The organism is Chryseobacterium sp. CP-77, assembly GCF_036362765.1.
Classification (GTDB): Bacteria; Bacteroidota; Bacteroidia; order Flavobacteriales; family Weeksellaceae; genus Chryseobacterium; species Chryseobacterium cupriresistens.
The window spans coordinates 4,152,672-4,383,357 of record NZ_CP143637.1; the positions used below are offsets into that span (position 1 = coordinate 4,152,672).

Below are 230,686 nucleotides of genomic sequence, written 5' to 3' on the forward strand. Positions count from 1 at the left end.
ATGGAGGATTTCGAAGAGAAGGGAGGAGCTTATATCTGGGAAGATCATTTTTATCCCGAGATTTTAGATCCTGTTACGAAACAGCCGGTTCCTTTTGGAGAAGAAGGGGTTTTAGTGATTACTACTTTAACAAAAAAAGCAATGCCGCTTTTACGTTATTGGACGAATGACATTACAAGCCTTTACTACGATGAAAACGCCAAAAGAACCATGGTGAAGATGAAACCGATTGTAGGCAGAGCAGATGATATGCTCATCGTAAGAGGGGTAAACGTATACCCAAGCCAGATTGAAGATGCTTTTTCTTATGTGAAAGGAGTGGTTCCCAATTACTATTTAACACCTGTAGAAAAAGAGCACATGTGTATTGCTTTGGATATTGATGTTGAAATAGATGATGAATTGGTAAAGTCTCAGAAAATGGAAGCCAATACCGATGATTATTTTAATTTTGTCGGAAACTTTGGGAAAAACATTGAAAACGAAATAAAAAAGAGGGTGGGAATCACAACAAAAGTGAAAGTTCATGCTCAGGACAGCCTGCCGAAGTGCGAAGGCGGAAAAATTAACAGGATTCTGAAGAAATAAAACTCCAGGAGAGCCGGTAAAGAATCCTGTAAATATTGACTCAACATTATGAAAAATAAAATTATAGAAATTTTACAGTATACTTTAAAGAAAGGTACAGGAGAAGAATTTCACCAGATTATGAAGGAAATCAGCGTCCCTTTGCACATTCATAATGGAATTGATGTAGTTTCTTATGGAAACTCTCTTCATGATTCAGACTGTTATTATTTGATTCGCTCTTTTGATGATGAGGAATCAATGGCGACTGCTTTAGAGAAGTTCTATTCCGGTAGTGATTGGAAAAACGGTCCGAGGGAAGATATTATCGGCAGAATTGAGGAGAGTATGAAATCGGTATTGGCAGTCTCACAGGGGGAAATAGCGAAATTAGGAAAAGGAATCTAAAAGTAGATATATTGGCTGTTTCAATGAAATAGCTCAATTTGAAAAAAGAATACTAAAAAATAATGAATTCATTTTATAAACTTAAAACAGTTAAAGTTCAGAAAGATACTTCCGAAGCAGTGAATGTGGCGGTAGAAATCCCTGAGGAACTGAAAGACAAGTTCAGGTTTAAACAGGGACAGTATCTGAATTTCCGAATGATGATCAACGGAAATGAAGAAAGACGTTCTTACTCTATTTGTAATGCTCCAAGTGAAAAAGGCAATACGCTGGAAGTATTGGTGAAATTGTTGGAGGGTGGAAAGGTATCTGGCTATTTCAATGAGCATCTTCATATGGATGAGGTTTTGGAAGTAATGCCTCCTATGGGTGGTTTTAATACCTCTTACCATCCAAGCAATGTAAAAACTTACGTTGGTTTGGCTGCAGGTAGCGGAATTACACCTGTATTATCCAATATTAAAGAAAGTCTTTATCAGGAACCTAACAGTAATGCTTATCTGTTCTACAGTAACAGAAGCATGAATCATGTTTTAAGAAAAGCAGAGATCGATAAACTGGTTGAACACTTCAATGGCAGGCTTAAAGTGGTTTATTTAGTAAGCCGTGAGAAACATGAAGATCCGGTTTTTGAAGGAAGGATTTCATCAGAAAAATTAGAACAGCTGTTTGAAAGATATACAGATATTGATGTAAAAGAAGCTACTTACTTTATTTGTGGTCCGTCAGAAATGATCAAAGGGATTGCAGATTATCTGAAAAAAGATAAAAAAGTACCTGCTATTCAGGTATTATTTGAATATTTCACTGCTCCGGATGAAGAAAATACGGAGGAAATGAGTGATGAATTCAAGGCGATTGCCAATATTGAAAGTATGGTAACGGTCATCATTGATGATGATGAATATTCGTTCCATCTTAATTCTAAAAAAGAGAGTATCTTAGATAAAGCATTGAAAGACAATCTTCCTGTACCTTTTGCATGTAAAGGAGGTGTTTGTTGTACGTGTAAAGCACAGGTTTTGGAAGGAGAAGTTTTCATGGAGAAAAACTATGCGCTTACCGAAGAAGAAGTAGCCAGAGGCTATGTTCTTACCTGCCAATGTCACCCTACAACCAATGTGGTGATGCTTAATTATGATGTTTAAAAATTAATGTAACAATATAACAATTTACCAATATAACAATCATTGGTACATTGCTATACTAATACATTGTTAAATTGAAAAAATTATGGACTTAGAAAAATTTGTTCAATACGTTCACGAAGAAAATAAAGTAGAACCAAAAGATGTAATGCCTGATGATTACAGGAAATTATTGGTTCGTCAGATTTCACAGCACGCCCATTCCGAAATTGTAGGAATGCTGCCGGAAGCTAACTGGATTTCCAGAGCACCTTCATTGAGAAGAAAAATGGCGCTTTTAGCGAAAGTTCAGGATGAGGCTGGTCACGGCCTGTATCTTTATTCTGCTACTGAAACGTTAGGAGACGGAAGCATCAGAGCAGACAGAGATGCTACTTATGATGATATGCTGGAAGGAAAAGCAAAATATTCAAGTATTTTCAACTATCCTACCCTAAGTTGGGCAGATATCGGTGCCATCGGTTGGTTAGTAGATGGTGCGGCTATTATGAACCAGGTAATGCTGATGGGGAATTCTTACGGTCCTTATTCAAGAGCGATGGTGAAAATCTGTAAGGAAGAATCTTTCCACCAAAGACAAGGATATGAAATTCTTATGGCATTGTGCCGTGGAACAAAACAACAGAAAGAAATGGCTCAGGCTTCGTTAAACCGTTTCTGGTGGCCGGCTCTGATGATGTTCGGACCTAATGATGACAGTTCACCCAACTCTAAAATCTCTATGAACTACAGAGTAAAAAGAGAAAGTAACGACAGTCTTCGTCAGAGATTTATCGATGTTACCGTTTCTCAGGCTGAGTTCCTTGGATTAACTATTCCGGATAAAGATCTGAAATGGAACGAGGAAAGACAGCATTATGATTTCGGAGAACTTCCCTGGGATGAATTCATGGAAATCTTAAAAGGAAACGGACCTTGCAACAAAAAGCGTATCGAGACAAAAAGAAAAGCGCAAAGAGAGAATGCTTGGGTAAAAGAAGCAGCGGCGGCTTTTGCGGAGAAACAACAAAAAGAAGTAATATAATAATGTAACAATATACCAATGTAGAAATGTAACAATCATTGTCATGCTGAGCTTGTCGAAGCATTTCATTGTTAAACTGGTACATTGATACATTGTTAAATTAATTTGACTATGGCAAATTTAGATATGTGGGAAGTGTTTATTCAGACTAAACCGGGATTATCTCACAAACACGTTGGAATTGTACAGGCACCAACAGCAGAAATGGCTTTGCAGAACGCAAGAGACGTTTATACAAGAAGAAAAGAAGGAACTTCAGTTTGGGTTGTTCCAAGTAAATATATTGTGACTTCAGAAGGAGTGGATAAAGAAGCTTTCTTTGATCCGGCTGATGATAAACTATACCGTCATCCAACTTTCTACGAGATTCCTAACGACGTAAAAAATATGTAATAAGACTTTTGAGATAATAGACAGATAGATAAAAGACCTTAAGGTTTACTTGTCTATTTTCTATCCATCTATCATCTATCTGTCTTCAAATTGATAAAACAATGAACCCATTATATAATTATTTATTAAAACTAGCAGACGACAGTTTCATTATGGGACAGCGTTTGTCTGCGTGGTGCGGTGAAGGTCCTTACCTGGAGGAAGATATTGCATTGACGAATATTGCGTTGGATGAACTGGGACAAGCGAATAACTTTTACGTTTACGCTTCGAGAGTAATTGATAACGGTAAAAGTGAAGATGATATCGCATTTTTAAGATATGAGCATGAATATGTGAATGCCCATTGGGTAGAACTTCCCAACGAAGATTATGCGCAGACTATTCTTAAAGTATATGTATTGTCCGTATATCAGAAACTGATGTATGAGGCTTTATCAAATTCTGCTAACGAAGAACTGGCTGCCATTGCTCAAAAATCATTGAAAGAAGTAAGATATCACTATACTCATGCTGCATCATGGATGAAAATCTTTGCTCAGGGAACAGAAGAAAGTAAGTCCCGTCTGGTAAAAGCTATAGAAAATATCTGGAAATATACGAAAGGTCTTTTTGCTAAAACAGAAGGTGAAGATGATCTTGTTGCCTTGAATATTGCTCCCAATTCAGATGCGCTTTATAAAGAATTTCTTGCGATTACCCAGAAAGATTTTACAGATTTTGGTTTAGAATATCCGGGAAATCCTTTCATGCAGCCAAAATCAAGAACAGGATACCATACAGAGTATTTCGGATATATCCTTTGTGAGCTTCAGTATATGCAGAGAGCATATCCGGGGTGTACATGGTAAGAAGTCATGAAGAAATTGCTTCTGGGAATATTGGCTTTTTTTCTTGCGGTCTATATGATATTATGTATTGGTCTTTATTTCTATCAGGAGAAAATTATTTTTTATCCGGAAAAACTACCGGAAAATTACAAATTTAAATTTGATAATGATTTTGAAGAAGTAACGATCAGAACAAAAGATAATAAGAATTTAAATGCTGTATTATTTAAAGCACAAAACCCAAAAGGAGTCATCTTTTATCTTCATGGAAACGGAGGGTCAATAAAAGGCTGGGGAGAAGTAGCTCCATTATATCGAAGTATGAACTATGATACGTTTATACTTGATTACAGAGGATACGGAAAAAGTGAAGATAAAATTAACAGTAAAGACCAGCTTTTTTCGGATGTTGAGAATGCTTACAAAGAGCTTTTAAAACGATATCCTGAAAATAGAATTATTATTTTGGGATATTCTGTAGGAACAGGCTTAGCGGCAAAATTAGCTTCAGAGCATCATGCAAAACTGCTTATTTTACAGGCACCTTATTACAGTATAGAAGATGAAATGAGCCAGAAATTTTCATTTCTTCCGAGATTTTTACTGAAATATAATTTTGAGACCAGCAAATATTTAAAAGCCGTTGCATTGCCAGTAGTTATTTTTCATGGTAATAAAGATGAGGTTATTAACTATAAAGCATCTTTAAAACTTAAAAATAATTTTAAAAAAGGAGATAGCCTGATTATTTTAAAAGATCAATATCACAACGGCATAACAGATAATTTAGATTATCAGAAAGCAATGAAAATAATCCTTGATTCTGATGAAAAATAAAATATGAATCAGCTTTTAGATTTATTAAAAACCATTCCTGATCCGGAAATTCCAGTCATTGATATTGTGGAATTAGGAATTGTAAGAGATGCACAGATTACGGGTAAAAATACCTGTGAAGTGACCATTACGCCAACTTATTCTGCTTGTCCTGCCATGTTTACCATTGAGGAGGATATTATCAAAATGATGAAAGAAAACGGATGGGATGCAAAAGTAGTCACCAAAATGTTTCCGATCTGGACAACAGACTGGCTAACGGATGAAGCGAGAGAAAAACTCCGTGCTTACGGAATTACACCTCCTGAAAAAGGAGCAGACGAACACCACATCGGCAAACCGAAAAAATGTCCGCGCTGTGGTTCTGTGCATACCAAGCAGATCAGCAGATTCGGGTCAACTTTGTGTAAGGCCTCTTATCAATGCTTAGACTGTCTGGAGCCATTTGATTATTTTAAATGTCATTGATGAATAATCAACCCATACACAACAAATTTTACGGCTATGCAAAGCATAACGAAGGAATTGTTAGAATGTTAAATTATTAGACCGTTACATTGATTTATATTGTTAAATTAGTGCGTTGTTAAATAATAAATTAATAAAAACTATGTATACACAACTTGATATTGAAACGCATTTTGACGGGAAGCTTAAAATCGCATATCTTAATCAACCGGACACGATGAACGCCCTTACAAAACCGGCGTTATCTGATCTTAGAGACTTTGTAAAAGAATGCAGTGAAGATGAAACCGTAAGATGTGTCGCTATTTCCGGAAGGGGAAGAGCATTCTGCTCAGGTCAGAATCTGGACGAAGCTTTTGTAGTAGGCAAAGAACACCATGATCATGATATCATCAGAAAAATTGTGGTAGACTATTACAATCCATTAGTAATGGAAGTTACCCGTTGCAAAAAACCGGTTATTGCTTTGGTAAACGGTCCTGCAGTAGGAGCTGGAGCAATGCTGGCTTTAATCTCTGACTTCGTTTTAGCGAACGAGAAAGCATATTTTGCTCAGGCATTTTCAAATATCGGTTTGATTCCGGATACCGGAGGAACGTACTTCTTACCGAAACTTCTAGGTAGACAATTGGCTAATTATTTAGCATTTACAGGTAAAAAATTATCTGCCGAAGAATCTAAATCTTATGGTCTGGTAGCAGAAGTTTTCAGTGAAGAAGAATTTGTTCCGAAATCTATGGAAATTCTTGAAAGAATGGCAAACATGCCGACAGCAGCCATCAAGCTTACGAAAAAAGCATTTGCTAATTCTTATAACAACACATTGAAAGAACAGCTTGAGCTGGAAGGTGATCTTCAGCAGGAAGCTGCAGAAACAGAAGACTTCATCGAAGGTATAAACGCCTTCTTACAGAAAAGAAAACCTAATTATAAAGGAAAATAAGAACTAATATAACAATGTACCAATGTAGCAGTTTATCAATGAGATGCTTCGACAAGCTCAGCATGACAATGATTGTTACATTGTTACATTGATACACTGTTACATTATGAAATATGTAGGAATTATCGGTGCCGGAACAATGGGAATCGGCATTGCACAAGTAGCCGCCACGAACGGATGTAAAGTATGGGTTTACGATGCCAACGCAAAACAAGTAGAAACGGCAACGGTAGGTCTGGAAAAAACACTCACCAAATTGGTGGATAAACAAAAAATTTCGGCAGAGAAAATGACTGAAATTTTAGCTAATATTTCCATTGCTACAGAATTGAAAGATTTCAAAGATTGTGAGCTCATTATTGAAGCCATTATCGAAAACAAGGAAATCAAAACCAAAGTGTTTACAGAACTTGAAAACTATGTTTCTGAAAGCTGTATTCTCAGTTCCAATACCTCATCTATTTCTATCACCTCTCTGGGGGCAGAACTTAAGAAGCCGGAGCGTTTCATCGGAATTCACTTTTTCAATCCGGCTCCATTGATGCCTTTAGTGGAAGTTATTCCATCCTTATTAACAGAAAAAACATTAGCAGAAAAAATCTACAACCTCATGAAAGAATGGGGGAAGACTCCTGTTATTGCTAAAGATATTCCCGGGTTTATCGTCAACAGAATTGCCAGACCTTACTATGGGGAAGCCCTTAGGATTGTTGAAGAAAATATCGCTACACCGGAACAGGTGGATGAAGCCATGAAAACGTTGGGGAATTTCAAAATGGGACCTTTCGAACTGATGGATCTTATCGGAGTTGATGTGAATTTTGCAGTAACAACTACTGTGTACAAAGATTATTTCTACGATCCGAAATACAAACCGTCTTTATTACAGCAAAGAATGTCTGAAGCCAAACTTCACGGCAGAAAAACAGGAAAAGGTTTCTACGATTACAGTGAAGGAGCAGAAAAACCTGTTGCTCAGAAAGACGATGCTTTATACCAGCAGATCTTTTTAAGAATCATTTCAATGCTGATCAATGAAGCTGTTGAAGCCAAAAGGTTAGGAGTTGCCAATGACGAAGATATCGAGCTGGCAATGCAAAAAGGCGTCAACTATCCGAAAGGATTATTAAGCTGGGGTAAAGAGATTGGATATACAAAGATCTCCGAAACCCTACAAAACCTTTACGAAGAATATCAGGAAGAAAGATATAGGCAAAGTCCTTTGTTGAAGAAAATGTAATATGAAATATTTTCCTGAAAGATATGATGAAATAAAATCTTTAAACTCTGTTGAAAAGATTTTATCAAATATAAATAGCAATAGTGAGAAAAGTTATTCCCTAACAATGAACCGCACTAGAAAATTTTTAAGAGGATATACGGAGAAAAATTTTTTTAAAGTAATAAGTGCCGAGGTACCATTGGGAGCTTTGTGTGTTTTTGAAGGTCAATTGTTTCAAAAGGAACATGAGACAATAATAAAGTTGAATTCAAAATTTCATAAAACTTTTAGAATAATGTTATTTGTTTGGGGTATTCTTCCAGTTTTTGCGATAATTGTTAATTGCTTTCAAACTGGAGTAATTGCATTAGCATTATTATTACCACTTGCTATGTTTTATACAATAATCTATTTCGTAATTAAATTTTATTTCAAAAGATCTTATGAAAATGGAATTAAAGATTTGAATAGGATTATTAATGAATAAATTAACTTATAATGAATATAGATGAATTCAGGGCAGAGCTGGAAACCAGGCTTCTAATTGAGAAACAGTATTTAACTCAGGAAGCATCCTCTGTTGACGAGCAGGAAAGACTTGAGTTACTGGGAAAGTTTAATGAAAAATATAAAGAGCTGATCAAAAGATTAGCCAACGAAAATGGAATTGATTTAAACGCATCCTATCCCTCTGAAAATTCATCAGATTCAGAAAATCTTTCATACGGGCAGATCATTCTGGGTAAAACAATGAACGTTTATGACAGATTATCAGATGAGCTGTATGAAGAAATAACAAACATATAATTAATAGAAATGAATCCAAGACAAGTAGCAGATTATATGTTCAATCAGGATTATTTTTCCCAGTGGATGAATATCAAGATGATTGAAGTAAAAGAAAATTACTGTTTAATTGAAATGCCAATCAAGAAGGACATGCTGAACGGACTGAAAACAGTTCATGGGGGAGTTACCTTTGCTTTTGCAGACTCTGCGCTGGCATTTTCTTCCAACAATACCGGAGATGCTGCCGTAGCATTGAACTGTATCATCAATTTTACCAAAGCCGGAAAAGAAGGTGATGTTTTCAGAGCAGAAAGTATCTTGGTAAATGATACGAGAAAAACAGCTGTTTATGACATTCAGATTACCAATCAAAACAAAGAACTGATTGCAAAATTTGTAGGAACAGTTTACAAAATAGGGAAAAAAGTAACAGAATTATAATAAGCAGTAAGCTTGGAGCAATAGGTAGTAAGCTTTTTTGAAGCTGACAGAGCCTACTGCATATAGCTTAAAGCCTAAAGCAAATAAAAATGAACAACGTATACATCATAGACTATGTCAGAACTCCCATCTCAAAACTACAGGGAGGATTATCAGAAGTAAGAGCCGATGACCTGGCTGCTATTGTGATTAAAGAAGTAGTAGCAAGAAACCCTGAAGTTCCTGTTGAGGAAATTGAGGATGTTATTTTCGGATGCGCTAATCAGGCGGGTGAGGATAATAGAAATGTTGCCAGAATGGGACTTTTACTGGCTGGCCTTCCTTATAAAATAGGTGGAGAAACTGTCAACAGACTATGTGCCTCAGGAATGTCTGCGGTAGCCAATGCATTCCGTTCTATTGCTGCAGGAGAAGGAGAAATCTATATTGCAGGAGGAGTAGAGCATATGACGCGTTCTCCTTATGTGATGTCAAAGCCAAGCGCCGCTTTTGGGAGGGATAGTCAGATGTTTGATACTACTTTCGGTTGGCGTTTCATCAATCCTAAAATGAAAGAAATGTACGGGGTTGACGGAATGGGGGAAACAGCTGAAAACTTAGCGGATATCCACAAGATCAACAGAGAAGATCAGGATAAATTTGCCCTTTGGTCTCAGCAGAAAGCAACTAAAGCTCAGGAAAGCGGAAGATTGGCAGAAGAAATTGTAAAAGTTGAAATTCCTCAGAGAAAAGGTGATCCAGTCGTTTTTGAAAAAGATGAATTTATTAAACCAACTTCATCGATGGAAGGATTGGCCAAACTTCGTCCCGCTTTCAGAAAAGAAGGAACGGTAACTGCCGGAAACGCCTCAGGAATGAATGACGGAGCCGCTGCTTTGATTTTAGCAAGTGAAGATGCGGTGAAAAAATATGGTTTAAAACCAAAGGCAAAAATTTTAGGATCTTCCGTAGCAGGTGTTGAACCAAGAATTATGGGAATCGGACCTGTAGAAGCTACCCAAAAGTTATTGAAAAGATTAAACCTTTCCCTGGAAGATATGGATATCATCGAATTAAACGAAGCATTTGCAGCACAGGCATTGGCTGTAACCCGAAGCTTAGGTTTAAAAGATGATGACGAAAGAATAAATCCTAACGGAGGTGCTATTGCCATCGGCCACCCACTTGGAGTTTCCGGGGCCAGAATCGTAGGTTCTGCAGCAATGGAACTTCAGAAGCAGGATAAAAAGTATGCATTGTGTACCCTTTGTATCGGTGTCGGACAAGGATATGCAATGGTCATTGAAAAAGTATAGCTTTTTAAATAATGTAACAATATAACAGTTATCAATGGTAACAATATTGAATCTATTGCTAGACTGTTATATTGCTAAATTGGTATATTAAATTAAAATTCTATGAACATCTACTCATACCACGGGATTCGTCCCATTATAAAACCTTCTGCTTACATTCATCCGCAGGCTGTCATTATCGGGAATGTAGAAATAGGTGAGGAAGTATATATTGGTCCTAATGCTGTCATTCGCGGTGACTGGGGGAAAATTATCATTAAAGACGGAGCCAATGTACAGGAAAACTGTACCCTTCATGTTTTCCCGAATATAGAAACGATCCTGGAAGAATCAGCACATATTGGACATGGCGCAATTATTCACTCAGGACATATCGGAAAAAACTGTCTGATTGGAATGAATTCCGTTGTAATGGACAAAGCTTATATTGGTGATGAAAGTATTGTAGGAGCATTGGCTTTTGTACCGGCTAATTTCAGATGTGAACCAAGAAAACTGGTGGTAGGAAGTCCTGCAAAAATTATCCGTGATGTTTCTGATGAAATGATTCACTGGAAAACAGAAGGAACAAAATTATATCAGGAGCTGGCAAGAGAAGGAAAAGAAGCTATTCTTCCTTGTGAGCCTTTTACAGAATATGTTCAGCAGATCCCAACCAAAGTTGTGGATTACAGTATCTGGGATGATATAAAATAAGTATAAATTATCTTGAATAATGGCTAATAATTAAACCCAACGGGTTTTAAAAACCCGTTGGGTTTAAAAATTTTAATACCAGATTTAAAAAGAATGATTAATACAGAAAATTTTGAATTTGAAGGCACCTATCACATTTTCTCTCATGTAAATGGGACTGAAGTTATTTTTCGTGAACCCTCAAATTATCAATTTTTTCTGGAAAAGATAGAAAAATATATTCTTCAGGTCGCTGATATTTATGCTTACTGTCTGTTACCTAATCATTTTCATTTGTTGTTAAGATTTAAGAATTTTGATGATGTGAATAGTGAAAATGAACATCAGTTTTTAATGAAGCATTTTGGTAATTTATTGAATGCTTATGCTAAAGCTTACAACAAAAAATATAATAGAAAAGGTGCTCTTTTTCTGAATGTGGTAAAACGAAAGAAAATATCTGATGAGAAATATTTATTGAAGGTTCTCCATTATATCCATAATAATCCGGTTAATCACGGATTTGTAAATAAAATTGATCAATGGAAGCATTCTTCGTATAATTCATATTTGAATCCTGAAAAAGAAAGTAAGTTGAATAGAAAGGAGATCATGCAGTATTTTGATTCGGTAGAAGTTTTTAGAGATTATCATAAGTCGACTATTGAATATAATTTTTTAAATTTTGAATAATTGCTAATAATCAAACCTAACGGGTTTCTAAAACCCGTTAGGTTTAACAAAAATAAATATGATTAAAAAAATTGCGTTTGCATGCAGCATAATGTTTGCGGTGGGGTGTACGTTATCAGCACAGACTGTTGCTACAAAACCGCTTACAATAGGAGAAGTAAGGACCATTAAGTCTAAAACCTTAAATGAAGACAGAACGCTGAATATTTATCTTCCACAGGGATATGATAAAACAAAATCATACCCGGTGATCTATTTATTGGATGGAAGTATGAACGAAGATTTTATTCACGTTACAGGACTAGTACAATTCTTTAATCAGATGTATTCCATGCCGGAAACCATTGTGGTGGGAGTTGCTAATGTAGACCGAAAAAGAGATTTTACCTTTCATACGGATTTAAAAGACTTACAGAAAGACTATCCTACAACAGGACATTCTGATAAGTTTATTGCATTCGTTGAAAAAGAATTAAAACCTTACGTGGAAAGCCAGTTCAAAACTACAGATAAATACCTTTTCGGTCAGTCTTTGGGAGGACTTTTGGCAACAGAAATCCTTTTAAAAAAGCCGGAAATGTTCAATAACTATTTTATCATCAGCCCAAGTTTGTGGTGGGATGAGGAAAGTCTTTTAAAACAGGCTCCACAACTGCTTTCAAAATCTGCGGATACTAAAAAATTCGTTTATGTTTCTGTAGGGAAAGGTGAACATCCGGTGATGGTAAAAGACGCAGAAGCTTTCTATGATGTTTTGAAAAAAGCAGGAAAGAAAAACTGGACATTGGAATATAAAATGATGGAAACAGACAATCACGCAACCATTCTTCACAGAAGTTTATATGAAGGATTGGTGAAAATGTTTCCCTATCAGGAACCGAAATAAAAATAAATGTAACAATATACCACTGTAAAAATGTAACAATAAATCCACAGCAAACAATTATTGGTAAACTGTTACACTTCTACATTTATAAATTAAATATTTTATGGAAAAGTTAAAAAACTATATCTACGGACAATGGGTAGAAGGTACCGGAAACGGAATTCCTTTGTACAATGCCGTTACAGGAGAACAGGTAGCTGTTTCCGATACAGAAGGGCTTAATTTTGAACAGGCTCTTGACTACGGAAGAACCGTAGGATATAAAAACCTTTCTTCAATGACTTTCTACGACCGTGGAGAAATGTTGAAAAAAGTAGCACTTTACTTACTGGAAAGAAAGAAAAAATACTACGATTTATCATACAAAACAGGAGCTACCCACGTAGATTCCTGGGTAGATATTGAAGGAGGTTTCGGAACTTTCTTTACTTATTCCGGATTGGCAAAAAGAATGCTACCTAATACTTCATTTTGGGTAGATGGTGACACTCAGAAGATTTCTGCTAACGGAACTTTCTTAGGAACGCATATCTTAACACCAAGTGAAGGTGTTTCTGTACAGATAAATGCTTATAACTTTCCGGTGTGGGGTATGTTGGAAAAATTATCCACTTCCTTGCTGGCAGGTGTCCCTTCTATTGTAAAACCATCTTCTTTCGGATCTTACCTTACCAATGCAGTGTTCCAGGATATGATTGAAAGTGGAGTCTTGCCTGAAGGAGCTGTTCAGTTAGTATGTGGAGAGCCGGGAAATATTTTAGACTATGTTCAGGACGGAGATTCTGTATTGTTTACAGGTTCAGCAACTACAGGAAGAAAATTAAAATCACTTCCTTCTATCGCGGGAAATGCCGTTCGTTTCAACATGGAAGCAGATTCCCTGAACTGTTCAATTCTTGGATTGGAAGCAAAACCGGGAACACCTGAATTCGATCTGTTTATCAAAGAAGTTCGTAACGAAATGACGACAAAAGCAGGACAGAAATGTACTGCAATCAGAAGAATCATCGTTCCTGAGCATTTAATCGGTGATGTTCAGAATGCTTTGTCTAAAGCTTTGGATCAGACAAAAATCGGAAACCCATTAAGCAGAGAAACCAAAATGGGATCTTTGGTGGGAAGGCAGCAGTATGAAGAAGTTTTAAGAAAAGTAAATCTATTAAAATCAGAAACAGAACTTGTCTATGACGGAAAACACGAGCTGGTAGATGCCAATTATGAAAATGGGGCATTTATGAGTCCGAAACTATTCCTGAACGACAAACCTTTTGAAAAAAATATCTCTCACGATGTAGAAGCTTTCGGACCGGTATCTACATTAATGCCGTATAAAGATGCTGAAGAAGCTGCTGCATTGGCCAAAAGAGGAAAAGGAAGTCTGGTAGGATCTATCGTTTCTCATGACGAAAACTTTATCGCCGAAACTTCGTGGAAAATGGCCTCTCAGCACGGAAGAATCTTTGTATTGAACAGAGATAACGCCAAAGAAAGCACAGGTCATGGTTCTCCACTTCCGACACTGATGCACGGAGGTCCTGGTAGAGCGGGAGGAGGTGAAGAAATGGGCGGATTAAGTGGTCTTCATTTCTTCTTACAGAAAACAGCTATTCAGGGATCACCAGATGTTCTGAAAGCAATCACTAAGATTTATCAGCAGGGAGCAGAGAAAAAATTCTCAGACAAACATCCTTTCCAGAAATATTTTGAGGAAGTGGAAGTAGGAGACTCTTTGGAAACAGCAGGAAGAACTGTTACTGATGCCGATATCGTTAATTTCTCCAATGTTTCATGGGACCATTTCTATGCCCATACAGATGCAACAAGTTTAACAGGCACTATTTTCGATAAGACGGTTGCTCACGGATATTTTATCCTTTCAGCAGCAGCGGGATTATTCGTTTCAGGTAAAAAAGGGCCTGTTATTGCCAATTACGGATTAGAAGAATGTAGTTTCTTCAAGCCTGTATATGCCGGAGATACGATCACTGTTTATCTGACAGCAAAAGAGAAAATCAACAGAGGAGTAAAAGGAAGAAATATTCCTTCAGGTGTTGTAAAATGGCTGGTTGAAGTAGTGAACCAAAGAGATGAGGTGGTTTGCGTGGCAACAATTCTGACATTGGTAGCAAAACAATCTCCTTTCATCGATCTGAATGTAAAAAATATTCAGAAAATATTGAATGGATTAACGGAAAGTACTCCTGCGCTTTGGGGAAAAATGTCTCCGCAGCAGATGATTGAGCATTTAGAGCAAGCGGTATTGGTGAGTTTTGGAGAGCCGGAAGCTGAAAAATGTTTCACTCCTGAAGAAAATCTTGAAAAATGGCAGGATTCTCTTTACAATCACAGAGCAATGCCAAAAGAATTTACAGCTCCATTCCTTCCTCAGGATGGCTCACTTCCGGAACCCAAACATAAAAATCTGGAAGCCGCAAAACTGTCATTCATGGATAACCTGAAGAAATTTGTGATCTACTACAAGGAAAACCCGCAGGCAGAGCACATGAATTATGTTTTCGGAAAACTGAATAAAGAAATGTGGGAACTGATGCACAAAAAGCATTTTACCCACCACTTCCAGCAGTTTGGATTGATTTAATTCAGGAAAATATAAATTTGAAATCCCTTTCAGTAATTGAAAGGGATTTTTTAATGGACAATTACCCTTGTCAAAGTTTTAAACCTTGACAAGGATGTTGGTTGGCTGTAATGTATTTTATTTCAGTTAGTTATTTTGTTTTTGTTTGAGAAATTACTAACTTTAATAGGCGAAATCCGAAAAGCATACAGAGTAGGAGAGAACATCAAAACAAATCACTATGAAAAACTTAAAAAAACTTTCAAGACATGAGTTGAGATCTCTTAAAGGTTCCGGGCCAAACTGGTCTTGTGTCCTTAATCCTTGTCCTCCCGGAAGCTGTTGTCTTCCTGGAAGATGGCCTGATATTGCAAGAGCATGTTATATATGTGCTGATTCTTAGATTTTTTTAACTTAAAATAATACACAAAGCTGCTACTCCTCGTGAATTGGCAGCTTTTTTATATTTTTTTCTTAAGCTTAAAATATCCGTACATTAAAATGGGTAACGCGAATATCTGAAACAAAAAAACAAGCAGTGAGGGAATTCCTTCCAGATGATTTGCATTAACTTTTATAAGGAGCTGTTTGCCAAGCGGTCCGTTCGAGAATATCAGAATATTAAACAAATTCCAACCCAGATGAAGACCTATAGGAAGGTACAAAGATTTTGTCTTAGCAAAGGACACTGCGAGCATCCACCCAAAAATAGAGGTCATTACAAAAATAATTACCATTTGAAAAGGATTTCCGAATGCACTATAAGAAAACCAGTGGTAAACTCCGAAGCAGGCAGCAGATAAAATGCAGGCTTTTGTTGTTCCCCATTTTTCAATAGCAAGATATAGCAAAGCCCCTCTGAAAAGTAATTCTTCAAACAATACAGACTTCAGAACCCACCATATACCCATCAATAAAGCGGATAATGTAAGTTGCTTATTCAGAATCCAGCCATTATTGATGAATGCAGTTGTCATGATGTGATAAAGGCTGCAAATGGCAGCGGCCAAAAGAAGACCAATGCTCCAATGAACCAGCCTTGTTGGTGTAGGCTTAAATCCTAAAACAGAAAGATCCTTTTTTGCTATAAAATTAAGGAGAAGCCATGAAATGATAAGCTCAATGATAATTCCGATCATAGGTTAAAAGTTTTTGTTGGGTGAAACTGCTATTTCATTGAAAACGAATTTAATAAAAAAAATAATATGAATTAAAACTTAGGAAAGGGATCATGAAATATGATAATTCAGTTTCTTTTTGATCGATAATTTATTTAAGTGAATGATTAAGTTTTAACATATTCTTAGTTTCAGCTTCTTCTTTCTCTTGTAAAAAAGTACTAATTTTAAAATTCAATCATAAAATAGAGAGCAATGAACGAAAGCTGGATGCAAAAATGGGAAGAAGTAAAAAATATTCTGGTTTGTCCTACAGATCTGGAAACATATTTTATTTCTGATGAAATGATGGGGCTGGAAATGGAGACCATGAAAATTGGAAATGTTTCTCTTCCTTCCGGAAAAGTGGTGGTAAGAGATCCGCTGGTGTCTCTGAATGCCAATCAATCGCCTTATTTTATTCAGGCTCCGAAGGGAAATTTTCCTGTAACTATTGCCGTAGTGAAATCTGAAGACTGGGGTAATAGATATGCTGTAGTAAAAGTTGAATTTACCAAAGAAAAGCCTGTTGTTTATAGAGAGGCCTTAGTTGGAATTGAAGAGTTAGAGGGAGTGACTGCAGACGATTTTTTTGGTTTCGGGGTTGATGCAGGTTTGGGTTGTATTACAGATAAAGAGGTGCTTCCTTTTGTAGACCAATTTGTAGATAAAATAGATGTCAACAATGTTTATGATGATTATTTCGCTGAGCTTTTTTCACAAAGCTATAAAGATTATCCCAACAATCAGAGAAAAGCAGGAGACTGGATCAACTGGACGGTTCCAGGTACCGACTATCAGATTCCGATGTTTGCAAGTGGTTTTGGCGATGGTACTTATCCCGTGTACTTTGCTTATGATACTAATGAGGAAGTTTGTGGTTTATACATTCAATTTATTGATATTGAATTGGCTTTAAGTGAAGAAGATGAAGATGAGGATATTGATGATGATGAGCCTGAAAATTTTATTTTTTCTAAAAACTAAATATGAATACAACTTTTGCAGACCATGTTATTACGTTCAATGAAAACCTGAACTATACAGGGTATCTACCTGAAGGTTTTGATGTTCTGAATCCGTATCTGGAAAATCCTGAAACATTGATGGTAATGCAGAAGTTTTATCATAAATATTATAATGATTCATCTCGGAGAAAATTTATCATTGGAATTAATCCAAGCCGTCATGGAGCTGGAGTAACAGGAGTCCCGTTTACCGATACCAAAAGATTGGAAAGTGTCTGCGGAATCAAAATGGGATCTGCCCATACTCATGAAGTTTCTTCTGTATTTATGTATGACATGATTGATGACTATGGCGGAGCTGATCTTTTCTATAAAGATATTTATATCAATTCTCCATTTCCGCTGGCTATTGTAAGAAAAACAAAAAACGGCTGGCTCAATGCCAACTATTATGATGATAAAGAACTCTTCAATTCAGTCAAAGATTTTATGATCGAATCTTTGAAGAAGCATATCAGCCTTAATCTGGATACCTCAGAAGTTTTTGTTCTGGGTAAAAAGAATGCCGAATTCATTTCAAAATTAAACAAAGAAACCCAACTCTTTGAGACGATGACCGTTCTGGAGCATCCAAGATATATCCAGCAGTATAAATCAAAAGAAAAACAGCTTTATATAGACAAATATATTTTAGCTCTGAAAAAATGACAAAATCCCTTTGTTAAAAGGGATTTGTCATTCATGAATTAGAATCTTTGTGGGATATGGAACTTATAAGATTTCCTGATATTAGTTTTTAATAACTTTGGTAGATTCTGTTGCTGTTTTAATAATATAAACCCCTTTTGGAAGCTCTGAAATATTAACCTCATTATTTCCTTTTTGAGTTTGAATAGTTTTCAGCAATTTACCATCCAGGTTGTAGATTTTAGCTTCACTTGCTTTTTCTGTTGTAATAGAAAGAGGTCCGTTGGTTGGATTAGGATAAACAGTCAGGTCCTTTTTGGTGCTTTTAGCTTCCGAAGTCCCCAGTACCAGATTGCTGTCTTTTACCCAGGTAAAAGCATCGAAGCCTACATATCGGAAGGCTCCGTTTGCTGTGATTTGTAACTCGTCAATCACAATATTTGAGTAATTCTGACCATTTAAGTTGGTAAGATCAATCAAAGTATATCCATTCGTGCTGCCTAAGCTTGTTGCAAATCCGGTTGTTTTTGTTTGGATAAATTTTGTTACGCCACTTAGTTTTCCGGTTACAGTTAGTGTTCCTGCAACATTAAGATCCAGGTTCAATGCAGAAAGATACATCCAGAATCTGTTTACTTTAAACAAATTGGAAGTGGTTTTTATACTGAATGATGGCGGAGATTGAGTATTGTTAGAATTATCAATGTATCTGTTATCATTAGCTGTTCCACTCCAGCCGGTTCCCGGGAAATTCCCCTGAATATCAAAAACACTTACATGTGAAATGATATTAAAGATGACTCCATTATCGGTGAAGCTGGTACTTCCGTGCGATTCCGTTTCAAATTGTTCTGTACTGGTCTGCCCGAATGAAAAAACTGAAATGAGCAGACTACAGATTGCTAAAAAAGTAGTGCTTTTCATGATGTTTGGTTTTAAATGTTAGGTTATGGTGTGGATATTAATCCCTTGGCGGATAAATACCTTCAACACAAATGATATAATTTAAGCCTAGGTAAGGAGGCATATTATTCAACGGTAAGCCTTGCCCTGTATAAGAAATACTTAACGGATTAATAGTTGTATCAGGGTTGGCATCATTCACGAAACTCGGTACTGCATTGAAATCTCTTCCCACTTGCGTTCCTGAAATGGCAATTGTTGAGGTAGCTGTAGGAGTAGATGAATTGGCATTTTTATTCGCTACTTTAAGCTGGAATCCGGCCCCTATGCTTGGGAGATTCGATGATAAAAGAGTATTTTGTGTTGTACCGGATACGATTCCCAAAGGGTAACTTTCGCCGGAGTTTACATTCCCTGCTCCCAAAGCCATACGTCCTTTTAAGTTAGGCAGGGCAAAAGTAGTGATGCCGTCTCCACCGTAAGTTGTTCCTAAAATAGAAAATAAAGCAGAATTTCTTGAGATGCTTATTAAACTTCCATCACAAAACATCCAGCCTCTAGGTGCGAAATTTCCTGCAAATAATTTTACGATTCCAATGTACTCGTCCATGATAATATGTTTTTAGTTTTTAGATTTCTTACTCTTTTTACAGGCTTTTCAGATTCCGCCTTTTGGTTATTATTTCTTAGTTCAAAGGAACAATTAATAAAAGGCAGGTACTAGAGTAGAAAATACCAAATTAAAAACTCCGTATTTCTACGTAATAATGTCTTGAATTTTGCGGATTCGGAAAAGAAAATTTATCCTTTAAGTTTCTCTGAACGAGCTGTATTTCGTATTTTTGTAAGAATCCAATAAAAATAAAAATGAGCGAATTTGTAGCATCAGAAATTAAAAATAATATTGCCGAAATCAGTTTCGGAACACCTAAAAGTAATTCTCTTCCAGGAGCAATTTTGGAAAAACTGGCAGAAACTATCCTTGAAGAGGGGGCAAAAGAAGAAGTGAAAGCTATTTTAGTGAAAAGTGCAGGTGAGAAGGCTTTCTGTGCAGGAGCAAGCTTTGACGAGCTCTTAGCCATTGAGGAACTTGAAGCTTCAACACAATTTTTCGGAGGTTTTGCCAAAGTTTTAAATGCAATGAGAAACTGTGGGAAAATTGTTGTGGTAAGAGTACAGGGAAAAACTACCGGCGGAGGAGTAGGAATTGCCTGCGGGGCAGATTATTGTTTTGCTACTAAAGACTCGGCTCTGGCACTTACAGAAATCAATCTTGGAATCGGACCTTTTGTAATCGGCCCTTATGTTGAAAGAAAAATAGGTAAGTCACAATTCTCCGCAATGGCCATTGATGCAGATTTCAGATCTGCTGAATGGGCTGAGCAACATAATATTTACCATTCTGTTTCAGATACTATTGAAGAAATGGATGAAAAGCTGGAAAAATTTTTACAGACTTTAGCATCCAGAAGCAGTGATGCATTGGCATTAATTAAAAAAGTTTCATGGGAAGGAACAGATCATTTCAATGAATTGATGCCGGCAAGAATTCACATGAGCGCCAGTCTTATTCTTGAAGATTCTGCAAAGAAAAATATTGAGTCTATTAAAGAAAGGTTAAGAGTGAAGTAATTTTTTAATTGTTTTAAAAAAAAGTATTTTATCTAAATATGATCCGGGAAACATTGTTTTTACGGATTTTTTGTGTTCTATCTTAATCTTAGATTCTAATGTTTTTAATAGAAATCTAGCATTTTTCTTTGTGTTTTTTATATTATTCATATATTATTTTATCTAATTGTTTTTCTGTGCTAATAAAATGATAATTTTAGTATAATATTTTTATTGTTTTAACTAATTTTAAATAACTGTTTAATATTTTTAAAACTAAATTAACTCAATTTTAACTTATATTTTTAATTAATATTGATTAATTGATTAAAAGTATAAGTCATTTGTGGTTAATTTATTTAAATATCTTTTTTGTTGCCTTTTTATTAATTTTTGTTACATATATTTGCATTCATACTGTTAAAATATGTTAAATATGAAAATTAAGTTAATATTGAGTGCTGCTGTGCTGTTCTTCGTAGGAGGCCACATGGTAGAAGCCCAAAAGGCTAAGCGTGACACCATACCTCAGGATACTAAGATTGATGAAATTGTGGTGGTTGCCTATGGAAGCCAGAAAAGAGAAACAATGGTTGGCTCCAATACAGAAGTTAAAGCAAAACAATTTGCAGACCGTCCGATAACAAGTATCGGGCAGGCGCTGGACGGTGCCAGTGCCGGTGTTAAGGTAAGTACGGGTACAGGGCAGCCGGGAAGCTCGCCAAGTATTCAGATCCGTGGAATAGGTTCTTACGGAATTACAACAAATCCTTTATACGTAGTAGACGGGACTATATATACCGGTTCTCTTGCTGCTATCAATCCCAATGATATTGCATCTTACAATATTCTGAAAGATGCTGCTTCTACTTCTTTGTATGGTTCCGCAGCTGCTAATGGTGTTGTTTTGATTACCACAAAGTCAGGAAGAAAAGGAAAAGATGCATTCAACTTTAGTATGAGTACCGGAGCGGTAGGAAGATCAATCCCGGAATATGACAGAGTGAACGTTCATCAGTATTATCCTCTCATCTGGGAGTCAATAAGAAATGGTAGAATGACCTCAATACCCGGTACAACTTTAGCTGATGCCAATGCTTATGCTACAGCACAGTTGATTTCCGGAGTTTTAAAAACCAATGTTTTTAATGTTCCCGATAATCAGTTAGTTGTCAATGGTATTTTGAATCCAGATGCTAAACTTAAATATACAGATTTAGACTGGCAGAAACCTTTGATGAATACAGGTTTCAGACAGAATTATGAATTGAATTACAGTGGTGGAAGTAATACTACGACATATTTTTCTTCAGTAGGATATACCAATGAAACAGGATATCTTATCAAGTCAGATTTTGAAAGATTTACAGCAAGATTAAAAGTAGATTCTCAAGTAAAAAGCTGGTTAAAACTAGGAACAAGCATCAGTGGGGTATCTTCCAACGGAAACAATTCTGTTGAAGGTGTGGATAATAATTCTGCTTATATCAACCCATACAGATGGACAAGAACGATGGGGCCAATCTACAGCCCTTATGCTCATGATCCAAATACATTTGCTACACTGTATGATGCTGCAGGGAATATTGTGTATGATGCCGGAAGTGCCAGAGGTGCTGATGCAGCGGCGGGAAGAAATGTAATTCAGGAAACGCTTTTGAATAAAGATCTATCTAAAAACTACTATATTATTTCCAGAGCATATGCTGAGATCAAAGTAGATCCATATCTTACTTTGTCTACCAACGCAGGGTATGATATCAGAAATAACAGAAGAAGTACCTATGGAAATAAGATTATTGGTGATGCGGCTCCCGGAGGTTCAGCAGAAAAATTTAGTTTTACCGAACAAACCTTTACCTGGAATCAGCTCCTGAATTATAAAAGAAAATTTGGAGACCATAATTTTGAATTTCTTTTAGGGCATGAAAACTACAAATTCATGTATGAATACCTTTATGGATATAAAAAAGGTCAGATCGTAGATGATAATGACGAACTGGTTAACTTTGTTACTCCATCAACGCTTACCTCACGTACAGACAATTACAGAAAGGAAGGGGTCTTTTCTAGATTGAATTATGATTATAAATCAAAATATTTACTTTCAGGATCTATCCGCTGGGATGGTTCGTCCAGATTCGCCAAAGATGTAAGGTGGGATTCATTCTGGTCTCTTGGTGCAGGATGGAGACTGAAAGGAGAAGAGTTCTTAAGTAATTCTAATCTTATCAGTGAATTGAAATTAAGAGGATCATATGGTGAAGTAGGAAATGATAGAACAGATAGTTATTATATGTATAAAAGTACTTATACTTTAGGGTACAATAATGCTCAGGAACCTGGGATTTTATTCGGTTTTTTAGCAGATCCATCAATTACCTGGGAGACTAACAAACAAACCGATGTCGGGATTGATTTCGGATTCTTAAACAACAGAATTACAGGGTCGGTAGAATATTATAACAGAGTAACTGAAGATCTGATCTTCCCTGTCCCTCTTCCTGTTTCTGCAGGTGTTCCTGATAATACGATTAGCCGAAATGTTGGGACAATGTACAACCGTGGATTTGAATTCACTGTTAATGCTGATATTATTAAAAACCAAAATTTTACGTGGAATATTAATGCGAATGCATCAACACTAAAAAACCAGATTACAGAACTTTCCAATGGAATAACGGAAATTATTAACGGAACTAAAAAGATTTCTGTAGGACATTCAGTGTACGATTATTGGCTAAGACAGTGGTATGGTGTGGATCCTGCAGATGGTTCTCCTTTATTCCTTGTTGCTGACGCGTATGTAAATACAACAGCTGCTGATATAAGAACAGTGAATGGCCAAAAAGTCACCACTAATTTCAATAAAGCAAAATATGACTATTCTGGCACAGCGATTCCTGACTTGTTCGGAAGTTTTGGAACTACAATTACCTATAAACAATGGTCATTATCTGCAATGTTTACCTATCAGTTAGGTGGAAAAACGTACGATTCCAACTATGCTGCTTTGATGTCTAGTTACTCACAGGGAGGAGCTTTAAGTACCGATATTCTGGATAGATGGACAACTCCGGGACAAATCACAGATATTCCTGCATTGAACTCTTCAACGTATACGAGTTCGAATGCTGGTTCATCAAGATGGTTGATAAGTTCAGATTTTCTTACATTCAGACAAGCTACTTTAAGTTATAGCTTTACTCCTGAAACTTTATCTCAGCTTGGGGTTTCAGGATTAAGAATCCTTATTTCCGGCGAAAACTTATGGAGTAAAACGGCAAGAAAAGGATTAGAACCTGCTCAGGCTTTTAATGGAACAACCACCAATAGATATACTCCGGCGAGAGTAGTGACTATTGGATTTAATGTATCTTTTTAAAAAATTTAATAATGAAAAATATCGTAAAACAATATATAAAATGGGCTGTGGTGCTTTCAGTCCTTACGGGAATGGCTTCATGTCAGAGTGATTATCTTGAGACAGATCCTACCACTGCAGCTTCAGAAGAAGCGGCTTATTCAAGTGCAGCCAATCTTATGGCTATTGTAAATGGTATGCATAGAGATATGTACTACAGACAAAGTGATCAAGGGCAGAATGGCCAGGGCGGAATCATGATTATAATGGATGCTTTAGCAGATGACCTTGTTTTTCCATCTACAGGAAATGGCTGGTATGTCTCAGCTGTAAGATGGCAGGATCAGGTAAATGATAATGCTTCCAATGATCTTTATCCTTACCAGTTTTATTATGCATTGATCAGAAACGCAAATATGGTTATTGCTAATGGTCCTTCAGTTCCTGCACCTACTGCAGCTGATGCATCTACCATTAAAACAGCCATTGGTGAAGCATATGCATTCAGAGCGTTCTGTTATTATATGCTGGTTCAGATTTATGGAAAAAGATATGTTCCGGGTACGAACAATACTCAGCTTGGCGTTCCTATCAGATTGGTAGCTAGTGAAGTGCCTCTGGCAAGAAATACGGTAGAAGAAGTATATACTCAGATCAATAAAGACCTTGACGAGGCTGCAGTCAGACTTGGAAGTACAAGAGCTACGAAATCTCATTTTAACGATAAAGTGATTTTGGGACTCAGAGCGAGAATAGCATTAACGCAAGGGAATTATGCTGTGGCTATAACTGCGGCTCAATCCGCTCGTACAGGATTTCCATTGATGGATAATGCGACTTACACTGCAGGCTTTAATAATTTGGCAGGCAATGGTGAATGGATGTGGGGAGCTACAATCATAGCAGATCAGGGGGATACGTTTTCAAACTTTGGAGCGTATATGTCAAGAAACTTTAATTCTACGAATATTCGTCAGGCTCCAAAAGCGATTAACAGTAAATTATTCCTTTCATTCCCATCTACAGATGTAAGAACTAAGAATTTTGATCCAACAGGAGCGCATACAGCTCTGGCTTTACCTTCAACATATTCTAAATTCCCTTATACAGGTCAGAAATTCCTTGCAGCAAGTCAGGCAGACAGTAGAGTAGATGTTCCTTATATGCGGTCTGCAGAAATGTACCTTATTGAAGCAGAAGCTTTGGCTAGATCTGGAAACGAAGCTGGTTCTAAAGCTGTTTTTGATGTATTTGCAAAAAACAGAAATCCTTCTTATAGTGGTGCTACAACAACAGGAGCAGCTTATATCACTGAAATTCTTAACAGCAGAAGGCTTGAATTTTGGGGTGAAGGTTTCAGATTCTTGGATCTGAAAAGATTAAACCAAGGTTTAGATAGAACAGGAGCTAATCATTCTTCTGTAGTGACCAATAATTTAATGACAGTAGCTAATACAGACTTACGTTGGGAATTCCTGATACCAAGAGCTGAGATCAATGCTAATCCATTAATTGTTCAGAATCCATTATAACACGTACAAATTTTAATATATTATGGAGAACCTGGCTTTGGCTGGGTTCTCTTTTTTTTATTTCTACGTGTTGGCAAAAACGATGAGGTGTCCAGAAAAAATATTTCCAGAATTTTAAATAAAAACTTGGAAGATTGAAAATAAATTATAACTTTGTAATTCAAAGTTCTTTTTATGGATTCAAAAAACTATCACGAAGACTTATCGCATATCCGTTCTATGATGGAGCGGTCCTCCAGATTTATTTCGCTAAGTGGTTTATCCGGAGTTGTTGCGGGCTTAACGGCTATTATCGGTGCTGTATATGTGTACTGCGTTTTTCAGAGGGAAGGAATCAGTTATTTTGATGGAGACAGAAACATTCTTGGGCCTGCCATGGTGAAAGAACTTGTGATGATTGGGATTGCAATTTTGGTTGTAGCTGTCCTTAGTGGTTATATTTTTACCGCCCATAAAAGCAAAAAGAAAGGTTTGAAGATCTGGGATGCCACAACAAAGCGACTTTTGGTTACTTTTGCAGTGCCTTTGGCAGCGGGAGGAATCTTTTGTCTCGCGCTTCTTTATCATCATCTTTTTGTTTTCATTGCTCCGGCAACGCTTATTTTTTATGGATTGGCTCTGGTAGCCGCAGAACGATATACATTAACGGATGTAAAGTATTTAGGATATCTTGAGATTATTTTAGGACTTGTTTCTTTGTTCTTTTTAGGATGGGGATTGCTGTTTTGGGCCATTGGTTTCGGTGTTCTGCATATTGTGTATGGATTGATCATGCATAAGAAGTATAAATAATGGGAATTGGTTTTGTCATATTAATACACCTTTTTGCTATCTCAGTTTTCGGTTTTATCTGTGCTTTTGTAGGTTGTTTATTTACTTATTTTATAAGCGGAAAAGAAAGAAGAAGGAATAAAATGATATTAGCATTTATAGGACCTTTTGTGGCATTTTATACATTCTATATTGTAGGAATTATCAGCTTATCCATTGTGTCAGAAAATAAGAAAGTGGATGTTGGAATAGGTGATGCCTGGTATGTTCCTTTGAAAAATGCTCATCAGCTGTTATTTATTGATTTGCCTGAACAAGCGAGCATTAATACCGAAAATGGGCTGACATTGGTTTCACAAGTGGCCAAAATGGAAGAATTGGGTAATCAGGTTTTTGGAAAAACATTTGACAATCAGTATTTTGTCATTGATTTACAAACAAATGAAGTAAAAACTTTTCAAACAGAGAAAGAATTGAGTGTCTTACATGTAAATAAAAAACTCAATCTGGTAGACGCAACTGAGTTTTATTCAGAAAAGAAAAATGCTATTATGGGCTATTGGCCTTTGTTGATAATGTTGTTATCTCTTATTATCAGTATTGGAGCGGTGTACATATGGAAGTTAATATTAATTTTTTAATTGTAAAGTTGCTTCAGGCTGTATTAATAGAGAAGTAAAGAAAATGAAAGATAGTCAGATTTTGGCTATTTCAGAATAAATAAGATAAAGTAAAATGATCAAAATAAATCAGCTCAATAAAGAATTCGAAAGCCGTGTAAGACTGGGGATAATGTCCGTTCTTATGGTTAACGACTGGGTTGATTTTTCTGAAATGAAAAGCCTGCTCGAAATTACAGACGGAAATCTTGCCAGCCATAGCAATGCGCTGGAAAAAGCAGGCTATATCGAAGTAAAGAAGGAATTTGTTGGGAAGAAACCTAAAACGTCTTATCGTGTTACACAGTGCGGAAGGCAGGCGTTTAATGAGCATTTAGATGCACTTGAAAAATTATTGGGACGATAGTCCTATATTTTTTTGAAAATTAACTTTGAATTACAAAGTACTTTACAAAATTAAATTAAATAAAATGATGACACAAAAACAAAAAACAGTCGCAATTTATGCCCTTCCATTGGTTGTACTCAGTATTCCATTGGTTGGAAATCTAGTGTCTAAAGAAGTAAACTGGTCAGGATCCGATTTTATGATTGCAGGAGCTTTGCTTTTTACAGTCGCTTTTCTCATCAATCTGGTTAGAAATAAAATCAAAAAGCAAAGCCAGAGACTTCTCATCTGCATTTTCATTTTACTGGCTCTAGCACTGCTCTGGACGGAATTGGCAGTAGGCGTTTTCGGAAGTCCTTTTGCTGGAAGCTGATCAACCTTTTTTATTTATTAAACCTTGAAATAATGAAAGATCAAAAAATTATATACTTCGGAAGATTCATATTCGGATTATTCTTTTTAGCCGGAAATACCTGTCTTTTCGGGTACATTCTAACAAAAGAATATTGGTTTGCAGACTCAGGATTTCTACTGATTACCTATGGAACTGTATTCAATATTATTGTCCTATCAATTTTGTTGATATATGCTGCTGCAGACCGGTCTGCAAGTAAAGCCTGTTTACAGTCGGCGGGGTTAATTCTGATCAATATACCCATAGCTATACTTTATACCATAATAGGATGCAATCTTGTTATTTTTAATTAATTCACTATGAAAAAAATACGTGTTCAGTTTCTGCTTTTTGTGTACGATAAAACTCAAAAGCTATACAGAAAATATTTCAAAAAGAAAAAAAGGCAGTGGCAGTTCAATGAAAAACAACTGTTGGAATTTCGGGAAGATTCTTTAGGCCGAAAACTGGGAGAATTTTATAGAAAACACGGTTTTTCGATGATCCCTAAAATGGAAAATCATGATGTTCACCACCTGATTACAGGTTGTGGAACCAACTTTGAAGATGAAATTGCCATGCAGTATCTGCTCCTTGGTAACGGTAAACTCAATGCACATCTACTGGCTGCAATCGTATTAGGAACAATTATCCTGCCGGAGTATGTAAAAATTTATATCAAAGCGTATAAAAAGGGACAAAATATGAGAACCTTTCATCACTGGGATTTTGAAGAATTGCTATGGCAGAATTATGAACATTTGAAAGATTTTATTCAACAGAAAGAAACGGTAGTTCTTCACTAAAAACTAAAGATGATGGGAAAAATAAAATTCAGTCCGTTGGGAAAAAAAACATTTTTAATCTCCTTTTTGCTGGGTACCTCTTTGCTGCTTTTATTTTGGATTACAAAAGCTGAATTTCTCGTGATACTCGGATTTTACTATGTGGTGATTGCGGCTGTAGTGAATCTGTTAATCACTTTATATGAGTTGATGGAATACCTGAGTGATGTTTCCGAAAAGAAATGGAAATTCTGTTCTTCTATTGCTGCTTAATATTCCTATTACTTTTCTCTATCTCACTCTATTCTTAATTTTTGATAATCTCAATACCTGGCCACATTAAATCTTTCAATTCTTTAAATTTTCAATCTTTAAATCATTAACCTCATGAAAACACATCATTATATATTTCTTACAGCCCTTCTCTTTGTCATCGTCTTTTATGATCAGGATGTTGGGCTGAATCTTGGAATTCTTGGAATTGTCTATGCCGTATTAACACTTTTTAAAACACCGGAAAAGAATAAAACAAGAACATTGCATGCACTTTTTGGAACAAGTATCCTGTCCAGTATTGCATTTGCCTGGTTCGGAGATTTTCCATCCTTTATTGCGGTGGTAAGCTCACTGCTTTTGCTGGGATATAAATCGAAGAACAAGAGGTTGAAGATTCTCTTTTTAATTCCGGTTTTTATCGTAAACTGCTGTACTTCATTCTGCCGTTTTTTCAGCTTTGATGAATGGCTGCCTAAGAAGAATATTCCAGGATTATGGCAAAATACATTGGCTTTCTTTTTGATTCCACTAGTGCTGGTTTCCGTTTTCTTTGGAATTTACTCTGCAGGAAGTGATCATTTTGCTGCTCTTTTTACAGATTATGAGCTGGATCTTAATATCTGGCAGGTATTCTGTCTCTCGGTTTTAGGGGTTTTTATCGCTTTTAATTACTGGAACTATGCGGTGGAAAAGCTCATCTACAAAAACAATCATGTCCTGGATAATGAGTTTGGTAAAGATTCCAGAATTCCCAAGGCTACTTATTCTTTTCTTGATCTTGATGCAGAGAGAATAAGCGGAATCATTTCTTTTGCCTTGCTAAATGTTTTACTGGTATTCTTTATTATTACCTATAATTATGAACAGTTTTATGAAGCTGTAAAAACACCTGTTCAGCTTTCAGAAGAAACCCATGAGAGAGTAAACGCCGTTATTATGTCTATTGTCATGGCAATTCTTGTGATTATGTTTTATTTTAAATCAGGATTTAATTTTGATCCAAAAGCAGGTTCACTGAAACTATTAGCCAAAATATGGATTTTCCTTAATGCTGTTCTTGTTATTTCCGCAGCCCTTAAAAACTATGAGTATATTGTTTATTATGCATTTACTTATAAAAGACTAGGTGTATTTGCTTTCCTGCTTTTATCACTGATCGGTCTTGTTCTGACTTATATTAAAATTCAAAAGCAGAAAAGAAATATTTTCCTTGTTAACACTATGATCTGGTATTTTTATGGAACTGTCCTTGTGTGCAGTTACTTCAACTGGGGTGGTTTTATTACTTCCCAGAACATGAAACGAAAGGATTTTGCGGTCAACTATCATGTAACTTCCATCAATTTCAGTGAAAAAGCACTTTTGAAATATGCGGATGAAAAAAATGATCAGAAACTTAAAAAGACCGTACAGGATAAGGTGAAAAACGAAACTTCTAAAACTTTCCTTTCAAAGATTTTGTATTATCAGACCCTAAAATAAAAGGTATGAAAAATTTTTTTGAATCCTCAAGACTTACAATTACTGTATTGTTGATACTAATGACTCTGTTCTGTTTCAGTCTTTCTGCTTTCAGATACTATATCAGTGATACAAAAGTGTTTTTGTTTCTCAACTGGAACCTCTTTTTGGCGTGGATTCCATTATTATTAAGTTCTCTTGTTCTTGCTTTTAATATCAGAAGTAAAATCTCGCTGGTCTTTATTATTATAATCTGGATTTTGTTCTTTCCCAATTCTCCCTACATTCTGACAGATCTTTTTCATCTCAGAGCAAGAAATTCAATTCCGATCTGGTATGATCTCATTGTGATTCTTTCTTATGCATGGACCGGACTGATCTGCGGATTTATTAGCCTTAATGATATTGAAAAACGACTTTCTGATTACGGGAAAAAAAATAGTATCAATGGAATTATTGTATTTTTTCTTTTCATGAGCAGCTTTGGAGTTTATCTTGGCCGTTTTCTGAGATGGAACAGCTGGGATGTACTTCATGATCCTTTCGGCCTGTTCTCTGATATTGTAGTGAGATTTATTTATCCGATGGAATATACCAAAACATGGGGTGTTACTCTTTTGATGGGAATTATGCTCAACTTGATGTACTTTACATTTAAATGGTCGGGCATCAGTGAAGAAAAAGAATTGCAGCTGGGAAGCAAATCATTAACCGGATTGGAACAGTTTTAGCATTTAAATGAGCTCAGCATAATAATGTTGATCCATTCTTAAAATAAATATTATGAAAAAAAGCTTATTGTTAATTCCTTTGATTATTGTTGCCTGTAAAAAAGAACCTGCTGTGACAAACGTTCCGGAGAAAGATTCTGCAGTGGTAACAGAAATGTCGGATTCTGTGGTAAAAACAGATTCTGCAGCATTAAGAAAGAAAGACTCCATTATTAACAATGCTCCGGCCACTAAGGAAGTTCTGCGAAAAGGGGTAATGAGAAATGAAAAAGACGGACAGATCATAAGAACGGCGGACGCTAATCAGCTACCTTTTACCATTGGAGAAGAATTTACAAAAGATGATCAGGATTTTATTTTAAAACTGACCCACTACGACCGCCCGACCATCAAAGCAAAAATTTCTACCAAAGAAAAGGACTTCAATATCCGGTTCAATCAGATCAGACTTCCAAACGGAAATTATGACGGGCCTTTCGGAAGAGAAATCACCTATGATACTCCCGGAAAAGGTGAAGTATGGCTGATTATCGGGAAAAGTAACATGGCTTCCGGAAATACAAAAGGAAGTTTTACGGTAGCGGTGGAATAAAATTCAATCAATTTGGTACAATTTCTGCAAACTAACCTTTAAGTTTAAAATTTAAAAATTATGAAAAATATAGTTCTAACAGCAATGGCCGCTTCAGCTGTACTCGTAAGTTGCGGAACCGTACAGTCGCTGGTTCAGAATACATTTCCATACACAACGAATGTTTTGGTGTCTACGGGAGTTCCTGCAGATAAAGAAGTTTCTTCCACTGCAACAGCTACCAATGTACAGACCTGGTTCGGAGGAAATAACAATGCAAAGATTAAAGACGTAAGAATTTCTGATGCGAAAATCTCTGTAGCTTCTCCTTCAGGAGGAAATCTGAGTGCTTTCAAAACTGTGAAAATATACGTTTCATCCAACGGAACAGGAGAAAGACTCATCGCTTCGCGCTCCAATATTTCCACCAATTCTTCCAGCTTAAATCTTGATCTTAATGATACCGGATTTCTGGATGAAATTGTAAAAAGTTCTGGTTTAACAGTAAGAACAGTGTACGAGCTGAAAAATCAGACCTCTTCAGATATGAACATCAAAGTAGCGCTGAATTTCAGCAGTGTTCCTGCCCAATAAGTGCATAAAAAATACTATCTAAAAACCCTCTTGCAGTATTCTGTAAGAGGGTTTAATGTGAAGTAAAATGTATATAAAATCTTATTTTAGAGTTTTGTTAATTTCTCAACAACCCTTCTCTGTCCTTCATTAATATTAATAATGTACTGACCTGTAGGCAATTGTGAAATATCAATTTTTTCATTTGGTAAAACTGAATTTTTGATAACCGTACGACCCTGAAGATTAATAATCTCTACATCCAGTTTTTTATTTTCCTTGCTTTGAATAGCGATAGAGCTGCTGGACGGGTTAGGGTAGATTTTAACTTCCAATGCCGGTAAAGCTGTAACAGGGGTTGCCAATTTACTTTCCAGCTGAAGAATCGCATTCTTCACATTGGGAAGAGGCCCGATCTTTTGGCCGGTCACAGTTCCTCCCTGAGGAATCCCCGTTGAAATTAAAAGGTTTTTCATCGCTGAAGGGGTTAAGTACTGACCTGTAGTCTGACGATAGTAAGACTGGATCAAAATTGCCGCAGAAGATACCACCGGCGTAGCAGAACTGGTACCGCTGAAATAATTATAGGTTCTGTTATTATCATTGTCATATTTCGCATAAGATCCATAACCTGCTGCCATCACACTGCTTCCCCAGCCCTGTACATCCACTCTGTTTCCATAAGTACTGAAACTTAATTTTGAATGGGTTGTATTGGGAGATCCTGCTCCTACAATGATAGCTCCGCTGTTTCCTCTTGCAAGATAGGTAGCATAAAAAGGGTCATCCAGGTTCTGATTCCCGTTACCTGCCGCTGCGATAATAATGATTCCTGAATCAGTAGCAGCTTTGGTAAGATCCCAGATTACTTTATCATATTCTGCAGGACAATATTGCCCGTCTTTTCCGCCAGTCTGCATTTCATATAAAATAATATCGCCCGCCTGAGAAGCATTGATGGATCTGCTGACGGCAGAAGCTCTGTTATAACCTACTGTTGTCCATTCCATATATCCTTTTATTTCAGAAGCATTGTAGGCTGCTCCCGTAAGACCAATATTATCTTTTACAGAACCTAAAATACTTACTACTGCCGTTCCGTGATCACGGTAATTATTATTGGCCAGCCCGGCATTCGGAGAATATCCCGGTTCCAGTTGTATGGAGTTTTGATTAGACAGCATCTCGTGAGTTTTATAGAAACCATATTCTACATCCCGCACACGGATATTCTGTCCTGTGATTCCTCGGGACCATGCATATTTGGCGTTGATTCCCGGATTGTCATTCAGGTAGGTCTGCAGGCTTTCCAGATCAGGGGTTGCCACAAAAGCATTTACCAAAGGTGGTTCGATAGGTTCGGCACTCATTACGGAAACATATTCTATTTCAGGAAATCTCTCCAGGGTATGGATGATTTTTTCTGAGGCTTCTTTATTTTGCAGAGGAATATCAGCCTTATAAATTCTTTTCAGTTTTTCCACAGATTCTGTGGAATTTCCGATGGCCCTGCTGTTCCTGGCCATTTCATCAAGTTTGCTGTCCGTGAAGTCCAGATCATACTTGAATGCGATGTGATTTTCTCTTGAAAATCTTTCCAGATCAGCGTTTCTGCTGAAGGCTGTTTTTTCTGAATTGATGCCTTTTGAAAAGCAAACATAAATAATTGAACTTTGTTCAGTAGCCATTTTGGGCTGGCTGTCCTGCCCGAATGACAGAGTAGAACAGAACGCAAACAATGTGAAAAGGTTGATTTTTGTTTTCATATAATTTTGTTAAATGGTTGTAAATCAGTTTTGATTTATACCAAAAATAATAATAAAATGAAAACAAATCACGTTTTTGTGAATTTATTTTTTGCATTTTGAGCCTTGCCTTTTGTATAAAGGATTTCTTTGCTTACAAAAAATAAACCTGCCATGTTTAAAAAGGACTATTGAGTACCCGTGTATCAAAAAAAAAATCCGTCTCAATGTATTGAAACGGATTGCGTTATATAGAACTTTGTCTTTTTCTGTTTAACTTTTAGTAATAGAATCCATTACAATGGTTACCGGCCCGTCATTGATCAGGGACACTTTCATATCGGCCCCAAAGATTCCGCTTTCGGTTTTTAATCCCGATTTAGCTATTTCTTCCTTAAAATAATCAAAAAGAGGTACAGCTTTATCCGGTTTTGCAGCCTTTATGAAAGAAGGTCTGTTGCCTTTTTTATAATCTGCAATTAATGTAAACTGGCTGATGCAAAGAATTTCTCCTGAAATATCCTTCACAGACAGATTAAGCTTGTCATCTTCATCACCAAAGATTCTAAGGTTTAAAACCTTCTGTACAAGCCAGTCTGCATCAGCTTTTTCATCATTTTCATCGATACCTGTCAGCAGCATCAGTCCTTTCCCGATTTCACCCACAATTTTTCCGTCTACTTGTACGCTGGCTTCGGAGACTCTTTGTATAACGATCTTCATCTTATAATTTTAATAATAAACATTTAAGGTTTTGCTTGCTGCATCGTAACTGTAAGGATAAGTTTTAGGCGGCAGAGATGTTTTTGCGCCTGATTCCGGCTGCCCGGTACTTAAAATCCATCTTGTATTATCCTCAGGACATATAATGGCAATATTATCCTTTACCTCAAGAGTTGTATTGTTACCAGGACATATATGCGGAGCATTTCTGTCATACACTTTAAATCCGTTGGCTGTCCGGACAATAATCAATCCTCTGGTTCCTGATTGCTGTTCGTTCACATAAATCCAGCCGTTGATATTGTTCAAAACGTAGTAAGCAGGCAGGTTTAAATTAAGCGATACATTGATAGGAACATTGGGAAAGCAGGTTACGGTATCTTCTCTGCTTCCACATGAGTTTATGGTTAAATTACTGAAAATCAACAAACTGAAAATAGATAAGATTGAAAAAGTTTTTTTCATTTCAATTTAAATTTTTATATATTTGTAAAAATTAAACGATTACAACACGAAAACATTGTCCGGCAAATGTCGGATTATTTTTTTATACTAAAACTAAATTTTGAAAATTATGGCAAGCTATGTAACTAAGGAGGGCCTAGAGAAAATGAAAGCTGAGCTGGAACAGTTGGAAACTGTAGAGAGACCAAAAATTACTCAGCAGATCGCAGAAGCAAGAGATAAAGGAGATTTATCGGAAAATGCAGAATATGATGCGGCTAAAGAGGCTCAGGGGATGCTTGAAATGAGAATTTCCAAGCTGAAAGATGTTATTTCTACTTCTAAAATTATAGACGAAAGCCAATTAGATACTTCAAAAGTTTCAATCTTAACAACAGTGAAACTTAAAAATAATGCTACCAAGCAGGAGCAGGTATTTACATTGGTACCAGATAATGAAAGCGACCTGAAGACAGGGAAGATTTCTGTGAACACCCCTATCGCAAAAGGTCTGTTGGGAAAAGCTATTGGTGAAACTGCTGAAATTACTTTACCTAACGGAAACAAACTGTCTTTCGAAGTATTAGACATTTCTTTATAGTCTGATATCCCTTTCTATTTCTAAACTTCTAATTATCTAACCCAAACTTCTGATAAAATGAGCACTATATTCACGAAAATCATTAATGGCGAAATTCCCTCTTATAAGATTGCAGAAAATGAAAACTTTATTGCATTCTTAGACGCAATGCCTTTGGTGAAGGGACATACTTTAGTTGTTCCTAAAAAAGAAGTGGATCTGATTTTTGATCTTGAAAGTGAAGAATACAAAAACCTTTGGGGATTTGCCCAAGAGGTAGCCAAGAAGATCAAAACTGCAGTTCCATGTGTGAGAGTAGGAGTAGCAGTGGTGGGACTTGAAGTTCCTCATGCACACATCCATCTGATTCCTTTAAATAAGATGGAAGACATGAATTTCAGAAATGAAAGATTAAAATTAACGAACGAAGAATATACAGAGATTCAACACTCAATTATTAATTCTTAACAACCAGAAAATCGTAAAAAAGTAATTTTTTACGATTTTCTTTAACATATACATATATATTATATCATATGAACTCAAACCAATGTTCTTTCTGCGGCAGAAAAAGAAATGAAGTACAGATGCTGATTTCCGGGCAGAATGGTTTTATTTGTGAAAATTGTATAGAGCAGGCACATGCAATTGTAAAAGATGGTGCATCCAAAACAGGATATTCACCTGCAGACAGCATGGATGAGCTTAAAAAACCAAAAGAGATCAAAGAATTCCTTGATCAGTATGTAATTGGACAGGATCAGGCAAAAAAGCAGCTTTCAATTGCTGTATATAATCATTATAAAAGGTTGCTTCACGCTCAGGACGAAAACAGGGAGGTGGAGCTTGAAAAATCAAACATTATCATGATAGGGGAAACCGGAACAGGTAAAACCCTTCTGGCAAAAACGATTGCCAGAGAACTTAATGTCCCTTTCTGTATCGTAGATGCTACCATTTTAACAGAAGCCGGATATGTAGGAGAAGATGTTGAAAGTATCCTTTCAAGACTTCTTATGGTGGCAGATTATGATGTGGAAAAGGCTGAAAAAGGAATCGTTTTCATTGATGAGATTGATAAAATTGCCAGAAAATCAGACAACCCAAGTATTACAAGAGACGTTTCCGGAGAAGGAGTACAGCAGGGATTGCTGAAACTGCTGGAAGGAAGTATTGTGAATGTTCCGCCGCAGGGAGGAAGAAAGCACCCGGATCAGAAATATATTCAGGTAAATACCCAGAACATCTTATTTATTGCAGGAGGAGCTTTTGACGGAATTAAAGAAATCATCGAAAGGAGAATGAACAAGCAGGCCATCGGGTTCAGCTCTGAAAAAATCAATAAAACTGACGAAGACGAATATATATTAACAAATATTAATGCAATTGATCTTCGTACTTTCGGATTAATTCCCGAACTTTTAGGAAGATTTCCAATCATCACTTACCTCGATAAACTCACCAAAGAGACTCTGGTAAGAATCATGAAGGAACCTAAAAACTCTATCGTGAATCAATTTGTGGAACTTTTTAAAATGGATGGCACAAATTTGGTTATTACAGACGGAGCCATTGAAAAAATAGTGGAAGAAACTATTGAAAAAGGGCTAGGTGCAAGAGGCCTTAGAGGGACCACCGAAAAAGTTCTAGAAGACTACATGTTTTCAATAGGAGAGGAGAAAGATATCATCTTAAATGAAGATAATGTTTTGATTAATAGATAAAAAATTTTTTTTTTAAGAAAAATAATAATACCTTTGCGGGTGAAGATTGTATTAACACACAAATAATTTATACAATGAGAAAAAGTTTATTTGCTATAGGTCTTTTAGCAATTAGTTATTCTGTTCAGGCGCAGATACTATGTCATGTTGACACTAATGCTAATATGTATGTGAGCGAAGGCACCCTAGTTTATAGCGGTGGAGGTGTACAAACAAAGGGTAATGGCCTTTTGGACGTGCATGGAAATATCATGGTTGTAGGATCTGGTACGGATCTCTTAAAAACAATTGATGCCAGCGGTGCTGATAAGACTGATGGCGGAAATATCATCTTAAGACTGAATACCCCTGCTTCTTTTGCTACTTCCACGTATGGCCAGCTGTACATCGATGGGCTATCCCAGTCCAACATTACGGGTATTGTAACCAAAGAGTACAGAACTACAAGTAATGGTAGTGGTAATTATTTCCAGCAAGTTGCTTTGCCTTTCTATGGTAAAGCTTTAAGCTCATTATCTACTGAAGTTGGTAAGACTTTCAATACGGGTAGATACAGCAATCCGATTCTTAAGTGGGACAACGCTAATGCAGTTTCTGCACATTTTACAAATTTAGCAACTACAACTACTGATGGTCCGGGATATTATATGCTGAAAGTGACCAATAATGATTGGAACCCAAGCGCACCTGCAACCGGAACAGTATTCAATATTAACGGGAAACCATATGCTCCGTTAGCTGGAACTGTAACATTGCAGAATGGAGGAAAATCTAATTTGGGACCTTCTAATGTCGTATTCGGAGTTGGTGGTAACGCTGTGAATTCTTACAACGAAAAATACAACACTTATTTAGATGACAGTTTTGAGTTTACTACAAGCGCATGGGCTGGAACATTTGGGCAAAACTGGTATCAGTTTGGTAATCCATTTCTTACCAATTTAGATTTATCTAATATCGGATATACTGAAAGTGTTACCGGATCAGACGGAAATGCTGTAAAAAATATCTGGGGTATTGAATATAACCCGGGTACTGTTGTTACACTTCCTGGTGGTTCTACTTATGCTACAGGTGCTCAGGTGGTTACTTTTGTTACTACAGGTGATGGTGTTGCTCCAGCTGTAGGAGATGTTGATAATGTAGTAATGAAACCTATGCAGTCATTTAAAATAAAGTTAAGAGATAATACAGCTCAGACTTTAGATTTTAATACACTGAGAAGATTCAAATCAACAGCAAGAGCAGCAGGTACTCCTAATGGTGTAAATGCAGCCAGAATGGCTGGTAAAGGTACAAACAGTACAGTGAAACAGCTTGGGGTAATTGGTCTTGATGCTAATGGAAAAGAGATTTCCAGAACATATTATGTGGTTTCTCCATCATTTACAACAGGACACCAGGTTTCTACATCAACAACAGTTCAGGCTTCAGCGGGTACCAGAATCATTGGTACTTATGAAGAAGCATTGAATGGTGGGTATGATAACAATTATACTAATTATTGGTTATATATTAACGAAGCTAATGAGAGTAACTTCCAAGGTAAAAATGTTAAGTTAGTTAACTATAAACTTGATCAGGTTAAATCTTATAAGTTCGAGATCAGAGAAAATGCAGAACTTATTCCTGTTGGAACACACCAGTTATCTTCAGGAATTGGTTTCTACTATAAAGCAGAAAATGGAAATTTAGTACAGGCTAAACAGGGAGATGTTGTAGCCGTAACAAATGAAGAAGCTAACTTGTATTATGGTGAGCCAAGTAATATTACTTTGGCTGTAGATAAAACAGCTCCTAGTGTTTCCAGAACACTTGTTGTTTACGATCCATCAGTTACAAATTACATTGTTAGATTTGATCCAAAATGGAAAAAAGCGGACATTCAAGTTTATGATATGAGCGGTAAACTGGTAATCTCTAAAAAAGCGGTTGAAACATCCAGAGATTTTGTAATCGAGCTTGATGGCTCAGTTAAAAATTCATATGTTGTAAAAATCGTTTCTGATAAGGGAGAAACTGTTAATACTAAAATCTTAAAATAAACCACATGAAAACTATTAATAAACTAGTTCTGGCGTTTTTCCTGTTTGCTGTATCTTTAGCAAATGCCGCTCCACCACAACCAGCAATCCCGGGAGGAGGAGGAAATGGAGGAAATGGTACCGGGTCACCTGCCTCACCAATTGACATGTATGTATATGTACTTGGTATCGTAGCAATTGGATTTATTGTTTACTTTACAAAAAAGTACAAGAGCGTAAAAGCATAAAATTTTATTAAAATAATATTAAACTCTCTGATTAATCAGGGAGTTTTTTTATTTTTACTATATGAAAAAAATTTATATGCTATCTGCAGTTTTAACTGCATTTGCTCTGCAGGCTCAATTTACTGTTACAATTCAGACTCCGGCAGATTTTAAAGATCAGGACGCTATTTTATATACATTAAACGGATCAAAAGACATTATTGTTACTAAAGAACAGAGTAAGAATAGTACGTGGACTTTTAAATATCCGGGCCATTATATGGGGATGATGAAAGTCTATTTCCCTGGCTCCAATAATACTGTAAGCTTTATTTCTGAAAATAAAAATGTCAACTTTAAACTGGATATTCAGAATAATAAAGTGAAGGATGTTATCTATCTGGATGAAGCCAATAATCTGATGAGTAAACAACAGGAGGGTTCACAAAAAAAAGAGCTTATCTTACCGGCTTTAGCGCAGATTAAAGAATACTATAAAGATAATACCGACTTTGGAAAAGCGTTGAAAACAGAAATTGACAGGCTTTCCGGTGCATCAAGCTCTATTGATGCAGCGCAACACCCGTTTATTGCTTATTACAATACGAATTACAGCAAGTTCCTTTCCAACTCTCCTGATTCCGTGAAAAAAGTAGATCAGGAAGAAATAATCAACTTTCTGGACAAATCCGGTGATATGCTTGAAAGCTCATCGTTATTAAGACCTTTGTTGGTCGCTTATCTGAATTCAGGAGGGAATACAAACGTTACGGCGTCTGTTGATAAGTTATTGGATCGTTTAAAAGTAGAAACTCCAAGAGGGCAGACTGTATTGTCAGAATTGATTGATATTTTTGATGTCTATCAGATGGATGAATATAAGAGTAAATATCTGTCTCTTGCCAAAAATCTTAAGTGTACCATTAACGATAGACTTGCTTCTACGTTGAAATCGAACGCCAATATTGAAATGGGGGCGGTTTTCCCTAATTATAAGTTCCAGTCACCTGTTAATACCACTGCCAAATCATTACATGATATTAAAGCAGATAAAAAGGTCGTTGTCTTCTGGTCGTCCACATGTTCACACTGTGAAAGTGAACTTCCGAAACTTCTGGAAAAATACAATGACCTGAAATCAAAAAATATCCAGATTGTAGGACTGTCTTTGGATGTGGATAAGAATTCATATACCAAAAAAATCGCTGCATTTCCCTGGGTGAATGATTCAGAATTGAGAGGATGGAACAGCAGTTACACAGATTTGTATAATATTCATGCAACTCCGACGTATTTTATTTTGGACGCTAACAATAAGATAATCAGCAAACCAGATCATGTTGGAGATGTTTTAGAATATTTTAAGGTAAAATAATTTTGGAGGTAAAGAAATATTTTCTATATTTGCACCACCAAAACGGCGAGGTAGCTCAGTTGGTTAGAGCGCAGGATTCATAACCCTGAGGTCACGGGTTCAATTCCCGTCTTCGCTACAATAAACCGCAATCATTACACCAATGATTGCGGTTTTTACTTTTAAAAGAATTAATACTTTACTCTTTAATTCTTTCAACTAAATTTTATTTTTAATAATTTAGGTCTTCTGATGGAGTATTAAGGGAATAATTATACTTTTCAGCGTTAGTACTCAGATCATTTATTCGTCTTACGTCATTATCTCTTTTATATTCATGTTTTTGCTGTCCTTTTTTGATGATCTTACTGTCAGTAATAGGAAATCCTTTGTTTCGCTGAATTATGGCTGTAATGGCCTGTATAAAAGGAAAAGTATATTGCGTTTCCGGAAAATAGGATTATAGAAGTGGCCATCTTAAAAATAAAGAATAAAAAACCGTCTTACGCATCTGTAAAACGGTTTTAATGTTTTTTAAAAGCTTATCAAACCTGATATCCGAGCAGCTTTCTGATCTGATAGAAGAATCTTTCAATCAGTCGCAGATCCTGTGTGACAATCTCTGCACTGCCTCTAAGCTCTTTATCGAATGTAAGTGTTTTATTGTAGCTTGTTTTTAATCCTTTTGGCAAAATCACATCTACATAGTAGTTTCCTTTATCATCAGGAATCAGGGAGATGTTCTGTACTTTTCCTTCGATGATACCGTACTCCTGGAATCTGTAGTTATCCAGTTTAATCAGAACTTTTTCACCCGGAGTTATTTTTCCTGAGTTTGTTGTAGGTACGGACATTCTGCCCACCAACTGCTCTTTATTTTTAGGAAGAATAGAAAGGATAGGTTCTCCTACCTTTACGAATTGATTCTCGCCAAAAAACTGCTGAAAACTGGCAACGCCGTCTGTGGATGAGATCACCAGATAGTTCAGCTCCCACTGTTTCAAAGATTTTCGCAGCTGTTCAAGAAGCTGTAGGGTTTGTGATGAGTAGGTAATTCTGTCTTTTTCTGTGTTAATGGCAGTTCCGCTTTTGGTTTTATTCAGGTTGGAGATCCCTTCATCCATTTGTGATATGGAAATTTTAATATTCTCAAGATTTTGCTGAGCCTGAAGATATTTGATTTTTTCGTTTTCAAGTTCCATAGCAGAGATAACACCCTGATTAAATAGTTCCTGAGATCTGTTGAAATTTTTCTTAGTCAGATCATACTTTATAGACTCCAGGTTTTTCTGCTGTTTTAACGTGGCAATTCTTACTTTATATTCTGAAATACTCTGATTGGCCGCCAGATTTTCGGGAGCGTATGGCTGTAATCTTGTAAAAAGGGCTTCGTCCTGAAACGCTTTTGCAAAACTGTTGTACTCACCCTGTAATTCCCCAAGCTTAAATCTTGAAGCCTGAGCAATAGGGAAGGAGTATAATTGATCGGGGGTAATGGAGTCTACCAGTTTTTTAAGCTCTAAAATATCCTTATAGTTGGCTGCAGACTGCATTACCATCAGGACATCATTCTTTTTAACTTCCTGGTGGTCTTTTATGAATATTTTTTCAATTTTAGAGCTGGTTCGTGCTTCTATTTTCTCCGGAGGGTTCTGAGAAGTCACAATAATAGGAGCCGGCACAAATTCCGGATATTTTATAATGTAGCTCATTAAGAGAATCAACAGCAGGATAATAAATATCACCGTATTTCCCCAGCGGATCATCCAATGCGGCGGCTGGGTAAGAATATCCTGTACGCTTTCTGAGCGGAGTTCAATATTGTCTAAAACGTCTTCTTTCATTGTTATGTAGTAAAATTTCCCCCAATATTTCAGGGGGAATATAATTTAAATAATTGGGCAGTTCCCGTCATACCATGATGGTGGCGAAGTGTCTGCATCCGGCGGGCATTCAAAGTGCTTTATGCGGCATGGTACCCAGCTGCCAAGACACCAGGATCCACAGCAGTTGTTGTCCGGAATAATAACACCTCCGCTGACAAATGTCAAATCTTTTCTCGAAAGTTTTTTAAGATTTTTCATGATTACTATTAGTTTTTATTTTTCCTACTCTGTAAGCTTTTCGGATTCCGCTATATGGTGGCTTTATCTTGGTTAATTTCCTAATTCAAGCTGATTTCTTACCAATCTGTAATATTCTCCTCTTAAGTCTACCAGCTCAGCATGGCTTCCTTCTTCTACCACTCTTCCCTGATCCAGTACAATGATTTTGTCTGCATGTCTTACTGTGGAAAGTCTATGGGCAATCACCACTGCTGTTTTGCCTTTGAAGAACTGCTCAAGGTTTTCCATGATCACTTTTTCATTATTGGCATCCAGTGCAGAGGTAGCTTCATCAAATAAAATATATTCAGGAGCTTTATAAACAGCTCTTGCAATGAAAAGTCTCTGTTTCTGGCCACCACTTACTCCAACGCCCTCATTTCCGATTTTGGTGTTATAACTTAATGGAAGACTTTCAATAAAATCTTTGATATTGGCTATTTCTACAGCACGTCTCAGCTTTTGTTTATCTATATGATCTTCCCCAACAGCAATATTGTTGGCAATGGTGTCATTGAATACATATCCTTCCTGCATGACAACACCGCAATGATCTCTCCAGTATCTTGGAGAAATATTTTTCATATTGGTATTTCCGATTCTGATTTCACCCTGATCAGGATCATAAAACTTCATCAGCAGTTTCAATAAAGTTGTCTTTCCACTTCCACTGGCCCCTACAATTGCTGTCGTTTGCTGATAAGGTATTGTAAGGCTGAGATTTTCAAAAACCGGAACATCGGAACCAATATACCTGAACGACATATCTTTGATTTCAATATCTTGTTTCGGAACATCGGTAACGTATTGCTCATTCTTATCTTCTTCATCATCTTTATCGTGGATTTCTCCCAATCTTTCAAGAGAGATTTTAGCATCCTGTGTCTGCTTGATAAAGTCGATAAGCTGAAGAAGCGGGCTGTTCAGCTGTCCGATGATATACTGAACAGAAAGCATCATCCCCAAAGTAAGGTTTCCGCTTAAAACAAGTTTGGCAGAAAGAAAACTCACCAGAATATCTTTCATCTGATTGATAAAATTACCTCCCACAGACTGCCATTGTTCTAAGGATAGAGATTTTATCCTGATTTTAAATAGTTTTACCTGAAGAAATTCCCAGTCCCATCGTTTTTGTTTTTCAGCATTATGCATTTTGATTTCCTGCATTCCGTTGATAAGTTCGATGACTTTACTCTGCTCCTGAGATACCTGAGAGAATCTCTTGTAATCAAGTTCTTTTCTTTTTTTCAGGAAGAAACTGATCCATCCGATATATAATACTGCTCCAACAAGATAAACAAGGAAAAGCCTGTAATCATAAAACAGTAAGACAATACTGAAAATGATAAGGTTCACCAGTGAGAATAATGTATTCAATGAAGAACTTGTAAGGAGCTGTTCAATTCTGTGATGGTCATTAATTCTCTGCATGATATCTCCTGTCATCCTGGTATCAAAGAAACTTATCGGAAGTTTCATCAATTTAATAAAGAAATCGGAGATGATCGAAATGTTAATTCTTGCTGAAAGGTGGAGAAGAATCCAGCTTCTTATGGTTTCAATTCCCATTCTTCCCAGGAATAACATAATCTGTGCAAGCAAAACTACATAGATAAAATTAATATCCTGGTTCTGGATGCCGACGTCTACAATACTTTGGGTAAGAAAAGGAAATATCAGGGAAAGTAAACTTCCTCCTAAAAGCCCAATCGCAAGCTGTATAACAAGTGTTTTGTACTTTAGAAGATATTTGGAAAGGAATGTAAAACTTGCCTTACTTTCTTCTGCATCAAATTCTGTTTGAAAGAATGCAGGAGTGGTTTCAAGGATCAGGACAATTCCCTCTTCTGTATTTTCGTTGGCATTTTCTCCGATCCAGGACTTGATAAATTCTTCTCTGGTATAAGTGATCAGTCCATAGCTGGGATCTGAAATATATACCTTGTTATTTTTGTCAATTTTGTATACAACAACAAAGTGATTTTTATTCCAGTGTGCCACACATGGAAAAGGTACTTCTTCTTTGAGGGTATTGAAATCGATCTGAACTCCCATTGACCGGAATCCCAGATTTTCTGCGGCATCACTCAGCCCAAGAAGGCTGCTTCCTTCACGGGTGGTTTCGGAAAGGTTACGGATCTGCTGCAGGGATATACTTTTACCATAATACTTACTTACGATCCTGAGACATGTAGGACCGCAGTCTTTAGTATCTGGTTGCTTATAAAAAGGAAATTTTTTTTTCAAAACTACTACTCATTATAAAATGCCGCCAAATTATGGCGACATTTTTGCTTTAATTCAATTATAATTCAATGAAATGGTAAACTGGAAATAGTCCCATTGATCACCGTTTTTCTACTCTTTTACATCTTTTCAGATGGTTATTTTGTTTTTCCTAAGATAGTGAAATTTTTAAATGAAGAAGATTTATTTGCTAAATCTCATCATCCTCGATTAATTCATCAATAAAGAAGGTGATATCTTCGCGATCATACTTATCCGGGAACTGATATCCGTTGATGATAAAGATAGGCGTAAAGCTTAATCCTGCATTACTGTTTTCTTTAGACATCTCTATCAGCGGATCCAGATTTTCTGAATTTACTTTTCCTCCGGAAAGTGCATTGATTTTGTCTTCATCCTTGGTTTCAAACCATTCTTCAACAGCGTGTAAAAACTCTTTTTCAGGTTTGTTATGATAAATATGAGTTAAATCTGAAATAAGCTGTGTATATTTTTCTGGAGCTCTGTCCGGGCTGTAATTGAATCTCATCTGCAATGAAATATCATCGGGGTATTTCTCCAAAAGTCCTTCCACCAACTTATGCGCATCTTTACAGAAACCACAGTACGGGTTGGAAACGATAGAAATGCGAAGCTTGGCATCCCTTTTTCCAACAGCAAAAGTTTCAGTATCCTGAAATTCTATTTTTGGATTTTGTTCCATCTGATTTTTGAAAAGCTCATAGTTTCTTTTGAATCTGAGATTTTTTGCATTCGATTTCTGCAGTGTTTCTTTTTGCTCAAGAAGAGTATTGAAATAAATAACCGCAGAAAATACAAGAGCCCACAGAATGACAGTCAATAAAAGAGTTCCCACACTGAATGACAGGTTCTCAAAAAATAAACTGCTTACTACGATCTGGCCTACAAGAATTGAAATGATCAAAAGACATACTCTGCAGAATGTTTTTTCTACAAATGCCTGAATGTACAGAGAGTACCCGATGGCAAGTACAGAAACGAATGTAAATCCTTTTACAATATAAGCCGTAGCTGGTAAGAACAGACCTAATACAGCGAGTCCTGTAAAATAAATCAGAGAAAAATCTGCAAATTTTAAACCCAGAATACTGGTTTTATCCTGTTTTATAATTTTATCACAGGAATTGGCTGTCGGGCTTGCTGCTGCACCTCCGCCTCCGCATATACTTCCGATAACCGTAGAGGTGTTTCCGAATTTCTGGTTGAAAATTTCCAGAGAAATATAAACTCCTGCTAACGAAAGAAGATTGAATATAGCTTCATAGATGGTTTGGCTTATCAAAGAATAAGCAAGAACGGCAGCAAAAATAATATAAAGGACCGGCTTGAAATTGAATGTCAGTTTGCTTTCTGCATTTTCTGTTTTTTCAAACAATAGTACAAAGTCCGTTGATTTATTATAAAGCTCCTCTTTACCGAAAGTTTTTGCTTTTTCCGAATATACTGAATAATTGCTTCCTGACTTTTTTACAAGAGAGAATGAATTCTCAACAATGGCAATAAATTCCTCCGGAAGTTCGTCCCAATATTCTTTGTCAAGTTCATAAGCGTCATTTTTTACCCCCATAAAGTTGAGTGTGTCACTGAATGCCAGTGCAGATGGGTAATTGGGATGAGAGTTGAACTGGAAAATAAATTCCTGTTTATCTAGTTTTAGATGGTTGATTAGTTTGTCAAAAATCATATTAATATTTTTATCTAAAATACACAGATGTTTTAAATATACAAAAAAAAATCTCCTTTATTAGTGAGATATAAACGGATGTTGGTAGATTTTATTTGATCTTCAGTATTTTATTTCTTGAATCCGGATACGGAAAGCAGTTCTTGGAATATGCCTTTTGTATTATTCTTTGAGTAATTGATGTTTTACTATTTTAAGTGGAATCATTTTAAGAAGGAAAGATCCATTTCCCACAGGCAGGTATTCTAAAGTTTTCATGGTTAAGCGTACATTAAATGTTGCCTGTGGGAAGTAAAAGGATCTTATTAGAAAAAGTATTTCGTGTTTTTACCTGAGACAAAGATGCGTTCATAACTCTGGGAATGCAAGAAAAGCATGCCGGAATTGATCAATTTTGGATAATTTATTATCCGTTCCTGATAGGATTGCATTGTTGGGATGAATTAAGAAAATAAAAAAGTGTAACATTATGCCTTTACAAGAGTACGTACGCAGGGTTCTTTGGTATTTCGATTGATTTTTATGGAAATGTAACAATTGACAATCTTTGCGGACTTTAATTCAACCTGGATTATTTGGCAATAGGGCTGATGCTAAAGAGCCTTTGGCGATCAAATGGTATAATGACAGTTATGTGGAAATTCCTATTTTGAGACAATAAACAGAATCGATATAAAAATGAATGGATTTTTATATCAGAATATCCTGTGATTTTGAAGTTCAGATTTTTAGAAATATCATATAAAATACTGAAGATAACTCCAACTTTAAAACATAAGAAATAATGCTTAGAAGTAATGTTTTTTATGTAAACAAATGTTTTATTTTGTGGTTATTTTATAACTCATATAGTGTTTTATGCCTGTTTTGTTTATTGAATGTCGATGTTTTGTGTAATTTGTAACAAACAGAAATGAACTCAAAAAAACTTAAAAAATCATAAAGTTTTCATAAAGTTTTAAAAAAGGATAGAAATGTTTTTGTATTTATAAAATATGTCGTACTTTTACATCGCCTTGAATGAGGGAACAAGTCAAGGTAATAAATTTTTTTTCATCATTTGTGTTTTTAGAATCGTATCGCCTGATACGATTCTTTTTTTATGTTTTCTCATAGTTCAAGAGAAGATCAATAAAGTAAGAATAGGTAACAGAACCTTCCTGCTGATTACTTTTCAGAAACAGGTTGTTAGTAAATCCAAAGAATTCGTCAAGCCATCCCTGATGCTGAAAAATAAAACTTTTTTCATAAGCACGGTCCCTTTTCATAGCCGGGGAATATTGGTGAAGAATATTCTTTACAAACCCAGGATCCTCTTCCACAATATATCTTAAAAGACTTTTTAAAGTGAAAAATTCAGTACTGTATCTCAACTCAGGATTACCGGAGTGAATGCCTATTAAGTACCCTACAAAATTAGCTTCCTGTTCTCTGGCAAAGCCAAGCTGATGTGAACTTTCGTGCGCTGTGGTGAAAGGGATTAAAGTATGAGGCAGCTCAGCATTATACTGGGCTTCAGCTGTAAAAGGATTATAATAGCCTAGAATTCCTGTAAAGCTCATTACATTTTTGAATAAACTAGGCTTGATGTCCAGTATCTCCGGAGCTTTTTTATCGGAAATATAAGAAGGCAGCTTTGTCTGCTGATTCAGGATTTCCTTTTGAATAGATGTAAGGTTAGTGATTATAAATACTCCGTTGCTGTCCTCCTGTACATACTGTCGTGTTGCCTTACATTTTTCAAGGTAAACAAGAGCCAGTTTTTTTGCTTTTCCTATATCCGGCTCATCCTGGCTGGAAAGTTTTTTAATAATCGGGATCTGGAAATACAGCATTCCCCAAAAGATCTGATAAATAAAATAAAAGACATTCATGACGATAAGAATTTTTATCATCGAATCATTCCTTTGATGCTTTTTGAATAAAGTGATGAAACAGTATAAAAGAAAAGCTCCCAGCGCAATATAGATCAAATCCCCGACAGAAAATGGAACCCGGCTGAACATTACCTGATGAACTTCTTTCTGAAATTCAAAAAAGCGTTCAAAAAAAGAAATCATTATTTTGGATTTTGAAAATCCATAAAACAAAAGAAATTGGGCAAGTAATACACCTGCCCAAAATCTCTTTTTCTTATATATATTTGTTGTTATATTAATGACCACTGCCTTTAGATATTTTATCAAGATCAATGCCCTGGGCTTTCAGAATCCCACTTACACGGATCGCATAGAATGCAAGATAAGCAAAACAAATAACCCCTACGATATAACTGAAATGAATATTGGTAATATCTGCAACATATCCCTGTATAACGCTTACAATACCTCCTCCCATAATCATCATGATAAGGTATCCTGAACCCTGGTTAGTGTGTTTTCCAAGCCCATTGATAGCCAATGCGAAGATACACGGCCATAGCGTAGAGCAGAAAAGACCTACACTGGTAAATGCATATACAGATACCATTCCTGTAGTGAACATCCCTATAAGTAGAGCTGTAATCCCTGCCAGAGAGAAGATCAGAAGCATTCTTGCCGGGTTTCCTTTGCTTAAAATATCACAGATAATCATTGCGATAATGATAAACCCATATACATAGAACGGAGAAAGATCATGATCGGCAATAGCGTTTACCAATAAAAATACACCGAATGCAAGATAAGGAGCTAAGAATCTTAGGATCTTTTTGAATCCTGCATTTACGTCAAATGCTTCTACAGCACCTGTCCAACGGCCAATCATTAATGATGCCCAGTATAAAGAGATGTAAGGTGCTACCTCTTTCGTTTCAAACCCTAAGCTTTTTTCCATATATGCCGGAAGGTTACTGGCTGTGGAAACTTCTACCCCTACATAGACAAAAATAGCGATCATTCCCATCACCAGCTGAGGATACTGGAATGCTGACTTTCTATGTTCTCCCGGAGTTGCATCATCGGTGTCCTCAGTGTTTGTTGGAGTCACCGCAGGAAGAGAAGAGAATTTAAGCATTAAAGCTACCAGAGCAAAAGCTGCTCCTAATATCAGATAAGGTGTTTTTACGCTTTCTATACTTGCTTCCGTGTTGGCAGCACTTGCAGATCCAAAAATAGCAAATGCAACGATAAGCGGTCCAATAGTAGTTCCTAAGTTATTAATTCCTCCTGCCATTGTTAGCCTCTGAGATCCCGTTTCTGTAGGACCTACTTCAATAGCCAGCGGATTAGCAACAATCTGCTGAAGAGAGAATCCTAAACCTACAATAAATAATCCTGAGATCATTAAAGGGAAAGAATGCATATTGGCAGCCGGGTAGAACAATAAGGTTCCCAATGCGGAGATCAGAAGCCCTACAATAAGACCATTCTTATATCCGATTTTATTGATCAAATCCTGTTTAAGGCTCTTTGATACAAGCATATAAATTAAAGAACCTACAGTATACGCTACATAAAAGCATATCTGTACAAGCATACTTTCAGTTTGGGATAGATTGAAGGCTTTTTGAAAAACAGGGATCAGAATATCATTACTGGCTGCTACAAATCCCCAAAAGAAGAATACAGTAACCAACGGAATGAATTGGGCCCAATTGGTTTGTTTAGAATAATTTGACATATTTATTATAGATTTCACAAACAAATATAACTATTTCCTTTCAACGGAATACCTGATTAAGGTTTTTTTTATTGTCTCATAAGCCTCTGCTTTTGAGTCTTTTGGCGAATCTGAAGGCTGAATGATGCCATTGAAATATACCTTTACCCTCCCGGGAAAGCCCTTTGAGTTTTCAAAAGGGAACATTTCTTTAAGTCCCACAAAGGTATAAACAGCGATAGGAGAGTGATGTTTTGAAGACAGTATAAACGCACCGTCCTTAAAATCATCCAGGATAATAGAAGTGTCGTCCGGCACACCGCCTTCAGGAAAAATCGCGATACTGTTGCCTTCTTCCATCTTCTCTGCACATCTTCGGTAAACATCTGCACGGCTTTTTGCACTCGCTCTGTCTACCATTACACATATCCTTTTATATATAGTTCCGAAAATAGGAATCTTAACCAGTTCTTTTTTTCCTACAAAACAGATCGGATGATCAGGAAACAGAATACATACAAGCATGATATCCATAATAGATGTATGGTTGGAGATAAAGACATAAGGGATATTTTTATCTTTTTCCTGTTCCGAAAGTTTAATCAGGTCATATCTGAAACCCATTCCGTAGAACATTCCGAAACACCATAGCCTGACCAGTTTATAGCCGTATTTATAATGCTTTTTATTAAAGGATAAAATATAGACCGGGATCCCAATAATAACTGTCAGAAAAAATGCCAACAGCAGCAACCAGAATCTCCAGAGATAATTTAAAATTTTTGTCACAGCCTAACCGTTAAAAATTACTTTCTTTTTTATCGAATAATTCAGAATGGAAACCAGCAATATTGCTGCAATTTTACTGATCATTTCCGGGCTCAAGGTATAAAAAAATAAATTGATATTATCTTTAAATACGAAACTGTAAAATATCTGGAAAAAACCTAAGCTGAGTAATGTTGAAAAAAAAGATACCACCATAAAATAAGCAAATTCTTTTCTCTTCGAATGTTTTCCCCTTTCAAACACAAACCAGATGCTCAGAAAATAATTGGTAATAATCCCGCAGCTCGTGGAAAAAATGTTGCTTAAAGGATAGTGTACTCCGTAGAAATTGGTTTCCTTTACAAAGAAGTGCGGAAGATAGGTGCTGAAAATTTTAAAGCTTCCTATTTCTACAATGGCACTCAGTCCTCCGGCAATGATGAAGAACAAAACCTGTTTCTGGCGTAAGAGTATTTCTTTCATTTAATAAGTATAAAACTAAACATCTTTGTACATATCAGGCAGCCTGCCGGGTGGATCTATCTCTCACCATTTAAACACCTTAGAAAATTTCTTCTGTTTATAACGGTTTTGAAATTCCAGCAGTTATATCGCTTCACAATATGAATATGCAAATTTATAACTATATGTTAAACACTGAAAAAAGTTGTTAAAATATTTTTTTTAATAAAAATTATTTCTAATTTTAATATTCAGAATGATGTAATAAAGACCTGATAATAAATTCATTTTCAACTCCTTGTGTTGATGGTTTTTTCTATCTTGTAGTGCACGGTTAAGAGCATATACTCCAACTTTTTTATGACCCAATTATTAATAATATTTGTATGAAACGTCAAAACAAATACAGAAAATTCCAGCTTCAACAGAAAAATATTGAGGCTCTTGAGAAAGAAAATTCCCGCTTCAAAAGAGTGTATTCAGAGTATGAAAATATGTCAAACGAATTGTGGAATCTTGAAAACTCCACTGGCGAGCCGGTGCCTGATGATTTTATCAATGCAATGGAACTACAGACTTCCTATCTTGAAGATGAAATAGAAGATTGGCTTTTACAATTCAACGAAAAAAAAACACAAATCAAACATTAATGATTTTAGACAGCTTCCAGGTTGTTTTTAAATGCTAATTGAAGATAAATTCATAATTTAGCACCCTTAAATTAAAATCTAAAATATGGTTGCTATTGTAGATAGTGGTTCTACTAAAACGGATTGGGTAATTCTTGATGACTTTAAAAAAGTTTTTCTGAAAACAGAAACCATCGGTTTCAATCCGAATTTTATCAACAGAGAACTTATCGCTCCTGAAATACAGAAAAATAGCAATCTGATATCGGTTAAAAATTCAATTACCAAAGTCTTTTTTTATGGTTCCGGATGCGGAGTGAAAAAAAACTGCGAAACCATAGAAGAAGAGTTGACAAAAGTTTTTGGAAAAGCAGAGATTATTGTGAAGGAAGATCTGATGGCTGCAGCCTATGCCGCATACAGTGGAAAACCTGCAATCGTGTGCATTCTCGGCACAGGATCTAATTCCTGTTTTTTTGACGGTAAAAATGTGAAGATAGAATTGCCTTCGCTGGGATTCCTGATCGGGGACGAAGGAAGCGGCAGTGCTATCGGAAAGCAGCTGGTACGCAGATACTTTATGAAAAAACTGCCTGCGGATCTTCATAAAGAATTTGAAGCAGATTATCAGCTTACCGTAGAAGATGCATTGAAAAATATGTATCATACTCCAAGACCCAATGCATATCTGGCGAATTTTACCAAATTTGTAATCGAAAGAAAAGATCATCCTTATTTCAAAGACATGGTTTTTGAAGAAATGAAAAGTTTCTTTGAATACCAGGTTCTTCCTTATGAGGAGGCGCATGATGCCGAGATCAATTTTATTGGCTCTATCGCTTATTATTATGAAAATATACTACGTTCTGTAGCTGCAGAACTTAATTTAAATGTGGGACATGTTGTGCAGAAACCAATTGAAAGCTTAGTAGATTACCACATTAAATATATACTTTAACAAAAAACAAAATTTTATGTCAAGTAACAACAATCGTGACGAAAAGAACTTTAGCCAGGCAGCGCTAGATTATCATAAAGCAGAACCCAAAGGAAAAATTGAAGTTATCCCATCAAAGCCACACTCTTCCCAAAGAGATTTATCATTGGCTTACTCTCCGGGAGTAGCGGTTCCTTGTATGGAAATTCATGATAAGCCGGAAACTGTGTATGATTATACAGGAAAAGGAAACCTGGTAGCAGTAATTTCTAACGGTACTGCCGTACTTGGACTGGGAGACATCGGTGCTGAGGCTTCAAAACCGGTAATGGAAGGGAAAGGACTATTATTCAAGATCTTTGCAGATATCAACGTTTTTGATATTGAGATCGATGAAAAAGATCCGGATAAATTTATTGAAATCGTAAAAGGAATTGCTCCTACTTTCGGAGGAATCAATCTTGAAGATATTAAAGCTCCTGAAGCTTTTTATATAGAACAAAGACTGAAAGAGGAGTTGAATATTCCTTTGATGCACGATGACCAGCACGGAACAGCCATTATCTCAGCAGCTGCGTTGATCAACTCTCTGCAGATTGCCAATAAAGATATTGATAAAGTAAAAATGGTGGTGAACGGAGCTGGTGCTGCAGCTATTGCATGTACCAAACTTTATATTTCTTTAGGACTGAAAAAAGAAAATGTCCTGATGTGTGACAGTAAAGGCGTAATCAATCATAAAAGAGAAAACCTTACTCCTGAAAAATTAGATTTCATCGCTCAGACAGATATTGAAACATTAGAAGATGCTGTAAAAGGATCTGATGTTTTTGTCGGATTGTCAAAAGGAAATGTAATGACTCCTGATATGTTAATGAGCATGAATGAAAACCCTATCGTATTTGCTCTTGCCAACCCTGATCCGGAAATTGCTTATGACCTTGCGCTGGAAACCCGTAAAGATGTGATCATGGCAACAGGAAGAAGTGATTATCCTAACCAGGTAAACAACGTATTGGGATTCCCTTATATCTTCCGTGGAGCATTGGATGTACAGGCTACAGGAATTAATGAAGCCATGAAACTGGCTGCCGTACACGCTATTGCTGATCTTGCAAAAGAACCGGTGCCGGAAGCTGTAATTTTGGCATACAATGTTCAGAACCTTCAGTTTGGAAGAGAATACTTCATTCCAAAACCATTTGATAACAGACTGATCACAAAAGTATCAAGCGCTGTGGCAAAAGCAGCTATTGAAAGTGGTGTTGCCAGAAAAACCATAACGGATTTTGATGAATATGAGCACCAGCTTTTAGACAGAATGGGCAGAGATGAAAGATTGGTAAGAATGATGCAGAGCCGTGCAAAATCCAATCCGAAAAGAATTACCCTTGGAAATGCTGAAGAATATAATGTATTGAAAGCTGCCCAGATTCTTTATGAAGAAGGAATTGCTTACCCAAGCCTTTTAGGAGATAAAAAATACATCAAGGAGCAGATGGAGCGTTACGGAATTACTCTGGATGTTCCTATCATTGATCCAAGTGATGACGATCAGAAAGAAAACAGAAAAAAATACAGAGAAACCCTTTGGAAACTTCGTCAGAGAAAAGGAATGAACGAGTACAAAGCGAAAAGATATGTACGTCAGAGAGACTATTTCGGGCCTTTGATGCTGAAACATGGAGATACAGACGGACTTATCGTAGGATTCTCTAAAAACTATACTTCTGTTTTACGTCCTGTTTTAGAAGTGATCGAAAAAGATAAAGGAGTAGATAAAGTAGCGGCCATGATGATGATCTTGTCTGAAAAGAAACCTATTTTCTTCGCAGATACTTCGATCAACCAAAACCCTACAGCAGAAGATCTTGTGAATATTGCTAAAATGGCAGAATTTACAGTAAAATCTTTTGCGATTGAACCAAGAATTGCAATGCTTGGATTTGAAAACTTTGCTGCGATTTCTGAAACTTCCAAGAAAGTAGCGAAAGCAGTAGGAATCCTTCATGAAAAATATCCGAAAATGGTTGTAGATGGAGAAATTCAGCCGGACTTTGCAATGAATGCAGACCACCTGAGCGATTATCCATTCTCAAAATTAGGAACTACACCTGCCAACACATTCATCTTCCCGAATCTGGAAAGTGCAAACCTTTCCTATAAAATTCTGAGAGGAATGAAAGTAGCCCAGGTAATCGGACCTATCCTAATGGGATTAAAACAGCCGGTACACGTGCTTCAGATGCGTTCAAGCGTTGATGAGATCGTAAACCTTGCTACCATTGCTGTTCTTGATGCTCAGAGAAGAGAGAAGAAATAATACAGAACAGATGGCATCACTGGAAATCAGTAATTCATCTTTCTTATTTCAAAATTGACACTTTAAACCGTGTACAGATAGTAAAAAGACTCCATATTTTGGAGTCTTTTGTTTTTCTGTTAATTCCTTGAATTCTTATTTAAAATTTAAGTTAAAAATCATTCGTACATCAAATGAAAACATTAATTAGTTTAAATTGCTATATTTGGGAGTTTTAAAAATTAATAATGATATTTTCTTTACAAGGCACTGTTCAAGAACTTACGCCTACTTACGCTGTCATCAATGTTCAAGGAGTTGGTTACTACGTGGGAATCAGTCTGATGACCTCACAGACGCTGGTTTTGAATCAGCAGACCTTTTTATTTATTCAGCAGATCATTCGTGAAGATGCTCATCTTCTCTTTGGATTTAACACACGTTCAGAAAAAGAAATGTTCAATCTGTTAATAAGCGTTAATGGAGTAGGAGCTGTTTCAGCATTGATTCTGTTGTCAACATTGAGCCTTGATGAGATTGCTTCGGCGATACTTTCCGGAAACAGTGCATTGATCCAAAAAGCAAAAGGAATTGGTGCAAAAACTGCCGAAAGGATTATCGTGGATCTTAAAGATAAAGTACAGAAATACAGCGATCCAAACGCGAACATTTCTGTGATGGTGGATAATAAAATTAAGGAAGAATCGTTATCTGCATTAGAAGTTTTAGGAATTCCTAAACGAACAAGCGAGAAGATTGCGGATAAAATTATCAAACAAAATCCAAACATCTCGGTAGAAGAATTGGTTAAACAAATCTTAAAAAACATTTAACATTTGGTGGCGAATATTAAGCATCTTAACATATTTTTGTTCCTGTCGTTCCTGTGTATGTCTGTAAATGCCTTTGGGCAGGCACAGAAAGATACAGCGATCATAAGAAAACAATATGAAGTGGCCGACCCTACGAGGTATGAAGCCTATTACGACATAAAAACCGGGATGTACTATGTATATCCAAAAATCGGAAATACCATTACAGGTCCTCCTACAGCCATGTCTCCGGAAGAGTATAAAGAATATATGCTTGCCAGCCAGACAAAAGCCTATTACAAGGAGAAATCCGATAAATATAATCTTCTCTTCAGAAGAGACAGATCTGATGCCAGAAAGAAAGGGCTTATTCCTTCATTACAGATCAACAACAAGCTTTTTGAAACCATTTTCGGTGGTAATAAAATTGAAATCATCCCTTCAGGATACGCATCCCTGGACTTTGCAGGACTTTACCAGAAAATAGATAACCCAATGATCCTGCCTCAGAACAGGACCAGTTTTACCTTTGATATCGATCAGAGAATTCAGTTGGGATTATTGGGAAAAGTAGGGGAAAACTTACAGTTAAAGGCCAATTATGATACCCAGAGTGGTTTTGCTTTTGAAAACAGGATGAATCTTGTATGGCAGGCAAAAGGAAGCTGGAAAGATCTTCAGAGTAAAGGTCTTGGAAATGTAGATAAACCGAATGAAGGAGGAGAAGATAAAATCATCAAAAGAGTTGAATTTGGTAACGTAAACATGCCGCTTTCAACCAGTCTTATCCGAGGTTCCCAATCACTGTTCGGGGTGAAAACAGAATTCCAGTTAGGAAAAACATTTGGAACCGTAGTTCTTTCCCAGCAACAGGGAGAGGCTCGTAATATTGTAGTACAGGGAGGTGGTGTGATGAACAATTTTAAAGTCAATGCCATTGACTATGAAGAAAACCAGCACTTCTTTATAGGACATTATTTCCTGAACAAATATGATGATGCCTTACTTAATTATCCGCAGATCAACTCAACCATCAACATTACCAGAATGGAAGTCTGGGTATTGGATCAGAGCAACAGTAATCTGGCTTACCAGAAAAGTATCATCGGGATCAGGGATCTGGGCGAAGGCCCCGGCGGAGTAACGCTGCCGGATAACTCGTTGAACGGATTGTATGATGAAGTATCACAAGTAGCCGGAACAAGAGAAGCTGGGAAAAATTACAATGCTCTTTTTCAGGGGCATGTCTTCCCGGGAACACCTACTCCCTACAATAACGGAGAAGAATTTGTTCTTGCTACAAAAGCGAGAAAACTGAATGCCAATGAATTTATCTTCCAGCCACAGCTTGGTTATATTTCATTAAATCAAAAACTGAATGACCAGCAGCTTTTAGCCGTTTCGTACTCTTATACTGTTAATGGAAGTAATAAAGTATACAAAGTAGGGGAATTTTCTGAAGAAAGTCCTGTGTTGATCACTAAAGTTTTAAGAGCAAATAACAAGGTGAACACTCAATCTCCGATGTGGGATCTGATGATGAAGAATGTCTATTCTATGGATGCAGGACAGGTATCTCCGGATGGCTTTATCCTTAATGTATATTACAGAGATCCAAAAACCGGAGGTAAAGTAAACTATCTTCCGGATACTCCTGTAAAAGATCAGAATTTATTGAAGTTATTTAACTGGGACCGTCTCAATATGAACGGCGATATCCAGAACAATAAAGACGGAAGCAAAGGTGATGGTATTTTCGACTTTGTGAATGGGATTACCATAAGGCCGGAAACCGGAAGGGTTATCTTTACCAAAGTGCAGCCTTTCGGTAAGTATCTGGAATCAAAATTGGGTACAAGTGATCCTCAATACGTTTTTCAGGATCTTTATACCAAACAAAAGCTACAGGCATCCGCCAGTAATCTTGCACAAAGGTATACCATGGAAGGGCGTTACAAAGGTGTTCAGGGACAAGGTATTTCTTTAGGAGCTGTAAACGTTCCTCAGGGATCAGTAAAAGTAGCAGCAAACGGAGTACAGCTTACGGAAGGTGTAGACTATACCGTAGATTATATGCTGGGTACGGTTACGATCATTAATGAAAATGTAAAACAGTCCGGACAGGCCATCAATATTTCACTGGAAAACCAGTTGACCTTTAATACCCAAAGAAAAAGATTCTTAGGATTAAACCTAGAAAGAAGATTCAGTGAAAACTTTATCTTGGGAGGAACGGTGATCAATTACTCAGAATCTCCATTGACTCAGAAAGTAAACTTCGGGCAGGAAGCGGTAAACAATACCATGGCAGGGATCAACCTGATGTACAACAATCAGGCTCCTTATCTGACAAGACTTACCAATAAACTTCCGATGGTAAAAACTGAAGCTCCATCCAACTTAAACTTTAAGATGGAAGCAGCTTACTTATTACCTGGATTGAATAAAGGAACAAACAACCAGTCTTACATTGACGATTTTGAACAAACAACCTCTAAAATATCATTAAAAGAGCCGGCAGCATGGAGCCTTGCTTCAAAACCGGAAAAAAATACTTTACCGCCATTTAATACGGTACCGGGAAATGATGATATAACAAGCGGATATGGAAGAGGACTTTTAACATGGTATAATATCGACCCTAGATTCTGGGGAGTCGGAGGAAAAGCTCCTGCAGGAATTACACCACAGTCTGTATCCAATCACGCTTCCAGAAGAGTACAATATTCGGAGATTTATAATAACAGAGATTTCGTAGCAGGAGAACAAACCTTTACGAATACTTTTGATATCTCTTATTTCCCGAAAGAAAAAGGACCGTACAACGTAAACCCGTTGACAGAACAACCACAAAGCAGATGGGCAGGGATTATGAGATCCATCAGTGTTCCCAACTTTGTTACTTCAAACATTGAATACGTTGAATTCTGGATGATGGATCCTTACGCAGATGGTAAAACACTGGGTACTGATCCAAAACTATTACTTCATTTAGGAAACGTTTCAGAAGATGTATTGAAAGATGGAAAAATGCAGTATGAAAACGGATTGCCAACTCCAGGTACACCATCTTCTACGACGAATTCAAATTGGGGAGTACAGCCAAAACAGCCGCCAATCTTATATGCATTCTCTACAGAAGGAGAGGATAGGAAAGTACAGGATGCCGGATATGATGGTCTTACTTCTGATCAGGAAGCGATGAGATTCGGAAATACATTTGTAAACCCGGTAACCAATATTGCTGACCCTGCAGTGGATGACTTCGTATTCTATCTTTCTGATAAATTTACAGGAAGCCAGGCTGCTTCAGTGGTGGAACGATACAAATATTTCAGAAACCCTGAGGGGAACTCAGAAGCAAACTCTCTGAATGTAGCTTCGCAAACTCCGGATGCTGAAGATATCAACAAAGATTACAACCTGGATCAGACTGAAAATTATAACCAATATGTTATAAAGCTTGATCAGCCAAGTTTGTCACTGGGAACGAATAATATTGTAGATGTAAAAACAGTAAAAGCAACTTTCCAGAACGGACAGTCTTCAGATGTTAAATGGTACCTGTTTAGAATTCCTGTAGCGAATTATGATCCAGCTGAAGGAACACACGAAGATGAAGTATTAAATAACGTAAGATTTGCAAGATTGATGCTTGCAGGATTTGATCAGACATCTACTTTAAGATTCGGAACAATGGATCTTGTAAGATCAGACTGGAGAAAGTATACCGGTAAAATTGCAAGTTTAAATGTTACTAATCCTGAAGAAGGAACCGGAACTGTGACAGACCCAAACTTTGAAATAGGAAGTGTAAATATTGAAGAAAATGCATTGAACCAACCACCATATGTATTGCCTCCGGGAATTGACAGACAGGTGTTAAGTGGAAATGCGGGAGCACAGAGACAGAATGAAGCCTCACTTTACATGAAAGTGAAAGATCTTAAAACTGAGGCAAGAGGTGTCTTCAAAAATACAACGCTGGATATGAGAAGATACAAAAAGCTGAAGCTGTTTGTGCACGCTCATGATCCGGAAAATAGAGATTTAAATGTAGGGACGTATGATCCTAAGACAAAATTCTTTATTCGTTTTGGAAGTGATGCCACTGATAACTATTATGAATATGAATCTACAATGAAGCTTACTTCTACAACTGCTACAGCTCCTATGGAGATCTGGCCAATGGAAAATGAAGTTGATTTTGATGTTCAGAACTTTGTTGATGCTAAAATCAGAAGAGACAAATCGGGTGTTGCAATCACGAATAGAACAATGGATCTTGTCTATCAGGAACCTTATAAAAATATTTATATCAAAGGTAGGCCAAGCTTAGGAAATATTACAACCATTATGATTGGGGTAAGAAATGCAGATCCAAGAACAAACTCTACCATAACAAGAGTTCTATGGGTAAACGAAATCCGTCTTTCTGAAATTGAGAATGATGGAGGGTATGCAGGAAATGCCAGCTTAAACTTCAATATGGGAGACCTGGCAACAGTGAATGCCAATGCTTCTTATACCTCAGTTGGTTTCGGGAATATCGATTCAAAACCTGCAGAAAGAACACAGTCTACTCAATCTGCATTCAGCATCAATACGGCGATCAATGTAGATAAATTCCTTCCGGAAAAAACAGGGGTGAAAATTCCTTTAAACTATTCTTACTCACAGACTATTGAAGATCCAAAGTACAATCCTCTGGATACCGACGTGGAATTCAATAAGGCTCCGAACAAGGATCAGTTGAAAAAAGTAGCGAGAACCTATACTCAACAGAGAAGTATAGGAGTCGTTAACATGCATAAAGAAAGAGTAAATCCAAATAAAAAGCCTAAGTTTTATGATATTGAAAACGTATCAGTAACTGCTGTTTATAACGATGACTATTTCAGAGATATCTATACCAAGAGAAATTACAGACAGTATCTGAGAGGATATATTGATTATAACTACACCTTTAAACCGTGGGTACTTAAGCCTTTCAATAAGATGATCAGTGATACGGCAAAATCGACAAAGTATCTGAGATGGGTAAAAGAATTCAATATCAATCCAATTCCTACAAGAATCTCTTTCAGAACTGAAATCGACAGAAACTACAACGAGCTTGAGTTCAGAAATGTGGAAGCAATCCTTAATGGTGATATGAACAGTAATTTCGATGCCATCAGAAACAGAAACTTCTTCTTTGGATGGCAGTATGGATTAGGATTCAATTTTACAAAATCATTAAAACTGGAAATCAATTCCGCAACCAGAACATTAAATGACAATCTGGATGTAAATTCGATGGACAGCAAATCGATTTTCGGAAATATATTCAGAGCAGGAAGGCCGGTATTGTATAATCACAGAGCACAGTTAAACTATAAGCTACCATTCCAATATTTGCCTTATCTGGATTTCATTGATGCAGAAGTAGGATACGGATTTACCTATAACTGGGCGGCGAGGTCTACGTCATTGCTTGGATTTACTGATCCTAATACAAATCAGACCGCAAGTCTAGGATCTGTTGGACAGAATACCAATGTGATTCAGGCAACAGCTTCTGCGGATCTTCCGAAGTTCTTTGGACAGTTTAACTATTTCAAAAATATTAATGCCAAACTTCAGAAACGCAGACAGGAGATGGACTCTCTGAATAATGTGTATGCGAAACAATGGGAGAAAAACAGATACAGATATAAGAAATATAAATTTAAGAATAAGCTTACGCCACTTCAAAGTGCTGCATTCTTCTTAACTTCATTTAAACAGTTAAACGTAAGTTATAACGAAACGAATGGTACCGTACTTCCGGGATTAATATCAGCACCAAACTGGTATGGATACGGACAGACATTGGGAGGTCCGACACTGGGATTCCTTTTAGGATCACAGGCAGATATCAGAAGAACAGTAATGGAAAACGGATGGGTAAGTAATTCAAATTATATGACAGATCCGTATGTAAGAATGTCGACCAAAGAGTTGAGAGCAGACCTACAGGTGATGCCTATGAATGACCTGAGAGTCGATCTTAATGTGTTGCATACCTTCAACAGTAACTTCTCGCATACAGGATTTAACTATACCAATGGTGGTGTTCCTGATACGGATTTTACATTTGCCAGCGAAATGATAACGTATTCCAATACTACGTCGCTTCTCAGCACATCATTTAAAGATGGACAGGCAATTTACCAGGCGATCAGAGAAAACGCAAGAGCGCTTTCTCAACAATTGGGAGGTCCTGGGGCAGTATTGGATAATAACGGATTTGCAAAGCATTACAGCATTGGAAATGCCTATGTATTAATCCCAGCCTTTAGAGCAGCGATGGAAGGAAAATCTGTGTCACCTATGGGCAACCCTAAAAAGGCAGGATTCCCATTGCCAAACTGGAGAATTACCTATTCTGGATTAAAAAATATCCCTATCATCAGCGGGCAGTTCACAAAGTTCGATATCTCACATGCCTATACTGCTACGTATACAGCAACAGGTATTCAAAGTAACGTAGATTATCATGGTAACCCGAACGGATATTATCAGACGGTGGATGATGCCGGTAATGTGAAAAAAAATGATGGAGATAAGATTAACCCATATACATTCGCACAGGTGGGATATGTAGAATCTTTCTCACCGCTTATAGGAGTAGATGTTACTATGAGAAACAATATGCAGTTTGGAATACAGTATAACAGAACCAGAATGATGGTACTGGGATTAGTCAACCAGACACTTACCGAAGATGCGAATACAGAATATGTAGTAAGACTTGGTTATATTGTCAGAAACTTCAGACTAGGAACAGCCAACATCAGAGGAAGAGGAACAAGAGGAAAAGGAAGTGATCTTAACATCAGAGGAGATATTTCATTAAGAGACAGTAAAACATCCATTATGAATATCCTGTTGAATGATGCTCAGGTTACCGGAGGACAAAGATTGATGAACATCAAACTTTCAGCAGACTACAATGTCTCCGAGAATCTGAACCTGAGAGTATTCTACGAACAGATGACCTCAAAATATAAGATCTCCACAGCATTCCCGCTGTCTACGGTCAGAGCAGGTATCTCAGCCACATTTACATTCGGAGATTCGGGTGGTGGATTCTAAAAATAATACAAACATAAAAGTCCTTCAGTTTTGAGGGACTTTTTTTATATCCAATATTTGAAACTACTATATTTTTGAATACATTTGTACAAAATAAAAATTTAAAAATGAACACACCATCAGAATTAAAGTACACGAAAGATCACGAATGGATCAAGATCGAAGGTAACGTTGCTACAATCGGTATTACAGACTTCGCACAAGGAGAACTTGGAGATATCGTTTACGTTGATGTAGATACTGTAGATGATGATCTTAATGGAGGAGACGTTTTCGGAAGTGTAGAAGCAGTAAAAACTGTTTCAGACCTGTTCTTACCTATCTCAGGAAAGGTTATTGAATTTAATTCAGAATTAGAAGATCAGCCTGAACTGTTAAATACAGATCCTTATGGAGACGGATGGATCATCAAATTGGAAATTGCTGATGGGGCAGATCAGTCAGAGTTACTTTCTGCAGATGATTATAAAGCGATCATTGGATAAGATTTCAAAAATATTTAGTAAGATACTGCCCATTTATTGGGCATTTCTTACTTATATGCTTCTCAAGCCGGGAGAAGAAAACCATGAATATTGGTTCATGTTCAGCGGTATCGACAAGGTTTTGCATGTAAGCATATTCGCAGCATTGGGTTTCTCTTTCATTGCTGCATTTCCCAAAATAAAATTCTCATACTTTGTCCAGATCATCCTTCTTTATGCTTTCCTCACCGAAATCCTGCAGGAAGAAATGGGATTGGGAAGATCGATGGAAACTTTAGATATCGTAGCTGATACCATTGGATGCTTATTAGGATACTATACCTATAAGCTATTAATTAAGCGTTTCTTTTAACACGCCTTTCAAATCATCACGATTTTATATCCATTTTTTATTCTCTCTTCACCAGTATATTTAAACTTTTTCACTCTCCAACGCTCCAACTCTCCAACCCTCCAACTCTCGAACTTTATTAGGAGCTATTTCCTGCTATCCATTCATACTCCTCGCGCCCTCGCACTCCCACGCTCTCACCCTGAGCAAAGCCGAAGGGCCTCCACACCTAAAACCTACCCTCCGACGCAAGCTGCGGGGTAACCATTACTATCAGGGCTAGGATAGGAGTCGTTAATGATGAGTGATGAGTTTCGGGTTTCGGGTTATTGAGTTGCGAGTTTCGGGTGTTTAGGTAGAAAAGGAACATTGGTATTGAATTTTCATATTGTAGATTTCTATGGAAACATATTATTGAGTACAAATCTCTATTCCCCTTGTATCATTCCGCAGGAATCCCAACTTCTTTACAAGAGCCTTAAAAGAAGTAAAATGACAGTATAATGTCTAAGATTTTTTTTAACAGTTAGTATTAGCCATGTCATGCTGAGCAGAGTCGAAGCATTGTAATTAATTACGGTTATAGGAGCTAAACCTTATTACTCTGTATTAAATATACTCTTTAGCATTTCCATCCTTCCCATTCTATATATAATATAAATGTATACATAAAGCAGGCCCCTCTTATCTGTGTAAATCTGCGAGATCCGTGGGCAATGATCATCCCCATACATAAAAAACAACAATCTCCCTTCATTATATATAATCTTCCATCAATAGGAGCGGGCTATAATCCCGAGCTTAATCGAATGAAGCTTATTCTCTTATATAGGCTAGTCTCTCTCTTATATTATATATACCTTATTTTTTTTGATCTTCCTCACCCCAAACCCCGCATCCGGCACCCCGAATCATACCCCTCTCCCCTCAAACACTCAAACTCTCCCACGCTCCCACACTCTCACCCCGATTCTCCAAACAAATGTTTAAAATTTTTCCCCCTGCTACCCAGTTCTTTAGGAACAAATATCACCGTAATGTAAAATTTATGTTAAATAAACTTGTTTTGCGTTGTAGGAAGTTGCTATCTTTGCCCCACTGAAAACGAGAGTAGAACAGTAGCGCAGAAGCGCCTTTAGATAGGCATAAACGATATTACTTCAAAAAAGAAACAAGCGAAAAAAACTTCAAAACTTTTTGTAAAAAAAGTTGCCAGTTAAAAAAGAGTTTGTATCTTTGCAGTCCCAATTAGAGGGAGCGCAGGAGTATAGAGATTGAGGTTTTGAGAAGGGTTAAGGTTACTTAAAAAACTTTAAAATTTTCTTCAAAAACATTTGGTCATTAAAAAATAAAGTTTTACTTTTGCACTCGCAAATACGGAGCGACACTGACAGAGAGATTGCTTCGGAAAAAGCGGAAGATATAAAGATCATTGACATACAATATAACAACCAAGTAAGGAAAAACTAAAGCGTTAAAAACTTTGAGTGAGTCAGACAAACATACAATGGAGAGTTTGATCCTGGCTCAGGATGAACGCTAGCGGGAGGCCTAACACATGCAAGCCGAGCGGTAGAGATCTTTCGGGATCTTGAGAGCGGCGTACGGGTGCGGAACACGTGTGCAACCTGCCTTTATCTGGGGGATAGCCTTTCGAAAGGAAGATTAATACCCCATAATATACTGGATGGCATCATTCGGTATTGAAAACTCCGGTGGATAGAGATGGGCACGCGCAAGATTAGATAGTTGGTGAGGTAACGGCTCACCAAGTCTACGATCTTTAGGGGGCCTGAGAGGGTGATCCCCCACACTGGTACTGAGACACGGACCAGACTCCTACGGGAGGCAGCAGTGAGGAATATTGGACAATGGGTGAGAGCCTGATCCAGCCATCCCGCGTGAAGGACGACGGCCCTATGGGTTGTAAACTTCTTTTGTATAGGGATAAACCTACCCTCGTGAGGGTAGCTGAAGGTACTATACGAATAAGCACCGGCTAACTCCGTGCCAGCAGCCGCGGTAATACGGAGGGTGCAAGCGTTATCCGGATTTATTGGGTTTAAAGGGTCCGTAGGCGGATCTGTAAGTCAGTGGTGAAATCTCACAGCTTAACTGTGAAACTGCCATTGATACTGCAGGTCTTGAGTGTTGTTGAAGTAGCTGGAATAAGTAGTGTAGCGGTGAAATGCATAGATATTACTTAGAACACCAATTGCGAAGGCAGGTTACTAAGCAACAACTGACGCTGATGGACGAAAGCGTGGGGAGCGAACAGGATTAGATACCCTGGTAGTCCACGCCGTAAACGATGCTAACTCGTTTTTGGAGCGCAAGCTTCAGAGACTAAGCGAAAGTGATAAGTTAGCCACCTGGGGAGTACGAACGCAAGTTTGAAACTCAAAGGAATTGACGGGGGCCCGCACAAGCGGTGGATTATGTGGTTTAATTCGATGATACGCGAGGAACCTTACCAAGGCTTAAATGGGAAATGACAGGTTTAGAAATAGACTTTTCTTCGGACATTTTTCAAGGTGCTGCATGGTTGTCGTCAGCTCGTGCCGTGAGGTGTTAGGTTAAGTCCTGCAACGAGCGCAACCCCTGTCACTAGTTGCCATCATTAAGTTGGGGACTCTAGTGAGACTGCCTACGCAAGTAGAGAGGAAGGTGGGGATGACGTCAAATCATCACGGCCCTTACGCCTTGGGCCACACACGTAATACAATGGCCGGTACAGAGGGCAGCTACACTGCGAAGTGATGCAAATCTCGAAAGCCGGTCTCAGTTCGGATTGGAGTCTGCAACTCGACTCTATGAAGCTGGAATCGCTAGTAATCGCGCATCAGCCATGGCGCGGTGAATACGTTCCCGGGCCTTGTACACACCGCCCGTCAAGCCATGGAAGTCTGGGGTACCTGAAGTCGGTGACCGTAACAGGAGCTGCCTAGGGTAAAACAGGTAACTAGGGCTAAGTCGTAACAAGGTAGCCGTACCGGAAGGTGCGGCTGGAACATCTCATTTTAGAGCGTCTTTTGACGTTAAACAAAATCAGTACGCAAGTACATTATACTTACTTAAAGTATAGCTTTAGTTTTTTTGTTTGGTTGATATATAAAAATACAAAACCCACTAGAAATTAGTAAAGGGATTGAGAGAGGCAAAGAAGATAAAAGCAGAGAGAGAAAGACGAAGAAATTAGTCTATTATCAATCAGTCTATCATCTTTTACGTCTAAAAGACAGTCTCGTAGCTCAGCTGGTTAGAGCGCTACACTGATAATGTAGAGGTCGGCAGTTCGAGCCTGCCCGAGACTACTAATTAAAGCGGTAAGCATTAAGCTGGAAGCAGTAGGCAATACGCCTAAAGCTTATAGCGTAAAGCCTGCAGCACCTAGAGGGGAATTAGCTCAGCTGGCTAGAGCGCCTGCCTTGCACGCAGGAGGTCAAGGGTTCGACTCCCTTATTCTCCACAGTTTTGGAAGACTGATTTAAAAGTTACGAATGGAGCCAAAAACAACATTTGTTCATCAGTTGGAAAAGAAGAAATTAAGATCATTGACATTAACGGTAAAGACATCACAAAGAGAAAACCGAGCGTATAAAGCGCTTGAGTAACCAATAGGAAAGAAATCGTTAAGGGCGTATGGCGGATGCCTAGGCTTTCAGAGGCGACGAAGGACGTGGTAAGCTGCGAAAAGCTGCGGGGATTGGCACACACGAATTGATCCGCAGATATCCGAATGGGGCAACCCGGCATATTGAAGATATGTCACCTCGTAAGAGGAGCAAACCCGGAGAACTGAAACATCTAAGTACCCGGAGGAAAAGAAATCGAAGAGATTCCGTAAGTAGTGGCGAGCGAAAGCGGATTAGCCCAAAAGTCTTTTTATGTTTAGAGGAATGTTCTGGAAAGAACAATCGTAGAAGGTGATAATCCTGTACTCGAAAGGCATAATAAGATGATAAATGAGTAGGGCGGGACACGTGAAATCCTGTCTGAATATGGGGGGACCATCCTCCAAGGCTAAATACTCCTGAAAGACCGATAGTGAACAAGTACTGTGAAGGAAAGGTGAAAAGCACTTCGAATAGAAGGGTGAAATAGAACCTGAAACCGTACGCCTACAAGCGGTCGGAGCAGCGTAATGCTGTGACGGCGTGCCTTTTGCATAATGAGCCTACGAGTTAATTTTACTAGCGAGGTTAAGGTATTAAGTACCGGAGCCGGAGCGAAAGCGAGTCTGAATAGGGCGTATAGTTAGTAGGATTAGACGCGAAACCTTGTGATCTACCCATGGGCAGGTTGAAGCTCTGGTAACACAGAGTGGAGGACCGAACCGGTTGACGTTGAAAAGTCTTCGGATGACCTGTGGGTAGGGGTGAAAGGCCAATCAAACTGGGAGATAGCTCGTACTCTCCGAAATGCATTTAGGTGCAGCGTCGTATATAAGTTTATTAGAGGTAGAGCTACTGATTGGATGCGGGGGTTTCATCGCCTACCAATTCCTGACAAACTCCGAATGCTAATAAATGTTCTGCGGCAGTGAGGGCATGGGTGCTAAGGTCCATGTCCGAGAGGGAAAGAACCCAGACCAACAGCTAAGGTCCCCAAATATATGTTAAGTTGAAGCAACGCGGTTGGACTGCATTGACAGCTAGGATGTTGGCTTGGAAGCAGCCATTCATTTAAAGAGTGCGTAACAGCTCACTAGTCGAGCGGTCCGGCATGGATAATAATCGGGCATAAACATATTACCGAAGCTATGGATTTATATTTTAGATATATCTGGTAGGAGAGCATTCTATTTGCGCCGAAGCAGTACTGTGAGGTATTGTGGAGCGGATAGAAAAGAAAATGTAGGCATAAGTAACGATAAAGCAGGCGAGAAACCTGCTCACCGAAAGACCAAGGCTTCCTCAGCCATGCTAATCAGCTGAGGGTTAGTCGGGACCTAACGCGAACCCGAAAGGGGTAGTGGATGGACAATGGGTTAATATTCCCATACTTGCTCACAATAAAAGGGGACGGTTGGATGTAGCTGCTGGAGACTGACGGAATAGTCAAGGCCTAGCCTTCGGGCGAAGCTGCTGTAGTGTAATCTGATCCAAGAAAAGCCGAAGTGAAGCAACCCGTACCAAAACCGACACAGGTGGTCGAGGAGAGAATCCTAAGGTGCTCGAGTGAGTCGTGGCTAAGGAACTAGGCAAAATAGTCTCGTAACTTCGGAAGAAGAGACGCCATCAGCAATGGTGGCCGCAGTGAAGAGGCCCAGGCGACTGTTTATCAAAAACACAGGACTCTGCTAAATCGAAAGATGCTGTATAGGGTCTGACACCTGCCCGGTGCTGGAAGGTTAAGGAAGGTGCTTAGCGTAAGCGAAGGCATTAACTGAAGCCCCAGTAAACGGCGGCCGTAACTATAACGGTCCTAAGGTAGCGAAATTCCTTGTCGGGTAAGTTCCGACCTGCACGAATGGTGTAACGATCTGGGCACTGTCTCAGCCACGAGCTCGGTGAAATTGTAGTATCGGTGAAGATGCCGATTACCCGCAATGGGACGAAAAGACCCTGTGAACCTTTACTATAACTTCGTATTGACTTTGAGTAAGTAATGTGTAGGATAGGTGGGAGGCTTTGAAGCAGGCACGCTAGTGTTTGTGGAGCCGACGTTGAAATACCACCCTTTACTTACTTGGAGCCTAACTTCTTTCAGAAGGACATTGCGTGGTGGGTAGTTTGACTGGGGTGGTCGCCTCCAAAAGAGTAACGGAGGCTTTCAAAGGTACCCTCAGCACGCTTGGTAACCGTGCGTAGAGTGTAATGGCATAAGGGTGCTTGACTGTGAGACCAACAAGTCGATCAGGTGCGAAAGCAGGACATAGTGATCCGGTGGTTCCGTATGGAAGGGCCATCGCTCATAGGATAAAAGGTACTCCGGGGATAACAGGCTAGTCTCCCCCAAGAGCTCACATCGACGGGGAGGTTCGGCACCTCGATGTCGGCTCGTCACATCCTGGGGCTGGAGAAGGTCCCAAGGGTTGGGCTGTTCGCCCATTAAAGTGGCACGCGAGCTGGGTTCAGAACGTCGTGAGACAGTTCGGTCTCTATCTATTGCGGGCGTTAGATGTTTGAGAGGGCTTGATTCTAGTACGAGAGGACCGAATTGAACAAACCTCTGGTGTATCAGTTGTACCGCCAGGTGCACCGCTGAGTAGCTACGTTTGGAAGAGATAAGCACTGAAAGCATATAAGTGCGAAACTCGCCTCAAGATGAGACATCTTTTAAGGGTCGTTGTAGATGACGACGTTGATAGGCTATAGGTGTAAAGACAGTAATGTCATAGCCAAGTAGTACTAATTACCCGTAGATTTATAGCCTTTGGTTGCTATATCATATAATAAATGACAAGTTCTTTATGCGCAGCGAAGGTTTTGTCTTTGTGAAAGTTTTTATCGCTTAAAACGCAATAAGCTTAAGGCTTCAAGCCTGATGCTTAAAGCTATATACCTTCTTTAGGGTGGTTTTAGCGGTGGGGCTCACCTGTTCCCATTCCGAACACAGAAGTTAAGCCCACCAGCGCCGATGGTACTGCTAACGCGGGAGAGTAGGCCGCCGCCAGTTTTTATTTTATTTTTAAAAAATCCTTTATCATAACGATAAAGGATTTTTTTTGTTTTATACCCAGCTCAATGTATGAGTAATGAGTAATACATCGATTATTCATCATTCATCACTTATCATTCATCATCTATCATCCATCATTGATCACTTATCAATGATAACGGACAGTACACCCTCCAATGGTCACTCCGGTAGGAGTCTCAACAAAGTATCATCAAATAATTTACAGTATTAAATCGTCTGGATTAAAGGAATCATAAAGACTCTAATAAAGGAGGCTGGATTCCTGCGGAATGACACAGTGGAAAGAAGCGGTGTAAATGAAAAAGAGAGACGCCATTGGAAGCACTAGATCAATTGGAAGGAATGTTTAAGACACTGTTGAAAGATCATTATCCGGTTCAGCATAAAATTATTCATTCTTATGGCTGATATCTTGTTTGATTTCACTACTATCGTTTATTCCACCCATTGTCACTCCGATTTCTATGACAAAAACAAAGAATTATTATAGTTTTTTTCATAAAGTTTCCCTGTTCTGATTATTGCAAAAATTCTATGAATAATTTTGTTTCTCACAGCGTTTAAAACTGCCATTTTGTTTTTACCATCACTTATTTTTCTGTGATAATATATTTTTAAATCATTTTCTAGTCTCACAGCTCTCATTGCAGCCATATGAAGTACTGTTTTCAATGATTTATCCGCATAATAAGAAAGCTTAGGTTTACATTTTATTGATGTTCCAGATTGATAGCCAAAGGGGACCACACCTGCATAACAAGCTAATTTTCTGGGGTTATTAATCTTTGTCAACCCTTCTGTTTTAGCAATAATCATCCAGCTTAATACTTTTCCTACTCCTGGAATACTTTGTATACATTGCTTCTTGGAGTATAAATCTGAGTCATTATCAATGAGTTGTTCTATTTCATTTTCTAAAAAATCTATATGCTTTTCTAAAACTTCAATCTCCTTTTTATTCATTTTTAAAAATTTAGAATCATATCCTATACTTTCAAGTTGTGAATAAAGATGTCTTTGCTTTAATAAAGAAGCTCTTAGCTTTATCTTAGAATTTCGCTCAGAAAACAGCACTTTAATTTTCTTTATGTTATCAGAGCATGGTTTCCATTCTATAAGCTCTTTTTCATGTTTCTCTGTGAACTCACAGATCCTTTTAGCATCAATTTTATCATTTTTACCCCTTATTAAGCCTATACTTTTCTTTAAGTGTAAGGGGTTAAGTACAAAAACTTTAAAATTAAAATACTCCAGAACCTGATATAATTCCCAATTATATCTTCCTGTATTTTCCATGGAAACTATAATCTCAGATTTCGGCTCTTGAAAAATTTTGAAGAATACTTTGATTGCCTTAGCTTCATTGGCAATAACATTAAAAGAATAAGAACCACACTTTTTAATACAGATATCCAGTGTCTTGGCACTAATGTCAATACCTATTACAATTTTTTCCATACTTTTGGTTTAAGTTATAAATGTAAGAGCAATTCATCTGATTCTTAACACCTTGATAATGGGCTTTAAATCCCGAATTTCTATTTAAGTCTTTTGATGAAAAAGCATTTAGTTCTTTATCGGAGTATGAATCATATTCTAAGGAATCTATAGTGTAACTAAATGCTTGCTCTTTTCTAAATGTAATCATTTATTTCATAGAACTAATCTAAAGGTAGGAGTCTCAACAAAGTATCATCAAATAATTTACAGTATTAAATCGTCTGAATTAAAGGAATCATAGAGACTCTAATAAAGGAGGCTGAATTCCTGCGGAATGACACAGTGGGAAGAAGCGGAGCAAATGAATAAGAGAGACGCCATTGGAACCACTAGATCAATTGGGAAGGGATATTTAAGACACTGTTGAAAGATCATTACCCCGGTTCAGCATAAAATTATTCATTCTTACAGCTGATATGATATCTTCTTTGCTTTCACTACTATCGTTTATCCCATCCATTGTCACTGCGCAGGAGTCTCAACAAAGTATTATCAGATAACCAGTATTACTTTTGCTTTTTAACCTTTAAATCATAAAGACTCTAATAAAGGAGGCTGGATTCCTGCGGAATGACACGGTGGAAGAAGCGGAGCAAATGAAAGAGAAAGACCATTGGAACCAATAAATTATTCCATTGGAAAAGATAACCACGTAACCCGTATCCCGAATTCGTCACATCATTTATAACGCATCATTGATCGTTCGTTCACTATCATAGCCCCGATAAGAATGGTTACCCCGCAGCTTGGGTTGGAATGAATGTGGTGGAGCGTGGGAGTGCATGGGCGCGAGGAGTATGAATGGATAGCGGGAAACAGCTCCTGATATCATCTTTCATTTATTGTGTTCATATTTATAATTCAAATTATCATCCTCTAAGGATCCAAGAGCCTGTAATAATGAAGATTGTAAAGTCAGACACTCAGACCCTAAGGATGACATAAATTGTAAGATCCTATTATTAATATATAAAGCTTTTAATTAATTGAATTATTGTAAGGATCTTACGCTGTACTTTTTACATTACAAAATAGAAAAGCATTCATTTTGTGAAAAAGTTATTGCTGATTATAGTAGCTTACATATTGGTGCAATTATTTCTTATCCCACCAAATTCGGCCTTGTATATCACTTTCACTGGTCCCAAATTCAGGATCCTGTTTCATTTGGTCCAGTGCTTCCTTTTGATTTTGATAATTCAGATTATCTTTTGAAGGGGTGGGAAGAACAATTCTTCTTGGCATTATTAACATAACTCCGGATTCACTGAATGGATTTTCCAGCTTAAGCGCAGTCGATACATTAGGCAATCCTGTTCTTTTCATCAATGCCCATACTTCATTAGGTTGCTTGAAATAGTTTAAATATTCCTGAATGATAATCTGTTCCAGGGCCAATGATGGATCAAATTTGATTTGAGGCTGTTTTAGATAAGCTAAAATATCGGTATCATAGGCTGTTTTATAATCATCTACCAATGCTTCTTTGGCAATATAATTATAGGTTTGAATAGACGCTGTGATTCCTTGTTCATAAAGATCTTTTACATTACCAGGAATAAGATTTCTTGCAGCTAGTTCTGCTTTCAACAGAGAATAATCAGCATAGGTAAGAATTGGGAATATAGCATTTCCTGTCCCAATGATACCTTTTGAAATATTTTCCGGCCTCCATATTCTATATTGCAATCTTGAAATGGTATCATAATTCACTCCATTTAATAATCTTTTTGCTGAAGTATAATAACGGCTCATATCCGCTGAAACCATGTTAGGGCTGACAAAACCACCAACATAGCGCTGGCTTTCCGTAGTTTTTTCCATTTTACCGGCTGCTGCCAGCTTATCTATATTTTCCTGGGAATAATCATTTTGCTGGAAAAATATCGATATTCTGGGATCTTTGCTTTCATTCATAAAGTCAACCATAGGTTTTGCAGCAGACATTCCTACAGGATTGAAATTACCATGCTCCGTTAGCCTTTTAGTCCGTAACATGAAGCTCTCTGCTGTACTGCTAATCTCATCCCTTGATAAAACCTGTGAAGCAATGGCAGTCAGTTTGGCAGGATTTCTTTTCATGAGTCTTGACGCAATTTTTAATCTGAGTGAATTAGCTACCCGTTTCCATTTGCTTATATCACCCTTAAAGAATAAGTCTTTATCTCCAGGATTTACCTGTACAGATTGATCAGCACTTTGAATTGCAGTATATACATCGTTTAACTGCTTGTCAAAAACATCATACAATTGTTCCTGTGTTTCATATTTAGGTGTTTGTGTTCCCCCGTAGCGGGCCTGAAATGCTTCTGTATAAGCTATACTTCCATTCACATCTGTTACATACCATGCGTAATAAACTTTTAAAATCGTTGCAATACTTTTAATGTTCACGTATTTTTTTTGATCTTCAGCCGGCATGTGATCAATTTTGTAAATGATGTCTGTAAGCAAGGCACCATGATCTCCATAAAAGATATCTTTCCTTTGGTTCATATTGGAGCCGTCATCCATAAACTGGGATGAATTGCCTGTGCTGGGAACCAATGTCTGAGTCCAGGGCATTATTCTGCGGTAGTAATCATAATAATATTCAAAGCTGCCATCAAATCCTTTCATCATTGCCAAAGGCAGAAGTTCTTCAGGTGTAGCTTTTATCTGATCTACCGGATTTGTATTAATTTCTGCAAAATCGCTGGTGCATGATGTAAAAAGGGAAATTGACAGAGCCAGTATAAGTATTTTTTTCATTTTTGTTAATTTTTAGAATAATAAATAGCTAGAATGAGAAATCCAGGTTAAATCCTATATACCTTGACATAGGAGCTCCTCCATATTCCGCAAAGCTGCCTGCACTGTTGGAATATTTTCCTTCAGGATTTATCCCATCCGGTAATTTATTGTAGATATAGAATAAGTTTCTACCGATGAGGGAGAGGTTGAGAGTATTGACTCCAAGAGATTTGATCATTTCCGGTTTAAAGGAATAGGTCAGGCGTGCTTCACGTAAGGAGACCCATGTATTTTCAAATACAGCCTGCTCCCGGATACCATTTCCCCATGAGGCTAATCTGTTGTAGTAGGAAGATGTTTTTACGGGATTGATCCATCCCTTTTCATAAGCTTCCTGATAAGTCATACCGCTTACATCTCTGGTAACCCCTTGTTTATCCTTTATGATAGAATTCTGGCCAAATACTCCATCGGGAATTACCCCGTATTGAGTGTTGCCCTGAGAATCTATATATTTGATACCACCTCTTTCTTCATCCCTGTATTTTAATGTGGATGAAAGGTTACCAAACTGAACACCATAATTGTATGTGGCAGAAAGAATATCACCTCCTACTCTTGCATCAATCAGTAGACTTAAAGATAAATTTTTATACCTGAAAGTGTTTCTGAAGCTGGCTAAAAAATCGGGAGTTAACTTTCCTACTGTAGTATATCCCTGGTTTTGGTAAGAATCTGATCTCAGATAGGAGCCATCAGCTTTCAGAACTTTCATTCCGTTTCTGGGATCATCAATTTTATTACCATTTGCGTCCAATGCCTGATATCTTGCATAGGCATATTTGGTTTGTATCAAACCGTATTGCTGGCCGGGTATTGCTATACTTTTTACGTCAGTGCCCATGGCCCAGTTCAGGACATATTCCGTAACTCCTGGATAGAGCTCAATAAGTTTATCCCTGTTTTGGGAGAATGTAACTGTGGTATTCCATTTGAAGTTAGGTAGTTTTACCGGAATTGCGTTGACAACTATTTCTATGCCTTGGTTTTGCAGATTTCCGGCATTAATCTGCTGTTGGCTGAGTCCTGATTCTTGTGGTAAAGGAAGTGTTAACAGCTGATTGGTAGTATTGGTTCTATAAAAAGAGACATCAAAATCCAGCCGGTTATTGAAAAAAGCCATATTTAATCCAAATTCTATGGATCTGCTCAATTCATTTTTTAAATTTAAATTGGCAAGAGAATTACTATTGAAACCTACTAACGGAATGCGAACGCCATCAGGGGAATTGTAAGCAGAAGGGTCGTGTCTGTAATAGAGACCTGAGCTTGTGTTGAATGGCGAAGTGTCTCTTCCCACCCATGCCAGACTTCCTCTCAAACTTCCGGAATTGATCCATTTTGGAAGTTTAAAAGAATTAGAAAATATCCAGTTTCCAACAAATGAAGGATAGAAATAGCTTATACTTCCATGTCCATCAGGATAGGCCAACGTGGAAGACCAGTCGTTGCGGCCTGTAATGTCAATGAATAGCTGATCTTTCCAAGCGAAATTAGCAAAAGCATACAACCCCTGAATTCTTTTCGGGGACTGATTCCCATCGGTATAATAGGCTTCGCTTCCTGCCGGATCTATTGAGTTCTGGATCTGAAAAACGCCAGGAGAATTAAGTCCTCCATTAGTCCATTGCCTTGTGGCTTTATATTTGGATCTGAAATCTTCTCCACCAAAAGAGGCGTTAAGGGTAAGATTTTCTGTTAATTTAAAGTTGGCATTCAGTAGAAATTTCGTTGTATACTGCTCCTTTCTCCCTTCCAAAATGCTATACCCACCGCCATTGAATCCGGGGTTTTCTCCAAGTATTTTAGATTCATTCAGAAAATCATAATTATTGAAGTTGCCTGATATCATCAAGTTTAACCAGTCTGTTAACTGGGATTTGAGCTCAAGTCTGCCTATATAATTGTTTTCTTTCTGGGTTCTTGTGTTCTGGAAAATGTTAAAATAGGTAGACGTCATACCATAAGGATCCGCACTGTCTTGTTTTCTTCCGCCATTTACAGGATCCAGATAATTGTTTTTCCAATAAACAGCATCAAAACTTCTTGGAGTGCCATATATAAAACTGAAGAGGGGACTTTCATTTCCTCCCTGAGGTACGGGGTTCTGCCCGAAAGACCGGTTATAATTGAAACTTGCATCTACCTGCAAATATTTACTAAACTGATGGGTTGCACGGATAAAGTAGGCGTTTTTGATAAATTTGTTGCGGGGAAGAATACCCTCAGCTTCCTGATTGGTATAACTCAATAAGATAGTAGATTTATCATTTCCTCCGGAGAGTTCAAATGAGTTTTTACGATCAAATCCTACCTGATAAATATCTTTATAATTATCGGGCTGAGGGTTCCACAGGATTGTTCTGCCATCAATATCCTGTACTGGTTTTCCGTCAAATTTTGGTCCATAGCTGTAAAAAAAATAGTTGGGATCTATAAAACGGTCTCCGTTAGCATCTGTTGAAAAACTGGGTCCAATACCGGCACCAAATTCATTCTGAAACCTGGGACTGCTATAGACATGCTGTGTAGTAAGAGAAGAGTTTATCCTGACACCCAATCCATTCGTACCCTTTCCTTTCTTAGTAGTAATGACAATAACCCCATTAGCAGCCCGTGAACCATAAAGAGCAGATGCTGCAGCACCTCTTAATATGGAAACGGATTCAAAAACATCTGAGTTAAGGTTTTTCATTTCATTACCGAAATCATAACCGGAACCCCAGGAATCTGCACCGGTTACTCCATTGTCAATAATTACTCCATCAACGACTACCAGCGGCTGGTTATTGTTTCCTAATGATGTGTTTCCACGGATTTGGATCCTGGCACTGGACTGCGGACCTCCGGATCCTGCTGTTATTTCCACACCAGGAAGTTTTCCCTGAAGAGCCTCCATGGGGTTAACGACACCAGCCTGGGTAATGTCTTTGGTCTCAACTTTGGTAATAGCATAACCTAGTTTTCTCTGATCTCTTTTTATCCCAAGTGCAGTAACAACCACTTCATCAATTTGTTTATTCTTTATAGAATCCTTCTTTGAATTTTGACCACTTAGGTGGTTTGTACCCAATAGAAAACAAAAAACACCAACAGCCAAGGGAAGTCTTGTACTTAATTGTTTCATTTTGTTCATCATTTGCTTATTACTGCAATATTAAAAAAAAATATGGCACGAATATTATAAATTTAAATATAACGTATTGGTTATCAATATTTAGTGGTTTGGGTTTTTATTGTTTAATGTTAATTTTAATGTATAATATTCTGTAATGAACAATATTGAAAATATAAAAAATGATCATATATTACTTATCTGTGAATTTTATTTTTTTTACTTTTTTTATATGATATAAGCTTTTTGCCTGTTAATAAGGGGGGGATAAAGCACTTTTATTGTCAATTTCTAGAATGGATATGAAAAATCCCTTACCAATGTGATAAGGGATGTTTTTCCTTTAAATCCAACCAAGCATAAGCAATGTAATTTCGTAGGAGCCCAAGCAATCAATTTATTTTAAATTGTATCATTAATTATATTTTTAGATTAAAAATTTTCACTTAAATTTCACTGTGTATAGAAAAAATAGTATTTTAGAGGAAGCGGAATCCGAAAAGCTATAATAGAGTAGGAATTATCAAAAGCTAAATAACTATGAAAAATCTAGTAAAGATTTCAAGAGAGAGTTTAAAATCACTTAAAGGAAGCGGAGGGCCTGGATGTCCGGATGATCCGGCGTTTGGAATGTGTTATCCTCCGGGATGGCCAAATGGAATCTGTTTAAGCAAATATCAATGCTGTATGAAACTTGGTGGGCCTGAAGAATTTTGTAAAGAGGAATACGGCAACTAATTATATCATATAATAAAAAAAATAACCCCGGCTATTCAAATTAAAATAGCCGGGGTTATTTATCAGACCTGTATTACTCCAAGATTGAACTTCTCCGTGATAGGAGAATGGTTTGCTGCTTCAATTCCCATAGAAATCCATTTTCTGGTATCGGCAGGATTGATGATAGCATCTGTCCATAACCTTGCTGCTGCATAGGTAGATTCAGTTTGTTTCTGATATTTCTTTGAGATAGTATCCAGAATTTCGTTATGCTCTTCTTCAGAGATATTTTTTCCTTGTTTCTTTAAAGTAGATTCCTGAATCTGAGCCAGTACTTTTGCTGCCTGTGCACCACCCATTACCGCTAAATCTGCCCAAGGCCATGCAACAATTAATCTGGGATCATAAGCTTTTCCACACATCGCATAATTTCCTGCTCCATAAGAATTTCCTGTTATAATAGTGAATTTAGGAACTACGGAATTGGAAACCGCATTTACCATTTTAGCACCATCTTTAATAATTCCGCCATGTTCTGATTTTGAACCCACCATGAATCCGGTGACATCCTGTAAGAAAATTAAAGGAATTTTTCTTTGATTACAGTTGGCAATAAATCGGGTTGCTTTATCTGCAGAATCAGAGTAGATCACTCCTCCGAACTGCATTTCTCCTTTACCGCTTTTAACCAGCTTTCTCTGATTGGCTACAATCCCTACGGACCATCCGTCAACTCTTGCTGTTGCACAGATAATACTTTTACCATAGTCTGGTTTGTATTCTTCATATTCGGAGTTATCCACAATACATTTGATAATTTCGTAGGTATCGTATTGTTCAGCTCTTGAGACCGGCATAATTCCGAAAATATTCTCAGGATTTTCTTTTGGCGGGAAACTTTCTATTCTGTCAAAGCCCGCTTTTTCAGTAGTTCCGACAGATTTCATGATGTTTTTGATTCTGTTCAGAGCATCTTTATCATCTTTAGCTTTATAATCCGTTACTCCTGAAATAGAGCAGTGAGTGGTTGCTCCACCCAATGTTTCATTATCAATGCTTTCTCCGATAGCTGCTTTTACCAGATAACTTCCTGCAAGGAAAATAGAGCCTGTTTTATCCACAATCATGGCTTCATCACTCATGATGGGTAAGTAAGCTCCTCCAGCTACACAACTCCCCATAACGGCAGAGATCTGGATGATTCCCATAGAACTCATTTTAGCATTATTTCTGAAAATTCGTCCAAAATGTTCCTTGTCCGGGAAGATTTCATCCTGCATAGGAAGATAAACACCTGCAGAATCTACTAAATAAATGATGGGAAGCTTGTTTTCCATAGCAATTTCCTGTGCTCTCAGGTTTTTCTTTCCTGTGATAGGAAACCACGCGCCGGCTTTTACAGATGCATCGTTAGCGACAATAATACATTGTCTTCCGGAAACGTAGCCAATAACAACTACAACACCTCCGCTAGGGCATCCTCCATGCTCCTGATACATTTCATATCCTGCAAATGCTCCAATTTCTATGGAATCTGAATCTTTATCGAGAAGATAATCTATTCTTTCTCTTGCTGTCATTTTTCCTTCATCACGAAGCTTTTGAAGCCTTTTCTCACCACCTCCTTTTTTAATCTCAGTGAGTAAGCGATTTATTTCAGATAATTTTAATCTGTTCTGATCCTCTCGTTTATTGAATTCGATGTCCATAAAATTTTCAATTTTTTACGCTTAAAGATACTATTTTTATGAGGAATATAAATTGGAAGTAAAACAGATGTTTAATTATTTGGTTTCTAGTAAATTGTGAAATTTTTAACTAAAAAATATTTTTAAATAATTTATATTTTTTCTAACTTTACACTAGAGTAACAGAGGTGATATTCTCTGCAAAATACTCTAAGTTCCTAGTTTATTTTTTTAATAGTTTATTATTTGAAGGCCCTGAAAGTTTAACAAATTTTCAGGGTTTTTTTATATCTATATGCGTTTGTCAGTAATACTTTCTATATGATATTTAAGAGACCGTTTTGGTCAGATGTTGTTTTGATTCAATCCTGACTTAATATCATATTGGTTTTGATTTTACTAAATTATTAGAAAACGTTCTGAATTAAGAGTAAAAACTATTAAAAACTTTATTTATCATCTTTTTATTAATATAAATTTATGTTTTTTTGTAAGATTTATAAAAGCGTATTTGTAAATTTGCACGTTAAAATCAAAAGGGGATAGGTTATGCATAAATTGGCGCTTTTCAGGTTACATTTAATAGTTTTTTTATGGGGATTCACCGCAATTTTAGGAAAACTGATTCAGGCCAATGCTCAGATTCTTGTGTTTTACAGAATGTTGTTTGCCTCAATCTTTTTGTATGTATTTATCAGATTCTTTAAAAAGGAAAGCATTAAGGTGTCCAGGAAAATATTCTTTCAGCTGGCTGCTATAGGCTTTGCAATGGCACTTCACTGGTATTGTTTCTTTTATTCTATTAAAGTTTCCAATGTTTCAATTGCCTTAAGCTGCCTTTCCTTATCGACACTTTTTGCCTCGATTCTGGAACCCATTATTTTCAAAAGGAAAATTGACATATCCGAAGTGGTGATGGGAACTGTTATTGTGGCCTGTATATTATTGATCTTTAAAACAGAATTTCATTTTAAAGAAGGTATTATTTATGGAATTCTGTGTGCCATATTCGGGACTGTTTTTTCGGTTTTTAATGGTAAGATGTTTGGGAAAACAAGTTCGGGAAACATTATTTTTTATGAAATCTTCTGTGGTTGGTTCATTTTAATGATATTTTATCTGCTTTCGGGGCAAATTTTTCAGATGAATGAAATAAACTATAGGGATCTGGCGTTAATATGCTTGTTAGCCAGTGTTTTTACTGCTTTTCCCATGCTGGAATCTGTGAATTTAATGAAATATATATCACCTTTTACTTTAATTTTAACAGTTAATTTAGAACCTGTTTACGGAATTATACTAGCTTTTTTTATCTTTGGGGAATCAGAACATATGAGCCCTATATTTTATGTCGCTTCAGGTGTTATGATACTGGCAATCATTGCAAACGGATTAATAAAAGCCAGAAAAACTAAAAACTTAAACTAAGCATCAAATTTATATGATGAAAAAATATTTTTTACTTGCATTTTCACTGTTGTTTGGGCTTTCTCAATCTCAGATTATTAGAAAATATTCCAATGAATTTTTAAATATCGGAGCCGGAGCAAGAGGACTTGCAATGGGAGGAGCGGTAATTACCAACCAGGATGATGTATATTCTCCTATGTGGAACCCTGCAGGTTTAATGGCTATCGAAAGAGACTGGCAGGGAGCAGCAATGCACGCAGAATACTTTGAATCTATTGCAAAATATGACTATCTGGCTTATGCAAAAGTACTCGAGGAAGGTGTTTTTGGGGTTTCCGTAGTAAGGCTGGGAGTAGATAATATTTTAAATACAACCCAGATGATTGATTCTGAAGGGAATATTGATTATGATAAAATCACAAAGTTCTCTCAATCGGATTATGCTGCTATTCTTTCTTATGCATTCAGACCAGGAGGAAATCCGAAATTAGACGTCGGGATCAATGCTAAGATTGTATATAGAAATGTGGGTAAATTTGCTAATGGTTATGGTTTTGGATTCGATGTTGGAGCGATTTATAAAGCAGATAACGGATGGAAGTTCGGGGGGATGGTAAGAGATATTACAACTACTGTCAACTTCTGGACGGTTAATCAGAAAGAACTTTCTACTGTTGTAAATGGGGAAGAATTTAACCCTGCTCCCAAAGATAAACTGGAACTTACAATGCCTAAACTGAATGTAGGGGCCAGTAAATTATTCGAAATCAACAGCAGCGTATATGTATTGCCGGAAGCAGGTATAAATGTGGATTTTGCGAAGACAGCATCGTTAATTTCTACAGACTTTGCCAGTATCAGTCCATATGCAGGAGCTGAGCTGGGATACCAGAAAATGATTTTTGTGAGATTGGGGATCAACAGATTCCAGTCTATTACAGATATAGAAGATCTTAAAAGAAAAGTTTCTTTCCAGCCAAGTGCAGGTGTCGGGATAAGATACAGAGGGCTTACACTGGATTATGCCATTACAAATTCAGGGATTGGCGGATCTAATTTCTATTCCAATTTCTTCTCCTTAAAACTGGATATGGGAGCATTTAGAAACGATTAAAATTATAAAAATGAAAAAGTTATCAATGTTGGTGTTGGCTGTTTGTTCAACAATGGCTTTCGCACAAAAGGTTTCAGATTACAAATATGTTGCAGTTCCTGAAAAACTTGAAACGTTTAACGAAGATTATGGTTTAAAAAACTTTTTCACCAAAGCTATGACCGGGAAAAAGTATATCATTCTTCCTGTAATTAAAGATAACTGGCCTTCAGAAGCTAAAAATAATTTCTGTAATGTGGTCACAGCTGATATTATTAATGATAAAAACCTGTTTAAAAATAAATTAATAGTACAATTTAAGGATTGTAATAATAACTTGGTTCTTGAGTCAAAGGGAAGCTCAAAGATTAAAGAATTTGAAGAGGGGCTACAGGATGCATTAAGAGAAGCATTGATTAAAGTCCCGGTTTCCAATCCTTCTGCACTATTACCGGCATCTAATAATAATGCTCAGCGTACATCTCCTGAAACTGTAACGCCGTCAGCATCTGCAGCAACTTCGGAAGCAAATAATTATTCAAACGGGAAACTTGATCTTCAGAAAATACAGATTGATTCTAATCAGTTTATTTTGGCAAAATCCGGAAGTTCCGTACCATTTGCTGTTTTCAAAACGACTTCTAAGAATTCTGTTTTCATAGTTAAACTAGCTGACGCAACTACTACAATAGGATATTTTGAAAATGGAAGCATTGTGATCGATATTCCCCAAGGCGATGGCAAATTTTCCAAAGAAGTTTTTATTGCAAAATAAATGAAAGTAACAAAATACATAAAAGGCTCTTAAAAAGAGCCTTTTATAATATATATGCTGATGTGTTTTTCATTCTTTTAGCATTTAGACAGAACCCTATAGCAATTGGGGTGGCAAGTAGCAAATGAAAATGCGAATAGATTTATAAAAAGAGGAGAATTTTCATAGTATTATTGTCATTAGTTGATAATACTAATTTATGGAAAAAATATAAATAATACTAATATTTAATAAAATATTTATTTGTTTGTATTTTTCGTTGATGAATTTTCTTTTTGTAATGGGTTTTGTTTGTTTTTGTCTCTTATTGAGGAAATAAGAAAATGTTATGAGTTTTGTATGAAAACGTCTGTTTGTCTGTGATAAATTATCTGCTGTACTGCATCAATTTATCAGTTAGCATTAAAAAATTCCCAAATCACTTTAGCTTTACTTTTCCCCAGAATTTCTTCAAGAGTTTCAAAATTGGCTTCTTTGATGCGTTTTACAGACTTCAGTTTAGACAAAAGCAATTCGATTGTTTTTTCTCCAACTCCAGGAATTTCTTCAAGTTCAGATTTTATCGTAGAATTTTTTCTTCTCGTTCTGTGATGTTTTACCCCAAACCGGTGGGCTTCATCACGAACACGCTGAAGGATTTTCAACGTTTCAGATTTTTTGTCCAGATATAAAGGAATAGGATCTTCCGGGAAGAATATTTCTTCCAGTCTCTTGGCGATTCCTACAATGGTAATTTTTCCATAAAGTCCCAATAACCTGAGACTTTTTACAGCAGAAGAAAGCTGTCCTTTTCCTCCATCTATCAGAATCAGCTGGGGAAGACTTTCTCCCTCATCAAGCATTCTTTTATAGCGGCGGTAGATTACTTCTTCCATCGTGGCAAAATCGTTAGGTCCTTCTACCGTTTTAGGATGGAAAATTCTGTAATCTGCTTTGCTAGGTTTTCCATCTTTAAAAACAACACATGCAGACACAGGATTGGTTCCCTGAATGTTTGAGTTATCAAAACCTTCAATATGTCTTGGTTCAACAGGCATTCTCAACAATTTCTGCATTTCTGCCATGATTCTGTTGGTATGTCTTTCAGGATCTACAATCTGAACCTGTTTCAGCTTTTCCAGACGGTATTCTTTAGCATTCTTTTCAGAAAGCTCCACAATTCTTTTTTTGTCTCCTACTTTAGGAACAATCAGTTTTACATTTGGGATTTCTACAGAAAGATGAAACGGTAGAAGAACTTCTTTAGAATCGGAAGAAAACTTCTGACGGATCTCAATCAAAGCTTCTTCCATAATATCTTCATCCGTTTCCTCAAGAATCTTTTTAATCTCGGTAGTAAAACTCTGGATGATATTTCCGTTTCTGATTTTAAAGAAATTGACATAAGCAGCGGTCTCATCACTGGTCATTCCGAAAACATCTACATCATCAATATTCGGATTTACAACGGTGTTTTTAGCCTGATAATCCTCTAGAATATCCAGTCTTTCCTTAATGATCTGAGCTTCTTCAAATTTAAGATTGGAAGCCAGCTTCATCATCTGATTCACCAGATAATCCTTTGCCTTACGGAAATCCCCTTTAATAATTCCGCGGATGGCATCTATTTTTTCATCATAATCTTCCTTGCTTTCAAGGTCTTCACAGGGCCCTTCACAGTTTTTGATATGGTATTCCAGGCAGACTTTATATTTGCCTTCCGCAATTTTGGATGGGGAAAGATTCAGATTACAGGTTCTAAGTTTATAGATGTGTTTGATAGTATCCAGCAATATTTTTGCAGGACGTACTTTTGCATACGGACCATAATATTCGGATCCGTCTTTAATCATATTTCTGGTCAGAAAAATTCTTGGAAAATCTTCATTTTTGATGCAGATCCATGGATAGGTCTTGTCATCCTTCAACATAACATTATAAAACGGCTGGTACTCTTTAATCAGATTATTTTCCAATAAAAGTGCATCATACTCGCTGTTTACAATCGTCGTTTCCAATCGCTGGATTTTGCTGACCATTATTTTGATCCTGTATCCTGAAAGGTTTTTATTGAAATAGGAGAGTACCCTCTTTTTCAGATTTTTAGCTTTTCCCACATACAAAAGCTGTTCGTTTTTATCATAATAACGATAAACGCCGGGTTCGGATGGTAAGGTTTTGAGCTGTAATTCTAAAGAAGGATTCATATAACAAAATTAAGCAAACTTTCCCTATTTAAAAAAAGAAAAAACCTGCAGATAATTCTGCAGGTTCCGGTATTTTGATAGTGTATCCTATCCGTGGTTCATTTCGGTATACTGATAGATGAGAAAGCTTAAATAATTCCACTCTACAGAATTTTTTGGATATTTTTTCATGAATTCAGGATTGTCACCAAATAAAAAGTCATAGTTGTCTTCAAAATCATCTTTGTGAAGCCACATTACTTTATTGCCTTTCTTTACATAATAGGATTTAATAACACCTCCGCCAAATGCAGGCGCACCAGCAAACCCGGTACTCACTGTTTCTGAAGCAAACGGATCATGATAAACCGTAATAAGCTCATTAAATTCAGGATTGATCACCTGCATTAAAAAAGCTCTGGGCTCTTTCTTGTTTTTTAAAGAAACAATCTGGTTTTCGTAAGGAATGGCATCGTCGGTGACAGATTTGCCGTACTTTTTTGTGCTGTAATTTCTCATGTTTGAAATAAACTTTGCCGCTTTCATCGACTTTTCAGTCTCTGTCGCATATAAATACATTTCAGCAATATCGGCTGCCTCAAATTTTATAGGCTTTCTGGTATCAACATCCTCAATGGTGATGGAAAGAATCTGTCCCCTCTGTTTTTCCCAGGATTTGCTGTAACCCTGATGTTCCGTATTATCCTTTAAAATAATGGTGGAAACTTTTTTATCTGTTGCGGTATTGAAACCTTCGTTAAACAGATAGCGGTTCATTTCTTTTCTTTCTTCTTTGGAGTATTTTACTTTCTGGGCGAAAGCAGCTGTGCTTGCTACACATAAAGCAAGGAGTAGAGTTTTCAGTCTCATGTATTATTGTTTTTAATTTTCGGGGCTAAAAGTAGTAAATTAATTCGCTTGTTTTATAAAAATATAGAAGATTGAAATTTAGCTTTTCCAATTATTGTTAAATGCGTAATTTTAAGGAAATTTTTTAGAAATGATATACGGGGTAGATGTTTTTACTTTCCATGATGTTCTGGAAATCTGTAAAAAGCCAAATAAAGCGAAGCTGAACAAAGCTGCAAAAGAACAAATTTTAAAATCTCAGAAAAACGTACAGAAAATAGTAGAGTCAGACAGATGCGTATATGGAATCAATACAGGATTCGGACCATTATGTGATACTAAAATTTCAGCGGATGAAACCGCTCAGTTACAATATAACCTGATCATTTCTCATGCGGTAGGTGTAGGAAAACCGATTGATAAAGAACTTTCCAAGATCATGATGATTGCTAAAGTACATGCTCTTTCTAAAGGATTTTCGGGAGTTTCCCTGGAGGTTATTGAAAGAATGATTCTGATGCTTGAGAAAGATATCATTCCTGTGGTTCCTGAACAGGGATCTGTAGGAGCTTCCGGAGACCTTGCTCCATTAGCGCATCTCGTATTGCCTTTACTTGGCTTAGGACAGGTTTGGGAAGGAGATCAGATTTCCGATACCATGGAAGTGTTGAAAAAGCATGACCTTGAACCACTGGCTTTAGGTCCGAAAGAAGGATTAGGGCTGATCAACGGAACACAGTTTATCCTTGCCCATGCCATCAAAGGACTTGAAAAATTTGAATACTTACTGGATCTGGCGGATATGACAGCAGCTATGAGTATTGAAACGTACAGAGGTTCTGCAAGCCCTTTCAAAAAAGAACTTCACGATATCAGACCGTTTGAAGGCAGTAAAAAAGTAGCGGCAAGAATACTTAAGTTCTTAAAGGGATCAGAAAACTTGAAAGCTCACGAAGACTGTGAAAGAGTGCAGGATCCTTATTCCATGAGATGTGTACCACAGGTTCACGGAGCCAGCAGAAATGCTTTTGAGCACCTTAGAGGAATGGCAGAAACAGAATTGAATTCCGTTACCGATAACCCGATTGTGCTAAGTGCCGAAGAATCTATTTCAGGAGGAAACTTCCACGGACAGCTGATGGCGCTGCCTTTAGATTATGCTACATTGGCCGCAGCAGAATTAGGGAATATTTCAGACAGAAGAAGTTATTTATTATTGGAAGGAAAATATGGACTTCCAAGATTATTAACGGAAAGCTCAGGGTTAAATTCCGGATTTATGATCCCTCAGTATACTTCAGCTGCCTTGGTTACAGAAAATAAAACATTATGTTTCCCTGCATCAGCAGACTCTATTCCTACAAGTTTAGGCCAGGAGGACCATGTTTCTATGGGAAGTATTTCAGGAAGAAAATTTAACCAGGTTCTGGGAAATCTTGTGAATATTCTGTCTGTTGAGCTGATGTTTGCTGCTCAGGGACTTGAATTCAGGAGACCTGCGAAATGCTCTAAAGTAATTGAAGAAAACTTTGCGATTCTTCGTTCTAAAGTTGCCAAGCTGGAAGATGACAGACTAATTGGTAAAGATATGCTGGCAATTGCTGAGTTAATTAACGAAAGAAAATTTGTTGTCAACTAACCTAAAATACACTAAAGCTTCCGGAAGGGAGCTTTTTTGTTTTCTAATAAATAATGGCTGGTTTAAACCTTATAGGTTTCAAAAACCTATAAGGTTTGATTCTATGCACATTCATCTTTTAATCAAATAAAAATGCACATACTCAGAACAGATTCTACTAATAAAGATTTTCAGAACCTTGTAAAACTCCTCGATGCCACCTTGTCTGAACATAATGGAGAAAATGATGACTTCTTTGCTCAGTTCAATACAATAGATACTATCAAAAACTGTATCGTAGTTTATATAGATGATATTCCTGCAGCTTGCGGAGCATTCAAAGCATTTTCAGAAGATACCGTAGAAATAAAAAGAATGTTTACCCATCCGGAATTCAGAAAAAAAGGATTAGGCTCTGCCATTGTAAAAGAACTTGAAAACTGGGCTGCAGAACTGAATTTTAAAAAAGCAGTCCTGGAAACCTCCCGGGATCTCAAAAATGCAATTTCAGTATATGAAAAAAGCGGGTTTAACAGAATACCTAATTATGGGCAATACATTGGAGTTGAGCAGAGTGTGTGTTATGAAAAAGCACTATAATTTAATATTCCTGTAATGCTAAATTTACTTTTTTAAAGTTTTTAATTCCTGTTAAAGTGTTATATTGTGGCTCCAACCAAAATTATAACATATGAAAAAAACTGTATTCCTACTGGCAATATTTTTTGCCCTAAACTCGTGTTCCAGAGAAGAACTGCAGAACGAAAATGTAAAAACTGAAATGGCTCAGAAAGATCCCCTCACTGCAAAACAGATCAACGAAAGGATCAATCAGGCTATAAAAACGGACGGAACTTTCAATTGGAAGAATGAGTCCGATCATTTTGTATGGAGTGCTGTCTTCCGTGGAAATAAAATGGTTTCGATCGGTTTCGGAGCTTCTAAGGACGATTTCGACAGAAGTAAATCTCCAAACAGCAGCGACATGGAAAAGGAAATCCTTTCTGTGATCAAAAAATATGAAGGGAAAGAGGAGAGAAATTTCCTTCTTCTTTCAGATCCGTATCTTAACCAGATGGATGTTGTGATTGAAAATGAAGAAACCATTACCGCTCTTCGACACATGAAAAACATCCGATATGTAGAACCTGCAGATTATCATTATTTTGAATTTGAAGCTCAATATAATGCAGCTGCAAAATCATCAGGAAGCGGTTCGTCAGGATGTGGATTTTCATCATCTGCATTAAGTACTGCAGACTATACTTCAACAACGCCAGGTGCAAAAATACCGTGGGCTTTCACCAGACACAGCATTCCTGAGGCCTGGAGCTACAGTACCGGAGCTGGTGTGACCATCGGACTTATTGATACCGGAGTTTCTCCTGAACAGACTTTATTGGGAGGAAGTTTTAATAATGGTGCTTCTTCAGGAAGAACAATCAGTAAATATGGAGTATATAATTCTGACGGATCAGGAGATCAATGCGGACACGGAACAAAAATGGCTTCCGTAATGGCCGCTCCGAGAAATAATGCAGGATTACCTGTAGGAGTAGCTTATAATGCCAATCTGATCGCTTACAGAGCTGCAGAAAATGTTGTTTTGGAAACTTCCAGCGAACAGACTGCTGTAAAGACCGCTTTCACAGAATTGGGCAACAATACCAATGTGAAGATCATTTCTATGTCGATGGGACACATCTTCTCCGTTGGAAAAATTGAAGACGGAGTGAAATATGCTTACTCAAAAGGAAAACTGATCTTCTGTGCCGGAGGTACTTCTACCAGTTTCACTAGTTTTGTCGGAGTAATTTTCCCTGCATCCATGCCGGAAACTCAGGCTATAACAGGAGTAAAAGAAAATACTTCCAATCAGAAGTGTGATGTATGCCACTCTGGAAGCCAGATTGACTTTACCTTCCAGATGGAGAGGTCTTCAGGAAATACCGTTCCGGTGCTGAGCTATTATAACGGCCAGGCAGATTATGTGGGTGGTTCTTCTGTGGCAACAGCAGCAACAGCGGGAATTGCGGCACTCGTTTGGGCTAAAAATCCATCATGGACGAGAGATCAGGTTCTTACTAAAATGAGACAGGCTTCAACCTACTATCCAAATGTTAATTCAAGCTACGGCTATGGAAATATCAATGTTTTAAAAGCTGTACAATAAAATAATAACCCTATAAAAAAAGGAAATATCTCAGCTGAGGTATTTCCTTTTTGTTTTTATATAGAAGGTTTATCCGATCCTTACACTTGTCATGCTCAATGATCCGCCGATAAGCTCATCATTGAATAAATTAAGCTGTTCAGACTGATCTTTTAATCCTAAAGTATACAATAAAGGAAGATAATGATCGGGAGTTGGAACAGCATATTGTAAGAAAGTTCCCTGTTTCTGATAATCGATGATATTCTGAAAATTGCCATCCAGAAGCCAGTTGTTGGTTTTTTCACGGGCTTCCACTGCCCAGTCCCAGCCGGCTCCTACTGTATTGATGTTTTTCCAGTCGATAAGACGAAGGTTATGAACAATATTTCCGCTTCCGATAATCAGGATACCCTTTTCACGAAGTTTGTTCAGTCTTTTTGCCAGGTCATAATGATACTGAGGAGGTTTGGTATAATCAATACTCAGCTGGATCACCGGAATATCTGCATCAGGATACATATGTTTGATCACAGACCATGCCCCATGATCAAGTCCCCAGCTATGATCTTCTTCCACATCTACAGGAAGAAGTAACTCTGCAGTTTCTCTTGCCAGTTCGGGATTTCCCGGAGCAGGGTACTGCACATCAAAAAGGGCTTTTGGAAAACCGTAAAAATCATGAATGGTTTTCGGCATATCCATAGCCGTTACAAAAGTTCCGTCCGTATACCAGTGGGCAGAAATACAAAGAATTGCATTGGGCTTTGGAATTTCTGAGGCTGCTTTGCGGAAACCCTGTACAAATTGATTCTCTTCAATGGCATTCATTGGTGAACCATGTCCAAGAAATAAAACAGGCATTCTCTGTGTGCTTTTAAAACCGTCGCTTATGTTTTGAAGATCGTTGAGGTTCATAAATATTGAAGATTATAAAAAAATAAAAGGTTCAAGGCTTTTAGAAAAATCCCTGAACCTTTTAAAATATATGTTATTAACTATGCTTGCTTTACAAACTGTAATTCACCAGCTACTTTTACATCATCGCTTACCATTACACCTCCTGCTTCAAGAGCGGCATTCCAGTTTAATCCAAAATCTTTTCTGCTGATTTTTCCTTCAAAAGAGAAACCTGCTTTTGTATTTCCCCATGGGTCTACATTGATTCCTCCAAAGTCTACATCAAGTGTTACAGGTTTTGTAATTCCGTTGATGGTAAGATTACCTACAACAGTATTGTTTAATGTCTGTGATTCAAAAGTGATGGTAGGATGTACTTCAGCATTGAAGAACTCCGCTGACTTTAAGTGATTGTCTCTGTCTGTATTGTTGGTGAATACAGAATCCGTCTGAATCGTAGCAGTAGTTTTAGCGTTTGCGAAAAACTCATCTTCAGACTCAATTTCAGCAGTGAAAGTTCTGAAGCTTCCTTTTACGTTAGAGATCATCATGTGTTTTACTTTGAAAGTAATTTCACTATGCGTAGGGTCTAAAATCCATTTTGTTGCCATTGTATTTCGTATTTTTTGTTTGTTATTAATAATGCAAATTTAGGACAGCGTACCTATACAAGTCATTGATATAGGATAAGAAATGAGTTTTTTTGTCAATCGTCAATTTTGCTTCGCAAATGAATGGTGAATTGATTCCAGCATCCAAATGACAAGTGCAGCGGATTGACAGTTCACAATTGACTTATTCTAATCTCCTTTAAAAAATTCTACTCTTAAGTTAAGGAATATTTCCTTTGAATGCATGAATTCCATTTTATGAATGTTTTAATTTAACATTTCTTAACGAATGATTTTTATTTCTTATTTTTGGAGGATTCAATTTTATACAATGAAATTACATAAATTTTCTTTATTGATGCTGGTTTTAGGCAGTTCGGCATTTGCCCAGACCCAGAAGTTTACCATGGCGGAGGCTGTAAATGGGATGAGAACCAACCTTGCTGTGAAAAATATCTCTCAGTTTTCATGGGCTGCTGACGGAAAATCTTATATCCAGGCGGTGAAAGGCGGTTATCTGATCACAGATTTGAAGACCAACAAACAGGATACCCTGATCTCCTTGAGTCAGCTGAACAGAAACCTTTCCGCTGATAAGCTTAAAGCTGTTCCCGCAATCAAATTTATAGGGAATTCTAAAGGATACTTTACTACAGAAGGTAAAATGTCGTGGATTGAAAAATCAGGAAACGACTGGAAAGTAAAAAGTACAGCTGCAATTGATCAGAATGCTGCCAACGTAAAAATGTTTAATGATGGTCAGACTTTTGCTTTCACAGCAAAGAATAATTTATTTGTCAACAGAAACGGGAAAACCATTGCTGTAACCAACGAGACCAATGAGAATATTATCAGCGGACAGGCTGTTCACAGAAATGAATTCGGAATTGATACCGGAATTTTTCCTGCTCCGAATTCTGAGAGTGTAGCTTTCTATAAAATGGATCAGAGCATGGTGGCAGATTACCCGATCATCGATTGGTCTGTAACACCTGCTGTAAACCACAATATCAAATATCCGATGGCAGGTCAGACTTCTCATCAGGTGACATTAGGCGTTTTCAACCTTAAAACCCAATCTACCACTTTCTTAAAAGTGGAGGGCGAAAAAGACCAGTATCTGACAGCGGTTACATGGAGCCCGGATTCAAAATATATCTTTGTAGGGGTTCTAAACAGAGGCCAGAATCATATGAAAATGAATCAGTATGATGCTGTTACAGGAGAATTGGTAAAAACATTATTTGAAGAAACAGACAGCAAATATGTGGAGCCGCAGCACCCGCTTACTTTCTTCCCGAATTCTAATACGGACTTTATCTGGCAGAGCCAGAGAACTGGATACAACCACCTGTTCCACTACAGCCTTGAAAAAGGACTGGTAGCTCAAATTACAAAAGGGGATTGGCTGGTAACAGATATTTTAGGATTTAATGAAAAGAAAAAGGAAATTTATTTCGCCTCAACAAAAGAAACTCCTTTAGAAAGACATTTGTATAAAATTAACTGGACCAACTTTAAGATGCAAAGGCTGGACAGTGGAGAAGGGATGCACATAGGGACGTTAAGCAGCGATGGGAATTATCTGTATGACGCTTACAGTAATGCGAATTCACCGAGAGTTGCCAACATTATCAATACAGCGAATTTAAAAACGACCAATATCCTTACTTCTGAGAATCCATTAAAGAATTATCAGAGACCGGAAATTAAAAATGTAGAGTTAAAGGCAGATGACGGAACTCCTTTGTATGGAAAGATCATCCTTCCAACCAACTTTGATCCGAACAAAAAATATCCGACTATTGTTTATCTGTACAACGGACCGCACTTACAGCTGATTACCAACAGCTTCCCGGCCTCAGGAAACCTTTGGTATGAATATATGGCTCAGAACGGATACATTATCTTTACAATGGACGGAAGAGGTTCTTCTAACCGTGGAATGAAGTTTGAGCAGGCGGTATTCAGAAATCTGGGAACGACAGAAATGAACGATCAGATGAAAGGTGTAGAGTACTTAAAGTCTCTTCCATATGTAGACGGAAACAAAATGGGAATTCACGGATGGAGCTTCGGAGGATTTATGACAACAAGTTTTATGCTTCGTAAGCCGGATGTATTCAAAGTGGGTGTAGCAGGAGGACCTGTAATCGACTGGAGCATGTACGAGATCATGTACGGAGAAAGATATATGGATACTCCGCAGGAAAATCCACAAGGTTATGCGGCTGCAAATCTATTGGATAAAGTTCAGAACCTGAAAGGAAAATTACTGATGATTCACGGTGCACAGGATGACGTAGTCGTATGGCAGCATTCTATTAAATTCATCAAATCTGCTGTTGATAACGGAGTTCAGCTGGACTACTTTACTTATCCGGGACATCCGCATAATGTGATCGGGAAAGACAGAGTTCACCTGATGCAGAAAATCACGGATTATTTTGATCAGAATCTTAAGAAATAAAAAAAACCAGCCAAAGGCTGGTTTTTTCGTTATTAATTCTCTTAGATTTTCTTATATGTCAGTGACATGTTGTTTCCATTGTTAACAAATGAAATGGTTCTTTTATTCTGATCAAAATAATCCACTTTTAAACGAGTTGTATTTTTTCCAACGGTTATGTTAAGAATCTGTTCATTATTGTCCTTCGTTAGTTCCCATTTACCTTTGTTGGTACTTTTTCCAACTGTAGATTCAAAACCAAAATCTTGACTGAACGTCTGAAATATCTGGTCACTGCCAAAAACGGATTTTATATCTTGCGGCTGGTTATTAATTACAGTTTCTACAAGTTGCCATTTTCCTACTAATTCTTTTGCTGTTTGAGCTTTAAATATACCTGCTAAAGAAAGGCATACCATTACAATGTACTTTTTCATTATTTGAATTTTTAATTACATGACAAATGTACAAATAAATTCCATGTATTTTGTTGTTAAATTACTGATAATGAATAATTTAAATGATTAAAATTGATTAGTATGAATTAATTTTAAATGTTTTAAAAAAGATGAAATTATTTTTTTAAAAACATTATATTTTGTTGATTAATTATATTGTTGTCCAGAGTTTCTTTTACCACACCTTATAGAATCTTATGGATGGATCTTAACAAACATCAATGTTTTTGGTTTTCCATAGTGGTAACTTTGTATCACTAAAATCAACAATATGGAATTAGGAATAGGAATGTTCGGAGATCTGGCTTTAGACCAGTCAACCGGAAAATATAGAGATGCAGGAATTAAGATCCGTGAAATACTGGATCAGGTAAAATTGATGGATGAGGTAGGAATTGATGTTTTTGCTATGGGAGAACATCACCGTCCGGATTATGCTGTTTCCTCTCCGGAGATTGTTTTGGCAGCAGCAGCAAGCATTACAAAAAATATAAAACTGGCCAGCGGCGTTACTGTTTTGAGCTCCTCGGAGCCGGTAAAAGTATATGAGGATTTTTCAACATTGGATCTTATTTCAGACGGAAGAGCAGAGATATTTGTGGGACGTGGAAGTTTCATCGAGTCATTTCCTTTGTATGGCTATTCACTGAATGATTATGAGCAGTTATTTGACGAAAAATTAGAATTATTATTAAAAATCAATGCTGAGGAAAACGTAAGCTGGTCTGGAAAACTTCGTGCACCGATGCAGAATCAAACGGTATACCCAAGAGCAAAAAATGACGGAAAACTTTCCATCTGGAGAGCCGTTGGAGGAACTCCGCAGTCTGTTTTGAGTGCAGCACAGCTTGGAATGCCTTTAGTGGTAGCTATTATTGGAGGAATGCCTGTCCAATTCAGAAATCTGATCGAGTTTTATAAACAGGAATACCAAAAAGCGGGACATGATGTTTCAAAGATGCAGATCGCAATCCATTCGCATACTTTTGTAAGTGATGATCAAAAAGTAGTAGATGGTTATTTCCATAATTATAAATCTCAGATGGACAGAATTGGAGCTTCCAGAGGTTGGGCACCTTACACAAAAGCACAGTATGATGGCGGAAGAAGTAAAGACGGTGCATTATTTATCGGAAGTCCCGCAGAAGTAGCAGATAAGATTGCTTATATGAAAGAGATTTTCGGAATTACAAGGTTTATCGGACACATGGATGTAGGAGATCCTGCTCATGATGTGATGATGAAATCCATAGAATTGTTTGGTAATGAAGTGAAACCTGTTATAAAAGGACTGTAACAGGGAAGTTGTGAGGTGTGAAAGCCACGAAAGATTTGTTTCTTTTGTGGCTTTTGTTGTTTTAAATATAGTATTAAACAATCTCAATCAGACTTCCTCTTTCTTCGTCTTTAATAATGTTGAGCGCTGTTGGAATTTTCTCTTTCAGCTCTTCCACGTGCGAAATAATTCCTACAATCCTGTTTTCTTTCATCAGATTGGTGAGCGTTTCAAATACGATATTCACAGATTCCGTATCCTGAGTTCCGAAACCTTCATCAATAAAGAAGAAATTTTTATCGGCCTGCGCATTGGCCTGAACACTTTCTGCAAGAGCCAGAGCCAGACTTAACGATACCTGAAATGCCTGCCCTCCGGAAAGCGTTTTTACACTTCTGCTTTTTCCTTCGTTGAGGTAATCGATGATTTCAAAATCGTTATTTTCATTCAGCTGAAGACTCAACTGGTTTCTCGTCATACGGTGAAAACGTACATTGGCATGATCACAAAGCTGTCTCAGATAAATAGATGAAACATATTGTACAAAGCCTGCTCCTTTAAACAGGTTCATCATGATTTTTAAATTTTCGGAACGTTTCTGAAGTTTTGCCAGTTCTTTCAGAAGTTCCTCTTTTTTTACAAATTCCTTTTCCAGACGGTCTATTTCAGCCGTTTTTGTGACTACAGAATCACTAATCTGCTTTTGTTCGGTTTGTGCTTCGGTGAACTGCTGTTCAGCGATAGAAAACTGTTCGTTATTGAACGAAAGTCCTTTTAGTTTTAACTCCAGCTCTCCGATGAATTTCTTTAAAGCTTCGAATTCAATCCTGAAATTCTGAACTCTGGCTCTCAACAGCTGAACATTAATCTCCTGAAGTAAAATATGCTCAACGTCTTTAAATTCTGTGAAATTTTGATCAGCCAATGCTTTGACAACAGCCTCTTCATTCCCTGAAATTTCCTTCTCCAGCTCTGTAATCTGCTTTTCAGATTGGCTTACAATAGCCTTTTGCTCTGCCAGTTTCGGAGAAAGAATTTTTTCCTGTTCTACAGTTTTCAGGTAATTTTCTTCAATCTCTTTATTAGAATAAGCAAGCTTCTGATACGATTCTTCAATTTCTTTTATTTCCTTTTGAGCATACAGATCCCATTCGAGAATTTTAAGACCGGAACGGCTGATATTAATTTGCTCCTGCTTCGAAACTTCTTCCAGACGGAAAGCTTCCAGAGCACTTTTATATTTTTCCAGTGTTTTGGATTCTCTGTCAAAATTTTCCCTTGCTAAAGCGATATTCCGTTCCGTTTCTTCAATCTTTTTTTCCAGCGTAAACGAGTCTGAGCGTTTTTTCTCAAATTCCTCTTCCTGGTTGGAAGCAAATTGTTTCCAGGTGAAATTCAGCAGATGATTTTCAATATCCTTCTGAATCTGCAGCAGTATCTTTTGTTCCGAAAGAAGCTGTTCCTCAAAGATCTTTTTACGGTCCAGAATCTTGTCAATTTCAGCCTCCTGCTTTTGAAGTCCTGTTCCTTCCTGTTCAAGCGATGCTATTTTCTCCTGAATTTCCTGTAGTTCAGTATTTACATCATGAAATTCCACAATATGCGGATGTTCTTTAGAACCACAGAGCGGGCAGTTTTCTCCGTCATGAAGTTCACTGGCAAAACGGGAAAGTTCTTTTTGTATTTTGAGATGATCCAGTTTATGGGAAAGTTCCTTTTTTTGAGTCTCTAAGGTTTCTTTTCTGATTCTGAAATCTTCTTTATAATTTTTGGTATAAACAAAAGGCTTTAATTCTTCTGTAATTTCTCCGATCTGCTTTTGATGTTTCCCGATCTTTTCAGCTTGTTCCTGAAGCGATTTTTTTAAATTCTTTTGTTGAATAAACCAGTTGCCCACTTCAGAAAGCAGGGCAGAATCCAGTTTTTGTTCTTTTAAGGTTTTAATTTGTGCGGAAAGCTCATCAATAGTCTTTTGAATTTTCTCTTTATTAAGATTTACTTCTTTTACTTTTTCAGAACCTTTCCGGGTTCTTTCATTCAGGATCTTAATTTCTTCAGAAAATTTCAGGATCTGAATGATAAGGTTCAAATCATTTTCCTGAATTCTGGATTGCTCTAAGGCTTTAAACTGTGGTTCAAGGACCATGAGCTGTTCTTTTACAGTATTAAAAACCTTTTCAGTTTCCTGCCAGTCTTTGATTTGTTGTTCCTTTTCGTTTCGTTTTGAAGCAATTTCTTTTGAGAGTTTATTTTTCTCAATAATCAAAGGGTTGAAAATTCTGAAAGTCCTGTCGTATAATTCTGCCTGTATTTCCAGAGCATCCATCTGAGGCTTTTCTTCAGAGAGTTTACCGAACTTTTCTTTATTCTGCTGTAAACTGTCAAAGTCACTTTTCAGGTTTTTCAGCTGTTGATAGGTCTGGGAAACCTTTTCCAGTTTTTCATTGGATTCGGAGAGTTTTTTTTGTTCCTCTGCAAGCAGCTCTTTCTGAATCCGGATTTTCTCTTCATTGATTTCTTCGAAACCTTTTAACTGTCCTTCCAGCTGATCCAGTTCAGATCTGTTTTTTACATTGAGTGCAGAAACATTGTTCTGAAGGTCAAATTTCTGAAGGTTAAAAATTTCCTTCATCATGTTCGTTCTTTCTGCAGCACCCAATTCAAGGAATTCTTTGAACTGTCCCTGCGGAATAATGATGGTTCTTTTGAAGTTGGAATAGCTTAACCCAATAATAGCTTCTGCATTCGAGTGATCCAAAGGAATCCATTTGCCATTGATGTTTTCATAAAAAGTAACAGCATTAGGTTTTACCTCTTCGAACTTTTTTGAATTTCTCTTAAAATCACGGGAAGCACGGAACAGTTTATTCTCATAATTGATAAAATCAAATTCAATATATGAACTGTTTGATTTTAAATTCATCATGTTATAAGCCCTTTTATCACGCATATTCAGACGTTCCGTTTCACCATATAAAGCAAACGAAATGGCCTCAAGAACTGATGATTTTCCGGAACCCACAGCCCCGAAAATCCCAAACAGACCCGCCTCAGTGAGATTTCTGAAATCAATGGTCTGGCGTTTCCGGTACGAGTAAAGTCCTTCGATAGTTAATTGAACAGGGATCATGGCTTATGCATTTAAAATTTCGTTAAACAAATTCATCAGTTCTTCATTGGCTTCCTGCCCGCCGTTTTTGGATTTAAAATAATCCTTGAATAAAATATCAATATCCTGACTTAAATTGATCTGCTGGTTTTGATTTTCTGCCAATTCCAGATTTTTTATTTTGGGGATAAGGTGTACAATTCCGTTGTGAGACTGGTAGATTAATCTTCTTTCGTCTGCCGTTAAAAAAGTCTCACTTTCCAGCGTAAGTTCAATAAATGTATTGGGATTTTCACCCAGCCACTGAACAGCATCATCAATGGCGGTAAATGTTTTTCGGACTAAAGCTCTCCCGCTTTTCAAAAGTTTCTTCTCGTAGGAAACTGTTTTTCCAGGTTCTGCGTCAATAATGGAAACATACTTCGCCTGTCCCACTTCACTGAAACTGTAGCACAGAGGAGAGGATGAATAAATCACAGGTTTTTCCTTCGTTCCTACATTCTGAAAACCATGAAGGTGACCGAGTGCGGTATACTGAACCTGCTCAGGAATACTGTCCGAAAAAATCAGATCTGCATTTCCTATCTTAATTGGTTTTTCTCCTTCCGGTTCCTCGAGAATTGCCGCACCTCTTTTATTCATGTATAAATGAGCTGTCAGAAGATTGACTCCGGTATCATCACAGAACTGATCCGCAAGATTTTTCCATTCCTGTGCAAGAACTTTGTTAATTTCTTCTTCTTTATTTTCACCAAAGTATTCCTTTAACCGGATTTCATTTGCAAAAGGTGTGTGAAGAATTCTTACCGGAAAGTTGATCCTATCAATTTTCAGTTCTATAAAACCTTCTTTCGAGTTGATGATACTAAAATGTTCCGTACCGAAAGGCACAATTTCCGCTTTGGGATGGCCGATTAAAATAATTCCGCACTCTCTTGCCAGAGGATCGGGAGCATTGATTAAGCTGGGCGAATCATGATTACCGGAAATAGCAATTACAGGACGTTTTCCGTTCAGGGATAAACGTTTTAATGTTTTATAAAAAAGTTCAGCAGCCTCTACACTGGGATTAAAATTATCGAAAAGATCACCGGCAATTAAAACCATATCAACGTTTTGTTCATCAGCCATCTGAACAATTTCATTCATCACCAAAACCTGTTCTTCAAGTCTTGAAAAACGGTCGAGGCGTTTACCCAAATGCCAGTCGGCAGTGTGGAGGATTTTCATAATGTAAATTTGAGAATTAAAAAGAGTATTTGCAGCGTAATTTTCAAGTTGTTTCGCAGAGAATTATTTTGATGTTATTACAATGTAAAGATAGAGAATACTCAATTTAAAAAAATGAGGTTTCCCTTACTTCGGATCAAGACAATTATAGCTTATTGTCAGCTTCTCTTGCTTTGAAATCTTCCCGGATTTGTTTTAACCTTGCTTTTCTTTCAGCTTCTGCATTTTGGATTTTACGTTTTTTCTGATCAATTTTCTTTTTATTTTTCTTCCTGTTCGCTTCGTTGTTTTTGCTCATGTTTTGTAACGGATAATTTTTATTGGTAAGGAATAGCTTCTTCAAAAATAAGAAACAAAAAGGGAAGAAGAGGTGTAGATTTCCATATAAACTTATAATCAGTTAATTTTGCAAAAAAAAGATGGAACAGCAGTCCAAAGATCCTTTACACGGAAAAAGACTTGATGCTATCCTGGAAGAACTGGTAGAATATTATCAAGGTTTTGAAAGGCTGGGCGAACAGATCAATATAAAATGTTTTACAGATAACCCCAGCATAAGTTCTTCCCTGAAATTTCTACGGAAAACACCATGGGCAAGAACAAAAGTCGAGAGCCTGTATCTCTTTATGCTAAGACAAAAAAAGAGAGACGAAAGTAGAAAAAAATAAAGGCTGTAAAAAGAAGATCTCCATTTCTTTATGCCTTTCATAGCTTCCTTCTTCCAACCTCCAGCCTCCAGGCTCACTGAATCATTTCAAAAAGAGTATATTTGTATGATTAATCGTGAAAGAAAATCACGAAAAAAAGAAAAAATATGACAATCGAAAACAATCACGTTGTAGCTGTAAAGTATATACTTCATACGATCGAACCAGATGGAAGTAAGATTCTTGTAGAAGAAACGACAACAGAAAATCCACTTACATTTTTGTATGGTGTGGGAATGATGATTCCAAAATTTGAACAAAATATCTTAGGTTTAAAAGCTGGAGATAAAGCGGCTTTCGTAATTCAGCCTGAAGAAGCTTACGGTGAAAGACAGCCTGATGCTATTGCACAGTTACCAGTGGAAATGTTCAAGGAATCCGGACTTCCACCAGTAGGAGCTATTCTTCCTTTATCAGACAATCAGGGGAATAATTTCCAGGCTTTTGTAGTAGAAATTACTCCGGAAGTTGTAGTAGCAGACCTTAACCACCCAATGGCGGGTAAAGTTTTAGATTTCCAGGTGGAAGTTTTAAACACTCGTCCGGCAACTGAAGAAGAGTTGGCACATGGTCATGCTCACGGAATTGACGGAAACGAAGCTCACTAAAAAAATAAATGCCCGATTTTTTCGGACATGTTTCAGATAAGAAAATGAGCCACAGATAATCCTGTGGCTCATTTTTATTGATAAGGTTATAACAGGTATTGATTGCTTGGCATTCCCCTGTGGAGGGGCGGCGAAAATTCAAAGAATTTTTGACGGGGTGGTTCTATACGCAAAGCATCACTCCATTATATTTTCTCAATCCGTTTCCTCATCCAAAAACTCCCCGGAAACATAATACCAGCGTTTGTGCATCTTCTGAAAAACAGAAAACTCATGATGAACTTGCGGATGCCCGTCCTGATCGGTATAATAAGCCTTAAATTCCACATGATTTAAAGCCGGAGTACGGATGATTTCCAGTTTTGTCCATTGGTTGATTTCTCCCCATTCCTGAAGATCTTTCTTATTGTGGTATTTTCTTTTTCCCGGAAGGGTAGTCTCCATCAGGTATTCACCATTCGGAATGGCAAAAGCGGAGAATCTTGAACGCATCAGAGCTTCAGCGGTAGGAGCATGTTTTTCTCCGGAATGATAAGGCTTGCAGCATTCTTCGTATGATTTTCCTGAACAGCATGGACAGTTCATATATTGTATTTTAAATTTTGAATGCAAAAGTAATCAATATCAATAGAAACGACTTCTGCCTATTTGAATTTATAATGGAATTAATATGTTGAATTGTTATATATTCAATAGAAACGGGCTTTAGCCCGTTCAAAATAAATAAACAAAAATCCACCGGCTTTAGCCGAAACATAGAAAATTTTATTTATCACAGATAGGTATATAAAAGAAGCACTCTGATTAAAGAATGCTTCCCTTGATTTATTTAATAAACCCTCTGTTTCTCAATAAAGGTTTGATATCCGGATCGTGTCCTGTAAAGTCTCTGAATGCCTGGTTCAGATCAACAGAATTTCCTACGGACAGAATATACTTTCTGAAACGGTCACCGTTTTCTCTGGTTAATCCTCCGTTTTTACTGATCCATTCCCATGCATCGTTATCCAATGTTTCAGACCATAAATACGCATAGTATCCTGCAGAATATCCACCTCCCCAGATGTGGGCGAAATAAGGCGTGTGATATCTTGGCGGAACTGTTGCCAGATTAAATCCATGGCTGGCTAAAGACTGCTTTTCAAATTCTAAAACAGGAATAAACTGATTTTCATTGCTTACCGTATGCCAATCCATATCAAGTTCAGCAGCCGAAACCAATTCTGTAGTCATATAACCCTGATTGAATGTAGCTGCCTTTTTGATTTTATCTACCAAAGCCTGCGGAATAGGCTGTTTTGTTTCATAATGTACAGCATAATTCTTCAGAACAACCGGATCTAAAGCCCAGTGCTCATTAATCTGAGATGGGAATTCCACGAAGTCTCTCGGTACATTCGTTCCTGAAAGCGAAGGATATTTCTGGCTGGCAAACATTCCGTGAATAGAGTGACCAAATTCATGGAAGATAGTTGAAACATCATCATAACTGATTAATGAAGGTTTCCCCGGAGCCGGTTTCTGGTAATTGTAACAGTTCACGATTACAGGTTTTGTTCCTAATAAATAAGATTGTTCTACAAAATTACTCATCCATGCACCACCGTTTTTAGAATCCCTAGTATAGAAATCCAGATAGTAAATGGCAATAGATTTTCCATCATGATCGAAAACTTCATACGTTACTACATCCGGATGATAAACCGGAAGGTCTGTTCTCTTTTTGAAAGTCAGTCCGTAGAATTTTTCAGCAGCGAAGAAAACTCCTTTTTCAAGCACGGTTGTGATTTCAAAATACGGTTTTATTTCACTTTCATCAAGGTCAAATTTTGCTTTTCTTACCTGTTCAGCATAGAAATTCCAGTCCCACGGTTCTACTTTGAAGCCTCCTTTCTGCTGATCAATAAGATCCTGAATATCTTTTGCTTCACGTCTTGCCGTTTCTACTGCCGGAGTAGCAATCTGGTTCATAAGTTTTGTTGCTGCTTCAGGGGTTTTTGCCATTTGATCCTGAAGTTTCCATTCAGCAAAGTTTTTCTTGCCTAAAATCTGTGCTTTCTTCAATCTTAGTTTAGCAAGCTGCTCTATCGTTGATCTTGTATCATTACCATCTCCTTTCTCAGCTCTTGTCCATGAAGCTTTAAATAGCTTTTCTCTGGTTGCTCTGTTTTTTAAATTTTGTAAAAGAGGCTGCTGTGTTGTATTCTGTAAAGCCAGAAGATATTTTCCGGGTTGTCCTGCAGTTTTGGCATCAGCTGCAGCAGCTGCAATTTCATCAGCAGAAAGTCCTTCCAGTTCTTTCGCATCAGAGAAAAATACGCCTCCCTGCTTTCTTGCTTCCAGTAATTTGTTGGCATATTGAGTAGAAAGAGAAGCCAGTTCCTGATTGAGCTGCTTTAATTTTTCTTTATCCGCTGCGGAAAGGTTAGCTCCTGCAATTTCAAAATTCTGCTTATAATATTGTAAAAGTCTTTTGCTTTCAGAATCCAGACCATCTTCTTTGACGGATTGTATTCTTTTGAAAAGATTTTCATTCAGGTACAGTTTGTCAGAATGGGCAGCAAAAATAGGGGCATATTCTTCATCCAGAGCCTGTAAAGTAGGGTTTGTGTTCGCGCTGGTAAGATTTGAAAACACAATTTGTGCTCTTCTCAGTACTTCACCACTTTTTTCCAATGCAACGATGGTATTTTCAAAAGTAGGGGCAGCCGGATTGTTGGCAATTTTTATAATTTCAGCTTCATGTTGCTTTAAACCATAATTAAAAGCTGGTTTGAAGTGTTCGTTTTTGATTTTGTCAAACTCCGGAGCTTCGTATTGAAGCTTACTCTTCTTCATAAAAGGATTGGAAGCTAAAGAGGGGTCAGGTGCAGGTAGCTCCTGTTGAATATCGGTCTGTTTCATTGTAGTACAAGATTGATTGAACGCCAAGGCAGAAATTAATAATACCGATGAAATATTCTTCATAAATATAGTTGTTATTAAAGCATAAAGATATTAAAAACTTGTATCATAGAACATATTTCGGCGGATGTATTTCTTTAAGCCCTTTGTGGTATTTACAGTATTTTCAAATGTAATGTAATATTTTTTATAAATTAGTTGTTATTTAAATAAAGAAATTAATAAAAAAATTAACAAAAGGAATAAGCATGAAAACAAGTACTTTATTTATTTTTTCAGCCTTAGTGGCTTTAGCCTCATGTAATGATAAACATGAGAACAGAAACAGAGACCGTGAAGGAGACAAAAGTAATTGGGTAGAGAAAGTAGTGAGCAAAGAAAGCGGCCCGATACAGCATAAGGAATTTAATGGTGATTTTGATGAAATTCAGGTTTCACAGGCCATTGAAGCAGAAATTATAAAATCTGAGACTGAGAAGGTTGAAATCTCAGCCCCTCAAAGTATCATTGATGAAATTCTGGTGGATAATGATGGCGGGAAACTGCACATTCATTATAAGCCGGGGATCAGAGTGATGAATATCAGTAAAGTGACAGCGAAGGTTTATGCAAAAGACTTTAAAAAACTCCTTGCCGATTCAGCAGCAAGAATTATTGTAAAAGATAAATTTACCCAGGAGAAAACAGATATTGAAGCATCAAGTGCAGGAAGTATTTCCGGAGACCTTGAAGCTAATGATATGGATATCAATGTAAGCAGCAGCAGTAGTTTCGATGGGAAAATATGGGCAGTAAACCTTGATATTGAATCTTCATCAGGATCAACTCTTGATCTTTCCGGTAAAGCAAAAAAAGTAGACGTGAGTGCTTCTTCAGGGAGCAGCGTTTCTGCTAAAGGAGTTATCGCTGATGATGTAGAAGCAGATGCTTCCAGTGGGGCAAGTATTCATATAAGTGCTGTTTCCAGTGTAAATGCCGGGGCATCATCTGGTGGAAGTGTGGATATCTCGAAAAAAGGAGAGCTTAAGAGCGTGATAAAAGACGAAAGCAGCGGTGGAAGCGTAAACATCCAATAAATTAATCCTGGGTTTCTTCCTCATCTTCTTCATCTGCGGATGAGGAACCTTCCCAGTTTTTATTTTCAAAATTAAGATTATCATAAGCTAATAATTCCTCCTCACGCTGGAGGATTTCTTTTGTGGTAAAAAGCGTAATATCTTCATTATTCTCCTTCATTTTTGCCAGCTTCCGGATTGACGCTTTGTCAATTGCCATAAATCTTTGCCCAAGACGTCTTGCTGCGTATTTTCTCATTCCCGTTTCATGAAGTACGTCCACAGCCATATCCACTGCAGTTCCTAATGTTTCACGGTAAATATGATTGACTCCGCTGTTCAGATAATCATAAGCATCAATCCTGTTTTTTGCCCTTACAAAAATTTTCACATTGGGATAATGTTCACGGACAAGTTCTGCAATAAACTTATTATCATCCGGATCATCCAGACATAAAACGAGAATTTCAGCATCTTCAATTCCTGCCGCTCTTAAAATAGGAATCCTCGTTGCGTCACCATAATATACTTTAAAACCATAACTTCTAAGCAGTTTCACACGATCAGAATCCCGGTCCAAAACGGTAGCTGATATTTTATTGGCTTTTAAAAGACGTCCCACCGTACTTCCAAAATGCCCGAAACCTACAATAATAATTTTCTTTTGAGCAACATCGCTGTCGAGAATATTATAATCATGTTCTTCCTCTGGAATTTCTTTAATGAATTTCGGAGTTATAAATTTATCATTAATGATAAGCAGTATAGGAGTGATACACATGGTAATTGCCGTAACAGCCATCATCTGTGCATTCATCTCCGGCCCTAAAAGATAAAGATCCGATGCATAATTAAGCAGTACAAATGCAAATTCTCCTACCTGAGAAAGGGCAAAGGCATAGAAGAGACTTTGGGGAGTATCTATCCTGAAAAATTTTCCAATGGTGTATAAAACCACGAATTTTACAGCCAGCACGGCAAAAACAGTACTGAAGATAAATAAGGGATCTTGCTGGATAATATTAAAATTAATGGTAGAGCCTACACTCACAAAGAAAACAGCTAAAAGCAAGCCTTTGAACGGGTCAATTTGTGCTTCCAGCTCATGACGGAATTCACTGTTGGCAAGCATTACCCCTGCCAGGAAAGCTCCTAATGCCGGAGAAAGACCAATCACAACCATCAGCTCCGAAACTCCAATAACCAGAAATAACGAAGAAGCAGTCAATAGTTCTGACATTCCTGATTTTGAAACATAGCGCAGAAATGGAACAAATACATATCTGCCGAGTAAAATCAATAATGCTACCCCGAAAATAACCGTTCCGGCCTGAAGCCATTCTGGGAGTTTTTGAATCAGAATCTGAATTTCATTGTCATGATGTTTGGCCTTATAATTAGCCAGAATAGGTAATATTGCCAAAATAGGAATTACTGAAATATCCTGAAACAGAAGCGTGGAAAATGAAGCTTCTCCGGCGGTGGTTTTGAGATTATTTTTTTCCTGTAAAGTCTGCAGAACAATAGCGGTAGAAGACAGCGCAAAACACATGGCAATAGCAATCGCTTTGTCTACTCTCCAGCCTACGCATGTGAATACCAGGAAAAGCAGAAGAATGGTAAGGGCCATCTGAGAAAGTCCAAGACCCATTATTTTCTTTCGCATTTCCCAGAACTTCCGGGGCTCCAATTCCAGACCTACCAAAAACAAAAGCATGATCACTCCAAACTCGCTGGCATGCATAATGTCATTGACATTGTTTCCTGTAAGTTTAAGGACGTAAGGACCTATGATAATTCCTCCTAAAATATAACCGATGACAGAACTCAACCCTAATTTCCTGGCTAATGGAACCATAATAATGGCTACACCGAGGAAAATTAATGTGTTCATCGCTAAGCTGGATTCCATATGCTATTGATTGAGTAGTTCTGTAAATTCTTTTTTATGTAAAATAATTTCTTTTTTAGAGAGCTTATTGGCTTCGTATACGATTTTGATATGCTTAATATCTGCTTTAAAAACTTTTAATGAAACAATAAGCCCGCTGATGAGTTCATCTATGGTATATTGATAAGTGCCGGTTTTGCTGAAAGACCTTTCTTTTCCGCCTGTGGTTACCAGAATATAGACTTCTTTTCCTTCGAGCGGATTATGTTCGCCGTCTTTCAGCCAGTCTCTGTCGAAAACTTCATCAATCCATAATCTGAGAAGAGGAGGCATTCCGAACCATATCAGGGGAAACTGGAAGATAAAACGTTCATAGTTTTTAAGGCGTTTCCTTTCCCGGAAAGCTGCGATATGAAAGTCAGGATATTCTTCGTAAAGATCTCTCAGGGTATAATGCTGGTGGCGAACGTAGAAATTGATGAGCTCTACATTCGAATTGGAGTGCTCCAGATAGGGGTGTGCAAATACTACCAGCGTCTTCTTCATAATCCTGTTTTCAGTAAATATAGTGAAAAAATATTGAATAAAAGGTGGTTTTTATGAGGTTTTATTAATTTTTTACTATCTAAATATCAAATTAACATTAATAAAAGTTAAAGAATCAGTATTATTTTAGGTTTTTAAATAAAAAAATCAGATCATCACGATCTGATTTCTATATAAATTTTAAATTGACTTGTTAATTTACCAGCCTCCGGATGCGCCACCGCCACCAAAGCTTCCACCACCGCCGAAGCCTCCGAATCCACCTCCGCCTCCGGAACTTCCACCGCCAAAGCCACCTCCTCCGAAGCTGCCCGGGAACGGGAAGAAACCGCCAGGATAATTTCTGCGTCCTCTTCTGGTGATAATCACATCATCATCGTCGTCATTATTTCCACCACGTCCGCCACCTCTGTTGCCAAACAGGATAGCAATGATGATGAAAATAATAAAAGCAATGATAAGAACTTTAAAGGCACTTCCGTTGCCGGAAGGAGCTGTTGTGGCTACAGGTTTGAATTTTCCCTCAACAGCCTCCATAATCGCTGAGGTTCCACCATTGATCCCTTCATACCACAGTCCTTTTTTGAAATTTGGGGTGACGATGTAATCTAAGATTTGTCCAGCTACTGAAGCGGTAAGGTATTGCTCTACGGCACGCCCCTGTTGGATAGACATCGTTCTGTCTTCTGTTGCGATAAGGAAAACCACTCCGTTGTCTACTCCTTTTTTTCCGATTTTCCATTTTTCACCAAACATGGTAGCCAGAAAATTTACATCTTCTCCTTTGGTAGAGCGGATGATTACCACTTCAATTTCAGTTGATGTAGAATCTGCAAACTTGATCAGTTTATGATTAAGCGCATCTTTTTCCTGCTGGGAAAGTAATCCGGCTTCATCAAAAACAGGATAAAGCACTGCTGGCTTTTCAGGAATGGTATATTGTGCTGATACAAAAGTGTAAAAGCAGAGCAGTAAAAATGAAAATACTATTTTAAGAGAACGTAATTTCATTTGGAAGTTGGTTTGGGTTTTCTCCTTCTACAGGAAAATGTTTTTTGAGTTCAAGTCCTGTTTCCAGGATGGCACTTTTCAGAGCCTGATAATAATTTCCTTTGGCAAATTCAGCAGTGATATAATCGTGAAGATGATCCCAGTACGACTGTTTTACTTTTTCATGAATCCCGGTATCTCCAATGATGGTAAGATATTTTTGTTCGAAGTTGACATGAAAAAGCACCGCATTTCTGTCGGCTGTCTTATCCATAGCCAGTTTTTTAAAAACTTCAAATGCAGTCTTGGCATCACGGTTTTCCGTATTGGAATCAATATGCACTCTGATCTCTCCCGTAGAATGATCTTCCGCAGACTGAATCGCTTCCACAAGGGAAGCGATCTGTTGATTTGTAAGGAAATTACCCATTATTATTTGAATACTTCAGGAGCTTTCTGAGCGCCTGCGTCAGCTTTGAAATAAGGTTTTTCTTTGAAGTTGGTGAAATTCGCCAGAATATTATTCGGGAAAGTCTTGATGGAAGTATTATAATCCTTTGCAGCATCATTATAGTAAACTGTTTCCGTTCTGATACTGTTTTCAATAGCAGTGTATTCTCTCTGGAAGTTGATATACTGCTGGTCTGCTTTCAGGTTAGGATAAGATTCCACCACGGCCATCAATCTGCTTAATGCACCCGATAATTCTCCTTGTGCTGCCTGGAATTTAGCCAAATCAGCTTCGGTCATATTCGTAGGATCAATATTGATAGAAGTCGCTTTGGAACGGGCTTCCACAACTTGAGTTAAAGTTTCCTGCTCAAATTTTGAATACGATTTTACGGTTCTTTCCAGGTTAGGAATAAGGTTGGCTCTTTTCTGATAAACAGTCTCTACATTAGACCATTTTGCATTTACTGTCTGTTCTTTGTTGACAAAACTGTTATATCCGCTTTTTCCCCAGAAGAATAGAATTGCAACAATAATAAGAAGGGCAATACCAATGGTTCCTGCGCCCAGACATCCTTTATTTTTCATAGTTTATTTTTTTAAATTTTTTGTGCTAACCAAATATACAAATTATGTGCTAATTTTGTAAAAAATTATTTGAATGACAACAATAGTGGTGGCAATGGGAGAGAAAAATGAAATTGGTTTTGAAAACCAGTTGCTTTGGCATCTTCCCAAAGATTTGAAACATTTTAAAGAGATTACTTCAGGGCATCCGGTTATTATGGGAAGAAAAACATACGAAAGTATTGGGAAGGCCCTTCCAAACCGTACCAACATTGTTGTGTCAAGAAAGAAAGACTGGTTTGAAGAAGGAATCCTTATTGTAGGAAGCATCAAGGAAGCATTGAAATTTGCCAGGAAGATTGATGAAGACGTTTTTGTAATCGGTGGTGGAAATATATATGAACAGACCATGGATGTTGTGGACAGACTAGAAGTGACGCTGGTGAAAGCAGATCTTCAGGCTGATACATTCTTTCCGAAAATAGATCCGAAAATCTGGAAAATGACCAACGAAATTTGCCATGAAAAAGACGAAAAGAACGGTTATGATTTCTGTTTCCAGACGTTTGAAAAAATCAAAAAAGAAGATTAGATATCAATAGTCAATTTTGCTTCGCAAAGTGAATCGTGAATTTTCCGCAGTTACAAAACTAACAAGCGCAGCGAATTGACCATTCACCATTGACTTTTTGAACTTTAAGCTCTAAATTTATTATCTTTGCACTTCTAAAATTTAATAATGAATAAATACATAAAAATTGCAGTAGCAGCACTTCTTATCCTGTTAGGACTTTATATGATGATTTTCACAAGAAATCTGGGATGGGGTATTGTTGTTTTTCTTTTGGCTGCATTTCCCATCTTACTATTCTTTAAGAATGAATATATTCTTTTGGCATTCTGGCAATTGAGAAAACAAAATATGGAGAAAGCCGGAGAATGGCTGTCTAAAATTACAGATTATAAAACACAGCTTCATAAGACTCAATATGGATATTTCCACTATTTATCAGGATTGACACAAGCTCAGGATCACCCTGCGAAAGTAGAGCCTTTCATGAAAAAAGCATTGGAATATGGTTTGAATATGAAACACGACAGAGCAATGGCTACTTTAAATCTTGCTGCTGCAGCTATTTCTAAAGGAAGAAAGCAGGAAGGGCAGAAGTTACTTGAGGAAGCAAAAAGACTGGATAGTGCCGGAATGATGACGGATCAGATTAAAATGATGAAAGAGCAGTTGAAAATGCCAACCATGCAGAAGCATATGCATAACCCGAATATGAGAAACAGAGGAAAATTCTTCTAGTCATCCTAACATATACTATAAAAGTCCTGAATTTTTCAGGACTTTTTGTTTTTTATTTTTGGAATTAAAAGTTTCTTTTGGGTAAATAAATACTTTTAAATATTGTTGTCCGATTTATTTAAAAATAATTAACAGGTCGCTCCTCCGGAGCTATGATTTTAAAACAAATACATTCTATTAACAGTTGGCTCCCATTGGAGCTGGATTTGATCCCGTCGTGATCTACTGTTGCAGAAAAAATGATATCTCCGTAAAAATAAAGCTTCAGAGGAGCCATCAATATTGATACTGTCAATGTATTTAAACTTTTCATTGAACAGTAATGACGTTTAAATTACATTTCCGAATTATTATGATCATAGCCGTAAAATTTAGGTATCTGCCAGTGGTATTTTACAGCAAATGTTCGAATGGCAACGATCAGTAAAATAGTGAAGATCTGTATGAAAGTATAAGAAAGCGTAGTGTATCTGGTCATCAGTAAAAATGCTGCTCCTCCCACGATACATGCCGTAGCATAAATTTCCTTTCTGAAAATCAATGGAATCCTGTTGAGCAATATATCCCGTATAATCCCTCCAAAACAGCCGGTTATGGTTCCTAATGCAATACAGATCATAGGATGAATTCCTGCATTTAATCCTTTTTGTACACCGATTATGGTGAACAAACCAAGCCCGAAGCTGTCGAAGATAAATAAAGTGACTTTAAAATTCTTTTCAAGAGATTTGAAGACCATTGAAAAAATACTCGTCACCAGAATCAGGGTACACATCAGAATATCATGCATCCAGAATACAGGGATATCCAGTAACAGGTCTCTTACAGTTCCTCCTCCTACAGAGGTTACAAATGCAATAATAAGCACTCCGAACGGATCAAGCCGTTTCTGCATTGCTGCAAAACTTCCGGACATGGAAAAGGCAATGGTCCCAAGGACTTCTATCGCAAAATTGAACTGTTCGTGCATATATAATTATAAATGATTGTTGATAAATGATAATTGATGAATGATTTCTGCTTAAGCAAATTCTTGGCCATTATATCAATTATCATTTATCGCTCATCAATTATATTTTTTTATCTCTCCACCCTCACGGATTCAGGAACCAATAGTTCGTATTCACCTCCATGGTTAAGGATCTCTCTTACTATACTGCTGCTGATGAAAGATTTTCCTGAAGAAGTTAGTAAGAATACGGTTTCCAGTTTTTTGTGGGCTAAGGTTCTGTTGGTATGGGCAATTGCTTTTTCAAACTCGAAATCAGCCGGATTTCTCAGACCTCTGATGATGTATTGTGCGTTTTTTTCAAAACAATAATCAACGGTAAGTCCTTCAAAATAATCTACTTCCACATTGGGGAATTCTGCTACAGAGTTCTGGATAAATTCCATTCTTTTTTCAAGAGGGAACATATATTTTTTCTGAGAATTTTGCCCTATAGCAATGATTAATTTATCAAATAGCGGTGCCGCTCTTTCTATAATGTCGTAATGTCCTAGTGTAATCGGGTCAAAAGACCCAGGGAAAACAGCAATTTTCATGTTGTACGAGTTATGATTTTGAGTAGTGAATTATTTGTTAAAAGTGTATTCGATCTCTAACTTCTAACCTCTAATCTCTAACTTCTTATTATTTATTAAGTGCTTTTTCAACTTCATTTCCACAAAGATCCATGATGGAAATTCCATAGTGTCTTGCCTGTTGAGGAAGAATACTTGCGGGAGAGAATCCCGGATTGGTATTCATTTCAAGCATATAAGGAATTCCGTTCATCAGAATGTATTCACTTCTGGAAAAACCACTCATTCCTAATGAATTATAAGCTCTTTTAGCAATTTCTTCCACTCTTTTTGTGGTTTCCCCGTCAATTCTTGCCGGTGTAATTTCTTCAGAAGCACCTTCATATTTTGCCTCGTAATCGAAGAATTCATTGGTAGGAACAATTTCTGTGATTCCCAGAACAATGGTTTCTCCTTTAAAATCAATAACGCCTACGGAAACTTCCATTCCATCCAGAAAACTTTCGATCAGGATTTCGTCATCTTCCTTGAATGCAATTTCAGTGGCAGCAATAAGTTCTGATTTTTCCTTTACTTTTGAAATTCCCAGAGAAGAACCGGACTGGTTAGGTTTTACAAATAGTGGGAGATTCAGTTCTGCTACAATTTCATCCACATTGATGTCTTCCCCTTTTCTTAAATAAATACTTTTAGCAGAAGGAATTCCGTATTTTGATAATACGGCAAGAGTGTCTTTTTTATTGAAAGTAAGAGCACTCTGATAAAAATCGCAGCCTGTATATTTTTGTCCAATAGCATCCCAATATGCCTGAAGAATTCCGTTTTCTCCCGGAGTTCCGTGGATGATATTGAAACAAACATCAAATTTTAAGTTTTCACCATTATCTAAAGTCACAGAAAAATCTCCTCTGTTGATGGCATATTTTGTGTCATTTTCCCCTAAAAAATACCATTCATCTTTAAGGACTACTACCTTATATACATCATAGAGATTTCTGTCCAGAGAATCATAAATCAATTGTCCGCTTTTTAAGGAAACAACATATTCATCGGAATAGCCTCCCATTACTACGGCAACACTTTTTTTATTCATAACCATATAGTATCAATTAAGGCAAATTTAATCATTTTATGCAATGCAATATGGGAAATCGGCAAATTTTAAAATCAAAAATGAATTGTGTTAAATAAAAAGTCCATTCTAAAATTATTAGCTATATTTGCGGTTATAATTAAAGTATTTTTAAGTATGCTTAAATCACTTTTCAATTGGAAAGTTTTACTGAATTTAGTAGTAGCCATCGGTGTTTTCGTGGGGCTTGTATGGCTTACATTTCGCTGGTTGGAGTACCATACTAATCACGGTCAGGAAATTCCTGTTCCCAATATTGTAAATAAATCGGTGCATGATGCCGTTAAAATATTAGATGATACAGGGCTGGAATATGAAGTAGACAGTGCCAATTATGATCCTAAATACAGACCATTCCAGGTATTGCAGGTATATCCTGCGCCAGGTTCCCGTGTAAAAGACGGAAGAACGGTAACGCTAAAAGTAAATCCGAGAACATGGGCTCCTATTGCGGTTCCGAATGTAATCAATAAATATTCAGGACTGGCATTCCAGAGACTGGATCAGGTAGGCCTTAAAATCGGGGATACGATTTATGAGCCTAGTATTCAGAAAGATGCTCTTTTAAGAATATTATATAAAGGAAATGCGGTAAATCCGGGTACCCGTTTACCAAGATTCTCTACTATTGATGTAGTAGTGGGGTCCGGGCCGATGAGAAATATCTCTATTCCTAATGTTGTGGGACTTACAGTAAAAGAAGCAAGAGCTGTCATTACCAAAAGTATGTTTGAAGTAGGATTGGTAGAGCATGAAGATGGAGGTAAAGATGAGTCTGATATTATCTATTATCAGGATCCTGCTTCCGGCGATGTTCGTGATCAGGGAATGCAGATCGATCTTTGGGCAAGTAAGAGGACTCCTGCCGAATTAAGAGCTAAAGTAGAGCAGCTGAATTCTATCTATCGTATGAAAGTAGATACTTCACTTCCTCCGGTACGATATGAAGAAGTGCATAGTGAGCCAAGTTATGAAGCTCCGGTAGTACCAGCTCCTAGAAGAGAAACTCCAAAACCTGAAGTACCGAAAACTGAGACTCCAAAACCTCAGACTACCACTTCTAAACCTGCAGCCCAAAGTACAGAGAAGCCTAAAACTTCCACCACTACCTCTGCAGCAGGAAGTACAGCCAAGCCGGCTGCAACAACCACTCAGCAGCCTTCACAAAAGCCGAAAGCTAAGAAGGTTGTCGTAGAATAAAATCAGATTAATATCAAAAATACAGGCTTCAACTGCAAAATGTTGAGGCCTTTTGTGTAAAAAATATAAAACAATGTCAGAAGATAACGAAGATTTTTTAGATGAAGAATTATTAGATTCCAACAGTATCGAAAACATCGATATTGACGAGGAAAATAAAGGTTTGTATGAACATCTTAATATCACTGTTGACAGTAAACAGGAACCATTAAGAATTGATAAGTTCCTTTTAATATACAGACAGAATTCTTCAAGGAATAAAATTTCACAGACCTGCAGAGCCGGAAATGTTATCGTGAACGGAACTGCGGTGAAACAGAATTACCGGGTGAAACCGGGAGATCAGATTTCAGTTTTGCTTACGCACCCTCCAAGAGAAAATGTCATTATTCCACAGGATATTCCGGTGAATATTGTTTATGAAGATGATGATCTTGTTGTAGTGGATAAGGAAGCAGGAATGGTGGTACACCCAGGATTTGGAAACTGGGACGGAACATTGGTGAATGCGCTTGCTTTCCATTTTGAAAAGAACGGAGAGAAATCCGATCTAGATAGAGTAGGGCTTGTACACAGAATTGATAAAGATACATCAGGGCTGTTGGTGATTGCCAAGAATGAATATGCATTGAGCTTCCTTGCCAAACAGTTCTTTAACAGAACTACAAAGAGACTGTACTGGGCTTTTGTGTGGGGAAATATGCAGGATGATGAGGGAACCATCAGAGGCCACATCGGAAGACATCCTAAAAACAGAATGCAGATGTCCGTTTATGAAGACGGCAGTCAGGGGAAACACGCTGTGACCCATTATAAAGTCCTTGAGAGATTCAAATATATGACCTGGGTAGAATGTAAGCTGGAGACGGGGAGAACCCATCAGATCAGAGCACATTTCAGACATATCGGCCATACTTTGTTTAATGATGAAAGATATGAGGGGCATACTCCTTTGAGAGGGGTAAATCTTCCCAAATACAAGCAATTTATTAAAAATGTTTTTGAAATTTTGCCAAGACATGCCTTACATGCCCATACCCTTGGATTTATACACCCAACAACAAAGAAGGAATTATATTTTGAGAGCCCAATGCCCAAAGATATGGCGGATGCTGTAAAAAAATGGAGAAATTATTTGGAAAACTAAAAATATATTGAGATTTTTTTTATATTTGTTGAATTGAAATCAAGATTTGTTATGAGAAAACTATATGCTATCGTATGTTTAGCTCTTTTGTCAAATGCATACAAAGCACAAGAATCACTACCATACTATCAGCAATATCTTTTGGATGGTGAGTTCCTGTTCAACCCAGCTCAATACGGAAAAACAGATTACGTACAGCTCAACGCCAATTATCAACAACAATTTTCAAAATTCAGTAATTCTCCGAATGTACAGTCAATCGGGATCAATGCGAATATCTTTGATAGAGTAGGTGCTGGTATTTCCGTGTTCAGAGACAGTAACGGACCGATCTCTGCGGGTGGTATCACGGCTGGTGCTTCATATTTTATTCCGCTAAGTAGTGAAGGAGACAGAAAAGACCAGTTCTCTTTCGGTACAAGTGTTAACTTCTATAACATGAATTTTGATTATTCAAAAATCAATACTGAAGAAGGAGGTGACCCATTATTGAGAGGTGAAGAAAGCAACATCTTCATGGTGTATGCCAACTTCGGTTTGGCCGCTACCTACAGAGGATTATTCGGGGGTGTTTCCGTAAACGATATCGCATTAAGTAATGATGCCTCTATCGTAAACAACTACGAGCCTTCTCCAATTAAATTCTTCTTAAATTTAGGATACAACTGGAACATTGCTGATAATATTACCATTGCACCGTCAGCATTGATCAACCTTAATACAAACTCAACTAGAATGATCGACTGGAACCTGATGGCGACATTCTCTAACGATATCAACGCATTCTCTTTCGGGGTAAGCTACAGAACGGTTCAGAACAGATTTGACAATCAGGACCTGAGTATTTCTCCAATTGTAAAAGTAAGATTCAACAAATTCATGATCGGAGCTACGTATAACCTTGGATTATCTGATATCCAGAGCTATGGAGGAAACAGCTTCATGATCGGTCTTGGATATAACTTCGACAACTTCATTAATGCTAGAGGATTTAGATACTAATTAATTTAATTTAAATAAATTTGAGCTCTGAAATTTTTCAGAGCTTTTTTATGATATATATTCACATCCCGTTCTGTAAACAAAAATGCAGCTATTGTAACTTTCATTTTTCAACATCCCTGAATTTCAAGGATGAAATGCTTCGTGCCATGAAAACTGAAATACTGCTGAGAAAAGATGAATTGCAGAACAAAAACCTGAAATCTCTGTATTTCGGAGGAGGAACTCCTTCTATTCTTTCTGTGGATGAGATCAGTTCTTTAATAGATGATGTTCTGAAGTACTTCAGTTTTGAAAACGATATAGAAGTCACTCTGGAAGCCAATCCCGATGATCTGGATAAAAATTTTTTAAAACAGCTTGCCGGAACGCCTGTAAACAGATTGTCAATCGGCACACAAAGCTTTTTTGAAGAAGATCTGAAACTGATGAACAGGGCTCACAGTGCTTCTGAAGCAGAAAGCTCTATCAAACGGGCTCAGGATTTCGGTTTTGAAAACCTGAGTATTGATCTGATCTATGGTTCGCCCACATCCAATCTTGAAATCTGGAAAGAAAACCTGAATAAAACAATTGCTTTAGAAGTTCCTCATATTTCATCTTATGCATTAACTGTTGAGCCTAAAACAGCTTTAGAAAACTGGATCTCCAAAGGGAAAGTAAAAAGTCCCCGGGAAGAAGAGCAAAACAGGGAATTCTATTATCTATCTGACTTTTTAAAAGATCATGGTTTTGAACATTATGAAGTTTCCAATTTTGCCAAACCTGGTTTTTACTCACGACACAATTCTGCTTACTGGAAATACAATGAATATCTTGGAATAGGACCATCAGCGCATTCCTATAACGGATTTGATGTCCGAAGCTGGAATGTTGCCAATAATCAGCAGTACATCAAAAAACTGAATGATAAACTTCTTGCCAAAGAAGAAGAAATTCTTTCCCAGGAAGATCAGTTTAATGAAATGATTATGATTGGCTTACGAACTATCTGGGGAGTAGATCTTGAAAGTTTAAAAAATAAATTTTCAGAGAGATTATTAGAACATTTTCATAGAGAAATCAAAGCTAAAATGGAGGAAGGTATTTTAATCATTGAGAATGAACATTTAAAAATTCCTGAAAAACATTGGTTTATGGCAGACGGAATTGCTTCAGATTTGTTTATTGTATAATGTTTGTATGTATACAGCATGCCATAAAATTCACTATTTTTGTATAAAATTTCAACTCATTTGAAAACGAAAAAACAAGATTATTCACATCTTTCACCCAACCAGCCTATCGGAATTTTCGACAGCGGAGTAGGAGGTCTTACCGTTGCCAAAGAAATCAAAAGACTTCTTCCTAATGAAGATCTGATCTATTTTGGAGATACAAAGCACCTTCCATACGGAGAAAAATCCAAAGATGCGATTATTGAATATTCTACAAAGATCACCAATTTCCTGCTTGAGCAGAACTGTAAAGCGATTGTAATTGCCTGTAATACGGCAACGGCTAATGCTTTGAATGAAGTGATGCAGTCCGTTGCAGGAAAAGTTCCTGTCATAGACGTTATTAATCCTGTGGCCGAAAAAGTGTCATACGAAATCCATAATAATGTAGGCGTAATTGCTACCAAGGCAACCGTGAATTCAGGGCTCTACAAAAAGAGTATCAGAAAGCATAATAAATGGATCAAAGTAGACGAACTGGCAACCCCGTTATTGGTTCCTGCTATTGAAGAAGGGTTTAAAAACCATCCCATCACCCATGCTATAATTTATAATTATTTAAGTAATAATAAATTAAAAAATATTGAAACTCTGATTCTGGGCTGTACTCATTATCCTCTTTTAATTGATGAGATTAAACAGTACTACGGAAACAGAGTCCGTGTCATTGACTCTCCGAATATTGTAGCCAATCATCTGAAGATCATTCTTGATAAGTATAATCTTTTACATGATCATAACTCAAAGCCTAATTATCATTTCTATCTGTCGGATATCACCAAGAATTTCGAGAAAATTTCAAAGAAGTTCTTTGGAAAATCCATTGACTTAGAATTGAAAGTATTATAAATAAAAAGTCTGCCTCATATTGAAGCAGGCTTTTTTATTTATTGAATTTTGTCATTACGAAATCAAGTTTTTAAAGCACAAAAATTTATTTTCGATAAAATTATATGCTTTTTTTAGTTCCCACAGATTTCACAAATTCCACGGATAATAATGCTTTTAAAATTAAAAGATGACTAAAAATCTGTGTCCTCTGTGAAATCTGTGGGGAAATAATGTTCAATTTCATTCGTGTTTGTTGCGAAAGAGATTGTGAATTTGTGTTTAAAATTACGCTTCCACAATTACTTTTTCAGCGGTCAGCCTTTTCTTTGGATTAAATTTAGGCTGGTTTGCATCTGCTTCATCCCTTTCCCCGATGGCTACGGCAAATAAAGTTTCGTATTTTTCATTGTTCAGGATCGCATCATAACCCTCAGGTTCAATTCCTTCCATTGGGGTAGAATCTATTCCCATCGCTGCACAGGCAGATAAAAGAACTCCTAATGATAAATATACCTGATGGCCAAGCCATGATTTTATAGCTTCTTCTCCTTTAGGTTTTACCATAGTTCGGTAATAATTAACAGGGCCTTCCGGAAGGTTTTCCTCTATTTGTTTTTCAAAGTTTTCTATGTTTTTCATCACCTGAAATACAATGATGTGGCTGCTGTCCAGCACTTTTTCTTTATTAAAATAAGATTTGTCCCCCAATTGCTTCTTCAGTTCAGGATCATTTACGAAAATAAAATTCCATGGCTGGCTGTTAATAGATGACGGGCTTAAATTTAAAATCTCCTGAAGTGCTGCAATTTGCTCTTCACTGATTTTTCCCTGGGGGTTATACTTTTTTACAGTATACCTGTTTTTCATTTGGTCTAAAAAGTTCATAATTTTATACTATCATTTTTATAGTTACAAAATTAATTTAAGTTTCCTAACTTTGCAATAACGGTAAAAAATGATAGTATAAAAATGTATACAATAGATAATAAATCGTATCCCTGCTGTACCAGCGTGACAATGAAATTTATAGGAGGGAAATGGAAAGCAGTGATTTTACATCACCTTATTGGCGGTGCTAAGCGCTATAACGAGATAAGAAAGTCTATTCCTACCATTACGGAAAGAACATTGAGTTTGCAGCTAAAACAACTGGAAGAGGACGGAATTGTTGACAGGAAAGTTTTTACGGAAAAGCCTCCTTTAGTGGTGGAATATGAATTAACAGACTTTGGAAAGACACTTTTACCTGTTTTGGAAGCGATAACAAAATGGGGCGAAGAATCTCCTGTCATCTCCAAAAAAATAATCAGGAATTAAAGTTCCTGATTATCTTCTTTATTCGGTTCAAAAAAACTGAAACTTACGTTTCCATATTTTCGGGTATCTGTTAAATTCGGATGGTCAAATTTCATGCGGCTTTGGTGTTCTACAATAAGGACTCCGTTTTCTTTCAGGTATTTATTGTTTAAAACCAGAGAAATCAGCTCGTGGTATTTTTTCTCTTCCATTTCAAAAGGAGCATCAGAAAAAACAATCTCAAATGATTTTTTATTTCTGAATTTTTTAAGCCAGTCGAAAACATCTCCTCTCTGTACATTGATCTGAAGTGCCATATCAAGCTCAGAAGCCGTACTGTTGATAAATGCCGTATGCTTTGGGTTCATTTCCACGGAAGTTATATTCTGGCATCCTCTGGAAGCAAATTCCAGGGTAATAGAGCCAATTCCTGCAAAAAGATCAAGCACGGAGATCGACTGCATATCGTATTTGTTTTCCAGAATGCTGAATAAAGCCTCCTTTGCAAAATCGGTGGTAGGTCTTACTTCAAAGTTTTTAGGAGCGGCGATTTTTTTGGCTTTCCATTTGCCTGATATGATTCTGAACATATTATTGTTAGGGGTTAGATGGTAGGTTCTAGGGATTAGGGATTAAAATTATACATCATCATTATCTTTTAATAAGGCTAATTCCTTATTCCTAAGCCCTTGTTCCTTAATTAAGTATAAAATTCTTGTTAGGAATATTGTCAAAAACAATTTTCAGGTTTTTAACAAATTTCTGAAGTTCGGAAATGAACGTTTCATTTTCCGTAGTTTCTCCATAAGCATAAAAGCTGGTTTCATTGATTCCGAAACCTATCTTGCTCAATGTAAACATAATGAAGTAAAGGAAATCTACTTCAGAATTGACATCCAGATTATTATAAAGAATGATTTTCTTATTATCAATCGCAAAAAACTCACACTGGTTATGATAGAGGTTGATGTGAATTTCCTTGCTGGTTTTATTATTGATCGAACTTAGAAACTTTTCCCCGGAGAAATTAAAATGAACCGGTAAGGCCAGCTCTTTTATTTTTTTATAATAGTTTTTCGGGAAAGTATAATAAAACTGAATATTAAACTTTTTGTTGATCGAAAGCATCAGCTCTTCTTTTTCTCTGTCAGTCGGAGCGTTGAAAGCAATCAGATCAAATCCTGCCTCATGCTCAGAGAAGCCTTCCGGCATCAGCGTAAAATGATTCAATGCTGAAATCACATGGATCTCGTCGTAGCGCTGCTTAATAAGAACTTCGTCCAGCTTTTGGTCAATAAGATTGGCTGGTGTCTCTTCAGTAACGAAATAAGACTTTTCCTCCAGAATGTTTTTGTTTTTAACAATCTGGCAGATCAATCCGTCTTTGGTAAAAAGTAAATTAAGTACGTTCATATTTCAATTCCTGCAAATTTAGTGAAATTCTACCATTACCGCACCCGATTGGTGGTGAAGTATTTCCTTATTATAAAAATCAATATTGACCTGGCTTTCCAATACATCCCGGACCATCCTCTGCAAAGTACCGTCACCAATGCCGTGAACAATTTCCAGTCTTTTCAGGTTGTTCTTTCTGCAAAACTCAATCACTTCAATCAGTTTTTCCTTTTGTATAAACAATCTTTCAAAGCTGTCATAATCATTGGGATTCTTTACCAAATTATGAAAATGCAGGTCTAAAACCAAATGATTTTTCTGATGTTTCTTGGAAATGATTTTTTTAGGTTCCGCTTTTCTTACAACTCTGATATTTTCATACAGATCAGCATCTTTCGGAACAAGTTTTTCCTTGGGATATTGATGGGTAAATCCATATTCATCTTTAAAAACAACAATATTTCCCTTCACGGAAGTAATTATCCCGCTTAAATCCTCATCTACTACCGAAACCTTATCGCCGATCTTCATAATTTTTACAGGTTTGTATGAACCAATATTTGTGCAAAGGTAGAAAGTAAAATGGATGAACACAAACTCCTTACTCCCAATCCCCCCTAAATTCTCAAACGCTCACACTCTCCAACCCTAAAACTCTCCAACCCTCTCACTCATCAAACTCTAGGTCCCAGTTCAATCACCTCCAGATCTTTGATTTCCTCACCGTCTACCACAAACCGCATCATTGTTCTCACTTTATGCCAGCCCTGTTTTCCGCAGGCTCCGGGATTCAAATGGAGGAGATTGTTTTTCTCATCATACATCGCTTTCAAAATATGAGAGTGGCCTGAAATAAACAATTTCGGAGCCTTTTCTGCCATTTCTTTTTTCGTAAGTGGAGTATATTTTCCCGGATAACCTCCGATATGGATCATGAGAACTTCCAGTTTTTCACAAAAGAAACGGTTCACTTCCGGAAATTCTGCCTGAATTTTAGCATTATCAATGTTTCCGTAAACGCCCTTCAGAGGTTTTATTTTTTCCAGCTGTTCAATGACATCCAGACTTCCGAAATCCCCGCAATGCCATACTTCGTCAGCCTGAGAAGCATATTCCAGGATACGGTCATCAATATAAGAATGGGAATCGGAAAGAAGAAGAACTTTTGTCATTATCTAAGGGTTCTTTCAGTGATATTTTCGTGGTATTTATCTTTAAAAACAGCCACACGGTCAGGATTAAGCTCCCCGTCATGATTGATTACTCTTTCTTTCAACAGCCATTTTACCAGTTTTTCCATTCCTTTTTTGGAATTCATAAAATTGGATATTTTGCTCATATCTGTCGATTCTATTTTTGTTTTTTCGGTCAGAAAATTCAGAATAAAATAATCATCATTTACATATCTTGGGGTTTCATTATCCATATACCGGTAAAGAAGAACTTCCTCATCATCTTTCATGGAGAAAAACGAATACTGGGCTGCATTGATCTTTTCAGCTTTCAGAATCTGCTTTCCATCCAATAAAACTTTATCATCTTTGATGGTTATATCCTGAGAAAAATATAAATTACAGCTTATCATCAGTAAGAAGAAAGCCAATAATCTGTTTAGTGCCATTTTATTATTTTTTTAAGACTGCAAATATAAAGAAGCTCCATCAACTTATTCCGACCTTAGTCTGTGATATTTTTTGTTTTTCTGATAGAATCCATTTTCTTTTCAATATCTGCGCTGAAAACCTTTTTCAGTTTCAGTTGATTCTCTGTAAGCTTTGAAATTACAAAAGTTCCGGTCATATTGGTATTGGAAGGAAATACTAACGTTACTGTAGAGTCTGAAGCTTTTTTCCAGCTCCCGATATAACGGTCCGGCTTTTCATTTTTTTTATTAACAGTTTCTTCCAGGGTATCATATCTTAAAGTAGATTTAATCAGATTTCCTGTGATTTTTCCATTTTTCTGAAATCTGATTCCTTCTCTTCTCGCTTCAAAACCATCCTGTTTTTCATAAGTATAAATATAAGTATCCATTTTACTGAGATTCCAGGTTTGTAAAAGTAAAGGATTGGCAGTTCTGTCCTGGGCTTTGATACCGCTGACTGCGAAAAGAGAGAAAATACAGATACAAATAGGCTTTTTCATGAATACAACTGATTTATCGTAAAGTTTTAGCACGGCTAAAATGAGCGTCGCTTAATATTTAGTAAATTTGGGAAAATTAAAATAAACAATGAAACAGAAACTTTCTTTTTTCATTTTTCTTTTAACCGTAGGATTAGCCAATGCTCAGGTTGAAGAAAAAAAGCTGGATGAACTGATCCAAAATACCCTGAAAACCTTTGATGTACCGGGAATGTCGGTAGGAATTGTGAAAGATGGCAAGATGATCTATTCCAAAGGGTTTGGAGTACGTTCTCTTACAACAAAGCAGCCAATGGATGACAATACGCTGGTAGGGATTGCTTCTAACTCAAAAGGCTTTACCTGTACAGCATTAGCCATCTTAGCAGATGAAGGAAAACTGAACTGGGATGATAAAGTTTCAAAATATATTCCTGAATTTCAAATGTATGATCCTTATGTTTCTCAAAATGTTACGATCAAGGATCTTGTTACCCACAGAGCCGGATTAGGACTTGGACAGGGAGATCTTATGTTTTTTCCTGAAGGAGGAAATTTAACCGTTAATGATATTGTGCATAATGTGAGATATCTGAAACCGGAAAATCCTTTCAGAACAAAACTGGATTATAACAATATCATGTTTATTGTAGCCGGAGAAGTAATCCACAGAATTTCCGGATTAAGCTGGGCGGAATTTATTGAGCAGCGAATTATGAAACCTGTAGGAATGACTTCAAGTTTCGGAAGCTACAGCAGAGCAAAGGCTGTTGCCAATAAAATTGATGCACACGCTCCGGTAGACGGAAAAGCAATTGCTGTTCCCCACGACTGGAACGAAACGGGTAATGCAGCAGGAGGAATTATGAGTAACATTAAAGACATGACCACGTGGGCGGAATGTCTCCTAAATAATTTCACCACAAAAGATGGGAAAAAACTGGTTTCGGATAAGAATGTTCAACAACTTTGGAGCTTGCAGATTCCAGATAGAGTGGCTGCGAAAAATCCTTATGATACAAGTTTCTACGGATACGGTTTAGGATGGTTTCTGAGTGATGTGAAAGGACATAAACAGGTACAGCATACCGGTGGACTGATCGGAACCGTTACTCAATTTACTTTAATTCCCGATATGAAACTGGGAATTGTAGTATTGACGAACCAACAGTCCGGAGCAGCTTTCAATACCATTACGAATACCGTTAAAGATTCTTATCTTGGGGTTGCCGACAGAAACTGGCTGAAAACCTATAGCGAAAGAATGTCTAAAATGGAAGCCGAATTCAGCAAACAAAAGAAAGATGCTTTTGCAAAATCTGAAGCCTTCAAAAAAGAAAAAGCGCAGCAGCCAAAAGCAGAACAGTTTACAGGAACTTACAATGATATTTGGTTTGGTGATGTAGAAATTACACAACAGGGAAATAGCTACAGAATTTCGTGCAAAAACTCTCCAAGGTTAAAAGGAGAGCTGCTTCCTTATTCCAATAATTCTTTCATTATCAAATGGGACGACAGAAGCTATGATGCGGATGCCTATATTATTTTCAGCTATGACGAAAACGGAAAAGCAGAATCTGCAAAATTGAAGGCGATTTCTGATGTAACAGATTTCAGTTTTGACTTTGATGATCTGGATTTGAAGAAGAAATAAAATAGAGATTATAAAATATTCTATGGAGAACGGGCGTGGGTCCGTTCTTTTTTTGTTTGTTAACTACGAATGCCACTAATTTATTCAGATAACACTCATTTTAATGATTATTGAAAATTAAAACTGAAATAATTCAATAGGAACGGGCTAAAGGTCGTTTTTTCATGTTTACAGCGATAATGGCTTTAGCCGAAGGACCACCCCGTCAAAAATTCTTTGAATTTTCGCCACCCCTCCGGTGGAGGGGAATAGGCAGTCGGTAACAGGAATGTTGGTTTATTGTACAAGGTTCAGATCTTGCTGTGACTGGGAAAGTTCTGTGTTAAGATGTTGCTTTTCAAAGAAATTTTTTAGTTAAAGTAATCTTTTTTTATTATCATAATGAATACTTGAATTCAGTTTTCTCTGGCAGAGTGAACATGCTCTGGCAAGATGATAATCAGTTTCCGATAATGAATTGGTTCCATTCATCACGCAGTTGGCATTCAGACAATGGCTTATTCCAAACATATGCCCGATCTCGTGTGAACTGATTTTTATTAATCTTAAAAGACTTTTGTTAAAATTAGAATCTGTTAATTGTCCGTCTGCAAATCGGTATATAGAGGTTACTCCCACGCCATCCTCATATGAAGCCAGTCCGAATACGTAATTCCATTCCGGTAATGGAAAAAGGTCTTTCTCCGTAATACCCATTAATACAATAGCATCTTTAGGTTTTCTTTTGATCAGAATACTGTCCAGTACATATCCTGCAAGAACCTGTTCCTGTCCTTCCTTTGAAATTCTTTTAACTTTTTCAGGGAAAATAGTGTTGGGTAAAACAGGAAGAACCTTTGTTTCCTGCTGAAAATAGGTTTTTAAATAGTGTTGGGTAAGTGCTATTTCTTTTTTCTGAAGTTCATCGAATGTTCCTATAGGCTGAAGATAAATGATATTTTTTCCGGATTGTGGTTTTATCTTTTTTAATTTTTGAAAATCTTCAAATGTCTGGAAATGCTCATCATGATTATACCGCCAGCTTCCGGGTTTTGGAGAAGAGGAAAGTTTGATGTCATTGAATGCAATAGATTCATAGTAATTTTTCTTCTGTTTCTGACAAGAGAAAAGAAGGGTAATTATTGTAACATAAAAAAACAGAAAAGTGAAATTATATTTTCCCCGGTTCATAAAAGAATAGCAGTTTCTTTTTGGCACCGTCGAACTCTGACCAGGAATCACAGTCTACCTCAAAACCTGCCACTCCGCAAGTGGGGAAATGGAAAATATCCTCAGAAATGGAATTGGCAAAATTGGAAATTCCATTATTGTGAGAGAAGAACGCCACCGAAGTCAGGTTGTCATCCAGATCATAAATTACAGATTCAAAGCTTCTTTCCGAAGGGTTATATAGTTTTTCATCAGTTGAACAGTTCAGCTGATAAGCCTGATTGAAAATCTTACAGGTATTCAGTGCACGAACCGCAGGGCTCGATACAAAATGGTCTATAGAAATATTATTGCTTTTCAGGAATCTGGACATGTGCATAGCATCCTCCAAACCTTTGTCTGCCAAAGGTCTGTCAAAGTCCTCCGTTTCCTCCGGCCAGTCGCTTTTTGCATGTCTCACGAGGATGAGTTTCTTCATATAATTGTTTTTTGGAAGATTAAAATTATAAAAAAAATAATGGAATAAAACATGATTTATATAAAAAAACTGCGTTATGAATAAAATCAGTAAATTTTACTAAATTTGCAGACTTATGGGACAAATCCTTGCAATAGACTACGGAAAGGCTCGTTGTGGTATCGCTGCAACCGATGATATGCAGATTATAGCCAGTGGGCTGGAGACTGTGGAGAACCGTTTTTTAATGGAATTTTTGAAAAAATATTTCAGTGAAAATAAGGTAGATGAAGTAGTGATTGGACTTCCCATAGATTTGAAGGGAAATGTTTCGGAAGTGGAAACCGATATTTTAAAATTTATAGAAGAATTTAAAAAAGAATTTTCGGATATTGCAGTTCACCGTTTCGATGAAAGATTTACATCCAAAATGGCTTCTTTTTTTATTTCCCAAAGTGGAAAAAACAAGAAAAAGAGGCAGGAAAAAGGATTAATAGATAAAGTAAGTGCAACCATCATATTGCAGAATTTTTTAGAACAAAGATTAAGATGATATTACCGATAAGAGCTTTTGGGGATCCTGTTTTGAGAAAAGTAGGAAAAGATATAGACAAAGACTATCCCGAATTACAGGAACTGATAGATAACATGTTCGAAACCATGTACAGCGCAAATGGCATAGGTCTTGCAGCGCCACAGATTGGTTTGGATATCCGTCTGTTTGTAATAGATGTGACGCCTCTTGCAGAAGATGAGGATTATGAAGATATTAAAGATGAGTTGGCAGAGTTTAAAAAAGTATTCATCAACGCTCAGATTCTTGAAGAATCAGGGGAAGAATGGAAGTTCAATGAGGGCTGCCTTTCTATTCCGGATGTAAGAGAAGATGTGAAAAGAAAAGGGACAATCGTTATTGAATATTATGACGAAAATTTTGTGAAACATACAGAAACTTTTTCCGATATTAGAGCCCGCGTAATTCAGCATGAATATGACCACATTGAAGGGATTTTATTTACCGACCACCTGAGTGCTCTGAAGAAGAAACTCGTAAAAGGTAAGCTGACAAAAATCTCTCAGGGTGACGTAAACATCGGTTACAAAATGAGATTTCCAAAATAATTAAACAAGGATTAAAAAGAAATAATAAAAAGCAAAAAGCTAGTGCTGATTGCAGAATTTACAAAAAATAAAATTATGCTGTTAGAAAAAATAATTTCAATTTCTGGAAAACCAGGACTTTTCAAATTAGTTTCTCAATTAAGAAACGGATTCATCATTGAAGATGTTACCTCAAAGAAAAAAGTAAGCATTGGAAACTCAAGCCAGGTAAGTTTATTGGACAATATCGCCATGTTTACATTTGAGAAAGAAGTTCCTTTGTTTGAAGTATTTGAAAATATTGCTAAAAACAACGACTATAAGGAAACTATCTCTCACAAATCTTCTGATGCAGATCTGAAAGATTTTATGTTGGCATCTCTTCCAAACTATGACACAGAAAGAGTATATTCTTCTGATATCAAGAAATTGGCTCAGTGGTACAACATCCTTCAAAAAGCAGGATATATTACGCCTGAGAGCTTTGTAAAAGCAGAGCCTGAAACTTTAGAAGGTGAGCCAGCTGAAGAAGTAAGCATTGAAAAAGAAGCTAAAAAAGCTCCAAAAGCAGAAAAGCCAGCAGCTCCAAAAGTAAAAGCTACTTCCGCTGCTAAATCAGCTCCAAAGAGTACACACAGAAAACAAGGATAATTCATTTGAATTAAAAATATAAAACCTTGTCTGGGAAATCCGGACAAGGTTTTTTGTTTTCTGGCAGTAAATAATTGGGGGGTAATATTCCAAACCTAACAGGTTTCCGAAACCTGTTAGGTTTACATATCAAATCTATCCTAAATTCTGCACTCTGCAACTTTTACTTCCAACGTTTGTAATGATGCCCGAATAACCCTTACATTTGTATAAGATTGAATTTCCCATTATTTATGAATACGAAACAAGAGAAACTGGAGGCCTTCGGAAGATTACTGGATATTATGGATGATTTGCGTGAAAAATGTCCATGGGATCAGAAACAGACGTTAGAATCCCTTCGTCATCTTACCCTTGAAGAGACGTATGAACTTTCAGATGCTATTTTGCAAAATGATTTACAGGAAATAAAGAAAGAGCTGGGCGATGTCCTGCTACACCTGGTTTTTTATGCTAAAATAGGTTCTGAAAAAGGAAGTTTTGACATTGCGGATGTTATCAATTCCCTGAATGAAAAGCTGATCTTCCGTCATCCTCACATTTATGGAGATACTGAAGTGAAAGATGAAGAAGAAGTGAAGCAGAACTGGGAAAAATTAAAATTAAAGGAAGGAAATAAGTCTATTTTGGGTGGAGTTCCGAAAAGTCTGCCGAGTTTGGTAAAAGCCTACAGAATTCAGGATAAGGTAAAAGGGATCGGTTTTGAATTTCATGATGCAGAAGATGCATGGAAAAAAGTAGATGAGGAAATTCAGGAGTTCCATGCTGAAACGGATTTGGATAAAAAAGAACAAGAGTTGGGGGATGTTTTCTTCTCTCTGATCAACTATGCCAGAATTTCAGGAATCAATCCGGATTCTGCATTGGAAAGAACCAATCTGAAGTTTATTTCAAGATTTCAAAAGATGGAAGGTCTTGCCCAAGAACAGGATCTGAAACTGGCAGACATGTCTCTGGAAGAAATGGATGTTCTTTGGGAACAGGCAAAAAAACTTTCATAGTTGCCGATTGGAACAATTAATGCTTCTTATATTCAGTTAAAAAAATAAAAAATAAATATGTTACGTTTCCTTATATTACCTGCTTTGCTTTTATTGAGCTGCAATCCAAAAGCTCAGAATTCCCCTGCTAAGGAGGATGAACTGAAAGTCCAGTTTACCTTACCTAAAAAGTTGAAGGAAGTTTCCGGAATTACTTTGTCAAAAGATAAGAAAACCATCTGGGCAATAGAAGACAAGGGAAATAAAAATGCAATATATGGCCTGAGTGATAAAGGTGACATGCTGGCAAAAATACCGGTAGAAAATGCTGAAAATACAGACTGGGAAGACATCATATCCGATTCTCAGGGAAATATTTATATTGGAGATTTTGGGAATAATGACAATAACCGACAGGATCTGGCGATCTTAAAAACAGATTTGAAAGACAGCAAACAAATTGCTGCCAAAGTTGTTCAGACTACAAAATTTCATTATCAGGGGCAGACAGAATTTCCTCCGAAAAAGTCGAACCTGTTGTACGACTGTGAAGGTTTTGTTGAAATGGATGGCAATTTTTACTTATTCACCAAAAACAGGAGCAAAGGTTTTGACGGAACCTTTCTTGTATTCCAGGTTCCTAACAAAGAGGGTGATTTTGAAGCTAAGCTAATAGGAAAATTAAAGCTTGATGGGGGGTATAATGATGCTGCGATTACCTCTGCGAGTATCAACAGCACAAAAGATAAAATCGTGTTGCTTACCCATAAAAATGTTCATGTTCTTACCGGATTTGCTGCTAACGATTTTAATTCTGCTAAAATTCAAAAAATTCCTCTGAACCATAATTCCCAGAAGGAAGCTATTGTATTCTTTGATGATAAAACATTAATGATCGCAGATGAGAAAGGGAAAGATGAGGGGGGAAATGTGTATAGTTTTTCTTTGTAAAAAACAAACCTCTATAAAAATTCAAACCCCACAGAGAAATCTGTGGGGTTTTGAATATATGAATGTTAATGAAGTGATTGACGTTTGTATTGTTTATGGAGTCAGATATGAGATATGAATATTTCCGCTGGATAATCTGAAATCCTGAGTATAACGGCAGCGTATTCTGAAGGATTCTCCCGTATTGAAAAAGTTAATGGAGGAAAGATTATGATTCAGTCCTGTTGTACGCTCACCATGGCCCGTAGATATGCCTGCTAACGTTGTGAGCGTAGGGGAAACTTTTTGTATGTATGAATTAGCTGTTCCTGCAGTTTGTCCTGATGGATTTAAATTAAGATCGTAGGTAGCATAAGGAACAATATTATAAAATCCAGGTTTTACTACTGTGAAAAGTCCTGTTGTAGAATTGTACGTTAAATATGCATTATCAATCTTATTACTCACATTAAAGACATAGGTTTGTGAATAACTTTCATGAGTATTGACTGGTGTAGAATGCGTACCTGTATAACTTCCACTAGCCGGGCTGATGTCTGTTTTGTTTCCAACAAAAACTACCTTTAGAAAGTTTTCTGACTCAATTGTTTTCCAAACCGGCGCATTCCCTGCTCCGTTAGACATTAAAACTTCACCTTTGTTTCCGGAATTTCCCTTTGTTCTATCGTCTCCGCCTACATTCAGATCTTTAACAACCTGAAGGGAACCGTTGACATGCAATGTATGTTGGGGAGTTGATGTTTTAATCCCTATCTGTGCATTTAACTGGATGAACATGACAAATAAAGCCATATAGAATAGTTTTTTTTTCATCATTTGTTGATTTTTTGTTGCCACAAATATAAAATGTTTTTAAAATGTCAATTTTTTAAGGAATTGATAATCATATTAAACTATGTCTAGTTTTGACTTATATAGCTGAAAATATGACCTTTATTTAAAAGCCATATTTATTTTATCAGTAAAAAATGTGAGTTGAAAATTTGAATTATTAATTTTTATTTAAATTGAAATTTTTCAAATTTTTAATTTAAAACAGTCTAAAATACTGTTAAACAATGTTTTATATTGAGTATTTGATGGTGGTACTCATTTCAAAATTGAGAATTAATTTTTTTAATGGGCCAGATTAAAATTTCATTCCCACTCCGGCAGAAATTCTTCCACCATCTGAACCATAGAAATAATTTAATCTTGCAGACATCATTTCCACAATACTCAGCCATACTCCTGCACCCACAGACTGATGCCATTTTCTGGAATTTTCATCGTCATTCCATACACGGCCGGTATCGTATCCTATTAGAATTCCCATGTTGGCAGGAGCAATATTATTTCTTACCCTTCCAAAATCCCATCGGATTTCTGAGTTATTGGTGAAATAGGATCTTCCTGAGAATCTTTCGTTTCTGAAGGCTCTCATTCCATTATTACCTCCGATAGCCGCTGCCTGATAAAATTCAAAATTATTGTTATTGATCCACATCACATTGCTGGAATTGGCGAATACAAATTTCCCTTTTTTATCAATCCTGTGGTCAATGGCCAGTTTTCCTTTTACAGTTACGAAATTCTTATTAAAATCAGAAAGAGTTGCTTTCCAGTCTGCATTCAGCATAAATTCCAGTCCAAGAGTAGGGAAGGCCGTATTATCAGCATTTTTATAACCAAAGGTATAGTTGGCTCCAACAAACTGCTGGCTGTTGAATACGCCAGGTCTCACATCCGGAGACTGGTTGATGAAACGGTCAGCTTTTCTTTGTACTTTATTATCTTCAAAAGTCAGTTGAAACTGGTGGCTGAGGTTCATCCAGCTCTTTTTAGAGATGGAAGGAGCAAAGTTGAACTTGGAAATTCTGGCTCTGTTATATTCTCTTTCTGTGTCTTCCTTATCATACTCACTTTCATTGGAAAGTCCAAAGAAATTTTGAGAAAATCTTGGAGTCGTATAGAATGCATCAAGGTTAATATCCCAACCTGAGATTGCTTTTTTAAATACACCTTTGTACGTAAGGCTAAATCCTGCAGTTGCCGTATAAAAATTAGCTTTTAAACTGTGCCTCTGAGTAAATGGATCGCGGATAAAATTATTTACTGTGTAATTGGCCAGAACGCCTACAATCACACCGTCATCCGGGTTGTAATCCAGGTTTGGATATCCGGCAACGGAATTATATTTAGGATGCTTATAATTATAGCTGTTGATGTCATAATCATCCGTAATGTTTTTGGTTGCATTTCCGGAATTGTAAGTGTTTTTCTGGGATTTAAAATCATAGATTTTCACTTTTCTTCCATCTGCAACGTTGTAGGTATCATGATTATATCCGCCAACCAGTCGGATCGTCATTTTAGGATTTCCGCTTCCGGTTACTACATAGGTGTCATCATCTTCCAGTCCGTAGATCCATAATTCTTTTGTTTTCGAATCATGATACGTCTTTTCAAAAACAAGTTCATTCTGGTCTTTATTTTTACCAAGCTTGTATTGCTGTACCATCACAGAATGTCCGTTTTTGGTGATGACAAACTTATCAGGATTTACCGTTCCTGCCAAAGGAACTTTTTTCTGCAGTACATCATAATACTGAGTGGCATAGCTCTGAAGTTTCGTCTTTCTTATTTTAAGTTTTCTCTGAATTTCAGCAATGGTATCATCCTGCACTTCTTTCGGAAGATTGTGGAAAGCGTCATCAATATCCGCATCGGTCAGATGCTCCTGAATATACTTTGCCTGCGTTTCCCATTCATTCTGGTCTGCACCTTTTAAGAATACAAGATCCATCGGATAAGGTTCCATAGCGAGCCATTTTACACTGCTGATATCTTCTGTAAAGGTTTTCATATGGCGGATGGCAGGAACATTCATAATGATTTTAAAGGCTGCTCCATCATATTTACTGAATGCCTGATCTCTGTCTTTTGGAATGGGTTTATAAATCACTTTATCACCCTCTTCATATTGAGCCCATTTCCATTGGTCTGAATGTCTGTCCCAGTCTCCGATAAGCATATCAAATAATCGTGCTCTGATATAGGATTCTCTGTCAACAGAATATTTATCACTTTTGTTAAGGTTTTTTAGTACATCATCTGTAGAAACGATATCTTTGGCATGATCCAGATAAGCCAATGTTTTAGGATCGGAAGAAAAACGCTCCTCAATCATATACATTTCATCCCCGTAGTTTTCGTTATATCTCCCCAAAGCCTGCTGCTTGGGAATGTAATACAGTTTAGGATTACTGTGGAAAATACCCAGTTTTTCTGACATATTTCCAATCGTAAATGGAGTAAACGGATGATTGGTCGTATAAAAATCAAGTAAAAATTTTTCAGGGAATGTATCTGCAAGTTCTTCTCCTAATGTGCTTTTCTGGAAAGCCATATTGTTAAGAAAGCGGATGGCACTTTTTTTCACTCCACGCATGACGAATTCCTGTCCGTCTGAAGATTTCAACCGTAAACTGTTGGATTGGTTTCCTCCACCTTCCCGGAAAGGAATATACCCTCCGTTCAATTCCGAAAGATTGGCGGTTGGTGCCTCAATAGGAATTCCATAATATCTTCTGTAATGATCTCCCCAAAGCCAGCGGTAAAACTTTCTTTTTTCCGTAAGCGCTACCGGGTAAATGGTGGAAGAAAATGTGGCAGGAAAAGAATTAGGGAAGTTATTAACGAATACATCCGGTTTGGAAATCACGGAAATATGAGTGAGCTTTTGAAGTTGGGCATCTTTGGTTGAAAAATACTCAACATCTGTACTTTCATCTTTTCTGAAATTTAAAACCGCAAAACCACTTCCTCCGTAGGAAAAGTCTGTTTTTTCTACAATCGTAGACGGATCTGTTTTAGAGCCTGCTCCACTGATAATCTGTCTCAGGTTTCCATCTTCGTGATATTGCAGGTTATGATCATGTCCGGACACGAAAATAATATTTTCCTTATCCTGAACTATACTTTTCAGTCTGTTGGCTAAGTCTGCATAATGTTGATTATTAATATCTTCAGGACTGGCTCCTGAGGAACTTCTTAAGATATTGATGACACTTGCCACCACAGGAACAGGAACTTTACTCTTTAAAGGAAAGAGATGGGATTTTGCAGAATTAAAACCTGCATGTGTTCCGCTGCTGATGATGGGATGATGTAGGGCAACAATTATTTTTTTTCCCTGATTTTTAATGATCAGATCTTTAAATTCTGTGAAAAAATCTTCACGGGTTTTGATGTTGCAGTTTTTGTTGATTCCCGGATAATTATCCCAGTTCGCTATTACCCATTCTGTATCGATGGCAATGAGCTTGATATCTTTGGAAACATTGATATCATCAATAGGACAACCGTTTTTAGGTAGGAAAGCTTTTTTATCATCAAGATATTTTTTAACCAGTGCTTCCTGGTTATTCAATCCTTCCAGTCCATTGTACCAATCATGGTTCCCCGGAATTACAAGTGTTTTCCCTTTGAAATTTTTGGTGATAGCAAGCTGATTTTCCAGCTTTTGTTTTGCCAGGGCATAATCTTTATCTGCTTCTTTGGGCATACCATTAGGATAGATATTATCGCCCAGAAAGATCAGCATAGAATTGCTGTCGGCAGAATCCAGCTTACTTTTCAGTAAATTCAGTGTTTTTTGTGCCTGAGGTTCATCTGAGTTTCCTGCATCTCCAATCAGAAAGAGTTTAAAATCATTATCGGATTTTATTTCGGAATCTTTTACTTCAAATAAGTTTTTGCCCTTTTGCACGTTATAGGTAGCACAGGAATAAAGGACTCCTGCGGACATTACTGTTCTAAGAACAATAGAAGTATTTTTTAGATGAGTTTTAAAGGATAAATTCATAAATTTACATTAACAAAATTTCAGGGATGAGCATTTTACAAAAAGCTAAAAATTATGTTGAAATCTTATTCAAAGATAAGTTATCTTCAGTATATTTTTATCATAATTTTATCCATACTGCCTATACAGTTAATAAGGCTGAGGAAATCATGAAAAATACTCCTGTTTCTGAGGAAGATCAGGAGAAGGTACTCGTAGCATTATGGTTTCATGATACGGGGTATATAGAATGTGCCCTGAACCATGAGGAAAGAAGTGTGGAGGTGATGAAAGCCTTTTTACATCAGGAAAATTATCCTGAAAACTATATTGCAGACGTTGAAAAACTGATTCTGGCTACCAAAATTCATTATGAACCTCAGAATTTACTGGAAAAAATTGTAAAGGATGCTGATTTCAGCCATTTTGCAGGTCATGATTACAGTGATATTTCCGATGCTTTGAGAAAAGAATGGGAACTGACGAATGTAAGATGTTTTTCCAATGAAGAATGGAATGCCGGAAATCTGGATATGCTGAAGAACAAGCATACTTTTTATACGGATTATGCCAAGGAAAACTGGGAGCCTCTGAAAAAGAAAAATATCAAAAAAATCGAAAAGAAGCTGGAAAAAGAAGAAGAGAAGAAAGAAAGTAAAAAGGAGGTTTCAGAAGGTAAAAAAGAAAAGGAAAAATCGGACAGAAGTGTAGATACCTTATTCAGGGTGACCCTTAATAATCATACGAGACTGAGTGATATTGCAGACAGTAAAGCCAATATTCTTTTATCTGTAAATGCCATTATTATTTCAGTATGTCTTTCTGTATTGGTTCCGAAGCTTGATGCTCCTAAAAATTCACATCTGATTCTTCCAAGTTTCATATTATTGCTGTCAAGTGTACTGACGATTATATTTGCGATTCTTTCCACAAAACCGAATGTCACCAAATCAACATTTACTTCTCAGGATATTGCCAACAGAAAAGTAAACCTATTGTTCTTCGGAAACTTTCACCAGATGTTGTTTGACGATTATAACAATGCCATGAAAGACCTTATTAAAGACAGGGATTATATCTATGATTCTATGGTGAAGGATCTGTATTATCTCGGGAAAGTTCTTAACAGGAAATACAGGCTTTTATCCATTACCTATAAGATCTTTATGGCTGGAATTATTATTTCCGTTTTATCTTTCGGAGCTGCATTTCTTAGTCTTTAATTAATAAACATACACAAATGATCGTCAGACAGCGTACGAATTGGCTGAAAATGTTATTTATATGGAGAGGATCCGTATTAAAGAAAATTGTTGTTCAGCTTACCATTATCACGCTGTTTTCCCTGGCTATCTATTTTTTCAAAGGAAAAATCTTTGACTATAAAGTGCATCTTAATCCTACCATTTTTACCTTGATAGGACTGGCACTTGCCATATTTATGGGATTCTGTAACTCTGCAAGCTATGACCGTTTCTGGGAAGGGCGGAAACTCTGGGGATTACTGGTCATTGAAACCAGATCCCTTACAAGACAGATCCTATCGCTGGTAAATGATTCTTCGTCTGAAGCTAAAGAGGAAAAAGAAAGAATCATTAAGCTGATCTCTGCATTTGCATGGTCATTGAATTTTCAATTGAGAGATAAATCCGGTACAGAACATCTTGAAAGACTGCTTTCACCGGAACAATTGGAACAGGTGAAGAACAAGAAATTTATTCCCAATATTATTCTCGGTTTTATTGCAGACTGGCTCAAAGAACAGAATAAAAAAGGAAATATAGATACCATTGTTATGACTTCTATGGATCATCAGCTGAATCAGTTTTCTAATATTTCCGGCGGATGTGAGAGGATTTACAATACACCATTACCCTTTGCTTACAGCGTTTTGCTGCATCGTACTGTTTATTTATATTGTTTCTGGCTTCCTTTCGGGCTGGTAGATACGTTGGGATGGATGATGCCATTGATCGTTCTGCTGATCAGTTATACCTTTATTGCTCTTGATGCCATTATTCAGGAGATTGGTGAACCTTTTGGTGAAGAAGAAAATGACCTTGCCCTGAACAGCATCTGCCGTACGATTGAGTTTTCTATTTTTGAACAGGCAGGAATTCCTCAAGCGGAACTGATTAAACCTGATACTTACTTTGTGGATTAAATAAGCATCATTTTTATTCCTGTGGAAGTGTAAAGGAAACCCTTAACGCCAGCAATCCCGTGATTCCCTGCAGATCCTCTACTCTTAAAAATTCTACGTCATGCTGCAAAACCCCTTTTTTCTGGAGTTTGGAAATATAATCCAGATATTCCTTTTGGTTTTCCATGCCAAAATAAACGATGGTAATTTTTCCGGGAGCGGTGATACGTTCTGAAGAATCTTTCACATGGGCTTTATCCAGACGTTTTTTAATAATCTCGTAATAGGAATTGTAGGCTCCGTCTACATCAAAGCGTTTTTCATCCATTCTGAAACGGATGTCTATTTTTTCATTATAGACGAAGATCAGTGAAGCAATATCAAGTGGTACCGGAAGATACTTTTTGAACGTCTGAAATTCAAGTTCCATTTTACAGATGGTTTTCAATTGCCAGTATCTCAGTTTGTGGACTACTTTTGAAGTATAGTGCAGCTCAGGAGCGATGGTAGAACCAATATACAGATTGTGTTCCACACCGTCAGATTTAAACCTTTCATAATAATGCGGAAAAATTTCCTGTGCTTTTATCTGGCTTTCATCCAGCATATCTGCCAGTTTCCGGTTAACAAGCGTGATAGAATCATCAAGATTTTTTCTGTGATGATAAAACAGATCCGAAGAAGTAAAAATGTGGGAGAAATAGTCTTTGATCTTTGCTTTTATTTCCCTGGACGTTTTAATTTCCAGTTTTCCCTGTAAAAAAGGATGAATTTCTTCTCTTAACAATCTCTGAAAACGCTGTTCCGTATCCGCTTTGATCTCATTGTTGATCTCATTCTCAAAAACATCCAGTGCCAGTATAAATTTTTCGGAATCCGAGTTGGTGAGTGTCAGAATTTCATTCAACCATTCAATCTGCTGGTTGAGATCCTGCAGCATCAGATTAAAACGCTTTTCAGAAGAAGAACGGATATCCGAAACCCCAAACAACGGGGTAAGATTTTTGAATGCAATCTGTTTTAAAGTATATATCTTTTTTCCGAGTGACGCCGTAAAATATTTCTCAGCTTCATTTCTGAACTTCCAGACCACACTGTCGTGGATCGTGGTATATTCGCGCTGGATAATGGCTTCTATCTGATAGTTTTTCTCAAAGTAAAACCTGTTCAGAGAGAAGAGAACCATATCAGTGAAAAACTCCAGTTTTTTAAGTTTTAAGCCATTAAAACTTCCGGCGATAGGAGAGGTGAATTCCATGATCGCAAGGAGTTCACCGTCTTTCATGATAGGAATTACCATGAAGCTGTTCACATTATTATCCTTTAAAATACTGAAGGAAGGAAGCAGCTTGACATTCTCTTCCAGGTTGTTTACATTGGAAACAACGACAGGCTTTGAATTATGATTTAAATTATTAAAAGTACTCTTGCGGGTTTCTTCATCAAATGCATTGATCCAGAAATCCAGGATATGGTTGGTAAGAAGACTCTCATAGATCGGGAGCTTATCCAGTTTCTGTTCCTTTTTGTTGAACGTCATCAGTCCGAAGCTCAATTCTGGAACATCAAAATAAGATTTGAAAATTTCAGTCAGATTTTCATTGGGATTCATATTTTCCGGATCAATTTCAATCATGCTTGATTTCAGATCGGAAAGGGCCACTTCAGAGGTACAGTCTACCAGTGAAATAATGGTAAATCCTTTCAGTATCCACGATTGTGAAGGGAAATACTTTTTCCAGAGTTTAAAATCATCAAGATTTTCCAAAAGCATATCCAGAATATCATCAGATGGAATTTTGGCATCTTCTGTAGGAGTAATTTCCGTAAAATCTGAATTGACCGTAATTTTATAATGCTTCATGATTCCCTGCTTATTCGGAATGTCATAATAAAACGGAAGTGTACTTTTAATATCTTTTTTGAAATAGCTCTGAAGAATCAGACAGCAGCAAAATACATAGAATTCGTTATCTGAAATATTCCTGAGTTCTATTTCGAAATCTTTTCCTGCATCTTTCAGAATATCTTTAAATCTTTCGGTATAGTTAAAGGTAATGTTGGAAAGCGGAATACTTGCCGCTTTTATTTCGTTTCTGGTGAGGCCTGTCGGGAAAAGGTCTGCAAGAAGCAGCCTGATGAGGTCTTCGTATTTTTCAAGAAGGGCTGTATCCTGGAAACCTTCTCTAAGGTCTTTAAAATTTCGGGTGCTCTCTAGTAATGACTCTGCATAATTGACCCTGTATTCCAGTCTGTCATTATACCGGATATGTTCCAGAACATCCAAATATTTTTTGAATGATATATAAACCTGAAAGGGAGAGTCTTTTTTATAGAGATTAGCCAAGAGCTGAAAAATTTAAAGTAAAGTTATGAAAAAAGCAGAATATTGATCGTGTGGAATTTTTATTTTATTGTATATAATTTGCAGGTGCTTTGGGAAACTCTGCAAGGTATTTTATAATTCCTTACTGTTTTTTATATAGACAGAATATAGATTTACTGATAAACAAAAATTGTAACTTTTTTTGGTAAGATATTAATTATTTAAATAAGATAATAAAAAAGCACAACTTCTCAGTTGTGCTTTTTATATTGTAGAGTTCTGATTTTACAATCCGAACATTCTTGCAAATAGATCCGGGAAAACTCCAAGGATGATGATCAGGGCAATAACAATTACTGCAATGATATTGTATGTAAGAGTTACTTTTTCTGATGATTTGAATGTTGATTCTTTAAAGAAGAACATTGCGATAATCAGTCTTAAATAATAAGCAATGGATAGGGCAGAACCTAATACAGCTACCAATACTAAGAAAGCTGCACCGTTCATAGCCTGGGAGAATAAAGCAAATTTCCCCATGAAACCAGCTGTTAACGGAACTCCTGCCATTGAAAGCATAGAGATCGTTGCGGCTGTTGCCAATAAAGGTTCTGTTTTTGCCAATCCTTTGAAGGCTCCGAAAGAAGTTTCTCTTTTTAATTTCTCTACCCAGATCAGGCACATGAAAACTCCTACTGTAGATAAAGAATAAGCAAACAGATAGAAGGCAAGGTTATAAGTAGAAAGGCTTGTCATTCCGAAGAATACCAATCCGATATATCCTGCGTGAGATACTGAAGAGTATGCCAGCATTCTTTTTGCGTTCGTCTGAGCAAGACCCATAACGTTTGCCAAAAGTAATGTAATGATTAAGAATACTCCTAAAACATTAATCCACTCATGAGTTACTCCAGCGAAACCAAGCGTCATCAATCTGAACAGGGCAAAGAATCCTGAGATTTTTACCACGCTCGCCATGAAAGCTGTGATTAATGAAGGAGAACCTGCATATACATCAGGGCTCCACATGTGGAAAGGTGCTAACGCTACTTTGAATGCCAATGCACAAAGAATCAGTAATACTCCTAAGATGAACATTACATTCCCTGAATTAGCTACTCCAAAATCATGAATCTTGTAAAGATCAAAACTTCCTGCACTTCCATAGATGAACGCAATCCCGAACAGTAAGAAACCTGTTGCGAATGCACCCATAAGGAAATATTTAATAGAAGCTTCGTTGGATCTCAGATCAGTTTTATTAGCTCCAGCCATTACATATAATGGAATAGAAAGGATCTCAACTCCTAAGAACATCGTCACCAGGTTCTGGTATCCGAAAAGGATGATCCCTCCACATAATGCGAATAGCATCAATGCATATAATTCTGACTGGTGGCTTCTGTGGTTGCTGAAAGCAAAACCGCCCAGAAAGAATAACAATAAAGTTGTTACGATTGATATTTTAGTGAATAATGCGGTATTGTCACTGTACTCATACATATGCTTGTAATGGTCGAAGAACGAACATTCCGGCATAAAACTTACGTACAATGCGATGATTAATCCCAAAATCCCAATGTATCTTGCGAATTTTCCTTGTTCAAAAACTCCTGAAAATAACGCAATAACTGCCGTTAGGAAAACAATAATTAAAACACTCATTTCTTAAAATATCAAATTAACTTACCATTGATTGGTAGATAAACTTCACCGAACTACTCACCATGTCGATTACCGGTTGTGGGAAAATACCTAGTAAAATCACAAAAACCGCTAAACTTGCCAATACAGAAAATTCTATGCCTGATAAATCTTTTGCTGTACTTAAAACGGCTTCATCTCCTTCTCCAAACATTGCTTTTCCGTAGAATCTTAATAAATACACTGCACAAAGAATTACCGTAAGACCAGCAATTACTGCTGCTGTTCCGTTAAAATCATAAACTGATTTCAACAAAATAAATTCCCCGATGAATCCATTAGTTAATGGAACTCCCATTGAACCTAGTATAATGATCAGGAACAACACCGCAAACTTAGGCGCTACTTTAGCTAAACCACCCATTTGTCTGATGTCTCTTGATTTAAATCTCTTATATAAAATATCACAACAGTAGAATAATCCTACTACGTTGATACCGTGAGCAAATGTCTGTACCAAAGCTCCTTCAGCTCCTTCTACATTGAAAGTTCCTCTTAAAGTAACTACTGCTGAAGCGAAGATCCCTGCTACCATCAATCCTACGTGAGAGAAAGATGAATACGCTATGATTCTCTTCATATCCGTCTGGATAATAGCGATCAAAGCTCCGTGAACAATTCCCACAATAGCAAGAATAATTACGATTTGTCCTGAAATTCCGGCAATCGGAAGTGGAGTGATTGGAAGTAAATAACGCATTACACCGTATACTGCCATCTTCAGCATGATCCCTGATAATAACATGGATCCCTGAGTAGGAGAGTAGGTATACGTGTCAGGCTGCCAGGTATGGAAAGGGAATACCGGTAATTTCACTGCAAAAGCAAAGAAAATAAACCAGAATACCACAGTCTGCTGTACTTCATTCAGCTGAGCATTATATAAATCTGTTAAAGCGAATGATGCAGAGTGGTTGTACACATAGATCAATCCTGCTAACATAAATAATGATCCCACGAATGTATAGACGAAGAATTTCGTAGTGAATTCAAACCTTTTATTCTCTTGTCCCCAAAGTCCGGCAATGAACCAAATTGGAATCAAAGTTACTTCCCAGAAAATGTAGAATAACAATCCGTCTAAAGAAGTGAACACTCCTACAAGACCAAACTGCATCAACAGAATCAGTCCGTAGAATGTATTTCTGTAGTTTACATTTTCATTGAAAGATGATAAAATAATGATTGGAGCCAGAATATTGGTCAGTAATAAAAGAAGCATGCTCATCCCATCGATACCGAAGTGAAGGGAGCTCTTCATAAATTGTGACCATGGATAATTGATCTCATGCTGCAATACGCTGTCTACTGTCGGAGTAAAATCAAAATCCGAAAGCACGTAGAACGTAAGGAGCATTTGTACCAATGCAATTCCAAGCGCCAAATATTTGCTGGAATTATTCTTCCAGGCAAAAACTAATCCCGAACCTACTAGAGGTAATAGTAATAATGTTAATAACAAACAAGACATTATTATTGTAATAAAAAGTTAACAATTAATATAATTCCCACCGCTAAAGACATGATAAGGATATATGTCTCTACATTTCCGTTCTGTACACGCTTCATAGCTTTTCCGCTGTCTTCAGCACCATCACCTACAAAGTTTACAAAACGGTCTAAGATACCCTTATCAAACATTTTTCCTCCGCGTCCTAATCCTTCAACAGTTTTTACAATCAATGCGTTGTAAAGTTCGTCAACGTATAATTTCTTAGCAGAAAGCTTTTCCCATCCAGTGTAACTTTCCTCTGCAACAGCCATCTTTTTCTTACTTACATAAGTATTTCTAACGATGAACCATACAGTGAAGAACATTAATACTGTAGCTGCTAATAAGATCATTTCAGTATTGAAAGGTACTCCTGAAAGAGTAGCTTCCATCTGGCTGTAGCTTTGTTCCGTAAGAACCGGCTTTAACCATTCCATCAGTTTGGCATAATGCCCGTGACCGATGAAGTGTGGCAGGTTGATAAAACCTCCGATTACAGAAAGAATTGCCAATACGATCAATGGTAATGTCATATTAGACGGGCTTTCATGTAAGTGGTGTTTTTGTTCTTCTGTACCTCTGAATTCTCCGTGGAATGTCAGGTAGTATAATCTGAACATATACGTTGCAGTCATTGCCGCTAAAACAAATAAGATTACCCAGTAAACAGGGTTTTTAGCGAAAGCTGCTACTAAAATTTCGTCTTTAGAGATCATCCCCGATAATAAAGGGAAACCTGAGATGGCTAATGTTCCGATAAGGAATGTAGCGTGCGTAAGAGGAATATATTTTTTAAGACCTCCCATGAAACGCATATCCTGTTCGTTGCTCATCGCGTGGATTACAGAACCTGCACCTAAGAATAATAACGCTTTAAAGAATGCGTGTGTCATTACGTGGAACATTGCTGTTGTATAGGCACCAAGACCTAAAGCGATGAACATAAATCCAAGCTGTGAAACTGTAGAATAAGCCAACACTTTTTTGATATCGTTTTGACGTAGTGCATAGAACCCTGCCAAAGCAGCAGTTAAGAACCCGATGAATAAAATTCCTCCCTGTACAGTTGGTGCTAAAGTAAATAAGAAATTGGATCTTACTACCAAATAGATACCTGCTGTTACCATCGTTGCCGCGTGGATCAACGCTGATACAGGAGTTGGTCCCGCCATCGCATCCGGTAACCATGTATATAATGGAACCTGAGCCGATTTACCGGTAGCACCGATGAATAAACTCGCTGTGATAAAGATAATCACTGTTCCGTCTAATTCAAATTTTGAAGCGTTTTCTGCTACAGAAAGATAATCTACAGCATTGGTTTGAGAAGCGATCATGAAGATACCGATCAATAACGCAAGGTCACCAATTCTGTTCATGATGAAAGCTTTTCTTGCTGCTTTACCATATTCTTCGTTGGTATACCAGAATCCGATCAACAGATAAGAACAAAGACCTACACCTTCCCATCCAATAAACAGGATAAGGTAGTTGCTTCCCATTACTAAAAGTAACATCGAGAAGATGAAAAGATTCAGGTAAGTAAAAAACTTGTAGAATCCTTTATCATGACTCATATATCCGATAGAGTATAAGTGGATCAGTGAACCGATACCCGTAATGATCATCACCATCATTAAAGAAAGCTGATCAATCTGGAATCCAAAATTAATCTGAACTCCATTTACTCTAAACCATTCAAAAGCTTTTACAATGACAGGCTGGCTTTCAGAATTGAAATTCATGAAAAGGCTTACTGCAATACAGAAAGATCCGAAAACTACAGCAGTAGCCAGAGATCCTACCAATATTTTTGGAAGATTTTTTCCGAACAGCCCGTTAATAAGAAACCCTAAAAGTGGTAAAAGTACTATTGCATATACTAGATTCTCCATTCTTATCCTCTTAATTTATTAAATATACTCACATCTACAGAACGGGTGTTTCTATATAGCATAGCAATAATTGCCAGACCTACTGCTACTTCAGCCGCTGCTACCACCATAATGAAGAAAACTAAAAGTTGTCCGTCGCCGTTGCCTTTATACGCTGAAAAAGCTGCCAATAAAAGGTTTACAGAATTCAGCATAAGCTCTACACAGCCCAGAATCACAATAGCATTTTTTCTAAGCAATACTCCCATTACTCCCAGACAGAATAATACTGATGAAAGAATGATGAAGTAGTCCAAAGGGATGCTTTGTATAAATGTATTTACTTCTCCCATAATTTTATAAATCTTTTTTACCGATTAATACCGCGCCTACAATACCTGCCAGAATTAGGATGGAAGCAAGCTCAAACGGTAAAACATATTCATTAAACAAAAGTCTACCCAGATTTTTGGTAAGACCAACCCCTCTGTCTACATTTTCAACAACAATGTGGTGGTCCTGAATTCCTCTGAATACTCCTAAAACTCCAATTAATAAAAGACATGCAGTAAAAACTCCAACAAATTTTAAAGTATTGTTCTTCTTACTTTCGTCTTGTTTATTAAGGTTAAGCATCATTAAGATGTAAAGGAAAAGGACCATGATGGCACCTGCGTAAACAATAATCTGGATAATTGCAAGGAACTGTGCATTGAGAAGAATGTACATTCCGGCAATTGAAAACATCGTAACAATTAATGACAAAATAGCATAAAGAGGATTTCTTGCAAATACAAAGTAAACTGCACTTGCCACAGCTAAAAACGCCACCAAGAAAAATAAAAACTGATCCATTATTTTACCGCATTTTTTTGTTTCTCGGATTGTCTTGTGGTGATATCAATCCTTTCATTTATTTTTTCAACTAGTTTATCTTTTCCGTAAATGAAAGAACCTCTGTTGGTTTCTACGTCTACCAATCTGTCAGTAAGATAGATGGCAGATTTAGGACAAGCTTCTTCACACATACCGCAGAAAATACATCTTAGCATATTGATTTCATATACTGAAGCGTATTTCTCTTCTCTGTAAAGATGTTTTTCCTCTTTAGTTCTTTCAGCAGCAGTCATTGTAATGGCTTCTGCAGGACAAGCTACCGCACAAAGTCCGCAAGCTGTACATCTTTCTCTGCCTTCTTCGTCTCTTTTCAAAACGTGCTGGCCTCTCCAGATGGTGGTTCTTGGCTTCTGTACTTCCGGATACGAATATACTGCGGGAGCACCCTTTATCACGGTTCTTACAGCATGCTTAAATGTAATCCCCATCCCTGTAAAGATGGCAGGAAGGTAGATTTTTTCAGCAAGGGTCATTTCTTTATTGGAAACAACTTTTGATCTGTTTGTAAGTTTCATTTAATTATAGATATTAGATGTTAGACACCAGATTTTAGACTAATCTTGTCTGTTATCTTAATTTTTAATATTCAATATTTACACAAACCTAACAGGTTTCAAAAACCTGTTAGGTTTAGATAATTTAATTTCCAAACGCTAAAATTACAGCACCTGTAATTAATAGGTTTACCAATGCCATCGGGATTAATGTTTTCCATCCTAAGTGCATTAACTGGTCATATCTGAATCTTGGAAGTGTCCATCTGATCCACATGAAGATCAGAATTCCGATTACTGTTTTTGTAAGGAATGCTACGATACTTAAGATCCCTGCAGCATTTTCTCCCCAGTTCTGAGTTACCCATTCAATACCAGGATAGTTATAACCTCCGAAGAAAAGAACTACCATGAATGCATTGGAAATAAACATGTTCACGTATTCTCCGAACATATATAATCCTAATTTCATGGAAGAGTATTCTGTAGAGTATCCTGTTACCAATTCAGATTCACACTCAGGTAAATCGAACGGGTGTCTGTTGGTTTCTGCCAAAGCAGCTACAAAGAAAACAAGGAATGCAATCGGCTGGTAGAAAATATTCCAGTTCAATCCTGAAACCCATGGAATAACGCCCCATAATTTTCCGGTAGTCTGACTTTCAGTGATTTCTTTTAAATCCAAACTTCCAGACATCATAATGATAGAAAGAAGCGCTAATCCCATTGCCAATTCATAAGAAATCATCTGAGAAGAAGCACGGATAGCACCTAGTAATGAATATTTGTTGTTCGAAGCCCAACCTCCGATCATAATTCCGTAAACCCCGATGGAAGCCATACCGATGATGAAAAGCACACCAACATCGATGTTTGCTACCTGAAGATCAAAAGAAGTACCTGCAATATTTAAACTTTTACCCCAAGGAATCACAGCTCCTGTGATCAATGAAATAAACATTACCAGCGCTGGTCCTAATACGAAAAGGAATTTTTCTGCATTGGCAGGCGTAAAGTCTTCTTTGAAGAAAAACTTTCCACCGTCAGCAAGAGGCTGCAGCAATCCGAAAGGTCCGGCTCTGTTGGGACCAATTCTATCCTGCATAATAGAGGCAACTTTTCTTTCTGCCCAGGTAGAGTAGGCTGCAATCGTAAGTGACAGCAGAAAAAGTGCTAGTACAAGTATAAGTTTAAATGTAAGTAAATCCATTTTTATTTAGATATTAAGATGTCAGATGCTAGATGTCAGATTTAATTTGCTGTCTGAAGTCTGGTATCTGAAATCTGATGTCTTATTAATTATTTTTCGTCTTTTTCACTGATTTCTTTAGCCATCGGATTATCTAAAACTCTTAGCTCATCTTTAGGCTTTTCGTAGTGGTTCAATGAAATTACAGAATGTCTGTCGATATGTCTAGGACCTTCGATATTCCAGTCTGATAAAGATTTTCTTTCGAAACGGCATGTATCACAGATGAATTCTTCTACTTCACCCCACTGGTCTTTTCTGGCAGTAACTCTCACAATTTCGTCACCTTTCATCCATACTACAGCTTTTCCTGAACATTTATCACATTTGCATGAAGCGTTCATTGGTTTTGTAAACCATACTCTGCTTGCAAAACGGGCTGTTCTGTCTGTTAATGCTCCTACAGGACAAACATCGATAACGTTTCCGATGAAGTCATTGTCTAAAGCTTTATTTAAATAAGTTGAAATTTCAGCGTGATCTCCTCTGAAAAGGATACCGTGTTCTCTTGTTTCTGTAAGCTGGTTGGCTGTCAGTACGCATCTTGCGCAAAGAATACAACGGTTCATATTTAATTTGATGTTCGGTCCAAGATCATCAGCTTCGTAAGTATTTCTTTCGAATTCTGTTCTTGTATTTTCAACACCATGCTCATATCCTAAGTCCTGAAGATGACATTCTCCTGCCTGGTCACAGATAGGGCAGTCCAGCGGGTGATTTACCAATAGGAATTCGGTAACGGCTTTTCTTCCTTCCTGAGCTTTCTCAGAAGTAAGATTTTTTACTTCCATACCGTCCATTACATTAGTTCTGCAGCTTGCTACTAATTTTGGCATAGGACGAGGATCTGCTTCAGATCCCTTAGAAACTTCTACAAGACAAGTTCTACATCTCCCTCCACTGGTTTCCAACTTGCTGTAGTAGCACATTGCAGGAGGTACAGATTTACCACCAATTTGTCTTGCAGCTTCCAGAATAGAAGTACCAGGCAAAACTTCGGTAGTTTGTCCGTCTATAGTTATTTTGAATTTTTTAACTTCTTCGCTCATATGATATGCTTTAAGCTTTATGCGTTAAGCAATAGGCTTTGTTATTTATATTTCTTTGTATTAAATGTATATCCAATTCCTCCAAGGACCTGTCCGAAAACAAAGTCCTGGCGTGCTTTGTCCGGTTTGTTATTTAATGTAGTTTTAATATCCCACATATTGATATAACCGGCTTTTCCTTCTAATCTCAGCATCCAGTTTTTCCAGAATACAAGGTTAAGACTGGATCTGATATCGGTTCCCATCCCTGCAACGTGGAAACGGTCACTTCTTTCGTTACCAAAAAGTTTTACATTACTTTTCGGAAACATAAATCCGATTCCGGCTCCATAAGACCATACTAAATCTATATTTTTCTTATGAACAAGATTTTTGTATTTCTCAAGACCTAAGTTTTCATAATTAAGCCCGTCTGTATGTTCGAAAGTAAGGAACTTCTCATCTGCAAGATTAACCTGCCCGTTCTGAACCATTGCTGCATACTCAGGATCTGAAATATGACCTTTGAAACCTACAGTCTGGTTCTGATCCATTACATATTTCATATGGTCTATCCCTAATACCAATGCTAAATTGTCTTTAATAAAATATCCTATTCTGAAATTATACTGTGTTACAGTAAACCAGCTTGGATCAAAATAGACAATTCCAAATTTTGTAGGCCTGTCCTGTGCCTTTACATTATTCAGCTGAAAATCGTATCCGTTTCCGGTAAAGTGAATGTCAGAATTGCTGTAAGCTGCTCTGTTCCAACCATAAAATACGAAAACCTGACCTTTTTTGCTCAATGGTAAAGGTTTTTCCTTTCTCTCAGCTTTAATCTGCTCTTTCTCACTTACTAAATATGACAAATCCTCTTCAACAGATCTGTTATAATTTGCAGTATCAGTTTTTTTATTCTGTGCAAATACAAAATTCGACATCATTAAGCCGACCACCAATAATTTTTTCATCTTTTACTTATGCGTTCTTTTCAACAGCCGGGATAGGGTCAGCATAATGTGCCAATCCATAATTTTGTGTCTGAGACAACTCTGGGTTTTTTACGTGCCACTCAAATTCATCTCTGAAGTGACGGATCGCTGCTGCAACCGGCCAAGCTGCGGCATCACCCAACGGACAAATCGTATTTCCTTCGATTTTTCTCTGGATATCCCAAAGCAGATCGATATCTTCCATTTTTCCTTCTCCTTTCTCGATTTTCTTTAAAATCTTGTACATCCATCCCGTTCCTTCACGGCAAGGCGTACATTGTCCGCAGCTTTCGTGATTGTAGAATCTTGCCAATGTCATGGTATGTTCTACAATACACTGGTCTTCATCCAAAACGATGAAACCTCCTGAACCCATCATGGTTCCGGTAGCAAAACCACCATCTGCCAATGATTCATAGTTCATATATCTTGGCTCTCCGTTCACGGTTCTTAACAATAAGTTAGCCGGAACAATCGGAACAGAACTTCCTCCAGGAATACAAGCCTTTAATTTTTTACCATCTTTAATACCACCGCAATATTCATCAGAATAGATGAATTCCTCTACAGTGATCGTCATATCGATTTCGTATACACCCGGTTTGTTGATGTTTCCACAAGCAGAAATCAATTTCGTACCTGTAGATCTTCCCACCCCGATTTTAGCATATTCAGCACCTGTAATATCAATGATCGGAACCACTGCCGCAATAGACTCAACGTTGTTTACCACCGTTGGTCTCTCCCAAAGGCCTTTTACAGCCGGGAATGGCGGTTTTAATCTTGGGTTACCTCTTTTTCCTTCAAGGGATTCAAGCAATGCAGTTTCTTCACCACAAATGTATGCTCCACCACCTCTCTGTACGTAGATTTCAAGATCGAAACCGGTTCCTAAAATATTTTTACCTAAAAATCCTGCTGCTTTAGCTTCTTCAATAGCTTCTTCAAGGATATCCGGAATCCACGAATATTCTCCACGGATGTAGATATAAGAAGTATTGGAACCTAAACAGTAAGAAGAAATCAGCATTCCCTCGATCAATAAATGAGGAAGGAACTCCATCAGATATCTGTCCTTGAACGTTCCGGGTTCAGATTCATCCGCATTCACAACAAGGTGTCTTGGAACACCTTCAGGCTTTGCCAGAAAGCTCCATTTCATTCCTGTTGGGAATCCAGCTCCACCACGACCTCTTAATCCTGAAGCTTTTACTTCTTCAAGAATTTCGTCAGGAGTCATTTTCAAGGCTTTTTCAGCGGCTGTGTAACCTCCCTGTTTACGGTAAGTTTCAAAGTAGCGAATACCTTCTATATGTGCGTCTTTAAGTAAAAGTTTTTTACTCATTGTTATTTGCTTATTGCAATAGGCTTTTGGCTTCTTGCATTAATTATGATTAAACGTTAAGTGAATAATTTAAAATCTAAAATCTAGAATTTAAAATTTCTATTAGTCTAAAGCAACTTGTCCTTGTCTGCAAAGATCAAGGATTTCATCTACTTTTTCTATCGTTAAATTTTCATGAAAGAATTTTCCTAGCTGCATCATAGGTGCATATCCGCATGCTCCAAGACATTCAGCAGGCTTTAAAGTGAACATACCGTCTTCAGTAGTTTCCCCATCCTTAATGTTCAGTTTGGTTCTGATATGATCAAGGATTTTTTCGCTTCCACAAACCATACAAGGTCCTGTTCTGCAAACTTCCAATACATATTTACCTACCGGCTTCATATTAAACATGGTATAGAAAGTAGCCACTTCATATACTTCGATCGGTTGGATACTTAATAGTCCGGCAACATAATCCATCACAGGAACATCTAACCATCCTCCGAATTCTTTTTGTGCCAGGTGAAGTACAGGAAGAAGAGCAGATTTCTGTCTTCCTTCAGGATATCTTGCGATAATTTTGTGTACCTGTGCTAAACTTTCCGGTTTAAAAGCTATTGTTTCGCTCATTTTTGAAATTTTAGATTTTAGATTTTAAATTCTAAATGAATAACGGTCTAAAATCAATTTATAATTTATAATTCAAAATTTATAATTCCAGTTATGCGTCTAATTCTCCCGCAATAATATTCATACTACACATCGTTACAATGGCATCTGAAATTACAGAACCTGTAATCATTTCAGGGTAGGCCTGATAGTAGATGAAGCATGGTCTTCTGAAGTGAAGTCTGTAAGGGCTTCTTCCTCCGTCACTCACAAGATAGAAACCTAATTCTCCGTTTCCACCTTCCACAGCATGGTAAACTTCTCCTTTCGGTACATCAGTTTCTCCCATTACAATTTTGAAATGGTAGATTAATGCTTCCATTTTCTGATATACATCGGCCTTTTCAGGAAGATAGAAATCAGGAACATCCGCATGGAATGGTCCTTCCGGAAGATTTTCGTATGCTTGTTTGATAATTTTGATTGATTCCCAGATTTCCTGCTGACGAACCATGAAACGGTCGTAAGTGTCTCCTGAAGTTCCAACAGGAATAATGAAGTCGAAATCCTGGTATGAGGAATAAGGCTGTGCAACTCTTACATCGTAATCTACCCCTGCCGCACGTAAGTTCGGACCTGTAAAACCATAGCTTAATGCTCTTTCGGCAGAAATAGCTCCTGTACCGATGGTTCTGTCCATGAAAATCCTGTTTCTTTCTAATAAAGTACAGAATTCTTTGAATCTTGGCGGGAATGTTTTTAAGAAATCCTTGATCAGCTCATGGAATTTAGGAGTGAAATCTCTTTCAAAACCTCCGATTCTTCCCATATTGGTAGTCATTCTGGCTCCGCAGATCTGTTCGTACATATCATAAATACGTTCTCTTTCGATGAACATATAAGTAAGACCTGTAATAGCTCCTGAGTCCATCCCGGTTACCCCGTTACAGATCAGGTGGTCACCGATTCTCGCAAGCTCCATCAGGATAACACGCATATAGTCTACACGTTTTGGAACTTCTACGCCAATCAGTTTTTCTACTGTCATGTGCCAGCCTAAGTTATTGATCGGTGCAGAACAGTAATTCATACGGTCCGTAAGGGTCGTGATCTGAGAATAGTTTCTTCTTTCGGAAATCTTCTCAAATGCTCTGTGGATATATCCTACAGTTTGCTCAGCATGAAGGATTCTTTCTCCGTCCATCGTTAAGATATTCTGGAAAATCCCGTGAGTAGCAGGGTGGGTAGGTCCCAGATTCAGGGTATACAATTGTCCGTCAATCTGTTCCTTACTTTCGTACTGGTTTAGTATATTAGATAATGAGTTATCTTTCATAATTGAAATGCTTTAGGCTATAGGCTCTAGGCTTTAAGCTTATTGCTTGCTGCTTACTGCTTATTGCATTATTTTTTATCTTCCGAACATGCTATCGTTCTTGTCGGTTCTTGTACCGTCTTCAAGGCGATATTCCTTCAACATTGGGTGGTATCCCAGGTCTTCCATATTCAGGATAGGTCTCAGATCCGGGTGTCCTTTAAATTTAATCCCATAAAAATCAAACGTTTCTCTTTCCATCCAGTTAGCTCCTACATACAGATCCACAAGAGAGTCTACTTCAATATTTTCTCTGGACATGAAGATTTTCAGACGTAATCTGAAATTGGCCATCATATTATGCAAATGGTATACAACGCCAATTTCCTTTTCAGGGAATTCAGGATAGTGAATACCGCAGATATCCGTAAGGAAATTAAATTCCAGAGATGAATCTTTAAGATAATGAATGATTTTCTTAATATCTTCTTTCTTCACTTCAATCGTCAGCATCCCATAAGGTTCTGAACTTGAAATAACAGATTCCGGAAATTCTCTTGTGATTGCTTCTAATACAAATTCGTTTGTCATTTCCGTTTAGTTGCTTATGTTGTAAGAATCTAATAATTTCTGATATTCAGGCATGTCTCTTCTTCTGATGCTTTCGCTTTCTGCAAGAGCCTGTACCTGCATTACACCTTCAATGATCTGCTCAGGTCTTGGAGGGCATCCCGGAACGTAAACGTCTACCGGAATAATTTTATCAATTCCCTGAAGCACAGAATACGTATCAAAAATACCACCGCTGGAAGCACAAGCTCCAACTGCTACCACCCATTTTGGCTCAGCCATCTGAGTGTACACTTCTTTCAGGACAGGTCCCAATTTCTTTGATATAGTTCCGCAAACCATCAGCATATCTGCCTGTCTTGGAGAGAAAGAGTTTCTTTCCATACCAAATCTTGAAGCATCATATGTCGGGTTCAGGGTAGCCATAAACTCGATACCACAACAAGAGGTTGCAAATGGTAACGGCCAAAGTGAAAACTTTCTTGCCATCCCGATTACACTGCTCAGTTTTGTTGCGAAAAACCCTTCTCCTTCATAGCCTTCGGGAGCAGGTGCATCTGTTCTTATTACTGGTTTTTTATCTGACATCTTGTAGATGATTTTAGATTTTAAATTTTAGATTTTAAATTAATTCTTAATGGCATAACTTAAAATCACCATCTAAAATGTTTAATTAAAATTTATAATTACTTTATTTATCCCAATCCAGCGCACCGCGTTTCCAGACATAGAAAAACGCTACGAAGAATATCGCAACGAATGTAAGTACGGCAAGGAATCCTTCCATACCGAATTCTCTGAAGTTGACAGCATAAGGATAAAAGAATACGATTTCAATATCGAATAGTACGAACAATACCGCAGTCAGGAAGTACTTGATAGAAAACGGTGTTCTGGCGTTTCCTTCTACAGGAACCCCACATTCCCAGCTTTGGTTTTTTACAGAGTTTCCTTTTTTCTGCTGTGGCCCCAAGAAATGTGCCCCAAGCAAAGAAACCGCTACAAATCCTACTGCTACACCAGCCTGGATAAGGATTGGAATATAACTTTCAGGTAAATTCATTTTTGCATTATTATCTCAATTTGCAAATTTAGCGAATAAACAAGAAAGCATGAAATTTATCAGCTTAAAAGTAGGATGAAAATGAGTTAAACCGGTAATTTAGAATCAATAAAAATTAGCTTTTTATGATTATTTTTTTGGTGTGTTTTTCCCCATTTTTTGTAGTAACTGTGGAAAGACGGACTCTCTTTCCCTGCATTTGGAATATTTTGAATTCATTTAATACCGGAAAGAGCTTACATGACAAACCAGTGCTGTTGCTGTTTTATGGTCTTATTTCTTCATTTTTTTCAGAAGAGTATAAGCCATAAAAGAAATGTAACCAAAAAGAATACTCGCAAAAAGAATATTGATTACGGTGTTTGTTTTGTCATCCGGTGACTGAAATAAAAAATTGTAAATAATAAATCCGGCAATTAAAATAGCAAATATGATAAGCTGTGGTTTCATAAAATTCAAAGTTTAGGTGATAAATTTACATCGTACAAAATACGGTATCAATTATTTGATTTCCATTGAATAGGTTCTTCTTCTTTTATGATTCACCGGATCGTAATCCTGCCATAGCAGCTGAATGCTTTTGTTTTCTTCCAGCTCCGGATTGGTTTCAAGGTATTTTACTCCCTTTTTTCTGAAAATATCCCAGATTTCTTTGAAAATAATGGAAGTGACCCCTCTTCTCTGATAATCAGGGTGAATACCGATCAGGTAAAAATTGGCTCTGTCATTTTTCTTTCCTGCCTGTAAAAAATGCCACCAGCCGAATGGAAGTAGTTTTCCGCCGGACTTCTGCAGCGCCTTGGAATAAGAAGGCATTGTAATGGCGAATGAGATCAGATTATTCTGTTCATCAGCAATACAAACAATGAAATCTTTATCAATAAGTTTGAAATATTTCTCTTTGTAGGTTTTGCGCTGTTCATCCGAAATCGGAGTGTAAGTAGAAAGATGTTTATAAGTCTCATCCAGAAGATCAAACATAGGATCCACATACTGAATAATCTCTTCTTTCGTTTTGAATTTTAAAACTTTCAGTTTGTACTTTTCAGAAATAAGCTGATTAAATTTATGAATTTTATCCGGTAACGTTTCAGGGAAAATGATTTCAAATTCTACCCATTCTTTTTCTTTGGTTAAACCCAGGTTTTCAAGATGCTGAGGATAATACGCATGGTTGTAAATTCCAATCATGGTCGCAAGCTGGTCGAAACCTTTTACCAGCATCCCGGCTTTGTCAAGATTGGTGAAGCCCATAGGCCCTTCAATTTTGTCAATACTTTTTTCTTTAGCGTAATCAACTGCTTTTTGAATCAATGCTTTTGAAACTTCAGCATCATCAATAAAGTCGATCCATCCGAAACGAACTTTTTTAATTCCTAATTCTCTCTCTTCCTTATGATTAATCAGAACGGCAATTCTTCCAACGATCTTATCATTTTTATAAGCCAGATATTGTTTTGCCTCAGAATATTGAAGCGCAGGATTTTCATCAGCATTCCAGATGTTGATTTCGTCATTGATAAAAGACGGAACATAGTAGGGATTGTTTTTATACAAATCCATCGGGAACTTTACGAATTGCTTGAGCTGACCCGCTGTTTTTACTTCAATAATTGAAACTGTAGACATGTTTTTTGAGAGGAATTAAAGGACAAATATAAATAATAATATCGTATACTTTGGCACAGTTTTTATTTGATTATGGGTAAAATTAAACACAAAATTTATATAAAATGGTGGGTTATTATATCATTATTGGTATTTCAATGTTGGTGAGCTGGTGGGTTTCGTCCAGATTGAAATCGAAATTTGAATATTATTCCAATGTACACCTTCGAAATGGCCTTTCAGGCAAAGAAGTAGCGGAAAAGATGTTGAGAGATAACGGGATAAATGATGTTCAGGTAATATCAGTACCCGGACAGTTGACGGACCACTATAATCCGGCAGATAAAACAGTGAACCTTTCGGAAGGAGTTTATATGCAGAGAAATGCAGCGGCAGCGGCAGTAGCAGCTCACGAGTGCGGACATGCAGTGCAGCATGCGGTAGGATATTCTATGCTGAATTTACGTTCAAAGCTGGTTCCTATTGTAAATATAAGTTCTAATCTGATGCAGTTTGTCCTTATTGCGGGTATCGCAGTAATGGCGGCATCGAGAACAATTGAAAATCCAAATGGAAATACAACTGTTCTTGCCATCGGAGTAGCAATGTTTGCGATGACCACTCTTTTTGCTTTTGTAACGCTTCCCGTGGAATACGATGCGAGTAACAGAGCGATGAAGTGGCTTAAAGATACGGGAACGGTAACTGCAGAAGAATTTGTTGGAGTACAGGACAGCCTGAAATGGGCCGCAAGAACTTATGTGGTGGCAGCCTTAGGCTCTCTGGCACAACTTCTTTACTGGGCATCTTTGCTTCTTGGTGGAAGGAGGGATTAGTCATTAAATTCAAATGAAACATATTGCATCTCGGAAAGCTTTTCTGAGATGCTTTCTTTTTGTGCCAGTTTCAGTGAGGCGGTAAGAATACAGTTTTCATTCGCATCGAAGTTCAAAACTTTAGCATCAAATTTTGAAAGCAGGGTGAAAATCGTGTTCTGCTGATTGAAGTTGAACCTGATCTCTACTTCTGTTTCCAGTTCTCTGGTAATGATGCTGGCTTCTTCCAATGTGATCTTTGCCGATTCTTTATAGGTTTTTACCAATCCTGAAACCCCTAATTTGGTTCCCCCGTAATAACGGACAACAATGACAAGCACATTCGTGATTTCATTAGCCAGAAGCTGGTTGTAGATTGGCAAACCTGCACTTCCGGAAGGCTCACCATCATCATTGGCACGGTAATTTTCACCATTTAATCCCATTCTGAAGGCATAGCAGTGATGAGTAGCTTTCGGATGTTCTTCTCTGATTTTTTCCAGCGCACTCTTTAATTCTTTTTCATTGGTTACCGGGAAAGCAAATCCGATGAACTTGCTCCCTTTTTCTTTTAAAAGAGTATTTTCTATGGGTTTTTCTATGGTTTTGTATTCAAACGTCATTGGAGGTTCCTGCTTTGTTTATGCAAAAATATTAAATGCTTTACGATTCTGCACCATGATCATAAATTAAGCCGTCAAATCTTGACGGCTTATCTGTTTTTTGATCTGAAATTATATCTTACATTCCATCTCCGCAAAGATCCATCGGAATCAGGCACATATAACTTGTTGGGCCGCAAAAATCCTGAGGACATTTATCTCTGCATGTGGTAGGCTGTCCGGTGGGCAGGATACATGTTACAAAAGCTCCTCCCTGGATTGTTTTTAAACCGGTTCTTGATACTTTTTTCAAATTTTTCATGGTCGTTTTAATTTTGTAAAACTAATGTAAATAAATTATTTCATTTTACGGTGATAAAATCGTGTTATTTTGAATTATAGAATGAAACTATATTATCTCTGAATGTTTCTGTTTTCGTTGCTGTATAATTGAATTCCGGCGCTTTTGTTCCGTTTTTAAGGATGAGATTTTCATTTTTTATCACTATTGCTTCATCCCAGAGACCTGCATTAATAAATTCCTGCAGCGTAAAACGGCCGCCCTCGATAATAACTGATTGTATCTGTTCTTTATACAATGCCACCATGAGTTCAGCCAGAAAATCGGCCTTGTTGATTTTAATGAATTGAATATGTCCTTCAGAACCTTCTTTCACAGAATTTAAAACCAATGTTCTTGCTTCATTGTTATAAATATTGAAGCTGGCAGGAACTTTTAAATCAAAATCAATTAAAATCCGGACAGGGTTTACTCCTTCTGCATTTCTTACGGTAAGACTTGGATTGTCATTGAATGCAGTTTGAGTTCCTACTAAAATGGCATGCTCGTCAGCTCTTAACTGATGAACAAACTGATTAACCAAAGGATTGGAAATAGCAGTCGGTTTAAAATCTTTATCAAGAAAACCATCACCGGATTCTGCCCATTTTAAAATGATATAGGGTCTTTTCTTTTCGTGATACGTGAAAAACCTTTTGTTCAGTTCAATGCATTCTTTTTCAAGTATTCCTGAAACAGCTTCAATTCCAGCATCCTGAATGATTTTTTTTCCCTTGCCGTTCACTTTATCATGGGAATCCATAGCGCCAATCACTACTTTTTTAAAGCCCAGTTCTTTAATCTTTAAAGCACAAGGCGGTGTTTTGCCATAATGGGCGCACGGTTCGAGAGATACATAGATCGTTGATTCCGGGATCAGATCTTTATTTTTAACGGAATTGATGGCATTGATTTCTGCGTGGTTTTCTCCTGCTTTATGATGATATCCTTCACCTATAATTTCCCCATTGTGGACTATAACGCTTCCTACAAGAGGATTGGGATAGGTGTTGCCGAGAGCTTTTTGAGCCAGTTCGATACATCTTTTAATATAAAATTCGTCGTTGTTCATGTTTTATAAAAAGAAAAAGCGAAGACAAATTGCTTTGCTCCGCCTTTATTAATTTTGTTATGTATTATTCTCCGCTGATAATGCTGTGAAGATTTTGTTTTAATGTTTCAAGATGAGCCTTTTTTTCATCAATCGTGTTGTAAGTATCTTTCAACAGAGGGTTTTCTCTCGACGGTTTGTTGAAGAAAGAAAGGTTGTTTTCCAGTTTAACAATTTCTGCCTCAAGGTCAGAGATTTGATTTTTGATCTTTCTTGCTTTGTCGGTAAGCTGGTTTTCAGATAAACCTTCTTCTTTCAGTTCAAGCTCATTGATCTTGTTTATTTTCAATTTCTCTCTTAATGTTTTGTTGAATTCAGAGTTGATTGAAATTTTGTCTCTCGGAACTTTTCCGATGTTATTCCATGAAGTCTTGATCTGCTCAATTCTTTCGATGCTTCCTTCTTCGTTGGAAACTTCCTTCAATTCATCAAGAAGTGCTTTCTTGTTTTTATAGTTTTCCTTCCAGTTGTCGGTAGAAGTATTGCTCTTCTCTCTGTAATTGTTGAAGAATGCATTACAGGCGTCACGGAATTCATCCCATATTTTATTGGTCATGCTCTTGGGAACGTGGCCGATTTTTTTCCAGTCTTCCTGTAGTTTTTTGAATAACGGAACAGCGATATCCCATTCCTCGTTATTCATATTGTCCTGTGCAGTCTGGATCAGTTTTAATTTTTCTTCAAGATTCGCCTGTTGAGAACCTTTCAACGATTTGTAGTAATTATTTTTCGTTGTATTAAAGCCTCTTAGTGTCGTTTTGAAGTCGTTCCAGTTTTGGTTGGAAAGTTTTCTTGGAACACTTCCTGTTTTTAAGAATTCAGAACGCAGATCTTCCACTCTTTTAATGGCATTCTGCCAGTAGTTGTGGTTGGGCGTTTCCGAAGGTTCAGACAGTTTCTTGATTTCAGCGATGATCTCATTCTTCTTTTCAAGGTTAACAGCCTGCTCTTTTTCAATGGATGCGGAAAGTTCAGACTTTCTTTCGTGAATTTTGTTGGAAATTTCTTTGAATTCTTCCCATGTTTTTTCACGGAATTCTTCTGCAACAGGCTCTGCTTCTTCTTTCCAAAGTTTGTGAAGATATTGAAGCTCGTTTAACGCTTTCTGAATTACAGGCTCATTCTCAAGTTCTTTAGCACGGGCAATGATATGCTCTCTCTTTTCCAGATTGTGGCTGTATTCCTGTTCCAGAAATTCTTTATTCAGATCCAGCATCTGATAAAACTGATTCAGATGGTGGAAATAATTATTGTTAAGAATTTTGAATTCAGATTTGGCAACTTGTCCGGCTTTTGACCAGTCTTCTTTAATCTCGCGAATAGATTTGAAAAGATTGATTCCCGGTTCTGAGCTTGTGTATAGATTTTTAAGTCTTTCGATAATACTTTGGCGGTGGTCCAGATTCTTCTTTTGTTCTTCTTCCTGTCCTTTCTGGAAGTCATCATGTTTTTCCTTGAAGATATTAACCAATGCAGAATACTTTGCCTGAGATGGATGCTCATAGCTGAAATTTTCAGCTGGATTTCCGGCTTCTACATATTCATGCTTTTTATCTTCCACTTCATCATGGATGTAATGACTTGCTTTTTCCTTCAGCTGATTGAATCTTTTGAAATTTTCACCGGCGTTGGGAGTGTTGATGATTTTTTCCATTTCCTTTAAAGCATCGGCAAGGGAAATTTCTTCTTCATGTTCATCCAGGTGTTCTGTATCATCGTCATGGTGGTTTGCATCATGAGAAACCGTGTTTTCTGATGTGTCCTGAGATACTTCGTTAGGATTTTTCTTTTCTTCGTTTTCAGAAAGATTGTTTTCTGTAGTCATAGCAAATCTTTTATGTGAGTGGCGTTAATATCTTTTAAATATAGCTTTAAGGCCAATTAAAGTACTAATTTATGTTATTTTTTTTGAAAATTCCAAATTTCCCAGGCTTTTTCTGCTTGCTGTTCAAGCATATAATAGCCATTCACGGTTTTTGCTCCTTTTTCAGAGGCATTGATGATGAATTGAGTGTAGTTGGGATTGTAAATCAGGTCGATAACCAAATGATCTGAAGAAAGCCCGTCAAAAGGAAAATTAAGACAGTCTTTCACATTCGGGAAAGTACCTACCGGCGTACACTGAATGATAATTTTATGGTCGGCAACAGTTTCCTGATCAAGATTTTCAAAATTGATTTCCGTACTTCTGGAAATGGTGACTGAAGGAATACTGTGTTTATCCAAGGCATATTTTACGGCTTTTGCAGCTCCTCCGTTTCCTAAAATCAAAGCTTTATCCTGTGAAGGTTTTCTGTGCAAAAGAAGCGTTTTTTCAAAACCGAATGCATCTGTATTATAGCCTGTTTTCTTACCATCCTGAATAAGAACGCAGTTTACGGCGCCTATTTTCTCCGCTTCATCACTTAATTCATCCAGATAATCAATTATTTTTTCTTTGTAAGGAATCGTTACATTGAAACCTAACAGGTCCGGAGACGCAAAAAGTTTTTCTACTTCATTAATTTCGTTCAGATCAAAAATATCGTAGGAGAAGTTCTTCAGCATGAGCTTTTGGAACTTGTTTTCGAAGAATTTTTTAGAAAAAGAATAGGAAATGTTTCGTCCTATCAATCCTAATTTTTTATTGGAATCCATCTATCAAAAGTAAAAAAAAGACCGGATAAATCCAGTCTTTTAATTTGAAATATTTTTTAATAATTAATCTACGATAAATTTAGTAGAGAAATTTTCTGTTTTCAGAATGTAAGTTCCTTTAAGCAAACCTTTAAGGTTGATCTTATTTGAATGTCTGAAAGGGTTGGCAATCGTTTCAATTAATTTTCCGGAAAGATCATAGATATCAGCTTTTGAAATTTTGTTAAGGTTTTCTCCTTTTACAAATAATTCATTATTTCTTACCGGGTTAGGGTAGATGGTAATAGCTGACTTGTCTTTTAGGTTTTCGGCAGTAGCTAACGTAGTTCCGAAACATGTCCAGCTAAGATCATCCAGAGCCACTCTGTTGGAAGTAGAGGAATTTGTCAGTTTAATCACCGCATTTCCGCTTACATTTATATTATTAATGGTAGTTGTAGTAACAACATTACTGTAAGGAATGGTTCCTACATTGACGTCGTTTACAAGAACATTGAAGTATCCTGCACTTCCGGAGAACTTCAATTGAGTTGTTAAAGTTAAGCTTTGAACTCCACCTGAAAATGAAGAACTTGTTAAAGTACCATTTCTAATGGTGATCGCTTTATTATTGATGGTTTGATCAACTCTTGCATCTGTTGCAGTCCAGGAAATTCCGTTGTTAGTCCAGGTTGCTGTCAGATAAGTATTGGCAGCACCACTGATCATTTCAAAATTTTCAGTTCCACAGCTTCCTCCTCCGGCAGGTACATCCAGAGTTGTTTCTGTAGCAGTTGTACTTTGTGGGGAAGAGTTTGAGAAAGCATCTTTAGCAATGATGTAGAATGTATATTGAGTCAATGGTGATAATCCTGAAACAATAGTAGATGTTGTTGTTCCTGAAACAGTAGCTTTTAATGTTCCGTTGGCGTAAATCTGGTAAGACGTTACTCCCACATTATCTGTTGCAGCTGTCCAGCTTAAAGCAATAGAGTTTGAAGTCGGATTGCTGGCAACGAGGTTGGTTGCTGCTGTAGGTGCCTGGCTGTCAATAACCGGAGCTCCCCAGATCTGGGTAACATATTCAGGGTGATCAATGAAAGGGTTTCTGTTTCCCTGGTAAGTATAAGAAGCATTGTTTCTGGCAATTTCTTCCGGCGATACCGGATCCATTGCATTCCACGCTAAATATTGATTAAGTGCCCAGGGCTGTAATCCCGGAAATGCGGTGTTGCCAAGCATGTCACCAGTAGTGAAATTAGGAAGTTTATCCTCATATCTTGTTACGAAATAAAGAATCATTCTCGCAATGTCTCCTTTGAAAGCATCAATGGGTTCAAATACAGTGCCTGCATATCCTGCTGATACAGAATTTCCTAATTTTGATCCGTTTTTCGAAGTAAAAGAAGGGGTCCCTACAATTCCGAAAGGATAATTGGATCTCATTCCGTTCACTTTTCCATCGGTAGCTCGGATAAAATGAATATCAGCAACCATAGGAGATGCACTGTTAAATAGACTCTGAGGAATTACGTGCTCTCTGTTGTAACAGTCACCTTCATTAGAATATCCGGTAGATCCGCATTGACTGGTCCCCAGGGTGAAATTATATTGATCTGGCCCATTTGGATTTTCAGAATAAATATCCAGAATAGTTCCATCATTTTCATAGAAATAATCGCGGTCTGTGGTAGCATAACCTGTCCATAGGCCACCATAACCATTGTCTACATGTCCATTAGTGATAATGGTTTTAAGAGCTGTTTTAAGAGCTGCACCTGTTAAGGTCGGCGATTGGTTATAATATCCAGCCGGAGCCTGTGCCAAAGCGCTTATAAATGTCACGCTTAAAAGAAAAAAAGATAAAATTTGTTTCATTTTTTAAAATTGGGGCGTAAAGGTACGAAAAAATGAAACCGAAGTATATTAATTGTATGTAATATATAAACTTGAAATATTAGTTTTTAGTAATATATTCTTTACTGATTTTTGAAAAGAACCATGAAATAGTGATTCCAAATAAGGAAGCCGTAAGGGCTACAATAAGATAGTTCTTTCCTACAATTTTTACCGGGAATGGCAGAACTTCATTGGCTCTGAAGAATTCTGTATAAAGCTGGAAATAGCAAAGAGCTGTTCCAAAAATTAATCCGGTAATTACTCCGGAAATAACAATCAGAAGTCCGGTGTAGAAATAGGTCATTCTTAAATGGCTTAAAGGGAAGCCGAGTGATATCAATGATTTTGCCTGCTCTTTTTTATCAAGCTGAAGGATAATAATTGCTCCGGCAAGATTAAAGGTGGTAATAAAGATGACCAATGCAAAGATCAGGTAAATAAAAAGCTTTTCAGTGTTGATCATTTTCCAGAAAGCTGCATTCTCTTCTTCCTTGGTTTTGATCTCAATATTTTTTCCGAGTGAAGAAAGCAGACTTTGTTTTACTACATCTGCATTTTCCGGATTTTTCAATTTAATAACAATCTGGTAAGCCGAATTTTTAGGAAGACTAAGTAATTCTTCCGTAAGCTCAATAGGAGAAACGATATAATTGTCCAGCTGGTCTTTTCCGGGGAAAACACCCGTTACCAGAATATCTCTTTTATTATAGATGTCTTCTTCCTTGGTGATAATCCCTGTTCCCGGTTTGGGCATGAATACTGTTGCATAATGATTGGAAGAATCTACCGGAATTGATAGCCTGTTATCCAGACTGTTCTCCATCAATACCTCATTCGAGTATCTGAAACTTGGATACGTTCCGTAGAATACTTCTTTATTGATAGGATTTACCTTCACATAGGCGGAATCTACACCTCTTAAGTAAGCAATATCGCCCTTTCCGTTGAAGCTGATGTATACTTTTTCTTCAATAACACGGGAGAAACTGCTGATTTCTTTATTGCTGGTGAGAATTTTTGTGACATTATCCAGATTTTTAATTGTTTTTCCGGAAGTGCTTTTTAAAGTAAGATCAGCATGAAGATTGGAAATAAGGTCTTTATTCAGGTCCTCAAGTCCTGAAAATACCGAAATAATGACGAACATTGCAGCCACAGCAACCGTCATGGCACCCACGGCCAGCCACGTAATGAACGTAACGGCAGTACTTCCTTTTTTAGCCAAAAGGTATCTGGATGCTATGTAAAATGCAATATTCTTCAAGATCTATAAAACAGGATTGTCGCCTTCGCCTCTTAATTCTCTTTCCAGTCTTTCAACATCATCAAGAGCGGTATCCAGGTAAAAGTTAAGTTGTGGAATAATACGCACCTGCTTTGCCATTTTCTGGCCAATGAAATTTCTGTATTGAGGTTTGTTTTCTTCAATCTCCTTCATCACAGCGGTACGGAACTCCTGTGGAAAAATGCTTAAATAAATTTTGGCAATTCCTAAGTCGGCAGTTACTTTTACATCTGAAACAGATACCAATATGCTCTGTTTGCTTTCTGCAGCCTGTTTGCGGAAAAGCTCCGCGAAGTCTTCCTGAATAATCTGTGCTACTTTTCTTTGTCTGTTACTTTCCATAATTTCTGCAAATTTAGTACTTTTGTTTGAATTGATACTTTGAAATTCAACTGTAGTATCAAATTTACGATTTAATTATATTGATTACTATTTATGAAGCTAGAACATATTGGTATTGCCGTAAAGTCTTTAGGCGTTTCTGATGAACTTTTTACAAAACTATTAGGAAAAGAATCCTATAAAAAAGAAACGGTGGAAAGAGAAGGTGTGGTAACTTCTTTTTACGAAACAGGAGAAAGTAAAATTGAACTTCTGGAAGCCAGTAATCCTGAAAGTCCGATTTCTAAATTTATTGATAAAAAGGGAGAAGGCATCCATCATCTCGCATTTGGGGTTGAAAATATCCTAGAGGAAGTAAAAAGATTAAAAAAAGAAGGATTTGAGTTTATCTCTGAAGAACCGAAAGAAGGTGCTGATAACAAACTAGTTGTATTCCTTCATCCGAAGTCTACCAACGGCGTGCTGGTAGAACTTTGCCAAGAAAAGCAATAAAAAATTTTGTAGTGAAAGAAATTTTACTATTTTTGCAAACACAAAATTTAACCAAGTTTTGAGGTCCTATAGCTCAGTTGGTTAGAGCACCTGACTCATAATCAGGTGGTCCCTGGTTCGAGCCCAGGTGGGACCACAGAAAATCAACCGCTTACATCATGTAGGCGGTTTTTTATTTTTCATAAATTCAAATTTATTTTTGCAGAGAATGGGTTCTGTTTGTTTTATAAAGACGGAATAAGTGATCATAAACCACCATCTCAAATAATCTTTGATGCGAAATAAACAATCGGTTAATATGCATATGAAAAATACTTTTGAAGAAATCTTTTGGTTTTATTTTTAATACATTGTCATTTTCTAATTTTGAAAGTTCTTCAGGCTTTAATGCAATTTTAGTGATATTACTTTTTATTAAGTTTCTGATTTCTTCATATTCCTCAGAGGTAATGAATTCAAAGTAATGAGGATAAAACTCATTATACTTTTTCTTTAACTGATTATTTAAGTTCTTATCTGCATTGAATTCTGATTTGAAAGCATTTTCAGAACGCTTCGCAAACTCTATTTTCTCTTCAGGAGATAGGTTGAATGCTGATAAAATTTGATCTATATAAAATAAAGAAGTAATGATCTTTTCTTCATCACTGTATTCCAGAAAGTTTAAAATCAATTGACTGCTTTTAAAAAAGAGGTCTTCCGCGTATTCTATCGTGTTTTCACCGTAACGTTCAAGTTCTCTCGAGTAGGTATCCATAATGATAGAAGCGACTTCTCCCGATTCCAGATAGTCCTTAAATAAGGAATTGATCATTCCCAGGATCATACTACAGGCAGTTATATTTTTAAGGTTTAATCTTACTCTTAGGTGGGGTTTAGGATCGTTATATCGTATAAAAAACCATTGATCAATAAGGTTTTGAATTTGTAATTGTTCAACTAATGGTTCTATAACTTCCTGTAAAATAGTATCTGAAGTTTTGATCCCGGTGTAAACTTTGAAATAAAGCCATTCACTTCCCGGATGAAATTTTCTGGTTATCATCTTATTTATAGATCTTTATAAAGAGAGAAAACGAATTGATGAATATAATCTGACTGATCATTATACAGGAACTCCTCAATAAAAATTAGTTTCTCATTTTTTACGGATGATAAAAACATTTGAATTAAATCGTAATTTTTCAGGTTGACCGCCAGTGTATTATCTCCTTTTACCCACTGTATCCATTGTGGAATTTGTTTTAATTTTCTCCACTCTTCAATATTTTGAAACAGAAGATCTTTTTTACCAGATTGAAGAATGGAATCAAAATAATGAATTTGTTCAGGATCAATTTTCCACTGTGCTTTAGACAGAATTATATTTTGATATTCAATTCTTGGAAGGAAGTCATAAATTTGGGATAATCCCCCCCAGCTAAATGATAAATAAGGTTTTACACTCTGATTATTATAATCGCATAAAAAATGGTAGACAGGTAAAGAGTTGTTTAAATAATTATGGGCATTCGTAAGATGAGGAATAATTTCTTTATTGTGCTTCTTTGACCTTAGAAATAACTGGCTATTCTTTATGGACAGGTACAAGTCTTCCACAAAAATTTGATTGTCTTTTTCTAATGCAGAGCCCGCCAGATAAGGAATTTCATATTCTCTTATAGAAGGTCTTCTGATCACATTTCCAATTCTGGATTCGGGTAAGTGTACAATTTCTGCTAAAATTTTGTCCGGATTAAGTTCCTGTTCTTTTTCAGCAATGGCTTTCACCAAATCTTTTATAGATGATTTTTCTGAACAGAATCTGCCCAATAATTTTCCGGCATTTCCACCGGCAGATTTTAAAAATAATTTTTCCTGCTGATTTTCTGAAATGATTTCAGCCATAACGGACAATGTATCTGGCAGTTGATTCCACTGTTCCTCAAAACCATTAAAGTCATCATCAGTTAAATGTATTACATGATCTTTATTCCAATAAGCTTTTTGTAATTTCCGATTGAGAATGATTTGTACCGGATTAAGATTTACCCGAATTTCTTTTTTCTGATTAGGATAGGGCAGGATTAAATCTTCAATATAAGGATGAACCCCTTTGGCCGGAATATCTTGTAAATAGCCAATTCCTATTTCCGGATCTAAAGCATACGATAATGGAACTTCTTCGTTTTCAAATCTTTCATAAAAGGCTTTTTTGAATTTTTCTAAAGCAGATTCTTTGTAAGGAACAGCAATTTTATTCAGAAAAGAGATTCCTTTCTTCAGTTCTTTTTTCCATTGATAGGATAAATTTGTTTCATCTTCAAAATAAAGATCTGTCTGAAAAAGATATTTCTTTTCATATTGTACATTCAGTTTTTTGATGAGTTCCTCAATTTCAGAATATACTTCTGCCGTATTTCCAAAATGTAAATCAAGGTCACTGATCTTGTTTTTAATAGCCACTAAAATATCTTTTTCCTGATATCTGCCAATTTTGTTTAGCATGTAAATTAATCGTTCCAGAAAATCTCCTCCCGAAACTGTAGGATTAATTTCACTTATCAAAACCTGATTTCCGATAAGCTCATCAATAAATTCCCGGGCTTCTTCAAAAGATATATCTTCATGAACGAGGAAGGTGGCAAGCTGGTCAATTGTTTTACCGGTTTCTGAAAATTGTAGTATAAGTTCCAACTCTTTGGAAAATGGAGCTGAAGAAATGATGTAATCTCTTTTTCCTCCTGTATTTTCATATTCTACAAAGCGAATTTTATTTCCAACCTTATGAATACTGTTGTTAGGAAAAAAAGAGATACTATTTTTAATGGCCGGAATTAAAAGAATCTGCTCTGATAGTGCCACTAAAAAATGCATATCCAGCTTTGTATCTCTTACTTTTGTAGGTTCTGAGAATATCGGAAATAGAGTCTCTTTTTCAAATTTTCCTGTACTTACTCCTGAAAATAAACCAAATGGGGTACAGCGGGTACTTGAGCGGTTATAATATTTTAATAATGAAATCTTTGTTTTTTCATTTGGCAAATTAGACGTTGTATGTTCACGATCCGTCAATTTCTTTATCTCATCATATAAGGAAAGAGAAGCTAAATAAATGGCTTCTCTAAAAATTGTATGGTTGCAATATTTTTCTAAAGATCCCTTGGTGATGTTTTCACCAGAGAAATGATCCTGAAATTCTTTGTAGGAAAAAATTGGAGATCTGACAACAAATGTGTCAAAAAACTGAAATGGAAAACGTGGCATTAATTAAGTGAAATAGGAATTTCTATAAAACTGTTATTGTAAAATTTTATTTCCACAGGAACTGCAGCATCCTTGATGGTTTCTTCACTCACATCTTTTCCGGTTCCATAGTTGATCTGCATAAGTGGATTTTTTATAACTCCCAGGACCAAGACAAGTGTACTGCCTTTTTCTATTTTTTTGCTTACAAATTCATTATTGACAGCAGCTATATCCGTTTCTTTATTTTCACGCAGCAATTGTCTTTTCTCTGAGCTTTTAGCATAGCTTGCTCTTCCATAATAGGTGGATAACAGAAAATATTTACCTTCTTTGGTCTTTTCATAAAGTTTCATATATACATCAACATCTTTTTTATTAACAGATAATTTCAGATTACCCACAAAATTTCCTGTAAATTCCACCGGTTTTTCAAATGGCTCTGATGAAAATACAACAGCGTCTGGACTGTAAATTTTACTATCCAGCACATTATCTTTTTGCTTAAAAAGCTCATCTGCATTGGTACGGTCTTTTAAATCTACCGTAAGTGGTGTGAAGTCTTTATCTTTATCTTTTGCTAGAGAAAGCTGATGTTGGTTTGTGATATAGAATTTTAATTTATTTTTATCAAAATCATCAATGCCGGAGGTACTTTTCCATTCATTGGTTCCCATTACCTGATAATTAATTTTATCTTTTAAGAAAGCTGGTTTTAATTTACCCTTCAGAATATAATCAAACCATTCCATTGTCATATTTCCGAGATCAATATTGGCTGCAGAATCAATAGCATACCCTTTTAAATTACTTTTAATATAACCTTGAGCTCCTGAATGATCATACGGGCCGATAATGACATAATGGTCGGCGTTTTTGTTATATTTAGAATGGTTTCTTAAATAATATAATGCTCCCAGCTGATCAGAGTCATAATATCCTGTAATGGTTAAAACCGGGATGTTGATATTAGAATACTCCTTTTTATAAGGAATCATTTTCTGCCAATAGCTGTCAAATGCCGGATGTTTTAACCAGCGCTGAAATATGATATTTTTTTTACCGGCAATAGAATCTAACTTGTTAAATGCCTCACCACCTTCATACCATTTTTTAAAAACAGAATTCCAATGATCTTCATCTTTAAAACCTGCATCAAGCATTTTATTGTTGGTAACATAATTAATCCAACGAAGCGAATAGGATGAAAAGATGTTATTATTCATGGGGAAATCTACAACGCCAATTCCTACAGAGGCCTGTGGAATAATAGTTTTTAGAGCAGGATGAATATTTTTAGCGGCCGCCCATTGGCTGAATCCCAGATAACTGCCTCCGATCATTCCTACTTTGCCATTGCTCCATGGCTGTTTTATCACCCAGTCTATAACCTTATTTATATCTTCCTGCTCATGCTCAAAAGGTTCTATGGCAGCGTTGCTCGTATATTTTCCTCTGGGATAAATGTAAACAGAATGATAACCAGAGCTTGCATGTACTTTTTGATCATTGACATCTTCCGGATCGGGATAGATGGAATTGACCAGGATGGTGGCTTCCGGATTAGTTATTTTTTTATTTAAAACAACTCTTATACTTATATTATTATTGATTAATAAACTGTCTTTTACTTCAAAGTTTCTGGAGTCGAGTTCTTTTAAATAATTTTTAGCGATATCAAATGTAGGTCCTGTTATATATGAGTTATAACTTCTGCATAGCTGTAAAGCTTTTTTCAGATCTACGCTGTCTTTGTTCTCAAAATCATTTTTAAGAGTAGCCAGAATTTCCTTTTTTGTTTTCTCGGTATCACCATTGAAATAGCGGGGAAGTATGACCTGTGTTTTTATAGGAAGACTTTCATATTTTTTCAGAAATTCTTCTTTATATTTTTCCTGAAAATTTTTGTATGAATTTTTATTTTTTTGAGCATTTATGTAAATTTCATACTGTGTTCCCATAGCGTATGAAATAATAGGATTACTTTTTCTGTAAACACTGCGTACTGAATCTAGCTGACTTAAAGCAGTATCATAGTTTTGTGCTGCCATACTTACTCTGAAAAGATTATCATACTTTACCGCCTTGTCTTTTTCTTTATAATTCTGTTGTATTTCAGAATTTAAATAAGAAATTAAAGGCTGCAGTTTTTCAATATTGTAGTCATTAAAATGTTTAATACTTATTTTCTGAGAAAAAGAAATATTGAATGTAAGGAAAAATGATAGGGCTAACAGGTACTTCATAAAAATAAAAAATCAGTAATTTTTCTCAAAATTACTGATAAAATGTTAAAATTGTCATTAATTTTTTACTGTCACATCCAGAGTATCTAATGTTTTGTCTAAGACCGTATCATTACCATCATTCAAAAGCATTTGATCACCTCCTCCGGAGCTAATCCCTCCTTTTATTTTAGACATTTGAACTTTGTTTAGGGATAATCTTTTTTCTGTTTTTTTAATTTTTTTCACTGCTAAAGTAGTTTTAAGATTTTTAAATAAATTGAAGTACAAAGGAAATTCTATTCCTGTAAATAAAGAATTTATATATGCCGAAATTGATAAATTTCGGTGAGATTTACATGTAAAATATTAATTTTTAGCAGTTTGTAATTTTGTTTTAATTGAGTGCTTTTATATAATAAGAAGGAAGTGTTCCTGTTATTTTTTTGAAAGCATTCGTGAAAGACTCAGCATTGTTGTAGCCAATATCATCAGCAATAGCAGCAATGGTATGCTTTCTTATTTTTTCGTTAGATTTTAATTCTTCAACAATATAGTTGATCCTAAGCTCGTTCAGATATTGGGAAAAGTTTTTACCCTTTAATTCATTGACTAGCTTTGAGAGATAATCTCTGTTAGTATCAAATTCTTTTGACAGAGAATCTAAAGTAATATTTTTATTTAGAAAACTATTAGTCTTTTCAAACTGTTCTATTTTATCAATGAGTATTTTAAATTTTGGATTAGAAGAAAGGTCACTTTTCGTAGCTTTTTCCTTTCTTTCAATGGTAATGGAAGGATTATCTGTAATGGGAGTTTCATTCTTTTGCTCTTTTTCCAGCACAGGGGTACTCAAAGGTTTTTCTGATAATACTTTTGCCTGCTTTTCGTATTCTTTTATTTTCTTCCTGTTTTTCCTGATTACGAATATGAAAGCTAAAGTAATCAGAAGCAAACACGATATCAGCCAGGCATTCTGATGGTTCAGTCTTTCAATTACACTTACCTTTTCTTTCATAAGCAAAGGGGTGTCATATTTTTTCAGAATTTCTTTTGAAAGATTTTTTCGGTTCACAGCTATTATACTGTCACTATACATCAGGTTGTCAATGTATTTTAGTTGGTTTTTTAAATCGCCTTTCTTTTTATAAAAGTCTATCAGAATTTCATATCCCTCTCTTTTTATAGGTTCAAAACTGTTGAAAGTAAAAGAAATTGAATCTGCCTTTTTAAAAAATTCTATAGCTTCGTTTTCACTGCGGGTTGCATATTTTATTTTTCCCAGATAATAATATAAAACTCCTAGATTACTATAATCTTTATTTGTTATCAATCCTTTTTGTACTTCCAGCAGGATTTTATAAGACAGCGAATAATCTTTTACATAAAAGAGGCTAATCCCTTTTATCATAAGCAGATAGCTGTAATAAGAATAATTATTGTATTTCTTACATTCTGTAAGCCCCAGATCTGCAAATTCAATACCTTTTTTATAGTCCTTACATTTGGTATAAATATTAGCTAAAGAAAAAATAGAAGCAATATAGTTTTTAGCATCTACATTGTTGTTTTTTATTTTATCTTTTTCATACTTATAGTATTTCAAAAAGAGAGGGAGTGCTTCCTGATATTCTTCTGTGGCTGTTTTTAGGATAGCAATGAGTTTGTTTATATAAAAAAACTGTTCTTTATTTTCAGCTCTGTTGTGATTAATAGCTATAGTATATTCATCTAAAGCTTCTTTGTATTTCCCTTCATTGTTGAATAAAATACCCTTTAATATATAAGATTTTGCCGGGTAATCGTAGTTATTAACGTTTTTTGAGGCAGAGATGAGGGAATCTGCAAAGGGATGCCCGTTTTCATTCTTCAGATTTTTTACCCGTGCTATATTATAATATCCATCAAACAGGATGTCCCTATTATTTTCTTTCTTTCCTTTTAATAGAATGTAATTGGCTAAAAGCTCGGCTTTATCGTTGTCAACCTGGAATACTTTATTGTAAGCATCATTAATATACTTATAACTTTTATTCTTTAACGAGTCTGGAATGTTTAATCCCTTTATGCTTTGAGAAAAGAAAAAAACAGGGAAAACAGTTAAAATAATTAAATGAAACTTCTTCATATTTCTAAATACACTGCAAATTTATGAATTATCATCGGATTTTTATCATGGAAGTATAAACGGTTGTTTATCAGTTGTGTATTGATCTCTTTTAATCGTGAATTTGTAAATTTTTGGAAAAAGATATACCGATATTGATCAATCTCGGATTACTAATCTTGTAGACCTTAGGTATAATCATGATGTTTGCATCAGAAATATTGAAAGTAAATGAGGAAAATAGTAATATGTGTAAGTGTTTTGCTTCCGTTGTTGGGTTTCTCTCAAGAGAAGAAAGATTCCATTAAAACAGTTATAGAAAAACAAATTGCAGAAATAAAAGTGAATGGTAAAAAACCTTTTTTTGAACAAAAGGATGACCGTTTTGTTTTTAATGTTGAAAATAGCGATTTGGTTGTAGGAAATCACATATCCGAAGTTCTCTCTCAAACACCATTGTTAAAAGTAGATGATAATAAAATAACTCTTCTGGGAACGAACGCCTCTGTTTACATCAATGACAGAAAATCAATTCTTAAAGGCAAAGATTTAATACAATATCTTAATGCTATGCCGGCTTCTAATCTGGTAAAGATAGAGCTGATTACCAATCCTTCCTCAAAATATGATCTGGAGGATGCAATGATTATTAATCTGAAGCTGAAGAAACTGGAAACAGATGGACTGAAAGGAAGTTTTACCATTACAGATAAACAAAACAGAAAAAACAGCCAGCAGGCAAATATTACTTTAAATTATCATAAAAACAGATTTTCAAATAATACCATGCTGTTTTTTGAAAATAATAATGACCTGCAAAGAAACAGTATTGATAACTATAGCTCAAAATTCAGCAGAAATCAGATTATAGGAAGTACGCTGATTAAAGAAACCAACTTTGGAGGAAATACAGGTTTTGATTACGAGCTTAATGAAAGAAGCAGCATAGGAGGTATTCTGGAATATTACCACAAAACACCTGAATTTTCACTTGAAAACAGGAATATATACTATGATACTACAGGAGGAATTTTTGAAAACAGAACGGTAAATACACAAAATGATAAGCTGAATCTTTTCGGAGGAAATATTTATTACAGCTTTAATGATGATAAAAAATCCAAAAGACTAGATATCAACTTTGATTATTACACCCATCACAGAGATAATACGACAGAGTTTTTTAATTTGACAAATCCGTATACTAATTTAATATATAATGATTATCAGAAGGACAATTATACGGTAAGAGTAGATTACTCCAAAACTTTCGAAAAACTAAAGATTAGTCTTGAAGCGGGAGGAAAGCTTAATTGGCTTTCTACGGATAACCCTTATGCTTATTACAACGCAGACGGCACATTGAATACCCTATTTTCCAATAATTTCACGTATCATGAAAATATAAACGCGTTATATACTAATGTTAAGAAAAAAATCTTTTCTGTGTTGGATGTCAACTTAGGGGTGCGTTATGAAAACACAAATATCAACGCAAAACAAAATACAGTTAGCGAGAACTTTTCCAGAAGTTACAACAATATTGTGCCCAGCATCAACCTTTCTTATATGATCAATAAGAACAACAGAGTTTCTCTGGGATACAGAACTGCATTATGGAGACCTTATGTAGATGATTTGAACCCGTTTATTTATAAGAATAATGAAACCTGGTGGGAAACCGGAAATCCTGACCTTAATGTGGCAAAGATGTACTTATTCAATGCGAGCTACAGCATAAAAAGAACCTGGGTGTTTGTAAGTAATTTCGGAATTGTAAAAAATCCTATTCTTCCTTATACAGAGGTTGTAGATAATGTTTCCATTACAAGACCCAAAAACTTTGAAGGTAATGTAAAACGTCTTTATGTGGGATTGAACTATAATAAACCATTGTTTGAAAACAAATGGATGTTCAATCTGTCTACAGGAATGTATTATATCAATAATGCAGATATCTATGATGTTCATCCTAGTTCTTGGTATAATAACTCTTCCGTTACAATTAGTGGAAATAATCTTTGGAATAAAGGCTGGAACATAAGCTATAACTTTGGTTACACCTCTCCATATACATTAGTTAATAAGAAAAACGGTTATTTTATCAATAATCAGCTTGAGGTTTCAAAGAGTTATAAAGATTTTAAGTTCAAGCTTTCTGTAAAAGATCTGCTGAATCTTTCAAACTCCCGCAATACACTATATAATAATGACGGATATATTGAAACTCTTTCGCAATCAAATTTAAGATCCATATCACTCAGCATATCCAAAACATTTGGAAACAACAAAGTAAAAAAAGTGAATACCGGAGACATAGACAAGGGGAGAACTCAAAATGAAAACCCCCGGCTGTAATCCTGTTTTTTTACTGCAAAACTAATACACTAAGAATAAAAACTAATAACCATGAAAAACAAAAAACTTGTGGAGTTATCCAAAAAGATAACCCTCGGTAAGATCAAAAAATTAGAAAAACAAGAGGTTTTAACAATCTACGCAGGAAAGGATATTACTGGAGATTGCTATGGACATCCTGATTGTAATTCATACTGTGGTCCGTTTATCTGCTCGACGAATGATTGTTGGAGCTTTTCATAAAAATTTTTACTGAGCCTTCTCTGAAGCCGGAACTTTTCAGCAAACTATTAACCATGAAAACTTATTGTGATGAAAAACAAAAAGCTGTTTGAATTGTCTAAAAAAATTACTGAGAACAAAATCCCAGGAATGAAAAGAGAATCAGTTGAAGTTATTAAGGGAGGAATACAAAAAGAGATTATATCAGACTGTGCATGTTTCGGTGCAAATGCATGTTGGGGTTATGGAACCAGTCCATGTGCATTAAACAGTTGTTGGGCTTATTTTGACCAATAATTCGCCCACATAGGCTTGATTAATTTTTATAGAGTTAAGATTCGTAATAAACATAAAAAACTTACTTCTATGAAAAACAAAAAGCTTAAAATGATTTCTCAGAAAATCACAAATGTCAAAATGAAAAAACTGCAAAAAGAAGGCCTTGTATTTATTACCGGTGGCTTACTCGCTTACCATTGTAGCCAATGTACCTGTAGTTGGTGCAGGCCGGATCTGCACGTAGATCCTAATTGCTGGAGCTTTTCATAAAGAAATTTGTATTCTGTATAGTCCTGTGTGGAATTAAAACTGTTCAGGAGAATTATTAACCATGAAAATTTATTGTCATGAAAAACAAAAAATTGTTTGAATTGTCTAAAAAAATTACTGAAAACAAGCTACAGGGAATGAGCGAGAATTCAGTAAAGACAATCAAAGGAGGTAGACTTCCTTTGGAATTAGCAGCAGACTGTACAAGTCAGAACAGCTGCTGGGGATTCGGAGGTACAGCTACTTGCAGTGGTAACAGCTGCTGGAGTTATAACTAATAGAACTCTGATTCCACAAATTTATGTTCTGCAGGGTCTTGTGTGGAATTAAAACTTTACAAGAGAAAAAATTAACCTAAGATTTATTGTGATGAAAAACAAAAAATTGTTTGAATTGTCTAAAAAAATCACTGAAAATAAGCTACAGGGAATGAGCGAAAGTTCAGTAAAGACAATCAAGGGAGGTAAGTTACCTTTAGAGCTAGCAGCAACGTGCACAAGTCAGAATGACTGCTGGGGATTCGGAGGTACACAAACTTGCAGTGGTAACGAATGTTGGAGTTACAACTAAAGTAAAAAGTAGAGTAGCATTCGTGCTACTCTATTTAATAGTAAAATAAAATAATTATGAAATACAAATTATCAAGATATATCCATACCATAGAAAACGAGGAAATTTTAGATGATCATGTCATTCTTTTTTCTACCCGTTCCGGAACATCCATTGAAGTGAAAAAAGGGTTATATGAAAAAATATGTAATCTTGAAACCACTCAGATTCCCGAAGAAATTTTTATCAACCTGATAAAAAATGAATTTTATGTACCTGAGTTTGAAGATGAGTTAAGAGAAATCCTTTCAGACAACATCATGTCTGTAGATCATCAGGATCTGAAAACACTTTCTTATGTGATTCAGCCTTCAGGAAACTGCCAGCTGGGATGTCACTATTGCGGTCAGTTGCATACTAACAAAAGTATGTCAAAAGAAGTTTTAGATCTTACCTATGACAGAATTATTACTAAAATGGAAAGTTTGTCAAACGATCTGGAACATTTGAGTATTACATGGTATGGAGGAGAGCCGTTAACAGGTCTTTCGGCTATCTCTAATTTATCCACCCGTTTAATCAGCCTTTGTGAAGAGAAAAATTTAAAATATTCTTCAAGAATTATTACAAATGCTTTAAGCCTTAAATATTCTCTTTTTGAAAAACTGGTAAAAAATTACAGGGTTACAGAATATCAGATCACAATTGACGGAACTCAGGAATTCCATGATAAGAGAAGATATCTGAAAAATGGTTCTAACAGTTTTGATATTATCATTAAAAATATCAAAGAAATTGTTAATTCCGAATTATATCAAAAAGAAGCAAGTTTTAATATCAGATGTAATGTAGATAAAGAAAACAGCTACAATGTGATAGATTTTATTGATTATCTGGAAGCAGAAGGAATCCTTCAGCACGTAAGTTTCTATCTTGCTCCTATCCACGACTGGGGTGATAACAAAGCTACTATTAAAGGCGTGTCAAAAGAAGAATTTGCTGAGCTTGAAATAGAAGTTTATATGAAGCTTCTGCAATCAAAAGCAAAATTTAAAACACAGATTATTCCTGAAAGAGTTACTAAACCTTGTATGGTAGTAAGCCAGACCTCAGAAGTATTTGACGCTTTTGGAAATGTCTCCACATGCTGGGAAATCCCGTACACTCCAAAATATGATAACTCTGAGTTTTATGCCGGAAACATTGTGAAAGATAAAGATGTAGACAGCAAAAATGTTGTCATGAGAAACTGGTTTAATGAAATACCGGACAACAACTCATGGTGCAAAAGCTGTAAATTCCTTCCTCTGTGTGGTGGAGCATGTCCGAAAAACTGGTATGATAATATCCCGGCGTGTCCTTCCTTCAAATTTAATATTGACGACAGAATTCTTCTTCAAAGATATATTAATGAACAAGCTGTGCTTTCTTAATAGATGATGTATGGAAACAATAATTTTAGACAAAATAAAAACAGTAGAATTCAGGGAATATGAGGTGAAAAAACCAAGACATATTTTCGAAAATCTGATTGAAGAATTTAGAAAAGATATTCCGGAAGATATCCAGGCAGGATTGTTTTACTATATGAATCTGTCTGAAAAATCACTTTCTGCTTTTCGTACAGGGAATACTACCTTAGGAAATTACCTTTATTCAAAAATGCAAAGTATGAATACCTATTTCATAGAGCCTATTCATCAGGGGATGATAAGCTTAGACTATGCTTTGCTTGCGTATAAAAATTACGTGGAAAATGATTTTGTACTGGCAGAGGAAAATATTGACAGGGCTATTGAAAGTGCTTTAGTTCAGAGTAACACGTTTCCTTATTTTGCCATAATTATTGGAGAACAATCACTTAATAAAATCAGAATTTTTGCACGTACTCAAAATGAAGAGCGGTACAAGACAGAAGTTATGAAGATATTGGCTTTTTTCATGTTTAACCAACATGAAAACGAGAACTGCAAAAATCTGGCTGAAGATCTTCCCCTTATTGATAAGCAGGGAATGTTAAAACATATTATAAACAACTCTTATATCGCCATTCTTAAATCTTCGCAGGATGAGAAAAAAACAAGACTGATATTTCAGCAGATCTTTAACACCCTGCTAAAGCAAAATGAATTTTCAGGCGATCAGGAAAATTTACTTATAGCCATGCGCTGTATCGACAAAATTGAAGATGAAGATTTTTTAGATTATCTGAATGAGAATTTTTCTCATATCAAAAGTTCTCCGCAAAAATTAGTAAAAATTATAGTAGAAAATTATTTAGATAAAATATCCAATAACCAGCAATTAGTTAATGACGAAGAATTTACTAAAAAGCTAAAAACACTAGGCATAACAATTTAACTTATTATTGTGTTCAACAAATTCCCCTTTTATTCCCAAATAGAACAGATGGATTGCGGTCCGGTTTGCCTTAAGATTATTCTAAAATATTACGGCAAAGACTGTGATCTGGTATATCTGAGAAACCTTACTGAAGTTACCCGATCCGGGGTTACTCTGGCAGATATTAATGATGCCGGTAAAAAGCTGTATTTTCATACAACTCCCTTTAAGGTTCCTTTGTCTACACTGAACGAGGATGTTCATTTACCCTGCATTTTACATTGGGAGCAGGAGCATTTTGTTGTACTCTATAAAATCAAAAATAATTTTTATTATATCTCAGATCCCAAATATGGCAGACTAAAGCTTAAAAAAGAGCAGTTTGTAAAGCTTTGGATTTCGTCCACAGATAATGAAGGGATTGGGCTACAATTAATCCCGAAGGAAGAGTTTGTTGAGTTTAAACCTCCTTTTGAACAGCAGGATTTAAAAATTTTCAAAAGCTATATTCGTTCAGTTTTAGAAAAACAAAATTTCAAAATTGGACTGCTGATTTTTTTAATTACGATAAGTTCCGTTATTTCCTATATCTTTCCTCAGCTGATTCAGAAGATGTTTGACGAAGGAATGAAGTCGAAAGAAGGAAAAGTGATCATTGGAATTTTCGGATTTCAGATGCTTTTGTATGGAGGGCAGATACTCATCAATATCCTTCAGAATTTTGTAGGAGTACACTTTAGCTCACAGGTAAGCATTAAAATGCTGAATGACTTGCTGCAGAAAACAGTCAGACTTCCGGTCTCTTTTTTCGAAAACAGATTATATACAGACCTATTACAGAAAATAGAAGAACAGTCAAAAATAGAACAGTTGTTAACCAGACAATTGCTATCGAATATTTTATCAGTTTTTTTACTGATTGTACTAGTAATAAGGCTTTTAATATATAACCAGTATATAGCATTAGGGTTTCTGGGAATTGCTGTTTTTTCCACTGTATGGATTTACTTGTTTCATAATAAAAGAAGGATTATAGATTATTATGCCTTTAAATTAAATTCAGAAAGCAAAAATCATCTTGTTGAGATGATTACCGGGATGGTTTCCGTTAAAATTAGTAATGCTCATATTTCAAGAATATCAAAGTGGGAAGAGCTGCAGAGAAAGATATATAAGACCAAAGTAAAAAGTCTTATCCTGGATATTTATCAAACCAATGTTACCAGCATTATTAAACAGTTATTTATATTTTCAACTACCTTTTTTTGCGTGTATTGGGTATCACTTGGGAAAATGACGGTTGGTGAGATGCTGAGTATAGGATATATTATAGGTATTGCTTCCGCACCCATAGAAAATCTGGTCGCGTTTTTCCGCTCATTTCAGGATTCAAGTTTAGTGTATAAAAGAGTTCAGGAAATTCTACAGCAAACCGATGAAAACCTTAATTTAAAAGAGGGAAATCAGGCTCTGCTGAGTAAGGATATTAGTTTAAATAATGTATGGTTCAAATATCCGGGGGGACATCAGCCCTATGTTTTAAAAAATATCAATTTTAAAATTCCTAACGGGAAAGTTCTTGCCATAGTTGGAGAAAGCGGAAGTGGAAAAACCACATTATCCAAACTTCTTCTGGGATTTTATCCTTCTTCAGAAGGAGATCTGAACATCGGGCAAGAAGAGCTGTTTCAGATCAATCATGATTGGTGGAGAAGCAATTGTGGGGTTGTTCTTCAGGACTCATACATATTCAGCGGAACCATAAGGGAGAATATTGCCATGCAGGAAGACGCAGATGAAAAATTATTGATCAGTGCCTGTAAATTAGCCAATATATACGAAATGATTCAAAGTCTTCCTTTAGGATTTGACACCAAAATAGGAGCCGCAGGAGATGATCTGAGCGGAGGGCAGAAACAACGTATTCTTATTGCAAGGGCTGTATATAAAAATCCGGATTTTATTTTCTTTGATGAAGCTACTTCTGCGCTGGATGCAGAAAATGAAAAAATTATACATGATAATTTACAGGAATTTTTTAAAGGAAGAACCGTTGTTATCATTGCACACCGTTTATCCACAGTAAAAAGTGCAGACAATATCATTGTTTTGAAAAAGGGCGAAGTTGTAGAGCAGGGTAACCACCAGGAATTAGTATCCAAAAAAGGAGAATATTTTAATTTGGTCAGAAACCAGCTGGAATTAGGAGAATAAAATAAGACCATAAATAATATATTTGATGAAAACAAAGTTTCTTCTATGGAACTTGTTGAAAAAGGAAGCCGGAAAGGTTTCCTTTTTGTGTTTGCTCATTACAGCGATACATATCATAACAATTTCCTATGCATAACATTAAACATTTGTTTAAAAAATCATAAAATATATTTAAAACACAGTTAACAGCCGTCTTCTCCGGATACCGTTGCTTTGCAAAAAAAGTAATGATGGAAAACAACAACCCACTCAACAGAAGAAGATTTCTTAAAAATTCACTATTGGCAGCCGGAGGAATTTTCTTAGCTCCTTTAATTGAAAGCTGCAGCGATGATTTTACTGAAAACGGAAATGCCCCCGATGATCTTAAAAACGGAGGTTTTGAATCCGGGGTAGCAAGTTTTGATCCAAGCGCAACAGGAATTATTATCTGGACCCGGTATTCAAAAGGAACAGATGCAGAGATTACATGGGAAATCAGTAAAAACAGCAATTTTTCAGAAGTAGTAAGAAGAGGTCAGGCAAATGCTGCACTGGTAAATGATTTTACTGTAGCGGTAGATGTACAGAATATTTCTTCCAACACAAAATATTACTACAGATTCTATAACAGTACAACTAAGGAAGTCAGCGTAACAGGAGAAACCCTTACTTTACCTTCAAAATCAGATGCTGTAAGTGAAGTTAAAATGGCTGTCGTATCTTGTTCCAACTTTCCTGCAGGACTTTTCAATGTGTATGGTGCGATTGCAAAATCTGAAGCAGATGTTGTCGTACACCTTGGAGACTATATTTATGAATATGCTCCCGGACAATACGGAACAAACCCCTACACCAATCAGTTGGGAAGAGCCCATCAGCCGGCGAAGGAAATTCTTAACCTCAGCGATTACAGGGAACGATACAGGCAGTACAGAGGAGATAAAAACCTTCAGCTTCTTCACCAGAAAAAGCCTTTCATTTGTGTCTGGGACGATCATGAGTTTGCCAATGATACCTATAAAACAGGAGCAGAAAATCATCAGCCGAACGAAGGAGATTTTCAGGCAAGAAAAATGGCTGCATTTCAGGCTTACAGCGAATACATTCCTCTTAAAACAGGGAAAGATATGAGAATTTACAGAAGTTTCAGCTTCGGGAATATCGTTTCCCTTTACATGATGGATACAAGGGTGATTGCAAGGGATAAACAAATGGAATATTCGGATTATCTTGATAATACAGGAAGTTTTAATCAGACACAGTTTAAAACAGATTTCTTAAGCACCAGCAGAAAACTGATCGGAAACGAGCAGATGTCATGGCTGAATGCCCAGATCAATGGTGATACAGCCAAATGGAAAGTGCTTGGACAACAGATTTTAATGACGAAAATGATGGTTCCTGCAGAGCTTTTGATGCTGTTGAATCAGATTCTTGCAGAAATTAAACAGTATGGAAGTGCACAGCCGGCTACTATGCAGGCACTTCAGAATACCATCACTCAGTTGATTATTCTTAAAACAAGACATCAACAACAGGATCCTACATTGACACCGCAGGAAATTGCAAGAATCACAACTACTTTACCGTACAATCTGGATGCATGGGATGGATATTTCATGGAAAGAGAACAGCTTTATTCTGTTCTTGCCGGAAAAAATGTAGTGGTACTGGCCGGAGATACCCACAATGCATGGTTAGGAAAGCTTACCGATGCGCAGGGTAAATTTATCGGGACAGAGCTTGCCTGCAGTTCCGTTTCTTCTCCTGGCCTTGAAGGATATCTGGGAATCACTTCGGATCCTGCAAAAGCAATAGAACTGGCTCAGGCATTTTCATTATTGATTGATGACCTGGAATATGCCAATCTTTATAAAAGAGGATATCTGCATGTGAAATTTACCACCGGAAGTTCTACTGCAGAGTGGAGGTTTGTAGACAATGTGATTTCCGATACCTACAATACCACTACAGAAAAGACCTATACGATTTCATAGTTTCAATTTAATTATATCTTATTTTCAATTTGGTAAAAAGAGTCATGGTGCTGCTGTGGCTCTTTTGTATTATTTAATCTGATTAAGTAGTTTGGAAACCGGAAGCAGTAAGAGGAAAGGTATTGAGATCATAAAAAACTTCTTAATTTATCATTTTTTATAGGAATTTCATGGATTTAACAATAACTGCCAGAAATTATCAGAGTAGCAGTAACCTCCTGCCTCCCTCTTCCAGCTTCCATCTTTACTTGAGGGTATTTACTTTTTTCGTATCTTGAGGGTATGCAAGAGGACACAAGAAAAGATTTTTTGCCATTAACATCTGAAACATGGTGGTTGATGACCTGGATAACCAGAACTTTTGGGGTACTTTTATTGTTGGTGGCATTCCTGCTGGCATTGGGATTGCCCGTTGTGATGAGTGATAAACCGGTCATATTTATTGTTGTCGCAATACTATACTATCCGGCTCTTGCTTTTGGTTTATACCGTTTTTTTCTTTACCAGCGGAGAATCAGAAAAAGAGTAGTCCGAAAGATACAGGTTGATGATCAGGGAATTCATTACGAAAGAGCCGATGGAACGATAGATCAAATTCTTTATCATGATCTGGAAAAATATAACCTTTCCGATGTATATGATGTAAGTATCAGACCACGAAACAAAATGTATATATTAAATGTAAAGTACAATGGTTCGGCAGCAGACGTAGATTTTGACGGAACTGATGCCGGTTACAGCTATTATATCGGAAATTTAAAAGCTTTACGAAGAAGATATATCCAGGGAATTGTACATTTTCGGCCGGATTTGCGCATAGATCCTTTGGTATATGACGTCTATTATATCAACCCCAGTGATTTTACTTTCGATAAAAAAAAGTATTGGACAGAATTTATGCAGACTTTTGCTGTAATGATAATAGGTTGCGTAGTATTAGGAATCTTTGTGCTTGGACTGGTTAAATTGATTTTTTAAGAATAGTTTTCATTAAATCATAAAGAATTAAAATTTCAACATCCTCTTCATTTTATTTTCACAGCTCAGAATCTTATGCTTATATTTATTTTATAGTAAAATTTCACACCCCAATAAGATAAAGAGTATACCTTTAGAAACCGGGCTGGATTTAAAATAAAATAAATGAAAAGTTTAAAAAAGCAGTTGGGACAGTTTCCCGATGAAAAAAGAAAAGAATATTTCAGTACACTGCCCAATTATCTTAACGGCCGGTTTCAGAATATATTGACAACCCCGGCATTGTTAGAAGGAGAAAGTATGACGAAATTACTCCTTCAAAGCCTGTGCAAAATAGAAAACACATCACCCAAAACAGCGCTCCCTTTTGTAGAGACTGATCTTAAAAATCTTCAACCGGATGAAAATGTGTTGATATGGTTTGGACATAGTTCCTATTTCATGCAAGTTGATAGAAAGACATTCTTAATAGATCCTGTTTTCAGTGGAAATGCTTCTCCCATGCCGGGTTCAATAAAAGCTTTTCAGGGATCCGATTATTACAAACCGGAACATATGCCTGAGATTGACTTCCTTCTTATTTCGCATGATCATTGGGATCATCTGGATTATAAAACCGTTCAGCAATTAAAGGATAAAGTAGGAAAAGTCATTTGCGGACTGGGAACCGGACAGCATTTTGAATATTGGGGCTGGACATTTGATACAATCATTGAAAAGAACTGGTGGGAAAGTATAGATATTGCAGAAGGCTTCAGAATCACGCTTACTCCGGCAAGACACTTTTCAGGAAGATTACTGAACCGTAATATCTCGCTCTGGACCTCCTTCGTTTTAAAAACACCTTCCAAAAATCTGTTTTTAGGCGGTGACAGCGGTTATGGGAATCATTTTACAGAAATCGGAGAGAAATTCGGGCCATTTGATCTGGCAGTAATGGAAAATGGGCAGTATAACGAAAAGTGGCCTTATATTCATACATTGCCGGACCAGCTGATGAAAGAAATAAAAGAATTAAAAGCCCAAAACTTTATCCCGGTACACAATTCCAAATTCAAGCTTGCACAGCATACCTGGTACGAACCTTTAGAGCTGGCTTCAAAACATGCTGAAGAAAACAATATCCCGGTTACCCTTCCGATGATCGGGGAAAAAGTAAATCTGGATCAGCTGGGAAAAGTAAACTGGAAAAAATGGTGGGAAGAATACAGATAATGAATTACAAATGGTATCATTCCTTTAATAAAAACATATAAAAACCTGCCCGTTACTGAGCAGGTTCTTCCTTATTATAAAAAAAATAATCATTACAAAGGCTCCTTATGGTTGACCTTTGTATGGATAATATCATAAAATACAGCTGGGTTAGTCGCATCTGGGGTAATTCTGTAAGTAAATGTTGTTTCGTTCAGAAGCAGAATATCCACAACACGCGTAAAAGTTGGAGTCGTAAGCGTTCTCTTTTTTCCGTCTGGAGAAATAGACCATGTTCCTTCAGATCGCAGTACATCATTTAAACCGAAAATTTTAAAAGTTCCGTTAGCTTTGAAGTAAGAATATCCTACATATCCGGCTACACTGGCATCAGTAAGAGCAATATTATTTCCACTTTTATCCCTGGCACCTGTAGTTTCCCATGGAGTAGAAGCTAAAGTAAGCTGCCCGTTCGTTGGCTCAGCGTGAGAAGTTTTCGTATGGATAATGTCATAATAAACAGACGGATCACTGGAATTAGGACGGATTCTGTAGGTGAATTCATTTCTGTTCAACACAAGAATTTCAACATCACGGGTGAAAATAGTCGTTCCATCCGGGTTTAATGCAGCAATAGTTCTTGTTTTACCCTGAGCATCTACAGACCATGTTCCCATAGATCTCAATACATCTGTAAGGCTGTAGATCGCAAACTTTCCGTCTGTCTTGAAATAAGCAAACCCTACATATCCGGCTACACTGGCATCAGTAAGGGCAACATTATTTCCGTTTTTATCTTTAGCTCCGGTAGTTTCCCATGGCGTAGAAGACAGTACTTGTGAGGGAGTCTGCTGTTCAATAATGATTTCATTATCATCACTTGAGCATGAAACGAAAGACGCTGATAACAGCACCGCTGCAGACAAATAACATAATTTTTTCAGTGTATTCATAAAGGTATTTTTTAAGTCTTTGCAAACTTATTCCTAATAAATATCACGGCGTTGTATAAAATATCTCTTTTGTTGTAGAAAATATAACAGATCCCAATTCAGAATGAGAAAAATGATATCATTGACAAATTTAACAATCAAAGGTGTGAAATTCCCATCCTTTGGAGGGGTGTCAAAAATTCAAAGAATTTTTGACGGGGTGGTTTAAAACAACACTACAAAAACCTATTTTCTTACTATAAAAACTTTATTTTTGAACATGAATAACAGAAACCGTGGAAAAAATACCGGCGATGATACTTTATTCGGTTCAGAAAAACAGATCTCCAAACTGAGACTAGCTGTTGAAGACATGCAGTACCTGCTGAGCAGAGATTACCCGGAAAAAGCGGCTTCGGATCTCGTTGGTAACAGGTACCGTCTGAAATCCCGACAGATACAAGCTTTGAGAGGAATGTCGGCATCGGATGTACAGCTTCACAACAGACAGTTGAAGCATGTTGATATTTCGGATTTAAAAGAGAAAACAATATATCTTGATGGTTTCAATGTTATTATTTTATTGGAAAGTCTGCTTTCTGAAGCTTATGTTTTTGAAGGACTGGATGGCTGTATCCGTGACCTTTCAGGCGTGCATGGAACTTATAAAAGAGTTAATCAAACCTTAAGAGCTATTGAGTTGATTGCTTCTTTTTACAGGAAAAATCATATTCAGAAGCTTGTATGGATTTTTGATCAGCCGGTTTCCAACAGTGGAAGAATCAAACAGCTTGTTCTTGAATATGCCGGGCAGAATCAACTCAACTGGGAAGCTGATCTTCAGTTTAATCCTGATAAATTTCTGGCGGAAAGTTCAGCCATCGTTATTTCCTCAGATGCCTGGATTCTCGATCACTGCAAAGAATGGTTCAATCTGATTGGTTATCTGATCAGTGAAGAAAATCTTTCTGTTAATCTTATCACAACGAAGTAAGTATGAATATGTTTGAACCTTATATTCCACTGTTTTCAGAAGAATGGAAAAGTAAATACAAAGCTCTTTTAGCAGAAGAACACCTGGAAACTCTGGAGGAAAATATTCATAGATTTAAGCAAAATACTTTAGAATGGCAGCTGCCTTATTTTAATGAAGAAATAATCACTGACAGGCAGGAAAGCTTTGGAAAATTTATTGCTATTCTTGAAAGTAATGGTTCAGATGAGGTAAAAGCCGCATCGATGGAAGCTATTCCTTTTGAACATTGGCTGAATATTTTAGGACAAAGATTAACCTCTGCAAGCATCCGCAATGAAAATGGGATTCCACCGTTGAAAAACATGCTGATTAATGCCTGTCTGGAACCTTTCAATAATGAAATTACCATTGCACAAAGAGCCTGGGAAAAACACATTGGAAGAATGGATGACGGTTTCTGGGGCGAAATAAAAGGAAATAACCAACAGAAGCAGGAAAAAGTAATGGCAAAAATCCATGAAATTCTTGACAATAAAACCTGGTGGAATGTTTTCTTCCATTACAAACATGAGCTGGTCTATGAAGTCAGGGAAAAAGAAGGTCATGGAATCCGCTGGAGCCACGGCGGAACAAAGCTGATCGGCTTTCTTGAAAAATTTATCAACGAATAGAGTATCCACAAACATCTGCACCATCTGTGAAATCCGTGGAAAATAAAAACTCCTGCAGATAAGCAGATTTTTTAATCATAAAGTATTTTGTCTTTTTAGTTTTCTTCTTTTTAACTGCGTAAAAACATCGCGTACCATACTTCTAGTTTTGCAGATATAAAACAGAAGCTGCGAATCAATCAGTTTCCATTTTATATTTAGAAATTAACATCAAATAAAAAGTAAAAAATATATGAACACTTATATTGATATTGGCATTAATCTGACCAATAAACAGTTCTATAAAGAACACGAAGAAATTATCAACCGAGCATTAGATCATGGTGTTGAACATATGATTCTCACCGGAACCAGCATACGTGGAAGCAGAGAGTCTGCGGAAATCGCAGAAGAATATCCCGAAATTTTATTTTCAACAGCCGGAATTCATCCTCATGATGCCCAATCTTTTAATGGGCAAAGTATTGATGAGCTCAGAAAACTATTGAAGCAGGATCATGTGGTTTCAGTAGGAGAGTGCGGACTGGATTTTGACCGTGATTTTTCTCCCAGACCTATTCAGGAAAAATGTTATCGGGCACAACTTGAGCTCGCCATAGAAGTTAATAAACCCCTTTTTCTTCATGAAAGATCCGCATTTAAAAGATTTAATGACATTACAGATGACTATCTTTCAAAGTTACCTGAAGCCGTAGTACACTGTTTTACCGGAACCTTGAACGAGGCAAAAACTTATCTTGATAAAGGATTTTATTTAGGATTTACCGGAGCCATAAGTGATGACAAAAGATTTAAACATCTGGAAGATGTCATAAAATATGTACCTCTCGATAGAATGATGATTGAAACGGATGCGCCATTTATGCTTCCGAAGAATATGCCGAGAATACAGAACAGACGGAATGAACCTTCATTCTTACCTTATGTAGCACAAACCATTGCCCATCTGAAGAAGATCAGCATTTCTGAAGTGGCAGATGAGACTACAGAAACAGCAAGAAATTTTTTCAGACTATAAAAAAGAGCTCTACTGATCAGGTAAAGCTCTTTTCTTATAGTATATTGATTCTTATAAACTCTTTATCGCAGATTCCAAAGCCAGTTCCATCATAGGATTCAAAGCTGTTTCTCTTTCGTCAGCAGAGATTTTTTCGTGAGTCGGGATAATATCCGTTACGGTAAGAATTGTTGCTGCATTTTTTCCTAAATGCTGAGCATTGGCAAATAAACCGAAAGCTTCCATTTCTACTGCAGGACAGTTGTATTTGGTAGCAATTTCCGGAGTGTTAGGATCTTTTCTGTAGAAAATATCACTACTGTGGATATTGATAGCTTTAGCATTTAATGATAGATCTTTTGCCGTTTCATTAATGGTGTTAAAGATATTCCCCTGGTGAGAAAGGATTTCGTCTTCAATTCCCCATGCATATTTGGCGTACGTACTTTCGCTGGCAGCTTTGTCAATATTTAAAATATCAAAAAGTTGAAGATCTGTATTGTAAGCACCACAAGTTCCGATTCTGATGATCGTATCTACTTCATATTCTGTAAACAACTCAAAAGAATAAATTCCGATACTTGGGAAACCCATTCCACTAGCTCCTACCGTGATTTCTTTACCCTTATAAAGTCCTGTATAATAAAAAATACCTCTGGTTTTGCTTACCAGTTTAGCATTTTCTAAATAATTTTCAGCAATATACTGTGCACGAAGCGGATCCCCCGGCTGCAATACTACTTTAGCAATTTCTCCTTTTTTTGCACTGATGTGAATACTCATAATACTTTTTTTGAATGCGACAAAGATAATAACTTTTAGTTTGTTTCTGTAATTACGAAAATGGAAACAATGAAACGACGTCTTATTAATAAAATGTATAAGATGTTATTAATAAATGCTTTAAATAATATTTTTAATAAAGACCTTCGTATAATCCAAAACCTAACCTGGTAAATACAGGACAATAAAAGAATAATGTGGAGCGGGTATCGTTAAAGGTAGGCGGTTATTTTTGCATCAGTTAAACCGTAAAAATCGAAACTATGACAATTGAACATATCGCCATCTGGGTGAAAGATCTTGAAAAATCCAGAGCATTTTATCAGAAATATTTCGGAGCCGTCTCCAATGAAAAATACCATAATCCTGTTAAAAATTTTCAATCCTATTTTTTAAGTTTTGAGAGCGGCTGTCGCCTTGAAATTATGACCAGACCGGATATCAGAGAAACTGAAAACTCTTATGAATCCCAGCAGTATGGAATTATTCATCTCGCATTTTCTGTAGACAATAAACAAAAAGTAGACGAACTTACAGAAATACTGAGAAAAGATGGATATAAAGTGGCTGGAGAACCGCGTACCACCGGGGACGGCTATTATGAAAGCGTCATCCTTGATCCAGAAAATAATATCATTGAAATTGTATCACAGTAAGTCATTGCGAGGCGCTTTAGCGACAAATTGATCTTAATAGTAATGAATACGTAATTTCAAACCTTATAGGTTTAGATGGTAAGATTTACCTTGCTGAAAATCTTTGATTTTCTTGCACCTTAAAAACAGCATAATGCTTATAACCTTTTGCGCCTTTGCGCTTTCCAACCTTATAATTACTTCAAAGAATTCATATTTAACAAGAATCTTCCCCACAAAAATTTTATTCTCAACGAAATAATTTTATTTTTGTTAGATCATGGAAACCAAGTCACCGTTTTTAGACACGATCTTTTTGCTTCGTAAGGAAGAATGTATCACTCTTTTTTCAAGCTTACAGCAAATCTCCCCTCAGGAAGAGGCGGATGCAGGAGATTATTTTGAAACAGAATTCGAAAAAGAAAGACTTGAATTTTTATCAGACCGGTTAATCTGTAACAAACAGACAGCCGTATGGGCCGCCAAGATTCTCTATCACAGCGCACAGCTTTATCTCATCAGAGAAAATACCGAAAAGGATATTGAAAATCTTATTCCCGGATTCAAAGGAACACGGGATATTCCTTCCATCTTATCCGCAGATATGTCACTCAGATTTTTGCCACAGGTAATGGCTGCTTTACATACTGTGGATCCCGAAGATGCTTTAATCCCTATGCTGGAAAATATCCTGACACAGTTTCACTATTCCGGAATAGGATATGATCTTGATCTGAAAAACGTAAATTGGCCTGAAGAACTGAAAGATAATACCTACAGAAAACTATATCTGGAAAGAATTGTTGAAAAAAAAGATGATAAACTGGCAGAAATTCCGTTTATCAATAAACAACTGATTGCCGAATTTGGAATGCACAAAGACGCATTCTGGCGAGAACTAAAAACTATAACCGAAGACAATAATGAAAACGTATGAGAAAGTATTTGAATTTTTAGCGGATCCCACCAAAGAAACGTTCCTGAAATGCCGTAAGCTGGTAATCAATGATCCTGAATATGATCCCTATTCGGAAGATATTGAAAACATGCAGGATTTACTCAATGAAGGAAAGTTTGAAGAGGTTATACAATATGTAAACGTCAATATTTTGCTGAGTCCGAGAGCTCATATTTATAAATATTTTGCATACAAAGAACTGGACGAAGATAAAGGACGAAGTATTGAAATGACAATAGCACAGCTCATTTTTGAATGCCTTGAAAAAACAGGGGACGGAACCAAAGCTTCCCCCTATATTATTACAAGAATTTCCGACGAAAGGGATCTGATCAGGCATCATTTCAATAAACAGGATGTTTCACAAAGTCTGGTCAGGGATGGAAATAAGATCATGGATGTACTTACTCTTGATGACGGATCTCAATTGTACTTTGATATCAAAGATCCTTATCAGAGAATGGCCTTTTCATTCAGCAAAAGAAACGAACAGGCAGAAAGCAAAGAAGAACAGAAACCCCAAAAGAAAAAATGGTGGAAATTTTAATTTTTTAAGTCAATGAACCAGAATATAAATCAGCTTAATACAGTTCTAAACTACGTAAAAGAAACTTTTGTAGGCAAAAATGATGTCGTAGATCTGTTGGGGATCTGCCTTTTGGCAAGAGAAAATGCCTTTTTATACGGTCCTCCGGGTACTGCAAAATCAGCCATTGTCAGAACCCTGGCCAAAACCGTGAAAGACGGAAAAAACTTTGAATATTTATTAACCCGTTTTACAGAACCCAACGAGATTTTCGGGCCTTTTGATATCAGAAAACTGAAAGAAGGGGAACTTCTTACCAATACGGAAGGAATGATGCCTGAGGCTTCCATGGTTTTTCTGGATGAAATCTTCAATGCCAATTCTGCTATTCTGAACTCCCTTTTGATGGCGCTCAATGAGAAGATTTTTAAAAGAGGAAAAGAAACAAAGCATTTACCTGCACTGATATTTGTGGGAGCAAGTAACGTCCTTCCGGAAGATGAAGCACTGAATGCATTATTTGACCGTTTTCTGGTAAGAATCAATGTAGACTATGTGAATCCTGAACTCTTACAGCAAGTACTTTTGGCAGGGAGAAAGCTGGAAAATGAAGAAGAAACGGAAATTCCGGAAATTCATGCTGATGAGATCAGACAACTTCAGAAGCTGTGCAGAACAATAGATCTGAAACCCATCTATGAAGTCTACCTGAATACTATTATGAACCTTAGAAATACAGGCATTGCCATTTCCGACCGTAGAGCGGTGAAGCTTCAGAATCTGATTGCTGCAAGTGCACTGATCTGCGGAAGAAAAGAAGCTGTACTTTCCGATCTATGGGTTTTGAAACATATCTGGGATACAGAAGAACAGATTGAAATTCTGGAGGGAATTATCAACAGAACGATTGAGAAAGATAATCATCCGGATTCTCATCCTCAGGCTATGCAGAACAAAACTCCCAACCCTGAAGAAGTCATGAAAGACGTAAAAATTCTGGTGGAGAAATGGGATGGCGGAATGCTGAGCTTTGAAGAGCAAAATGTGATTAAAGATAAACTGAGATATCTGCAGACCCGTTGCGACTGGATCAGAAATCCGGAACAGAAACAATATATTCAGCAGGAAATTGAAAGCTTATGGCAGAAGATTCTTCAAAGCGTTTAAAAGAATTCCGGGCAGAATTTCCCCGTTCTGATGAAGATTTTCTGGGTTCCATCAGAGACTGGAAAAATATTCTGATTGCCATGGATGGAGATACGGTCTGGCTGAAAGGCTTTACCGATGAACAGGCAGCAGCTCAGGAGCTACAACAATTGCCGGACTTTATTCTGTATGAACTTCGTGATGGGCTTTTATTCAGAAAAGAGGCTTGGGTTCCGAGTAAAAAAATGCGGACAGCTTTGCTCTGGATTCCGATAGACAAAGCATTGCAGCTTAGTTTTCCACCTTCAAACCAAAACTATTTTGGGATTCATGAACAGGTTCGGATACAACTAAAAGAAAGCAATGAAGAACATCCGGTTATCGCTTTGCTGAGCAACATTGCCGATATTAAAGAAAGTATCGCTGCACTACCGAAGTTTAAGCTTGAAAAAATAAAATGGACCGTTATGGGGGATAAAGCCCTGTTTATGGGAACTCCATTATTGAGCTTTCCCGGAAAGACCTACTGGACAAAGGACAGACATTTATTGCCTGCAGGTCTGGATTTTGAATTTAAAAACCTAAGCACACTGTTGCAGCAAAAATATAATCAAGAAGAAGGGTGGCTGCTGTGGGATGGAAATGGGAATTATCTTTCCATAAAAGAAACAGACTTCCGTCCATTATCCGTAAGCTCATTCCGCCTGACAGAAAAATCAAGAGAATGGAATTAAAGGCTTATTTCCAGTCCTATGAAAATTATTTCTGGGAATGGAAAACTGATGAAGATGTTCCCGGTGATTCCGGTTATCATGAAAACAATCTCCTCTCCATTCCCGGAGTAGGAGCCATTGCTTACAGGCCTTATCTAATGGAGATCCTGAAAGAGCTTCAGCCGCAGGGATGGCCTCCGTTCGGGGCATTGCTTATGGTTTTGTATGCGATGCAGGATGGATATACGGACTTTGCAGGCCCGCTAAGACGTACAGCTGAGTTTTATAGCGGTGAAGATTTTGAGTTCAACGCGGAAAAGCAAATTGAATTCCTTGAAAAAATAAAATCACTACCCAAAGTTTATAAGGAGAAACAGAACAGAATTGTATTGCTCCAGACTTTGTTCAGCAATAGTCATAACAGGGTGGCCTCTCTTCATGCGGATATTTATTTAAAGATCTATTATAAACGACCGCAGGAACTAGCGATTAGTGCAGAAAAACAAGACGAAGGTTCAATAGCTTTAAACAAAGATCTGAGCGCTTTGAATCTGAATGAAAAATTTCCTACAGTACAGTCTGTCATTGACGCCATGAAAGGCCTGGTTGATGAGCCGGAACTGGATGATGAGGTAGTACAAGAAGAGACAACAGCAGATACGGATAAAGATTTTATCAAAGAATTGACTGATGAGCCAAAGACCTTTCAGATAGGAAGCCTGATCAAAAGAATATGGAGCGGGCTGAAAATTCCAATGCGCCATCTTTCTCCCGGTGAGCAGCCTATCGGAGGAATTTCTGATATGACCAACAAAGGTGATTTCCACCGGATGCTTCTTTCCGAATTTGCCAACGAAGATGATGTCTTTATGAATCGTGTTGCGAATAACGAGGCATTGTATATGCAAAGAGAAATTCCGCCTGAAGAAAATATTTTTGAAAGAATTATCCTGATTGATACTTCCCTCAGAAACTGGGGCACTCCAAAAGTATTAGCGTATGCCTCGGCAATAGCGGTTATCAAACATCCCAAAGCCCATTCTGAATGTAAAATCTTCGCTTTAGGACAGGCAGCTACTCCGATTGCGCTGAACAAAGTGGAAGAAGTAGCGGAAAACCTTAATCAGGTAAGTGCTGTTCTGGAAGTTTCAGAAGCACTGGAGAAGTTTTTTAATGAAAATCACTCAGAAAAGGATATTGAAGTTTTCTTCATTACCCATCAGGATAACATGGCTGATGAGAAGATTCAGCGGGTTGTACATCAGAACAGGGACCAGCTGAAGTTTTTGGTAACGACAGCCTCAGATGGTGAAATCAATTTTTACAAACATCACAAAGGAGCAAGAAAGCATATCCAGAAAATAAAACTTCCATTGCAGGAACTGTGGGCCAATCCGCCGCAGCAAAAACAATCCGTTCAACATTTTAACGGAAAGAAAACAGATCTTCCGCAAAACTATCCGATCTTGTTCCCGACACCCGTTAATAAAATTGCTAAGTTTCTGTATGATGGAGAGTTTTTCATTCTGAGTTCAAAAAAACAATTGCTGAAGACTTATCTTTCCGATAACTATTATGACAGACATTCCTATGATTATTATAAAACCCATCATGGCTGTGAAGTGTTGTTTGATAAAATTTCCATAAAACCCAAAGGACAGTTTGCTTTGTCAAAAAACAGGCAGCAGCACTTTATTTTATGTCAGTATCAGTCTGATCAGAAACTGATTTCAAAGCTAAATCTTAATACAGGAGAGTATTCCGACCAAAACCTGACAGGAATGAATATTCCGGAATATTTTCAGCTGATCTATTTCGGACGGAATTTTTATCTCCATCATCCTGATAATGTTACCCATTACAAAATTAATATTGATGGAAATATTTCCGTAGAACCTATTACAGGAAAAGAGAAAGAATTTGAAAAAAATAATATAAAAGCCGAAGCCGAAGTCGCCAAGCTTAAAGGAAGCGGATTGAAGATCATCAATAATTTCAATAAAATCGGAATTAATCAGCATGAAAATCTGGTCGTTTCCGGAAATGAATTATACAGTGCTTCTGAAAATACCCTGAACTTTTCTAAGAATAAATATGATATCAGAATCTTTGCAGAGCAGAATAAAAATAAATTTACATTTCCTGATGGAAGCGAAATTATTACCGATTCAAGGGGAATGCTGACTTTCCGGAGCAGTAACAAGAGTATTGAAGAATTCTTCATTCCTTCTACATTGGGAGGATTTCTCTCGTTGGCTACTTATACAGAATTTGGAGGATCAGAATATTATCTTCCGGAACATGCCCTGTTGAAAGTAAGAACAATGGATGATATGTGTGACAGGTTTTTAAAACCGTTTATAGAACAGATTGTGGATTATGGAGCTTAGAATAAAACCTTTCCCGAAAAACAGCTATCCTAAAAAAGGACTTCTGATCAGAGGCTCTTCGCCAGTGGTGTGGCTTCAGGAAATGGAAACGCTGGGGATTCATTTAAATCAGGTACAGTCTTTTGCTGTTCCGGCTGATCATCCCAATGTGCTGTATGGTTGTTTTCTTGTTTTTAAAGATCATGCCCCACAGGAAATAGGCAGAAACGCGTACTTTCAAAGTGTGGACGACAGACTTTTCATTCCGGAAAATACCATCTTTTATCCTAAAATAAACACCGAAGACTGGGCTCAGCTTGATTCCCGGTTTCTGATTATGCACCCTGAATTCGGACTGGTAAAACTGTCTGAAGAAATCGACTGGCTTTCTCTGATTCAACAGCCGGAAACGATCAAAGAAACCATTAGAAAGCCATTGAATGGTGTTTCAATTCCTCAAAAAATAGAAAGCTATACGGTTGAAGTGGATGATGAACAGGTTATGGAAGCATTACAGCCCAAACAAACCGAAGAAGAATGGATGAACAACCTGCCGTTTGACCTTAAAAAAGTAATGGCAGGGAACAAAAAAGAAATAGAAAAATATTTACAGTATATTGAAAAGTATCCCGAACGCGCAGTAGAACTAGGTGTTTCTCTTGATGTTATGGGGACTTCCCGGGGAGATGGTTTTGCTAAATTTACATGGCTGGAAGTATTATTTGGTCGGGGCACCAATGGAAAGAATGAAAGTGCAGGAACAAAAAATTTCCGCAGAGTATTCTGGGCGCTCATTATTGCAGCGATTGTGTTAAGGGTTGCTTTACCCTCTGATAAAAGTAATTCTGTACAGGAAGAAAACACGCCTTCTTCAGGAAAAATAGCTGGCAATGCGGTAAAAGCTCCCTCAGATATGATTGCTTTCCAGTCCGGAACCTCTGAGATTGATCTGAAGATAGATTCAATGTATCATCGGGAGAGAAAAGGATTATCCCAGGAACTTATTCACGCCGGAATCATAGAATCCAAAACAAAAAAAGACAAGGAGAATTATAAAAAAGCTGGCGGCAGAGAGGTCGGCGAAATTGGAAAGGATATTGAAAAGCTTGTCAATAAAGAAAAACAGAGCAGAGATTCTCTTAAAATCATTTACACCAAAAAAATTACAAAACACTTAGAGCAGAAAACAGAAAACCTGAAACGTAAAATTTCAGATTCTTTAAAGCAATACACCAAAGGAAAGCCTGTGAATGGTGATGTTGTAAAATATCTTCTGAAAAAGAGAAAGGCGTTAATGGCTGATTCATTAGGGAAACTTTACGGGACGTTAGATATGATGGATCCGTCTTCGGTGTCCATTGACAAAGCTAAAGTAAAGGCAATAGGTACGGAAGGTACACCATTGGAAAAAAAGGCTCCTGTCTCGGACATCCTGTATATGGTGATTCTGATGATTGCGGGAGTAGGATTGTATTCTTTCCTGTTTAAAAATAAATCTTTGAATGTGGGTGGTGATAATGTCCCTGTCTGGGTGAAGGTTATTTTAATTGCTATCCTTGTAGCCATGCTTGTGTACTTATTTTATCCGCTGGTTAAAATGTTTGGATACAACTGGTTTGTGTGGGTTCTGGTAATTTGTGTGTTGTTGCTCCTTTATCGTCTTTTCAGGGAAGATAAAACCATTTTAAAATCCGATGATGATGAATAGACAGAAATTTATAGACAAATTCATGGCAGCATTCGTGCTGCTGGCGATGTTTAAGGTTGTCGGAATTGTTGCCCAGTTATTCCATGAAAGCTTCTGGAGTGTGATGGGTACATTAGCCATTTTCCTGGTGGTTGCTTTCATCATTCTTCTGGTGATCACTTCTTTAAAAGATAAAGAGCAGAACAACAGAAATTCCGCAGGAAGAAAAGGAAACAGAAGTGGCAGTTTCTATCTGGAAAATTCACTTTTCGACAGAATTCGCAGTAAATATGAAGAGCTTGCCGAAAAATACATTGCCGAAAAAGATTACAAAAAGGCAGCAAGAGTCTATATGAACCTGCTGCAGGATAATTACAGAGGTGCAAAAACACTGGAAAATGGAGGGCTTTATAATGAAGCAGCGGTAGTATATCTTAAAAAACTGAATAATAAATCCGATGCCGCGGTTTGCTATGAAAAGGCAAAACAGCATAAAAAAGCTATTGAACTTTATAAAGAAATGGAGCAGAAAGAAAAAGTGGGGGATCTTTACAAAGAAATAAACGATCTTAAAAATGCCCATTATTATTATCAGATCGTTGCAGATGATTATACAGGAAATAATCAGATGGTGAAAGCTTCTTTGGTATACCGTAAGAAAATGGAAAAGCCGGAGGAAGCGCAGAAAATATTGTTGAAGGGATGGGAAGAGGATAAAGATGCCTTCAACTGTCTGAATAACTATTTTGCCAATATTTTTGATGTTAAAAAGCTGGAATCAGAAATAAAGGATTTGTATGAGAAAACTCCGGATCATAAAAAGATCACTTATCTGGAAGCCATGAAGTATGAATTCAAAAAAGATCCGGAATTGCAGGCTGCAATCAGAAATATAGCCTATGAAATTATCGCGGAAAAAGTAGATACACGCTCAGAAATTGTCAATGAACTGAAATATTTTAATCCCGGTGATGACGTGATTCTAAAGGACATTTCGAGATTCAAAACAGCAAGAAATAAAATGTTTAGAAATTAAATATTTAAAGATTGAATAATTTAAAAATTAAATAAAACGTTTGCTTCATTAAATCAATTCTTAATTGATTCCCCTTAGCTCCCTAAAATAAGAAACTCCTGAAATAAAACTTTGCGTTGAAGATAGCATGGCAATTCTGTTTTGTTGCAAAAGCGCAAAGATTTTCAGCAAGTATATAATAAAAAAGTTATTTATATACAATTTACATTAATCATGCTATCCTCTGTCATTCTGAATGTAACGCAGTGAAATGAAGAATCTAAGCTTTACATGAGATTCTTCCTTCGTCAGAATGACAATGGTGTAAACTTGTAGTAGTCGTCATAAAAAATAAAAAAGTGTTCAATTTTATCACAGATAAAATCCCTGCGCCTTATAGCCGTTTTTTTTGATATTATTTTGCGCCTCTGTGCACTGAAAACTTTCCCGAAATTGTGAATATTATAAAATAATATTAAAAAAGATTTATCTTTGCACCAGAAAATTATGACAATACAAAGAGCACATATCAATGCAGAACTATGCGAAAGTCCTTCTAACAAAGGATTATTCGGATATGATGAGGTGATATGGAATGAGGCGAAATGTGCTGACTTTGGAAATTATTTACTGTAAACCCGTAAAAAATTAATCAAAATACAACAGAAACGCCTCGGAAAACCGAGGCGTTTTTTGTTTTTTAGGTCAGAAATTATTTAGAATGAAAAAAAATAACCATAAACATGAAAAATTTTTAATTAACAATGAAACTTTAATACGATAAAATAGAGTGATAAGCAACCCGGTGAGAGACAGTCATTTAGGTAATTAAGATATCTGCAAAATATTGCGGACAGAAATTCTCTATGCTAAAAATAACACATAACAAATTGATTATCAGTATTTTAATTTGAAAATTTATTTGCGGATTCCAAAAATTCATATTTACTTTGCAACCGAAAATTGAAAGCAACAGGTTTTCAGGATTCAGTTAAAAATAATTTAGAAACAAACAAAAATAAAATGAAACAGTTACACAACATATTCAATCAATATTCAAGACTATTCGGACAGGAACCGACAGGTGTTGCATGTATTCTTGAAAGTGAAATTGTGAATAAAAGGTGCTTATATACGTGGGTCAGCTAATGATCTCTTACGTTTAAATATATGAAGCGCCTCCCGAAAAGAGGCGCTTTTTTTATGGTTTCTTTAGCTTATTTGGTAAAGCGCCGGTCTGTGGAACCGGAGAACAGGGTTCGATCCCCGGAGATACCCAAAGAAGAAAATCTCATGGCTCAATTGGATAGAGCGTTGGTTTACGACACCGAAGGTTGAAGGTTCGAGTCCTTCTGAGATTACAAAGAATGTGAATTTTAAAATTGACAAGCGAATCGAATTGATTATTGACTATTCACGACTTTAAAATAATCTCATAGCTCAATCGGTTAGAGCACCGGTCTTTTAAACCGGGGGTTGAAAGTTCAAATCTTTCTGGGATTACAAAAATGGTTCCGTAGCTCAACTGGACAGAGCATGGGTTTTCTAAACCCAGGGTTAGAGGTTCGAGTCCTCTCGGAATCACAAAAGGTTCATGGAAAATTTCCCATCCGGCTGTCTCCCGGAAAAGAAACAGAAGTGAGCCTCAAAGCTGGAAAGATAACGGTGGTTGTTTACCCGTCTTGGACGCGGGAGGTCGCAAGTTCGAATCTTGCTTTCCAGACAATTGGTTCCATTAGCATAGTGGTAAGTGCATCCGGCTTTCTACCGGACGACAAGGGTTCGATCCCCTTATGGAATACAAATGATTTCGTAGCTCAAGTGGTTAGAGTGTCGGTCTGATACACCGGAGGTTGAAGGTTCGAGTCCTTCCGGAATTACAATGATTTTGTAGCTCAATGGCAGAGCACCGGTCTGTTAAACCGGAAGTTGAAAGTTCGAGTCTTTCCAGAATCGCAGGTAACTAATTGTTAATTGTTTCAGGAGAAAAAGTAAAGTTTGTCGAGAGCAGAAGATCTTACGCCAAACACGAAAAATACAGACAGGCTTTCTTCTCTCCGGATGAATTAAAAGTTAAAGAATATCATTTATAAATTTTTAGGTAAAATAAAGTTTGTCAGGCGCAGAAGTTCTTTATCAAATAAATGAAGACAGACTTTATTTTTTAATCTGATGGTTCGCCGAAGTAGAAGAGTCGGGACGGTCTGCAAAACCGTTGTGTCAACTGAGTGGGTTTGAATCCCATAGCCATCTCAAAGTAAAAACTATAGGAAATATAAGAATCTTTTATCAATGATCTTTTATCGTCTATAGCAAAGAATATCCTTTATTAATAAAAGAAAAAGGCTGTCGAGCGCAGAAGATCTTTAACCAAACATTCAATATAAAGACAGACCTTTTCTTTTTAACAGGAAAATGAGGAATTACTTATGAATCATGACTAATTGCTCAAAAAAATCCGGAAGTACGCCGAAGTTGGAGAGTCGGGGCAGACTGTAAATCTGTTGCTTCATTGCTGAGTAGGTTCGAATCCTACTACTTCCACCAACCACAGATAATGTAATGGAAGCATGCAGGAAATGTACTCTTGTTGTCCAGGTTCGATTCCTGGTTTGTGGATAACGCTCTATTCGTCTAACGGTGAGGACGCCTGCCTTTCGAGCAGAAAACAAGGGTTCGATTCCCTTATAGAGTACTGGATGTGAATAACTGGTCAATATTGAATTGATTTAATACCATGAAAGTTCAGATTTTATTGAAAAAATTGGCCAGTTACCATTCACACAAAAAAAAGAAAAGAGAAAAAAGGACTGTCGAGCGCAGAAGATCTTTAGTCAATAAAAACAGACAGCCTTTTACTTTTGTAAACAAAATACATTAGGAAATGAGAAAGGTTTGTCGAGAGCAGAAGATCTTTACAAATACTAGCAGGCATAATTTATAAACAGACAGAGCTTTCTCAAACCTAGCATGACATAAGTAATGAGCAATAAGTAATAACCATAGATTTTCATATTACTCATTACTTAAAAAAACTGCGGGAATGGTGGAATGGCAGACACTCTTGATTTAGGATCAAGCTTTTGGGGGTTCGAGTCCCTCTTCCCGTACAAAAAACATAAATGATAAGAGATTAATGATCAATGATTGCTGAGCACTTCATCAATTATCAATCAACATTTATCAATTATAAAATTGATTCATAGTGTAATGGCAGCACACAAGATTTTGATTCTTGGAGTTTAGGTTCGAGTCCTAATGAATCAACAATTTTACTCTGATGGTGTAATGATAGCATCTCAGTCTCCAAAACTGATGGTATCGGTTTAAGTCCGGTTCGGAGTGCAAAGTGAATAGTCAATAGTGAATTTTGCTTTGCAAATGAATTTAAAAATATTGACAGTGAAAACTAATTGACGATTCACAACTCACAAATTAATTTAAAACAAAATTTAAAACATGTAGAAAAAATGGAAACGCAACAACAAACATGGCAGAATATGAGTGGAAAAATTTTCCAGCACTCTATCACACAGCTGGTAGAAGAAGCCATCATTCGCGAACAGGCCAACGGACACCGTCTGAAAGTATGTGTGGGATCAGACTCTCATGTATACGGAGATGCCATCAGTTATGCTACGGCTGTAGTGTTTATTCGTGAGGGAAAAGGAGCGTTTACCTTTATCAGAAAAGAAAGAGAAATACAGAGTATCAGTATCAAGGAGCGAATGCTGAATGAAGTCAACAAATCCGTTGAAATTGCATATGCGATCTGTTCTGTGCTGGATGCTTATGGTGTGGAAATGGAGGTACACGCAGACATTAATACCGATCCGGATTTTAAATCCAATGTAGCATTAAAAGATGCTATGGGATATATTCTGGGAATGGGATATGTGTTTAAAGCAAAACCTTTTGCTTTCGCCAGTTCCAACTGTGCTGATATGATGGTGTAAGAAAGATGGAAGCAGGATGTGGGGAGCTGGAAGTTTAAAGAGTTTATAAAAATTAAATCATGGAAAAAACAAAAAGATTATTATTTCTGGATGATATAAGATATCCGATCGAGGCTTATCATTATACGAACCAGGATATTTTCCTCAGAAGTGACTGGCACATTGTTCGGAATTACGAACAGTTTGTCAACAGGATCTTGGAAAAAGGACTTCCGGAAATGATATCTTTTGACCATGACCTTGCAGACGAGCACTATTTGAAACAGAATTCTCAGGAATTTGTTGAAAAAACAGGATACGACTGTGCCAAATGGCTTATAGAATATTGCATGGACAATTATCTGGACCTTCCGGAATTCTATTGCCACTCCATGAATCCGGTAGGAAAGGAAAATATCCTAAACCTGCTGCAAAACTTTAAAGAATTGTAATGGAAATTTTTAGATTTATTGAAGATATAAAAAACCATCTGAAACTAACATTTGACGAAGTGGATGGATGGTTTGAAAAAGATAAAAAAACGTTGAATCATCAGCCTTCAAATGGAGGCTGGACGGTTCAGCAGATTTTAGAGCACATTTATCTTACGAATTTTTATCTGATGATCCTTATCGAAAAAGGCTCAAAGAAAGCAATGAAGAATTCTTTGGATCTTGATCTGGAATCTGAAATAAAAAACTACAGTTTCAATAAAGAAAATTTTGACAAAATAGGAGAATATGGTGCTTTTGAATGGATAAGACCAGAACATATGGAGCCGAAAGGAGAATTGAGTTTGAATGAAATCCAAAACTTAATTAACCAGCAAAATCTTCAATGCTTACACTATCTTGAAGTAATGAAAAATGGGGAAGGACTCTTGTATAAAACGACAATGACAGTGAATGACCTGGGGAAAATCAATGTATATGAATATATTTATTTTCTTTCACTCCATGCCCAAAGACACATTACCCAGATGCAGAAAAACGAATCAGAAATGATTAAAAACTAAACAAAATGATTTTTAAAACATATAACGCTATAGAAAATGCTTACCAGGCCCGCGTGATCGAACAGATCAGGATGCAGGGTTTTGGGGATGAGGTTTTCATCGTACAGGAAAAAGTTCACGGCGCTAATTTCTCTTTCTTTACCGACGGAAAGGAAATTAAAATCGCGAAGAGAACTGCTTTCATCGAAAAAGATGAAAAATTTTTCAATGCCCATCAGGTTTTGGAACGCTACAGAAATAATGTAATAGAAGTGTTCCAGAAAGTAAAAACCATTTACCCGGATGTAGAAACTGTAGTGATCTACGGTGAATTGTTCGGTGGAGGTTACCAACATAAAGAAGTAGAACCCGTAAAAGATGCTGTAAAAGTACAGAAAGGTATTGAATATGCACCTTACAACGAATTTTACGCTTTCGATATTAAACTGAATGGAGTTACCTATTTGGATACAGAAATGGTCAATCAGATTTTTGAAGAGACAGGATTTTTCTATGCTAAAATTTTGTTTCAGGGAAGTCTTGAGGAAGCTTTGAAATTCCCTAATGTTTTCAATTCAAAAATTCCGGCTTGGCTTGGGCTACCTGAATTGGAGAACAATAGGTGTGAAGGAACCATCGTAAAAACTTTGAAGACCAAATACTTTGGGAACGGCGCAAGAATCATTCTGAAAAACAAGAATGAAAAATGGGTCGAAAAAGCGAAAATGGTTAAAAAACAAGCGAAAGCTGTTCAGAAACAGGTTCATTTCAGTGAAAAAGCTCAGGAGATCTGGGAGGAAATCCAAAAATATGCTACAGCCAACAGATTGAATAATGTGATAAGCAAAATTGGCGAATTCGAGCCTAAAATGATAGGTAAAGTGATTGGCCTTTTTGCGCAGGATATTTTAGAAGACTTCGATAAAGACTTCCCGGCAGCTTTTATGGCTATTGAAAAAGAAGAGCAGAAAAGGATCAACAAAAAGTTGAATTCTTTAGTCATTGATTTTATAAAAGAAGAGTTGATGACTCTTAAAGTATAGTTTCGGTAATTTTTTACCGAAACTTTTTTATGTATAATAAGATCATAGAACAATGTGACTCGCTCGGGATAACCAATCCTTTTTCAGAAAACTATATGAATGTGATGCATGAATTTAAAAGACATTTCAGACTGCATAAACAAATAGGACTTAAAAGAGCCTTAAGTTATTTGAATATGGATTTTGAAGGCACTCATCACAGCGGAGCAGATGATGCTTATAATACAGCCAGAATTTTAAGTAAGATTCTGTAAATGACAAATAGGCTGGAAGATTGATGCTGGAGGCTGGAAGTAAATGAGACACTATTAAAACTTTGCTCTTCTGCATCCCTCTTCCAATCTTTAACAGTTAAATTTTAAACAAGTGAAAACAACAGAAAATATATTAATAGTAGACCTTGAAGCAACATGTTGGGAAAACCGGCCGCCAAGAGGTCAGGAAAGCGAGATCATCGAAATAGGGGTATGCATTATGAATGCAAAAACGGGTAAAATCTCTAAAAATGAAGGAATTTTAATCAAACCCCAGCATTCAAAAGTAAGTCCGTTCTGTACGGAATTGACTACAATTACCCAAAATATGCTGGATCATGAAGGTATTATGCTGGATGATGCTTTCGATATCCTAAGGGCAGAGTATGATTCGGAGGAACTGACTTGGGCGAGCTACGGAAACTACGATCTGAATATGCTTCAGAATCAGGCAAGAAGATTCTACACAGATTATCCCATGAGTGATGATCACATCAATGTGAAGACATTATTTGGTGAAATTCATCCTACGATCAGGAAAAGTGTAGGAATGAACAGAGCTTTGGGTGAATTGGGTATGACTTTAGAAGGTACCCACCACAGAGGAGTAGACGACGCCAAAAACATTGCAAAGATTCTGCATTGGTGCCTGAAGAATTATTAAATACTGAAATAGAAACAGATATTTAAAAATGAAGACTGTCTCAAAATGATGAGGCAGTCTTTTTTTATTTTGTTAAATCAAATATTCTTTCAATGATGAAGACATAAAGCTCCCTCGGAATAGAATGTCCCATTCCTTCAATAAGAAGCCATTCGGCATTGGGAATAGAATCCGCAATATCTTTTCCGCAATCAGGATGAAAGATCAGATCGTCTGTTCCATGAATGATTAAAGCCGGAGCCGTTATTTTCTTCAGCACTTCAGGATTATACTGAAAGGAACCCATTGCTAAAAGCTGCCGGATAATTCCGTTTTTGGTTCTGGAACGTATAAGTTCCTCTTCAAGCAAAGCTTTTTCCTGATTCGAATCAAAAATATATCCCGCGCCCGATATTTTCTTTGCAAAACGGATCTTTTCTCTTAGATACTCTTCCTTCTGAAGAACAGGATCAGCAGACACCTGTGTCATCATAGCCATCACTTCCGGATCAGGTTTGGGAAGAGAAGGATTCATAGAAGTAGACATGATGATCGTCAATGATAAGACTCTTTCAGGATAATAGGAACCTAAAAGCTGTGCAATAATTCCTCCCATGGAACGTCCTGCAATATGAGCTTTTTCAATATTTAAATGATTAAGAAGACCAATAACATCATTCGCCATATCCATTAAAGAATAAGAAATCCCTTCTTTACTGAGCATTGCAAAAATCTCTTCAATGCTTTTATCAGAAGGTATTTCATTTTTTGCATTAAAAACGGAACTCCCCGAATCTCTGTTATCAAACCGAATAACCCTGAATCCTTTTTCAACCAAAAGATCACAGAATTTGGTATCCCAACGGATCATCTGGCTTCCCAATCCGGAAATTAATACAATGGTATCCGGATTTTTCTCACCAAAGACCTCGTAGCATAATTCCACCTCATTCATTTTGACTGTTTTCATTTAATCCCTTTGTGTATTTAATACTATTTCTTCCAATGGTAAAAGCCTTGAGTCCTCTACTGCAGCCATTCTATGACCCACGATTTTCATATAAGCTTCATTTTTTTCGAAACCGAAAAAATCATTAACACTTTTTTGTTTGATTAAGAGGCACAGATCCCAATATTCACTTTCAGGACCTATCAGAAACTGATCTCCTTTCCCTATAAATATAATCTCCCCGCCGCTTTCCTTTAAATAAGGTTCGGTTTCCCTGATATAGGTAAGATAGGCATCCCAACCGCTTGATTTTTCATTGGGCTTCAGATCCGGATATTCAGAATAATCTGCTTCCTTCTTTAATCTGATGAGATTAAGATTAATAATGGCCCCTTGTATATTTTTAGTAAACAGATGTTTACCTGCCTCAAAAGTAGGAGATAGATATTTTTTTGCCATCACTTTAATATAATTCTGTAGTGAGTCCGGAAATATAAGACTGTTCAGCCTTTTGAATTTCTTTACGATAATTGATAAATTCATTGTTCTGATCCGGAACAACAACGGCAAACTCAAAGGTAAAAGAATCACTTCCCGATTCTGTCCATTCCTTCTGTAACTGAGGAGTTGTAAACATGCCTCCGTTTAGCAGAAATTTCATCTTATTCACCAGCGCTTCCAGATGTAACGAAGCCTGAACATATTGTTTACCATTTAATTTGTTGGTAACAGCAAGAACTCCCATTGTTGTTGTATGGTCTTTTGCCTTTTCTCTTAGCTGTTTCTTTAATGCATTTTTCATCTTTTCATTATTGGATATTTCCTCCCAAATCAAATAAAAGCTCATTGACCATGCGCAGCGATTTATTTTTTTTGGATGTAAGAATTTCTTTAGTAATATTCTCTGCGCTTAGCTTAGCTTCTTCAAATATCTTTTTGCCGTTAGGTGTGATGACCACATAACTTACGCGGGCATCTCTTTCGTTGCTTTCTCTGGATACCAGTCCGATTTTTTCCAATGGATTCAATAACCGGGTGACTCCTGATGCCGTAAGACCTATTTTTTCAGCAAGATCTATTCTCCTCATTCTGCTCTCAGAGGAAGAATAGAGCACATAAAGAATAACAAAGTCATTGAATCCCAGGCCATGAACACTCAGAGAATCAAATTTTCTGGCAATTACAGACTGTAGCTTATTGATGTTTATTAAAAGTAATAATTCTGTGCTTATCATTGAAAAGTATTTGAGTTGTCAAGTATTTTGTTTTGCAAATATATAAAATTTAGGGAATTACAATCCTGTTTTTATTATTTTAAAAAAAATTAACGTATCGGTACGGTAAGATAATTTTGTTGTAAGGCATCATCAATACTAAAAATAAGACACCAAATGTTGTGTAAATATCAGGATATAGAGCTTTTAGCTAATTTTTTTAAGTTTATATCTTTAAACAGGGAATTATTTTTATTGTGCTGAGAGCTTTACCAACTATTGTTTTATTAACTTAATATTTGTTAAAAAAATCACTTTTATGGGATAATTTACTGTCTGTCAGTCATTTTTTTTTATTTTAGCCAATGAGAATAAATTGATGTTTGGTAATGAAAGTTTTGATGTAAAATATTTAAACTGTTGTTTGGCTGCAAAGCAGGTCATCAGTACAAAAAAAATCCGGATAGACAAGATATCATTTGATTTTGCTATCGGATTCTTTAAAAGTTACATCCCTGAAAACATTTTTTATTAAATAATTTATTCAATTTTTGTCCGGATCTTTAAGATGATGGACTGATGACAATTTTATATAGGACTTCCTGTTTTAAAGACTTTGTTTTCACAGGAAAAAACTGCTGTTATAAAATACTGTGTATTAATGTTGTAGTGAAGGATTTGAAAAAGTTTTAAATGTTGAAATGAAGATGAATTTACTTTTCATGGAGAGGCCTTATTTATTTCTGTCTCCGGGACTGTTTAATAAATATGAAACTCCCTTTGTTACGGCTTTTGAGACCCTTTTTAACAAACGGTCTTCAAACCATTTTAAAAAATATAAAGGAAAACTGCTGACCTCCATTCTTTCAGCAGCTGGGAGAACGGTTTTTAATAACAAAAACTACGGGCTCTATCATGAACTGTTAAAGTATAATGGGTTTGAACCAGAGAAAGCTCTTATCAAACTGCCTGAAGAATGGAAAAAAATGAATAACCTGAAACAAATTTATACATCAAATTAAAGCCCATGAAAGAAAGACTTTATGAGATCCTTAATGAGGAAAAAGTACATGAGATTATTCCCTTTCTAAAAGAGCTTAGCATTGAAGAAAGGAAAACACTGATACCCTCTATCAAGAAAATGGACCGTGAGATCAGTAAAATTGTAATGACTAAAAACTCCTACCACACGGCAGGATCTGTGAACCAGCATTCCATTATAGATATAGCTTCTTTTGTATGTATGGACAAAAAGAATTTTGGTAAAAATTACTGGAGCCTTTTCCGTAATGCAGAACAGACCGAGCAGATATTGGAATGGGGATGCCCGGACTGGTTTTCAGACTTTATCAATGAATCGGTTGAAGCAGAATTTACAGCCTTCAATTATAAAGATATTTTAGGATGGTCAGAGAAAGGATATGTACAGCCCAAACCTGAATTATTGGGACATCACCTGAGTAATTATCCGGCTGATCTTGACCATTATCCTGAAACACTTAATACACATTTCTGGTATTTATGTGAATTTCCTTCCAAATCTTTACCCTTCCGTAAAGAATGGTTTCCCATTGTTCAAAAGCTCATTGCTGAGAAGAAAATAGAAAGGAAAAGATTCCTGAAAGAATGCCTTCTGGCTTCCAACAGAAACTTTAATAAAAATGTCACGGGCTGGTTTATGGATGCTTTTACATCATTAAAACCAACGGAAGAAGAATTAGCTGATCTGCAGGATGAACTGCTTGCAGGACTTGTTTCTTCACAGTCGAAAGCCGTTAATACAATATTATCCCACCTGAAAAAAATTGTTGGGGCTGCTGAATTTAAAAATGAAGAATTTTCGCATTACCTTCCGAATTTGCTGAGCTCAGAAGTAAAAACAGTGGTGGTTTCCAGTCTGGGACTTACTGAAAAAATATTTCAGAGAAAGAAGGTAGATCCGGATATGCTCGGAGTGGCTTTAAGTACAGCGTTTGTCAGTAAAGATGATGGCATACAGTCAAAAGCAGCAAAGATTATTCTTAAATACATACCGGCTTCAGAAAATATGATTGAGGCACTTTCTCACTATTCAGATAATATATTGACGAATGTACGTCCTCTTTTAGTAAAATATATTGAAGAAAAACAGCCGGAACTGGAAGCTATAGCTTCGGAAAAACGATTGCTGGCTACAGATGAAAATGCGGTGCAGGTACTTCAGAATTTTGAAGATCTGATGTTCTATCTGCCTTTGGCAATGGACGATCCGTATAGCTATCATTGTGATATTGCTTTGACGGGGTTTATCAGGTTTGCCGGAGATGTGGATGAAGATTCAGTGAAACTGATGGAACCTGTATTTTTAAAGGCCTGTAAAACCATTGCAAAATGGGAAGTTCCTTATCTGAATGTTTTGCTGTGCAATGCTATTATCAATTATGGGCTGGCCTTAATGGAAAAATATCCGGTTCAGCTAAAGAATCTGGAAAAAATATACCAGAAAACAAGGGAGGAAGAAATGACAAGAGAGTCTTACTCCAATTATCAGAAGAAATTAGGTCCCATAGAAGATGTTGGAGCAGATTGTCCTGCAAGACAGGCTTTTAAAGAGATTGCTGTATATGCTGTTGAAAAAATAAAATCCGGGGATAAACTGCCTCTGTTATTTCCTATCACCCATGCACCATGCTGGATTTCCCCTGTGACTCTGGTTGAGAGATTGGAGAATTATCAGAATAATAATACAGAGCCTCATCATCTGGATATCCAGCTGGCCCTGCAGCGCTGCGCTTTGGATGATACTTCAGAAGCTATTGCAGAAACAGAGAAAAGACTAAAAGGGGAATATAGAGAATTACTGCTTTTCTTCTTTGGTAAAAATGAAAAACCGGAAGGCAGGTTTATACACCCTTCATGGTGGATGACAGCCGGAATTACAAGTTCACCTGACACTGTTTTTGAAGAATTCAGAAGTTTCGGATATGAAAATATTCCTGTGGAATTCTTTTCAGGGGCTTACCAATGGAAGACCATTGACAATAAGAAAAACTCATACTATCCGGTAGAGCTGAATATTACGATTCCAAAATATCATCTTGAAAAAAGAAAAGAACCTTTGTTCCTGGAATATTTTGTAGCAGAGCAGAAAGAGCTTAATGAAATTCCTGCACTGATGCTGTGCTTTCCCAATACGCCTGCCAATGCTCTGGCGAAAGTTATCAAGTACTGTCTTTTCTATTCAGGAATTGCAGAAGTTTTTGAAAGAAACCTTGTTTTGAATACTGCTAATACACTGTATCAGATCAAGAAACCTCTGGATGAAATTGGTTATCTGTTTCTTGGGACTATTTTCCTGGATGGTGATAAAACCATCCGAGGAACTGCTGCTGAAATCTGGCTTGAACATGTTTCCTGTCAGATGATGGATAACGCAAGGCTGGGAAGAGTGATTGGTCTGCACGAAAAACTGGAGTGGGCACCGGTGAAAAGATTGACAGATCTTATGCAGCATCACATGCTGAATGTAAGTAAAAATCATAATACTGCTCTCGAGGAATTGATTACCAATATTGTACTTCAAATGGAAGAACCGGTTACCAATCTGAAAAGAATTCTGGAAATTTACCATGAAGTATTGGCATTGAATCATTCATTGGTTCCTAAAGAAATACTTGAAAAATTAAACCACTGGAAAGAAAACTCCAGCCTTAAAAAAATCTGTAATCTACTCCTGAAAAAATAGATCATGGAAGATACGTTTATTTACAACTATTCAGGTGCATCCTCTTTAGTTAGGACAGGTGCGCTTGAAGAGCTGTTCCTTGCCAAATACAATGAGGTATATAAAAATACTGATGCCCTCTGTTTCTTTTGGGGAAATGTAGGGCAGCCCTTTATTTTGGCCCGATGTCTGATCACACTTTCCAACATTGTGAAATCCAGTTTTAATCTGTCGCCGCTTCAGATGGCACACCTTAAAGATCCTATAGTGACAGCGGGAAATGAAAGAGTAAGGTTTGAAGGTTTTTCCCATTGTGCAGGAGTGTATGCAAGAGTAGATGTAATGCCTGATGGATTGGATGGTGAGTTTCTTGAAAGCGGAACAACAAATGTGGATTTCAATCAGCCTATGATAAATGCTTTGGGAAGTATCCGTCCGAATGGAAAAATTATGCTTTCTGTAGGGCAAAAAGAAGTTGGGCTTTATCAGGAAGAAAATAAAATAATAGAAAGAAAAGTTCCATTGCCTGTAAAATGGATCAAAGGATTGGGGACCGTTCAGGTCTATTTATCAGAATCAGTGAAACGCTACACCTTCAATAGAATCCAGACGCAGCAATTGTTTAGAGGAATGCCGAAAGGAGTGGTAAAGTCAGATTATTACTTGATTGTACGGGGAAATAAACCCATCTTTTCTCCGGTACAATCTACAGATTCTGTTTGCATAGGAGGAATTCACAGGCTTCGTCTTTTAGAGCCTCTTCTTCCTTATATTGATTCTATGCAGGTATTTGCACATGCCAACATGCAGTCCGTAACATGGCAGCTCAGTATGGGGAATATCCGTTTCAGTTTTTCTTTATCTAGAGAATGCTGGAGAGGTTTCTCAGGGGAAGGCGCAGTGCTAGATAGCCTGATTTCGGATGTTCCCGACGAATGGATTGACGCCTTGGATAAATATGCCTATGCCAACCAGTCCTTTAATCCTGCCACACTTGCTCTGGAAGAGAATATCAGTTTTGACAAAGTTGAAAATAGTACCGGCAGGCTTGCTGCAATGGGATTACTCGGTTACGACCTTGATGACAGGGAATTTTTCTATCGCAGGCTTCCTTTTAAATTAAGCCGTATTATCGGACTCAATCCCCGGATAAAAAATGCTGAAAGATTGATTGAAGACGGAAAAGTAGAAATTTTAAATCATCATAAAACAAGAACAGAAGCCAGAGTAAAAGGAACGGGTGTGCATCACACAGTTATCATTGAAAATGAGCGTGCGCGCTGTACCTGCGAATGGTTCAGTAAATATCAGGGTGAGAGAGGTCCCTGTAAACATGTCCTGGCAGTGAAAAAACTGGTCAATGCTTAAATGCTGCTGATGTTTATTTGGTTATTTTGCTGATAATACAGAGGCATAAAAATCCTACGCCTCTGTATTGTAAAATTGTATTATTGGCCGGTCTGCTGTATCCATTCTTCATAGCTGAGTACACCTAATTCCGGTCTCCCTTCTCCGTCCAGAACAGAAATAAACTCAAGCTGGTTTCCATCGGGATCATTAAAATAAACAGCCAGTGCAGGCATCCATGCAAATACCATAGGCTCTGCACTTCCGTTTTTCAGAAAGTTGTAAGGTTTTAAATTCTTTTTTTCAAGAAACTCTACAGAATAATTCAAAATATCTTCCTTACTGCAGGAAAAAGCAAAATGTCTGGTCTGAAGATTCTTCTTCTGCTCCCATAATCCGAGCATAAATTCTTTCCCTTCTCCAACCCATAAAAAAACAATGGGCCTGGTTTCATCCCTGTGAGCAAGTTTCAATCCCAGCACTTCTGTATAAAATTGTATTGCATTTTCCAGATTGCTCACCTGAATATGGGTTTCATATATTCCTTTAATCATAGCTTAATTTTTAATCATAGCAAAGCTAGAAAAGCCTTAGTGAAAAATGGAATACAGATGATTTCTTTAATGAAAACGAATGATAGAAGGATTTTATAATGATGAATATGAATGATGAATGATGAATGCGGTTTTATTTCTCAACCATCAGGGATGGGCTTTAGCCGCCTTATAACAATCTCATTCATTCGGCTTTATCCAAAACTTAAAATCTGCGTAATCTTGCATAATCTGCGAGAATCATTTTAAAAATTTTAAAAAAAATCAAATAGAAACATTCTACGCAAAAAGGTTGCGTAATACTGTTTTTACTTTGCATCAGAAATCAGAGAGGAAGTATCAATCCTTTCCATGTTAACAATAAAAACAGTAACCATGAAATTTAATTTTTTAAAAAAAGAAACTAAAGTAGTACCAAACTACGAAGGTGCCAGAGCCTATGCGATGACACCTGCAGAAGAATTGTATAGTGCTGTTGTTACAACAGGGCTGTCAGATGCCAACTATGAGAAGGGAAATGACAGATTGGAAAGAATACAGTCTCTGATCAAAAAAAATGATCCTGAATTTGTGGCAAAGCTGGCCGTATATGCAAGAAAAGATATGTACTTAAGATCTATTCCATTGGTTTTGACAACTGAACTGGCAAAGCAGATTTCCGGTACAGACCTTGTAAGCAAAACCGTAGATGGAGTCGTGCAGAGAGCGGATGAAATCACAGAATTGCTGGCGTACTACCAGCTTGCCAATAAAAGAACCGATACAAAGAAGCTGAACAAACTATCCAAGCAGATTCAGAAAGGATTGGTAAAATCATTCAATAAATTTGATGAATATCAGTTTGCTAAATACAACAGAAAAGCAGAAGTAACCCTGAAAGATGCATTATTTCTGATTCACCCGAAAGCTAAGGATGAAAACCAACAAGCAGTTTTCAACAAAATTGCCAACAATACACTGGAAACGCCTTATACATGGGAAGTTGAACTTTCCGTTCTGGGCCAGACAAAGTTTGCTAATGATGCAGAAAGAAAACTAGCTTTCAAAAACAAATGGGAAGAACTGATCTTCAGTAACAAATTGGGGTATATGGCAACGATGAGAAACCTGAGAAATATCCTGGAAGCAGGTGTATCACCAGATGCAATGAATAAAGTCTGCAGGTATCTTTCTGATGAAAGAGCCGTCTCCAACTCGAAACAGCTCCCATTCCGATTCCTGGCGGCTTACAGAGAACTGAAAACAATAGATTCTCCATACCTGTCATCAGTATTGGAAGCATTGGAAGATGCTGTAGTGGTAAGTGCTAAAAATATCAAAGGTTTTGGTTTTGATACTTCAGTGGTAATTGCAGCCGATGTATCGGGTTCCATGCAGAAAGCGGTTTCCGGTAAAAGTAAGATTTTACTGTATGATATCGGTTTGCTGATGTCTATGATCCTGCAGTCGCAATGTAAAAATGTGGTGACAGGTATCTTTGGTGACCGTTGGCTAAGAGTTCCCATGCCAAAAAACGGTATTTTAAGGAACGTGGATGCATTCTATAAACGTGAAGGTGAAGTAGGATATTCCACCAATGGTTATCTGGTGATCGAAGATCTGATCAAAAGAGGAGAACAGGTGGATAAGGTAATGCTTTTCACCGATACCCAGCTGTGGGACAGCAGTGGAAACAGAAACTCTTTTGAAAACCTGTGGAACAGATACAAAGCGATCGCTCCCAATGCAAAACTGTATATTTTTGACCTTGCGGGTTATGGTACACAGCCGCTTGATATTAGAAAAAATGATGTACATCTTATTGCGGGTTGGTCAGACAAAATTTTCGATGTACTGAACGCGTTGGAAGACAAAAAGTCTGCAGTAAAAATGATTCAGAAAGTAGTGCTGTAACAGGCACTGCTTTTAAAATATAGAAAAAACTATCAATATATTCAGAAGCTTACTCCCGCTTTCCACTTTATCTTTTTCGCCAAAGCTTTTTTCAAGCCATTCAGAAAAAGGATGCCATTGCAATTAGGGCTGTAAAATAAAAAATATAAATTATGAAATATAAATTATCAACAAATTTTGCAAAAACTCAGATAAAAGAAATTGATAATATTGAATACCTTATAAGTAGTATCAAATCAATAAACAAAGCATTTTTTGAATTAATTCAAAGTCTGTATACTGGGCAACCTCAATTAGAAGGACGTGAGATCTTTGTTGAAACATTGAGTACACGAATTTTAACAACGACTAATAGTATTGTGGGTTTAACAGGTGGAATATTTTTAGAATCAAACGATAAAATTGCGACAATCCAGATAATTGATTTTCCCTCAATAAATATTTTGACTAGATCTATAATAGAATCTTTTTTAACTTTAGAGTATTTGTTTTATAATAAATTAGAAGAGGATGAAAAAGAGTTTAGATTTTTACTTTGGAGGATTTCAGGCTATAAAGCTAGGCAAAACTTTTTTTCTGAAGATGGCAAAATAAGAGGAGGAGAAAAAGTCAAGAAAGTTTTAGATAGTGAATTAGAAGAAATAAAAGAACTTTTAAATATTATTGAAAAATCCCAACACTACTCAAATTTAGAAAAAAAACATTTGTCAAAGTTAAGTAGATATGGTATACCTAGACTTAAGAGTTGGTCAGAACTTTTAGAATCAAGTATGTTAAAAACTGATCTTTTCTTAACATCATATAAACTTTATTCAAATTATGCTCATTCGGAATTTATTTCTTTAATTCAATGTAATGGAGCTGATGTTTTTAATAAAGGTTCATATGGTAATTCATTGCATTTAAAGAATGCTCTTAGATTAGTTTTGTATATTAATTGTGTTAGTATAATTCAACTTAAAAAAAAATTTGATTATACTAATGAGGTATATGATGCTTTCAATCTAGAACAAAAGAATATAATTGAATTTTGGAATGCTTTTACAATAGGTGAACTGACATAATTAAATTAATTAAGAATTTTAAACTAGGGATTCCTTGTAGCCGGAGTTTCCAGGTCTTGAACTTTTGGTTCTTTTGCTTCAAGGCAAAACGAACAAATATTTAAATAAAAAATAAAACTACGTAAAAAGATTGCGTACTCACAATATAATTTTGCAGTGTTAATAATACTGGTGCCGTTAGAAAGACCTCCTTCGATTCCAAACTGACAGAGTCTTTCACCAGATTGCCCGGTAGCAACCAATGCTGTTGATAAGAGTTTCATCGTCAACATCCAATTGAACATCAATTACTCTTATGATTCATTGCTTGGTTTTTAATAAAAAGCAACTGCGTAAAAAGAATGCGCAGCAAGAATATAAATTTGTATAAGAAACTAATAACTATGAATAAACATAAAAATCAAGTGTCGCCTTAGAATCATACTTCGAGATTGAGTAAACATTGGGTCGCAGGTTCGAATCCTGCCTTCTCCCTCGAAAAGGAGAGGTAGCTCAGCAGGTAGAGCAAATGCACGGAAGATTCTGAAAAATATTACCTTGATTTGTAAAAGAGTGCCGTAGAAAAGACCTGCTTCGGTTTAATTTGGTTCGACTCCAGAAGGTCATGAAAGTGATCTTGTACAAGTCTTTTTGAATCCTGCCTCTTTTTTATTTTAAAATGAATAACCATGCATATACCAAGTAATCTGACTGAATTTTTATACTGGGTCAAAGAACGCACAGAAAAACTGTGGTCTGTAAATGATGAAAATTGTCCTAAAGGATTTTACGGTGCCAAATGGCAAGGGCTTTCTGAAGAACAGATTGATCAGGTTGAAAGAAAATATGAGGTGAGCTTTACGTCTGAACACAGAGAATTTCTAAAGATTCTTCATGCAATTGACAAAAAAGAAATTGTTGAATATGAAGATGAAGGGACACTGATTGCAGAAGAATGTACTTTCTTTTATAATTGGTTAGAGAATGAAACAGAAATTATCGGTCAGATAAATTCTGTTTACAAATGGATGTGGGATGATATTATGAGTGTCAATCATGTTTGGTTGAAATCCTGGGGAATAAAGCCTAAATCTTTGGAGAGAAAAAAAGAAATTTTTGACGAATGGTTTTCAAAGCTTCCCCAATTATTACCTGTCAGGGATTCAGCTTGTGTTGTAGAAAACAACAATTTAAAATGGAATCCTGTAGTAAGCGTTAGTGGTTCGGATGTTGTTATTCTGGGTTGGGATTTCAGAACTACTTACTTACTATATGAACTAAGAGATCATCTTGATATTTATACAGATATATATGATGAGGAAGATAAGAGGTTTTATCCGGAACTTATTGATGAGGTACAACAAATATTCAATGAAAACTTTAAGTATGATGAAACCAAATACATTCCTTATCTGAAAGAAATGATTCTCTATTGGTCCTCCGGATGGCGTGGGTTTGGTTTAAGCTATTATTCTGAAGATGCCCGGATTCATCCTATTGTCAAAACATATATTGCTGAAGAAGAAAAATAAAAACAAACAAGTGCCGTAGAAAAATGTTACTTCGCTCATCACGACGGGGTCACGGGTTCGAGTCCCGTCTCTTCCACAACAAAAACACAGTTTATATAGGAAGAGTAGCTCAGCTGGTTAGAGCACGACTACATTATTCGTTTTTCGCCTTGTTTTATCATACAAGAAGCCGGAAGTGGGACGTTGAAAGATCTTTGTATCGTAATTTTCTATAAAGCCGGAGGAATCTCAGGCTTGCCATCTTTCTTCTTTCCACTTCCAGCTTCTTTATATGACCATCTGAAGTGTCGTCAGGAAAAAATACATCGCACTATAATGACGGGAGGAATAGCGAAGCCGGTTACACCGGCAAGGTTATCCGGTTCGACTCCGGCAAACGACAGCCCTGTTTTTTCCTTATTATTACCTTTAAAAAATGCCGGTAGATTATGTACCGGCACTTTTCATTGTATCTTCAAGCTCTTTCTCAAACATTCCTTTCCATTTGGAAAGCGTAGTCCGGCTTATTTTATATTTCCTTGACATATAGCTTGTTGAGTGGCCATGTTTTTTCTGATACTGAAGCAGTTTTAACATCGTCTGCCTGTCATAGGTTTTCAGTTTCTGATTTTCTCTGGACTGCTTGAACAACTTTTCATTGAACTTAAGTACATCATCACTGGTGTGAAGCTTTTCAAGAAGTTCTTTGATTTTCGGATCTTTCAGCTTTTCAGGATATTCCATCTTTAGCATATCCTGATAAATTCTTTTGTAATTTGGGCGCATGTTTTATCTCTTTATCAGTTGGCATTATCGCTCTTCTGAAGCCATCTGTGAAGCGTACTTTTTGGAATTGAATATTCCTTGATAACTTCGCTTTGGGTCATTTCACCGGAAATAATCCTTTTCATGATAAAATCTTTGATTTCCTGAGTGTAAATGTTTTTCCTGAAATAAGGCGTCTTTTCAGACTTTTGGCTGTTTTTGTTAATTGCAGAAGGCGGTGCGTATAAAATTAAATGTGAACTGTAGAGTCTGAAAAAATCATATTCCAGTAATTTGCTCCATCTTAAAAGAAGATCAGTATCCATTGAGCTGCTGTCGTACATCATCTCAACAGTTTCTTCATCTTTGCCTAAAAATTTGCATATTCTCTCTACTGTTATTTCGTTTTCATCAACTCTCTCCTTAATAAATTTCCCAATATGGATTTCTTTATATAACATTTTTACTGAATATTATTCTTTTGTTTAAACTTATATATAAAAAACGAAAATAGGTGATGTGTATTATTTTGTGTGGTGGTAAATAGCTGACGATAGCTTGAAATTGCTAAAGAAAAGAAATTATGATTAAAAAATACCTTTCGTAAGACTCTATCTTAGAAACGCATTATAGCTTACCAAATATTGTAAAACAGGCGGGTAGGGATCACCTTAATATAATTTGGATATATTCTTTATTTTCAATGGGGTCTTTTCTTCTTCTCTTTCAAACTCTCTTCCTGCCATTTGTGTAAAATAATATATAACCTATTAAGGTTTTTATAGAATTCTGTGAGCTGCGGCTGTTGATGTGTTGATAAACAGCTTTTTGCGCATCGAATTTTTTAATTAGTACCAAATAATCGCTTATTCGTTTTCAAATGTAAACAAAAATAAGAAGTAAAAACAGCTAGAAATGTAAAAATCATACTTTATCTATTTATTTTAAGTAAAATTAACATATTATAAAAGTTGATATGTAAATTGTTTAAAGTGATAACTGTAATCATGAAAAAATCATAAAAAGAAAAAATTGTATACCATTTACACAGTCCATACATTTGCATATCAATGAAAAATACTATAAGCTTATTCGACTTTTCGAAGAAAATCAATTATAAGAACGAACTGCTGGCTGGCTTTACGGTAGCAATGACTATGATTCCTGAATCTCTCTCATTTGCTATTCTGGCTGGTTTGTCTCCGCTTACAGGGCTGTATGCTGCATTTATGATGGGACTTGTAACCGCAGTTTTAGGAGGTCGTCCGGGAATGGTTTCCGGTGGAGCAGGAGCAACCATCGTGGTACTGATTGCTTTGATACAATCTCATGGGATAGAATATCTTTTTGCTACCGTTGCACTTGCCGGAATCTTTCAGATGATGGTAGGAATCTTTAAACTTGGAAAATTTGTGAGACTGATTCCACAGCCTGTTATGTACGGATTTCTGAACGGATTGGCTATTATTATTTTCATGGCACAGGTTGAACAGTTCAAAATCACAGACAGTAATGGCGGAGTAAGTTGGCTGCAGGGAATGCCTTTGTACATTATGGCTGGCTTAACTGCCCTTACAATTGCTATCGTTTACTTTTTTCCAAAAATCACAAAAGTGGTTCCTGCCTCTCTGGTAGCTATTATCATCGTATTTGCAGTAGTTCTCGGATTTAATATTCCAACAAAAACGGTTGCAGATATTGCTCATATCAGTGGAAATCTTCCGGATTTTCATATTCCGAAGATCCCTTTTTCTCTGGAAACTTTACAGATTATTTTTCCATATGCTTTAATTATGGCCGGAGTAGGTCTTATTGAATCTCTTCTGACATTATCGATGGTAGATGAAATCACAAATACCAAGGGAAGTGCCAATAAAGAGTCTGTCGCTCAGGGATTGGCTAATATTACCAACGGCTTTTTTGGTGGAATGGGTGGTTGTGCAATGGTAGCACAGACATTGGTAAATCTTAATGCAGGCTCCAGAGCGAGACTATCAGGAATTGTAGCATCACTGCTTATTTTGATAATTATTCTTGTTGGTGCACCTGTCATAGAGAAAATTCCTATGGCTGCTCTGGTAGGAGTGATGATGATGGTTGCTATCAGCACTTTCCAGTGGGTATCGATCAGGATTGTGAATAAAATGCCGAAATCGGACATTTTTGTAGGCGTTACTGTAGCACTGATTACTGTTATTTTACACAATCTTGCTCTAGCAGTGTTGGTTGGAGTAATCATTTCAGCATTGGTTTTTGCCTGGGATAATGCTAAAAGAATCAGAGCGAGAAAACATGTGGATGAAAACGGGGTGAAGTACTATGAAATATATGGGCCTTTATTTTTTGGTTCAGTAACAGCGTTTACAGATAAATTTGATCCTGTGAATGACCCGGATCAGGTGGTTATAGATTTTAAAGAAAGCCGTATTGTAGATATGAGTGCTATTAATGCGCTGGATAAATTGTCCAAACGTTATAAGCAGCAGAATAAAACGATATATCTGCGTCATCTCAGTGAAGATTGCAGAAAAGTATTAAAAAATGCAGAAGCAGTAGTGGAAGTTAATATTCAGGAAGATCCTACCTATAAGGTGATGCCGGAAAAATAGGAGAGGAGTCAATAAGTGAATTTTGCTTCGCAAGTGAAAAGTGAATTTTTTCAGAATAGAAAAATTGACAGCACATCGAATTGACAATTGATTATTCACAATTTCATAGTCAATAAGTGAATTTTGCTTCGCAAGTGAATGGTGAATTTTTATAGTAAAAAAAAATTGACAAGCGCAGCGGATTGACGATTGACCATTCACAATTTCATAGTCAATAAGTGAATTTTGCTTCGCAAGTGAATGGTGAATTTTTATAGTAAAAAAAAATTGACAAGCGCAGCGGATTGACGATTGACCATTCACAAACAAGACAAGGACTGTAAGAAAAAATCTACAGTCCTTGCTTGTTTAGGTTATTAATGTATTGGCGATAAAATCAGGCACTAAAGCATAGTGTGATAATTTCATACTGATGGAAGCTCTTCCGCTTGTCAATGTTCTCAGATCTGAAATGTACCCGAACGTTGAGGCTAACGGAACTTCCGCGGCAAAAATCTTTCTTCCGGATTTTTCATCAATAGAAGTAATAATTCCTCTTCTTCTGTTGATATCCGCAGTGACAGCACCTGTATATTCCTCAATACTTTGAATTTCTATCTGCATGACAGGCTCCATCAGCTTAGGGCTACATCCTTTTGCTGCAGCTTTGAATCCTTCTCTTGCTGCAATCTCAAAATCAAATGCTGCAGAATCCTGAGCGTGGAAGGAACCGTCAAGAAGGGTGATCTTCATGTTTTCCAGAGGATATCCGTTCAAAGGTCCATACTCCATAGCTTCTCTGAATCCTTTTTCAACAGAAGGAATAAATTCAGTCGGAATAACTCCGCCTTTGATCATATTGATAAATTCCAATCCATTGTCATTTCCCGGGCCAATCTCAAACGTGATATCAGCGAACTGGCCGCTTCCTCCGTTTTGTTTGGAAAACTTTTCTCGGTGAACTTTAGTTTCCGTTAAGATCTCACGATAAGAAACTTTAGGTTTCCCCTGATTGATTTCAATACCATGATTCAGACGGATTTTCTCTAGGGTAACTTCGAGATGAAGTTCTCCCAATCCACTCAATAAAGTCTCTCCGGTCTGCGGATCTCTTTCAACCACCAAAGAAGGATCTTCTTCCTGTATTTTGGCCAATACCAAACCGAAAGACTTCTCATCACCATTGGTTTTCGGCTCGATAGCAACTCTGATCACAGGAGTCGGAATGGTAATGGCTTCCAGTAATATCGGCTTTTCTAGAGAAGATAGAGAATCACCGGTCTTGGCATCTTTTATTCCTGTCAAAGCAACAATATCTCCTGCTTTAGCTTCGTCCATTGATAATGTTTTATCCGACTGCATCTGTAAAATTCTCGAAATCCTGAAGCTTTCACCCGTTCTTACATTCAGTATCGTATCTCCGGATTTGATTTTTCCGGAATAGACACGAAGCATAGCCAGTCTTCCCATATGTTTATCAATCACCACTTTGAAAACAAGTCCAGAAAAAGGTGCTTCCTCATTTCTTTCCATTGTTACCGTTTCTTCCGTTTGAGGATCTCTTCCCTGGAGGTCAGCAAGCTGATCCGGTGCCGGAAGATAAGTTACGACAGCATCAAGAAGAGGCTGGATTCCCTTATTTTTAAAGGCTGAACCACATAAAACAGGAACGGCAGATCCGGATCTGCAGACTCTTTGTATCGCTTCTGAGAGCATTTCAACAGTGACTGTTTGTTCAGTATCCATAAAAATTTCAAAGAACATCTCATCATTCTCTGCAAGAGTTTCCATTAATTTAACTCTATATTCATGGGCTTCTGTCATAGAAACAGCAGGAATTTCCTTTTCCATAATGGTTTCTCCATTTTCATCCGTCCAGTATAAGGCTTTCATTTTGATAAGATCAATAACGCCTTCAAAATCGTTTTCAGCTCCAATCGGAATCTGAATGGTCAATGGAACAGCATTCAGTTTAGTTTTTATCTCATTGAGAACCGCAAAGAAATCCGCCCCGATTCTGTCCATTTTATTGATGAAACAGATTTTGGATGTTCCATGTTTTTCAGCCTGGAACCAAACGTTTTCAGTCTGTGGCTGAACTCCTGATGAAGCGCAGAAAACTGCGATTACACTGTCCAGAACTCTTAGAGAGCGTTCTACTTCTACTGCAAAATCAATGTGTCCCGGCGTATCAATAATATTGATATTATAAACATTGTTATCTTTTTTCCATTGTGTGGAAACTGCAGCCGATGAAATGGTAATTCCTCTGTTTCTTTCCTGGATGTCTTTATCCATGGTGGTATTTCCATCATCTACATTACCGATTTTATGAATAAGTCCTGTGTAATACAAAAGCCTTTCTGATAACGTTGTTTTTCCTGCATCTACGTGTGCTATAATCCCTATATTTCGTGTGTTGTATTTCATTCTGTTTGATTTTAATTGTTGATTTTTAGATCTGTGTTTGAAAAAGAGTCTGAAAAAAATGAGCACAAAATACACTCCGGTCTTATAAAGCCGGTAAAACATTTTCGTATTTCGTATCAAAGTGAAATTTTCAGAGATCTTAACAAACAACAGAAGTTTTTGGATTTGTTAAAGTCTGAAAATAGGGCAGCAAAAAAGACCTATCCGAATAGACAGGTCTTTAATATATTTTTGGGTATAAAAGATCTATAGAACTATTCAGATAAATATTCAGTGCTGCCAAAGAACACAGCTCTGACAGGATTGCTTAACGTTATAATATTTATCATTTTTGTTGACATTGTTGATTTTTAATCGGTTGCGAAATTATAATTTTTTTTTGATTTTCAAAGAATTTTTGAAAATATTTTTTTGTAAACGGATATTAAACACTTTGTAAACCGCCTTCTGTGCGTTTCTCAAATTCATAGAATTTCATAAAAATATCTTAAAACAGATCTTGAACGTAATGCTTTTATGATAAATATTTTATCTTTGGGAAGAATAGTATCGTGAACACTTTTTGATGATTAGAAAATTTTAAATCTTTTTCAGGAAGCTAAATAAAAAACTTTTAACTTAAAACCTATTGAAAACAGATATCGACATCCATAACCACTGTCATTTTTCCTTTGACCTGTGGCTCACTTTAATCAAATCTCATCCTGAATTTAAAGCAAAAAGAGTTGAGCTGTTCTCCTCATTTTTTAACGTAGATAAGCCTATAGAACAGGTTGCGAAAACCGTAAAGTATTATGATGACCTTTGCAATACCATCAACGAAGTAACAGGTGGTAATATCGATACTTTTGAGATCTATCTGATGATTCTCGGTTCGCTGGATGTTGATGTAAAACAATTGAATAAAGAAAAACTTAATGAATTTTACAACAAAAGTGAAGAATTGTTTCTGGAATACAAGCCAGTGGTGATTTTTGAAAATATTCACGATTTTTTTGAGGATATTAAAAATCAGGGAAAGACCATAAATATTCTAAGCAACACTGGATTTATCAAAGGAAAAACAATGAGGAAATTCCTGATTCACGAAAACCTGGATCAGTACATAGATTTCCATATTTATTCTGATGAAATCAACTGTTCCAAACCGAATCCGCTTATTTTTCAGGAAGTGAAGAATAATATTAAAGATCAGGATTTGGCGATGAATCAGATCCTGCATATCGGAGATAATCCGGTGGCAGATTATCAGGGAGCAAAGAACTTTGGCTTCAGTGCCCATTTACTTAAACACTAAAAATAAACATGAATAAAAGATACAGCTTACACCACATTCATTCGGCAGACGAGTTTACGTTCTCACCTGCGGAATACAGTTATTTCAAGTATGGCGATAAGTCGTATGCTGAAAAATTTGCAAGAGAATTATTTGACGGATTTATTTCCGGCAACGAAGCACTTTTAGAGACGGATAAAGAGATTGTAGTGCTTCCAAGTCCTTATATGGCGATTCCTACGGCCTCTAATTTCTTATGTTTTTACTTTAAGAAGCATCTTGATTTTTATTTGTTTCAAAAAGGAAAAAAGTCAAGTATTCTATCGAAAATCAATCGTAATCATACATATATCACAGATTACGGGAATCTTAATTTTGAAGACCGCAAAAATCTGATCGCCAATGATACTTATTATATCGATAAAGATTTTTTGAGAGGAAAACTTTGTATTTTTATAGACGATATCAAAATCACGGGAAGTCATGAATATACAGTCAACAGAATCCTTAATGAATATAATGTTGAGGCAGACTTTATGTTCCTGTATTATGCAGAACTGATGAATTTTGACCTTGACCCGAAAATTGAAAACTTTTTCAACTACTATGCTGTAAAAAATGTAAATCATGTTGCAGAAGTGATGAATAAAGAAAGTTTTCAGTTCAATACAAGGATTGTAAAATATATTTTAGGCCTGGAATCAAGTAATTTTGATTATCTTACGTCTCAAGTAAAAAAGGAACAGATGGACCTGCTTTTAGAGCTGGCGATCAGTAACAATTATCATTTAATAAAAGAATACGAAAATAACATCAATACTTTAACACAAACGGAATTATATTATGGCTATTAACTTACAAAAAGGACAAAGAGAAAACATTAACGCACCTAAATTTACTGTAGGTTTAGGATGGGATATCAATAATACTTCTACAGGAACAGCTTTCGACCTTGATGCTTCTTTGTTTTTGCTTGGGGACGACAAAAAATTAGTTTCAGATAATCACTTTATTTTCTATAACAACCTTGAATCTCCGGACAAATCTGTAATCCACACAGGCGATAACCTTACAGGAGAAGGATCAGGTGACGATGAGCAAATCAAAATTGATCTTACTAAAATTGACAGTGCTATTAAAGAAATTACTGTAGTAGTAACAATTCACGAAGCAGATTCAAGAAAACAAAACTTTGGACAGGTAAGAAATTCTTTCATCAGAATTTTTAATTCAGAGACGAATGAAGAAATCTTAAAATACGAATTAGACGAAGATTTCTCAATCGAAACCGCTGTAGAATTCGGAAGAATCTACAACAGAAACGGAGAATGGAAATTTGAGGCTGTAGGTGCAGGACAGAGAGACGGCCTTGAGAAATTTGTATCAATTTATCAGAAGTAATCATGGACAATCAGGAAAATCAACCCATAGATCCGCTAGGATCAATAGAACCCCTTAAAACCTTTGAACCGACTCCAATAGTTCCCCCAACTCCGGCTCAGCCCGCTCAGAATGCGGCACCGGCAGTTCTTGTGGACAGAGAGGGAAATGTAAATCTGACACAGCTGCAGTCAGAAGAACGTCAGAAATATGAAGTTCTTGCGAACTCTATTGACGAGACCAACCCTGGTTCCATCGTGAATTTCGGGGCAGAGCTTCAGAAAACATTAACCAACCAGAGTGACAGCTTCTTAGGAAATGTAAGAAGATCAAACTCAGGAGAAGTTGGTGGGCTTATCAACGACCTTTTGGTAGAGCTTAACTATGTAGATGTAGAAGAGCTTAACGGAAATAAAGTGAAAAGCTTCCTGAGCAAATTGCCATTCATGAAAAAGGTAATGACTCAGGTAGAAAATCTTTTTGCAAAATATGATAAGATCATCAACAATATCGAGCAGATTTCTTATAAAGTAAATGCTGGAATTATCACCTCTACAAAAGATAACGCTGTACTTCAGACTATTTTTGAAAGCAATGTGAATTCTATCAAGCAGATTGAAGAGCTTGTCATTGCAGGTAATATCAGAATGGAAAGAGCGGCAGGCGAGCTTGCTCAGATGGAAGCTAATCCGCAGATTTATCAGGATTATCAGATTGCAGATAAAAGAGATTTCATTGCAAGGCTAGACAGGAGAATGGCTGATCTTAAAGTGGTTCGTGTGATTATGATGCAGTCACTTCCTCAGATCAGACTGGTACAGAACAACAACGTTTCTATCGCTGAAAAAGCACAGACGATTCTTACCACCACACTTCCGGTTTGGAAAAACCAGCTTTCCCTTGCGGTAGCGATGTACAGACAGCAGCAGAATATTGAAATCCAGCAAAAAGTATCTTCTACTACAGAAGAGATTTTAAGAAAGAATGCAGAGCGTCTTGGCCAGAATTCAGTGAATGTTGCCAGAGCCAACGAGCAGACTATCGTATCGGTGGAAACATTGAGAGAAACAACATCAATGCTGATCAATACATTGAATGAAGTGAAACAAATCCAGAAACAGGGAGCAGATAACAGAAGAAAACTGGATCAGGATCTTCAGACATTGGAGCACGAACTAAAAGCAAATGTCAGAGGTTAATTTATAGGATACCAAGGTGGGGGATGATGCAGCAACCATATTGTCGCAAAGCAAAAGAAGGTTAACAAAGCTTAAGCTTCTCGCTAATTTTTTTGAACATATTGATATTATATCTATTTACATCAAAACGGATATTATCCACAATCTGTTCCAGGAAAATACGGCTTTAGATTATAATAAACTGGAACTTTTCCACCTGCAGTATACCGACAGCCTTATAGAACTTCTGACTAAAATTAAAAAACAGAAAGAAAATGACATGCTGGCGGTCATCAATGAAATTAACATCAACAGTAAATATATTTCAGGTTTTGAAGAAAGAAGGGTAGATAGTTTTGAGACCGACAGAAAAATGTACAGCGGTGTCTTTTCCCAGCACTTGAAAACAGTGTATAAAGACCTGACGGAAGATCGTTTTACGGCCAATTGGGACAATGTACTGTACTTTCATAAAAAATATGCCCAGGAATTTTACAGATCGGAGGCGGATGAAACACTGCTGAAACCTGATCCTTTTCCTTCCTATCAGTATAAAGAATATTCCATTGAAAGGAAACTGTTGGGAAGGCTTAATATACAGGGATTTAAAGTTCGTTTCGTATGTGGTTACCTTATCGGAACCCACGATTATGAACTTTTTAAAATCTTTCAATCTGATGATTATTTTATTTTCAGTGTAGACGAAAAGAAATTGTATCTTTTCGACAAAGAACTGGATAAGCTGGATATTTCCGAAAATCAGTCTAATCAGAGTTCCATTATTGATCAGCTGAGAAGTAAAAACGAGCAGCTGGAACATAGTATGAACGAAAGAAAGCGTACTTTGCCAGCTGAAGTGGAAGGAGTTTTGAAAGATTATATCAAAAACCTGGAAAATATGGATATTATGAGCAAGATATTTGACTTCGACGAAGAAACGAATATTCTGCGGGCAATGCTTAATTTGAATTTGAATAATAACTAGAACGAAATTTGAAAAGCAAAGAAGATTACCTTTTTTGCAAAAAAGTAAATAACAACTAAACATAGAAAGATGGCTATCAACTTACAAAAAGGTCAGAGAATTAACCTTAAAAAAGAAAATGGAGCTGAGCTTTCCCAGGCTTGTGTAGGAATCAACTGGGGAGCAATCGAAAAGAAAGGATTTTTCGGAACAAAGAAAGAAGCAGTAGACTTAGACGGAAGCTGTATTTTATATGATTCAAACAAAAACGTTACAGAAGTAATCTATTTCGGAAATCTTAAATCAAGAAACGGATCTGTAAGACACAGCGGAGACGACCTTACCGGGGACGTAAACGGAGATGACGGATTGGATAATGAAGTAATCACGGTAGATTTCAGCCAGCTGGAACCGAATGTGGAGCATGTGGCAATGGTTTTGAACAGCTACAGAGGTCAGGATTTCGGAACAATTCCTTTTGCTTCTATCCGTATTTATGAAGGATCACCTACCAATGTGAGAGAAGTTTTTGCAAAATATGATATTGCGAATGATGCTTCTTTCAGCGGACATGTTGCCATGGTAATGGGGGTTTTCTACAAGAGAAACGGAGAATGGAAATTCAATGCGATCGGAGATCCTACAGCAGATAAAAAGCTGGAGCAGACGATTCAGACGGTACAGATGAATTATCTATAATCAATTGTCAATCAAAAGATAAATAAAATAGCAATATTTGTACTCTGTGCATCTATTGCTTTTATCATATAATAACATAACTCAAGTGGAACATCAAAGTATTTTAGAACTGCACCCTGGTCTGGTGTGGGGATTCGCAGTAACGGTCGTTATCATGCTGCTCCTGGACTTAGGGGTATTTAATAAAAAAAGTCATGAAGTCTCTTCCAAAGAAGCTACCATCTGGTCTATCGTATGGATTTCGCTTTCCATGGTTTTTTCAGGGG

General features: G+C 36.8%; 207 protein-coding genes, 17 tRNA genes and 3 rRNA genes (2 of these 227 only partly in view). 140 read left to right on the forward strand and 87 right to left on the reverse strand.

Annotated elements, in window-relative coordinates:
• The 19 genes from V0410_RS18555 to V0410_RS18645 all read left to right on the forward strand — a co-directional run.
• On the forward strand, positions 1-588 hold the final stretch of the coding sequence (locus V0410_RS18555) for a phenylacetate--CoA ligase family protein (protein WP_330745190.1). It extends 729 nt beyond the left edge of the window; 588 of the gene's 1,317 nt are visible here — the last part of the coding sequence; its start codon lies beyond the left edge, outside the window; it ends in the stop codon at positions 586-588.
• Between the two features lie 48 nt (positions 589-636).
• Positions 637-975, forward strand: a complete 339-nt coding sequence (locus tag V0410_RS18560; RefSeq protein WP_330745191.1) for a hypothetical protein — start codon at positions 637-639, stop codon at positions 973-975.
• Positions 976-1,037: 62 nt separating this feature from the next.
• On the forward strand, positions 1,038-2,123 hold the full coding sequence (locus V0410_RS18565; protein WP_330745192.1) for a 2Fe-2S iron-sulfur cluster-binding protein: 1,086 nt from the start codon (positions 1,038-1,040) through the stop codon (positions 2,121-2,123).
• An 85-nt stretch (positions 2,124-2,208) separates the two neighbouring features.
• Positions 2,209-3,147, forward strand: a complete 939-nt coding sequence (paaA, locus tag V0410_RS18570) for a 1,2-phenylacetyl-CoA epoxidase subunit PaaA (protein ID WP_110010672.1) — start codon at positions 2,209-2,211, stop codon at positions 3,145-3,147.
• Between the two features lie 111 nt (positions 3,148-3,258).
• On the forward strand, positions 3,259-3,540 hold the full coding sequence (paaB, locus tag V0410_RS18575) for a 1,2-phenylacetyl-CoA epoxidase subunit PaaB (RefSeq protein WP_002981782.1): 282 nt from the start codon (positions 3,259-3,261) through the stop codon (positions 3,538-3,540).
• Positions 3,541-3,641: 101 nt separating this feature from the next.
• A complete protein-coding gene (gene paaC, locus V0410_RS18580) occupies positions 3,642-4,391 on the forward strand; it encodes a 1,2-phenylacetyl-CoA epoxidase subunit PaaC (protein WP_330745193.1) in 750 nt (249 codons plus the stop codon).
• 6 nt (positions 4,392-4,397) lie between these two features.
• Complete coding sequence (locus V0410_RS18585) at positions 4,398-5,207, forward strand: alpha/beta hydrolase (RefSeq protein WP_330745194.1); 810 nt, start codon at positions 4,398-4,400, stop codon at positions 5,205-5,207.
• Between the two features lie 3 nt (positions 5,208-5,210).
• Positions 5,211-5,675: a 1,2-phenylacetyl-CoA epoxidase subunit PaaD gene (gene paaD / locus V0410_RS18590; RefSeq protein WP_330745195.1), complete on the forward strand. Its 465-nt coding sequence runs from the start codon at positions 5,211-5,213 to the stop codon at positions 5,673-5,675.
• Positions 5,676-5,817: 142 nt separating this feature from the next.
• The gene (locus V0410_RS18595; protein ID WP_330745196.1) at positions 5,818-6,618 is read left to right on the forward strand and encodes an enoyl-CoA hydratase/isomerase family protein; all 801 of its coding nucleotides are present in this window, start codon (positions 5,818-5,820) and stop codon (positions 6,616-6,618) included.
• Positions 6,619-6,724: 106 nt separating this feature from the next.
• Positions 6,725-7,858: a 3-hydroxyacyl-CoA dehydrogenase NAD-binding domain-containing protein gene (locus tag V0410_RS18600; RefSeq protein ID WP_330745197.1), complete on the forward strand. Its 1,134-nt coding sequence runs from the start codon at positions 6,725-6,727 to the stop codon at positions 7,856-7,858.
• Between the two features lies 1 nt (position 7,859).
• Entirely contained in the window at positions 7,860-8,327 is a 468-nt protein-coding gene (locus tag V0410_RS18605) for a DUF3021 family protein (protein ID WP_312994795.1), read from the forward strand.
• Positions 8,328-8,338: 11 nt separating this feature from the next.
• A complete protein-coding gene (locus V0410_RS18610) occupies positions 8,339-8,647 on the forward strand; it encodes a hypothetical protein (RefSeq protein ID WP_330745198.1) in 309 nt (102 codons plus the stop codon).
• A gap of 9 nt (positions 8,648-8,656) precedes the next feature.
• Positions 8,657-9,070 (forward strand): PaaI family thioesterase, encoded by a 414-nt coding sequence (locus tag V0410_RS18615; protein ID WP_253316436.1) that lies wholly within the window; start codon positions 8,657-8,659, stop codon positions 9,068-9,070.
• 89 nt (positions 9,071-9,159) lie between these two features.
• A complete protein-coding gene (gene pcaF / locus V0410_RS18620; protein ID WP_330745199.1) occupies positions 9,160-10,365 on the forward strand; it encodes a 3-oxoadipyl-CoA thiolase in 1,206 nt (401 codons plus the stop codon).
• A 102-nt stretch (positions 10,366-10,467) separates the two neighbouring features.
• Positions 10,468-11,061, forward strand: a complete 594-nt coding sequence (locus V0410_RS18625) for an acyltransferase (RefSeq protein WP_227943485.1) — start codon at positions 10,468-10,470, stop codon at positions 11,059-11,061.
• Between the two features lie 93 nt (positions 11,062-11,154).
• Complete coding sequence (locus tag V0410_RS18630; protein ID WP_330745200.1) at positions 11,155-11,733, forward strand: transposase; 579 nt, start codon at positions 11,155-11,157, stop codon at positions 11,731-11,733.
• Positions 11,734-11,791: 58 nt separating this feature from the next.
• Entirely contained in the window at positions 11,792-12,619 is an 828-nt protein-coding gene (locus tag V0410_RS18635; RefSeq protein ID WP_330745201.1) for an alpha/beta hydrolase, read from the forward strand.
• A 103-nt stretch (positions 12,620-12,722) separates the two neighbouring features.
• The gene (gene paaZ, locus V0410_RS18640) at positions 12,723-15,218 is read left to right on the forward strand and encodes a phenylacetic acid degradation bifunctional protein PaaZ (protein ID WP_330745202.1); all 2,496 of its coding nucleotides are present in this window, start codon (positions 12,723-12,725) and stop codon (positions 15,216-15,218) included.
• A gap of 220 nt (positions 15,219-15,438) precedes the next feature.
• Entirely contained in the window at positions 15,439-15,600 is a 162-nt protein-coding gene (locus V0410_RS18645) for a bacteriocin-like protein (RefSeq protein WP_156118866.1), read from the forward strand.
• A 58-nt stretch (positions 15,601-15,658) separates the two neighbouring features.
• Here V0410_RS18645 and V0410_RS18650 read toward each other — a convergent pair whose 3' ends face one another.
• Positions 15,659-16,336 carry a CPBP family intramembrane glutamic endopeptidase gene (locus V0410_RS18650; protein ID WP_330745203.1) on the reverse strand — a complete coding sequence of 226 codons (678 nt, stop codon included), beginning with the start codon at positions 16,334-16,336 and terminating at the stop codon, positions 15,659-15,661.
• Positions 16,337-16,570: 234 nt separating this feature from the next.
• Between V0410_RS18650 and V0410_RS18655 the strand changes: the two genes are divergently transcribed.
• Together V0410_RS18655 and V0410_RS18660 are read left to right on the forward strand one after the other, a co-directional pair.
• Positions 16,571-17,341 (forward strand): DUF4241 domain-containing protein, encoded by a 771-nt coding sequence (locus V0410_RS18655; RefSeq protein WP_330745204.1) that lies wholly within the window; start codon positions 16,571-16,573, stop codon positions 17,339-17,341.
• A gap of 2 nt (positions 17,342-17,343) precedes the next feature.
• Positions 17,344-18,030, forward strand: a complete 687-nt coding sequence (locus V0410_RS18660) for an SMUG2 DNA glycosylase family protein (RefSeq protein WP_330745205.1) — start codon at positions 17,344-17,346, stop codon at positions 18,028-18,030.
• Between the two features lie 81 nt (positions 18,031-18,111).
• Here the strand turns inward: V0410_RS18660 and V0410_RS18665 are convergent, their stop codons facing one another.
• Entirely contained in the window at positions 18,112-18,933 is an 822-nt protein-coding gene (locus V0410_RS18665; RefSeq protein ID WP_330745206.1) for a T9SS type A sorting domain-containing protein, read from the reverse strand.
• Positions 18,934-18,970: 37 nt separating this feature from the next.
• A complete protein-coding gene (locus tag V0410_RS18670) occupies positions 18,971-19,522 on the reverse strand; it encodes a phage tail protein (protein WP_110010685.1) in 552 nt (183 codons plus the stop codon).
• Between the two features lie 257 nt (positions 19,523-19,779).
• Here V0410_RS18670 and V0410_RS18675 point away from each other — a divergent pair, with 257 nt between their 5' ends.
• The 14 genes from V0410_RS18675 (at position 19,780) to V0410_RS18740 (ending at position 32,010) form a co-directional block, all read left to right on the forward strand.
• Positions 19,780-20,544 (forward strand): enoyl-CoA hydratase/isomerase family protein, encoded by a 765-nt coding sequence (locus V0410_RS18675; protein WP_330745207.1) that lies wholly within the window; start codon positions 19,780-19,782, stop codon positions 20,542-20,544.
• Between the two features lie 415 nt (positions 20,545-20,959).
• Positions 20,960-23,908 (forward strand): SusC/RagA family TonB-linked outer membrane protein, encoded by a 2,949-nt coding sequence (locus tag V0410_RS18680; protein ID WP_330745208.1) that lies wholly within the window; start codon positions 20,960-20,962, stop codon positions 23,906-23,908.
• An 11-nt stretch (positions 23,909-23,919) separates the two neighbouring features.
• Positions 23,920-25,419: a RagB/SusD family nutrient uptake outer membrane protein gene (locus V0410_RS18685; protein ID WP_330745209.1), complete on the forward strand. Its 1,500-nt coding sequence runs from the start codon at positions 23,920-23,922 to the stop codon at positions 25,417-25,419.
• A gap of 174 nt (positions 25,420-25,593) precedes the next feature.
• Positions 25,594-26,211, forward strand: a complete 618-nt coding sequence (locus V0410_RS18690) for a hypothetical protein (protein WP_330745210.1) — start codon at positions 25,594-25,596, stop codon at positions 26,209-26,211.
• On the forward strand, positions 26,211-26,831 hold the full coding sequence (locus tag V0410_RS18695) for a hypothetical protein (RefSeq protein WP_330745211.1): 621 nt from the start codon (positions 26,211-26,213) through the stop codon (positions 26,829-26,831). Before V0410_RS18690 ends, V0410_RS18695 begins: the two co-directional genes overlap by 1 nt.
• A 94-nt stretch (positions 26,832-26,925) precedes the next feature.
• The gene (locus tag V0410_RS18700) at positions 26,926-27,216 is read left to right on the forward strand and encodes a winged helix-turn-helix domain-containing protein (RefSeq protein ID WP_330745212.1); all 291 of its coding nucleotides are present in this window, start codon (positions 26,926-26,928) and stop codon (positions 27,214-27,216) included.
• Between the two features lie 64 nt (positions 27,217-27,280).
• Complete coding sequence (locus tag V0410_RS18705) at positions 27,281-27,571, forward strand: hypothetical protein (RefSeq protein WP_330745213.1); 291 nt, start codon at positions 27,281-27,283, stop codon at positions 27,569-27,571.
• Positions 27,572-27,603: 32 nt separating this feature from the next.
• On the forward strand, positions 27,604-27,906 hold the full coding sequence (locus V0410_RS18710) for a hypothetical protein (protein WP_330745214.1): 303 nt from the start codon (positions 27,604-27,606) through the stop codon (positions 27,904-27,906).
• Positions 27,907-27,912: 6 nt separating this feature from the next.
• Complete coding sequence (locus V0410_RS18715) at positions 27,913-28,398, forward strand: Coq4 family protein (protein ID WP_330745215.1); 486 nt, start codon at positions 27,913-27,915, stop codon at positions 28,396-28,398.
• Positions 28,399-28,407: 9 nt separating this feature from the next.
• Complete coding sequence (locus V0410_RS18720; protein WP_330745216.1) at positions 28,408-28,650, forward strand: hypothetical protein; 243 nt, start codon at positions 28,408-28,410, stop codon at positions 28,648-28,650.
• A 114-nt stretch (positions 28,651-28,764) separates the two neighbouring features.
• Entirely contained in the window at positions 28,765-30,135 is a 1,371-nt protein-coding gene (locus V0410_RS18725) for a DUF4153 domain-containing protein (RefSeq protein ID WP_330745217.1), read from the forward strand.
• A gap of 5 nt (positions 30,136-30,140) precedes the next feature.
• Complete coding sequence (locus V0410_RS18730; protein ID WP_330745218.1) at positions 30,141-30,845, forward strand: DUF1361 domain-containing protein; 705 nt, start codon at positions 30,141-30,143, stop codon at positions 30,843-30,845.
• Positions 30,846-30,897: 52 nt separating this feature from the next.
• Positions 30,898-31,437: a hypothetical protein gene (locus V0410_RS18735; RefSeq protein ID WP_330745219.1), complete on the forward strand. Its 540-nt coding sequence runs from the start codon at positions 30,898-30,900 to the stop codon at positions 31,435-31,437.
• A 60-nt stretch (positions 31,438-31,497) separates the two neighbouring features.
• Positions 31,498-32,010, forward strand: coding sequence for a hypothetical protein (locus tag V0410_RS18740; protein WP_137905297.1), 513 nt, complete (start codon positions 31,498-31,500; stop codon positions 32,008-32,010).
• An 86-nt stretch (positions 32,011-32,096) separates the two neighbouring features.
• On the opposite strand, the gene V0410_RS18745 is transcribed toward V0410_RS18740, so the two are convergent.
• The 3 genes from V0410_RS18745 to V0410_RS18755 form a co-directional block, all read right to left on the reverse strand.
• A complete protein-coding gene (locus V0410_RS18745; RefSeq protein ID WP_330745220.1) occupies positions 32,097-33,755 on the reverse strand; it encodes a S8/S53 family peptidase in 1,659 nt (552 codons plus the stop codon).
• A 252-nt stretch (positions 33,756-34,007) separates the two neighbouring features.
• A complete protein-coding gene (gene dtd / locus V0410_RS18750; RefSeq protein WP_202840527.1) occupies positions 34,008-34,457 on the reverse strand; it encodes a D-aminoacyl-tRNA deacylase in 450 nt (149 codons plus the stop codon).
• 9 nt (positions 34,458-34,466) lie between these two features.
• Positions 34,467-34,922 (reverse strand): hypothetical protein, encoded by a 456-nt coding sequence (locus tag V0410_RS18755; RefSeq protein ID WP_330745221.1) that lies wholly within the window; start codon positions 34,920-34,922, stop codon positions 34,467-34,469.
• Positions 34,923-35,031: 109 nt separating this feature from the next.
• On the opposite strand from V0410_RS18755, the gene greA reads away from it, so the two are divergent.
• From greA to V0410_RS18790, 7 genes are all read left to right on the forward strand, one after another.
• Entirely contained in the window at positions 35,032-35,502 is a 471-nt protein-coding gene (gene greA, locus V0410_RS18760) for a transcription elongation factor GreA (RefSeq protein ID WP_002981731.1), read from the forward strand.
• A 57-nt stretch (positions 35,503-35,559) separates the two neighbouring features.
• Positions 35,560-35,949: an HIT family protein gene (locus V0410_RS18765; protein WP_047429226.1), complete on the forward strand. Its 390-nt coding sequence runs from the start codon at positions 35,560-35,562 to the stop codon at positions 35,947-35,949.
• A 68-nt stretch (positions 35,950-36,017) separates the two neighbouring features.
• Positions 36,018-37,205 (forward strand): ATP-dependent Clp protease ATP-binding subunit ClpX, encoded by a 1,188-nt coding sequence (clpX, locus tag V0410_RS18770; protein ID WP_110010700.1) that lies wholly within the window; start codon positions 36,018-36,020, stop codon positions 37,203-37,205.
• A gap of 74 nt (positions 37,206-37,279) precedes the next feature.
• Positions 37,280-39,250 (forward strand): T9SS type A sorting domain-containing protein, encoded by a 1,971-nt coding sequence (locus V0410_RS18775; RefSeq protein ID WP_330745222.1) that lies wholly within the window; start codon positions 37,280-37,282, stop codon positions 39,248-39,250.
• Between the two features lie 5 nt (positions 39,251-39,255).
• The gene (locus V0410_RS18780) at positions 39,256-39,477 is read left to right on the forward strand and encodes a signal peptidase (protein ID WP_110010702.1); all 222 of its coding nucleotides are present in this window, start codon (positions 39,256-39,258) and stop codon (positions 39,475-39,477) included.
• Positions 39,478-39,538: 61 nt separating this feature from the next.
• Positions 39,539-40,831, forward strand: coding sequence for a TlpA family protein disulfide reductase (locus V0410_RS18785; RefSeq protein WP_330745223.1), 1,293 nt, complete (start codon positions 39,539-39,541; stop codon positions 40,829-40,831).
• Between the two features lie 44 nt (positions 40,832-40,875).
• Positions 40,876-40,949 (forward strand) — tRNA-Met (locus V0410_RS18790).
• Positions 40,950-41,355: 406 nt separating this feature from the next.
• On the opposite strand, the gene V0410_RS18795 is transcribed toward V0410_RS18790, so the two are convergent.
• The 7 genes from V0410_RS18795 to V0410_RS18825 form a co-directional block, all read right to left on the reverse strand.
• A complete protein-coding gene (locus V0410_RS18795; RefSeq protein ID WP_181397983.1) occupies positions 41,356-42,654 on the reverse strand; it encodes an HlyD family secretion protein in 1,299 nt (432 codons plus the stop codon).
• A gap of 312 nt (positions 42,655-42,966) precedes the next feature.
• Positions 42,967-45,162 carry a peptidase domain-containing ABC transporter gene (locus tag V0410_RS18800; RefSeq protein ID WP_110010705.1) on the reverse strand — a complete coding sequence of 732 codons (2,196 nt, stop codon included), beginning with the start codon at positions 45,160-45,162 and terminating at the stop codon, positions 42,967-42,969.
• A 190-nt stretch (positions 45,163-45,352) separates the two neighbouring features.
• Entirely contained in the window at positions 45,353-46,867 is a 1,515-nt protein-coding gene (locus tag V0410_RS18805; RefSeq protein WP_330745224.1) for a thioredoxin domain-containing protein, read from the reverse strand.
• 1,100 nt (positions 46,868-47,967) lie between these two features.
• A complete protein-coding gene (locus V0410_RS18810) occupies positions 47,968-48,927 on the reverse strand; it encodes a DUF3810 domain-containing protein (protein WP_330745225.1) in 960 nt (319 codons plus the stop codon).
• 94 nt (positions 48,928-49,021) lie between these two features.
• Positions 49,022-50,467, reverse strand: coding sequence for an MFS transporter (locus V0410_RS18815; protein ID WP_110010708.1), 1,446 nt, complete (start codon positions 50,465-50,467; stop codon positions 49,022-49,024).
• 30 nt (positions 50,468-50,497) lie between these two features.
• Complete coding sequence (locus V0410_RS18820; protein WP_330745226.1) at positions 50,498-51,235, reverse strand: lysophospholipid acyltransferase family protein; 738 nt, start codon at positions 51,233-51,235, stop codon at positions 50,498-50,500.
• Positions 51,236-51,238: 3 nt separating this feature from the next.
• Complete coding sequence (locus V0410_RS18825; protein WP_330745227.1) at positions 51,239-51,697, reverse strand: GtrA family protein; 459 nt, start codon at positions 51,695-51,697, stop codon at positions 51,239-51,241.
• Between the two features lie 365 nt (positions 51,698-52,062).
• Between V0410_RS18825 and V0410_RS18830 the strand changes: the two genes are divergently transcribed.
• From V0410_RS18830 to rrf, 12 genes are all read left to right on the forward strand, one after another.
• The gene (locus V0410_RS18830; RefSeq protein WP_002981716.1) at positions 52,063-52,326 is read left to right on the forward strand and encodes a hypothetical protein; all 264 of its coding nucleotides are present in this window, start codon (positions 52,063-52,065) and stop codon (positions 52,324-52,326) included.
• Between the two features lie 85 nt (positions 52,327-52,411).
• Positions 52,412-53,263, forward strand: a complete 852-nt coding sequence (locus V0410_RS18835; protein WP_330745228.1) for a BadF/BadG/BcrA/BcrD ATPase family protein — start codon at positions 52,412-52,414, stop codon at positions 53,261-53,263.
• A gap of 16 nt (positions 53,264-53,279) precedes the next feature.
• Entirely contained in the window at positions 53,280-55,565 is a 2,286-nt protein-coding gene (locus V0410_RS18840) for an NADP-dependent malic enzyme (RefSeq protein ID WP_330745229.1), read from the forward strand.
• Between the two features lie 227 nt (positions 55,566-55,792).
• Entirely contained in the window at positions 55,793-56,377 is a 585-nt protein-coding gene (ruvA, locus tag V0410_RS18845; RefSeq protein WP_110010714.1) for a Holliday junction branch migration protein RuvA, read from the forward strand.
• A gap of 57 nt (positions 56,378-56,434) precedes the next feature.
• Positions 56,435-63,475: a T9SS outer membrane translocon Sov/SprA gene (sov, locus tag V0410_RS18850; RefSeq protein WP_330747724.1), complete on the forward strand. Its 7,041-nt coding sequence runs from the start codon at positions 56,435-56,437 to the stop codon at positions 63,473-63,475.
• A 107-nt stretch (positions 63,476-63,582) separates the two neighbouring features.
• The gene (gene gcvH, locus V0410_RS18855) at positions 63,583-63,960 is read left to right on the forward strand and encodes a glycine cleavage system protein GcvH (RefSeq protein ID WP_047098621.1); all 378 of its coding nucleotides are present in this window, start codon (positions 63,583-63,585) and stop codon (positions 63,958-63,960) included.
• A 25-nt stretch (positions 63,961-63,985) separates the two neighbouring features.
• A complete protein-coding gene (locus V0410_RS18860; protein ID WP_317047533.1) occupies positions 63,986-64,312 on the forward strand; it encodes a VanZ family protein in 327 nt (108 codons plus the stop codon).
• Positions 64,313-65,795: 1,483 nt separating this feature from the next.
• A 16S ribosomal RNA gene (locus V0410_RS18865) occupies positions 65,796-67,312 on the forward strand.
• Between the two features lie 219 nt (positions 67,313-67,531).
• Positions 67,532-67,605: transfer RNA gene (locus V0410_RS18870), tRNA-Ile, on the forward strand.
• An 81-nt stretch (positions 67,606-67,686) separates the two neighbouring features.
• Positions 67,687-67,760 (forward strand) — tRNA-Ala (locus V0410_RS18875).
• Between the two features lie 153 nt (positions 67,761-67,913).
• Positions 67,914-70,668: ribosomal RNA gene (locus V0410_RS18880) — 23S ribosomal RNA — on the forward strand.
• Between the two features lie 136 nt (positions 70,669-70,804).
• A 5S ribosomal RNA gene (rrf, locus tag V0410_RS18885) occupies positions 70,805-70,912 on the forward strand.
• The 16S, 23S and 5S rRNA genes sit together here with 2 tRNA genes alongside, the layout of an rRNA operon.
• A 486-nt stretch (positions 70,913-71,398) precedes the next feature.
• Here rrf and V0410_RS18890 read toward each other — a convergent pair.
• The 3 genes from V0410_RS18890 to V0410_RS18900 all read right to left on the reverse strand — a co-directional run bounded on the left by V0410_RS18890 (position 71,399) and on the right by V0410_RS18900 (position 78,356).
• On the reverse strand, positions 71,399-72,394 hold the full coding sequence (locus V0410_RS18890; protein ID WP_330744043.1) for an IS110 family transposase: 996 nt from the start codon (positions 72,392-72,394) through the stop codon (positions 71,399-71,401).
• 1,137 nt (positions 72,395-73,531) lie between these two features.
• Positions 73,532-75,187: a SusD/RagB family nutrient-binding outer membrane lipoprotein gene (locus V0410_RS18895; RefSeq protein WP_330745230.1), complete on the reverse strand. Its 1,656-nt coding sequence runs from the start codon at positions 75,185-75,187 to the stop codon at positions 73,532-73,534.
• Between the two features lie 28 nt (positions 75,188-75,215).
• Positions 75,216-78,356: a SusC/RagA family TonB-linked outer membrane protein gene (locus V0410_RS18900; RefSeq protein ID WP_330745231.1), complete on the reverse strand. Its 3,141-nt coding sequence runs from the start codon at positions 78,354-78,356 to the stop codon at positions 75,216-75,218.
• Between the two features lie 528 nt (positions 78,357-78,884).
• Between V0410_RS18900 and V0410_RS18905 the strand changes: the two genes are divergently transcribed.
• Positions 78,885-79,082 (forward strand): hypothetical protein, encoded by a 198-nt coding sequence (locus V0410_RS18905; RefSeq protein WP_202843765.1) that lies wholly within the window; start codon positions 78,885-78,887, stop codon positions 79,080-79,082.
• Positions 79,083-79,144: 62 nt separating this feature from the next.
• Here V0410_RS18905 and V0410_RS18910 read toward each other — a convergent pair whose 3' ends face one another.
• On the reverse strand, positions 79,145-80,773 hold the full coding sequence (locus V0410_RS18910) for an acyl-CoA carboxylase subunit beta (protein WP_110011812.1): 1,629 nt from the start codon (positions 80,771-80,773) through the stop codon (positions 79,145-79,147).
• 528 nt (positions 80,774-81,301) lie between these two features.
• Between V0410_RS18910 and V0410_RS18915 the strand changes: the two genes are divergently transcribed.
• From V0410_RS18915 to V0410_RS18925, 3 genes are read left to right on the forward strand one after another with little or no spacing between them, the layout of a single operon-like run.
• Positions 81,302-82,180 carry a DMT family transporter gene (locus V0410_RS18915; protein ID WP_110011811.1) on the forward strand — a complete coding sequence of 293 codons (879 nt, stop codon included), beginning with the start codon at positions 81,302-81,304 and terminating at the stop codon, positions 82,178-82,180.
• Between the two features lie 13 nt (positions 82,181-82,193).
• Positions 82,194-83,276, forward strand: coding sequence for a PorV/PorQ family protein (locus V0410_RS18920; RefSeq protein ID WP_330745232.1), 1,083 nt, complete (start codon positions 82,194-82,196; stop codon positions 83,274-83,276).
• Between the two features lie 10 nt (positions 83,277-83,286).
• Positions 83,287-84,030: a hypothetical protein gene (locus V0410_RS18925; RefSeq protein WP_330745233.1), complete on the forward strand. Its 744-nt coding sequence runs from the start codon at positions 83,287-83,289 to the stop codon at positions 84,028-84,030.
• A 392-nt stretch (positions 84,031-84,422) separates the two neighbouring features.
• On the opposite strand, the gene uvrC is transcribed toward V0410_RS18925, so the two are convergent.
• Positions 84,423-86,216, reverse strand: a complete 1,794-nt coding sequence (gene uvrC, locus V0410_RS18930) for an excinuclease ABC subunit UvrC (RefSeq protein ID WP_110011808.1) — start codon at positions 86,214-86,216, stop codon at positions 84,423-84,425.
• An 87-nt stretch (positions 86,217-86,303) separates the two neighbouring features.
• Positions 86,304-87,065: a hypothetical protein gene (locus tag V0410_RS18935; protein WP_110011807.1), complete on the reverse strand. Its 762-nt coding sequence runs from the start codon at positions 87,063-87,065 to the stop codon at positions 86,304-86,306.
• Positions 87,066-87,195: 130 nt separating this feature from the next.
• Between V0410_RS18935 and hutH the strand changes: the two genes are divergently transcribed.
• The 3 genes from hutH (at position 87,196) to V0410_RS18950 (ending at position 90,835) form a co-directional block, all read left to right on the forward strand.
• Positions 87,196-88,683 carry a histidine ammonia-lyase gene (gene hutH, locus V0410_RS18940; RefSeq protein WP_330745234.1) on the forward strand — a complete coding sequence of 496 codons (1,488 nt, stop codon included), beginning with the start codon at positions 87,196-87,198 and terminating at the stop codon, positions 88,681-88,683.
• Between the two features lie 132 nt (positions 88,684-88,815).
• On the forward strand, positions 88,816-89,262 hold the full coding sequence (locus V0410_RS18945) for a GNAT family N-acetyltransferase (protein ID WP_330745235.1): 447 nt from the start codon (positions 88,816-88,818) through the stop codon (positions 89,260-89,262).
• 91 nt (positions 89,263-89,353) lie between these two features.
• Positions 89,354-90,835, forward strand: a complete 1,482-nt coding sequence (locus tag V0410_RS18950) for a S8 family peptidase (protein WP_330745236.1) — start codon at positions 89,354-89,356, stop codon at positions 90,833-90,835.
• Between the two features lie 69 nt (positions 90,836-90,904).
• On the opposite strand, the gene ygiD is transcribed toward V0410_RS18950, so the two are convergent.
• Together ygiD and V0410_RS18960 are read right to left on the reverse strand one after the other, a co-directional pair.
• Complete coding sequence (gene ygiD, locus V0410_RS18955; protein WP_330745237.1) at positions 90,905-91,732, reverse strand: 4,5-DOPA dioxygenase extradiol; 828 nt, start codon at positions 91,730-91,732, stop codon at positions 90,905-90,907.
• Positions 91,733-91,812: 80 nt separating this feature from the next.
• Positions 91,813-92,325, reverse strand: coding sequence for a YceI family protein (locus V0410_RS18960; RefSeq protein WP_330745238.1), 513 nt, complete (start codon positions 92,323-92,325; stop codon positions 91,813-91,815).
• Positions 92,326-92,656: 331 nt separating this feature from the next.
• Here V0410_RS18960 and V0410_RS18965 point away from each other — a divergent pair, with 331 nt between their 5' ends.
• Positions 92,657-94,795: a S9 family peptidase gene (locus V0410_RS18965; RefSeq protein WP_330745239.1), complete on the forward strand. Its 2,139-nt coding sequence runs from the start codon at positions 92,657-92,659 to the stop codon at positions 94,793-94,795.
• Between the two features lie 41 nt (positions 94,796-94,836).
• Here V0410_RS18965 and V0410_RS18970 read toward each other — a convergent pair whose 3' ends face one another.
• A complete protein-coding gene (locus tag V0410_RS18970; RefSeq protein WP_330745240.1) occupies positions 94,837-95,211 on the reverse strand; it encodes a hypothetical protein in 375 nt (124 codons plus the stop codon).
• A 292-nt stretch (positions 95,212-95,503) separates the two neighbouring features.
• Between V0410_RS18970 and V0410_RS18975 the strand changes: the two genes are divergently transcribed.
• Positions 95,504-96,529, forward strand: coding sequence for an LLM class flavin-dependent oxidoreductase (locus V0410_RS18975; protein ID WP_330745241.1), 1,026 nt, complete (start codon positions 95,504-95,506; stop codon positions 96,527-96,529).
• Between the two features lie 73 nt (positions 96,530-96,602).
• Here V0410_RS18975 and V0410_RS18980 read toward each other — a convergent pair whose 3' ends face one another.
• The 3 genes from V0410_RS18980 to V0410_RS18990 all read right to left on the reverse strand — a co-directional run bounded on the left by V0410_RS18980 (position 96,603) and on the right by V0410_RS18990 (position 101,145).
• Positions 96,603-99,638: an SMC family ATPase gene (locus tag V0410_RS18980; protein ID WP_330745242.1), complete on the reverse strand. Its 3,036-nt coding sequence runs from the start codon at positions 99,636-99,638 to the stop codon at positions 96,603-96,605.
• A gap of 3 nt (positions 99,639-99,641) precedes the next feature.
• Positions 99,642-100,847 carry a metallophosphoesterase family protein gene (locus V0410_RS18985; protein WP_330745243.1) on the reverse strand — a complete coding sequence of 402 codons (1,206 nt, stop codon included), beginning with the start codon at positions 100,845-100,847 and terminating at the stop codon, positions 99,642-99,644.
• 145 nt (positions 100,848-100,992) lie between these two features.
• Entirely contained in the window at positions 100,993-101,145 is a 153-nt protein-coding gene (locus V0410_RS18990) for a hypothetical protein (RefSeq protein ID WP_171006328.1), read from the reverse strand.
• Between the two features lie 121 nt (positions 101,146-101,266).
• On the opposite strand from V0410_RS18990, the gene V0410_RS18995 reads away from it, so the two are divergent.
• Positions 101,267-101,515 carry a VF530 family DNA-binding protein gene (locus V0410_RS18995; protein ID WP_114820949.1) on the forward strand — a complete coding sequence of 83 codons (249 nt, stop codon included), beginning with the start codon at positions 101,267-101,269 and terminating at the stop codon, positions 101,513-101,515.
• A 146-nt stretch (positions 101,516-101,661) separates the two neighbouring features.
• Complete coding sequence (locus V0410_RS19000) at positions 101,662-102,162, forward strand: FKBP-type peptidyl-prolyl cis-trans isomerase (RefSeq protein WP_330745244.1); 501 nt, start codon at positions 101,662-101,664, stop codon at positions 102,160-102,162.
• 195 nt (positions 102,163-102,357) lie between these two features.
• On the opposite strand, the gene V0410_RS19005 is transcribed toward V0410_RS19000, so the two are convergent.
• On the reverse strand, positions 102,358-102,747 hold the full coding sequence (locus tag V0410_RS19005) for a YchJ family protein (RefSeq protein WP_330745245.1): 390 nt from the start codon (positions 102,745-102,747) through the stop codon (positions 102,358-102,360).
• 240 nt (positions 102,748-102,987) lie between these two features.
• A complete protein-coding gene (locus tag V0410_RS19010) occupies positions 102,988-105,129 on the reverse strand; it encodes a M3 family metallopeptidase (protein ID WP_330745246.1) in 2,142 nt (713 codons plus the stop codon).
• Between the two features lie 185 nt (positions 105,130-105,314).
• Here V0410_RS19010 and V0410_RS19015 point away from each other — a divergent pair, with 185 nt between their 5' ends.
• Positions 105,315-106,142 carry a GIN domain-containing protein gene (locus tag V0410_RS19015; RefSeq protein WP_330745247.1) on the forward strand — a complete coding sequence of 276 codons (828 nt, stop codon included), beginning with the start codon at positions 105,315-105,317 and terminating at the stop codon, positions 106,140-106,142.
• A gap of 1 nt (position 106,143) precedes the next feature.
• Here V0410_RS19015 and V0410_RS19020 read toward each other — a convergent pair whose 3' ends face one another.
• The 5 genes from V0410_RS19020 to V0410_RS19040 form a co-directional block, all read right to left on the reverse strand.
• A complete protein-coding gene (locus V0410_RS19020) occupies positions 106,144-108,033 on the reverse strand; it encodes a monovalent cation:proton antiporter-2 (CPA2) family protein (protein ID WP_330745248.1) in 1,890 nt (629 codons plus the stop codon).
• Between the two features lie 3 nt (positions 108,034-108,036).
• Positions 108,037-108,558 (reverse strand): NAD(P)H-dependent oxidoreductase, encoded by a 522-nt coding sequence (locus tag V0410_RS19025; RefSeq protein ID WP_330745249.1) that lies wholly within the window; start codon positions 108,556-108,558, stop codon positions 108,037-108,039.
• A gap of 198 nt (positions 108,559-108,756) precedes the next feature.
• Positions 108,757-109,569 (reverse strand): TPM domain-containing protein, encoded by an 813-nt coding sequence (locus V0410_RS19030; protein ID WP_062675618.1) that lies wholly within the window; start codon positions 109,567-109,569, stop codon positions 108,757-108,759.
• Positions 109,550-109,978, reverse strand: coding sequence for a TPM domain-containing protein (locus V0410_RS19035; protein WP_227942397.1), 429 nt, complete (start codon positions 109,976-109,978; stop codon positions 109,550-109,552). The genes V0410_RS19030 and V0410_RS19035 overlap by 20 nt, the downstream gene beginning before the upstream one ends.
• A 2-nt stretch (positions 109,979-109,980) precedes the next feature.
• Entirely contained in the window at positions 109,981-110,586 is a 606-nt protein-coding gene (locus tag V0410_RS19040; RefSeq protein WP_034693337.1) for a LemA family protein, read from the reverse strand.
• A gap of 73 nt (positions 110,587-110,659) precedes the next feature.
• Here V0410_RS19040 and V0410_RS19045 point away from each other — a divergent pair, with 73 nt between their 5' ends.
• Positions 110,660-111,157 carry a dihydrofolate reductase gene (locus tag V0410_RS19045; protein ID WP_330745250.1) on the forward strand — a complete coding sequence of 166 codons (498 nt, stop codon included), beginning with the start codon at positions 110,660-110,662 and terminating at the stop codon, positions 111,155-111,157.
• 147 nt (positions 111,158-111,304) lie between these two features.
• Positions 111,305-111,874, forward strand: coding sequence for a hypothetical protein (locus tag V0410_RS19050; RefSeq protein WP_110011721.1), 570 nt, complete (start codon positions 111,305-111,307; stop codon positions 111,872-111,874).
• A gap of 334 nt (positions 111,875-112,208) precedes the next feature.
• On the opposite strand, the gene V0410_RS19055 is transcribed toward V0410_RS19050, so the two are convergent.
• The 3 genes from V0410_RS19055 to V0410_RS19065 form a co-directional block, all read right to left on the reverse strand.
• Positions 112,209-112,844 (reverse strand): trimeric intracellular cation channel family protein, encoded by a 636-nt coding sequence (locus tag V0410_RS19055; protein ID WP_227942395.1) that lies wholly within the window; start codon positions 112,842-112,844, stop codon positions 112,209-112,211.
• 110 nt (positions 112,845-112,954) lie between these two features.
• Positions 112,955-113,419: a pantetheine-phosphate adenylyltransferase gene (gene coaD / locus V0410_RS19060; protein WP_047428484.1), complete on the reverse strand. Its 465-nt coding sequence runs from the start codon at positions 113,417-113,419 to the stop codon at positions 112,955-112,957.
• Positions 113,420-113,507: 88 nt separating this feature from the next.
• Positions 113,508-114,491 carry a D-alanine--D-alanine ligase gene (locus tag V0410_RS19065; protein WP_330745251.1) on the reverse strand — a complete coding sequence of 328 codons (984 nt, stop codon included), beginning with the start codon at positions 114,489-114,491 and terminating at the stop codon, positions 113,508-113,510.
• 156 nt (positions 114,492-114,647) lie between these two features.
• On the opposite strand from V0410_RS19065, the gene V0410_RS19070 reads away from it, so the two are divergent.
• The 5 genes from V0410_RS19070 (at position 114,648) to murI (ending at position 119,945) form a co-directional block, all read left to right on the forward strand.
• Positions 114,648-115,730 (forward strand): PASTA domain-containing protein, encoded by a 1,083-nt coding sequence (locus tag V0410_RS19070; RefSeq protein ID WP_110011723.1) that lies wholly within the window; start codon positions 114,648-114,650, stop codon positions 115,728-115,730.
• 73 nt (positions 115,731-115,803) lie between these two features.
• On the forward strand, positions 115,804-116,877 hold the full coding sequence (locus tag V0410_RS19075) for an RluA family pseudouridine synthase (protein ID WP_171006329.1): 1,074 nt from the start codon (positions 115,804-115,806) through the stop codon (positions 116,875-116,877).
• 51 nt (positions 116,878-116,928) lie between these two features.
• Entirely contained in the window at positions 116,929-117,879 is a 951-nt protein-coding gene (locus V0410_RS19080) for a PorP/SprF family type IX secretion system membrane protein (RefSeq protein ID WP_110011724.1), read from the forward strand.
• Between the two features lie 50 nt (positions 117,880-117,929).
• The gene (gene hemW, locus V0410_RS19085) at positions 117,930-119,054 is read left to right on the forward strand and encodes a radical SAM family heme chaperone HemW (protein WP_330745252.1); all 1,125 of its coding nucleotides are present in this window, start codon (positions 117,930-117,932) and stop codon (positions 119,052-119,054) included.
• A gap of 60 nt (positions 119,055-119,114) precedes the next feature.
• Positions 119,115-119,945 (forward strand): glutamate racemase, encoded by an 831-nt coding sequence (gene murI / locus V0410_RS19090; protein ID WP_110011736.1) that lies wholly within the window; start codon positions 119,115-119,117, stop codon positions 119,943-119,945.
• Between the two features lie 267 nt (positions 119,946-120,212).
• Here the strand turns inward: murI and V0410_RS19095 are convergent, their stop codons facing one another.
• Positions 120,213-120,812: a nitroreductase family protein gene (locus V0410_RS19095; protein WP_330745253.1), complete on the reverse strand. Its 600-nt coding sequence runs from the start codon at positions 120,810-120,812 to the stop codon at positions 120,213-120,215.
• Between the two features lie 84 nt (positions 120,813-120,896).
• Here V0410_RS19095 and V0410_RS19100 point away from each other — a divergent pair, with 84 nt between their 5' ends.
• Positions 120,897-121,244 carry a winged helix-turn-helix transcriptional regulator gene (locus V0410_RS19100; protein ID WP_034693356.1) on the forward strand — a complete coding sequence of 116 codons (348 nt, stop codon included), beginning with the start codon at positions 120,897-120,899 and terminating at the stop codon, positions 121,242-121,244.
• On the opposite strand, the gene V0410_RS19105 is transcribed toward V0410_RS19100, so the two are convergent.
• The 6 genes from V0410_RS19105 to V0410_RS19130 form a co-directional block, all read right to left on the reverse strand.
• Complete coding sequence (locus tag V0410_RS19105; protein ID WP_227942389.1) at positions 121,241-121,813, reverse strand: RsmD family RNA methyltransferase; 573 nt, start codon at positions 121,811-121,813, stop codon at positions 121,241-121,243. The two genes, V0410_RS19100 and V0410_RS19105, sit on opposite strands and share 4 nt — an antisense overlap.
• A 106-nt stretch (positions 121,814-121,919) precedes the next feature.
• Entirely contained in the window at positions 121,920-122,636 is a 717-nt protein-coding gene (locus tag V0410_RS19110; protein WP_110011729.1) for a DUF3822 family protein, read from the reverse strand.
• A gap of 18 nt (positions 122,637-122,654) precedes the next feature.
• Positions 122,655-123,149 carry a Smr/MutS family protein gene (locus tag V0410_RS19115; protein WP_330745254.1) on the reverse strand — a complete coding sequence of 165 codons (495 nt, stop codon included), beginning with the start codon at positions 123,147-123,149 and terminating at the stop codon, positions 122,655-122,657.
• A gap of 143 nt (positions 123,150-123,292) precedes the next feature.
• The gene (locus tag V0410_RS19120) at positions 123,293-123,790 is read right to left on the reverse strand and encodes a metallophosphoesterase family protein (RefSeq protein WP_330745255.1); all 498 of its coding nucleotides are present in this window, start codon (positions 123,788-123,790) and stop codon (positions 123,293-123,295) included.
• Complete coding sequence (locus V0410_RS19125) at positions 123,790-124,239, reverse strand: hypothetical protein (protein WP_330745256.1); 450 nt, start codon at positions 124,237-124,239, stop codon at positions 123,790-123,792. Before V0410_RS19125 ends, V0410_RS19120 begins: the two co-directional genes overlap by 1 nt.
• A 56-nt stretch (positions 124,240-124,295) precedes the next feature.
• Positions 124,296-124,763 (reverse strand): hypothetical protein, encoded by a 468-nt coding sequence (locus V0410_RS19130; protein ID WP_330745257.1) that lies wholly within the window; start codon positions 124,761-124,763, stop codon positions 124,296-124,298.
• Positions 124,764-124,851: 88 nt separating this feature from the next.
• On the opposite strand from V0410_RS19130, the gene V0410_RS19135 reads away from it, so the two are divergent.
• Positions 124,852-126,396, forward strand: coding sequence for a serine hydrolase (locus V0410_RS19135; protein ID WP_330745258.1), 1,545 nt, complete (start codon positions 124,852-124,854; stop codon positions 126,394-126,396).
• A gap of 354 nt (positions 126,397-126,750) precedes the next feature.
• On the opposite strand, the gene V0410_RS19140 is transcribed toward V0410_RS19135, so the two are convergent.
• Together V0410_RS19140 and V0410_RS19145 are read right to left on the reverse strand one after the other, a co-directional pair.
• Positions 126,751-127,566 carry an archaemetzincin gene (locus tag V0410_RS19140; RefSeq protein WP_330745259.1) on the reverse strand — a complete coding sequence of 272 codons (816 nt, stop codon included), beginning with the start codon at positions 127,564-127,566 and terminating at the stop codon, positions 126,751-126,753.
• Entirely contained in the window at positions 127,547-128,023 is a 477-nt protein-coding gene (locus V0410_RS19145; protein ID WP_330745260.1) for a SixA phosphatase family protein, read from the reverse strand. Before V0410_RS19145 ends, V0410_RS19140 begins: the two co-directional genes overlap by 20 nt.
• Before the next feature lie 115 nt (positions 128,024-128,138).
• Here V0410_RS19145 and ruvX point away from each other — a divergent pair, with 115 nt between their 5' ends.
• The 5 genes from ruvX to V0410_RS19170 all read left to right on the forward strand — a co-directional run bounded on the left by ruvX (position 128,139) and on the right by V0410_RS19170 (position 131,685).
• Positions 128,139-128,555 (forward strand): Holliday junction resolvase RuvX, encoded by a 417-nt coding sequence (gene ruvX, locus V0410_RS19150; protein WP_202843711.1) that lies wholly within the window; start codon positions 128,139-128,141, stop codon positions 128,553-128,555.
• Entirely contained in the window at positions 128,552-129,124 is a 573-nt protein-coding gene (def, locus tag V0410_RS19155; RefSeq protein WP_110009647.1) for a peptide deformylase, read from the forward strand. The genes ruvX and def overlap by 4 nt, the downstream gene beginning before the upstream one ends.
• Before the next feature lie 75 nt (positions 129,125-129,199).
• Positions 129,200-129,754, forward strand: coding sequence for a DUF5606 family protein (locus V0410_RS19160; protein ID WP_330745261.1), 555 nt, complete (start codon positions 129,200-129,202; stop codon positions 129,752-129,754).
• Between the two features lie 233 nt (positions 129,755-129,987).
• Positions 129,988-130,755, forward strand: a complete 768-nt coding sequence (gene mazG, locus V0410_RS19165) for a nucleoside triphosphate pyrophosphohydrolase (protein WP_330745262.1) — start codon at positions 129,988-129,990, stop codon at positions 130,753-130,755.
• Between the two features lie 57 nt (positions 130,756-130,812).
• Positions 130,813-131,685, forward strand: a complete 873-nt coding sequence (locus V0410_RS19170) for an SdiA-regulated domain-containing protein (protein ID WP_330745263.1) — start codon at positions 130,813-130,815, stop codon at positions 131,683-131,685.
• Between the two features lie 93 nt (positions 131,686-131,778).
• Here V0410_RS19170 and V0410_RS19175 read toward each other — a convergent pair whose 3' ends face one another.
• Positions 131,779-132,501 (reverse strand): hypothetical protein, encoded by a 723-nt coding sequence (locus V0410_RS19175; RefSeq protein WP_146207843.1) that lies wholly within the window; start codon positions 132,499-132,501, stop codon positions 131,779-131,781.
• A 313-nt stretch (positions 132,502-132,814) separates the two neighbouring features.
• Positions 132,815-136,531: a metallophosphoesterase gene (locus tag V0410_RS19180; protein ID WP_330745264.1), complete on the reverse strand. Its 3,717-nt coding sequence runs from the start codon at positions 136,529-136,531 to the stop codon at positions 132,815-132,817.
• 26 nt (positions 136,532-136,557) lie between these two features.
• Here V0410_RS19180 and V0410_RS19185 point away from each other — a divergent pair, with 26 nt between their 5' ends.
• On the forward strand, positions 136,558-137,733 hold the full coding sequence (locus V0410_RS19185; protein WP_330745265.1) for a Pycsar system effector family protein: 1,176 nt from the start codon (positions 136,558-136,560) through the stop codon (positions 137,731-137,733).
• 50 nt (positions 137,734-137,783) lie between these two features.
• On the forward strand, positions 137,784-138,674 hold the full coding sequence (locus tag V0410_RS19190) for a bestrophin family protein (RefSeq protein WP_330745266.1): 891 nt from the start codon (positions 137,784-137,786) through the stop codon (positions 138,672-138,674).
• A gap of 13 nt (positions 138,675-138,687) precedes the next feature.
• Here V0410_RS19190 and V0410_RS19195 read toward each other — a convergent pair whose 3' ends face one another.
• The 18 genes from V0410_RS19195 to V0410_RS19280 form a co-directional block, all read right to left on the reverse strand.
• Positions 138,688-141,000 (reverse strand): GAF domain-containing protein, encoded by a 2,313-nt coding sequence (locus V0410_RS19195; RefSeq protein ID WP_330745267.1) that lies wholly within the window; start codon positions 140,998-141,000, stop codon positions 138,688-138,690.
• A gap of 264 nt (positions 141,001-141,264) precedes the next feature.
• A complete protein-coding gene (locus tag V0410_RS19200) occupies positions 141,265-142,644 on the reverse strand; it encodes an NADH-quinone oxidoreductase subunit N (RefSeq protein WP_330745268.1) in 1,380 nt (459 codons plus the stop codon).
• 16 nt (positions 142,645-142,660) lie between these two features.
• Complete coding sequence (locus V0410_RS19205; protein ID WP_330745269.1) at positions 142,661-144,154, reverse strand: complex I subunit 4 family protein; 1,494 nt, start codon at positions 144,152-144,154, stop codon at positions 142,661-142,663.
• A gap of 2 nt (positions 144,155-144,156) precedes the next feature.
• Positions 144,157-146,070, reverse strand: coding sequence for an NADH-quinone oxidoreductase subunit L (nuoL, locus tag V0410_RS19210; RefSeq protein ID WP_227942373.1), 1,914 nt, complete (start codon positions 146,068-146,070; stop codon positions 144,157-144,159).
• 2 nt (positions 146,071-146,072) lie between these two features.
• A complete protein-coding gene (gene nuoK, locus V0410_RS19215) occupies positions 146,073-146,402 on the reverse strand; it encodes an NADH-quinone oxidoreductase subunit NuoK (protein ID WP_002983557.1) in 330 nt (109 codons plus the stop codon).
• A gap of 4 nt (positions 146,403-146,406) precedes the next feature.
• Positions 146,407-146,904 (reverse strand): NADH-quinone oxidoreductase subunit J family protein, encoded by a 498-nt coding sequence (locus V0410_RS19220; protein ID WP_202843683.1) that lies wholly within the window; start codon positions 146,902-146,904, stop codon positions 146,407-146,409.
• The gene (locus tag V0410_RS19225) at positions 146,904-147,461 is read right to left on the reverse strand and encodes a NuoI/complex I 23 kDa subunit family protein (RefSeq protein ID WP_002983553.1); all 558 of its coding nucleotides are present in this window, start codon (positions 147,459-147,461) and stop codon (positions 146,904-146,906) included. Before V0410_RS19225 ends, V0410_RS19220 begins: the two co-directional genes overlap by 1 nt.
• Before the next feature lie 124 nt (positions 147,462-147,585).
• Positions 147,586-148,650 carry an NADH-quinone oxidoreductase subunit NuoH gene (gene nuoH, locus V0410_RS19230; protein WP_202843681.1) on the reverse strand — a complete coding sequence of 355 codons (1,065 nt, stop codon included), beginning with the start codon at positions 148,648-148,650 and terminating at the stop codon, positions 147,586-147,588.
• 89 nt (positions 148,651-148,739) lie between these two features.
• Positions 148,740-149,738 (reverse strand): 2Fe-2S iron-sulfur cluster-binding protein, encoded by a 999-nt coding sequence (locus tag V0410_RS19235; protein ID WP_062675587.1) that lies wholly within the window; start codon positions 149,736-149,738, stop codon positions 148,740-148,742.
• A 41-nt stretch (positions 149,739-149,779) separates the two neighbouring features.
• The gene (locus tag V0410_RS19240; RefSeq protein WP_117753116.1) at positions 149,780-150,691 is read right to left on the reverse strand and encodes a hypothetical protein; all 912 of its coding nucleotides are present in this window, start codon (positions 150,689-150,691) and stop codon (positions 149,780-149,782) included.
• A gap of 7 nt (positions 150,692-150,698) precedes the next feature.
• Positions 150,699-152,057, reverse strand: a complete 1,359-nt coding sequence (gene nuoF / locus V0410_RS19245) for an NADH-quinone oxidoreductase subunit NuoF (RefSeq protein WP_089697000.1) — start codon at positions 152,055-152,057, stop codon at positions 150,699-150,701.
• Positions 152,058-152,159: 102 nt separating this feature from the next.
• Entirely contained in the window at positions 152,160-152,669 is a 510-nt protein-coding gene (locus tag V0410_RS19250; RefSeq protein ID WP_062675585.1) for an NADH-quinone oxidoreductase subunit NuoE family protein, read from the reverse strand.
• A gap of 91 nt (positions 152,670-152,760) precedes the next feature.
• Positions 152,761-153,984 (reverse strand): NADH dehydrogenase (quinone) subunit D, encoded by a 1,224-nt coding sequence (gene nuoD / locus V0410_RS19255; protein ID WP_065400512.1) that lies wholly within the window; start codon positions 153,982-153,984, stop codon positions 152,761-152,763.
• Between the two features lie 75 nt (positions 153,985-154,059).
• Positions 154,060-154,554 carry an NADH-quinone oxidoreductase subunit C gene (locus V0410_RS19260; protein WP_110009632.1) on the reverse strand — a complete coding sequence of 165 codons (495 nt, stop codon included), beginning with the start codon at positions 154,552-154,554 and terminating at the stop codon, positions 154,060-154,062.
• A 6-nt stretch (positions 154,555-154,560) separates the two neighbouring features.
• Positions 154,561-155,121, reverse strand: a complete 561-nt coding sequence (locus V0410_RS19265) for an NADH-quinone oxidoreductase subunit B (protein WP_002983540.1) — start codon at positions 155,119-155,121, stop codon at positions 154,561-154,563.
• A 103-nt stretch (positions 155,122-155,224) separates the two neighbouring features.
• On the reverse strand, positions 155,225-155,596 hold the full coding sequence (locus tag V0410_RS19270; protein ID WP_034693436.1) for an NADH-quinone oxidoreductase subunit A: 372 nt from the start codon (positions 155,594-155,596) through the stop codon (positions 155,225-155,227).
• Positions 155,597-155,869: 273 nt separating this feature from the next.
• On the reverse strand, positions 155,870-156,046 hold the full coding sequence (locus tag V0410_RS19275; RefSeq protein ID WP_330745270.1) for a hypothetical protein: 177 nt from the start codon (positions 156,044-156,046) through the stop codon (positions 155,870-155,872).
• A 51-nt stretch (positions 156,047-156,097) separates the two neighbouring features.
• Positions 156,098-157,225: a GNAT family N-acetyltransferase gene (locus V0410_RS19280; RefSeq protein WP_330745271.1), complete on the reverse strand. Its 1,128-nt coding sequence runs from the start codon at positions 157,223-157,225 to the stop codon at positions 156,098-156,100.
• A gap of 104 nt (positions 157,226-157,329) precedes the next feature.
• Here V0410_RS19280 and V0410_RS19285 point away from each other — a divergent pair, with 104 nt between their 5' ends.
• Positions 157,330-158,040: a zinc metallopeptidase gene (locus tag V0410_RS19285; RefSeq protein ID WP_171006330.1), complete on the forward strand. Its 711-nt coding sequence runs from the start codon at positions 157,330-157,332 to the stop codon at positions 158,038-158,040.
• Here V0410_RS19285 and V0410_RS19290 read toward each other — a convergent pair.
• The 8 genes from V0410_RS19290 to rbfA form a co-directional block, all read right to left on the reverse strand.
• Complete coding sequence (locus tag V0410_RS19290; protein WP_227942420.1) at positions 158,037-158,642, reverse strand: IMPACT family protein; 606 nt, start codon at positions 158,640-158,642, stop codon at positions 158,037-158,039. The genes V0410_RS19285 and V0410_RS19290 overlap by 4 nt on opposite strands.
• A gap of 118 nt (positions 158,643-158,760) precedes the next feature.
• The gene (locus V0410_RS19295) at positions 158,761-158,943 is read right to left on the reverse strand and encodes a bacteriocin-like protein (protein WP_330745272.1); all 183 of its coding nucleotides are present in this window, start codon (positions 158,941-158,943) and stop codon (positions 158,761-158,763) included.
• A 64-nt stretch (positions 158,944-159,007) separates the two neighbouring features.
• Positions 159,008-160,033 carry a bifunctional diaminohydroxyphosphoribosylaminopyrimidine deaminase/5-amino-6-(5-phosphoribosylamino)uracil reductase RibD gene (ribD, locus tag V0410_RS19300; protein ID WP_330745273.1) on the reverse strand — a complete coding sequence of 342 codons (1,026 nt, stop codon included), beginning with the start codon at positions 160,031-160,033 and terminating at the stop codon, positions 159,008-159,010.
• Between the two features lie 64 nt (positions 160,034-160,097).
• The gene (locus V0410_RS19305) at positions 160,098-161,897 is read right to left on the reverse strand and encodes a DUF349 domain-containing protein (RefSeq protein WP_330745274.1); all 1,800 of its coding nucleotides are present in this window, start codon (positions 161,895-161,897) and stop codon (positions 160,098-160,100) included.
• A 74-nt stretch (positions 161,898-161,971) separates the two neighbouring features.
• Complete coding sequence (locus tag V0410_RS19310; protein WP_330745275.1) at positions 161,972-162,709, reverse strand: shikimate dehydrogenase family protein; 738 nt, start codon at positions 162,707-162,709, stop codon at positions 161,972-161,974.
• A 63-nt stretch (positions 162,710-162,772) separates the two neighbouring features.
• Positions 162,773-164,566: an endonuclease gene (locus V0410_RS19315; protein WP_330745276.1), complete on the reverse strand. Its 1,794-nt coding sequence runs from the start codon at positions 164,564-164,566 to the stop codon at positions 162,773-162,775.
• 79 nt (positions 164,567-164,645) lie between these two features.
• Entirely contained in the window at positions 164,646-165,851 is a 1,206-nt protein-coding gene (locus V0410_RS19320) for an ABC transporter permease (RefSeq protein ID WP_330745277.1), read from the reverse strand.
• A 3-nt stretch (positions 165,852-165,854) separates the two neighbouring features.
• The gene (gene rbfA, locus V0410_RS19325; protein WP_002983518.1) at positions 165,855-166,214 is read right to left on the reverse strand and encodes a 30S ribosome-binding factor RbfA; all 360 of its coding nucleotides are present in this window, start codon (positions 166,212-166,214) and stop codon (positions 165,855-165,857) included.
• A 93-nt stretch (positions 166,215-166,307) separates the two neighbouring features.
• Here rbfA and mce point away from each other — a divergent pair, with 93 nt between their 5' ends.
• Positions 166,308-166,706 (forward strand): methylmalonyl-CoA epimerase, encoded by a 399-nt coding sequence (gene mce, locus V0410_RS19330; protein ID WP_330745278.1) that lies wholly within the window; start codon positions 166,308-166,310, stop codon positions 166,704-166,706.
• 62 nt (positions 166,707-166,768) lie between these two features.
• Positions 166,769-166,842: transfer RNA gene (locus V0410_RS19335), tRNA-Ile, on the forward strand.
• Positions 166,843-166,899: 57 nt separating this feature from the next.
• On the opposite strand, the gene V0410_RS19340 is transcribed toward V0410_RS19335, so the two are convergent.
• The 5 genes from V0410_RS19340 to V0410_RS19360 all read right to left on the reverse strand — a co-directional run bounded on the left by V0410_RS19340 (position 166,900) and on the right by V0410_RS19360 (position 174,284).
• Positions 166,900-167,751 carry a thiopeptide-type bacteriocin biosynthesis protein gene (locus tag V0410_RS19340; protein WP_330745279.1) on the reverse strand — a complete coding sequence of 284 codons (852 nt, stop codon included), beginning with the start codon at positions 167,749-167,751 and terminating at the stop codon, positions 166,900-166,902.
• A gap of 5 nt (positions 167,752-167,756) precedes the next feature.
• Positions 167,757-169,952 carry a lantibiotic dehydratase family protein gene (locus V0410_RS19345; RefSeq protein WP_330745280.1) on the reverse strand — a complete coding sequence of 732 codons (2,196 nt, stop codon included), beginning with the start codon at positions 169,950-169,952 and terminating at the stop codon, positions 167,757-167,759.
• On the reverse strand, positions 169,952-172,177 hold the full coding sequence (locus V0410_RS19350) for a CocE/NonD family hydrolase (protein WP_330745281.1): 2,226 nt from the start codon (positions 172,175-172,177) through the stop codon (positions 169,952-169,954). Before V0410_RS19350 ends, V0410_RS19345 begins: the two co-directional genes overlap by 1 nt.
• A gap of 57 nt (positions 172,178-172,234) precedes the next feature.
• A complete protein-coding gene (locus V0410_RS19355) occupies positions 172,235-172,405 on the reverse strand; it encodes a hypothetical protein (RefSeq protein WP_164720342.1) in 171 nt (56 codons plus the stop codon).
• A 148-nt stretch (positions 172,406-172,553) separates the two neighbouring features.
• Positions 172,554-174,284: a helix-turn-helix domain-containing protein gene (locus tag V0410_RS19360; protein ID WP_330745282.1), complete on the reverse strand. Its 1,731-nt coding sequence runs from the start codon at positions 174,282-174,284 to the stop codon at positions 172,554-172,556.
• A gap of 210 nt (positions 174,285-174,494) precedes the next feature.
• On the opposite strand from V0410_RS19360, the gene V0410_RS19365 reads away from it, so the two are divergent.
• The 10 genes from V0410_RS19365 to V0410_RS19410 all read left to right on the forward strand — a co-directional run bounded on the left by V0410_RS19365 (position 174,495) and on the right by V0410_RS19410 (position 186,670).
• The gene (locus tag V0410_RS19365) at positions 174,495-176,621 is read left to right on the forward strand and encodes an outer membrane beta-barrel family protein (protein WP_330745283.1); all 2,127 of its coding nucleotides are present in this window, start codon (positions 174,495-174,497) and stop codon (positions 176,619-176,621) included.
• 51 nt (positions 176,622-176,672) lie between these two features.
• Positions 176,673-176,864, forward strand: a complete 192-nt coding sequence (locus V0410_RS19370) for an ecotin (RefSeq protein ID WP_126358679.1) — start codon at positions 176,673-176,675, stop codon at positions 176,862-176,864.
• 69 nt (positions 176,865-176,933) lie between these two features.
• Complete coding sequence (locus V0410_RS19375) at positions 176,934-177,140, forward strand: ecotin (protein WP_330745285.1); 207 nt, start codon at positions 176,934-176,936, stop codon at positions 177,138-177,140.
• A 329-nt stretch (positions 177,141-177,469) separates the two neighbouring features.
• Positions 177,470-177,670, forward strand: coding sequence for a hypothetical protein (locus tag V0410_RS19380; protein ID WP_002983500.1), 201 nt, complete (start codon positions 177,470-177,472; stop codon positions 177,668-177,670).
• Positions 177,671-178,018: 348 nt separating this feature from the next.
• Positions 178,019-179,374 (forward strand): radical SAM/SPASM domain-containing protein, encoded by a 1,356-nt coding sequence (locus V0410_RS19385; protein WP_002983497.1) that lies wholly within the window; start codon positions 178,019-178,021, stop codon positions 179,372-179,374.
• Positions 179,375-179,384: 10 nt separating this feature from the next.
• Positions 179,385-180,302: a hypothetical protein gene (locus V0410_RS19390; protein ID WP_330745286.1), complete on the forward strand. Its 918-nt coding sequence runs from the start codon at positions 179,385-179,387 to the stop codon at positions 180,300-180,302.
• A 9-nt stretch (positions 180,303-180,311) separates the two neighbouring features.
• Positions 180,312-182,498 carry a peptidase domain-containing ABC transporter gene (locus tag V0410_RS19395; protein ID WP_330745287.1) on the forward strand — a complete coding sequence of 729 codons (2,187 nt, stop codon included), beginning with the start codon at positions 180,312-180,314 and terminating at the stop codon, positions 182,496-182,498.
• Between the two features lie 227 nt (positions 182,499-182,725).
• Positions 182,726-184,477, forward strand: coding sequence for an alkaline phosphatase D family protein (locus V0410_RS19400; protein ID WP_442879155.1), 1,752 nt, complete (start codon positions 182,726-182,728; stop codon positions 184,475-184,477).
• Between the two features lie 339 nt (positions 184,478-184,816).
• Complete coding sequence (locus tag V0410_RS19405) at positions 184,817-185,455, forward strand: hypothetical protein (protein ID WP_330745289.1); 639 nt, start codon at positions 184,817-184,819, stop codon at positions 185,453-185,455.
• A gap of 165 nt (positions 185,456-185,620) precedes the next feature.
• Positions 185,621-186,670, forward strand: a complete 1,050-nt coding sequence (locus V0410_RS19410; protein ID WP_330745291.1) for an MBL fold metallo-hydrolase — start codon at positions 185,621-185,623, stop codon at positions 186,668-186,670.
• A gap of 92 nt (positions 186,671-186,762) precedes the next feature.
• On the opposite strand, the gene V0410_RS19415 is transcribed toward V0410_RS19410, so the two are convergent.
• On the reverse strand, positions 186,763-187,602 hold the full coding sequence (locus V0410_RS19415) for a DUF4822 domain-containing protein (RefSeq protein WP_330745292.1): 840 nt from the start codon (positions 187,600-187,602) through the stop codon (positions 186,763-186,765).
• Between the two features lie 259 nt (positions 187,603-187,861).
• On the opposite strand from V0410_RS19415, the gene V0410_RS19420 reads away from it, so the two are divergent.
• The 3 genes from V0410_RS19420 to V0410_RS19430 all read left to right on the forward strand — a co-directional run bounded on the left by V0410_RS19420 (position 187,862) and on the right by V0410_RS19430 (position 190,246).
• Positions 187,862-188,575, forward strand: coding sequence for a DUF434 domain-containing protein (locus V0410_RS19420; RefSeq protein WP_330745293.1), 714 nt, complete (start codon positions 187,862-187,864; stop codon positions 188,573-188,575).
• 2 nt (positions 188,576-188,577) lie between these two features.
• Entirely contained in the window at positions 188,578-189,228 is a 651-nt protein-coding gene (locus V0410_RS19425; RefSeq protein ID WP_330745295.1) for a hypothetical protein, read from the forward strand.
• A 232-nt stretch (positions 189,229-189,460) separates the two neighbouring features.
• Positions 189,461-190,246: a TatD family hydrolase gene (locus tag V0410_RS19430; protein ID WP_330745296.1), complete on the forward strand. Its 786-nt coding sequence runs from the start codon at positions 189,461-189,463 to the stop codon at positions 190,244-190,246.
• 51 nt (positions 190,247-190,297) lie between these two features.
• Here the strand turns inward: V0410_RS19430 and deoD are convergent, their stop codons facing one another.
• Complete coding sequence (gene deoD / locus V0410_RS19435) at positions 190,298-191,008, reverse strand: purine-nucleoside phosphorylase (RefSeq protein WP_034693505.1); 711 nt, start codon at positions 191,006-191,008, stop codon at positions 190,298-190,300.
• 263 nt (positions 191,009-191,271) lie between these two features.
• Between deoD and V0410_RS19440 the strand changes: the two genes are divergently transcribed.
• From V0410_RS19440 to V0410_RS19575, 28 genes are all read left to right on the forward strand, one after another.
• A complete protein-coding gene (locus V0410_RS19440; RefSeq protein ID WP_330745297.1) occupies positions 191,272-191,664 on the forward strand; it encodes a VOC family protein in 393 nt (130 codons plus the stop codon).
• A 259-nt stretch (positions 191,665-191,923) separates the two neighbouring features.
• On the forward strand, positions 191,924-192,580 hold the full coding sequence (locus V0410_RS19445) for a hypothetical protein (protein WP_330745298.1): 657 nt from the start codon (positions 191,924-191,926) through the stop codon (positions 192,578-192,580).
• The gene (locus tag V0410_RS19450; protein WP_330745299.1) at positions 192,567-193,148 is read left to right on the forward strand and encodes a DUF4919 domain-containing protein; all 582 of its coding nucleotides are present in this window, start codon (positions 192,567-192,569) and stop codon (positions 193,146-193,148) included. The genes V0410_RS19445 and V0410_RS19450 overlap by 14 nt, the downstream gene beginning before the upstream one ends.
• Positions 193,149-193,160: 12 nt before the next feature.
• Positions 193,161-194,294 carry an AAA family ATPase gene (locus tag V0410_RS19455; protein WP_330745300.1) on the forward strand — a complete coding sequence of 378 codons (1,134 nt, stop codon included), beginning with the start codon at positions 193,161-193,163 and terminating at the stop codon, positions 194,292-194,294.
• Positions 194,267-195,007 (forward strand): hypothetical protein, encoded by a 741-nt coding sequence (locus V0410_RS19460; protein WP_330745301.1) that lies wholly within the window; start codon positions 194,267-194,269, stop codon positions 195,005-195,007. Before V0410_RS19455 ends, V0410_RS19460 begins: the two co-directional genes overlap by 28 nt.
• A complete protein-coding gene (locus V0410_RS19465; RefSeq protein ID WP_330745302.1) occupies positions 194,998-197,376 on the forward strand; it encodes a hypothetical protein in 2,379 nt (792 codons plus the stop codon). The genes V0410_RS19460 and V0410_RS19465 overlap by 10 nt, the downstream gene beginning before the upstream one ends.
• Complete coding sequence (locus tag V0410_RS19470) at positions 197,366-199,063, forward strand: APC family permease (protein ID WP_330745303.1); 1,698 nt, start codon at positions 197,366-197,368, stop codon at positions 199,061-199,063. Before V0410_RS19465 ends, V0410_RS19470 begins: the two co-directional genes overlap by 11 nt.
• Entirely contained in the window at positions 199,056-200,078 is a 1,023-nt protein-coding gene (locus tag V0410_RS19475) for a hypothetical protein (protein ID WP_330745304.1), read from the forward strand. Before V0410_RS19470 ends, V0410_RS19475 begins: the two co-directional genes overlap by 8 nt.
• A 486-nt stretch (positions 200,079-200,564) precedes the next feature.
• Positions 200,565-200,693: a penicillin-binding protein gene (locus tag V0410_RS19480; RefSeq protein ID WP_120233400.1), complete on the forward strand. Its 129-nt coding sequence runs from the start codon at positions 200,565-200,567 to the stop codon at positions 200,691-200,693.
• A 575-nt stretch (positions 200,694-201,268) separates the two neighbouring features.
• Positions 201,269-201,336, forward strand: a tRNA-His gene (locus V0410_RS19485).
• An 8-nt stretch (positions 201,337-201,344) separates the two neighbouring features.
• Positions 201,345-201,418, forward strand: a tRNA-Arg gene (locus tag V0410_RS19490).
• Positions 201,419-201,486: 68 nt separating this feature from the next.
• Positions 201,487-201,560: transfer RNA gene (locus V0410_RS19495), tRNA-Lys, on the forward strand.
• Between the two features lie 7 nt (positions 201,561-201,567).
• Positions 201,568-201,641 (forward strand) — tRNA-Arg (locus tag V0410_RS19500).
• A 67-nt stretch (positions 201,642-201,708) separates the two neighbouring features.
• Positions 201,709-201,780 (forward strand) — tRNA-Pro (locus V0410_RS19505).
• A 6-nt stretch (positions 201,781-201,786) separates the two neighbouring features.
• Positions 201,787-201,858 (forward strand) — tRNA-Glu (locus V0410_RS19510).
• A gap of 5 nt (positions 201,859-201,863) precedes the next feature.
• Positions 201,864-201,937 (forward strand) — tRNA-Ile (locus V0410_RS19515).
• Positions 201,938-201,941: 4 nt separating this feature from the next.
• Positions 201,942-202,013: transfer RNA gene (locus V0410_RS19520), tRNA-Asn, on the forward strand.
• A 215-nt stretch (positions 202,014-202,228) separates the two neighbouring features.
• Positions 202,229-202,310, forward strand: a tRNA-Cys gene (locus tag V0410_RS19525).
• 207 nt (positions 202,311-202,517) lie between these two features.
• A tRNA-Tyr gene (locus V0410_RS19530) sits at positions 202,518-202,604 on the forward strand.
• Between the two features lie 76 nt (positions 202,605-202,680).
• Positions 202,681-202,752: transfer RNA gene (locus V0410_RS19535), tRNA-Glu, on the forward strand.
• Between the two features lie 342 nt (positions 202,753-203,094).
• Positions 203,095-203,167: transfer RNA gene (locus V0410_RS19540), tRNA-Leu, on the forward strand.
• Positions 203,168-203,253: 86 nt separating this feature from the next.
• Positions 203,254-203,324, forward strand: a tRNA-Gln gene (locus tag V0410_RS19545).
• A gap of 203 nt (positions 203,325-203,527) precedes the next feature.
• Positions 203,528-204,013 (forward strand): ribonuclease H-like YkuK family protein, encoded by a 486-nt coding sequence (locus tag V0410_RS19550; protein WP_110009655.1) that lies wholly within the window; start codon positions 203,528-203,530, stop codon positions 204,011-204,013.
• 59 nt (positions 204,014-204,072) lie between these two features.
• Positions 204,073-204,444, forward strand: a complete 372-nt coding sequence (locus V0410_RS19555; protein WP_330745305.1) for a cyclic-phosphate processing receiver domain-containing protein — start codon at positions 204,073-204,075, stop codon at positions 204,442-204,444.
• A complete protein-coding gene (locus tag V0410_RS19560; RefSeq protein WP_330745307.1) occupies positions 204,444-205,007 on the forward strand; it encodes a DinB family protein in 564 nt (187 codons plus the stop codon). The genes V0410_RS19555 and V0410_RS19560 overlap by 1 nt, the downstream gene beginning before the upstream one ends.
• A 5-nt stretch (positions 205,008-205,012) precedes the next feature.
• A complete protein-coding gene (locus V0410_RS19565; protein ID WP_330745308.1) occupies positions 205,013-206,029 on the forward strand; it encodes an RNA ligase, Rnl2 family in 1,017 nt (338 codons plus the stop codon).
• Between the two features lie 29 nt (positions 206,030-206,058).
• The gene (locus V0410_RS19570; RefSeq protein WP_330745309.1) at positions 206,059-206,283 is read left to right on the forward strand and encodes a hypothetical protein; all 225 of its coding nucleotides are present in this window, start codon (positions 206,059-206,061) and stop codon (positions 206,281-206,283) included.
• Between the two features lie 112 nt (positions 206,284-206,395).
• Complete coding sequence (locus tag V0410_RS19575; protein ID WP_202843595.1) at positions 206,396-206,947, forward strand: 3'-5' exonuclease; 552 nt, start codon at positions 206,396-206,398, stop codon at positions 206,945-206,947.
• A gap of 64 nt (positions 206,948-207,011) precedes the next feature.
• On the opposite strand, the gene V0410_RS19580 is transcribed toward V0410_RS19575, so the two are convergent.
• The 4 genes from V0410_RS19580 to V0410_RS19595 are packed head-to-tail and all read right to left on the reverse strand — an operon-like array spanning position 207,012 to position 209,110.
• Positions 207,012-207,896 carry an alpha/beta fold hydrolase gene (locus tag V0410_RS19580; protein ID WP_330745310.1) on the reverse strand — a complete coding sequence of 295 codons (885 nt, stop codon included), beginning with the start codon at positions 207,894-207,896 and terminating at the stop codon, positions 207,012-207,014.
• Positions 207,897-208,334, reverse strand: coding sequence for a DUF1330 domain-containing protein (locus V0410_RS19585; protein WP_330745311.1), 438 nt, complete (start codon positions 208,332-208,334; stop codon positions 207,897-207,899).
• Positions 208,335-208,338: 4 nt separating this feature from the next.
• Positions 208,339-208,677 (reverse strand): GIY-YIG nuclease family protein, encoded by a 339-nt coding sequence (locus V0410_RS19590; protein WP_330745312.1) that lies wholly within the window; start codon positions 208,675-208,677, stop codon positions 208,339-208,341.
• A 7-nt stretch (positions 208,678-208,684) separates the two neighbouring features.
• The gene (locus V0410_RS19595; protein WP_330745313.1) at positions 208,685-209,110 is read right to left on the reverse strand and encodes a MarR family winged helix-turn-helix transcriptional regulator; all 426 of its coding nucleotides are present in this window, start codon (positions 209,108-209,110) and stop codon (positions 208,685-208,687) included.
• 686 nt (positions 209,111-209,796) lie between these two features.
• Between V0410_RS19595 and V0410_RS19600 the strand changes: the two genes are divergently transcribed.
• The 3 genes from V0410_RS19600 to V0410_RS19610 are packed head-to-tail and all read left to right on the forward strand — an operon-like array spanning position 209,797 to position 214,160.
• Entirely contained in the window at positions 209,797-210,111 is a 315-nt protein-coding gene (locus V0410_RS19600; RefSeq protein ID WP_330745314.1) for a hypothetical protein, read from the forward strand.
• Positions 210,112-210,116: 5 nt separating this feature from the next.
• On the forward strand, positions 210,117-212,813 hold the full coding sequence (locus tag V0410_RS19605) for a DUF6493 family protein (RefSeq protein ID WP_330745315.1): 2,697 nt from the start codon (positions 210,117-210,119) through the stop codon (positions 212,811-212,813).
• Between the two features lie 3 nt (positions 212,814-212,816).
• Complete coding sequence (locus V0410_RS19610; protein ID WP_330745316.1) at positions 212,817-214,160, forward strand: SWIM zinc finger family protein; 1,344 nt, start codon at positions 212,817-212,819, stop codon at positions 214,158-214,160.
• Between the two features lie 80 nt (positions 214,161-214,240).
• On the opposite strand, the gene V0410_RS19615 is transcribed toward V0410_RS19610, so the two are convergent.
• Positions 214,241-214,693 (reverse strand): VOC family protein, encoded by a 453-nt coding sequence (locus tag V0410_RS19615; protein ID WP_330745317.1) that lies wholly within the window; start codon positions 214,691-214,693, stop codon positions 214,241-214,243.
• A 375-nt stretch (positions 214,694-215,068) separates the two neighbouring features.
• Between V0410_RS19615 and V0410_RS19620 the strand changes: the two genes are divergently transcribed.
• The 3 genes from V0410_RS19620 to V0410_RS19630 all read left to right on the forward strand — a co-directional run bounded on the left by V0410_RS19620 (position 215,069) and on the right by V0410_RS19630 (position 219,161).
• On the forward strand, positions 215,069-216,586 hold the full coding sequence (locus tag V0410_RS19620; RefSeq protein ID WP_330745318.1) for a TROVE domain-containing protein: 1,518 nt from the start codon (positions 215,069-215,071) through the stop codon (positions 216,584-216,586).
• Between the two features lie 152 nt (positions 216,587-216,738).
• The gene (locus tag V0410_RS19625) at positions 216,739-217,650 is read left to right on the forward strand and encodes a DUF5677 domain-containing protein (protein WP_330745319.1); all 912 of its coding nucleotides are present in this window, start codon (positions 216,739-216,741) and stop codon (positions 217,648-217,650) included.
• Positions 217,651-218,318: 668 nt separating this feature from the next.
• Positions 218,319-219,161, forward strand: a complete 843-nt coding sequence (locus V0410_RS19630; protein WP_330745320.1) for a hypothetical protein — start codon at positions 218,319-218,321, stop codon at positions 219,159-219,161.
• 426 nt (positions 219,162-219,587) lie between these two features.
• On the opposite strand, the gene V0410_RS19635 is transcribed toward V0410_RS19630, so the two are convergent.
• Together V0410_RS19635 and V0410_RS19640 are read right to left on the reverse strand one after the other, a co-directional pair.
• Positions 219,588-219,926 (reverse strand): hypothetical protein, encoded by a 339-nt coding sequence (locus V0410_RS19635; RefSeq protein WP_110009580.1) that lies wholly within the window; start codon positions 219,924-219,926, stop codon positions 219,588-219,590.
• A gap of 14 nt (positions 219,927-219,940) precedes the next feature.
• Positions 219,941-220,366 (reverse strand): transposase, encoded by a 426-nt coding sequence (locus V0410_RS19640; protein WP_110009579.1) that lies wholly within the window; start codon positions 220,364-220,366, stop codon positions 219,941-219,943.
• A gap of 609 nt (positions 220,367-220,975) precedes the next feature.
• Here V0410_RS19640 and V0410_RS19645 point away from each other — a divergent pair.
• Positions 220,976-222,514 (forward strand): SulP family inorganic anion transporter, encoded by a 1,539-nt coding sequence (locus V0410_RS19645; protein ID WP_330745321.1) that lies wholly within the window; start codon positions 220,976-220,978, stop codon positions 222,512-222,514.
• Positions 222,515-222,862: 348 nt separating this feature from the next.
• Here V0410_RS19645 and fusA read toward each other — a convergent pair whose 3' ends face one another.
• A complete protein-coding gene (fusA, locus tag V0410_RS19650) occupies positions 222,863-224,923 on the reverse strand; it encodes an elongation factor G (protein WP_330745322.1) in 2,061 nt (686 codons plus the stop codon).
• Positions 224,924-225,551: 628 nt separating this feature from the next.
• Here fusA and V0410_RS19655 point away from each other — a divergent pair.
• From V0410_RS19655 to V0410_RS19685, 7 genes are all read left to right on the forward strand, one after another.
• Positions 225,552-226,220 carry an HAD family hydrolase gene (locus tag V0410_RS19655; protein WP_330745323.1) on the forward strand — a complete coding sequence of 223 codons (669 nt, stop codon included), beginning with the start codon at positions 225,552-225,554 and terminating at the stop codon, positions 226,218-226,220.
• An 8-nt stretch (positions 226,221-226,228) separates the two neighbouring features.
• Positions 226,229-227,053: a phosphoribosyltransferase family protein gene (locus V0410_RS19660; RefSeq protein ID WP_110009576.1), complete on the forward strand. Its 825-nt coding sequence runs from the start codon at positions 226,229-226,231 to the stop codon at positions 227,051-227,053.
• On the forward strand, positions 227,043-227,600 hold the full coding sequence (locus tag V0410_RS19665) for a TerD family protein (protein WP_330745324.1): 558 nt from the start codon (positions 227,043-227,045) through the stop codon (positions 227,598-227,600). Before V0410_RS19660 ends, V0410_RS19665 begins: the two co-directional genes overlap by 11 nt.
• A gap of 2 nt (positions 227,601-227,602) precedes the next feature.
• Positions 227,603-228,778: a toxic anion resistance protein gene (locus V0410_RS19670; RefSeq protein ID WP_330745325.1), complete on the forward strand. Its 1,176-nt coding sequence runs from the start codon at positions 227,603-227,605 to the stop codon at positions 228,776-228,778.
• A 16-nt stretch (positions 228,779-228,794) separates the two neighbouring features.
• The gene (locus tag V0410_RS19675; RefSeq protein ID WP_110009575.1) at positions 228,795-229,742 is read left to right on the forward strand and encodes a hypothetical protein; all 948 of its coding nucleotides are present in this window, start codon (positions 228,795-228,797) and stop codon (positions 229,740-229,742) included.
• A gap of 69 nt (positions 229,743-229,811) precedes the next feature.
• Positions 229,812-230,420: a TerD family protein gene (locus V0410_RS19680; RefSeq protein ID WP_047428248.1), complete on the forward strand. Its 609-nt coding sequence runs from the start codon at positions 229,812-229,814 to the stop codon at positions 230,418-230,420.
• A gap of 85 nt (positions 230,421-230,505) precedes the next feature.
• Positions 230,506-230,686: the 5' portion of a TerC/Alx family metal homeostasis membrane protein gene (locus V0410_RS19685; RefSeq protein ID WP_442879156.1), read on the forward strand. It continues 860 nt past the right edge of the window; the window shows 181 of its 1,041 coding nt (coding positions 1-181); the start codon lies at positions 230,506-230,508; its stop codon lies off the right edge, out of view.

Bases quoted from the DNA above. Each gene is read 5' to 3' on its own strand.
- V0410_RS18560 (WP_330745191.1), top strand. From the start codon at position 637: ATGAAAAATAAAATTATAGAAATTTTACAGTATACTTTAAAGAAAGGT.
- V0410_RS18565 (WP_330745192.1), top strand. From the start codon at position 1,038: ATGAATTCATTTTATAAACTTAAAACAGTTAAAGTTCAGAAAGATACT.
- paaA (WP_110010672.1), top strand. From the start codon at position 2,209: ATGGACTTAGAAAAATTTGTTCAATACGTTCACGAAGAAAATAAAGTA.
- paaB (WP_002981782.1), top strand. From the start codon at position 3,259: ATGGCAAATTTAGATATGTGGGAAGTGTTTATTCAGACTAAACCGGGA.
- paaC (WP_330745193.1), top strand. From the start codon at position 3,642: ATGAACCCATTATATAATTATTTATTAAAACTAGCAGACGACAGTTTC.
- V0410_RS18585 (WP_330745194.1), top strand. From the start codon at position 4,398: ATGAAGAAATTGCTTCTGGGAATATTGGCTTTTTTTCTTGCGGTCTAT.
- paaD (WP_330745195.1), top strand. From the start codon at position 5,211: ATGAATCAGCTTTTAGATTTATTAAAAACCATTCCTGATCCGGAAATT.
- V0410_RS18595 (WP_330745196.1), top strand. From the start codon at position 5,818: ATGTATACACAACTTGATATTGAAACGCATTTTGACGGGAAGCTTAAA.
- V0410_RS18600 (WP_330745197.1), top strand. From the start codon at position 6,725: ATGAAATATGTAGGAATTATCGGTGCCGGAACAATGGGAATCGGCATT.
- V0410_RS18605 (WP_312994795.1), top strand. From the start codon at position 7,860: ATGAAATATTTTCCTGAAAGATATGATGAAATAAAATCTTTAAACTCT.
- V0410_RS18610 (WP_330745198.1), top strand. From the start codon at position 8,339: ATGAATATAGATGAATTCAGGGCAGAGCTGGAAACCAGGCTTCTAATT.
- V0410_RS18615 (WP_253316436.1), top strand. From the start codon at position 8,657: ATGAATCCAAGACAAGTAGCAGATTATATGTTCAATCAGGATTATTTT.
- pcaF (WP_330745199.1), top strand. From the start codon at position 9,160: ATGAACAACGTATACATCATAGACTATGTCAGAACTCCCATCTCAAAA.
- V0410_RS18625 (WP_227943485.1), top strand. From the start codon at position 10,468: ATGAACATCTACTCATACCACGGGATTCGTCCCATTATAAAACCTTCT.
- V0410_RS18630 (WP_330745200.1), top strand. From the start codon at position 11,155: ATGATTAATACAGAAAATTTTGAATTTGAAGGCACCTATCACATTTTC.
- V0410_RS18635 (WP_330745201.1), top strand. From the start codon at position 11,792: ATGATTAAAAAAATTGCGTTTGCATGCAGCATAATGTTTGCGGTGGGG.
- paaZ (WP_330745202.1), top strand. From the start codon at position 12,723: ATGGAAAAGTTAAAAAACTATATCTACGGACAATGGGTAGAAGGTACC.
- V0410_RS18645 (WP_156118866.1), top strand. From the start codon at position 15,439: ATGAAAAACTTAAAAAAACTTTCAAGACATGAGTTGAGATCTCTTAAA.
- V0410_RS18650 (WP_330745203.1), bottom strand. From the start codon at position 16,336: ATGATCGGAATTATCATTGAGCTTATCATTTCATGGCTTCTCCTTAAT.
- V0410_RS18655 (WP_330745204.1), top strand. From the start codon at position 16,571: ATGAACGAAAGCTGGATGCAAAAATGGGAAGAAGTAAAAAATATTCTG.
- V0410_RS18660 (WP_330745205.1), top strand. From the start codon at position 17,344: ATGAATACAACTTTTGCAGACCATGTTATTACGTTCAATGAAAACCTG.
- V0410_RS18665 (WP_330745206.1), bottom strand. From the start codon at position 18,933: ATGAAAAGCACTACTTTTTTAGCAATCTGTAGTCTGCTCATTTCAGTT.
- V0410_RS18670 (WP_110010685.1), bottom strand. From the start codon at position 19,522: ATGGACGAGTACATTGGAATCGTAAAATTATTTGCAGGAAATTTCGCA.
- V0410_RS18675 (WP_330745207.1), top strand. From the start codon at position 19,780: ATGAGCGAATTTGTAGCATCAGAAATTAAAAATAATATTGCCGAAATC.
- V0410_RS18680 (WP_330745208.1), top strand. From the start codon at position 20,960: ATGAAAATTAAGTTAATATTGAGTGCTGCTGTGCTGTTCTTCGTAGGA.
- V0410_RS18685 (WP_330745209.1), top strand. From the start codon at position 23,920: ATGAAAAATATCGTAAAACAATATATAAAATGGGCTGTGGTGCTTTCA.
- V0410_RS18690 (WP_330745210.1), top strand. From the start codon at position 25,594: ATGGATTCAAAAAACTATCACGAAGACTTATCGCATATCCGTTCTATG.
- V0410_RS18695 (WP_330745211.1), top strand. From the start codon at position 26,211: ATGGGAATTGGTTTTGTCATATTAATACACCTTTTTGCTATCTCAGTT.
- V0410_RS18700 (WP_330745212.1), top strand. From the start codon at position 26,926: ATGATCAAAATAAATCAGCTCAATAAAGAATTCGAAAGCCGTGTAAGA.
- V0410_RS18705 (WP_330745213.1), top strand. From the start codon at position 27,281: ATGATGACACAAAAACAAAAAACAGTCGCAATTTATGCCCTTCCATTG.
- V0410_RS18710 (WP_330745214.1), top strand. From the start codon at position 27,604: ATGAAAGATCAAAAAATTATATACTTCGGAAGATTCATATTCGGATTA.
- V0410_RS18715 (WP_330745215.1), top strand. From the start codon at position 27,913: ATGAAAAAAATACGTGTTCAGTTTCTGCTTTTTGTGTACGATAAAACT.
- V0410_RS18720 (WP_330745216.1), top strand. From the start codon at position 28,408: ATGATGGGAAAAATAAAATTCAGTCCGTTGGGAAAAAAAACATTTTTA.
- V0410_RS18725 (WP_330745217.1), top strand. From the start codon at position 28,765: ATGAAAACACATCATTATATATTTCTTACAGCCCTTCTCTTTGTCATC.
- V0410_RS18730 (WP_330745218.1), top strand. From the start codon at position 30,141: ATGAAAAATTTTTTTGAATCCTCAAGACTTACAATTACTGTATTGTTG.
- V0410_RS18735 (WP_330745219.1), top strand. From the start codon at position 30,898: ATGAAAAAAAGCTTATTGTTAATTCCTTTGATTATTGTTGCCTGTAAA.
- V0410_RS18740 (WP_137905297.1), top strand. From the start codon at position 31,498: ATGAAAAATATAGTTCTAACAGCAATGGCCGCTTCAGCTGTACTCGTA.
- V0410_RS18745 (WP_330745220.1), bottom strand. From the start codon at position 33,755: ATGAAAACAAAAATCAACCTTTTCACATTGTTTGCGTTCTGTTCTACT.
- dtd (WP_202840527.1), bottom strand. From the start codon at position 34,457: ATGAAGATCGTTATACAAAGAGTCTCCGAAGCCAGCGTACAAGTAGAC.
- V0410_RS18755 (WP_330745221.1), bottom strand. From the start codon at position 34,922: ATGAAAAAAACTTTTTCAATCTTATCTATTTTCAGTTTGTTGATTTTC.
- greA (WP_002981731.1), top strand. From the start codon at position 35,032: ATGGCAAGCTATGTAACTAAGGAGGGCCTAGAGAAAATGAAAGCTGAG.
- V0410_RS18765 (WP_047429226.1), top strand. From the start codon at position 35,560: ATGAGCACTATATTCACGAAAATCATTAATGGCGAAATTCCCTCTTAT.
- clpX (WP_110010700.1), top strand. From the start codon at position 36,018: ATGAACTCAAACCAATGTTCTTTCTGCGGCAGAAAAAGAAATGAAGTA.
- V0410_RS18775 (WP_330745222.1), top strand. From the start codon at position 37,280: ATGAGAAAAAGTTTATTTGCTATAGGTCTTTTAGCAATTAGTTATTCT.
- V0410_RS18780 (WP_110010702.1), top strand. From the start codon at position 39,256: ATGAAAACTATTAATAAACTAGTTCTGGCGTTTTTCCTGTTTGCTGTA.
- V0410_RS18785 (WP_330745223.1), top strand. From the start codon at position 39,539: ATGAAAAAAATTTATATGCTATCTGCAGTTTTAACTGCATTTGCTCTG.
- V0410_RS18795 (WP_181397983.1), bottom strand. From the start codon at position 42,654: ATGAAAGAAGACGTTTTAGACAATATTGAACTCCGCTCAGAAAGCGTA.
- V0410_RS18805 (WP_330745224.1), bottom strand. From the start codon at position 46,867: ATGATTTTTGACAAACTAATCAACCATCTAAAACTAGATAAACAGGAA.
- V0410_RS18810 (WP_330745225.1), bottom strand. From the start codon at position 48,927: ATGATTTCTTTTTTTGAACGCTTTTTTGAATTTCAGAAAGAAGTTCAT.
- V0410_RS18815 (WP_110010708.1), bottom strand. From the start codon at position 50,467: ATGTCAAATTATTCTAAACAAACCAATTGGGCCCAATTCATTCCGTTG.
- V0410_RS18825 (WP_330745227.1), bottom strand. From the start codon at position 51,697: ATGAAAGAAATACTCTTACGCCAGAAACAGGTTTTGTTCTTCATCATT.
- V0410_RS18830 (WP_002981716.1), top strand. From the start codon at position 52,063: ATGAAACGTCAAAACAAATACAGAAAATTCCAGCTTCAACAGAAAAAT.
- V0410_RS18835 (WP_330745228.1), top strand. From the start codon at position 52,412: ATGGTTGCTATTGTAGATAGTGGTTCTACTAAAACGGATTGGGTAATT.
- V0410_RS18840 (WP_330745229.1), top strand. From the start codon at position 53,280: ATGTCAAGTAACAACAATCGTGACGAAAAGAACTTTAGCCAGGCAGCG.
- ruvA (WP_110010714.1), top strand. From the start codon at position 55,793: ATGATATTTTCTTTACAAGGCACTGTTCAAGAACTTACGCCTACTTAC.
- sov (WP_330747724.1), top strand. From the start codon at position 56,435: ATGTCTGTAAATGCCTTTGGGCAGGCACAGAAAGATACAGCGATCATA.
- gcvH (WP_047098621.1), top strand. From the start codon at position 63,583: ATGAACACACCATCAGAATTAAAGTACACGAAAGATCACGAATGGATC.
- V0410_RS18890 (WP_330744043.1), bottom strand. From the start codon at position 72,394: ATGGAAAAAATTGTAATAGGTATTGACATTAGTGCCAAGACACTGGAT.
- V0410_RS18895 (WP_330745230.1), bottom strand. From the start codon at position 75,187: ATGAAAAAAATACTTATACTGGCTCTGTCAATTTCCCTTTTTACATCA.
- V0410_RS18900 (WP_330745231.1), bottom strand. From the start codon at position 78,356: ATGAAACAATTAAGTACAAGACTTCCCTTGGCTGTTGGTGTTTTTTGT.
- V0410_RS18905 (WP_202843765.1), top strand. From the start codon at position 78,885: ATGAAAAATCTAGTAAAGATTTCAAGAGAGAGTTTAAAATCACTTAAA.
- V0410_RS18910 (WP_110011812.1), bottom strand. From the start codon at position 80,773: ATGGACATCGAATTCAATAAACGAGAGGATCAGAACAGATTAAAATTA.
- V0410_RS18915 (WP_110011811.1), top strand. From the start codon at position 81,302: ATGCATAAATTGGCGCTTTTCAGGTTACATTTAATAGTTTTTTTATGG.
- V0410_RS18920 (WP_330745232.1), top strand. From the start codon at position 82,194: ATGATGAAAAAATATTTTTTACTTGCATTTTCACTGTTGTTTGGGCTT.
- V0410_RS18925 (WP_330745233.1), top strand. From the start codon at position 83,287: ATGAAAAAGTTATCAATGTTGGTGTTGGCTGTTTGTTCAACAATGGCT.
- uvrC (WP_110011808.1), bottom strand. From the start codon at position 86,216: ATGAATCCTTCTTTAGAATTACAGCTCAAAACCTTACCATCCGAACCC.
- V0410_RS18935 (WP_110011807.1), bottom strand. From the start codon at position 87,065: ATGAGACTGAAAACTCTACTCCTTGCTTTATGTGTAGCAAGCACAGCT.
- hutH (WP_330745234.1), top strand. From the start codon at position 87,196: ATGATATACGGGGTAGATGTTTTTACTTTCCATGATGTTCTGGAAATC.
- V0410_RS18945 (WP_330745235.1), top strand. From the start codon at position 88,816: ATGCACATACTCAGAACAGATTCTACTAATAAAGATTTTCAGAACCTT.
- V0410_RS18950 (WP_330745236.1), top strand. From the start codon at position 89,354: ATGAAAAAAACTGTATTCCTACTGGCAATATTTTTTGCCCTAAACTCG.
- ygiD (WP_330745237.1), bottom strand. From the start codon at position 91,732: ATGAACCTCAACGATCTTCAAAACATAAGCGACGGTTTTAAAAGCACA.
- V0410_RS18960 (WP_330745238.1), bottom strand. From the start codon at position 92,325: ATGGCAACAAAATGGATTTTAGACCCTACGCATAGTGAAATTACTTTC.
- V0410_RS18965 (WP_330745239.1), top strand. From the start codon at position 92,657: ATGAAATTACATAAATTTTCTTTATTGATGCTGGTTTTAGGCAGTTCG.
- V0410_RS18970 (WP_330745240.1), bottom strand. From the start codon at position 95,211: ATGAAAAAGTACATTGTAATGGTATGCCTTTCTTTAGCAGGTATATTT.
- V0410_RS18975 (WP_330745241.1), top strand. From the start codon at position 95,504: ATGGAATTAGGAATAGGAATGTTCGGAGATCTGGCTTTAGACCAGTCA.
- V0410_RS18980 (WP_330745242.1), bottom strand. From the start codon at position 99,638: ATGATCCCTGTTCAATTAACTATCGAAGGACTTTACTCGTACCGGAAA.
- V0410_RS18985 (WP_330745243.1), bottom strand. From the start codon at position 100,847: ATGAAAATCCTCCACACTGCCGACTGGCATTTGGGTAAACGCCTCGAC.
- V0410_RS18990 (WP_171006328.1), bottom strand. From the start codon at position 101,145: ATGAGCAAAAACAACGAAGCGAACAGGAAGAAAAATAAAAAGAAAATT.
- V0410_RS18995 (WP_114820949.1), top strand. From the start codon at position 101,267: ATGGAACAGCAGTCCAAAGATCCTTTACACGGAAAAAGACTTGATGCT.
- V0410_RS19000 (WP_330745244.1), top strand. From the start codon at position 101,662: ATGACAATCGAAAACAATCACGTTGTAGCTGTAAAGTATATACTTCAT.
- V0410_RS19005 (WP_330745245.1), bottom strand. From the start codon at position 102,747: ATGAACTGTCCATGCTGTTCAGGAAAATCATACGAAGAATGCTGCAAG.
- V0410_RS19010 (WP_330745246.1), bottom strand. From the start codon at position 105,129: ATGAAGAATATTTCATCGGTATTATTAATTTCTGCCTTGGCGTTCAAT.
- V0410_RS19015 (WP_330745247.1), top strand. From the start codon at position 105,315: ATGAAAACAAGTACTTTATTTATTTTTTCAGCCTTAGTGGCTTTAGCC.
- V0410_RS19020 (WP_330745248.1), bottom strand. From the start codon at position 108,033: ATGGAATCCAGCTTAGCGATGAACACATTAATTTTCCTCGGTGTAGCC.
- V0410_RS19025 (WP_330745249.1), bottom strand. From the start codon at position 108,558: ATGAAGAAGACGCTGGTAGTATTTGCACACCCCTATCTGGAGCACTCC.
- V0410_RS19030 (WP_062675618.1), bottom strand. From the start codon at position 109,569: ATGAAATTACGTTCTCTTAAAATAGTATTTTCATTTTTACTGCTCTGC.
- V0410_RS19035 (WP_227942397.1), bottom strand. From the start codon at position 109,978: ATGGGTAATTTCCTTACAAATCAACAGATCGCTTCCCTTGTGGAAGCG.
- V0410_RS19040 (WP_034693337.1), bottom strand. From the start codon at position 110,586: ATGAAAAATAAAGGATGTCTGGGCGCAGGAACCATTGGTATTGCCCTT.
- V0410_RS19045 (WP_330745250.1), top strand. From the start codon at position 110,660: ATGACAACAATAGTGGTGGCAATGGGAGAGAAAAATGAAATTGGTTTT.
- V0410_RS19050 (WP_110011721.1), top strand. From the start codon at position 111,305: ATGAATAAATACATAAAAATTGCAGTAGCAGCACTTCTTATCCTGTTA.
- V0410_RS19055 (WP_227942395.1), bottom strand. From the start codon at position 112,844: ATGCACGAACAGTTCAATTTTGCGATAGAAGTCCTTGGGACCATTGCC.
- coaD (WP_047428484.1), bottom strand. From the start codon at position 113,419: ATGAAAATTGCTGTTTTCCCTGGGTCTTTTGACCCGATTACACTAGGA.
- V0410_RS19065 (WP_330745251.1), bottom strand. From the start codon at position 114,491: ATGAATAAAAAAAGTGTTGCCGTAGTAATGGGAGGCTATTCCGATGAA.
- V0410_RS19070 (WP_110011723.1), top strand. From the start codon at position 114,648: ATGCTTAAATCACTTTTCAATTGGAAAGTTTTACTGAATTTAGTAGTA.
- V0410_RS19075 (WP_171006329.1), top strand. From the start codon at position 115,804: ATGTCAGAAGATAACGAAGATTTTTTAGATGAAGAATTATTAGATTCC.
- V0410_RS19080 (WP_110011724.1), top strand. From the start codon at position 116,929: ATGAGAAAACTATATGCTATCGTATGTTTAGCTCTTTTGTCAAATGCA.
- hemW (WP_330745252.1), top strand. From the start codon at position 117,930: ATGATATATATTCACATCCCGTTCTGTAAACAAAAATGCAGCTATTGT.
- V0410_RS19095 (WP_330745253.1), bottom strand. From the start codon at position 120,812: ATGAACTTTTTAGACCAAATGAAAAACAGGTATACTGTAAAAAAGTAT.
- V0410_RS19100 (WP_034693356.1), top strand. From the start codon at position 120,897: ATGTATACAATAGATAATAAATCGTATCCCTGCTGTACCAGCGTGACA.
- V0410_RS19105 (WP_227942389.1), bottom strand. From the start codon at position 121,813: ATGTTCAGAATCATATCAGGCAAATGGAAAGCCAAAAAAATCGCCGCT.
- V0410_RS19110 (WP_110011729.1), bottom strand. From the start codon at position 122,636: ATGAACGTACTTAATTTACTTTTTACCAAAGACGGATTGATCTGCCAG.
- V0410_RS19115 (WP_330745254.1), bottom strand. From the start codon at position 123,149: ATGAAGATCGGCGATAAGGTTTCGGTAGTAGATGAGGATTTAAGCGGG.
- V0410_RS19120 (WP_330745255.1), bottom strand. From the start codon at position 123,790: ATGACAAAAGTTCTTCTTCTTTCCGATTCCCATTCTTATATTGATGAC.
- V0410_RS19125 (WP_330745256.1), bottom strand. From the start codon at position 124,239: ATGGCACTAAACAGATTATTGGCTTTCTTCTTACTGATGATAAGCTGT.
- V0410_RS19130 (WP_330745257.1), bottom strand. From the start codon at position 124,763: ATGAAAAAGCCTATTTGTATCTGTATTTTCTCTCTTTTCGCAGTCAGC.
- V0410_RS19135 (WP_330745258.1), top strand. From the start codon at position 124,852: ATGAAACAGAAACTTTCTTTTTTCATTTTTCTTTTAACCGTAGGATTA.
- V0410_RS19140 (WP_330745259.1), bottom strand. From the start codon at position 127,566: ATGAACCGGGGAAAATATAATTTCACTTTTCTGTTTTTTTATGTTACA.
- V0410_RS19145 (WP_330745260.1), bottom strand. From the start codon at position 128,023: ATGAAGAAACTCATCCTCGTGAGACATGCAAAAAGCGACTGGCCGGAG.
- ruvX (WP_202843711.1), top strand. From the start codon at position 128,139: ATGGGACAAATCCTTGCAATAGACTACGGAAAGGCTCGTTGTGGTATC.
- def (WP_110009647.1), top strand. From the start codon at position 128,552: ATGATATTACCGATAAGAGCTTTTGGGGATCCTGTTTTGAGAAAAGTA.
- V0410_RS19160 (WP_330745261.1), top strand. From the start codon at position 129,200: ATGCTGTTAGAAAAAATAATTTCAATTTCTGGAAAACCAGGACTTTTC.
- mazG (WP_330745262.1), top strand. From the start codon at position 129,988: ATGAATACGAAACAAGAGAAACTGGAGGCCTTCGGAAGATTACTGGAT.
- V0410_RS19170 (WP_330745263.1), top strand. From the start codon at position 130,813: ATGTTACGTTTCCTTATATTACCTGCTTTGCTTTTATTGAGCTGCAAT.
- V0410_RS19175 (WP_146207843.1), bottom strand. From the start codon at position 132,501: ATGATGAAAAAAAAACTATTCTATATGGCTTTATTTGTCATGTTCATC.
- V0410_RS19180 (WP_330745264.1), bottom strand. From the start codon at position 136,531: ATGAATTTATCCTTTAAAACTCATCTAAAAAATACTTCTATTGTTCTT.
- V0410_RS19185 (WP_330745265.1), top strand. From the start codon at position 136,558: ATGAGCATTTTACAAAAAGCTAAAAATTATGTTGAAATCTTATTCAAA.
- V0410_RS19190 (WP_330745266.1), top strand. From the start codon at position 137,784: ATGTTATTTATATGGAGAGGATCCGTATTAAAGAAAATTGTTGTTCAG.
- V0410_RS19200 (WP_330745268.1), bottom strand. From the start codon at position 142,644: ATGAGTGTTTTAATTATTGTTTTCCTAACGGCAGTTATTGCGTTATTT.
- V0410_RS19205 (WP_330745269.1), bottom strand. From the start codon at position 144,154: ATGTCTTGTTTGTTATTAACATTATTACTATTACCTCTAGTAGGTTCG.
- nuoL (WP_227942373.1), bottom strand. From the start codon at position 146,070: ATGGAGAATCTAGTATATGCAATAGTACTTTTACCACTTTTAGGGTTT.
- nuoK (WP_002983557.1), bottom strand. From the start codon at position 146,402: ATGGGAGAAGTAAATACATTTATACAAAGCATCCCTTTGGACTACTTC.
- V0410_RS19220 (WP_202843683.1), bottom strand. From the start codon at position 146,904: ATGGATCAGTTTTTATTTTTCTTGGTGGCGTTTTTAGCTGTGGCAAGT.
- V0410_RS19225 (WP_002983553.1), bottom strand. From the start codon at position 147,461: ATGAAACTTACAAACAGATCAAAAGTTGTTTCCAATAAAGAAATGACC.
- nuoH (WP_202843681.1), bottom strand. From the start codon at position 148,650: ATGGATTTACTTACATTTAAACTTATACTTGTACTAGCACTTTTTCTG.
- V0410_RS19235 (WP_062675587.1), bottom strand. From the start codon at position 149,738: ATGAGCGAAGAAGTTAAAAAATTCAAAATAACTATAGACGGACAAACT.
- V0410_RS19240 (WP_117753116.1), bottom strand. From the start codon at position 150,691: ATGAAAAAATTATTGGTGGTCGGCTTAATGATGTCGAATTTTGTATTT.
- nuoF (WP_089697000.1), bottom strand. From the start codon at position 152,057: ATGAGTAAAAAACTTTTACTTAAAGACGCACATATAGAAGGTATTCGC.
- V0410_RS19250 (WP_062675585.1), bottom strand. From the start codon at position 152,669: ATGAGCGAAACAATAGCTTTTAAACCGGAAAGTTTAGCACAGGTACAC.
- nuoD (WP_065400512.1), bottom strand. From the start codon at position 153,984: ATGAAAGATAACTCATTATCTAATATACTAAACCAGTACGAAAGTAAG.
- V0410_RS19260 (WP_110009632.1), bottom strand. From the start codon at position 154,554: ATGACAAACGAATTTGTATTAGAAGCAATCACAAGAGAATTTCCGGAA.
- V0410_RS19265 (WP_002983540.1), bottom strand. From the start codon at position 155,121: ATGTCAGATAAAAAACCAGTAATAAGAACAGATGCACCTGCTCCCGAA.
- V0410_RS19270 (WP_034693436.1), bottom strand. From the start codon at position 155,596: ATGAATTTACCTGAAAGTTATATTCCAATCCTTATCCAGGCTGGTGTA.
- V0410_RS19275 (WP_330745270.1), bottom strand. From the start codon at position 156,046: ATGAAACCACAGCTTATCATATTTGCTATTTTAATTGCCGGATTTATT.
- V0410_RS19280 (WP_330745271.1), bottom strand. From the start codon at position 157,225: ATGTCTACAGTTTCAATTATTGAAGTAAAAACAGCGGGTCAGCTCAAG.
- V0410_RS19285 (WP_171006330.1), top strand. From the start codon at position 157,330: ATGGTGGGTTATTATATCATTATTGGTATTTCAATGTTGGTGAGCTGG.
- V0410_RS19290 (WP_227942420.1), bottom strand. From the start codon at position 158,642: ATGACGTTTGAATACAAAACCATAGAAAAACCCATAGAAAATACTCTT.
- V0410_RS19295 (WP_330745272.1), bottom strand. From the start codon at position 158,943: ATGAAAAATTTGAAAAAAGTATCAAGAACCGGTTTAAAAACAATCCAG.
- ribD (WP_330745273.1), bottom strand. From the start codon at position 160,033: ATGAACAACGACGAATTTTATATTAAAAGATGTATCGAACTGGCTCAA.
- V0410_RS19305 (WP_330745274.1), bottom strand. From the start codon at position 161,897: ATGACTACAGAAAACAATCTTTCTGAAAACGAAGAAAAGAAAAATCCT.
- V0410_RS19310 (WP_330745275.1), bottom strand. From the start codon at position 162,709: ATGGATTCCAATAAAAAATTAGGATTGATAGGACGAAACATTTCCTAT.
- V0410_RS19315 (WP_330745276.1), bottom strand. From the start codon at position 164,566: ATGAAACAAATTTTATCTTTTTTTCTTTTAAGCGTGACATTTATAAGC.
- rbfA (WP_002983518.1), bottom strand. From the start codon at position 166,214: ATGGAAAGTAACAGACAAAGAAAAGTAGCACAGATTATTCAGGAAGAC.
- mce (WP_330745278.1), top strand. From the start codon at position 166,308: ATGAAGCTAGAACATATTGGTATTGCCGTAAAGTCTTTAGGCGTTTCT.
- V0410_RS19340 (WP_330745279.1), bottom strand. From the start codon at position 167,751: ATGATAACCAGAAAATTTCATCCGGGAAGTGAATGGCTTTATTTCAAA.
- V0410_RS19345 (WP_330745280.1), bottom strand. From the start codon at position 169,952: ATGCCACGTTTTCCATTTCAGTTTTTTGACACATTTGTTGTCAGATCT.
- V0410_RS19350 (WP_330745281.1), bottom strand. From the start codon at position 172,177: ATGAAGTACCTGTTAGCCCTATCATTTTTCCTTACATTCAATATTTCT.
- V0410_RS19360 (WP_330745282.1), bottom strand. From the start codon at position 174,284: ATGAAGAAGTTTCATTTAATTATTTTAACTGTTTTCCCTGTTTTTTTC.
- V0410_RS19365 (WP_330745283.1), top strand. From the start codon at position 174,495: ATGAGGAAAATAGTAATATGTGTAAGTGTTTTGCTTCCGTTGTTGGGT.
- V0410_RS19370 (WP_126358679.1), top strand. From the start codon at position 176,673: ATGAAAAACAAAAAACTTGTGGAGTTATCCAAAAAGATAACCCTCGGT.
- V0410_RS19375 (WP_330745285.1), top strand. From the start codon at position 176,934: ATGAAAAACAAAAAGCTGTTTGAATTGTCTAAAAAAATTACTGAGAAC.
- V0410_RS19380 (WP_002983500.1), top strand. From the start codon at position 177,470: ATGAAAAACAAAAAATTGTTTGAATTGTCTAAAAAAATTACTGAAAAC.
- V0410_RS19385 (WP_002983497.1), top strand. From the start codon at position 178,019: ATGAAATACAAATTATCAAGATATATCCATACCATAGAAAACGAGGAA.
- V0410_RS19390 (WP_330745286.1), top strand. From the start codon at position 179,385: ATGGAAACAATAATTTTAGACAAAATAAAAACAGTAGAATTCAGGGAA.
- V0410_RS19400 (WP_442879155.1), top strand. From the start codon at position 182,726: ATGATGGAAAACAACAACCCACTCAACAGAAGAAGATTTCTTAAAAAT.
- V0410_RS19405 (WP_330745289.1), top strand. From the start codon at position 184,817: ATGACCTGGATAACCAGAACTTTTGGGGTACTTTTATTGTTGGTGGCA.
- V0410_RS19410 (WP_330745291.1), top strand. From the start codon at position 185,621: ATGAAAAGTTTAAAAAAGCAGTTGGGACAGTTTCCCGATGAAAAAAGA.
- V0410_RS19415 (WP_330745292.1), bottom strand. From the start codon at position 187,602: ATGAATACACTGAAAAAATTATGTTATTTGTCTGCAGCGGTGCTGTTA.
- V0410_RS19420 (WP_330745293.1), top strand. From the start codon at position 187,862: ATGAATAACAGAAACCGTGGAAAAAATACCGGCGATGATACTTTATTC.
- V0410_RS19425 (WP_330745295.1), top strand. From the start codon at position 188,578: ATGAATATGTTTGAACCTTATATTCCACTGTTTTCAGAAGAATGGAAA.
- V0410_RS19430 (WP_330745296.1), top strand. From the start codon at position 189,461: ATGAACACTTATATTGATATTGGCATTAATCTGACCAATAAACAGTTC.
- deoD (WP_034693505.1), bottom strand. From the start codon at position 191,008: ATGAGTATTCACATCAGTGCAAAAAAAGGAGAAATTGCTAAAGTAGTA.
- V0410_RS19440 (WP_330745297.1), top strand. From the start codon at position 191,272: ATGACAATTGAACATATCGCCATCTGGGTGAAAGATCTTGAAAAATCC.
- V0410_RS19445 (WP_330745298.1), top strand. From the start codon at position 191,924: ATGGAAACCAAGTCACCGTTTTTAGACACGATCTTTTTGCTTCGTAAG.
- V0410_RS19450 (WP_330745299.1), top strand. From the start codon at position 192,567: ATGAAAACGTATGAGAAAGTATTTGAATTTTTAGCGGATCCCACCAAA.
- V0410_RS19455 (WP_330745300.1), top strand. From the start codon at position 193,161: ATGAACCAGAATATAAATCAGCTTAATACAGTTCTAAACTACGTAAAA.
- V0410_RS19460 (WP_330745301.1), top strand. From the start codon at position 194,267: ATGGCAGAAGATTCTTCAAAGCGTTTAAAAGAATTCCGGGCAGAATTT.
- V0410_RS19465 (WP_330745302.1), top strand. From the start codon at position 194,998: ATGGAATTAAAGGCTTATTTCCAGTCCTATGAAAATTATTTCTGGGAA.
- V0410_RS19470 (WP_330745303.1), top strand. From the start codon at position 197,366: ATGGAGCTTAGAATAAAACCTTTCCCGAAAAACAGCTATCCTAAAAAA.
- V0410_RS19475 (WP_330745304.1), top strand. From the start codon at position 199,056: ATGAATAGACAGAAATTTATAGACAAATTCATGGCAGCATTCGTGCTG.
- V0410_RS19480 (WP_120233400.1), top strand. From the start codon at position 200,565: ATGACAATACAAAGAGCACATATCAATGCAGAACTATGCGAAAGTCCT.
- V0410_RS19550 (WP_110009655.1), top strand. From the start codon at position 203,528: ATGGAAACGCAACAACAAACATGGCAGAATATGAGTGGAAAAATTTTC.
- V0410_RS19555 (WP_330745305.1), top strand. From the start codon at position 204,073: ATGGAAAAAACAAAAAGATTATTATTTCTGGATGATATAAGATATCCG.
- V0410_RS19560 (WP_330745307.1), top strand. From the start codon at position 204,444: ATGGAAATTTTTAGATTTATTGAAGATATAAAAAACCATCTGAAACTA.
- V0410_RS19565 (WP_330745308.1), top strand. From the start codon at position 205,013: ATGATTTTTAAAACATATAACGCTATAGAAAATGCTTACCAGGCCCGC.
- V0410_RS19570 (WP_330745309.1), top strand. From the start codon at position 206,059: ATGTATAATAAGATCATAGAACAATGTGACTCGCTCGGGATAACCAAT.
- V0410_RS19580 (WP_330745310.1), bottom strand. From the start codon at position 207,896: ATGAAAACAGTCAAAATGAATGAGGTGGAATTATGCTACGAGGTCTTT.
- V0410_RS19585 (WP_330745311.1), bottom strand. From the start codon at position 208,334: ATGGCAAAAAAATATCTATCTCCTACTTTTGAGGCAGGTAAACATCTG.
- V0410_RS19590 (WP_330745312.1), bottom strand. From the start codon at position 208,677: ATGAAAAATGCATTAAAGAAACAGCTAAGAGAAAAGGCAAAAGACCAT.
- V0410_RS19595 (WP_330745313.1), bottom strand. From the start codon at position 209,110: ATGATAAGCACAGAATTATTACTTTTAATAAACATCAATAAGCTACAG.
- V0410_RS19600 (WP_330745314.1), top strand. From the start codon at position 209,797: ATGAATTTACTTTTCATGGAGAGGCCTTATTTATTTCTGTCTCCGGGA.
- V0410_RS19605 (WP_330745315.1), top strand. From the start codon at position 210,117: ATGAAAGAAAGACTTTATGAGATCCTTAATGAGGAAAAAGTACATGAG.
- V0410_RS19610 (WP_330745316.1), top strand. From the start codon at position 212,817: ATGGAAGATACGTTTATTTACAACTATTCAGGTGCATCCTCTTTAGTT.
- V0410_RS19615 (WP_330745317.1), bottom strand. From the start codon at position 214,693: ATGATTAAAGGAATATATGAAACCCATATTCAGGTGAGCAATCTGGAA.
- V0410_RS19620 (WP_330745318.1), top strand. From the start codon at position 215,069: ATGAAATTTAATTTTTTAAAAAAAGAAACTAAAGTAGTACCAAACTAC.
- V0410_RS19625 (WP_330745319.1), top strand. From the start codon at position 216,739: ATGAAATATAAATTATCAACAAATTTTGCAAAAACTCAGATAAAAGAA.
- V0410_RS19630 (WP_330745320.1), top strand. From the start codon at position 218,319: ATGCATATACCAAGTAATCTGACTGAATTTTTATACTGGGTCAAAGAA.
- V0410_RS19635 (WP_110009580.1), bottom strand. From the start codon at position 219,926: ATGCGCCCAAATTACAAAAGAATTTATCAGGATATGCTAAAGATGGAA.
- V0410_RS19640 (WP_110009579.1), bottom strand. From the start codon at position 220,366: ATGTTATATAAAGAAATCCATATTGGGAAATTTATTAAGGAGAGAGTT.
- V0410_RS19645 (WP_330745321.1), top strand. From the start codon at position 220,976: ATGAAAAATACTATAAGCTTATTCGACTTTTCGAAGAAAATCAATTAT.
- fusA (WP_330745322.1), bottom strand. From the start codon at position 224,923: ATGAAATACAACACACGAAATATAGGGATTATAGCACACGTAGATGCA.
- V0410_RS19660 (WP_110009576.1), top strand. From the start codon at position 226,229: ATGAATAAAAGATACAGCTTACACCACATTCATTCGGCAGACGAGTTT.
- V0410_RS19665 (WP_330745324.1), top strand. From the start codon at position 227,043: ATGGCTATTAACTTACAAAAAGGACAAAGAGAAAACATTAACGCACCT.
- V0410_RS19670 (WP_330745325.1), top strand. From the start codon at position 227,603: ATGGACAATCAGGAAAATCAACCCATAGATCCGCTAGGATCAATAGAA.
- V0410_RS19680 (WP_047428248.1), top strand. From the start codon at position 229,812: ATGGCTATCAACTTACAAAAAGGTCAGAGAATTAACCTTAAAAAAGAA.